Origin of the sequence: Agrobacterium tumefaciens, assembly GCF_031801495.1 — a bacterium.
GTDB lineage: Bacteria > Pseudomonadota > Alphaproteobacteria > Rhizobiales > Rhizobiaceae > Agrobacterium > Agrobacterium tumefaciens_K.
Genome location: NZ_JAOEGC010000002.1, coordinates 1,987,364 through 2,215,773 on the forward strand (window position 1 = coordinate 1,987,364; position 228,410 = coordinate 2,215,773).

Annotated in this window: 228 protein-coding genes, 1 tRNA gene and 2 pseudogenes (2 of these 231 running past the window's edge); 108 read left to right on the top strand and 123 right to left on the bottom strand. The window is 58.7% G+C overall.

Going from position 1 to position 228,410, the window contains the following annotated elements; translation table 11 throughout:
- Together N7578_RS19060 and N7578_RS19065 are read right to left on the bottom strand one after the other, a co-directional pair.
- On the bottom strand, positions 1–1,386 hold the 5' portion of the coding sequence (locus N7578_RS19060; RefSeq protein ID WP_311112557.1) for a UdgX family uracil-DNA binding protein. The gene continues 81 nt to the left of window position 1, outside the view; 1,386 of the gene's 1,467 nt are visible here — the first part of the coding sequence; it begins with the start codon at positions 1,384–1,386; its stop codon lies beyond the left edge, outside the window.
- Positions 1,386–2,618, bottom strand: a complete 1,233-nt coding sequence (locus tag N7578_RS19065) for a putative DNA modification/repair radical SAM protein (RefSeq protein ID WP_311111800.1) — start codon at positions 2,616–2,618, stop codon at positions 1,386–1,388. Before N7578_RS19065 ends, N7578_RS19060 begins: the two co-directional genes overlap by 1 nt.
- A 221-nt stretch (positions 2,619–2,839) precedes the next feature.
- On the opposite strand from N7578_RS19065, the gene greA reads away from it, so the two are divergent.
- From greA to N7578_RS23785, 3 genes and pseudogenes are all read left to right on the top strand, one after another.
- On the top strand, positions 2,840–3,316 hold the full coding sequence (gene greA / locus N7578_RS19070) for a transcription elongation factor GreA (protein WP_138791056.1): 477 nt from the start codon (positions 2,840–2,842) through the stop codon (positions 3,314–3,316).
- An 84-nt stretch (positions 3,317–3,400) separates the two neighbouring features.
- Positions 3,401–4,510: pseudogene (locus tag N7578_RS19075) on the top strand (glycosyltransferase family 4 protein); the annotation flags it as partial.
- A 231-nt stretch (positions 4,511–4,741) separates the two neighbouring features.
- Positions 4,742–5,515 (top strand): glycosyltransferase, encoded by a 774-nt coding sequence (locus tag N7578_RS23785; RefSeq protein ID WP_422646734.1) that lies wholly within the window; start codon positions 4,742–4,744, stop codon positions 5,513–5,515.
- 101 nt (positions 5,516–5,616) lie between these two features.
- Here the strand turns inward: N7578_RS23785 and N7578_RS19080 are convergent, their stop codons facing one another.
- On the bottom strand, positions 5,617–6,084 hold the full coding sequence (locus tag N7578_RS19080) for an Lrp/AsnC family transcriptional regulator (protein ID WP_311111801.1): 468 nt from the start codon (positions 6,082–6,084) through the stop codon (positions 5,617–5,619).
- Positions 6,085–6,300: 216 nt separating this feature from the next.
- On the opposite strand from N7578_RS19080, the gene trxB reads away from it, so the two are divergent.
- The 5 genes from trxB (at position 6,301) to N7578_RS19105 (ending at position 10,316) form a co-directional block, all read left to right on the top strand.
- Entirely contained in the window at positions 6,301–7,275 is a 975-nt protein-coding gene (gene trxB / locus N7578_RS19085) for a thioredoxin-disulfide reductase (protein ID WP_311111802.1), read from the top strand.
- A 24-nt stretch (positions 7,276–7,299) separates the two neighbouring features.
- Positions 7,300–8,196, top strand: a complete 897-nt coding sequence (locus N7578_RS19090) for a LysR family transcriptional regulator VtlR (protein ID WP_311112558.1) — start codon at positions 7,300–7,302, stop codon at positions 8,194–8,196.
- A gap of 46 nt (positions 8,197–8,242) precedes the next feature.
- Positions 8,243–8,683: a hypothetical protein gene (locus N7578_RS19095; RefSeq protein WP_311111803.1), complete on the top strand. Its 441-nt coding sequence runs from the start codon at positions 8,243–8,245 to the stop codon at positions 8,681–8,683.
- A gap of 158 nt (positions 8,684–8,841) precedes the next feature.
- The gene (locus N7578_RS19100; protein ID WP_311111804.1) at positions 8,842–9,132 is read left to right on the top strand and encodes a metalloregulator ArsR/SmtB family transcription factor; all 291 of its coding nucleotides are present in this window, start codon (positions 8,842–8,844) and stop codon (positions 9,130–9,132) included.
- 71 nt (positions 9,133–9,203) lie between these two features.
- Positions 9,204–10,316 (top strand): alkene reductase, encoded by a 1,113-nt coding sequence (locus tag N7578_RS19105; RefSeq protein WP_311111805.1) that lies wholly within the window; start codon positions 9,204–9,206, stop codon positions 10,314–10,316.
- Between the two features lie 48 nt (positions 10,317–10,364).
- Here the strand turns inward: N7578_RS19105 and N7578_RS19110 are convergent, their stop codons facing one another.
- Both N7578_RS19110 and N7578_RS19115 read right to left on the bottom strand, forming a co-directional pair.
- The gene (locus N7578_RS19110; protein ID WP_311111806.1) at positions 10,365–10,754 is read right to left on the bottom strand and encodes a DUF6220 domain-containing protein; all 390 of its coding nucleotides are present in this window, start codon (positions 10,752–10,754) and stop codon (positions 10,365–10,367) included.
- Positions 10,751–11,794 (bottom strand): NAD-dependent epimerase/dehydratase family protein, encoded by a 1,044-nt coding sequence (locus tag N7578_RS19115; protein ID WP_311111807.1) that lies wholly within the window; start codon positions 11,792–11,794, stop codon positions 10,751–10,753. The genes N7578_RS19110 and N7578_RS19115 overlap by 4 nt, the downstream gene beginning before the upstream one ends.
- 90 nt (positions 11,795–11,884) lie before the next feature.
- Between N7578_RS19115 and N7578_RS19120 the strand changes: the two genes are divergently transcribed.
- The gene (locus N7578_RS19120) at positions 11,885–12,829 is read left to right on the top strand and encodes a LysR family transcriptional regulator (protein ID WP_311111808.1); all 945 of its coding nucleotides are present in this window, start codon (positions 11,885–11,887) and stop codon (positions 12,827–12,829) included.
- A gap of 6 nt (positions 12,830–12,835) precedes the next feature.
- Here N7578_RS19120 and N7578_RS19125 read toward each other — a convergent pair whose 3' ends face one another.
- A complete protein-coding gene (locus tag N7578_RS19125) occupies positions 12,836–13,108 on the bottom strand; it encodes a DUF2188 domain-containing protein (protein WP_311111809.1) in 273 nt (90 codons plus the stop codon).
- A gap of 191 nt (positions 13,109–13,299) precedes the next feature.
- Here N7578_RS19125 and N7578_RS19130 point away from each other — a divergent pair, with 191 nt between their 5' ends.
- On the top strand, positions 13,300–14,406 hold the full coding sequence (locus N7578_RS19130; protein ID WP_311111810.1) for a calcium:proton antiporter: 1,107 nt from the start codon (positions 13,300–13,302) through the stop codon (positions 14,404–14,406).
- 61 nt (positions 14,407–14,467) lie between these two features.
- Here N7578_RS19130 and N7578_RS19135 read toward each other — a convergent pair whose 3' ends face one another.
- Positions 14,468–15,670 carry a pyridoxal phosphate-dependent aminotransferase gene (locus N7578_RS19135; protein WP_311111811.1) on the bottom strand — a complete coding sequence of 401 codons (1,203 nt, stop codon included), beginning with the start codon at positions 15,668–15,670 and terminating at the stop codon, positions 14,468–14,470.
- A gap of 208 nt (positions 15,671–15,878) precedes the next feature.
- Here N7578_RS19135 and N7578_RS19140 point away from each other — a divergent pair, with 208 nt between their 5' ends.
- The 4 genes from N7578_RS19140 (at position 15,879) to N7578_RS19155 (ending at position 19,012) form a co-directional block, all read left to right on the top strand.
- Positions 15,879–16,808, top strand: a complete 930-nt coding sequence (locus N7578_RS19140) for an EAL domain-containing protein (protein WP_311111812.1) — start codon at positions 15,879–15,881, stop codon at positions 16,806–16,808.
- A 186-nt stretch (positions 16,809–16,994) separates the two neighbouring features.
- Positions 16,995–17,252, top strand: a complete 258-nt coding sequence (locus N7578_RS19145; protein WP_311111813.1) for a hypothetical protein — start codon at positions 16,995–16,997, stop codon at positions 17,250–17,252.
- Positions 17,253–17,448: 196 nt separating this feature from the next.
- Entirely contained in the window at positions 17,449–18,351 is a 903-nt protein-coding gene (locus N7578_RS19150) for a DMT family transporter (protein ID WP_311111814.1), read from the top strand.
- Between the two features lie 445 nt (positions 18,352–18,796).
- Positions 18,797–19,012: a cold-shock protein gene (locus tag N7578_RS19155; protein ID WP_003494703.1), complete on the top strand. Its 216-nt coding sequence runs from the start codon at positions 18,797–18,799 to the stop codon at positions 19,010–19,012.
- 206 nt (positions 19,013–19,218) lie between these two features.
- Here the strand turns inward: N7578_RS19155 and N7578_RS19160 are convergent, their stop codons facing one another.
- A complete protein-coding gene (locus tag N7578_RS19160; RefSeq protein WP_311111815.1) occupies positions 19,219–19,863 on the bottom strand; it encodes an MBL fold metallo-hydrolase in 645 nt (214 codons plus the stop codon).
- Positions 19,864–20,074: 211 nt separating this feature from the next.
- Here N7578_RS19160 and N7578_RS19165 point away from each other — a divergent pair, with 211 nt between their 5' ends.
- The 4 genes from N7578_RS19165 to N7578_RS19180 all read left to right on the top strand — a co-directional run bounded on the left by N7578_RS19165 (position 20,075) and on the right by N7578_RS19180 (position 23,546).
- Positions 20,075–20,683 carry a DUF1236 domain-containing protein gene (locus tag N7578_RS19165; RefSeq protein WP_311111816.1) on the top strand — a complete coding sequence of 203 codons (609 nt, stop codon included), beginning with the start codon at positions 20,075–20,077 and terminating at the stop codon, positions 20,681–20,683.
- A gap of 223 nt (positions 20,684–20,906) precedes the next feature.
- A complete protein-coding gene (locus N7578_RS19170; RefSeq protein WP_311111817.1) occupies positions 20,907–21,419 on the top strand; it encodes a MarR family transcriptional regulator in 513 nt (170 codons plus the stop codon).
- A 2-nt stretch (positions 21,420–21,421) separates the two neighbouring features.
- Positions 21,422–22,135, top strand: a complete 714-nt coding sequence (locus N7578_RS19175) for a response regulator transcription factor (RefSeq protein WP_311112559.1) — start codon at positions 21,422–21,424, stop codon at positions 22,133–22,135.
- Positions 22,136–22,166: 31 nt separating this feature from the next.
- Positions 22,167–23,546 carry a HAMP domain-containing sensor histidine kinase gene (locus N7578_RS19180; protein ID WP_311112560.1) on the top strand — a complete coding sequence of 460 codons (1,380 nt, stop codon included), beginning with the start codon at positions 22,167–22,169 and terminating at the stop codon, positions 23,544–23,546.
- Positions 23,547–23,561: 15 nt separating this feature from the next.
- Here N7578_RS19180 and N7578_RS19185 read toward each other — a convergent pair whose 3' ends face one another.
- The 4 genes from N7578_RS19185 to N7578_RS19200 form a co-directional block, all read right to left on the bottom strand.
- A complete protein-coding gene (locus N7578_RS19185; protein ID WP_311111818.1) occupies positions 23,562–23,903 on the bottom strand; it encodes a tRNA-binding protein in 342 nt (113 codons plus the stop codon).
- Between the two features lie 15 nt (positions 23,904–23,918).
- Entirely contained in the window at positions 23,919–24,737 is an 819-nt protein-coding gene (gene proC, locus N7578_RS19190; RefSeq protein ID WP_311111819.1) for a pyrroline-5-carboxylate reductase, read from the bottom strand.
- Position 24,738: 1 nt separating this feature from the next.
- Complete coding sequence (locus tag N7578_RS19195) at positions 24,739–25,239, bottom strand: YbjN domain-containing protein (protein WP_311111820.1); 501 nt, start codon at positions 25,237–25,239, stop codon at positions 24,739–24,741.
- 429 nt (positions 25,240–25,668) lie between these two features.
- Positions 25,669–25,932 carry an accessory factor UbiK family protein gene (locus N7578_RS19200; RefSeq protein ID WP_311111821.1) on the bottom strand — a complete coding sequence of 88 codons (264 nt, stop codon included), beginning with the start codon at positions 25,930–25,932 and terminating at the stop codon, positions 25,669–25,671.
- Between the two features lie 301 nt (positions 25,933–26,233).
- Between N7578_RS19200 and lgt the strand changes: the two genes are divergently transcribed.
- The 7 genes from lgt to N7578_RS19235 all read left to right on the top strand — a co-directional run bounded on the left by lgt (position 26,234) and on the right by N7578_RS19235 (position 34,775).
- On the top strand, positions 26,234–27,046 hold the full coding sequence (lgt, locus tag N7578_RS19205; RefSeq protein WP_311112561.1) for a prolipoprotein diacylglyceryl transferase: 813 nt from the start codon (positions 26,234–26,236) through the stop codon (positions 27,044–27,046).
- A 15-nt stretch (positions 27,047–27,061) separates the two neighbouring features.
- Positions 27,062–28,162 carry a class I SAM-dependent methyltransferase gene (locus tag N7578_RS19210; protein ID WP_311111822.1) on the top strand — a complete coding sequence of 367 codons (1,101 nt, stop codon included), beginning with the start codon at positions 27,062–27,064 and terminating at the stop codon, positions 28,160–28,162.
- A 146-nt stretch (positions 28,163–28,308) separates the two neighbouring features.
- Positions 28,309–29,103, top strand: a complete 795-nt coding sequence (gene pgeF / locus N7578_RS19215) for a peptidoglycan editing factor PgeF (protein WP_311111823.1) — start codon at positions 28,309–28,311, stop codon at positions 29,101–29,103.
- Position 29,104: 1 nt separating this feature from the next.
- On the top strand, positions 29,105–30,256 hold the full coding sequence (locus tag N7578_RS19220; RefSeq protein WP_311111824.1) for a Xaa-Pro peptidase family protein: 1,152 nt from the start codon (positions 29,105–29,107) through the stop codon (positions 30,254–30,256).
- A gap of 120 nt (positions 30,257–30,376) precedes the next feature.
- Positions 30,377–31,096: a hypothetical protein gene (locus N7578_RS19225; RefSeq protein ID WP_311111825.1), complete on the top strand. Its 720-nt coding sequence runs from the start codon at positions 30,377–30,379 to the stop codon at positions 31,094–31,096.
- 220 nt (positions 31,097–31,316) lie between these two features.
- Positions 31,317–32,249 carry a ribose-phosphate pyrophosphokinase gene (locus tag N7578_RS19230; RefSeq protein ID WP_311111826.1) on the top strand — a complete coding sequence of 311 codons (933 nt, stop codon included), beginning with the start codon at positions 31,317–31,319 and terminating at the stop codon, positions 32,247–32,249.
- A 258-nt stretch (positions 32,250–32,507) separates the two neighbouring features.
- The gene (locus N7578_RS19235) at positions 32,508–34,775 is read left to right on the top strand and encodes a methyl-accepting chemotaxis protein (RefSeq protein ID WP_311111827.1); all 2,268 of its coding nucleotides are present in this window, start codon (positions 32,508–32,510) and stop codon (positions 34,773–34,775) included.
- A gap of 162 nt (positions 34,776–34,937) precedes the next feature.
- Here the strand turns inward: N7578_RS19235 and N7578_RS19240 are convergent, their stop codons facing one another.
- From N7578_RS19240 to N7578_RS19250, 3 genes are all read right to left on the bottom strand, one after another.
- Positions 34,938–36,455: an aldehyde dehydrogenase family protein gene (locus tag N7578_RS19240; RefSeq protein ID WP_311111828.1), complete on the bottom strand. Its 1,518-nt coding sequence runs from the start codon at positions 36,453–36,455 to the stop codon at positions 34,938–34,940.
- Positions 36,456–36,639: 184 nt separating this feature from the next.
- A complete protein-coding gene (locus N7578_RS19245; RefSeq protein ID WP_311111829.1) occupies positions 36,640–37,599 on the bottom strand; it encodes a helix-turn-helix domain-containing protein in 960 nt (319 codons plus the stop codon).
- A gap of 87 nt (positions 37,600–37,686) precedes the next feature.
- The gene (locus N7578_RS19250) at positions 37,687–39,765 is read right to left on the bottom strand and encodes a bifunctional diguanylate cyclase/phosphodiesterase (RefSeq protein WP_311111830.1); all 2,079 of its coding nucleotides are present in this window, start codon (positions 39,763–39,765) and stop codon (positions 37,687–37,689) included.
- Between the two features lie 288 nt (positions 39,766–40,053).
- Between N7578_RS19250 and N7578_RS19255 the strand changes: the two genes are divergently transcribed.
- The 4 genes from N7578_RS19255 (at position 40,054) to pth (ending at position 44,884) form a co-directional block, all read left to right on the top strand.
- A complete protein-coding gene (locus N7578_RS19255; protein ID WP_311111831.1) occupies positions 40,054–40,659 on the top strand; it encodes a 50S ribosomal protein L25/general stress protein Ctc in 606 nt (201 codons plus the stop codon).
- Between the two features lie 293 nt (positions 40,660–40,952).
- On the top strand, positions 40,953–43,343 hold the full coding sequence (locus N7578_RS19260) for an EAL domain-containing protein (RefSeq protein ID WP_311111832.1): 2,391 nt from the start codon (positions 40,953–40,955) through the stop codon (positions 43,341–43,343).
- A gap of 7 nt (positions 43,344–43,350) precedes the next feature.
- Positions 43,351–44,076, top strand: coding sequence for a transporter substrate-binding domain-containing protein (locus N7578_RS19265; RefSeq protein WP_311111833.1), 726 nt, complete (start codon positions 43,351–43,353; stop codon positions 44,074–44,076).
- A 91-nt stretch (positions 44,077–44,167) separates the two neighbouring features.
- Positions 44,168–44,884: an aminoacyl-tRNA hydrolase gene (pth, locus tag N7578_RS19270; RefSeq protein WP_311111834.1), complete on the top strand. Its 717-nt coding sequence runs from the start codon at positions 44,168–44,170 to the stop codon at positions 44,882–44,884.
- An 18-nt stretch (positions 44,885–44,902) separates the two neighbouring features.
- Here the strand turns inward: pth and clpS are convergent, their stop codons facing one another.
- A complete protein-coding gene (clpS, locus tag N7578_RS19275; RefSeq protein ID WP_311111835.1) occupies positions 44,903–45,214 on the bottom strand; it encodes an ATP-dependent Clp protease adapter ClpS in 312 nt (103 codons plus the stop codon).
- Between the two features lie 247 nt (positions 45,215–45,461).
- Here clpS and ychF point away from each other — a divergent pair, with 247 nt between their 5' ends.
- The 3 genes from ychF (at position 45,462) to N7578_RS19290 (ending at position 47,682) form a co-directional block, all read left to right on the top strand.
- Positions 45,462–46,565: a redox-regulated ATPase YchF gene (gene ychF, locus N7578_RS19280; RefSeq protein ID WP_311112562.1), complete on the top strand. Its 1,104-nt coding sequence runs from the start codon at positions 45,462–45,464 to the stop codon at positions 46,563–46,565.
- Positions 46,566–46,744: 179 nt separating this feature from the next.
- A complete protein-coding gene (locus N7578_RS19285) occupies positions 46,745–47,218 on the top strand; it encodes a MaoC family dehydratase (RefSeq protein ID WP_311111836.1) in 474 nt (157 codons plus the stop codon).
- Complete coding sequence (locus N7578_RS19290; protein WP_311111837.1) at positions 47,215–47,682, top strand: MaoC family dehydratase; 468 nt, start codon at positions 47,215–47,217, stop codon at positions 47,680–47,682. Before N7578_RS19285 ends, N7578_RS19290 begins: the two co-directional genes overlap by 4 nt.
- A 45-nt stretch (positions 47,683–47,727) precedes the next feature.
- On the opposite strand, the gene N7578_RS19295 is transcribed toward N7578_RS19290, so the two are convergent.
- From N7578_RS19295 to petA, 5 genes are all read right to left on the bottom strand, one after another.
- Positions 47,728–48,270 (bottom strand): adenine phosphoribosyltransferase, encoded by a 543-nt coding sequence (locus N7578_RS19295; RefSeq protein ID WP_311111838.1) that lies wholly within the window; start codon positions 48,268–48,270, stop codon positions 47,728–47,730.
- A gap of 90 nt (positions 48,271–48,360) precedes the next feature.
- The gene (locus tag N7578_RS19300; protein ID WP_311111839.1) at positions 48,361–48,753 is read right to left on the bottom strand and encodes a GFA family protein; all 393 of its coding nucleotides are present in this window, start codon (positions 48,751–48,753) and stop codon (positions 48,361–48,363) included.
- 90 nt (positions 48,754–48,843) lie between these two features.
- Entirely contained in the window at positions 48,844–49,731 is an 888-nt protein-coding gene (locus N7578_RS19305) for a cytochrome c1 (RefSeq protein ID WP_311111840.1), read from the bottom strand.
- 22 nt (positions 49,732–49,753) lie between these two features.
- Positions 49,754–51,034: a cytochrome b N-terminal domain-containing protein gene (locus N7578_RS19310; RefSeq protein ID WP_311111841.1), complete on the bottom strand. Its 1,281-nt coding sequence runs from the start codon at positions 51,032–51,034 to the stop codon at positions 49,754–49,756.
- A gap of 14 nt (positions 51,035–51,048) precedes the next feature.
- The gene (petA, locus tag N7578_RS19315) at positions 51,049–51,627 is read right to left on the bottom strand and encodes a ubiquinol-cytochrome c reductase iron-sulfur subunit (protein ID WP_311111842.1); all 579 of its coding nucleotides are present in this window, start codon (positions 51,625–51,627) and stop codon (positions 51,049–51,051) included.
- A gap of 305 nt (positions 51,628–51,932) precedes the next feature.
- Between petA and N7578_RS19320 the strand changes: the two genes are divergently transcribed.
- A complete protein-coding gene (locus N7578_RS19320) occupies positions 51,933–52,865 on the top strand; it encodes an endonuclease/exonuclease/phosphatase family protein (protein WP_311111843.1) in 933 nt (310 codons plus the stop codon).
- Between the two features lie 10 nt (positions 52,866–52,875).
- Here N7578_RS19320 and N7578_RS19325 read toward each other — a convergent pair whose 3' ends face one another.
- Both N7578_RS19325 and N7578_RS19330 read right to left on the bottom strand, forming a co-directional pair.
- On the bottom strand, positions 52,876–54,744 hold the full coding sequence (locus tag N7578_RS19325) for an ABC transporter ATP-binding protein (protein WP_311111844.1): 1,869 nt from the start codon (positions 54,742–54,744) through the stop codon (positions 52,876–52,878).
- A gap of 124 nt (positions 54,745–54,868) precedes the next feature.
- Positions 54,869–56,719, bottom strand: coding sequence for an ABC transporter ATP-binding protein (locus N7578_RS19330; RefSeq protein ID WP_311111845.1), 1,851 nt, complete (start codon positions 56,717–56,719; stop codon positions 54,869–54,871).
- Between the two features lie 382 nt (positions 56,720–57,101).
- On the opposite strand from N7578_RS19330, the gene N7578_RS19335 reads away from it, so the two are divergent.
- Positions 57,102–57,563 carry a tRNA (cytidine(34)-2'-O)-methyltransferase gene (locus N7578_RS19335; RefSeq protein WP_311111846.1) on the top strand — a complete coding sequence of 154 codons (462 nt, stop codon included), beginning with the start codon at positions 57,102–57,104 and terminating at the stop codon, positions 57,561–57,563.
- Between the two features lie 146 nt (positions 57,564–57,709).
- Entirely contained in the window at positions 57,710–59,362 is a 1,653-nt protein-coding gene (locus N7578_RS19340) for a Na/Pi cotransporter family protein (RefSeq protein WP_311111847.1), read from the top strand.
- Between the two features lie 13 nt (positions 59,363–59,375).
- Here N7578_RS19340 and N7578_RS19345 read toward each other — a convergent pair whose 3' ends face one another.
- The gene (locus N7578_RS19345) at positions 59,376–59,648 is read right to left on the bottom strand and encodes a hypothetical protein (RefSeq protein WP_311111848.1); all 273 of its coding nucleotides are present in this window, start codon (positions 59,646–59,648) and stop codon (positions 59,376–59,378) included.
- 241 nt (positions 59,649–59,889) lie between these two features.
- Between N7578_RS19345 and hemF the strand changes: the two genes are divergently transcribed.
- The 3 genes from hemF (at position 59,890) to N7578_RS19360 (ending at position 61,575) form a co-directional block, all read left to right on the top strand.
- Positions 59,890–60,801 carry an oxygen-dependent coproporphyrinogen oxidase gene (gene hemF / locus N7578_RS19350; RefSeq protein ID WP_311111849.1) on the top strand — a complete coding sequence of 304 codons (912 nt, stop codon included), beginning with the start codon at positions 59,890–59,892 and terminating at the stop codon, positions 60,799–60,801.
- Positions 60,802–60,924: 123 nt separating this feature from the next.
- A complete protein-coding gene (locus tag N7578_RS19355; RefSeq protein ID WP_311111850.1) occupies positions 60,925–61,194 on the top strand; it encodes a hypothetical protein in 270 nt (89 codons plus the stop codon).
- Positions 61,195–61,389: 195 nt separating this feature from the next.
- A complete protein-coding gene (locus N7578_RS19360) occupies positions 61,390–61,575 on the top strand; it encodes a DUF1059 domain-containing protein (RefSeq protein ID WP_311111851.1) in 186 nt (61 codons plus the stop codon).
- A gap of 4 nt (positions 61,576–61,579) precedes the next feature.
- Here N7578_RS19360 and N7578_RS19365 read toward each other — a convergent pair whose 3' ends face one another.
- The 3 genes from N7578_RS19365 to N7578_RS19375 are packed head-to-tail and all read right to left on the bottom strand — an operon-like array spanning position 61,580 to position 64,082.
- Positions 61,580–62,836: a CCA tRNA nucleotidyltransferase gene (locus N7578_RS19365; RefSeq protein WP_311111852.1), complete on the bottom strand. Its 1,257-nt coding sequence runs from the start codon at positions 62,834–62,836 to the stop codon at positions 61,580–61,582.
- A complete protein-coding gene (locus N7578_RS19370) occupies positions 62,833–63,462 on the bottom strand; it encodes a CoA pyrophosphatase (protein ID WP_311111853.1) in 630 nt (209 codons plus the stop codon). The genes N7578_RS19365 and N7578_RS19370 overlap by 4 nt, the downstream gene beginning before the upstream one ends.
- Positions 63,459–64,082, bottom strand: a complete 624-nt coding sequence (locus tag N7578_RS19375; protein ID WP_311111854.1) for a DUF1285 domain-containing protein — start codon at positions 64,080–64,082, stop codon at positions 63,459–63,461. Before N7578_RS19375 ends, N7578_RS19370 begins: the two co-directional genes overlap by 4 nt.
- A 309-nt stretch (positions 64,083–64,391) precedes the next feature.
- Between N7578_RS19375 and N7578_RS19380 the strand changes: the two genes are divergently transcribed.
- From N7578_RS19380 to N7578_RS19400, 5 genes are all read left to right on the top strand, one after another.
- Positions 64,392–65,402 (top strand): MoxR family ATPase, encoded by a 1,011-nt coding sequence (locus tag N7578_RS19380; protein ID WP_311111855.1) that lies wholly within the window; start codon positions 64,392–64,394, stop codon positions 65,400–65,402.
- Between the two features lie 31 nt (positions 65,403–65,433).
- Complete coding sequence (locus N7578_RS19385) at positions 65,434–66,348, top strand: DUF58 domain-containing protein (protein ID WP_311111856.1); 915 nt, start codon at positions 65,434–65,436, stop codon at positions 66,346–66,348.
- Positions 66,345–69,155, top strand: a complete 2,811-nt coding sequence (locus N7578_RS19390; RefSeq protein WP_311111857.1) for a DUF4159 domain-containing protein — start codon at positions 66,345–66,347, stop codon at positions 69,153–69,155. Before N7578_RS19385 ends, N7578_RS19390 begins: the two co-directional genes overlap by 4 nt.
- A gap of 1 nt (position 69,156) precedes the next feature.
- A complete protein-coding gene (locus N7578_RS19395) occupies positions 69,157–71,238 on the top strand; it encodes a hypothetical protein (RefSeq protein ID WP_311111858.1) in 2,082 nt (693 codons plus the stop codon).
- Positions 71,239–71,343: 105 nt separating this feature from the next.
- Positions 71,344–71,757: a GNAT family N-acetyltransferase gene (locus N7578_RS19400; RefSeq protein ID WP_311111859.1), complete on the top strand. Its 414-nt coding sequence runs from the start codon at positions 71,344–71,346 to the stop codon at positions 71,755–71,757.
- Positions 71,758–71,825: 68 nt separating this feature from the next.
- Here the strand turns inward: N7578_RS19400 and N7578_RS19405 are convergent, their stop codons facing one another.
- Both N7578_RS19405 and N7578_RS19410 read right to left on the bottom strand, forming a co-directional pair.
- Positions 71,826–73,139, bottom strand: a complete 1,314-nt coding sequence (locus tag N7578_RS19405) for an MFS transporter (RefSeq protein ID WP_311111860.1) — start codon at positions 73,137–73,139, stop codon at positions 71,826–71,828.
- 81 nt (positions 73,140–73,220) lie between these two features.
- A complete protein-coding gene (locus N7578_RS19410; RefSeq protein ID WP_311111861.1) occupies positions 73,221–73,790 on the bottom strand; it encodes an N-acetyltransferase in 570 nt (189 codons plus the stop codon).
- A gap of 291 nt (positions 73,791–74,081) precedes the next feature.
- Here N7578_RS19410 and N7578_RS19415 point away from each other — a divergent pair, with 291 nt between their 5' ends.
- Positions 74,082–75,074 carry a glutathione S-transferase family protein gene (locus N7578_RS19415; RefSeq protein WP_311111862.1) on the top strand — a complete coding sequence of 331 codons (993 nt, stop codon included), beginning with the start codon at positions 74,082–74,084 and terminating at the stop codon, positions 75,072–75,074.
- A gap of 56 nt (positions 75,075–75,130) precedes the next feature.
- Here the strand turns inward: N7578_RS19415 and N7578_RS19420 are convergent, their stop codons facing one another.
- Positions 75,131–75,622, bottom strand: coding sequence for an NUDIX domain-containing protein (locus tag N7578_RS19420; RefSeq protein WP_311111863.1), 492 nt, complete (start codon positions 75,620–75,622; stop codon positions 75,131–75,133).
- Positions 75,623–75,688: 66 nt separating this feature from the next.
- On the opposite strand from N7578_RS19420, the gene N7578_RS19425 reads away from it, so the two are divergent.
- A complete protein-coding gene (locus tag N7578_RS19425; protein WP_311111864.1) occupies positions 75,689–76,642 on the top strand; it encodes a metallophosphoesterase in 954 nt (317 codons plus the stop codon).
- 132 nt (positions 76,643–76,774) lie between these two features.
- Here N7578_RS19425 and leuA read toward each other — a convergent pair whose 3' ends face one another.
- The 4 genes from leuA to N7578_RS19445 form a co-directional block, all read right to left on the bottom strand.
- Positions 76,775–78,487, bottom strand: coding sequence for a 2-isopropylmalate synthase (gene leuA / locus N7578_RS19430; protein ID WP_311111865.1), 1,713 nt, complete (start codon positions 78,485–78,487; stop codon positions 76,775–76,777).
- A gap of 300 nt (positions 78,488–78,787) precedes the next feature.
- Positions 78,788–79,972, bottom strand: a complete 1,185-nt coding sequence (locus tag N7578_RS19435; protein WP_311111866.1) for a benzoate/H(+) symporter BenE family transporter — start codon at positions 79,970–79,972, stop codon at positions 78,788–78,790.
- A gap of 85 nt (positions 79,973–80,057) precedes the next feature.
- On the bottom strand, positions 80,058–80,705 hold the full coding sequence (locus tag N7578_RS19440; protein ID WP_311111867.1) for an NrsF family protein: 648 nt from the start codon (positions 80,703–80,705) through the stop codon (positions 80,058–80,060).
- The gene (locus N7578_RS19445) at positions 80,702–81,250 is read right to left on the bottom strand and encodes a sigma-70 family RNA polymerase sigma factor (protein WP_311111868.1); all 549 of its coding nucleotides are present in this window, start codon (positions 81,248–81,250) and stop codon (positions 80,702–80,704) included. The genes N7578_RS19440 and N7578_RS19445 overlap by 4 nt, the downstream gene beginning before the upstream one ends.
- Positions 81,251–81,433: 183 nt before the next feature.
- Here N7578_RS19445 and N7578_RS19450 point away from each other — a divergent pair, with 183 nt between their 5' ends.
- The gene (locus N7578_RS19450) at positions 81,434–81,691 is read left to right on the top strand and encodes a pentapeptide MXKDX repeat protein (protein ID WP_311111869.1); all 258 of its coding nucleotides are present in this window, start codon (positions 81,434–81,436) and stop codon (positions 81,689–81,691) included.
- Between the two features lie 79 nt (positions 81,692–81,770).
- On the opposite strand, the gene N7578_RS19455 is transcribed toward N7578_RS19450, so the two are convergent.
- Positions 81,771–82,355: an ATP-dependent Clp protease proteolytic subunit gene (locus tag N7578_RS19455; protein ID WP_311111870.1), complete on the bottom strand. Its 585-nt coding sequence runs from the start codon at positions 82,353–82,355 to the stop codon at positions 81,771–81,773.
- Positions 82,356–82,575: 220 nt separating this feature from the next.
- Between N7578_RS19455 and N7578_RS19460 the strand changes: the two genes are divergently transcribed.
- On the top strand, positions 82,576–83,166 hold the full coding sequence (locus N7578_RS19460) for a HupE/UreJ family protein (protein ID WP_311111871.1): 591 nt from the start codon (positions 82,576–82,578) through the stop codon (positions 83,164–83,166).
- A 143-nt stretch (positions 83,167–83,309) separates the two neighbouring features.
- Entirely contained in the window at positions 83,310–84,053 is a 744-nt protein-coding gene (locus tag N7578_RS19465; protein WP_311111872.1) for a DUF2076 domain-containing protein, read from the top strand.
- 17 nt (positions 84,054–84,070) lie between these two features.
- Here N7578_RS19465 and queF read toward each other — a convergent pair whose 3' ends face one another.
- The 5 genes from queF to N7578_RS19490 form a co-directional block, all read right to left on the bottom strand.
- A complete protein-coding gene (gene queF, locus N7578_RS19470) occupies positions 84,071–84,535 on the bottom strand; it encodes a preQ(1) synthase (RefSeq protein WP_311111873.1) in 465 nt (154 codons plus the stop codon).
- Positions 84,536–84,551: 16 nt separating this feature from the next.
- Complete coding sequence (locus tag N7578_RS19475; RefSeq protein ID WP_311111874.1) at positions 84,552–85,454, bottom strand: cation diffusion facilitator family transporter; 903 nt, start codon at positions 85,452–85,454, stop codon at positions 84,552–84,554.
- 151 nt (positions 85,455–85,605) lie between these two features.
- Positions 85,606–86,142, bottom strand: a complete 537-nt coding sequence (locus tag N7578_RS19480; RefSeq protein WP_311111875.1) for a glyoxalase superfamily protein — start codon at positions 86,140–86,142, stop codon at positions 85,606–85,608.
- Positions 86,143–86,332: 190 nt separating this feature from the next.
- Positions 86,333–86,965 (bottom strand): LysE family translocator, encoded by a 633-nt coding sequence (locus N7578_RS19485; protein ID WP_311111876.1) that lies wholly within the window; start codon positions 86,963–86,965, stop codon positions 86,333–86,335.
- Positions 86,966–87,058: 93 nt separating this feature from the next.
- Positions 87,059–89,248, bottom strand: a complete 2,190-nt coding sequence (locus N7578_RS19490) for an anthranilate synthase (protein ID WP_311111877.1) — start codon at positions 89,246–89,248, stop codon at positions 87,059–87,061.
- A gap of 294 nt (positions 89,249–89,542) precedes the next feature.
- On the opposite strand from N7578_RS19490, the gene N7578_RS19495 reads away from it, so the two are divergent.
- Positions 89,543–90,397 (top strand): extensin family protein, encoded by an 855-nt coding sequence (locus N7578_RS19495; RefSeq protein ID WP_311111878.1) that lies wholly within the window; start codon positions 89,543–89,545, stop codon positions 90,395–90,397.
- A gap of 48 nt (positions 90,398–90,445) precedes the next feature.
- Here N7578_RS19495 and N7578_RS19500 read toward each other — a convergent pair whose 3' ends face one another.
- Positions 90,446–92,692, bottom strand: coding sequence for a TonB-dependent hemoglobin/transferrin/lactoferrin family receptor (locus N7578_RS19500; protein WP_311111879.1), 2,247 nt, complete (start codon positions 92,690–92,692; stop codon positions 90,446–90,448).
- A 364-nt stretch (positions 92,693–93,056) separates the two neighbouring features.
- On the opposite strand from N7578_RS19500, the gene N7578_RS19505 reads away from it, so the two are divergent.
- Positions 93,057–93,578, top strand: a complete 522-nt coding sequence (locus N7578_RS19505) for a TIGR00645 family protein (RefSeq protein ID WP_311111880.1) — start codon at positions 93,057–93,059, stop codon at positions 93,576–93,578.
- 103 nt (positions 93,579–93,681) lie between these two features.
- Positions 93,682–94,392 carry a LuxR C-terminal-related transcriptional regulator gene (locus N7578_RS19510; protein ID WP_311111881.1) on the top strand — a complete coding sequence of 237 codons (711 nt, stop codon included), beginning with the start codon at positions 93,682–93,684 and terminating at the stop codon, positions 94,390–94,392.
- Between the two features lie 12 nt (positions 94,393–94,404).
- On the opposite strand, the gene N7578_RS19515 is transcribed toward N7578_RS19510, so the two are convergent.
- From N7578_RS19515 to N7578_RS19525, 3 genes are all read right to left on the bottom strand, one after another.
- A complete protein-coding gene (locus N7578_RS19515; protein ID WP_311111882.1) occupies positions 94,405–95,565 on the bottom strand; it encodes a DUF2333 family protein in 1,161 nt (386 codons plus the stop codon).
- 197 nt (positions 95,566–95,762) lie between these two features.
- Positions 95,763–96,215, bottom strand: a complete 453-nt coding sequence (locus N7578_RS19520; protein WP_311111883.1) for a pseudoazurin — start codon at positions 96,213–96,215, stop codon at positions 95,763–95,765.
- A gap of 113 nt (positions 96,216–96,328) precedes the next feature.
- Complete coding sequence (locus N7578_RS19525) at positions 96,329–96,910, bottom strand: thymidine kinase (protein ID WP_311111884.1); 582 nt, start codon at positions 96,908–96,910, stop codon at positions 96,329–96,331.
- A 227-nt stretch (positions 96,911–97,137) separates the two neighbouring features.
- Here N7578_RS19525 and N7578_RS19530 point away from each other — a divergent pair, with 227 nt between their 5' ends.
- From N7578_RS19530 to N7578_RS19545, 4 genes are all read left to right on the top strand, one after another.
- The gene (locus N7578_RS19530) at positions 97,138–98,097 is read left to right on the top strand and encodes a choline ABC transporter substrate-binding protein (RefSeq protein WP_311111885.1); all 960 of its coding nucleotides are present in this window, start codon (positions 97,138–97,140) and stop codon (positions 98,095–98,097) included.
- Positions 98,098–98,298: 201 nt separating this feature from the next.
- Entirely contained in the window at positions 98,299–99,150 is an 852-nt protein-coding gene (gene choW, locus N7578_RS19535) for a choline ABC transporter permease subunit (RefSeq protein WP_311112563.1), read from the top strand.
- Positions 99,147–100,193: a choline ABC transporter ATP-binding protein gene (choV, locus tag N7578_RS19540; protein ID WP_311111886.1), complete on the top strand. Its 1,047-nt coding sequence runs from the start codon at positions 99,147–99,149 to the stop codon at positions 100,191–100,193. Before choW ends, choV begins: the two co-directional genes overlap by 4 nt.
- 512 nt (positions 100,194–100,705) lie before the next feature.
- Positions 100,706–101,026: a metalloregulator ArsR/SmtB family transcription factor gene (locus N7578_RS19545; RefSeq protein ID WP_311111887.1), complete on the top strand. Its 321-nt coding sequence runs from the start codon at positions 100,706–100,708 to the stop codon at positions 101,024–101,026.
- Positions 101,027–101,114: 88 nt separating this feature from the next.
- Here the strand turns inward: N7578_RS19545 and N7578_RS19550 are convergent, their stop codons facing one another.
- Complete coding sequence (locus tag N7578_RS19550; RefSeq protein ID WP_311111888.1) at positions 101,115–102,290, bottom strand: DUF3095 domain-containing protein; 1,176 nt, start codon at positions 102,288–102,290, stop codon at positions 101,115–101,117.
- Between the two features lie 286 nt (positions 102,291–102,576).
- On the opposite strand from N7578_RS19550, the gene N7578_RS19555 reads away from it, so the two are divergent.
- Together N7578_RS19555 and ade are read left to right on the top strand one after the other, a co-directional pair.
- Complete coding sequence (locus N7578_RS19555; RefSeq protein WP_311111889.1) at positions 102,577–103,683, top strand: branched-chain amino acid ABC transporter substrate-binding protein; 1,107 nt, start codon at positions 102,577–102,579, stop codon at positions 103,681–103,683.
- A gap of 137 nt (positions 103,684–103,820) precedes the next feature.
- On the top strand, positions 103,821–105,515 hold the full coding sequence (gene ade / locus N7578_RS19560; protein ID WP_311111890.1) for an adenine deaminase: 1,695 nt from the start codon (positions 103,821–103,823) through the stop codon (positions 105,513–105,515).
- A 62-nt stretch (positions 105,516–105,577) separates the two neighbouring features.
- On the opposite strand, the gene aac(6') is transcribed toward ade, so the two are convergent.
- Together aac(6') and N7578_RS19570 are read right to left on the bottom strand one after the other, a co-directional pair.
- Positions 105,578–106,027, bottom strand: a complete 450-nt coding sequence (gene aac(6') / locus N7578_RS19565) for an aminoglycoside 6'-N-acetyltransferase (RefSeq protein ID WP_311112564.1) — start codon at positions 106,025–106,027, stop codon at positions 105,578–105,580.
- Positions 106,027–107,691, bottom strand: coding sequence for an alpha-glucosidase family protein (locus tag N7578_RS19570; protein WP_311111891.1), 1,665 nt, complete (start codon positions 107,689–107,691; stop codon positions 106,027–106,029). Before N7578_RS19570 ends, aac(6') begins: the two co-directional genes overlap by 1 nt.
- Before the next feature lie 154 nt (positions 107,692–107,845).
- Here N7578_RS19570 and N7578_RS19575 point away from each other — a divergent pair, with 154 nt between their 5' ends.
- Positions 107,846–108,766: a sugar kinase gene (locus N7578_RS19575; protein ID WP_311111892.1), complete on the top strand. Its 921-nt coding sequence runs from the start codon at positions 107,846–107,848 to the stop codon at positions 108,764–108,766.
- Positions 108,767–108,876: 110 nt separating this feature from the next.
- A complete protein-coding gene (locus N7578_RS19580) occupies positions 108,877–109,926 on the top strand; it encodes a bifunctional monoglucosyl/glucuronosyl diacylglycerol synthase (RefSeq protein WP_311111893.1) in 1,050 nt (349 codons plus the stop codon).
- Between the two features lie 167 nt (positions 109,927–110,093).
- Here N7578_RS19580 and N7578_RS19585 read toward each other — a convergent pair whose 3' ends face one another.
- From N7578_RS19585 to N7578_RS19600, 4 genes are all read right to left on the bottom strand, one after another.
- Complete coding sequence (locus N7578_RS19585; RefSeq protein ID WP_311111894.1) at positions 110,094–110,702, bottom strand: DUF2026 family protein; 609 nt, start codon at positions 110,700–110,702, stop codon at positions 110,094–110,096.
- Between the two features lie 221 nt (positions 110,703–110,923).
- A complete protein-coding gene (gene der, locus N7578_RS19590; RefSeq protein WP_311111895.1) occupies positions 110,924–112,354 on the bottom strand; it encodes a ribosome biogenesis GTPase Der in 1,431 nt (476 codons plus the stop codon).
- Positions 112,355–112,387: 33 nt separating this feature from the next.
- Positions 112,388–113,059: a tetratricopeptide repeat protein gene (locus N7578_RS19595; protein WP_311111896.1), complete on the bottom strand. Its 672-nt coding sequence runs from the start codon at positions 113,057–113,059 to the stop codon at positions 112,388–112,390.
- A 157-nt stretch (positions 113,060–113,216) separates the two neighbouring features.
- Complete coding sequence (locus N7578_RS19600) at positions 113,217–113,801, bottom strand: NnrU family protein (protein ID WP_311111897.1); 585 nt, start codon at positions 113,799–113,801, stop codon at positions 113,217–113,219.
- A gap of 150 nt (positions 113,802–113,951) precedes the next feature.
- On the opposite strand from N7578_RS19600, the gene N7578_RS19605 reads away from it, so the two are divergent.
- Positions 113,952–114,935 carry a polysaccharide deacetylase family protein gene (locus N7578_RS19605; protein ID WP_311111898.1) on the top strand — a complete coding sequence of 328 codons (984 nt, stop codon included), beginning with the start codon at positions 113,952–113,954 and terminating at the stop codon, positions 114,933–114,935.
- A 53-nt stretch (positions 114,936–114,988) separates the two neighbouring features.
- On the opposite strand, the gene sbmA is transcribed toward N7578_RS19605, so the two are convergent.
- The 4 genes from sbmA to N7578_RS19625 all read right to left on the bottom strand — a co-directional run bounded on the left by sbmA (position 114,989) and on the right by N7578_RS19625 (position 119,545).
- Positions 114,989–116,266: a peptide antibiotic transporter SbmA gene (sbmA, locus tag N7578_RS19610; RefSeq protein WP_311111899.1), complete on the bottom strand. Its 1,278-nt coding sequence runs from the start codon at positions 116,264–116,266 to the stop codon at positions 114,989–114,991.
- Between the two features lie 142 nt (positions 116,267–116,408).
- Positions 116,409–117,599 carry an MFS transporter gene (locus N7578_RS19615; protein ID WP_311111900.1) on the bottom strand — a complete coding sequence of 397 codons (1,191 nt, stop codon included), beginning with the start codon at positions 117,597–117,599 and terminating at the stop codon, positions 116,409–116,411.
- Between the two features lie 75 nt (positions 117,600–117,674).
- Entirely contained in the window at positions 117,675–118,427 is a 753-nt protein-coding gene (gene map, locus N7578_RS19620) for a type I methionyl aminopeptidase (RefSeq protein ID WP_311111901.1), read from the bottom strand.
- Between the two features lie 56 nt (positions 118,428–118,483).
- The gene (locus N7578_RS19625; RefSeq protein ID WP_311111902.1) at positions 118,484–119,545 is read right to left on the bottom strand and encodes an LLM class flavin-dependent oxidoreductase; all 1,062 of its coding nucleotides are present in this window, start codon (positions 119,543–119,545) and stop codon (positions 118,484–118,486) included.
- A 255-nt stretch (positions 119,546–119,800) separates the two neighbouring features.
- Here N7578_RS19625 and N7578_RS19630 point away from each other — a divergent pair, with 255 nt between their 5' ends.
- The 5 genes from N7578_RS19630 to N7578_RS19650 all read left to right on the top strand — a co-directional run bounded on the left by N7578_RS19630 (position 119,801) and on the right by N7578_RS19650 (position 126,597).
- Positions 119,801–120,577, top strand: coding sequence for a 3-hydroxybutyrate dehydrogenase (locus tag N7578_RS19630; protein ID WP_311111903.1), 777 nt, complete (start codon positions 119,801–119,803; stop codon positions 120,575–120,577).
- Positions 120,578–120,765: 188 nt separating this feature from the next.
- The gene (xdhA, locus tag N7578_RS19635; RefSeq protein WP_311111904.1) at positions 120,766–122,235 is read left to right on the top strand and encodes a xanthine dehydrogenase small subunit; all 1,470 of its coding nucleotides are present in this window, start codon (positions 120,766–120,768) and stop codon (positions 122,233–122,235) included.
- Between the two features lie 3 nt (positions 122,236–122,238).
- The gene (gene xdhB, locus N7578_RS19640; protein ID WP_311111905.1) at positions 122,239–124,578 is read left to right on the top strand and encodes a xanthine dehydrogenase molybdopterin binding subunit; all 2,340 of its coding nucleotides are present in this window, start codon (positions 122,239–122,241) and stop codon (positions 124,576–124,578) included.
- 12 nt (positions 124,579–124,590) lie between these two features.
- Entirely contained in the window at positions 124,591–125,424 is an 834-nt protein-coding gene (gene xdhC / locus N7578_RS19645) for a xanthine dehydrogenase accessory protein XdhC (protein ID WP_311111906.1), read from the top strand.
- A gap of 246 nt (positions 125,425–125,670) precedes the next feature.
- A complete protein-coding gene (locus N7578_RS19650) occupies positions 125,671–126,597 on the top strand; it encodes a LysR substrate-binding domain-containing protein (RefSeq protein WP_311111907.1) in 927 nt (308 codons plus the stop codon).
- On the opposite strand, the gene N7578_RS19655 is transcribed toward N7578_RS19650, so the two are convergent.
- Positions 126,573–126,911 carry a hypothetical protein gene (locus N7578_RS19655; RefSeq protein ID WP_311111908.1) on the bottom strand — a complete coding sequence of 113 codons (339 nt, stop codon included), beginning with the start codon at positions 126,909–126,911 and terminating at the stop codon, positions 126,573–126,575. The genes N7578_RS19650 and N7578_RS19655 overlap by 25 nt on opposite strands.
- Positions 126,912–127,371: 460 nt before the next feature.
- Here N7578_RS19655 and puuD point away from each other — a divergent pair, with 460 nt between their 5' ends.
- The 4 genes from puuD (at position 127,372) to N7578_RS19675 (ending at position 131,967) form a co-directional block, all read left to right on the top strand.
- On the top strand, positions 127,372–128,619 hold the full coding sequence (gene puuD, locus N7578_RS19660; RefSeq protein WP_311111909.1) for a urate hydroxylase PuuD: 1,248 nt from the start codon (positions 127,372–127,374) through the stop codon (positions 128,617–128,619).
- Positions 128,616–129,926, top strand: a complete 1,311-nt coding sequence (gene guaD, locus N7578_RS19665; protein ID WP_311111910.1) for a guanine deaminase — start codon at positions 128,616–128,618, stop codon at positions 129,924–129,926. The genes puuD and guaD overlap by 4 nt, the downstream gene beginning before the upstream one ends.
- A gap of 107 nt (positions 129,927–130,033) precedes the next feature.
- Positions 130,034–130,756, top strand: a complete 723-nt coding sequence (locus N7578_RS19670) for a sulfite exporter TauE/SafE family protein (protein WP_311112565.1) — start codon at positions 130,034–130,036, stop codon at positions 130,754–130,756.
- Positions 130,757–130,833: 77 nt separating this feature from the next.
- On the top strand, positions 130,834–131,967 hold the full coding sequence (locus N7578_RS19675) for an alpha-hydroxy acid oxidase (protein ID WP_311111911.1): 1,134 nt from the start codon (positions 130,834–130,836) through the stop codon (positions 131,965–131,967).
- 157 nt (positions 131,968–132,124) lie between these two features.
- On the opposite strand, the gene N7578_RS19680 is transcribed toward N7578_RS19675, so the two are convergent.
- Positions 132,125–132,457 carry a DMT family transporter gene (locus N7578_RS19680; protein WP_422646735.1) on the bottom strand — a complete coding sequence of 111 codons (333 nt, stop codon included), beginning with the start codon at positions 132,455–132,457 and terminating at the stop codon, positions 132,125–132,127.
- A gap of 8 nt (positions 132,458–132,465) precedes the next feature.
- Positions 132,466–133,050: a TetR/AcrR family transcriptional regulator gene (locus N7578_RS19685; RefSeq protein ID WP_311111913.1), complete on the bottom strand. Its 585-nt coding sequence runs from the start codon at positions 133,048–133,050 to the stop codon at positions 132,466–132,468.
- A gap of 204 nt (positions 133,051–133,254) precedes the next feature.
- Here N7578_RS19685 and N7578_RS19690 point away from each other — a divergent pair, with 204 nt between their 5' ends.
- Positions 133,255–134,499 carry a D-alanyl-D-alanine carboxypeptidase gene (locus tag N7578_RS19690; protein ID WP_311112566.1) on the top strand — a complete coding sequence of 415 codons (1,245 nt, stop codon included), beginning with the start codon at positions 133,255–133,257 and terminating at the stop codon, positions 134,497–134,499.
- An 11-nt stretch (positions 134,500–134,510) separates the two neighbouring features.
- Here N7578_RS19690 and N7578_RS19695 read toward each other — a convergent pair whose 3' ends face one another.
- The 9 genes from N7578_RS19695 to N7578_RS19735 form a co-directional block, all read right to left on the bottom strand.
- Positions 134,511–135,263 carry a metallophosphoesterase family protein gene (locus N7578_RS19695; RefSeq protein ID WP_311111914.1) on the bottom strand — a complete coding sequence of 251 codons (753 nt, stop codon included), beginning with the start codon at positions 135,261–135,263 and terminating at the stop codon, positions 134,511–134,513.
- A 6-nt stretch (positions 135,264–135,269) separates the two neighbouring features.
- Positions 135,270–135,626 (bottom strand): hydroxyisourate hydrolase, encoded by a 357-nt coding sequence (uraH, locus tag N7578_RS19700; protein ID WP_311111915.1) that lies wholly within the window; start codon positions 135,624–135,626, stop codon positions 135,270–135,272.
- Entirely contained in the window at positions 135,623–136,123 is a 501-nt protein-coding gene (locus N7578_RS19705) for an ureidoglycolate lyase (protein WP_311111916.1), read from the bottom strand. The genes uraH and N7578_RS19705 overlap by 4 nt, the downstream gene beginning before the upstream one ends.
- A 3-nt stretch (positions 136,124–136,126) precedes the next feature.
- Positions 136,127–136,489, bottom strand: a complete 363-nt coding sequence (locus tag N7578_RS19710; RefSeq protein WP_311111917.1) for a HepT-like ribonuclease domain-containing protein — start codon at positions 136,487–136,489, stop codon at positions 136,127–136,129.
- A complete protein-coding gene (locus tag N7578_RS19715) occupies positions 136,486–136,776 on the bottom strand; it encodes a nucleotidyltransferase family protein (RefSeq protein WP_311111918.1) in 291 nt (96 codons plus the stop codon). The genes N7578_RS19710 and N7578_RS19715 overlap by 4 nt, the downstream gene beginning before the upstream one ends.
- 52 nt (positions 136,777–136,828) lie before the next feature.
- Positions 136,829–137,326 (bottom strand): 2-oxo-4-hydroxy-4-carboxy-5-ureidoimidazoline decarboxylase, encoded by a 498-nt coding sequence (gene uraD / locus N7578_RS19720; protein ID WP_311111919.1) that lies wholly within the window; start codon positions 137,324–137,326, stop codon positions 136,829–136,831.
- Entirely contained in the window at positions 137,326–138,249 is a 924-nt protein-coding gene (gene puuE / locus N7578_RS19725; RefSeq protein WP_311111920.1) for an allantoinase PuuE, read from the bottom strand. Before puuE ends, uraD begins: the two co-directional genes overlap by 1 nt.
- A gap of 112 nt (positions 138,250–138,361) precedes the next feature.
- The gene (locus N7578_RS19730) at positions 138,362–139,069 is read right to left on the bottom strand and encodes a DUF1045 domain-containing protein (RefSeq protein ID WP_311111921.1); all 708 of its coding nucleotides are present in this window, start codon (positions 139,067–139,069) and stop codon (positions 138,362–138,364) included.
- A 98-nt stretch (positions 139,070–139,167) separates the two neighbouring features.
- Positions 139,168–140,379 carry an FAD-binding oxidoreductase gene (locus tag N7578_RS19735; protein WP_311111922.1) on the bottom strand — a complete coding sequence of 404 codons (1,212 nt, stop codon included), beginning with the start codon at positions 140,377–140,379 and terminating at the stop codon, positions 139,168–139,170.
- On the opposite strand from N7578_RS19735, the gene mnmD reads away from it, so the two are divergent.
- Positions 140,378–141,103 carry a tRNA (5-methylaminomethyl-2-thiouridine)(34)-methyltransferase MnmD gene (mnmD, locus tag N7578_RS19740; RefSeq protein WP_311111923.1) on the top strand — a complete coding sequence of 242 codons (726 nt, stop codon included), beginning with the start codon at positions 140,378–140,380 and terminating at the stop codon, positions 141,101–141,103. The two genes, N7578_RS19735 and mnmD, sit on opposite strands and share 2 nt — an antisense overlap.
- 27 nt (positions 141,104–141,130) lie before the next feature.
- Here the strand turns inward: mnmD and N7578_RS19745 are convergent, their stop codons facing one another.
- Positions 141,131–144,823 (bottom strand): response regulator, encoded by a 3,693-nt coding sequence (locus N7578_RS19745; protein WP_311111924.1) that lies wholly within the window; start codon positions 144,821–144,823, stop codon positions 141,131–141,133.
- Between the two features lie 501 nt (positions 144,824–145,324).
- Here N7578_RS19745 and N7578_RS19750 point away from each other — a divergent pair.
- Positions 145,325–146,806, top strand: a complete 1,482-nt coding sequence (locus N7578_RS19750; RefSeq protein ID WP_311111925.1) for a DEAD/DEAH box helicase — start codon at positions 145,325–145,327, stop codon at positions 146,804–146,806.
- A 66-nt stretch (positions 146,807–146,872) separates the two neighbouring features.
- On the opposite strand, the gene N7578_RS19755 is transcribed toward N7578_RS19750, so the two are convergent.
- The 3 genes from N7578_RS19755 to N7578_RS19765 all read right to left on the bottom strand — a co-directional run bounded on the left by N7578_RS19755 (position 146,873) and on the right by N7578_RS19765 (position 149,051).
- Entirely contained in the window at positions 146,873–147,781 is a 909-nt protein-coding gene (locus N7578_RS19755; RefSeq protein WP_311111926.1) for an EamA family transporter, read from the bottom strand.
- Positions 147,782–147,938: 157 nt separating this feature from the next.
- Complete coding sequence (locus N7578_RS19760) at positions 147,939–148,325, bottom strand: DoxX family protein (protein ID WP_311111927.1); 387 nt, start codon at positions 148,323–148,325, stop codon at positions 147,939–147,941.
- A 249-nt stretch (positions 148,326–148,574) separates the two neighbouring features.
- Positions 148,575–149,051 carry an Lrp/AsnC family transcriptional regulator gene (locus N7578_RS19765; protein WP_311111928.1) on the bottom strand — a complete coding sequence of 159 codons (477 nt, stop codon included), beginning with the start codon at positions 149,049–149,051 and terminating at the stop codon, positions 148,575–148,577.
- Between the two features lie 128 nt (positions 149,052–149,179).
- Between N7578_RS19765 and N7578_RS19770 the strand changes: the two genes are divergently transcribed.
- Positions 149,180–149,599 (top strand): DUF2000 domain-containing protein, encoded by a 420-nt coding sequence (locus tag N7578_RS19770; protein ID WP_311111929.1) that lies wholly within the window; start codon positions 149,180–149,182, stop codon positions 149,597–149,599.
- Positions 149,600–149,611: 12 nt separating this feature from the next.
- Here the strand turns inward: N7578_RS19770 and N7578_RS19775 are convergent, their stop codons facing one another.
- Positions 149,612–150,229, bottom strand: coding sequence for a L,D-transpeptidase (locus N7578_RS19775; protein ID WP_311111930.1), 618 nt, complete (start codon positions 150,227–150,229; stop codon positions 149,612–149,614).
- An 80-nt stretch (positions 150,230–150,309) separates the two neighbouring features.
- Positions 150,310–151,206, bottom strand: coding sequence for a DMT family transporter (locus tag N7578_RS19780; RefSeq protein ID WP_311111931.1), 897 nt, complete (start codon positions 151,204–151,206; stop codon positions 150,310–150,312).
- A gap of 376 nt (positions 151,207–151,582) precedes the next feature.
- Here N7578_RS19780 and N7578_RS19785 point away from each other — a divergent pair, with 376 nt between their 5' ends.
- From N7578_RS19785 to N7578_RS19805, 5 genes are all read left to right on the top strand, one after another.
- Complete coding sequence (locus N7578_RS19785; protein WP_311111932.1) at positions 151,583–152,992, top strand: circularly permuted type 2 ATP-grasp protein; 1,410 nt, start codon at positions 151,583–151,585, stop codon at positions 152,990–152,992.
- Positions 152,993–152,995: 3 nt separating this feature from the next.
- Complete coding sequence (locus tag N7578_RS19790; protein ID WP_311111933.1) at positions 152,996–153,937, top strand: alpha-E domain-containing protein; 942 nt, start codon at positions 152,996–152,998, stop codon at positions 153,935–153,937.
- 20 nt (positions 153,938–153,957) lie between these two features.
- On the top strand, positions 153,958–154,773 hold the full coding sequence (locus N7578_RS19795) for a transglutaminase family protein (protein WP_311111934.1): 816 nt from the start codon (positions 153,958–153,960) through the stop codon (positions 154,771–154,773).
- Between the two features lie 13 nt (positions 154,774–154,786).
- Complete coding sequence (locus N7578_RS19800; protein ID WP_311111935.1) at positions 154,787–155,383, top strand: class I SAM-dependent methyltransferase; 597 nt, start codon at positions 154,787–154,789, stop codon at positions 155,381–155,383.
- A gap of 215 nt (positions 155,384–155,598) precedes the next feature.
- On the top strand, positions 155,599–156,018 hold the full coding sequence (locus N7578_RS19805) for a VOC family protein (protein ID WP_311111936.1): 420 nt from the start codon (positions 155,599–155,601) through the stop codon (positions 156,016–156,018).
- Between the two features lie 54 nt (positions 156,019–156,072).
- Here the strand turns inward: N7578_RS19805 and araD1 are convergent, their stop codons facing one another.
- From araD1 to chvE, 4 genes are all read right to left on the bottom strand, one after another.
- The gene (araD1, locus tag N7578_RS19810) at positions 156,073–157,068 is read right to left on the bottom strand and encodes an AraD1 family protein (RefSeq protein ID WP_311112567.1); all 996 of its coding nucleotides are present in this window, start codon (positions 157,066–157,068) and stop codon (positions 156,073–156,075) included.
- A gap of 119 nt (positions 157,069–157,187) precedes the next feature.
- Complete coding sequence (gene mmsB / locus N7578_RS19815; protein WP_311111937.1) at positions 157,188–158,384, bottom strand: multiple monosaccharide ABC transporter permease; 1,197 nt, start codon at positions 158,382–158,384, stop codon at positions 157,188–157,190.
- A complete protein-coding gene (gene gguA / locus N7578_RS19820; RefSeq protein ID WP_311111938.1) occupies positions 158,381–159,919 on the bottom strand; it encodes a sugar ABC transporter ATP-binding protein GguA in 1,539 nt (512 codons plus the stop codon). The genes mmsB and gguA overlap by 4 nt, the downstream gene beginning before the upstream one ends.
- A gap of 87 nt (positions 159,920–160,006) precedes the next feature.
- Positions 160,007–161,071 carry a sugar ABC transporter substrate-binding protein ChvE gene (gene chvE, locus N7578_RS19825; RefSeq protein ID WP_311111939.1) on the bottom strand — a complete coding sequence of 355 codons (1,065 nt, stop codon included), beginning with the start codon at positions 161,069–161,071 and terminating at the stop codon, positions 160,007–160,009.
- Positions 161,072–161,328: 257 nt separating this feature from the next.
- Between chvE and N7578_RS19830 the strand changes: the two genes are divergently transcribed.
- Positions 161,329–162,375, top strand: a complete 1,047-nt coding sequence (locus tag N7578_RS19830) for a LysR family transcriptional regulator (RefSeq protein ID WP_311111940.1) — start codon at positions 161,329–161,331, stop codon at positions 162,373–162,375.
- A 25-nt stretch (positions 162,376–162,400) separates the two neighbouring features.
- Positions 162,401–162,856, top strand: a complete 456-nt coding sequence (locus tag N7578_RS19835; protein ID WP_311111941.1) for a hypothetical protein — start codon at positions 162,401–162,403, stop codon at positions 162,854–162,856.
- A gap of 24 nt (positions 162,857–162,880) precedes the next feature.
- On the opposite strand, the gene N7578_RS19840 is transcribed toward N7578_RS19835, so the two are convergent.
- Positions 162,881–163,135 (bottom strand): hypothetical protein, encoded by a 255-nt coding sequence (locus tag N7578_RS19840; RefSeq protein ID WP_311111942.1) that lies wholly within the window; start codon positions 163,133–163,135, stop codon positions 162,881–162,883.
- A gap of 151 nt (positions 163,136–163,286) precedes the next feature.
- Complete coding sequence (locus tag N7578_RS19845; RefSeq protein ID WP_311111943.1) at positions 163,287–163,784, bottom strand: MarR family winged helix-turn-helix transcriptional regulator; 498 nt, start codon at positions 163,782–163,784, stop codon at positions 163,287–163,289.
- 534 nt (positions 163,785–164,318) lie between these two features.
- Here N7578_RS19845 and N7578_RS19850 point away from each other — a divergent pair.
- Positions 164,319–164,395, top strand: a tRNA-Arg gene (locus tag N7578_RS19850).
- A 166-nt stretch (positions 164,396–164,561) separates the two neighbouring features.
- Here N7578_RS19850 and N7578_RS19855 read toward each other — a convergent pair.
- Positions 164,562–165,545: a GlxA family transcriptional regulator gene (locus N7578_RS19855; RefSeq protein WP_311111944.1), complete on the bottom strand. Its 984-nt coding sequence runs from the start codon at positions 165,543–165,545 to the stop codon at positions 164,562–164,564.
- A 126-nt stretch (positions 165,546–165,671) separates the two neighbouring features.
- Between N7578_RS19855 and N7578_RS19860 the strand changes: the two genes are divergently transcribed.
- Entirely contained in the window at positions 165,672–166,712 is a 1,041-nt protein-coding gene (locus N7578_RS19860; protein ID WP_311111945.1) for an aldo/keto reductase, read from the top strand.
- Positions 166,713–166,735: 23 nt separating this feature from the next.
- Positions 166,736–167,602 carry an SDR family oxidoreductase gene (locus tag N7578_RS19865; RefSeq protein WP_311111946.1) on the top strand — a complete coding sequence of 289 codons (867 nt, stop codon included), beginning with the start codon at positions 166,736–166,738 and terminating at the stop codon, positions 167,600–167,602.
- 113 nt (positions 167,603–167,715) lie between these two features.
- Here the strand turns inward: N7578_RS19865 and N7578_RS19870 are convergent, their stop codons facing one another.
- From N7578_RS19870 to N7578_RS19885, 4 genes are all read right to left on the bottom strand, one after another.
- Positions 167,716–168,009: a hypothetical protein gene (locus N7578_RS19870; protein ID WP_311111947.1), complete on the bottom strand. Its 294-nt coding sequence runs from the start codon at positions 168,007–168,009 to the stop codon at positions 167,716–167,718.
- A gap of 39 nt (positions 168,010–168,048) precedes the next feature.
- Entirely contained in the window at positions 168,049–169,242 is a 1,194-nt protein-coding gene (locus tag N7578_RS19875) for an MFS transporter (RefSeq protein ID WP_311111948.1), read from the bottom strand.
- A gap of 72 nt (positions 169,243–169,314) precedes the next feature.
- Positions 169,315–169,914: an NAD(P)-binding domain-containing protein gene (locus tag N7578_RS19880; protein ID WP_311111949.1), complete on the bottom strand. Its 600-nt coding sequence runs from the start codon at positions 169,912–169,914 to the stop codon at positions 169,315–169,317.
- Between the two features lie 60 nt (positions 169,915–169,974).
- On the bottom strand, positions 169,975–170,727 hold the full coding sequence (locus N7578_RS19885; protein WP_311111950.1) for a 3-oxoacyl-ACP reductase family protein: 753 nt from the start codon (positions 170,725–170,727) through the stop codon (positions 169,975–169,977).
- 107 nt (positions 170,728–170,834) lie between these two features.
- Between N7578_RS19885 and N7578_RS19890 the strand changes: the two genes are divergently transcribed.
- Positions 170,835–171,764 carry a LysR family transcriptional regulator gene (locus N7578_RS19890; RefSeq protein WP_311111951.1) on the top strand — a complete coding sequence of 310 codons (930 nt, stop codon included), beginning with the start codon at positions 170,835–170,837 and terminating at the stop codon, positions 171,762–171,764.
- Between the two features lie 478 nt (positions 171,765–172,242).
- On the opposite strand, the gene N7578_RS19895 is transcribed toward N7578_RS19890, so the two are convergent.
- The 8 genes from N7578_RS19895 to N7578_RS19930 all read right to left on the bottom strand — a co-directional run bounded on the left by N7578_RS19895 (position 172,243) and on the right by N7578_RS19930 (position 175,128).
- Positions 172,243–172,605 (bottom strand): hypothetical protein, encoded by a 363-nt coding sequence (locus tag N7578_RS19895; RefSeq protein ID WP_311111952.1) that lies wholly within the window; start codon positions 172,603–172,605, stop codon positions 172,243–172,245.
- Positions 172,606–172,688: 83 nt separating this feature from the next.
- The gene (locus N7578_RS19900; RefSeq protein WP_311111953.1) at positions 172,689–172,970 is read right to left on the bottom strand and encodes a hypothetical protein; all 282 of its coding nucleotides are present in this window, start codon (positions 172,968–172,970) and stop codon (positions 172,689–172,691) included.
- A gap of 108 nt (positions 172,971–173,078) precedes the next feature.
- Positions 173,079–173,252, bottom strand: coding sequence for a hypothetical protein (locus tag N7578_RS19905; protein ID WP_311111954.1), 174 nt, complete (start codon positions 173,250–173,252; stop codon positions 173,079–173,081).
- Positions 173,253–173,375: 123 nt separating this feature from the next.
- The gene (rpsU, locus tag N7578_RS19910; RefSeq protein ID WP_311111955.1) at positions 173,376–173,612 is read right to left on the bottom strand and encodes a 30S ribosomal protein S21; all 237 of its coding nucleotides are present in this window, start codon (positions 173,610–173,612) and stop codon (positions 173,376–173,378) included.
- Between the two features lie 24 nt (positions 173,613–173,636).
- A complete protein-coding gene (locus N7578_RS19915; protein WP_311111956.1) occupies positions 173,637–173,927 on the bottom strand; it encodes a cold-shock protein in 291 nt (96 codons plus the stop codon).
- A gap of 109 nt (positions 173,928–174,036) precedes the next feature.
- Positions 174,037–174,246 (bottom strand): cold-shock protein, encoded by a 210-nt coding sequence (locus N7578_RS19920; RefSeq protein WP_311111957.1) that lies wholly within the window; start codon positions 174,244–174,246, stop codon positions 174,037–174,039.
- 260 nt (positions 174,247–174,506) lie between these two features.
- Positions 174,507–174,827, bottom strand: a complete 321-nt coding sequence (locus N7578_RS19925) for a hypothetical protein (protein ID WP_311111958.1) — start codon at positions 174,825–174,827, stop codon at positions 174,507–174,509.
- A gap of 13 nt (positions 174,828–174,840) precedes the next feature.
- Entirely contained in the window at positions 174,841–175,128 is a 288-nt protein-coding gene (locus tag N7578_RS19930; RefSeq protein WP_311111959.1) for a hypothetical protein, read from the bottom strand.
- 321 nt (positions 175,129–175,449) lie between these two features.
- On the opposite strand from N7578_RS19930, the gene N7578_RS19935 reads away from it, so the two are divergent.
- Positions 175,450–176,325, top strand: a complete 876-nt coding sequence (locus tag N7578_RS19935; RefSeq protein WP_311111960.1) for a diguanylate cyclase — start codon at positions 175,450–175,452, stop codon at positions 176,323–176,325.
- Between the two features lie 27 nt (positions 176,326–176,352).
- Here N7578_RS19935 and N7578_RS19940 read toward each other — a convergent pair whose 3' ends face one another.
- Together N7578_RS19940 and N7578_RS19945 are read right to left on the bottom strand one after the other, a co-directional pair.
- Positions 176,353–177,735, bottom strand: a complete 1,383-nt coding sequence (locus N7578_RS19940; protein ID WP_311111961.1) for an O-antigen ligase — start codon at positions 177,733–177,735, stop codon at positions 176,353–176,355.
- A 231-nt stretch (positions 177,736–177,966) separates the two neighbouring features.
- Complete coding sequence (locus N7578_RS19945; RefSeq protein WP_311111962.1) at positions 177,967–178,206, bottom strand: hypothetical protein; 240 nt, start codon at positions 178,204–178,206, stop codon at positions 177,967–177,969.
- A 42-nt stretch (positions 178,207–178,248) separates the two neighbouring features.
- Here N7578_RS19945 and N7578_RS19950 point away from each other — a divergent pair, with 42 nt between their 5' ends.
- A complete protein-coding gene (locus N7578_RS19950; RefSeq protein WP_311111963.1) occupies positions 178,249–179,319 on the top strand; it encodes a GNAT family N-acetyltransferase in 1,071 nt (356 codons plus the stop codon).
- Between the two features lie 15 nt (positions 179,320–179,334).
- Here N7578_RS19950 and N7578_RS19955 read toward each other — a convergent pair whose 3' ends face one another.
- On the bottom strand, positions 179,335–179,556 hold the full coding sequence (locus N7578_RS19955) for a hypothetical protein (protein WP_311111964.1): 222 nt from the start codon (positions 179,554–179,556) through the stop codon (positions 179,335–179,337).
- Positions 179,557–179,823: 267 nt separating this feature from the next.
- Between N7578_RS19955 and uppL the strand changes: the two genes are divergently transcribed.
- Together uppL and N7578_RS19965 are read left to right on the top strand one after the other, a co-directional pair.
- Positions 179,824–180,663, top strand: a complete 840-nt coding sequence (gene uppL / locus N7578_RS19960; protein WP_311111965.1) for a polysaccharide biosynthesis UDP-hexose transferase UppL — start codon at positions 179,824–179,826, stop codon at positions 180,661–180,663.
- A 195-nt stretch (positions 180,664–180,858) separates the two neighbouring features.
- Positions 180,859–181,125: a hypothetical protein gene (locus tag N7578_RS19965; protein ID WP_311111966.1), complete on the top strand. Its 267-nt coding sequence runs from the start codon at positions 180,859–180,861 to the stop codon at positions 181,123–181,125.
- 24 nt (positions 181,126–181,149) lie between these two features.
- On the opposite strand, the gene N7578_RS19970 is transcribed toward N7578_RS19965, so the two are convergent.
- Together N7578_RS19970 and uppY are read right to left on the bottom strand one after the other, a co-directional pair.
- Positions 181,150–181,902 carry a polysaccharide deacetylase family protein gene (locus N7578_RS19970; RefSeq protein ID WP_311111967.1) on the bottom strand — a complete coding sequence of 251 codons (753 nt, stop codon included), beginning with the start codon at positions 181,900–181,902 and terminating at the stop codon, positions 181,150–181,152.
- 25 nt (positions 181,903–181,927) lie between these two features.
- Positions 181,928–183,223 carry a Wzy-type polysaccharide biosynthesis protein UppY gene (gene uppY, locus N7578_RS19975; protein WP_311111968.1) on the bottom strand — a complete coding sequence of 432 codons (1,296 nt, stop codon included), beginning with the start codon at positions 183,221–183,223 and terminating at the stop codon, positions 181,928–181,930.
- A gap of 324 nt (positions 183,224–183,547) precedes the next feature.
- On the opposite strand from uppY, the gene uppX reads away from it, so the two are divergent.
- Entirely contained in the window at positions 183,548–184,774 is a 1,227-nt protein-coding gene (gene uppX / locus N7578_RS19980) for a Wzx-type polysaccharide biosynthesis protein UppX (protein WP_311112568.1), read from the top strand.
- A 25-nt stretch (positions 184,775–184,799) separates the two neighbouring features.
- Here uppX and uppJ read toward each other — a convergent pair whose 3' ends face one another.
- Together uppJ and uppH are read right to left on the bottom strand one after the other, a co-directional pair.
- Entirely contained in the window at positions 184,800–185,741 is a 942-nt protein-coding gene (gene uppJ / locus N7578_RS19985; protein ID WP_311111969.1) for a polysaccharide biosynthesis UDP-hexose transferase UppJ, read from the bottom strand.
- An 8-nt stretch (positions 185,742–185,749) separates the two neighbouring features.
- Positions 185,750–186,661, bottom strand: coding sequence for a polysaccharide biosynthesis endo-1,4-beta-xylanase UppH (uppH, locus tag N7578_RS19990; RefSeq protein ID WP_311111970.1), 912 nt, complete (start codon positions 186,659–186,661; stop codon positions 185,750–185,752).
- Between the two features lie 179 nt (positions 186,662–186,840).
- Between uppH and uppI the strand changes: the two genes are divergently transcribed.
- Both uppI and uppG read left to right on the top strand, forming a co-directional pair.
- Positions 186,841–187,908 (top strand): polysaccharide biosynthesis UDP-hexose transferase UppI, encoded by a 1,068-nt coding sequence (gene uppI / locus N7578_RS19995; protein ID WP_311111971.1) that lies wholly within the window; start codon positions 186,841–186,843, stop codon positions 187,906–187,908.
- A complete protein-coding gene (uppG, locus tag N7578_RS20000; protein ID WP_311111972.1) occupies positions 187,905–188,984 on the top strand; it encodes a polysaccharide biosynthesis glycosyltransferase UppG in 1,080 nt (359 codons plus the stop codon). The genes uppI and uppG overlap by 4 nt, the downstream gene beginning before the upstream one ends.
- 39 nt (positions 188,985–189,023) lie before the next feature.
- On the opposite strand, the gene uppM is transcribed toward uppG, so the two are convergent.
- A complete protein-coding gene (uppM, locus tag N7578_RS20005) occupies positions 189,024–190,649 on the bottom strand; it encodes a polysaccharide biosynthesis protein UppM (protein ID WP_311111973.1) in 1,626 nt (541 codons plus the stop codon).
- Between the two features lie 251 nt (positions 190,650–190,900).
- On the opposite strand from uppM, the gene uppO reads away from it, so the two are divergent.
- The 3 genes from uppO (at position 190,901) to N7578_RS20020 (ending at position 193,191) form a co-directional block, all read left to right on the top strand.
- Complete coding sequence (gene uppO, locus N7578_RS20010) at positions 190,901–192,316, top strand: polysaccharide biosynthesis phosphomannomutase UppO (protein ID WP_311111974.1); 1,416 nt, start codon at positions 190,901–190,903, stop codon at positions 192,314–192,316.
- A 111-nt stretch (positions 192,317–192,427) separates the two neighbouring features.
- Positions 192,428–192,829 (top strand): group II truncated hemoglobin, encoded by a 402-nt coding sequence (locus N7578_RS20015; protein WP_311111975.1) that lies wholly within the window; start codon positions 192,428–192,430, stop codon positions 192,827–192,829.
- Entirely contained in the window at positions 192,826–193,191 is a 366-nt protein-coding gene (locus tag N7578_RS20020; RefSeq protein WP_311111976.1) for a DUF423 domain-containing protein, read from the top strand. The genes N7578_RS20015 and N7578_RS20020 overlap by 4 nt, the downstream gene beginning before the upstream one ends.
- A gap of 150 nt (positions 193,192–193,341) precedes the next feature.
- Here N7578_RS20020 and N7578_RS20025 read toward each other — a convergent pair whose 3' ends face one another.
- From N7578_RS20025 to N7578_RS20035, 3 genes and pseudogenes are all read right to left on the bottom strand, one after another.
- Positions 193,342–193,632: a hypothetical protein gene (locus tag N7578_RS20025; RefSeq protein ID WP_311111977.1), complete on the bottom strand. Its 291-nt coding sequence runs from the start codon at positions 193,630–193,632 to the stop codon at positions 193,342–193,344.
- Positions 193,613–193,936, bottom strand: a pseudogene (locus N7578_RS20030) (DUF2325 domain-containing protein); the annotation flags it as partial. The pseudogene N7578_RS20030 and the gene N7578_RS20025, both read right to left, overlap by 20 nt.
- Positions 193,937–194,194: 258 nt before the next feature.
- On the bottom strand, positions 194,195–194,836 hold the full coding sequence (locus N7578_RS20035; RefSeq protein WP_311111979.1) for a TetR family transcriptional regulator C-terminal domain-containing protein: 642 nt from the start codon (positions 194,834–194,836) through the stop codon (positions 194,195–194,197).
- A 260-nt stretch (positions 194,837–195,096) separates the two neighbouring features.
- Here N7578_RS20035 and N7578_RS20040 point away from each other — a divergent pair, with 260 nt between their 5' ends.
- The 11 genes from N7578_RS20040 (at position 195,097) to N7578_RS20090 (ending at position 208,445) form a co-directional block, all read left to right on the top strand.
- On the top strand, positions 195,097–196,344 hold the full coding sequence (locus N7578_RS20040; protein WP_311111980.1) for a Zn-dependent hydrolase: 1,248 nt from the start codon (positions 195,097–195,099) through the stop codon (positions 196,342–196,344).
- Positions 196,341–196,817, top strand: coding sequence for a GNAT family N-acetyltransferase (locus tag N7578_RS20045; RefSeq protein WP_311111981.1), 477 nt, complete (start codon positions 196,341–196,343; stop codon positions 196,815–196,817). Before N7578_RS20040 ends, N7578_RS20045 begins: the two co-directional genes overlap by 4 nt.
- 103 nt (positions 196,818–196,920) lie before the next feature.
- Entirely contained in the window at positions 196,921–198,375 is a 1,455-nt protein-coding gene (hydA, locus tag N7578_RS20050) for a dihydropyrimidinase (RefSeq protein WP_311111982.1), read from the top strand.
- A complete protein-coding gene (locus N7578_RS20055; RefSeq protein ID WP_311111983.1) occupies positions 198,372–198,815 on the top strand; it encodes an NUDIX domain-containing protein in 444 nt (147 codons plus the stop codon). Before hydA ends, N7578_RS20055 begins: the two co-directional genes overlap by 4 nt.
- Positions 198,812–199,606: an ABC transporter ATP-binding protein gene (locus N7578_RS20060; RefSeq protein ID WP_311111984.1), complete on the top strand. Its 795-nt coding sequence runs from the start codon at positions 198,812–198,814 to the stop codon at positions 199,604–199,606. Before N7578_RS20055 ends, N7578_RS20060 begins: the two co-directional genes overlap by 4 nt.
- A 198-nt stretch (positions 199,607–199,804) precedes the next feature.
- Positions 199,805–200,680 (top strand): ABC transporter permease, encoded by an 876-nt coding sequence (locus N7578_RS20065; RefSeq protein ID WP_311111985.1) that lies wholly within the window; start codon positions 199,805–199,807, stop codon positions 200,678–200,680.
- The gene (locus tag N7578_RS20070; protein WP_311111986.1) at positions 200,677–201,549 is read left to right on the top strand and encodes an ABC transporter permease; all 873 of its coding nucleotides are present in this window, start codon (positions 200,677–200,679) and stop codon (positions 201,547–201,549) included. Before N7578_RS20065 ends, N7578_RS20070 begins: the two co-directional genes overlap by 4 nt.
- Before the next feature lie 22 nt (positions 201,550–201,571).
- Complete coding sequence (locus tag N7578_RS20075; RefSeq protein ID WP_311111987.1) at positions 201,572–202,564, top strand: ABC transporter substrate-binding protein; 993 nt, start codon at positions 201,572–201,574, stop codon at positions 202,562–202,564.
- A gap of 364 nt (positions 202,565–202,928) precedes the next feature.
- The gene (locus tag N7578_RS20080) at positions 202,929–204,122 is read left to right on the top strand and encodes an efflux RND transporter periplasmic adaptor subunit (RefSeq protein WP_311111988.1); all 1,194 of its coding nucleotides are present in this window, start codon (positions 202,929–202,931) and stop codon (positions 204,120–204,122) included.
- Between the two features lie 13 nt (positions 204,123–204,135).
- Entirely contained in the window at positions 204,136–207,456 is a 3,321-nt protein-coding gene (locus tag N7578_RS20085; RefSeq protein ID WP_311111989.1) for an efflux RND transporter permease subunit, read from the top strand.
- A gap of 305 nt (positions 207,457–207,761) precedes the next feature.
- Entirely contained in the window at positions 207,762–208,445 is a 684-nt protein-coding gene (locus N7578_RS20090) for a Crp/Fnr family transcriptional regulator (protein WP_311111990.1), read from the top strand.
- Positions 208,446–208,539: 94 nt separating this feature from the next.
- On the opposite strand, the gene N7578_RS20095 is transcribed toward N7578_RS20090, so the two are convergent.
- The 20 genes from N7578_RS20095 to N7578_RS20190 all read right to left on the bottom strand — a co-directional run bounded on the left by N7578_RS20095 (position 208,540) and on the right by N7578_RS20190 (position 224,783).
- Positions 208,540–209,358: an AidB family quorum-quenching N-acyl homoserine lactonase gene (locus N7578_RS20095; protein ID WP_311111991.1), complete on the bottom strand. Its 819-nt coding sequence runs from the start codon at positions 209,356–209,358 to the stop codon at positions 208,540–208,542.
- Positions 209,359–209,361: 3 nt separating this feature from the next.
- On the bottom strand, positions 209,362–209,973 hold the full coding sequence (gene ureG / locus N7578_RS20100) for an urease accessory protein UreG (RefSeq protein WP_311111992.1): 612 nt from the start codon (positions 209,971–209,973) through the stop codon (positions 209,362–209,364).
- A gap of 99 nt (positions 209,974–210,072) precedes the next feature.
- Positions 210,073–210,744 (bottom strand): urease accessory protein UreF, encoded by a 672-nt coding sequence (locus tag N7578_RS20105; RefSeq protein WP_311111993.1) that lies wholly within the window; start codon positions 210,742–210,744, stop codon positions 210,073–210,075.
- 2 nt (positions 210,745–210,746) lie between these two features.
- The gene (gene ureE, locus N7578_RS20110) at positions 210,747–211,244 is read right to left on the bottom strand and encodes an urease accessory protein UreE (RefSeq protein WP_311111994.1); all 498 of its coding nucleotides are present in this window, start codon (positions 211,242–211,244) and stop codon (positions 210,747–210,749) included.
- A gap of 138 nt (positions 211,245–211,382) precedes the next feature.
- Positions 211,383–211,919 (bottom strand): peroxiredoxin, encoded by a 537-nt coding sequence (locus N7578_RS20115; RefSeq protein WP_311111995.1) that lies wholly within the window; start codon positions 211,917–211,919, stop codon positions 211,383–211,385.
- Between the two features lie 183 nt (positions 211,920–212,102).
- Positions 212,103–213,812, bottom strand: coding sequence for an urease subunit alpha (gene ureC, locus N7578_RS20120; protein WP_311111996.1), 1,710 nt, complete (start codon positions 213,810–213,812; stop codon positions 212,103–212,105).
- Between the two features lie 4 nt (positions 213,813–213,816).
- Entirely contained in the window at positions 213,817–214,461 is a 645-nt protein-coding gene (locus N7578_RS20125) for a Urease operon accessory protein (protein ID WP_311111997.1), read from the bottom strand.
- 5 nt (positions 214,462–214,466) lie between these two features.
- Complete coding sequence (locus N7578_RS20130; RefSeq protein ID WP_422646717.1) at positions 214,467–214,886, bottom strand: lysozyme inhibitor LprI family protein; 420 nt, start codon at positions 214,884–214,886, stop codon at positions 214,467–214,469.
- Positions 214,887–214,897: 11 nt separating this feature from the next.
- On the bottom strand, positions 214,898–215,254 hold the full coding sequence (locus N7578_RS20135; protein ID WP_311111998.1) for a GFA family protein: 357 nt from the start codon (positions 215,252–215,254) through the stop codon (positions 214,898–214,900).
- Between the two features lies 1 nt (position 215,255).
- Positions 215,256–215,561 carry an urease subunit beta gene (locus N7578_RS20140; RefSeq protein ID WP_311111999.1) on the bottom strand — a complete coding sequence of 102 codons (306 nt, stop codon included), beginning with the start codon at positions 215,559–215,561 and terminating at the stop codon, positions 215,256–215,258.
- Between the two features lie 37 nt (positions 215,562–215,598).
- Positions 215,599–215,856 (bottom strand): DUF1272 domain-containing protein, encoded by a 258-nt coding sequence (locus tag N7578_RS20145; RefSeq protein WP_311112000.1) that lies wholly within the window; start codon positions 215,854–215,856, stop codon positions 215,599–215,601.
- Between the two features lie 15 nt (positions 215,857–215,871).
- Positions 215,872–216,174, bottom strand: coding sequence for an urease subunit gamma (locus N7578_RS20150; RefSeq protein ID WP_003491738.1), 303 nt, complete (start codon positions 216,172–216,174; stop codon positions 215,872–215,874).
- A gap of 22 nt (positions 216,175–216,196) precedes the next feature.
- Positions 216,197–217,027, bottom strand: coding sequence for an urease accessory protein UreD (locus N7578_RS20155; protein ID WP_311112570.1), 831 nt, complete (start codon positions 217,025–217,027; stop codon positions 216,197–216,199).
- Entirely contained in the window at positions 216,955–218,211 is a 1,257-nt protein-coding gene (locus N7578_RS20160; protein WP_311112001.1) for a polyhydroxybutyrate depolymerase, read from the bottom strand. The genes N7578_RS20155 and N7578_RS20160 overlap by 73 nt, the downstream gene beginning before the upstream one ends.
- Positions 218,212–218,465: 254 nt before the next feature.
- Complete coding sequence (gene urtE / locus N7578_RS20165) at positions 218,466–219,161, bottom strand: urea ABC transporter ATP-binding subunit UrtE (RefSeq protein ID WP_311112002.1); 696 nt, start codon at positions 219,159–219,161, stop codon at positions 218,466–218,468.
- 1 nt (position 219,162) lies between these two features.
- Positions 219,163–219,924 carry an urea ABC transporter ATP-binding protein UrtD gene (urtD, locus tag N7578_RS20170; RefSeq protein WP_311112003.1) on the bottom strand — a complete coding sequence of 254 codons (762 nt, stop codon included), beginning with the start codon at positions 219,922–219,924 and terminating at the stop codon, positions 219,163–219,165.
- Positions 219,925–219,931: 7 nt separating this feature from the next.
- A complete protein-coding gene (gene urtC, locus N7578_RS20175; RefSeq protein ID WP_311112004.1) occupies positions 219,932–221,110 on the bottom strand; it encodes an urea ABC transporter permease subunit UrtC in 1,179 nt (392 codons plus the stop codon).
- On the bottom strand, positions 221,107–222,711 hold the full coding sequence (urtB, locus tag N7578_RS20180; RefSeq protein ID WP_311112005.1) for an urea ABC transporter permease subunit UrtB: 1,605 nt from the start codon (positions 222,709–222,711) through the stop codon (positions 221,107–221,109). The genes urtC and urtB overlap by 4 nt, the downstream gene beginning before the upstream one ends.
- Positions 222,712–223,001: 290 nt before the next feature.
- Positions 223,002–224,291 (bottom strand): urea ABC transporter substrate-binding protein, encoded by a 1,290-nt coding sequence (gene urtA, locus N7578_RS20185; protein WP_311112006.1) that lies wholly within the window; start codon positions 224,289–224,291, stop codon positions 223,002–223,004.
- 294 nt (positions 224,292–224,585) lie between these two features.
- Positions 224,586–224,783 (bottom strand): DUF2735 domain-containing protein, encoded by a 198-nt coding sequence (locus N7578_RS20190; protein WP_311112007.1) that lies wholly within the window; start codon positions 224,781–224,783, stop codon positions 224,586–224,588.
- A 492-nt stretch (positions 224,784–225,275) separates the two neighbouring features.
- Between N7578_RS20190 and N7578_RS20195 the strand changes: the two genes are divergently transcribed.
- The 3 genes from N7578_RS20195 to N7578_RS20205 form a co-directional block, all read left to right on the top strand.
- Positions 225,276–226,310 (top strand): glutamine synthetase beta-grasp domain-containing protein, encoded by a 1,035-nt coding sequence (locus tag N7578_RS20195; RefSeq protein ID WP_311112008.1) that lies wholly within the window; start codon positions 225,276–225,278, stop codon positions 226,308–226,310.
- A 193-nt stretch (positions 226,311–226,503) separates the two neighbouring features.
- Positions 226,504–227,274 carry an SDR family oxidoreductase gene (locus N7578_RS20200; protein WP_311112009.1) on the top strand — a complete coding sequence of 257 codons (771 nt, stop codon included), beginning with the start codon at positions 226,504–226,506 and terminating at the stop codon, positions 227,272–227,274.
- 94 nt (positions 227,275–227,368) lie between these two features.
- Positions 227,369–228,410: the start of an ATP-binding protein gene (locus N7578_RS20205; RefSeq protein ID WP_311112010.1), read on the top strand. Its footprint extends 2,360 nt past the window's final position; only the first 1,042 of its 3,402 coding nucleotides appear in the window; the start codon lies at positions 227,369–227,371; its stop codon lies beyond the right edge, outside the window.

Genomic DNA, 228,410 nt, shown 5'->3' on the forward strand with positions numbered 1-228,410 from the left:
TGCCGCATCGGGAATGCGCAGCAGATAGGATGGGTGCACCGTAACAAACAGCACCCTGCCACCGTCGATCGGCATGGGCCTGCCCCGCAGGTCGGAGAGTTTCTCCTTCGTGCCGGTCAGGGCAAAAACGGCCGTCGCCCCCATCGCAACGACAAGTTTCGGCTGAACCAGATCGATTTCCCGCGTCAGCCACCAGCGACAGCGCTGAACTTCTCCCGCATCCGGGCGTTGGTGGATACGCTTCTTTCCCCTTGTTTCATACTTGAAGTGCTTGACGGCGTTGGTGACGTAAAGCGTTTTGCGGTCCATCCCCGTTTCCGCCAGAACCTGATCGAAAACCTTGCCTGCCGGACCGACAAAAGGACGGCCAGCCAGATCCTCGTGATCCCCCGGCTGTTCACCGACGATCATCACCTGCGCACGCGCCGGGCCTTCACCGAAAACGGTCTGCGTCGCCTTGCAATGAAGCGGGCAAAGCGTGCAGCCTCGTGCCTCATGGCTCAGCCCTTCAAGCGTATGGGCATCGGGCAGGATCGGTGCGGGCCTGTTCTCCGCAGCCGTCTGCAGCCGGTGATGAAACAGCTGGGGCTCGGTCGCAGCCTTGGCAGCCATTTCCAGCACGCGCGCTTCGGCGCCCAAAATCAGATCGGGGATAAGCTGTGCCTCGGGCAGGTTCTTCCAATACTTCTTTGGCATCTCCGCCGTCATCGCCTTGATCTTGAGGCGGGCGGGGTTGAAAATGTTGGCGTAGTAGGTGCGCCAGAGTTCATCCGTTTCGTCGGAGAGATCGGGCTTTTCCGCTGCTGCCCGTGAGGTCTGCAGTGTTATGCCATCCCACTGCGCCGAACCTTTGGGCGTGGCGATCAACCAGTCCATGTCGGTAAAGCGCCGCTGAAAGAAATCCGCCTTGCGCTCGACGATGAAGTGGTCCGGTTCGAACCATGCGATGAAACGCCGCCGCCCGGCCTCGCCTTGCGGCAACGCCACCTCCTTGAAACGCACGAAAGCCGTCATCTTATGGCTGTCGCGCCGGACGGATTTTTCCATTTGCCGCGCGCTTGCCACATCCGGGTCCGACTTGAATTGCAGGAGAGCACGGTCATCACGCAGCCGCCAGAGCAAACGGTAAATCAGCGCAAACCGGGAAGGATCGCTGTGACAGATCACAGCCTCCGCCAGTGGCATGAAGGCGGAGGGAACGTTGATGGGCACGGAGCCCCTGTCCGCTGGCAGAACGGCATCTTCCTCGAAGCCGAACAGACCGGCCCCCTCGTCCCGAAGCCGCCAGTCTATCTCGCCCGGGGCGACACCGGCGCCCAGACAGGCACGCGCGGCATTGCGCCATTCGCCAAAATCTCCCCGACCCTCCAATGTAACCCGGTACATCACAGCAGCGACAATTGTTCCGGCTGCGGCGCGAACATGGCACGCAGATCAGGACGCTCGGTCAGCTTCCCCGGTGTCCAGTCATCCGCCACCACAAATGCCTTTACCTTTTTCAGCGACACACCGAAACGGCCGAGATCTTCCAGCCGCAACCGGCGGAACCGCCGCGACGACAGGATGGAGTTGACGGTTTTGACACCGAAACCCGGCACGCGAAGCAGCAATTCCTTATCGGCCCTGTTCACATCCACCGGAAACGTCTGCCGATTGCCAAGCGCCCATGCGAGCTTGGGATCGATATCGAGATCCAGCATGCCATCCTTCTGCGTCGAGGTAATCTCGCCGATATCGAAGCCGTAGAACCGATAAAGCCAGTCCGCCTGATAAAGCCTGTGTTCCCGCATCAGCGGCGGCTTGATGAGGGGCAGGTTTTTCGACGAATCGGGAATGGGACTGAACGCGGAATAATAGACGCGCCGCAAACCATAGCTGCCGTAAAGCCGGGAGCTGGTGGAAAGAATGGTGCTGTCGCTCGCCCCATCCGCCCCGACGATCATCTGCGTGCTTTGCCCGGCTGGCGCGAATTTCTTCACACGTCTGGTTTTCAGCGTCGGCTCACCCGCCTCCTCGATCTTGAGACGGATATCGGCCATCGACCGGCGGATATTGGCAGGGTGTTTTTCCGGAGCGAACTGACCGATGCCGCTATCGGTTGGCAGCTCGATGTTGATCGAAAGGCGGTCGGCGTAAAGCCCGGCCTCCTCCACCAGATGCGATGAGGCTTCCGGGATGGACTTCAGATGAATGTAACCGCGAAATCCATGGGTCACCCTCAACTCACGCGCGACCCGAACCAGTTCTTCCATCGTGTGGTCCGATGAGCGGATGATCCCGGAGGACAGGAAAAGACCTTCGATGTAATTGCGCCGGTAGAACTCCAGCGTCAGCCAGATGACCTCCTCAACCGTAAACCGCGCCCGCTCGACATTGCTTGAAGAGCGATTGATACAGTAGGCGCAATCATAGATGCAGAAATTGGTCAGAAGGATTTTCAACAGGGAGATGCATCGCCCATCCGGCGCATAGGCGTGGCAGATACCCGAACCTTCCGTCGAGCCAAGTCCGCCGCTTGCGGAAGAGTTTCGTTTTGTCGTGCCACTCGAAGCGCAGGACGCATCGTACTTCGCCGCGTCGGAAAGAATGGCAAGCCGCTCTTTGATTGACTTTTTCATAACTATGTTCTCTATATGTTCCATTGGCAAAAGTCAATTGAACCGTCTAAAAGACTGAATTTTATAACGATTATCCGGAAGTTTAATTTTCTGGCATTTCGCTGTCGTCTTCTGATATAGTCGCCTCAATTCTGATTTTGACACGGTTCCGGAGCCCTGCTCCGGAACCTGTTTCTTTTTGTGTCTGCGAGTACCGCGGCCCGAATGCGAAGGAATAGGAAATGGTAGAGAAAGTACCGATGACTCAGGGTGGATTCGTCAAGTTGCAGGAAGAACTGCGTTGGCGCCAGCAGGAGGAGCGTCCGCGCATCATCGAAGCGATTTCGGAAGCGCGCGCCCATGGCGACCTTTCGGAAAACGCCGAGTACCACGCCGCCAAGGAAGCGCAGAGCCACAACGAAGGCCGCATCACCGAGCTGGAAGATCTGACGGCTCGCGCCGAAGTCATCGACCTGTCGAAGATGTCCGGCTCGAAGATCAAGTTCGGCGCCACCGTAAAACTGGTCGATGAAGACAGCGACGAGGAAAAGACCTACCAGATCGTCGGCGATCAGGAAGCCGACGTGAAGGCTGGCCGCATCTCCATCTCGTCGCCCATCGCCCGCGCTCTTATCGGCAAGGAAGTCGGCGACAGCATCGAAGTCAACGCACCGGGCGGCGCACGGGGCTATGAAATCCTCGCCGTTCAGTGGGGCTGATTTCTGACTGCGCGCTGCGCATTCCGATGAATGCGCAGCCAACGCCGGTTCTCCCTTGAAATGACACATCTTCGTTCCGCTCGGATGGCTTCATTCGAGCAGAACCTGCTTTGGCGGAAAAGACGGAACATCAATTTGTCTCGGGTCGATCTCAAAGACGTGCAGGTGCTGGCACCGAATTTCAAGCGCAGGCTTTCCGGCGTAACGTCCACCATCATTCAGCTCATTCCCACCCAGAACCGGCTGGGGCAGAACGTTGCAACGATTGGTCCCGGGTTGCCGGATCATCTGCCGCACGTCCGTTTCCGCGACCTCTGGCGACTATGGCAGCCCGGTCCGCTTGGGGGCCCACGTACTTGGCATGCCCGGCGCAATCTCGAAATGCTGCCCGGCATCTTCATGCGCGACTTGCTTCGCATGAAGCTGACCCTTGTCTTTACCTCCGCCTCGCAACGCAAGCACAGCAGCTGGACGAAATTCCTGGTATCGAGGATGGACGCCGTCATTGCGACCAGTTCGAAGACGGCAGCCTATCTTGACGTCCCCGCCACAGTCGTCATGCACGGCGTGGATTCCGCGCGCTTTTCCCCCGCTTCCGACAAGGCTGCCGCGAAAAGTACCCTCGGCCTTGATCCTGCGCTGAATTACGTCGGCTGCTTCGGACGCGTACGCCATCAGAAGGGCACGGACCTGTTTGTCGACGCGATGATCCGCCTCCTGCCGGGCCGCCCGGGCTGGTCGGCCATCGTGGCCGGTCGTGCTACCGCGGACCATGTGGAGTTCGAGAACGGACTCAAGGACAAGGTGCGCGCTGCCGGCCTTTCCGACCGTATAAATTTCGTTGGCGAGCACACGAACATCAACGAGTGGTATCGCGCACTCGACCTCTTCGTCGCCCCGCAGCGTTGGGAAGGATTTGGCCTGACGCCGCTGGAAGCCATGGCAAGCGGCGTTCCCGTCGTTGCGACAGACGTCGGCGCCTTCAGTGAGCTTGTCGCAACCCACTCGAATGAGACGGGCGCGATAATTGCTGCCAACGACCTCGACGCGATGGTGGCCGCCACCACCGGCTTCATGGATGACGACGTTCGTCGCCTTGCCGCCGGGCGCAACGGCCGCGGACACGCGACTTCCCGCTTCAGCATTGAAGGGGAAGCACGATCCATTGCCGAAGTCTATGCCGCCTCACTCAGGGGCAACTTGCTTGACACGCTGATGATCGGCAAGGACTCGAAATTCGGGTTAACCAAGGACATTGAGCTTCTTCTGGCCAACATGGCGGAAACAGCGACCGGCGGACAGAGCGCAAGTGCAGGCATCCGCAGCCGCTCCTGGCTGGAACGCCTTTTCCGTGTCCGCCGCGCACGCCTTGCAATCCACAACGAGCGGGTCTTCCCTCGCTGGTTCTCGGCAGCCGACACACATATGGTCATTCCCAATCAGGAACGCTTTCCACGCCGCCATCTGCGCCGCCTGAAAAAAATAGACCTCGTGCTCGCCAAAACGCGCCACGCGGAAGAAATTTTCCGGTCGCTTGGCGCGCAGACCGCCTATCTCGGCTTCACCTCTGAAGACAGGCTGGACGCATCCGTTCCTCGTGACTGGAGCCGCTTCCTGCACGTCGCAGGCGGCAGCACGCTGAAAGGAACGGAAGACATTCTGGCACTGTGGGAGAAACATCCCGAATGGCCAGAACTGACACTGGTCCAGAAGGAGCATCTGGCACCGAAGAGCGTTCCGGCCAACGTCACCCTCATCAGTGGTTATCTTGAGGACGGCGAGCTAAAGAAGCTCCAGAACGGCATCGGCATACACCTTTGTCCTTCCCGCGCCGAAGGCTGGGGCCACCATATGGTGGAAAGCCTGTCGACGGGTGCACTCGTTATCGCCACCGATGCACCACCGATGAATGAGCTTGTCACGGCCCAGAACGGTATTCCCGTAGCCTGTATCCGCAGTGAGCCGCGCCATCTCGGAACCTGCTTCTTCGTCGATCCGGCAGCGCTGGAAAAAGCGGTCGTGACGGCCATCGCGCTTTCCGAGACAGAGAAAGCAGAACTTGGGCGCAGTGCTCGGAAAAGCTACGAGAAAATCCAGGCCGATTTCCGTACCCGTGTGCGCTCCATTTTCAGACCCGATAACGGGAAAACGGAAACAGATGAACGACAGAAGGCCGATCAACCGCAAGAAAACCAATGAACGACCGCGAAGGTGCGAGCAGCAGTCAGCCCTCGACAGCCGCGGTCGTCATACTTGCGACATCAGGCTGATGGATCAAAAAATGAAAGTGATCTGCCGGTTCAGACCTCGACCAGACCGACGCGCTTGACCTGACGGATCGTCAGCATGGTACGCACGGTGTCGACATTTTCGTCGGCGGTCAGAACCTCGATGACGAAATCCTGAAACTCGGTGAGGTTCTTCGCCACGCAATGCAGAAGAAAATCGCTTTCGCCGGAAACCATCCATGCCTGCCGCACGAGCGACCATCCGGTCGTTGCAGCGGCGAATGCCTTGAGGTTGCTGTCCGACTGGCGCTTGAGTCCGACCATGCAGAAAGCGACGAGGTCGAAACCAAGCTTCGGCGCGTTTAACATGGCGTGATAGCCTTCGATGACACCCGCCTCTTCGAGTTTGCGCACACGCCTCAGACACGGCGGCGCCGATATGCCGACCCGTTCGGCGAGCTCGACATTGGTCATACGACCGTCACGTTGCAATTCGCGCAGTATTTTCAGATCGATGGCATCGAGTTCGACGCTGGACACGGGACATTTCCTTATTCGGCGGGGTACTTCCTTGTACTATTCGGGGCAGGATTCGCAAGAATATGCCGCTACGCGGACACAAAATTACACGCAGATCCACAACTGCCTTGTTGGTAACGCAAGGCTGCCCTTGAATAAAGGCACTAGACAACCTTAAATACCGGCAATTGAAGGGTTGCGGCATTGTCTCGCCCATCCCGCTGAAAGGAACACCCCATGTCTGCCCGCCACACCAAGGTCCTCATCATCGGCTCCGGCCCCGCCGGCTACACAGCCGCGATCTACGCTGCGCGCGCGATGCTGAAACCTGTCCTGATCGCAGGCATGGAACAGGGTGGTCAGCTGATGATCACCACCGACGTCGAGAATTATCCAGGCTTTGCCGATCCGATCCAGGGCCCTTGGCTGATGGATCAGATGCTCAAGCAGGCAACCCATGTCGGCGCTGAAATCGTCAACGACCTTGTGACCGAGGTCGAGACCACGGCACGCCCGTTCGTGGTTCGCACGGATTCCGGCCAGGTCTGGACCGCTGATACGCTGATTATCGCCACCGGCGCCAAGGCCAAGTGGCTCGGCATTGAAAGCGAGCAGCATTTCCAGGGCTTCGGCGTTTCGGCCTGCGCAACCTGCGACGGTTTTTTCTACCGCAACAAGGATGTCATCGTCGTGGGTGGCGGAAACTCCGCTGTCGAGGAGGCGCTGTATCTCGCCCATATCGCCAAAACCGTGACGGTCGTGCATCGCCGTGACAGCTTCCGCTCCGAAAAGATCCTTCAGGAGCGCCTGTTCGCCAAGGAAAACGTCAATGTGATGTGGAACACGGAAGTGGCCGAGATCACGGGCGCCCCCGCCAAGCCGCCGATGCCACCGTCCGTTTCCGGTGCGAAGCTGCGTGACACGAAAACCGGCGAGATCACCGAGATGCCGATCGATGGCGTCTTTGTGGCAATCGGCCACGCTCCGGCCGTGGAACTGTTCAAGGGCAAGGTGAAGCTCAAGGACAATGGCTACATGTGGACAGCGCCCGATTCCACCGCCACCAGCGTGGAAGGCATCTTTGCCGCCGGTGACGTCACCGACGACACCTATCGCCAGGCCATCACCGCCGCCGGCATGGGCTGCATGGCAGCGCTTGAGGCCGAACGTTATCTGACCGCACAACAACCGCTTGCAGTCGCAGCCGAATAACCGAAAGGCAGGGTAGGCATGGCAATGCCATTGGACTGGGACAAACTGCGCATTTTCCATGCTGCCGCGGAGGCGGGTTCGTTTACCCATGCGGCAGACAAGCTGCATCTGTCCCAGTCGGCCATCAGCCGTCAGGTCAGCGCACTGGAGCAGGACGTCGGCGTCAAGCTGTTCCACCGCCACGCCAGAGGTCTGATCCTCACCGAACAGGGCGAGCTTCTGTATCGCACCGCCCATGACGTGCTGCTGAAGCTTGAAACCGTCAAGATGCAGTTGACCGAGACGACGGAGAAGCCGAGCGGCAAGCTGCGTGTTACCACCACGGTGGGTCTTGGTCAGGGATGGCTGACGGACAAGGTGCAGGAGTTCCTGCAGCTTTACCCTGAAATGTCCATCCAGCTCATTCTCGACAACGAGGAGCTGGACGTGAACATGCGGCACGCAGACTGCGCGATCCGTCTGCGTCAGCCGCAGCAATCGGATCTCATCCAGCGCAAGCTGTTTACGGTGCACATGCATGTCTACGCCGCCCCGTCCTACATCAACCGCTATGGCGAGCCGCAATCGATCGAGGATCTGGACAACCACAAGATCATCTCGTTCGGCGAACCGGCCCCCAACTACCTGCTGGACGTCAACTGGCTGGAGAATGCAGGACGTTCATCCGACAACACCCGCACACCGCACCTGCAGATCAACAGCCAGACCTCGATCAAGCGGGCGTGCCTGCTGGGTATAGGCATTGCCTGCTTGCCGGATTACATCGTCGGGCGCGATCCAGGCCTAATACAGCTGTCGCTGGCGGCGGATATTCCCTCGTTCGATACCTACTTCTGTTATCCTGACGAGATGAAAAACGCTGCAAAACTGAAAGCATTCAGAGATTTCATCGTTGCCAAGGCGCGCAACTGGAACTTCTGACGCAAAAACAGGGTGCAACAGAACATCAGCAAGCAGGATCAAGCCGTTGGGCGACAATCCCGAGGGCTCTCAAACTGTGCGTGACCGGACAGATTTGCATAAAAAATATACCGGAAACATGCAGAATTGCACAGAGCGCATGCCTGACCTGCACAAAAAAGAGTTGATGGCTGCACAAAAAAGCACCATATCGCACTCAGCTGATGCACACGGTGGCTTTCCTCCCAGTTCCACCGCATCAGCTGTTCCCCTCTGGAGGTTTTTAACCTTCACACTTAAAAGGGCCCTGGATCTTTCCGGTGGCCCTCTTTTTTTGCCCGCAATAATTTTCCGCAATTCTCCAGAATACCGCGAAATACAACCTTGTTTTGCAACCGCTGCAATCCCATATGTAAGTCAGCTGCCGCGGTTGACGTTTACGCGCTGGGCAGCTGTTCCCCTCTGGAGGTTTTTGACCTTCAAACTATCAGGCCGCGGAGAAATCTAGCGGCCTTCTTTTTTCCTGACGGCCACATTCCTGGTCAGGCTTCATGGGTTGCGCCAATCCCTTCTAGACAGTCGCCGGCACCGTTCACGGAAGTGTGAGTTTAATATCGGAATTTATCGATATATAAATCGCCAATATCAGATTTAAGAGAAACGCCAATGAACCCGGAGGACATCCTCAAAGCCATCTCGCATCCGGCAAGACTGAAATTTCTGGAGTGGCTGAAACACCCGGAAAAACATTTTTGCCAGGATCATCCGTTCAGCATGGGGGTGTGCGCCAACCAGTTTCAGGTCGGCGGACTGTCCCAATCGACAGTCTCTTCGCATCTCGCAATCCTGCAGGGCGCTGGCCTCATCAAATCGAAGAAGGTCGGCCAGTGGGTATTTTTTGAACGGAACGAGGAAACGATCGACGCATTTCTCGACTATCTGAAAAAGAACCTCTGAGCCTCCCAAGCTTCGAGCCGCTTGCGCGGATGACCGCGCAACTTTGCCAACCGACCAGAAAGTGAAGTCGTATGACCAGTCTTTTCGAACCGGCACAGGCCGGCGATATCACGCTTTCCAACCGCATCGTCATGGCACCCCTTACCCGTAACCGTTCGCCGGGTGCAATCCCCAACAACCTGAACGTCACCTACTACGAACAGCGCGCGACGGCCGGGCTGATCGTGACGGAAGGCACCCCGATTTCCCAGCAGGGCCAGGGTTATGCCGATGTTCCCGGCCTATACAAAAAGGAAGCCATCGAGGGCTGGAAAAAGGTGACGGATAGCGTGCACGCCGCTGGCGGGCGCATCGTCGCCCAGATCTGGCACGTCGGCCGCATCTCGCACACCTCGCTGCAGCCGCATGGCGGCCAGCCAGTGGCACCGTCCGCAATCCGCGCCAAGTCCAAGACCTATATCATCAATGACGACGGCACCGGCGCATTTGCCGAAACCTCTGAGCCGCGTGCCCTGACCCTTGATGACATCGGACTTATTCTGGAAGATTACCGCACCGGCGCGCGTGCCGCACTGGATGCGGGCTTTGACGGCGTGGAAATTCATGCCGCCAACGGATATCTGATCGAGCAGTTTCTGAAGTCCAGCACCAACGAGCGCACCGACCAGTACGGCGGGTCCATCGAGAACCGCGCCCGCTTCCTGGTGGAAGTCGTTGATACGGTGGCCAAGGAAATCGGCGCGGGTCGCACCGGCATCCGCCTCTCTCCTGTGACACCCGCAAACGATATCTTCGAAGCCGATCCCCAGCCGCTTTACGACTACGTTGCCGAACAACTCGGCAGCCGTGGCCTTGCCTTCATCCACGTCGTTGAGGGTGCAACCGGCGGCCCGCGTGATTTCAAGCAGGGCGACAAGCCTTTCGACTATGACGCCTTCAAGACTGCCTATCGCAATGCTGGCGGCAAGGGTCTGTGGATCGCTAACAACGGTTACGACCGCGAAACGGCAATCGCGGCCGTCGGGGATGGCAAGGTCGATGCGGTCGCCTTCGGCAAGGCTTTCATCGCCAACCCGGATCTGGTTCTGCGTCTGAAGACCGGTGCGCCGCTGAATGAACCCAACCAGCCGACCTTCTACGGCGGCGGCGCGCAGGGTTACACGGACTATCCGGCCCTCGCCTGATAAAATACCGGACACCGCGCTTTCGTAAAGAAGCGCGGTGTTTACAGTTCAAAGACGCTTTCGCGCCTGCCGTGCCACGAAATCGGAAAATGCGCCTATGATAAATGCATTGGGCACATGCAGCGCCTGAAGAAAACCGTTGCCCGCTTCCCGGCCGATGCTCATCAGCCCGACCTGCAAGCAGTAAAGAACCAGCAGGACCGAGGCACGAGAGAGGTTTTGGCGAAGATCGTCGTAGCGCAGCGCCAGCAGCACCATGGAAACGACAGGAAGCGCAATCAGCATTCCTAGCGCCTTGTGTGCTTCAAGCAGCGAGCCGTCGTAATAGATTGACAATCCCGCCAGCAACACCTGCACGAAAATCAGCACCGGTATGCTTGCCGAAATCAGGACGAACACCTTGTACGGACCGGTCGCGCCCGTGGTCGGGGTGGTCATCGCCCCCTCCCCGCTGCCCCGGCAAGGTGATGCCCATCCGATGACAGGTCGCGTTCCGGTTCAAGACAGCCCAGTCCCGCAAGGGTTTCCGACACGGCTAGGTCGATTGGCGTTTGCGGTTCCTCACCGAGAAACTCCACGAGCCTGCGGTTGCTCATCCGGATCGGCATGCGCCAGAGATATTCCATCTCCACCACTTCTCGGAACAAAGGCACGAATGGTGCGGCCAGCTTCAACAATCGCCATGGCACCCGACGCATCCTGACGGGATCGCCGGAAACACGCTCGATAGCCCTGACGAGCTGAACGCCGTCGAAATCCCAGAAACCGTCCATATGAAAGACCGCAAAGGTCGAAAGCTCATCTGCCCGATCCAGCAGCCGGCCGATTGTTTCGGCAACATCCGGCAGATAGGCCCACTGATGCCCCGCATGAGGATAGGCGGGGTTCGAGACGCTGCGAACGGGTTTGCCAGGACGGACCAGCATCTGCGAAAACCAGTTGTTTTTCGCCCCGGGTCCGAAAAAATCACCGGCTCGGACAATCAGTACCGGAACACCACGGACTGAGGCCTCCCTCAGCCGTCGCTCCATTTCCTTGCGCAGTACGCCCTTGCGGGTGAATGGATTTTGCGGACTTTCCTCTGTCAGAACCGGAAAGGCATCGGCGCCGAAATTATAGACCGAGCCGGGAAACACGATCCGCGCGCCCACAGCCTTCGCCGCAGCAATCGTGTTGTCCAGCATCGGCAGAACCTGCGTATCCCAGTTCTGATATCCGGGTGGGTTGACCGCGTGCACGATCAGATGGGCGCCCTGTGCCGCAATCATGACGTCTTGCGGATTCAGCGCATCGCCAGCCACATACTCGATATCGCCCTTTACCTTCAGAGACATCGCCCGGCGTGTCATTGCCCTCACCCGCCAACCGCGTCGCAGGAGCGCCTTCGATATCTCACCGCCCACGCCACCCGTCGCCCCGGTCACAAGCGCGAGGCGGGTACCATCCTGTACCGAAACCTTGTTGTTTTCAGAAATCATTGCCGTCACTCCATTATCTGCGCTGGAGTATCGGGCGGTTCTGGATTATACGAAATTGTCGAAATAAGTGGATCGGTCATACAAAATCTTATGATAAAGAGCCGCGACGTCAGCTGGGACTTTTACCGCACCTTTCTTGGCGTGCTCCGGGATGGTTCGCTCTCCGCTGCCGCCCGTGAGCTGGGCATTACCCAGCCGACCGCCGGTCGCCATATCGGAGCGCTGGAAGAAGCAATCGGTTTCCCGTTGTTCATTCGCTCACCGCATGGACTGATGCCAACGGAGGCCGCACTTGCACTGCGCCCCTATGCGGAAAATCTGGCGGCCACCGCATCGGCACTCATGCGCGCCGCGTCCGGCGAAGTCGGCAAGATCGAAGGTACGGTCCGTATCAGTGCGTCGGATATCATCGGGGTGGAAATACTGCCCTCGATCATCACCGCTTTGCAGGAAACGCATCCGAAGCTGGAAATAGAGCTTTCGCTATCCGACACGCTGGAGGATCTGTTGCGACGCGAGGCGGATATCGCCATTCGCATGACCGAGCCGCAGCAGGACGCGATCGTGATGCGATACATCGGTAATTTCCGGTTGGGTTTTCATGCCACGCGCAAATATCTGGAAAAAGCCGGGATACCGGCTGAAATGAATGATCTCGATGAACATCGCCTGATCGGTTTCGACCGTAAGACGCCGTTCATCCGTGCGGCGATCCAGAACATGCGCTCACTCAAACCGGAAATTCCTGACGCTGAGGAGATTTCGTTCTCCGTCCGCGCAGATAGCAACCTTGCCCAGCTGGCGATGATCCGCGCCGGCGCCGGCATCGGCGTCTGCCAGATCGGAATGGGTCAGAAAGACCCGGAACTTGTGCGCGTTATCAACCACATCGACATCCCGCTACACACCTGGGTAGCCATGCACGAGAACCTGAAGACGTCGCCAAGGTGCCGCGCTGTTTTCAGCGCGCTTGTCGATGGCTTGAAAGCCCATCTGAAAGAGACGGACCCGGACGCGCCGCCCCAGAGGCGGTAAAAGCGCTCAATATTGTCTTGCCTGCGATTGACGGGAGGTCTTGTCCACGATCTCCGCCTCCGGCCGGTCACCGCCTTGGCTATATTCCTCGTGCCAGCGGCCCGCTTCATCCTGATAGCTGATCTCCTCGTCATCTCCTCCGACCTGCTGCTCTGCGGCAACGATGCGCGCAGCCTGGACGGCATCGGAATAAGACGGGAATGTTTCGGAATAAGCGCCATTCAGCCGATAGGCAAAACCTCCATCATGTTCCACGATTTCATACACCACTTTGGTCATGCATGCTTCCTCCTGATTCAGGCGACATGGCATTGACCGCGCTTCAAAACGTGGCGTCCGGCGGACACCACTGCGCGGGCGGCATGTCCTCGATCAAACCACTATCCTCCCAAAAACGCGTCAACGCAAATCCTGCTTGATCTGAAAGACGATACGTCACAGCCTGCTGATCATCAGGAAAAGGGAAAACAATGGCAGGTTCAATTCTGAGACAGGAGCGCATGTTGCTGCTGGCTATACCAGCGGCGATTATCGCCTATCTGGCTGAGCATACGGTATTCGAAGCTGGCAAAACGGCCTCACTCATCGCCGCTATCGCCCTGATCGGTCTGATCGTTCTTGTATCGATGCGGGTCGCACATCATGCTGAAATACTCGCCGCCAAGGTTGGCGATCCATACGGCACGATGATCCTGACGCTGTCGGCAGTGGCGGTGGAGGTTCTGATCCTTGCGATCATCATGAGCGAATCCAGCTCGCCGACCCTGGTGCGCGACACGATCTACTCCGCCGTCATGATCGATATCAACGGCATCCTCGGTATCGCCGCGTTGCTCGGCGGTCTGCGTCATGGGGAGCAGCCCTATAATGATGATTCCGCCCGCACCTATGGCGTGATGATCCTGACCGCCATGGGTATATCGATGATCGTTCCGGAATTCATACCCGAAGCGAAGTGGCACTTTTATTCCGCCTTCACCATCTTTGCCATGATCGCGCTCTACGCCCTCTTCCTGAAAATGCAGGTGGGTCCGCACAGCTACTTCTTCAGTTATGCCTATCCCCGCAGAGCCCAGCCGGGTGGTCACGCGGAAGATGGTCATGGAACAGATGAGGAAGAAGGCAGCATTTCGCTGTCCATTGGCCTCATCATCGCCGGCGTGGTGCTGATCGGCGTACTTGCGGAATTCATGTCGGCCTTTCTGACCGAGAGCATCGAGGGATCAAACGCACCGCCCGCGCTGATGGCGGTCGTGGTCGCGACGATTTCGGCATCGCCTGAAATTCTCACCGCCCTGCGCTCTGCCCTAAGAAACCGCATGCAGGCAGTCGTCAACATCGCCATGGGCGCGTCGCTCTCGACCGTGATCCTGACCGTTCCGGTGATGGAGGGCATAGCGCTCTACACCGGCCAGCCCTTCGTCATGGCCATGACGCCGGTGCAGACCGTCATGGTTTTCATCACCCTCATTGCCGCCGCCATCAACCTCAACGATGGCGAAACCAACGCCATAGAGGGAATGACGCATTTCATTCTCTTCGCCACCTTCATCATGCTGCTTTTCCTCGGACTTTGATCCGCCGGAAAACAAAAAAAGCCCGGCATCTCTGCCGGGCTTCTTCAAAAAGGCGGTGTGCTTAGCGGCAATTTGCGCAGAAGCGCTGGATGCGCTTGCAGGCTTCCTCGAGCAGGGCTTCCGACGTCGCGTAGGAAATGCGGAAGTTCGGGCCAAGACCGAAGGCCGAGCCGTGAACCACGGCAACACCTTCCGTTTCCAGAAGCTCGGTGACGAAATCCTCATCGGTTTCGAGAACCTTGCCGGACGGAGCCGTCTTGCCGATAAGGCCAGCGCACGACGGGTAGACGTAGAAAGCACCTTCAGGCGTCGGGCAATTGATGCCCTTGGCCTGGTTCAGCATGGAAACGACCAGATCGCGGCGGCCTTCGAAAATCTTCTTGTTCGCCGGAATGAAATCCTGCGTTCCGTTCAGCGCTTCGACGGCAGCCCACTGTGCGATGGAGGTCGCGCCCGAGGTCTGCTGACCCTGGATCATGTCCATGGCCTTGATGAGCGGCAGCGGACCGGCAGCATAACCGATACGCCATCCAGTCATCGCGTAAGCTTTGGAAACACCGTTCATGGTCAGCGTGCGGTCGTAGAGCGCAGGCTCGACTTCGACAGGCGTGGCGAACTTGAAGTCGCCGTAGGTCAAGTGCTCGTACATGTCGTCCGTCAGGATCCAGACATGCGGGTGCTTGAGCAGAACGTCGGTCAGAGCCTTCAGTTCGTCATGGCTGTAGGCCGCGCCCGACGGGTTGGACGGCGAGTTGAAGATGAACCACTTGGTCTTCGGCGTAATGGCCTTTTCCAGGGCTTCCGGCTTCAGCTTGAAATTGTCTTCCAGCGTGGTGTTGACGAAAACCGGCGTGCCGCCGCAGATCGCCACCATCTCCGGGTAGCTGACCCAGTACGGGGCCGGAATGACGACTTCATCGCCGGGGTTCAGCGTTGCCATGAAAGCGTTGAAGAGAATCTGCTTGCCGCCGGTTCCGACGATCGTCTGCTCCGGCTTGTAGTCCAGGCCGTTCTCGCGCTTGAACTTTTCGGCAATCGCCTTGCGCAGTTCCGGAATCCCCGAAACAGGTGTGTATTTCGTTTTGCCCGCGTTGATCGCGGCAATGGCTGCTTCCTTGATGTTGTCGGGCGTATCGAAATCCGGCTCACCTGCGCCAAGGCCAATGACGTCGCGACCCTGAGCCTGCAATTCGCGAGCTTTCTGCGAAACGGCGATGGTGGCGGATGGCTTTACGCGGGAAAGAATGTCGGCAAGGAAGGCCATTTTTATCGGTCCTGTTGAAGTTGACATCAGCAGAAGCCGGAAAATGCAGCTTTCTGCGGCATTTTCTATGTCGAAAGACACGCCGTCTTTCAAGGCCAAAAGCCCGTCTATTTGGAATAACGAAGATTTAAATATTGCTTAACCCGGAAGTAACGCTTCAGCGATAAAATCATGACGTGAAATCGTGTGTTTTGCGGCTGGTAAAAATATGGCGCAGAAAAGCATCTTCTCCAGTCTCGTTCGCGAAGCCAACGGAACCTGGTGCACGACATACCGCAACTTCAGTTTGAGATCGGCTTTGCAGCCGATATTTCGAAGAACTGACCGCGGACCTCTGGATATCGATTCCTTCGAGGGCCTCGTACGCCCCTATCGCGGCGAGGAGGCGGTGACGCCCGGCGAATTCTTTTCTCTCGTCGCACAGGAAGACATCGAAAATATCGACAGCATCCTGCGTACGGTTCACATTCTCAACACCGGCTGCCTGGATCGTTCCCGCGCGCGCATCTTCGTCAACTTCCACCCCGGCCTCTTCCAGACACCTGCCAAGATGCGGCAGGAGGTGGAGCGTATGCGCCTTGCTGCCCACGAGGCTGGCATGACGGCCGATCGCATCGTCTGCGAAATCTCCGAGAAAAAGGCCTCCGATACCCGCATGGTGGCGGATTTCGCCTATCACATGCACGACATCGGCTTTCGCGTGGCGCTCGATGACTATGGCGCAGGCGACTCCGATATCGAGCGCGTCAAGCTCATCAAGCCAGACTACGTGAAGTTCGAGCCGGGCTGGGTTCAGGAGTTCATGAGCAACTCGGCAGGCGCCGCATTGTTGCGCCTCATCGTCAGCCAGTTCCGCAACGACGGTATCGAACCCGTGTTCGAAGGACTGGAATCACGATGGCAGGTCGATCTCTGCGAGGAGCTCGGCGTGGTGCTGATGCAGGGATATGTTCTGGCCAGACCCGAACTCGCGCCGACAAGTTTTGATGAGCGTTTCCCAGAACTTAGCGGCGAACGTTTCAACATGTCGACGAGAGCGGAGCGGGCGATTTCAGGCCAGCCACTCTTCAAGGAAGAGCGGCTCACGGACATTCGCCAGCCACGGCAGACGAAAACCTTTGGAAAGCGTGGCGCCTGACACCACGGACCGCCGTTAACCCGCGCCTTCATATTGCCACAATAAATACTGTGGAACGCCCGATTTCCGTCTCCAAGCAGTCTATTTCAAAGCCTTTTCTGTTCGTTCAGAGCAGGGACAAAAGGCAACTGGACGATGTTTACCAACGACCGGACTTCCGTAGAAAGATTGCGGGCGAAAAGAACATTGTTTTCCGTCTGGATGGCAATCGCAGCCTTTCTTGTCATCGTCACCATGGCCGCCGGCATCGCGACATCGGCAGGCGCAACGGAAATGGTTGACACCCTGCAGACCGCTTCCATCCCCCAGTCCGTTACCGCCACACCCGGCGGAAGCAACACGCTGCTGATCGTGCTGTCAGCTGCCGCCTTTTCCGGTCTTGGGATCGGCGGCGTGATCCTGACGCGGCGCAGCCTGAAGGACGAAGCGCGCCGTTACAAATAAAGACAGCCGCATCAACCAGCGGGATCACGCTCCCGACCCCTCGGTCATTCATGCCCGCCCGTCGCCCGGCTTGCAGCGCTGTGGCCTTGCTGATAAAGCAACCGGCAAACGTCGGATCGACAATTCAATAAAATCCCGAATTCCGAGGGCCGCGAGATCGACATGATCCGGCTCCTCCTCTGCTTTTGGTACCATCATGACGCGTGTTCAGGCCAATCTGGTGCTTCTTCTCGCTGCGGCGATCTGGGGAGGCGGTTTCGTCGCCCAGTCCTCGGCTATGGCGTCCATTGGTCCGTTCTGGTTCGTCGGCCTGCGTTTCGCCATCGCCACGATTGCCGTTCTGCCATTCGCCCTGATGGAAAACCGCTCGCTCAAGGCCCCACCCAGCAAACGTGACCTTCGCGCCTTTGCAATCGTAGGACTTGCCCTGTTCGGTGGCGCGACAACGCAGCAGGTTGGCCTTCTCACCACCACCGTCACGAACTCCAGCTTCCTGACCGGCCTCTACGTGATTTTCGTCCCGGTGATCGCGGTCGTGCTTTATCGTCGTCATCCCCACTGGATCGTCTGGCCCTGCGCATTGATGATGCTCGGCGGAATTTTCCTTCTGTCCGGCGGCGCGTTCGAGGCGCTCACTCAGGGCGATATCCTCAGCATCATATGCGCCTTCTTCTGGGCGATCCAGATCACGCTTGCGGGCCGCTTCGTGTCAGAAACGGGAAGGCCGCTCGCGCTGTCGTGCACTCAGTTCGCGGTTTGCTCCCTCTTGAGTTGCATGATCGCCGTCGTTTACGAGCCGATCAGCATGGCCGCCATCTCCGGTTCGCTTGCCGAGATATTCTATGTCGGCCTTGTATCTTCCGGCCTCGCCTTCGTTCTTCAGGTCATCGGCCAGCGCTATACGACAGCACCCCAGGCCGCGATTTTTCTCTCATCCGAAGCGCTTTTCGGTGCCTTGCTCGCATCGATTTTTCTCAACGAAACGATTTCGGGCCCAGGTTACGTTGGCTGCCTGATCATCTTCGTTGCCATCCTGATGGTCGAACTCATTCCCGAATTGACGAGAAAACGCCGAAAAAGCCTTCCTGGCGCGGCGTAACGCCGAAAAGAACCATTTTTTCCGCTTTGATGAAAACCGGCACTCAGCCGCTAGAAATTTGCCGAAAACATCAAAACGATACGGCGATTATTTCATCAGCACGCCAAAGTGCGGGAAAAATATGCGCTACCGTTTATTTGCTCTACCGCAGGTTTTTTATCTGAGAAAAAGCCATTGAAAACTTTTGCTTGCCAATTTCAAATAAACGCATCACTCTACCGCGGTTCGGGCAATTTGCGAGCATGGGAAGGCCTATAAATTTGCGCACCGGGGACGCTATAAACTTCGGGCGGCGGGACGAAAAACGTTGGATGAGAACGCCATTACTTCCCGTTGCGAAGGTCCATTTTCTCAATAGTCAAAAACTGCCTGCCAACGCCCACGCGGGGCAAAACTGTAATGCTGCCTGTAGCTGAACGCGGGCAGAGCGAAAAGGACCTGATGCATGGCCGAGACTGGCACCGTAAAATTTTTCAATACCGACAAAGGCTTCGGCTTCATCAAGCCAGACAATGGTGGCGCTGATATCTTTGTTCACATCTCCGCCGTACAGGCTTCTGGCCTGTCCGGTCTTTCTGAAAACCAAAAAGTAAGCTTCGACACGGAACCGGATCGTCGCGGTAAAGGCCCGAAGGCAGTCAATCTGCAAATTGCTGGCTGACCCGACACGGCTTTTTCTTCTAGTTGAAGCCCGGCAGGAATGCCGGGTTTTTTTATTCACGCAGCAGAGATCAACAGAGACTGCCCGCCAGACCCGGTACAGACACGCCTGCACAACCGGTGATCGTTTTTGCTACGATAACAGAGCCCAAGGCACGGCTTGAAAGTCGCGGTGCCTCAGCTGAAACATCGCGACACGCGTCGGGATCAGATCCCGCGAAGATAGGGGTTCGTGCGACGCTCTTCACCGAGACGCCCACCCGGTCCGTGACCGCAGATGAAACCGACCTCATCACCGAGCGGCAAAAGCTTGTCGCGAATGGACGCAATCAGCTGCTCATGGTTGCCACCGGGCAGATCGGTACGCCCGATGGATCCGGAAAACAGAACATCACCGACATGAGCGAACTGCTGATCGCGGTTGTAATAGATGACATGGCCCGGTGCATGTCCGGGGCAATGATAGACCTCAAAGACATGCTCGCCGAAGGAAACCCGGTCCCCGTCGTTCAGCCAGCGGTCAGGCAGAACATTCTGCAACCCGTCAATGCCGTATTTCTCAGCCTGCGCTTCGATCCGTTCGAGAAGCGGGCGATCATCTTCATGCGGTCCAACGATCGGCAGCGAGAGTTTCTCTTTCAATTCCCTGGCGCCACCGGCATGGTCAAGATGACCGTGTGTCAGCCAGATTTCCTTGAGGTCGATGCCGTTTTCCGTAACGACCTGGAGAATGACCTCTACATCACCACCGGGATCAACGATGACCCCTTCCTTGGTATCCTGATCGAAAAGGACGGTGCAGTTCTGTTCGAACGGCGTAACAGGAATGATGCCTGCCTGTAGTTTTCCCATTTTGTCGTCTCCTGCACCAAAATTCCCGTTTTCTATAACGCGCGCGCCTCCCCGGCACAATGCAACAGGCGCGTTCGTTTTCTCCCTCAATTCCCTTTAAAATCAACGGAACGAAAGGAACATACCGGTTCCAGCCGCTCGCGAAACAAAAAATCTTGGAACGGACGGACCGGTTTGACGTTTAGCTCCCGTCTTAGAAGGAGTGAGACACATGGACAAAAAGCTGAAACTACTCATAGCCGGCGGCGCTTTCGCGCTCATGGCCGGTTACGCCAATGCCGCCATGGTCGCCACAACAGCATCCGATATTTCCGTACGCTCCGGCCCCGGTGAAGACTATCCCGAGCTTGGCCTTGCCACGCGTGGTAGTAATGCCGTTCTCGACGGATGCATGGAGGGGAGCGCCTGGTGTCGGATCGAGGTGAACGGCATGAGAGGCTGGGCGCATGCCGATTATCTGAACGTGATGTACGAAGGTGCACCCGTACTTCTCGAAGAGCGTCGCAGCGACCTGAATATACCGGTCGTGACCTATGAAAAGACCTCAAGCATCCAGGCCGAACCGAACCCGGGTGATCCGAACCTTGGTCGTGTCGCGGATGTCGACGCCATCACCCCGCCTGAAACCGTCATCACCTACATGGACAGCCATCCGGCGGATGTCGTGCAGATCGATGGCGATGTCGTGGTCGGCACGACCTTGCCATCAGATTCACCGCTCGTCGCGATCCCGGACTACGAATATAGCTACGTACGCGTAAACGATGTTCCCGTTCTCGTGGAACCCGGCACACGACGCATCGTCTACGTCTACAGATAACGGTACAAATCGCCAGATAAACGTCGAAGAGCGCGGACGATCCGCGCTCTTTTCTTTTGCAAACGATACCCGCACAATTACGGTTGCACCCGCACCCGCACCATATTATCCAGCGCAACAGAAAATGATCGGCGACATCCTCCCGAGCGGGCGCGTTTTCGGCTATGTTTACAGAATATTGGCGTATAGACGCGCTCCAGCCGCAGACTTTGAAGGAACAGCAGTGCCACCGCAATCGCTCAAGAACGCAGCCACGAAGCAGACACCTGCACTTCCGAAGGTTGATGACGGGAAGATTGATTTCGACACGATAGAAGCACTGTTCTTTGCCTATCGCGACTTTGTATCCGACCCTGACGTCATTCTTTCGAAGCTGGACTACGGCCGGGCGCACCACCGCGTCGTCTATTTCGTCAGTAGACAGCCCGGCATGACGGTCGCGGATTTGCTGGATACGTTGCAGATCACCAAGCAGAGCCTTGCCCGCGTTCTCAAGCAACTCATCGATGACGGATACATACGCCAGATGGCGGGTCCGGAAGACCGCCGGCAACGCCGCCTCTACCCCACCCTCACGGGACGGGAACTCGCACTGGCCTTGAGCGAGCCGCAATCGCGCCGCATCGATCGCGCACTGGAAGGTCTGGAACCCGACGCCCGCAACTGCGTACGAAAATTTCTCGCGCAGATGCGAAGCACCACACCCATCGAAAGCGCTCCTTTGGAAAGCGAATGACCATGGCGACAGCTCCGACGAAACGCCCACCCGCGGAAGACGATGCGGCCCATCTGCTGATCGTCGATGACGACGCCCGTATCCGCGATCTGCTGCAGCGTTTTCTCGGAGACAAGGGCTACCGCATCTCCGTCGCAGCCGATGCGGCGGAAGCGCGCCGCAAGATGCTGGGCATCCGTTTCGACCTGCTCATTCTCGACGTGATGATGCCGGGTGAAAACGGTCTGTCACTCACCCGTTCCCTGAATGAAGACAAATCCGTTCCGGTCATTCTCCTGACTGCCCGCTCCGAGGCAGATTCCCGTATCGCGGGACTGGAAGCGGGAGCGGACGACTATCTGGCCAAGCCCTTCGACCCGCGTGAACTGGTTCTGCGCATCAACAACATCCTGCGGCGCAATACATCGCCAGACACGCCGAAGATCGAACAAATCATGTTCGGTCCCTTCAACTTCTCGATCCCCAGGAAGGAACTGCGGCGCGGCGCGGAATCGATCCGCCTGACGGATCGCGAGCAGGAAATCATGCTGCTTTTCGCCCTGCGGGCCGGTGAAACCATTCCGCGCCATGAGCTTGTCGAAGCAGATTCCGATGTCGGCGAGCGCACCATCGACGTGCAGATCAATCGCCTGCGCCGCAAGATCGAAGATGATCCCGCCAACCCCGTTTATTTGCAAACCGTCCGCGGTATCGGCTATCGCTTGAGCGTAGATTGAACGGCGCGGCAACGAAAACGGGCGCATGAGCATGGCAAGCCTCGATTTTCTCAATTCTGTGAGGAACAGCAGCATAGCGAGGAGCTGGCGCTCCTTCGGCAGGCTGGTCCGGCACTGGCTACCGACCGGGCTCTACACGCGCTCGCTCATCATTATCATCCTGCCGATGATCCTGCTGCAGGCGGTCGTCGCTGCGGTTTTCATGGAGCGTCACTGGCAGCTCGTAACGGAACGCCTTTCCTCTGCCGTAAGTCGCGATATCGCCGCAGTGATAGAGCTGTTGCAGACCGATCCGGAAGAGGACGACTATCAGCGCGTCATCAGGATCGCCCGGGAAAAGCTGGAACTCAGCGTCTACATCGAACCAAAGTCTGACCTTCCGCCACCCAGGCCGGAACCGCTGTTCTCCATCCTCGACCGGATACTGGCAGACCAGCTGACACAGCAGATCGGAAGGCCGTTCTGGATCGACACCTATGGTAACGGCTCCCTCGTGGAAATCCGTATCCAGCTCGAGAACAAGACGCTGCGCGTCTTTACCCGCCGAAATGCGGCCTATGCCTCCAACACCCATATTTTCCTTGTCTGGATGGTTGGCGCATCGCTGGTCCTGATCGCCATCTCCATTCTCTTCCTGCGCGGGCAGATCAAGCCGATCGAGGCGCTGGCGCAGGCGGCCGAGAGTTTCGGCAAGGGCCAGAAGATCACTGCCTATTCACCACGCGGCGCAGACGAGGTGCGGCGCGCCGGCCTCGCCTTCATCCTCATGCGGGAACGTATCGAACGGCAGATGGAGCAGCGCACGGCGATGCTGAACGGAGTGAGCCACGACCTGCGCACCATTCTCACCCGTTTCAAGCTGCAACTGGCGCTCGCCGGCGATAATCCGGACCTCGAGGGGCTCGATCAGGATGTCGACGACATGCAATCCATGCTGGAGGCCTATCTGACGTTCGCGCAAACCGACGTGGAAGAAAATGTCGGGACGCTGGCGCTCGTTCCGCTTCTGGAAAAGATAAGGCATGATTTCTCGCTGAACGGCAAGACGTTCAGCTACGAGCTTTACAATGTCGAAAACATCATCGCGCGACCAAACGCTCTTTCGCGCCTCGTCGCAAATCTTGCCGCCAACGCTCAGCGTTACGCCACGAGCCTACACATCGACATTCGCAAGGCGCCACGCTCGATCATCATGACCTTCGATGACGATGGCTCGGGCATTCCCGCCGAGTCGCGCCAGGATGTGTTCAAGCCGTTTTTCCGGCTGGATGAGGCGCGCAACCTGAACGCCTCCGGTACGGGTCTTGGCCTGTCCATCGTCCGGGACATCGCCCGTAGTCACGGAGGCGACGTCTCGCTGGATGACAGCCCGATGGGCGGATTGCGGGTTATCGTGAAAATCCCGGCGTGACCTGAACCTGAAGGTTCAGCACATCTTCTCGCCGTTCGGCACCGCACGTTCGACAGCAGCCAGCACGATGTCGCCATTGCCGTCGGCGAAGCCCAGCGTCAGAACCTCTGAACGGAACGGGCCGATCTGGCGCGGCGGAAAATTCACCACGCCCAGAACCTGCCGTCCGATAAGGCTTTCAGGCGTATAATGCGCGGTGATCTGCGCAGAAGATTTCTTGACGCCAATCTCCGCCCCGAAATCGATTTTCACCTTGAAGGCGGGCTTGCGCGCCTCCGGGAAAGGCTCGGCCTCGATGATCGTGCCGACACGGATATCGACCTTCTCGAAATCGGCGTAGGAAATCTCACTGCTCATGCCTGAAAAACTCCCTCAGCCCGCCAGTTCCTCAGCGCGCTTTTTTGCTGCCGCCACGGCCTTGTCGAACAGGGGCTGCATGCCGTCATCCGCCATCAGGACGGAGAGCGCCGCAGCGGTAGTGCCGCCGGGCGATGTCACGTTCTGGCGAAGACGCGATGCCTCGTCGCTCGATTGATGTAACAGCTCACCTGCCCCGGCCACGGTTTCACGCGCCAGCCGCATCGCCACATCTGCAGGAAGACCGGCCTTGCGACCGGCTTCCGCCATGCACTCCACCAGATAGAAGACGTAAGCGGGGCCGCTGCCGGAAACCGCCGTCACCGCGTCGATATCGCCCTCCGCATCCACCCATTCGACGGGACCGCTGACTTTCAGCAGGCCATCGACCACGGATTTCAGCTCGGGCGTAACCGCCGCATTGGCATAAGCGCCGGTAACACCGCGCCCGACCATGGCAGGCGTGTTCGGCATCGCGCGCACGGCTGCGACATCGCCGAAATGCGAAACGAATGTTCCGATCGTCGTGCCTGCCGCAATGGACACCACAACAGTCGATGGTCCGATCAGCGGCTTCAGGGTCGGCAGCACGACTTCCATCATTTGCGGCTTGACGGCAACGAACAGAATGCCTGCGGTGACACCTTCCGGCGTGCTTTCGCTATGCCGGGCACCCGCCTCGGCAATGGTCGTCTTCATGGCATCGGAAGGCCGCGGATCGACAACGATGACCTGCGATCCGGGTACGCCCTTCTTCAACCAGCCCGCCAGCAATGCGCCGCCCATGTTGCCCGCCCCGACGAGGACGAGCGGACCGGAAGCCTTGTAAACCATCTTATGCTTCTCCGACTGTCTCGAACATCACCGCTTCGATCGCGGTTTTCGCGTCCAGTCCGGACCAAACGACGAACTGGAACGCCTGGTAATACTGCTCGCAGGATTCGAGAGCGCTGGAAAGCAATACCTCGACCTGCTGGTTATTAGGCTCGGCTCCGCCGGCCAGCAGCAGCGACTGACGGAAGATCACAACGTCTTCCTGGCGCCACAGATCGAAATGACCCATCAGCACCTGACCGTTGACCTGAGAAAGCAGGCGAATGACCTCGTTGACGCGCTGATCAGGCACCTTGATATCGAACGCGCAGGCAAGATGCAGCGCCTCGAACTCTTCCATCCATGAAAAGGAGACGTGGTAGTCGGCCCAGTGACCGGCCACCGTCATGGCAATTTCGTCCTCGCCCGAACGTTCGAACGACCAGTCGTTCATCGAAGCGACTATCTCGATCATGTCCACTGGGTTGGACTGACGTTCAATTTCAAATTCCATCAGGCTCATGCGGCACCTTCTCAGCCGGGATAGGATGTTACGTTTTGAACGCCGGGCACAAAACTCACATACAAACCGGATTCAACATTTGAGACGATTGCCCGACACCACCAGAATTACGCATTCACCCTGTCTGGAGCTTACCAGGTTCGTTTCGAATCATCATTTAAAATCAGTGTATAATGCGCGAGTCCCACTGCCACCCCTCGAAGGTCATTTTTGCTTTTTGAGCAGTGGATATCTTCTCCCCTATTGCCTCAGGCGAGAGTCATAACCGACTCTGACAATTGTGTTTTTTCCATGTGTCCACAGGCCGGAAAATTCCCCCTATGGTTTTGCAAAAAGACCCCCTCGGAACATGTCCGCTAACGAAACGGGCAACAAAAAACCGGACCCGCAGAGCGAATCCGGTTTCCATCGATGAAGCAATTTTTCCTGTCAGTCTTTCGAAGCGGACAGTTTCGCTTCGAGTGCCTCGATACGGGCACGCAGCGCATCATTTTCATCGCGGGCCTGAATGGCCATCTCGCGAACGGCATCAAATTCCTCGCGCTTCACGATATCCAGACTGTTCAGCCAGCGATCCGCCTGTGCATGAAATGCAGATTCGACTTCCTTGCGCATCCCTTGGGCAGCGCCAGCCGCATCCGTCATCAGCTTTGCGAATTCATCCAGAAAACGGTTCGTACCCGTCGTGCTCATGGCGCAGTTCCTTCGTCAGTTGAAAGAGCATCAGGCTCCATCCGGTTGATATATTTCAGGTAGGCACTCGACTGCCGCCTTGCAAGCAAAATCGCATGATCTCCTGCTTTCCCTGCGGCCGAAGACACAATAGACAACAGCAAGAATCACCTTGACCGCCGACACTTCAATCGCCATTTTCCCGGTCCGGGAAGAAGGTCATTGCAGCCGGAACCTCAAGGCAATGGAAGCATTCTGTTGTCAGCAACAGCAACGATGACGGAATATACGATTGTCAGCCGCAGCAGCCTACCTTGCCATCATGCCGTTTCCCAATATCGACCCGGTGGCGCTTTCCATCGGCCCTCTGGCGATTCACTGGTACGGCATCGCCTACGTTGTCGGCATCATGCTGGGCTGGTCCTACGCCCGCCGTCTGAGCAGAACGGAGCATCTCTGGCCAAAAGGCGCCTCCCCGATTACCGCGCAGCATCTGGATGACTTCATCCTGTGGGCTGCCGCCGGTATCGTTCTGGGCGGGCGCATCGGCTACATCCTTTTTTACGACCTCCCGTCCGTCGCCGCCAATCCGATGCGAGCGCTCGAAATCTGGAACGGCGGCATGTCGTTTCATGGCGGCCTGATCGGCACGACCTTGGCGATGATCCTGTTTGCGCGCAAGAACGGCATTCCGATCTGGAGCATGTTCGATATCGTCGCCGCCGTCGCCCCTATAGGCCTGTTTTTCGGCCGTGTCGCGAATTTCATCAATGGTGAGTTGTGGGGCCGTATCTCCGATGCTCCGTGGGCTGTCGTATTCCCGACAGGCGGACCTTTCGCCCGTCATCCGAGCCAGCTTTACGAAGCCGGTCTTGAGGGACTTCTGCTGACCGCCGTGCTGGCTGTGGCGATCTACGTCTTCAAGGCACTGAAATCGCCGGGCCTTGTCACCGGCATATTTGTCGCCGGTTATGCGGCCTCGCGCATCTTCGTTGAGTTCTTCCGCGAGCCGGACGCCCAGATCGGTTATCTGGCAGGCAACTGGCTGACCATGGGCATGGTTTTGTCCACACCGATGTTCCTGCTGGGCCTTTGGGCGGTCATCCGCGCCCGCAGCGCCGCAGGCCGTGCGTAACGGGGATGCCCTGCCATGACGACACCGCTTGCGCGACGCATCAAATCCATGATCCGCCTGAATGGTCCGCTGAGCGTAACGGACTTCTTCTCGCTCTGCCTCGCTGATCCGGAACACGGCTACTACAAGAGCCGCGAGCCGTTCGGGCGATCGGGAGACTTCATCACCGCGCCGGAAGTGAGCCAGCTTTTCGGCGAAATGCTTGGCGTGTTCATCGTTCACGCCTGGCAACGTCACGGCGCACCCACCGCTGCGAGACTGGTGGAAATCGGCCCCGGTCGCGGCACGATGATGTCGGACATATTACGCGTCGTTCGCCGAATTGCCCCGCCGCTTTACGAAACGATGCAGGTTCACCTGGTGGAAACCAGCCCCCGCCTGACGACGATCCAGAAAGAGACACTGGCGACCCATGGCGGCAAGATCGCGTGGCATGGAAGCTTCGATGAGGTGCCCGAAGGCTTCCTGCTTCTCGTTGCCAACGAATTGTTCGATGCCATTCCGATCCGGCAGTTTGTCAGGACTGCACAGGGTTTTCGCGAACGCGTCGTCAGTCTGGATGCCGATGACAACCTCGCATTCTCGGTCGGCGTTTCGGGGATAGATCCCGGCCTTCTGCCGCCCTTCCCCGAACGGCAGCCGATTGGCACGATCGTCGAGGTATCGCCTGCCCGCGAAGCTGTGATGACCGCCATCTGCCAGCGCCTCAGCGCCAGTGGCGGCACAGCGCTTGCCATCGACTATGGCCATCTGGTTTCTGGCTACGGCGATACGCTGCAGGCCATGCGCAACCATGCCTTCGATCCGGTGCTGGCTAGTCCGGGTGAAGCAGACCTGACAAGCCATGTGGACTTCGAAAGCCTCGTCAAAACCGCCGAGGCAAACGGCGTTCACGTCAACGGCAGTCTGCGGCAGGGAGACTTCCTTTATGGCCTCGGACTGAAGGAGCGCGCTGCAGCACTTGCCGCCAAGGCAGACCCCGATCAGACGCTTGCAATCGCCGAAGCGGTCAACCGTCTGGCGGGCGAAGGAGCCGGCAAGATGGGGGAACTTTTCAAGGTGATTGCCGTTTCAAGCCCGGCGCTTCATCTTCTTCCGTTTCGACCGGTGGATTGACAGCGCGAACAAGTCTGGGCCACCATTACCCGCAAAACGAAGCAGGCGAACGACGTCAGTTCAAGAAACGCCGTGCCGACAGGAAACATCTCGCTAACCGCATTCCCACTGCAAAACAGCGACATTCTCCAAGGAATTTCAAAACCATGCAGAACGAAACGCTGCCGCTCCCCATCCAGAGCCCCCTGCTGTCGTCGCTACCCGGCAACAGGGTCAGACACGGATTCTTTACGCGACACGGCGGAGTTTCGGCAGGCATCTACCAAGGCCTCAACGTCGGCCTAGGGTCGAATGACGAGCCTGATCTGGTCAAGGAAAACAGACGCCGTGTCGCAGAATGGTTTGGCCTGCCGACAGAACGCCTTGCCACCGTGCACCAGATCCATTCCCCCGATGTCGTCGTAGTCGACGAAAACTACATGGGCGATCGGCCGCAGGCAGACGCCATGGTCACGGCAACACCGGGAATTGTGCTAGGCGTGCTGAGTGCGGATTGCGGTCCCATCCTGTTTGCCGATACGGAAGCAGGTGTGGTTGGCGCTGCACATGCCGGATGGAAGGGCGCGTTGTTCGGCGTGCTGGAAAACACAATCGCCGCGATGGAACGACTGGGAGCCAAACGCGAACGCATCGTCACCTCACTCGGCCCTTCGATCAGCCAGGCCAATTACGAAGTCGGCCCGGAATACGTGAACCGGTTCATAGAAATCGATCCCGGCTACGCATGCTATTTCTCAGCAGCTGAAAAAGACGGACATGCTTTTTTTGACCTGAAGCAGTTCACCGTGGACCGTCTGGTCACGGCGGGTGTCAGGGCGGAAAACCTCGGCCTCTGCACCTATCCAGACGAAGACCGGTTCTTTTCCTATCGCCGCACCACCCATCGCGCCGAGCCCGATTACGGACGGCAGATTTCCGCTATTGCAGTTGTGGAGGATTGATATGGCCCTGCATTTCGAGCCCTCGGAGTTCGAGGCGCGCCGCGAGCGGCTGACCACGAAAATGGCGGAAGAAAAGCTGGATGCCATGCTGCTGTTTGCACAGGAAAGCATGTACTGGCTGACCGGCTACGATACGTTCGGCTACTGCTTTTTCCAGACGCTGGTGGTGAAGGCCGATGGCTCCATGACGCTTCTGACGCGGGCTGCGGATCTGAGACAGGCACGGAACACCTCCACCATAGAAAATATTGTGGTCTGGGTAGACCGGCCGAATGCCGATCCGACGCTCGACCTGAAGAACCTTCTGAGTGACCTCGACCTGCTCGGTGCCCGGATAGGCATCGAATACGACACCCACGGCATGACCGGCCGCGTGGCGCGTCTCATCGACAACCAGCTCGCCAGCTTCGGCCAGATCATCGACGCCTCCTATCTCGTGAGTACGTTGCGGCTCACCAAAAGCCCGGCCGAAATCGCCCACGTCAGACGCGCGGCCGAAATGGCGGACGACGCCCTTGATGCCGCTCTGAAGATCATCCGTCCTGGCGCTGACGAAGCCGATATCCTCGCTGCGATGCAGGGTGCGATACTCGCCCGCGGTGGCGACTATCCCGCCAATGAGTTCGTCATCGGCTCTGCCGCGGATGCATTGCTCTGCCGCTACAAGTCGGGACGCCGCAAGCTCGACTCGACCGATCAGCTGACGCTGGAATGGGCGGGTGTCAGCGCTCATTATCATGCCGCGATGCTGCGCTCGGTGGTGATCGGCGAGCAGGATTTCCGGCAGAAGGAGCTTTACAGCGCCTGCCTGCAGAACCTGACCGCCATAGAGGATGTCCTGCGCCCCGGCAGCAGCTTCGGCGATGTTTTCGACGTTCATGCCCGTATCATGGACGAGCGCGGACTGACCCGCCACCGCCTCAATTCCTGCGGCTATTCGCTCGGCGCGCGTTTCTCGCCCTCTTGGATGGAACATGAGATGTTCCTGGCGGGCAATCCGCAGGCAATTGAAAAGGATATGACGCTCTTCGTCCACATGATCGTGATGGATTCCGATTCCGGTTTCGCGATGACGCTGGGCCAGACCTACCTCACGACGGACGGCGCGCCGCATCCTCTGTCGCGTCACGGCCTCGATCTTCTCACGGCGTGATTCCCCTCCGCCAGGGCCGATTTGAACCGGCAGACGGGCCTGTTTGACATGAGGGGAAAACCCGCCATACATTGCCGCATCCTGAAAGAACATGGAGCGGAACATGAGAGGCAGCGTCATATGAGCCGGACAAGGCTCATTCTCGTCATTCCGGCACTGGCCCTCATGCTGTCGGCCTGCAACACCACGGAAGCCCTTACCCCGCAGGTCGATGTCGGCCACGGTGGACCACAATCGACACCGGTAACACAGGGCGATCTCGACCAGATGGCCGCCGCAGCCGACAGGGCGCCGGCAGGTTCGCCCGCAACCGCGACATCGGTTCCATCCTACGCTCCGCAGAATACCCTTCAGGCACAGGCTCAGGCGCTTTCGAACGGCAACCAGTTTGGCCAGCCCCTTGGACAGAGTGACAACCAGCCGCTGCCGCCACCGGTGCAGCAACAGACCGCATCACTGGCCCCTACCTCGACAGGCACGTCCATCCGCTTCTTGCCGATCATCGGCGCCCCCGTACAGGCAGTCACGCCGCTTTCCCGTCAGCTGGGTGCGGAAGCACGCGCCAAGGGATTGACCATCCGCGCCTCGAACGACAATTCCGCGGAAAATATCCTGAAAGGTTATTTTTCGGCATTCGCCGATGGCGGCAAGGTGAGCGTGGTCTACGTGTGGGATGTGCTGGATGCAAACGGCGCACGTCTCCACCGTATTCAGGGACAGGACAGCGTACCGGCAAGAGGCAGCGACCCGTGGTCTGCCGTGGACGACCGGACGATGCAGGACATTGCGGCAAAAACGCTCAACGAGTACGTCACATGGAAGCAGGCGCAACGGGGATGAGGCAGCAAAACCGGGCAAGTCGCAAAGATTTCACGAAAATCATTGGGAAAGCATGGAGTCCTCTTGCAATCGGAGGCAACAGCGCTATTAAGGCGCGCATGGCAATAGGGCGTGTCCGGCAAAGGTTTCTCAGCCGGGTATTCCTCCCCTTGAACGACGCGTGGCGACGGAAAATCATATTCCCGAACCGTAGGCGATGGCATGGAAACAGGCGGCCGCAATGAAGGTTTTCGCAGGCAATTCGAACCGGCATCTCGCCGAAGCGATCTGCAAGTATCTCAACGTTCCTCTAGGAAATGCCACTGTAAAGCGGTTTGCTGACCAGGAAATATTCGTAGAAATCGGGGAAAACGTGCGCGGCGAGGACGTCTTCGTCGTCCAGTCCACTTCTTTCCCGGCAAACGATCATCTGATGGAACTGCTCATCATGATCGATGCCATGCGCCGCTCTTCGGCAAAGCGCATCACGGCCGTTCTTCCCTACTTCGGTTACGCCCGTCAGGACCGCAAGGCTGGACCGCGCACACCGATTTCCGCCAAGCTCGTCGCCAACCTGATCACCGAAGCCGGTGCTGATCGCGTTCTGACGCTTGATCTTCACGCTGGACAGATCCAGGGCTTTTTCGACATTCCGACCGATAACCTTTTCGCCGCGCCGATCCTGGCCCGTGACGTGAAGGAACATTACGACACCAACAACGTCGTTGTGGTTTCACCGGATGTTGGCGGCGTGGTCCGTGCCCGTGCGTTGGCCAAGCGCATCGACTGTCTTCTGGCAATCGTTGACAAGCGCCGTGACCGTCCGGGTGAATCCGAAGTCATGAACGTCATCGGCGATGTCTCCGGCAAGGACTGCATCCTCATCGATGATATCGTCGATTCCGGCGGCACGCTGTGCAATGCTGCAGAAGCGCTGCTGAAAAAGGGCGCAACCAGTGTTACCGCCTATATCACCCACGGCGTTCTTTCCGGCGGTGCCGTTGCCCGCGTTGCATCCTCGAAGCTGCGCGAACTTGTCATAACCGACAGCATCCAGCCGACAACCGGCGTTCAGTCCGCGCACAATATCCGCGTCGTCACCACGGCAAGCCTGCTGGGTGAAGCGATCAACCGTACCGCTCAGGAAGAGTCCGTTTCCGGCCTGTTCGACTGATACAGCGAACTGCAATCTAGAACTCAAAGGCGGTTGTCACAACGATGACCGCCTTTTTTGTTGCCTTTGCCTGACAGGCCGCCCGCCCGTTCCATGCGCACGTCACGTTCACGCTGACCGGCTGATACAGATAACGGGCATCACATAATATTTCGCGGAAAACGCGAAATATAGTCGTACCATTCCCCGAAAATTTAACGCGTCCGTAAACAATTGTTGCGACGTTCCGGTCACGTTTTTTTGGGGAGAGGAAACACGATGCCCGGCACGATTCCGTCCAATGGCAAGATCAAGTCATTGTCGATAAAAGCAAAGTTTGCAGCACTCGTTACAGGCGCAACCTTGATTTCCTGTTTGTCTGTGGGGCTGATTTCCTATCAGATCGGCAAGGCAGGCTTGATCGACGCCAGCACGATACGGCTTGAGACGGTTGCAGGAAACCAGTCGAAACAGCTCGACGCCTACACCTTGCGCGTCGAACAAAGCATTGCCGAACTGTCGCAGAACTCCGCGATAGCGCAAGCCGCCGAGACGATGACAAACATCATCCCCAGCGAAATGGATGCCGTCGTTCAGGCGTTCCGCCGTGATGGCGTTTCCGAGGAGGAACGCGCCTCATTCGACGGTACGGGTCTGAAGCTGCTTTATGCCATCCAGCATGCAACGATCAACGGTACGATCGCCAGCGTATGGCGCAACACCAAGGTCAGCGATATTTACGTCATCGACAAGAATGGCCTCATCATCTACTCGGTGACCAAGGGCAAGAACTTCCTCACCAACATTTCCGAACCGCAGAACAAGCCCATCAAGGAGCTTTATGATCGTGTCTCTGCGGGCAAGGACGGCATCATAACGACTGCAGGATTCAGCGGTCAGGGAACGGAAGAGTCGGCCTTCGTCGGCATGCCTCTCGCAGTCTCGAACTGGGGCCAGATACAACGCAAGGGCGTTGTCATCATGCGCGTATCGGCAGATCGCGTCGGTACGATCGTCACACCGGAAGAAACGGGCAAGAGCATCGATGATGCGCTTCTCCTCAGCACCGATGGTACACGCCGCGCAGGTGTGCTGTCAGGCGGAGCGGGCGCCATTGTTCCCGAAAGCCTTGCCACCCTCTCCGGCTCGACAGACGCTGGAACGGTCGTGGCAAAGACGCCCTCGGGCAACATGTTCTACGCCTATCGCCCGGTCACGGTTTTCGGCCAGAAGCACATGCTTGCAATCGGCCAGCAGGAAGGCACGGTTCTCGCCGCGGCCAACAACCTTGCCTTCTGGGCGACGCTGGCAACACTCGCCGTTCTCGCAGCAATGACGCTGGTCGGCGTCATCGTTTCCGCCGGTCTCACCAAGCCGCTGACCGGCCTTGCAGAACTCATGGAACGCCTGAACGGCGGTGAAAACAACATCGAGATCAAGGCCGTCGCACGCGGTGACGAAATCGGCGTGATGGCACGGGCGCTCGAATCCTTCCGTCAGGGCATCCTCGACAAGCTGCGCATGGAAGACGAGGCCGCCCGCAAGGGTGAGGAACTCGATGAAGAACGTGCCCAGCGCGAAATGGAAAAGGCAAGAAGCGCCAGGGAACTGGAAGAAGCCGTCAGCGCGCTGGCAAAGGGTCTTGCCAATCTTTCCAACGGCCGCCTTGACCTGCGCATCGAAAAGGCATTCGTTCCTTCGCTCGACCATCTGCGCGTCGACTTCAACAACTCGGTAGCCGGTCTGGAAGCGACGATCGCCAATATCGATCACAGCGCGAGTGCAATCCGCGCAGGATCGAGCGAACTCAAGAGCGCTTCGGAAGATCTGTCGAGACGCACGGAACGACAGGCTGCGGCCCTTGAAGAAGCGGCAGCCGCTCTGGGTGACATGACGCAGGCCGTCAACAGCTCCCTGTCACGCTGCAATGTCGCCGTCGAAGCGACCGCCGGCACCATGCAGGACGCACACAAGTCGACAGCCGTGGTCAAGGAAGCCATCATTGCCATGGAGCGGATCGAGACTTCGTCGTCCAAGATCCGCCAGATCATCGACGTCATCGATCAGATCGCGTTCCAGACCAATCTTCTGGCGCTCAATGCGGGCGTCGAGGCCGCGCGTGCCGGAGAAGCAGGCAAGGGCTTTGCCGTCGTCGCGCAGGAAGTGCGTGAACTCGCGCAGAAATCCGCAGCCGCGGCCCGTGATATCACACAGCTGATCGCGACCTCGGCAGGCGACGTGGAAAGCGGCGTCGCGCTCGTCCTCAGGACGGGCGACAGCCTGGAACAGATCCAGAGCCGCATCCAGTCGGTCAACGAGCAGATCGTTGCCATCGCCGCAGCCTCCCGCGAACAGTCTGGTCGCCTTGGCGAGATCAATGCATCGGTCAACGAACTCGATCAGGTCACACAGCAGAACGCGGCGATGGTTGAGGAAACAACCGCCTCGGCCTTTTCGCTGGCAAGCGAAGCAGACGGCCTGACACAGCAGGTCGGCCAGTTCTCCGTCGGTTCGGGCCACAACGTCGAACGGCGTTATGCGGCCTGACCGCCTGCCCTTCAATAAATGAATGAATGAAAGAGGCCGGACGCTTTCGTGTCCGGCCTCTTTCATTCGGGCAGGGAACAGTATTTCTTGAGCCGGGCTCCCAGGAGCGTTGATCCCCTGGGAGCTTGCCGGCGACCATCGCCGCCGGCCCCGGGGAGGAGATCAGAAGAACCCAACCTTGTTCGGGCTGTAGGAAACAAGCAGGTTCTTGGTCTGCTGATAGTGGTCGAGCATCATCTTGTGCGTTTCGCGACCGATACCCGACTGCTTGTAGCCACCGAAAGCCGCACCTGCCGGATAGACATGGTAGCAATTGGTCCAGACACGTCCGGCCTCGATACCGCGACCGGCGCGATAGGCAACGTTGGTGTCCCGGCTCCAGACGCCAGCGCCGAGCCCGTAAACCGTGTCATTGGCGATTTCCAGCGCCTCTTCCACCGTTTTGAACGTCGTGACCGAAACCACGGGCCCGAAGATTTCCTCCTGGAAAACCCGCATCTTGTTGTTGCCTTCGAAGACCGTCGGCTGAATGTAGAAACCGTCTTTCAGATTGCCGGAAAGCGACTTCTTGTCACCACCGGCAAGCACTTTCGCGCCCTCTTTCTTGCCGATTTCCAGATAGCTCATGATCTTGTCGAACTGCTCCTGCGAAGCCTGTGCGCCGATCATGGTGGAAGCGCTGAGAGGGTCATCCTGTGTGATGGCCGCAACACGCTTGAGCGCCTTTTCCATGAAGCGATCATAGATCGATTCATGCACGAGAGCACGCGATGGGCATGTGCAGACCTCACCCTGATTGAGCGCGAAGAAGGCGAAACCTTCAAGTGCCTTGTCGAGGAAGGCATCGTCTTCGTTCATCACGTCGGCGAAGAAAATGTTCGGCGACTTGCCACCCAGTTCCAGCGTGATGTTCGTGACGTTGTCGGCCGCATAACGCATGATTTCCTTGCCCACCGAGGTTGAACCGGTGAAGGCGATCTTGGCGATGCGGTTGCTTTGTGCCAGCGGCTTGCCAGCTTCCGTGCCGAGGCCGTTGACGATGTTGACGACGCCCGGCGGCAGCAGATCTTCGATCAGCTCCATCACAACCAGAATGGACGCAGGCGTCTGTTCGGCGGGCTTCAGCACCACGCAGTTACCGGCAGCAAGAGCCGGAGCAAGTTTCCATGCAGCCATCAGGATCGGGAAATTCCAGGGAATGATCTGGCCGACGACACCGAGCGGCTCATGGAAGTGATAGGCAACGGTGTCGTTGTCGATCTGACCGATCGAGCCTTCCTGGGCGCGAATGGCGCCTGCGAAATAACGGAAGTGGTCGATCGTCAGCGGAATATCGGCATTCGTCGTTTCACGCAGCGGCTTGCCGTTGTCCCATGTTTCCGCGCGGGCAATGACATCGAGATTGTCTTCGATACGCTGTGCGATCTTGAGCAGGATATTGGAGCGTTCGGTAACGCTCGTCTTGCCCCATTTTTCTCTCGCCTTGTGGGCGGCATCGAGTGCGAGCTCGATATCTGATGCATCGGAACGAGGAACTTCGCAGATTTTCTGCCCTGTTACCGGCGACAGGTTATCCATGTAACGGCCGGATTTCGGCTCCACCCATTTGCCGCCGACATAGTTGCCGTATTTGAGCTTGAACGGCGCTTCACCGGCCTTGTGCTGAACCTGTATATTCATGCTTTCATCCTCCCTGATGAAAAACGGCCCGCAGCGGACCGCATGGAAGGAAGATGAGCGCCTATCACGGCATTTGATAGGGGGAGACCAAGGTTCCGCACCGCACACTGTTTCACATCTGCGACAAAGCGGCCATACAGGAGAACGCGTGGCCGCTCCGGTGTTTCAAACGGAATTCAGAGTGTCAGTGAACCGAGAGCTTCTTCATCTTGCGATGCAGTGTGGCGCGGCTGATGCCAAGCAAGGACGCCGCCTGCGTGACATTACCGTTGGTGCGTGAAAGAACGCGGCGCAACGCCGCGCGCTCCGCCTCGGCGAGATCGGAACCACCGTCGTGTCGCTGCTCATGAAGCACGTCGGAAGCGGGCACACCCTGCGCGATCCGCCCATCATCCAGCTTGAGCGCAATTCTCGCCGCACGCGTAGCGCCCAGCACCAGATCGTCCTGATCGACGGCAAGCAGCGACAGCGCAGCGCTCGATGCCGACGGCACGATAACGATGCGAGCTCCGGGAAAGGCGCGGCGGAACAGATTGCCTTCGATCCGCTGCGCGGCATCCTTCACTGCCTGCGTCACGAAGGAAAACGTCATTTCATCGATATCGTGACGGCAGGTCGAGATGTCGAGTGCACCCGTCACCCTGCCGGTATGATCGCGAATCGGCGCGGTCGTGCAGCTCAGCTGTATGTTGGACGTAAAGAAATGCTGGTCGCGATAGACCACCACCGACCGCTCGTCGACGAGCGCCGTGCCAATGCCGTTCGTGCCCACACTCTGTTCACTCCATACGGCACCGGACCAGAGGCCGAGCGCCCGGAAATCACGGTCGTCACCAGCGGCACCGCGTCTTTCCAGCGCAACACCTTCGGCATCGGTAAGGAGCAGGCAGCAACCGGATCTGCCGACGCTGTGGAAGATACGGTCAAGTTCTTCGGTACTTTCGGCGATAAGACCGGCCGCACTTTCACGCGCACGGCGGAATTCGCTCTCGGTCAGGAAAAGCGGCTTGCGGTTTTCCTCCGGTGCGAGGTGATGTTTGACCATGCAACGGCGCCATGAGGCGACAATTGGAGAACTTGCGGCTGCGGAACGATGGCGCGCGATTTCGTACACGCGGTCTGCATGGGCAAGATCAGTTGGCATGCGCTCCTCCCAAAGCTTTTCGGGCAATGTGCGCTGTAACCCCTCATGTTTCAATTAAAAACTTTGCCATGAGCAGTCCCGGATAGCTCAAGCCGGAACGAGATGTCGAAAGTCCTCGACGTCCATCATTTCTTCGGAGGATTCTGGCAGATCCTGTACGAGGCCAGCGATGGAGGTAAGCGGCTCCGGTTTTCCGAAGAAGAACCCCTGTACCTGAAGGCATCCCTCGCGTCGCAGAAATTCGATATGCGCCTCAGTCTCAACCCCTTCCGCCAGCACGGGGATTTTGAGGCTCTGCGCAAGAATAAGCGTCGACCGGACGATTGCCTCGGACTGCACGTTTGCCGACAGACCGTCGATGAAAGCGCGGTCGATCTTGATCTTGTCGAAGGGAAAACTCTGCAATGTGGAGAGCGACGAATAGCCGGTACCATAGTCGTCCATTGCGATTTTCAAGCCCAGCGCTTTCAGCTTGCGGATGGTGGTCAAAGCGTGCCGGTGATCGGCAATGATGCTGCTTTCCGTAATCTCCAGCTCGAGCCTTTCCGGCGCCAGACCGGTTTCGTTCAGGATTCTGCCAACCTTCTCGGGAAAATCGTTATCCGCCAGCTGTTGAGGCGCCACGTTCACGGCAACCGACAGGTTTTTTCTCCAACGCGCGGCCTGCATGCACGCCTCGCGCAGCACCCATTCGCCGAGATCGACAATAAAGCCGTTCTGTTCGGCTATAGGGATGAACTCGGCGGGAGATATCATTCCGCGCGTCGGGTGCTTCCAGCGTAGAAGCGTTTCGAAGCCGACAATACGGCCCGTATCGGTATCGTTTTGCTGCTGGTAATAGAGTTCGAACTCGTTGTTCTCCAGCCCTTTGCGCATGGCGAATGCAAGCGCATTGCGCTCACGCGCAGCATCATCCATCGACTTGTCGTAAAAGCAGATCCTCTCGGCGTCACCGTTCTTCGCCCTGTACATCGCGACGTCCGCCTGCGCGATCAGGGTATCTGCATTGATGGCATTGCCGTTGCGAACCGATATGCCCACACTCGCCCCGACAACCAGTGCATGCCCGTTCCACTCAACGGACATATTGATCTGGTCGATGAGGCGCTGGGCGAACTCTGCCCCATCCGCACGGTTATAGTAGACCGTCGTCAAGGCAACAAACTCGTCGCCGCCCATGCGTGCCAGAAATTCATGCGGCTTCAGGACGGAACTCGCCCTGTCGGCAACCATCCGCAGAACAGCATCGCCAGCAGCATGACCGTGTACGTCGTTGATCTCCTTGAAACGGTTGAGATCGATGGACAGCAACGCGATATGGCCGCTTTTCGAACCGTCGCGGGTCAACCGGTTCAGATGTTCCATGAATGCAGAACGGTTCGGAATACCGGTCAGCGGATCATGCATCGAAAGATGGCGGTATCTCGCCATGGCCTGTTGCGTCGATTGTGCGTCGATAACATAGGTCGACAGACCTAGCGCAAGAAGCAGTACGGTGGCAGCGATTGCCCCTCCTCCCATCAGGGCGGGAGGAATCAGGCTTTCCTCAATGATGATCCTGGGATCGAACACGAACGACATCGAGGCCATGCCGGTATAGTGCGTGGAGGCGATCGCCAGAATCAGAAATATGACCGCGGAATGCTTGCAGAACCCGTTGAAGGGGCGCGCGATGCGGTTGAAAGCGAGAGCGCAAAAAACTGCGCCCAGAATCAGGGACGCAACGACATAGCTCTTGTTCCACTGAATGATGCCCTGAACATTGTAGGCTGCCATGCCGGTATAATGCATCGCCCCGATACCGAGGCCAGCGATCATGCCGCCAGCCTCCACAAAAGCGCTTCGGCCAGCATAGGACGAAATGCCAAGACCGGCCGTCATCGTCACGATGGCGATCAGAAGCGAAAGCCCTGTCAGCTCTGCATCGTATCCCACTGTTCCGGCAGCGATGTAACCGAGCATCGCCACGAAGTGCGTGGTCCAGATCGTTGCGCCGCCATTGACGCCCGCCAGAAACAGCCAGCTGACTTTCTGCACGCCCGAGGCGATCCTCACGCGCGAAAAAAGCCTCATCGTCACGAAGCTGCCCAAGAGGCACACGAGCACAGCGGCAGCCGTATAGCGGAAATCGTGATCGACAACGAGGCAGTTCAGGATCAGAAGCATTGTAGTCTTGCACCAGCGGAATATCGGCGGAGACTTAGCATTCCTCAAGTTTTCACTTGGTTTATGCATATGGCTAAGCATCGATTAAGAAACAACGCGGGATCGAACGGGTCGGGCTCGAATTGATGCCGCGCGATCCGGTCTTGTCATTGAGGCTCTTTTGTACTATAGCGCCCGCACCCGTGCAGACACCCTTGGAGGCAACGCGGGCGGGATGACCACATCGTCATCTCCAGTTCAGGCCGAAAACTGGCATGAACTCTCCATATAACCTCGAAAGGAAATGCCATGAGCAAAGAATCGTATGAGCTCAAGGCCGAGGCGCGCGAACGAGTTGGTAAGGGGTCCTCTCGTGAACTTCGCCGCAACGGTTTGATTCCCGCTGTCATCTACGGTGACAAGAAGGCCCCAATTTCTATCGCCCTGTCGACCAAGGAAGTAACCCAGCGCATTCACGCTGGCGGCTTCATGACGACGATTGCGACCATCGACTTCAACGGCCAGAAGATCAAGGTTCTGCCGAAGGACTATCAGCTCGATCCGGTCCGCGACTTCACAATGCACGTCGACTTCCTGCGCGTTTCGGGCAATGCCCTGGTGAACGTTGAAGTTCCGGTTCACTTCGTCAACGAAGAAAAGTCGGACATCAAGATCGGCGGCGTTCTGAACATCGTTCGTCACTCGGTCGAATTCCACTGCCCGGCAAACGAAATCCCGGAATTCATCACGGTTGATCTCGCTGGCCTCAAGATCGGCGACAGCGTTCATATCTCGAACGTCAAGCTGCCGAAGAACGTCACGCCGGTTATCGCTGACCGCGACTTCACCGTTGCAACGATCGTTGCTCCGGCTGGCGGCGTTGCAGAAGCTTCCGAAGAAGCTGCCAGCGAATAATCGACGGACCGCAAGGTCCAGGATCGATCAGCACATTGAAACCCGTTCCGTTCGCGGAGCGGGTTTTTTGCGTTTTGTGAACCTTAACGCCGAAACCTGTTGCCAACCCGGGGTGATCGTGGCGACGTTTCAGCATCGATTAACACTTCCATGAAACGATGCCAGTTGCTCTCATCAGGTGCGGACGAGCCCAGGAAAAACAACAACCTGTCTGTATTCTCATTCAGGTTTTCCGAGGCGATACGGAATGACGGGGGATGTAATTCAGGGGCAAAGGGTAACGACAATCAAACATGGCTCATTCCGTCGAAAGTCGCTTTATCGCGATTGTCTCCGGTGCACTTCTTATCGTCGTTGCTCCGCTGTTCACGCTGCTGCTGACACTTTCCTATCACGAGGCCGTTCGCAGCCAGCGTGACCATCTCGAAATATTGCTGTCGACAAACTCGCAGGCACTCGCTCGCCCGTTGTGGGATCTTGACGACGACACCATAAACCAGATTACCGGCACCCTCGTCTCCGACCCGATGATAAAGATGGTGGAGGTCAAGGACACGTCTGGTCAGCTGGACATCACCCAGACTGCGGGCAACGACGTGGTGGAGGATACGGTTTCGACCGCTCGCACGGTGATCTACAAGACGTCGGGCGGCGCAATTACCGTCGGGCAGCTGATCGTCCATTACCAGAACATCGGCCTCCTAACCTCTCTCAGCCAGATGGAAATGGCCTTCATCACCATTTTCATCCTCGCCATCCTCACCATTGTTCTGGCGGCCATCATCGGCAACCGTTTCATGGTTATCCGGCCTCTGATGCGACTGGCAGCCGCCATCGAAGCAACAAGACGCGAAGGATCGCGCCATCACGTCGACTGGCGCTCGAAGGACGAAATCGGGCGACTGGCAAAAAGCTTCAACGAAATGCAAAGCCAGCTCAAAAAGGAAGAGCTGGAAATCAAGAACGCCCATGAGCGCAAGACGGAAATCTACAACCGTACGCCCGCCATGCTGTTTTCACTCGATCGGCAGGACAGGATTGCCGCCGTCAGTGACTACTGGGTGCAGGCAAGCGGCTACAGCCGCACAAAGGTGCTCGGACTGGATTTCGCCGATCTGATCCATCCGGAAGACCGGTCTTTGTTCAAGACACGCAAGACGGCGCTTGAGGCTGTCGATACCGTTGGCAAGATGGGCATCACGCTTCGTTTTCGTTGCGGTGATGGCCGGACGATGGATATCCTCATCCTCGAAAAAGAACTTCAGTCCGGCGACACCGCCCATTCGGACACATGGCTTTGCGTCATGACGGATGTGACCGAACTTCGCCAGTCTGAAAAACGCAACCGACAGCAGGCGATCTCGGACCATCTCACAGGGCTTTTCAATCGGCAGGGATTCGAAGGCATCCTCGACGCCCAGATCCGTGAATCCGACAGCAACCAGACCGAACTCGCCTGCCTGTTCATCGACCTTGATCGCTTCAAGGCGATCAACGACAGCCTTGGGCACGCTATAGGCGACGCCGTCCTCAAGGAATTCACGCTGAGGCTCACACCGTTGCTCACCCGCCAAGACAGCGCATCGCGCCTGGGTGGTGACGAATTTGCCATCCTGCTTGCAGGCGAAAACGCGACCCTGCGCGCATCGCAATTCAGCGACCGGATCTGCGAACTTCTGGATACGCCTTTCGATATCGAAGACAACAGCATTCGCATGAGCGCCAGTATCGGCATGGCGATCTATCCGATTCATGCATCCAGCGCCTCAGAGCTTCTGCAGAACGCCGATATGGCGATGTATACGCGCAAGAGGGCGGGCAAGAACGGATCGCAGATGTTCGATCCGTCGATCACCGACAGGGCGCGTGAACATGCGGAACTGGAGCGCGATGTCGAGCAGGGTCTGAACGACGGTTGGTTCGAACCCTATTTCCAGCCCATTCTGGATCTTGCAACCGGCGAGACGGCGGGCTTCGAAGCGCTGATGCGCCTCAACCATCCTGAAAAGGGACTGCTGCCCCCCGCCCCGATCATCAGCCTTGCGGAAGAAAACGGCACCATCAACCGGATCGGCAATGTCATCCTTGATCAGGCGCTCGCCAATCTCGCGGAAATATCCAGCATTCCTGGGATGGAAAACTCCTATGTGGCCGTGAATTTCTCGCCGCTGCAGTTCGAGCCGGGCCTGCCGACCCGAATTGCGGGCGTACTGCACCGTTACGGCATTCTGCCACCGCGCCTCGTCATTGAAATAACCGAAGCGGTCATCATGAAGGACGATCCGCAGATCCGCGCGATCCTCGACGCCATTCAGCAACTGGGATGCAGGATCGCTCTCGACGATTTCGGGACCGGCTATTCATCGCTGAGCTACCTCAGCCGTTTCCCTGTCGATATCGTCAAGATCGACCAGTCGTTCACCCGCTCCATCTGTGAGGAAACGCTGGACGTGAAGCAGAGGAGCCGCATGCTGATCGAAGGCATCGCCGCTATATCGCACAAGATGAACTGCACGGTCGTTGCGGAAGGTATTGAAACGCAGGAACAGAAGGCTCTTCTCTTGTCGATCGGCGCGGATTGCGGTCAAGGATACCTTTTTGCACGCCCAAGACCGGTTTCCGAATTGATCGACGATATGAATCGTCGATATCCGGCTGACCGCATATCTGCCCTGCAAGCATGACGAAGCAATGAGCAAGCCGATGCGATTGACCTGGTTTTTCCTGTTTTGCCTCACGCTTGCCCAGCCTGTCAGCGCAGCTACGCTGTTTCTGACCACGGAAATCTATCCACCCTACATCACCCGTTCCGCCGACGGCAGCGTTCAGGGCATTTACATCGATCAGATCAAAATCCTGATGTCTGAAACCGGGACCAAATATCAGCTGGCAGTCATGCCCTGGGCAAGAGCGATTGCCCTTGCCAGAACGCAGGAAATGCATTGCGCTTTCGCAACGGCACGGACCGCAGAACGGGAAAATCAGTTTCGATGGGTTTCCCCCATCCACAAAGGCAGAAGCATTCTGGTCGCCAGAAGCACTGCAACAATCAACCCTGCCAGTCTCGACGAGGCGACGAAATACCGGATCGGAACGCAACGCGGCGACTATACCGTAACACTGCTGAATTCAATCGGCTTTTCAAAGATCGATCTGGGAGCGGACTTTTCCATAACGCTCAACAAGCTGAAAGCCGGGCGTATCGATCTGATGCCGATGGCGGACATGACATTCAAGAGCCTGCCCACCGGTGAATTCAGGGAAGTTCTGACGTTGACCACGCAGCAGTTCGGGCTTGCATGCAATAAAAGCGTACCGAAATCGCTGATCGAACGTCTACAGGCCCGGCTGGAGAGGATCATCGCCGATGGCCGACAAAATAAAATCTTCGCACGATACGGCCTTACCGTCGATTGATGCCATGGCCGAAAAGCACAAACGGGTTGACAGCAGGCCCATTTCGGGGTGGTGACAATCGCGAAAACCAGCCAGAACGCGGACATGCACCATGAAGATCATCGCAGGACTAGGTAATCCCGGCGCGCAGTATGCGGGAAACCGCCACAACATCGGCTTCATGGCTGTCGATGCCCTGCAGCGTCTGCCGTCTTTCACGCCCTGGTCCAGAAAATTCAAGGCTGAGATCTCGGAAGGTGAAATCGACGGCGAAAAAGTGCTGCTGATGAAACCCCTCACCTACATGAACCTCTCCGGCGAGTCCGTCGGTGAAGCGATGCGTTTCTTCAAGCTCACGCCTGCCGATATAATCGCCATTCACGACGAACTCGATCTGCCGGCCGGCCGTAGCCGCATCAAGACCGGTGGAGGTCACGGCGGTCATAACGGCCTCAAATCGCTGGATGCCCATTGCGGCAAGGAATACCGCCGCCTTCGCCTCGGCATCGGCCACCCCGGCGACAAGGAAAGGGTCCACGGCCATGTCCTTGGCGACTTCGCCAAAAGCGACAAGGTCTGGCTGGAACCTCTTCTGGATGCCATTGCCGATAACGCCGCCATGCTGGTGAAAGGCGAGGATTCGCAGCTCATGAACAAGCTGGCACTCGCCACCGGCAGCAAACCGGAAGCAGAAAAACCCGCAAAGCCGGCAAAACCTGCCGCGCATTCGCACATCCATCAGGCGAGAAACAACGCCCAGCCGAAAAAGCTGCCGGAAACCGGACCTATGGCCGAAATGCTGAAGAAGATGTTCGGCAAAAAGGACTGAAGGCAGGCCGGTCCGGTCTCACTCCTCCGGTTCGGTCGTGAACATCAGCGGAAATCCCGCCTGTTTGCCAAGATCGGTTGCTTCCTTGGCTTTCGTCTCGGCAATGTCGTGCTCGCACACCACGACCACGGAACTGCCAAAGCGGTGCGCCGTCATCATCACCCGATGCCCGGTTTCCTCGCTCATCCGGAACACCGCTTTCAGCACCACGGTGACGAATTCGCGAGGCGTGTAATCGTCATTCAGCAAAATGACCTTGTAGAGCTTCGGGCGCTCCAGCTTCGGCTTGGTCTTAGGTTTTGGTTTGAGATCGACAGCATTGTCACTCATCGGAAATCCCCGTTGATGACGAAAATCAGGCTTGCGCCGCACCCGGAACCAGAATGCCGATCGGCCCCGAGGCGCGCGCATACTGCGCTTTGATTGGGACCTCGGCAAGTCTGCAGATGCCGCGCCCCTTAAATTCGGCGCCATTCCGACCCTTTGCCCGGACAAATCGGGCGGCGGGCTTGACCTTGCCGTGCCCTTTCCGCAAAAGGCTCCCAACGAATTCTTTCAAACGGACAGGTTTCAAGCCATGGGCTTCAAATGCGGTATCGTCGGGCTGCCGAATGTCGGCAAGTCCACCCTCTTCAACGCGCTGACCAAGACGGCGGCGGCCCAGGCCGCGAACTATCCTTTCTGCACCATCGAGCCGAACACCGGCGAAGTGGCCGTGCCGGATCCGCGCATGAAGGTTCTGGCCGACATCGCCGGTTCGAAGGAAATCATCCCGACCCGTATCTCCTTCGTCGACATCGCCGGTCTGGTGCGCGGCGCGTCCAAGGGTGAAGGCCTGGGCAACAAGTTCCTCGCCAACATCCGCGAAGTGGATGCCGTGGTGCATGTTCTCCGCTGCTTCGAGGATGACGACATCACCCACGTCGAAGGCCGCATCAACCCGGTCGGCGATGCCGAGACGATCGAAACGGAGCTGATGCTCGCCGACCTCGAAAGCCTTGAGCGTCGCGTTGAGCAGACCCGCAAGCGCGCCACGTCCAAGGACAAGGAATCGCTGGCGCAGCTGCCTGTAATGGAAGCCGTCATCAAGCTTCTCAACGAGGGCAAACCTGCCCGCCTGCTTCTGAAGACGCTGGCGGCAGACGAGATCGATGTGCTGAAGGGCTTGAACCTGCTCACCTCGCATCCGGTGCTTTACGTCTGCAACGTCTCCGAATCCGATGCCGTCGACGGCAACGAGCATACCAAGGCCGTCGCCGAAATGGCCAAGGCTCAGGGTGCGGAATGCGTCATCATTTCTGCCGCCATCGAAGCCGAGGTTGCCCAGCTTCCCGAAGAAGAATCGAAGGAGTTCCTTTCGGCGCTCGGTCTGGAAGAAGCTGGCCTCGACCGCCTCATTCGTGCGGGCTATCACCTGCTGGACCTCATCACCTACTTCACCGTCGGCCCGAAGGAATGCCGCGCCTGGACAATCGTCCGGGGCACGAAGGCACCGCAGGCCGCTGGCGTGATCCACACCGATTTCGAACGCGGCTTCATTCGCGCCTTCACCATTGGTTATGACGATTACGTCGCATTCAAGGGTGAAGTCGGCGCCAAGGAAGCAGGCAAGGGCCGCGACGAGGGCAAGGAATATGTCGTCAACGATGGCGACGTCATCCACTTCCGCTTCAACACCTGATACCCGCAGGACCTGACCGATGATCGATCCGGTCGGGAGCTTCCATGTTTTTTACGCCGCCCTTCGGGGCGGCGTTCGTGTTTCATGCCTGTGCTCTTCCATTCGGCCAAAATCTGACCTTTACGTAAACGGAAAAATCATTTTAGATGGCGCCGTGTTTACTGTCAGAGGAGGAGACGATGGCACCGGTCGCGACATATGCCTATGAGGATTTTTCCACAGGTCGGGAATTTCCGCTCGGGCCGCAGCCGATTTCCGCAACGGACATCATCGAGTTTGCCAGCGAGTTCGATCCGCAACCAATGCACCTTTCGGAAGAAGCAGGTCTTGCCAGCATTCTGGGCGGACTGGCGGCCTCCGGATGGCACACCTGCAGCCTGCTGATGCGTATGATGGCAGACAGTTACATCATCGATTCAACATCGCAGGGAAGTCCGGGCATCGACTATGTCGAATGGAAAAAACCGGTCCTGGCAGGCGATACGCTGTCCGGAAAATCGATCGTGCTGGAGCAGCGACCCTCCAGTTCGCGCCCCGGTATCGGCCTCGTGAAATTACGCCACGAACTTTATAATCAGCGCGGCGATCTGGCTGCTCACGGAGAACACACCGTGATGTTCAAGATGCGCGCAAACGGAGGCATCGCGGCATGAGACTGGCGGAACTCTCTCCTGTCGGCGAGCGTGTCAGGCTCGATACGCTGCATTTTTCCGCCGAAGACATCGTCCGCTTCGCGACAAAGTTCGATCCGCAGCCATTCCATCTCGATGCGGATGCCGCCAGGGACAGCGTGTTCGGAGCCCTGTGTGCCTCCGGCTGGCACACCAGCGCCGGATGGATGAAAACCTTTCTCAGCCATTGGGCAAAAGAGGTAAAGCGGCTGAAGCAACAGGGCATCGAACCGCCGAAACTCGGTCCATCCCCCGGCTTTCGCAAGCTGCAATGGAAAAAGCCGGTCTATGCGGGCGACGATATCACCTATTTCGTTACCCTGCTGGACACACGCCCGCTGGCGTCGAGGCCCGGACTGCTGCTCAACACAACCTTCAACGAAGGTGTCAATCAGGCAGGAGAAACGGTCATATCTTTTGAAAGTAATGTTCTGGAATTCGAATAGGGAAGCCGCCCGGCGTGTCCGCAGAAAAGCAGGGCGACTTTTCTATTAGTGGCCGGAGAATTCGACCAGCGTGCGCACTTCGACGCCGAGGTCTTCCAGCTTCCTGCGTCCGCCGAGATCCGGCAGATCGATCACGAAGCAGGCGGAGACGATATCGGCTCCCATCTGTCGCAGAAGCTTCACGGCGCCTTCCGCCGTTCCACCCGTGGCGATCAGGTCATCGACCAGGATGACCTTTTCACCCGGCTGCACGGCATCGACATGCATTTCCATTTCATCCACGCCATATTCGAGGCTGTAGGCAACGCGAACGGTGGTGTGCGGCAGCTTTCCCTTTTTGCGGATCGGCACGAAACCGGCCGAAAGCTGGTGTGCAACGGCACCGCCGAGAATGAATCCACGCGCTTCCATTCCCGCAACCTTGTCGATCTTCGTTCCGGCATAAGGCTGCACCAGCTCGTCAACGGCGCGCCGGAATGCGCGCGGGTTGCCCAGCAGCGTGGTGATGTCGCGAAAGATGATGCCCGGCTTCGGATAGTCGGGAATGGAACGAATGGCAGCGGAAAGCTCCGAAGCGATGACGGTCATGGTATTTCCAGTTACGTGGGAGATGGATCAGAAAGTTCGGGGCACCCTATCAATTTGATGGCCTCGCACCAACTAAAAAGGACGTCAGGTTCACTCCCCGCCCGTCATACCCGCGATCCGTGCCCATGGCGGGCAGACATCCTCGAAGGAATGAGACTGCGGCTGCAGACCGTCATCGGCCTTGTCATCAAAACAGCCGAACACCAGAGCAACGGTCGGTGCATCGTCTATTGCCCCCAGAGTGCTGCCACAGGCCGGACAGAAAGCACGGCTGGAATAGTCGGAGGACCGATAGGTCGCGGGCATGCCTCCCTCACCGGTCCAGCGCACCGCCTCCTTGTCGAATTCCACCCACACAAGGCTTGTTGCGCCGGAATGCCTTTGGCAGATATCGCAGGAGCAGCTGTGCGGGTTCCCCGCCTCACCTCTGGCTTCAAACCGGATGGCGCCGCAAAGGCAACCGCCATGACGTACATTCCCCATTGTTGTCTCCCTGCTGCCCGACAATGAAAAAGCCCCCATGGCAACCATGGGGGCCGGATCATCGCGAATTATCCTGATCGGATGTTCGGCTTAATGTTCCTTGTTGGCGTAGACCGACTTCTTGGTGAGATAGATCAGCGCGGTGAAGATGAACAGGAACACCATGACCATGAAACCGGTACGCTTGCGCTCTTCCATATGCGGCTCGGCGGCCCACATCAGGAACGCGGAAACATCCTTGGAATACTGATCCACCGTTTGCGGAGCACCGTCATCGTATGTCACCTGGTCGGCGCTGATGGGCGGCGCCATTTTCAGCGCGGTAGCACCAACGAAGTACGGGTTGAAGTGCGTGCCTTCCGACACTTCAACACCGGCCGGTGCATCCTGATAGCCGGTCAGCAGCGCATGGATGTAATCCGGGCCGCCTTCCTGATAACCACCGACGACCGGGATCATGTCGATGAGGAACTGCGGAAAACCGCGTTCGACGCCGCGTGCCTTGGCCAGCAGCGACATGTCCGGCGGAGCGGCTCCACCATTGGCGGCAGCCGCCGCCTCATGGTTCGGGAACGGCGAAGGGAAATAATCCGAAGGCACAGCCTTGCGGTTATACATTTCGCCGTCGGCATTCGGGCCGTCCTGCACCTCGTATTCGCCGGCGAAAGCCTTCACCTGATCTTCCGAGTAGCCCAGGTCCTCCAGCGTACGGAAGGATACGAGGCTCATCGAGTGACAGGCGGAACAGACTTCCTTGTAGACCTTCAGGCCGCGCTGGAGCTGGCCTTTGTCATATTTTCCGAATGGCCCGGCAAAGCTCCATGTCTGCTCTTCGGGCTTGAGAACCGGAAAGTGTCCGCCCGCGACAGCGTGTTCTACCTTCGCAGCCAGATCGTGACCATCTTCCGCCGCCGAAGCAACAAGAGCGACACCGGTAAGGGCGGCAATAAGCGCGATGCTCGTTACAAGCTTTTTCATTGTCGTCATCCTTCCTTCGCGCTCACGCATCGGCTGCGACAGGCGTTGCCGCCGTCTTGCCGCTCTTTTCGAGAACCGCTTCGGTAATCGAATTCGGAATACGCCGGGGCGTTTCCACCAGACCGAGGATCGGCATGATGACGAGGAAGAAGCCGAAGTAGTACAGCGTGCCGAACTGCGACATGATGACGTAGATGCCTTCCGCCGGGCGCGAACCCAGCCAGCCGAGCATGATGGCATTCACCACGAACAGCCAGAAGAACATCTTGTACCAGGGCCGATAGACCGCGGAACGGACCTTGGAGGTATCGAGCCAGGGCAGGAAGAACAACACTACGATCGCGCCAAACATCACGAGAACGCCGCCCAGCTTGGAATCGATGATCCAGATGTTGAAGGTGATGGCGCGCAGCATGGCGTAGAACGGCAGGAAGTACCATTCCGGCACGATATGCGCCGGCGTCTTCAGCGGGTCCGCCATGATGTAGTTGTCAGGGTGACCGAGGAAGTTCGGCATGTAGAACACGAACCACGCGTAGCCGATCAGGAAGATCGATACGCCAAGTGCATCCTTCAGCGTCGCGTAGGGCGTGAAGGGAACCGTGTCGGTCTTGCTCTTCACTTCCACGCCGGTCGGGTTTGTCTGACCGGTCACGTGCAGCGCCCAGATATGCAGGATCACGACACCCGCGATCATGAACGGCAGCAGGTAATGCAGCGCGAAGAAGCGGTTGAGCGTCGGCTGATCCACGGCGAAACCGCCGAGCAGGAACTGCTGGATCCACTCGCCGATACCCGGAAATGCCGTGAAGAAGCCGGTGATGACGGTCGCGCCCCAGAAGGACATCTGACCCCAGGGCAGAACGTAGCCCATGAAGCCCGTCGCCATCATCAGGAGGAAGATGACGCAGCCGAGGATCCAGAGGATTTCGCGCGGCGCCTTGTAGGAACCGTAATACAGGCCACGTGCAATATGCAGATAAACGGCAATGAAGAAGAAGGACGCGCCGTTGGCATGCATGTAGCGCAGCAGCCAACCATGGTTCACGTCACGCATGATCTTTTCGACGGAATTGAAGGCAACCGTCGTTTCCGCGGCGTAATGCATTGCGAGCACCACGCCCGTCAGGATCTGGACGATCAGCATGACGGACAGCATTGCGCCGAATGTGTATGCATAGTTCAGGTTGCGCGGGACCGGATAGGCAACGAAGCTGTCATAGATCATGCGCGGCAGCGGAAGCCGCGAATCGATCCACCTTTCGATGCCGGTGGACGGCTGATAACTGGAATGACCACTCATGAATATCTGTCCCCTTATCCGATCTTGATCACGGTATCGGATGCAAATGCAAATGTCGGAATCGCAAGATTCTGCGGTGCCGGGCCTTTACGTATGCGGCCCGCCGTATCGTAGTGCGAGCCATGGCAGGGACAGAACCATCCGCCGAAATCGCCGGCCTGGCCGAGCGGAATACAGCCGAGGTGCGTGCACGAGCCGATCATGACGATCCAGTTTTCCTTCCCCTCTCCGGCGGAACGATCGACATCGGTTGCCTGTGCATCTGCCGCGATGTTGGCGTTGCGCGCCACCGGGTCCTTGAGATCGGCGAGCGCCACGGCCTTGGCTTCCTCGATCTCCTTCTCCGTGCGGTTGCGGATGAAGACTGGCTTGCCGCGCCACTTCACAGTCAGCGACATGCCCGGCTCGACGGCCGACACGTCCACCTCGATGGAGGCGAGCGCCAGTGTCGATGCGTCGGGACGCATCTGGTCGATAAATGGCCATGCGACGGCAGCAGCGCCGACAGCACCCGCCATTCCGGTTACAAGATATAGAAAATCGCGACGGGTCGGTTCACCCGATGCGTCATGATTGGTTACGTGCTCGCTCACCGCTACACCATCCTCTGCGCTGTTTTTGCCGTAAATCGCATGAGTCCTCCCGCTATGATTTGATCCAGAACAAACTCCACCCCGTTCAGGATCATGTGCGCGGCAGATAGAATCCGCGTCATTATGTTTGATCGCAAAATATTGACGGACTTGGCAAGAGCAAAGCACACAAAGCTGCCGTAATTCTGTCGTTGGGGCCGTATTTGCAGCGCGTTTTCCGTAAGACCGGGCAGGCAGGCAACATTGTGTATGCCAGTACTGCGTGTTAGGAGACGGGCGGGAGAGCTCGGAAAGCAGGAATTCGTATGAAGGCGAAGCTCGCTTGCATGATCTCCACGGCGGTGCTGGGCGCGCTTTTCATCATCAGCCTGCGGTACGTCACCGATTTCTGGCTTCTTGCCTTCGTCAACAGCTTCCAGCTCCACATTACCGTCGTCTGCATCCTGTTGTCATCGCTGGTCTTTTGGCTCGCACGCGGCGTTCTGTCGGTGATGCTCGTCGTCTGGTCGCTGGCACTTGGTGGCCATGCGCTTGCCATGATGCTTGAGTTTTCCACTCCAGCCATCATCGCACCGGGCTCGAAGCCGTTCCGCCTGCTCTCCTTCAACGTGTTGATGGAAAACGCCGCCAATGCCGATGCCATCGCCGACACCATCCTCGCATCGAATGCAGATGCGGCCTATCTGTTCGAGGCGGGTGCACTGAAATCGGTCCTGCCGAGGCTATCCCTGGCATATCCCTACCGGCTCGGCTGTTATGAAGGCACACCCACCTGCGACCTGCTGATCCTGTCGAAGCGACCGCTGAAAGAAGGCCATTTTCATAGCCTGAGCGACCTGCGCCGCGACCGCTTCGCCATGGCACAGGTCGATTTCAACGGCACCGACCTGACGCTCGCCGCGGGCCACATCACAAAACCGTACTTCGACGACTATCATCGCGACGAACTGGATGAGGTGAGCGAGCTGCTCTACAAGGTGACGGGACCGCTCATTCTGGCCGGAGACTTCAATTCGGCCAGCATCGCGCCGGACATGCGGGCGTTTCTGGCCGGCAACGACCTGAAGAAAGCCCCCTGGGAACCGGCGACATGGCCAATCGAAGCAGGCCGCTTCGGTATCGCGATCGATCACATCTTCGCCCGCGAACCGGCTATGCTGATGAAAACCGTACGCCTTACCAACAGTCTCGGCTCCAACCACTACGGTCTGGTTGCCGATTTCATGATCGGGAAATAACCAGCGTCACTTACTGGGCTGCCTCGTCCGCGGCAAGAAAGCCGCCGGATTGCCGTGCCCACAGCTCGGCATATAGACCGCCGGAAGCCACCAGCTGCGAATGCGTGCCCTGCTCCACGATGCGGCCGCGATCCATCACGATCAACCTGTCCAGCGCGGCAATTGTGGAGAGGCGGTGCGCGATGGCAAGCACGGTCTTGCCCTGCATCAATTCATCCAGATTGCTCTGGATCGCCGCCTCCACTTCTGAATCAAGTGCGGATGTCGCTTCGTCCAGCACGAGGATAGGTGCATCCTTCAGCATGACGCGCGCGATGGCGATGCGTTGGCGCTGTCCGCCGGACAGCTTCACACCACGCTCGCCGACATGCGCATCGAACGCCTTGCGGCCACGCTGGTCTTCAAGCCTTGCGATGAAATCATCCGCCTTGGCGCGGCGCACCGCTTCCTGAAGCTGCGCTTCCGTCGCATCCTGCCGCCCGAACATGATGTTGTCGCGGATGGAGCGGTGAAGAAGCGAAGTATCCTGCGTCACCATGCCGATATGGGCGCGCAACGATTCCTGCGTCACTCTGGAAATGTCCTGACCATCGATCAGGATACGCCCGCCTTCGACGTCGTAGAAGCGCAGCAGAAGATTGACCAGCGTCGACTTGCCAGCCCCAGACCGCCCGACGATGCCAACCTTCTCACCCGCAGCGATATCGAGGTTGAGATTGTCGATGACACCGCCGGCGCGACCATAATGAAAGCTGACGTTCTCGAAACGGATACCGGGCTTGCGAACAGACAAGGCTGGCGCATCCGGCACATCCATGAGACCGATAGGCTGCGAAATCAGTTCGGCTGCGTTCTGGACCGTGCCGAAGTTGCGCATGATACCATTGAACTGCGTCATCAACCGCCCGAGCAGGAAGTTGAGCCGCAGCACCAGCGCCAGCGTGAATGCGACCGCCCCGGAGCTGATCTTTCCGTTCAGCCACAAATGAATGCACAAACCCGCCATCGAGGTAATCATCACGCCGGAAAGCAGCGCCATCGAAGCCCGCACGCCGGTGATGAAGCGCGTGAAGGTCATCGTGGTTTTCTGGAAGATATCGAAACCCTGCCGCATGTAGCGGTCATTGGCGTCATCGCGGCCGAACAGCCTCAGCGTCTGGATGTTGCTGTAGGCATCCACCATACGACCGGACAGCATGGATGCGGCTTCCGCGGTTTCTTTCGAATGGTAGCGGATGCGCGGCACGAAATATCGCGCCAGCATCGAAAAGATCACCACCCAGACAAGCACCACGACGGCAAGCCGCCAGTCCAGTCCGCCAATCAGGAACAGCATCGAAACGGAATAGATCCCGACGAACCAGACGCTTTCCATCAGAGACGTTACCAGATCGCCCGCCGCCTGCCCGCCGGACCATACCTTGGTAACGATCCGGCCGGAAAAATCGTTCTGGAAGAAGCTCAGCGACTGCCGGGCAACATGCATGTAGGACTGCCAGCGCACCAGGTTGTAAAAACCGGGTGTGATGATCTGCTGGTCCACCAGCGCCGTGACCATCGTGACGATGAAGCGCACGACCGCGATCAGGATGAGCATGCCGAACAGTTCGGTACCATGCGTGGCAAGCAGGCCCTGCCAGCCATCCCCCGGCTTGACCGTCGCAAGGATATCGACCAGCCGGCCGACGAACCAGAACAATGCCGCCTCGATGGCCGCCGTCAATCCGCCAAGCACCAGCATGGCGAAAAACGGCGCCTTGGCCTGTGCGATGTAGAACCAGATGAACGCGAACGTGTCTTCCGGCGGCCGCAGATCCTGCCTGCGGGCGAAGGGCTTTATCCAGTTCTCGAAGAACTCGAAGATGCGCGTCATGACCATGTTTCGGATATAGGCGGATTCCGCCTCCGGGAACAGCCGCGGGAAACGCCTGTCCGGATTATATTTCCGTAATGATTGGACATGTGAAAAAGGGCGGAGAATACTCCCCGCCCTTCGGTTTTGCTTATTCCGCCGCCACATCGGCCTCGTGATCGGCAATGAAGCCACCCGACTGGCGCCGCCAAAGATCGGCGTAAATGCCGCCTTCGGCCACGAGTTCGGCATGGCTTCCTGCCTCGACGATCTGGCCCTTGTCGAGAATGATGAGCCGGTCCATCTCGGTCAGGGTCGACAGGCGGTGCGCAATCGCGATCACCGTCTTGCCTTCCATCAGCGAGAACAGGTTCTCCTGAATGGCTGCTTCGACTTCACTGTCCAGCGCCGAGGTTGCCTCGTCGAGGACAAGGATCGGCGCGTTCTTGAGGAACACGCGGGCAATCGCGATACGCTGGCGCTGTCCGCCCGAAAGTTTCACCCCGCGCTCGCCCACCTGCGCATCCAGACCGTGGCGGCCATGCATGTCCACCAGCGTCTCGATGAAGTCCCAGGCATTGGCGCGTTTCGCCGCAGCGATGATCTCCGCATCCGTCGCTTCGGGATGGCCGTAGGCGATGTTGTCGCGGATCGACCGATGCAGCAGCGACGTATCCTGCGTCACGACGCCGATCAGCGAGCGCAGGCTGTCCTGCGACACCTTGGAGATGTCCTGCCCGTCGATGGTGATTCTGCCCGCTTCCAGATCGTAGAAACGCAAAAGCAGGTTCATCAGCGTCGTCTTGCCCGCACCCGATCGACCGACCAGACCGACCTTTTCGCCGGGCTTGATATCCAGCGTCAGCCCATCGATCACGCCCTTGTTCTTGCCATAGTGGAAGCGGACGTTTTCGTAGTGGATCGCGCCTTTCGGTGCAGCCAGTTTTGGTGCCTGCGGTGCATCGACGATATCGTGCGGCTTCGTCATCATCGACATGCCGTCATAGACGGTACCGATGTTTTCGAACAGCGACGTGACTTCCCACATGATCCACTGCGACATGCCGTTGACACGCATGGCAAGGCTGACGGCGATGGCGACCGAACCGGCCGTCACCGAACCCTGCATCCAGAAATACAGGCCGAGCGTCGCCGTGGAGAATAGTACCACCGCATTGTTGAGGTCGATCAGGATGTTGAAGCCGGAAATCTTGCGCATCTGGCGGTGAACCGTGCCGAGAAACACGTTCATGCCGTCACGCGCATACGTCTCCTCGCGCCCCGCATGCGAAAACAGCTTGATGGTCGAAATGTTCGTGTAGCTGTCGACGATACGGCCTGTCATCAGCGAACGGGCGTCGGCCTGCTCCTGTGCGAGACGACCAAGCTTCGGCACGAAATAGGCCAGAATGCAAATATACAGGCCCAGCCAGACGAGCAGCGGAATGACCAGCCGCCAGTCCGCAGCCGCCACCATGAACAGCATCGAAACGACGAAGCTGATCGCATAGACGAACACGTCGATGACCTTCAGCGCGACTTCACGGATCGCCAGCGCCGTCTGCATCACCTTGGTCGAGACACGGCCCGCGAATTCGTTCGCGAAGAAGGTCATCGAGTGGCGCAGCAGAAAGCGGTGCATCTTCCAGCGGGCAATCATGCCGAAGTTCCCGGCAAGCGTCTGATGCATCGTCATCGTGTGGATGGCGCCCATCAGCGGCAGGCCGACAAGGACCAGACCCGCCATGACGATAAGATGCCAGCCCTCATCGGCAAAGAACGTCGCACGATCGGCCGTGGACAGCCAGTCGACGATGTTACCGAGGAATTTGTAGAGCATGGCTTCCGCAATCGCGATACCCATCGACATCAGGCCAAGCAGAAGCAGCCATGGCCATGCGGGTTTCACATAATGCCAAAGGAACGGAAGCAGCGTCTCCGGCGGCGCGGTCGGCGTCGCGGAGGGAAAAGGATCGAGGCGTTTTTCAAACCAGCCAAACATAGGCCAAGCTCCGGCAAGCAATCGCCCCATCGTTGAAACCGCACAAAAACGATTATAGCGCCAACGACGAAGCGGGACAGTCTTGGAACGTGGCCGTGACAGCCACATGACGAATCAGGAAATGGGAAATGCGGCGAACCGCGAAGAAACACCTAGGCGAGCAGTGGCATAACCACGGCCGGGAGGCGAAAACGAACATTGATATGCATTGAAACCTCCCTCGGCTGGTGTTGAAGATGCAGCCTTTTACTGCAAAAAAGGGTGAAACGCCAGCCTTTTGCCCGAAAAAAGTGCAATGGCGTCTTGGTGCGAATCCCCGCGACACCTTCCGTTTCATCGGCGCTCCATGCTAATGCCTTGGAAAACATTGGAAAGCCTAACAATGCCCGATATCCGCATCGCCCTCTACCAGCCCGACATCGCGGGCAATACCGGGACGATCCTTCGCCTCGCCGCCTGCCTCGGCATCGGCGTCGATATCATCGAGCCGGCAGGGTTCGACATTTCCGACCGCAACCTCAAGCGCGCCGGTCTGGACTACATTGCCGCAGCCGCGCTCACCCGCCACGTCACCTGGGAACGTTTCGAGGAGTGGCGTCTGGCAAACGGCCGCCGTCTCGTGCTGGCCTCCACCAAGGCCGCCCTGCCCTATACGAAGATCGATTTCCTTGGCGACGACATCCTGCTTTTCGGACGCGAAAGCGCAGGCGTTCCCGATCACGTGCATGAAAAAGCGGACGAACGGGTGATCATCCCGATGGTGGAAGGTCAGCGTTCCATCAATGTCGCCATGTCGGCCGCGATGATAACCGGCGAAGCCTTGCGGCAGACGGCATGGGACTGACCACAAGGCCCGCATAGCGCGTTTTCATCGCAAAAACTGTCGCAACCCGGCCTGTTGTTCAACATGCTACAGCGTTATACTCATTAGCCGGACAAGAAAATTTCGCCTCTATCGACCAAAAAATCGGTGGATGCGAGGAGATGCGAATGCAGTCCACGATCGTCATTATCAATCTGCTGGGAGCAGTTGCGCTGCTGCTCTTCGGTCTTGCGCAGGTAAAAGACGGTGTAACCCGCGCTTTCGGCATGAAACTCAGAAGTGTGCTGGCAACCGGCACACAGAACGGACCGCGTTCCTTTCTGTCCGGCTTCGTGGCAACGGTCGCCCTGCAAAGCTCGACGGCGACCGCGCTGACCATCGCCTCCTTCGCGGAGCGCGACCTGATCCGCCCGCGTATGGCGCAGATCGTCCTGCTCGGGGCAAATGTCGGCACGGCTGTCACCGCATGGATCGTATCGGCGGGCGTCGACTGGCTCTCGCCTCTCCTCATTCTGGTCGGCATCGTCCTGAAGAAAGGCAGTTCCAACGCGCGGCAAGGCGGTGGCACGGCAGTCATCGGCATTGGCCTCATGCTTCTGTCGCTGCATCTGTTGAGCGGGGCGACGGAGCCGATGCGTGCCTCCCCGGCGCTTGCCGTCTTCATCAGCCTGCTGGATGGCGCATGGCCGGTGGCGCTGATTTTCTCCGCGGTTCTGGCCTTCGCGTCCTCCTCAAGCCTTGCGGTCGTGGTGCTGATCCTGTCGCTTGCCGCCACCGGCACCCTTTCAACCGGCCTCATCATCGTTCTCATTCTTGGCGCGAACCTCGGCGGAGCTATCCCGCCCGTCATAGCCACCCTCTCCGGCCCCGCGTCGGCCCGGCGCATCACCATCGGCAATCTTGTCGTTCGCACCATCGGCTGCTTCATCGCGATGCCGCTCGCCTCCTACGGCGCGGAACTTTTGCAGCAGCTACCGCTTTCTCCCGCAAAACTGCCCGTCGACGCGCACCTCATCTTCAACGTCATTCTGGCTGCGTTGGCATGGCCGTTCTCCGGTTTGATTTCTGACCTGATGGCGAAGTTCGTGCCAGATGACCCAAGAACCGACGACAGCCCGAGTTTTCTGGATGAACAGGCGCTTGAAACACCAGCCGTAGCCCTCGCAAACGCAACACGCGAGGTTCTGGGTGTTGGCGATACCATCGAACGCATGCTGATCCGTGCGGAAAGCGCCTTCAAGCACAACGATCTGGAGCCTCTGAAGGAAATCGCCCCGCTGGAAAAACGGGTCGACAGCCTGCAGCAGGCCGTGAAGGTTTACCTCTCCAGGCTCGGGCGAAAAGGACTGGATGCAGACGATGCGCGCCGCTCGATCGCCATCATCGATTACGCGATCAACCTCGAGCACATCGGCGACATCATCGAAAAAGGCATCTGCGAACAGATCCGCAAGAAAGTGCTGAACGGCTTCAAGTTTTCCGACGATGGCTACGCGGAACTGAAGACCCTTTTCGACATGACCATCGAAAACCTGCGCTCCGCCCAGAGCGTCCTCGTCACCAATGATTTCGACCTGGCCCGACGTCTCATGGAAAGCAAGGTCGACATCCGCCGTCTCGAAAAACGGTCTTCAGCCCGCCATCTCGAGCGGTTGCGTGACGGATTGGCCGAAAGCATGCAGACCAGTACGCTTCATCTCGACATGCTGCGCGACCTGAAGCGCATTAACGCTCATATTGTCTCGGTTGCTCATCCCATTCTCGATGAAAGCGGCGTTCTGATCGAAAGCCGTCTGCGTCACGCCGAGCCGCACGTATGAGAAAACCCGACAATCAATCGGCGGAAGGCAACCTGCGCATGGTAAACTCGATGAGGTCGCCTTCCAGCTGCCGCCAGCTTTCGACTTCCGTCCAGTAGGCGGCTTTCGGGAATGCCTCGAACCATTCACGCGCCTTGGCGCGGGCTTCTTCCCGGTCTAGGCAGAAGGTCTGCCTGACGAAAAGGCCATTCCTGGCCGTATCAGCACCTTCGCCCGCCTTCGCCTTGCGATGATTGGCGATCCTGCGCTTCAGCCCATCGAGGGGCGGTCCGGTAAATTTCGTCATGACATTCACCTGTGGCACCTTCAACCATCAAGATAATGCACCCGGAACGACTTTGCGAGTCGCGTTTGTGTGCAGCGCAAACACACACGGACGCGCAGCACACCCCATCCTGTCGCGTGAACGACACTCCGGCATATTGAACCGATGCATCGCGCCTCGCAAAAATCGATTTCCGATTTCCGGGCCGATGCTGTAGAGCCAGTTTTTCGACATAATCGATTACCGTGACAGGAGAGTGGACATGGAACGGCCGTCTTTGCCGAAGGGCTTGCCCGAAGACATAGAGGAAAAGAAGGCCGCCGCCCAAGCATGGTTCCAGCACCTTCGCGACACCATCATCGCCTCCTTCGAGGCTCTGGAAGACGATCTATCCGGTCCGCTGTCAGATCAGGAACCGGGACGCTTCGTCCAGAAGCAGTGGCTGCGTGACAATGGTGAAGGCGGTGGCGGCATCATGTCGATGATGAACGGCCGTGTCTTCGAGAAGGTGGGCGTCCACACCTCCACCGTCCATGGAGAGTTCTCACCCGAATTTCGCAAGCAGATACCCGGTGCGGAAGAAGATCCGCGTTTCTGGGCTTCCGGCATTTCGCTGATTGCCCATCCCGTCAATCCGAACGTTCCCGCAGTTCACATGAACACGCGCATGGTCGTCACCTCCAGCCACTGGTTCGGCGGCGGCGCAGACCTGACGCCCGTACTCGACCGCAGGCGAACCCAGGAGGATGCGGACAGCCAGCTTTTTCACCGCGCTTTCGAAATCACCTGCAACCGCCACGCCGTCGCGGACTATCCGCGCTACAGGACATGGTGCGACGATTATTTTTTCTTGCCCCACCGCAATGAAGCACGCGGCATCGGCGGCATCTTTTTCGACTGGCTGCACCCCGACGAAGGCAAGGGCGACTGGAACGCCAATTTCGCTTTCGTGCAGGACGTGGGACGCGCCTTCAATCTCGTCTATCCAAAGATCGTCCGCACCAATTTCAATCAGCCATGGACCGAAACAGACCGTGACGAGCAACTGATTCGCCGTGGCCGCTATGTGGAATTCAATCTGCTTTACGACCGCGGCACCATTTTTGGCCTCAGGACGGGGGGAAACGTGGAGTCGATTCTCTCGTCTTTGCCACCCGTGGTGCGCTGGCCGTGACAAAGCTCACGCAATTTTGACACCTGTCAGCACCATGACGAAAAAAAGCGTAAATTAGGACTTATGGAAATAATAAGGCGGTGTTAGTCTCCTCCCCGCAGACGTACTGGAGGAGCTATCGTCATGATTACTTCAAACAGCATGCCTATTCCATCCTCCCAAAAGGAGGATAAAAATTCCATTGGCACACCGGAGCTGATCGACCGCCTCGCCGCCGAAATGCGCGCCAGCGGAGATCGCGATTTGCCGCTTTCGTTTTATGTCGAGCAGGTGAAACGCACCCTTGCCAGAGAGCGCGTGGCAAACAAGGTCGCCAATGACGACCCCTCTCTCACGAAGGCCCCAGCCGCCAGCACATCCTCCGTTTTCCAGTGCTGGGCAATGCCTGACTGAGATCCGCCAGGATCCAGTCCGGAACCGAACACGAAAAAATTCGTTTGATCCGGACCATGCAGAGAAAGACACCTGAGGTGTCATTGTCGGTATGGTGGTGAGTGAGAACGCGGAGCTTTTCCACAGAAAGCTCCGCCCGGACAACGCGGTATGGGAGTGCGAGCGTTGTCCCTGTTATCAGGAGGAGATACGACCATGCGGTTGTTTGAATGCGGAACGCTTGTACCCGGCTGCGGCTGGCACACGCGGGCAGAAGAAGATGCAGAGGTGGTTCGCCGCGCCGTTGAACACATGAAAACGGCTCATGGCGAAACAGTGATCCGCGAAAACATGATCGAAAACATCAAGGCGCGCGTCCGCAACGAAGCGAATGCCGCCTGAAACATCAGCTTTCGACAATATCCTTCAACCGGGCGGTCAGCGCTGCCCGGTCAAGGGAGAAGTTTACCTCGATCCACTTGTCCTCGAGGCTTTTCAAAATTTCCCCGACTTTCGGGCCAGCGGCAATACCTGCTGACATGACATCCGCGCCAGTGAGCGGGAAACTCGGACGTTGAAACTTTTCAGCGCGGGAAAGCAAGGTTGAAAGACGTGCAACCTTCTGCATCGCCGCTTCGCCCGCCGAGAGATCGGCGCGGGCGGATGCGAGTGCCAGCTTCAGGCGTACCTTCACACCCTCCACGCCCTGCCGATAAAGCAGACGGTCAAGTGCCGTCTCCTTCATGTCCGGATCGACCGCGGGCGCATCGGCCCAATGCGTGAGAAATACGGCTTCCGCCTTTGATAGCCGCAGACGCCCGGCAAGAGCGGTCAGTCTTTCGCGATCCGGCGGAACGATGGCGGCAAGCCGAAGCATAGGGTTCGGCGCCCAGCCCAGCGCTTGCTCTGCGGCCACCAGCCCATGAATGGCGTCGATGCCCCATTTCTCCGTTTCCGGCAGAACCTCTGCCAGCACACCAGACTGCCGCATCCACAGCAAAGCGCGGGACGGATCCCGTGCCGAAAGCAGCTTCTTCACCTCGCTCCACACCCGCTCTGCGGAAAGCGTTTGCAGCTTGTCCTTGGCGCGTGCGCTGGCCCGCAACCCGTCTGCATCGGGGCGTCCGGAACCGTAATGCGCAAAAAACCGGAAAAAGCGCAGGATGCGCAGATAGTCTTCGGCGATCCGCGTCGCCGCATCGCCAATGAACCGGACCATGCCTGTCTCGATATCGGCAAGACCACCGATCAGGTCGATCACGGTTCCGCTCTGATCGGCATAAAGCGCGTTGATGGTGAGGTCGCGTCGCTCGGCGTCAGTCTGCCAATCGGTGCCGAACGCCACCTCGGCATGTCGTCCGTTGGTTTCGATGTCGCGTCGAAGCGTGGTCACCTCAAACCCTTCGCCGTCGATGACCAGGGTTACCGTGCCATGCTCGATACCGGTCGGCACCGCCTTGATACCCGCGGACTTGGCCCGTGCGACGACGACATCAGGTGTCAGTGTCGTCGCCATATCGACATCGCCCACCGGCAATCCCATCAGCGCATTGCGAACAGCACCACCGACGACACGCACCTCGCCACCATCGGCATTCAGCAGCGCGAAGATGCGCGCCAATGCCGGCCTTTCAAACCAGTCCTGCCCGGCGACGCTGTTCATGAATAAAACCTCTCGTAGATTGTCCGCACGATACCCGCCGTAATGCCCCAAATATAACGTTCGCCATAGGGCATTTCGTAGAAAAACCGCTCCTTCCCCTGAAAGATGCCGCTGCCGCGGGCGTGGTTACCCGGATCCATCAGAAAGGACATCGGCACCTCGAACACCTCATCCACTTCGTCCGGGTTAAGCGTCAGATGAAAGCCCGGCCGCACCACGGCAAGCACCGGCTTGATGCGGAAACCGGTCCCGGAAATATAATCCGGCAGGCGCCCGACGGTTTCCACGAAAGAGCGCGAAAGGCCGATTTCCTCTTCCGCTTCGCGCAGCGCGGCGTCCTCCGGCGTAAGATCCTCGGCATCGATACCGCCACCGGGAAAGGATATCTGCCCGGAATGCTTACGCAACTTTGTCGTGCGCTGCGTGAAGATCACCCGCGCATCCTCGCCCTCGTCAACCACCGGGACCAGAACCGCGGCATCTTTCAGCCTGATACCGTTTCCAGAAAGAATGACGCCCGGATTGAGTAGATGATCACCATTCTCACGCTCGGCAACACCTTCGCCGTCCTGCAATACCCGGCGACGGAAATCACCGGCTGAAAAATCCAGTCTCTTGAAACTCATTGTGAAAGTGCTTCCAGTTCATCCGCAGGCATCACGGGAAAAAGGCTCTCGCCCGAGCGGATGGCAAACATGCGGCGCCCATCCATCTCGATCACCTTGCCACAGGCGACCAGATCGTACATCACGGCTCGCGATACCAGCGCCTCCAGCCTGCCTCGCACGAGCAGATAAGGCTTCAACTCGCTGTTCTCACCGGCTATTTCAAAACGCAGGGGATGCTCGGCTCCCGCCTCCACCACATCACCGACATTGGTGCGGAAGGTCAGGTGCGGCACGCCTGCCTGCTCCGTGACGGTCATCTCGACGGCAACGAACGGCGCGTCCAGTACCTTGATACCGACTTTTTCCACAGGAGTTACGAGATAGGTCCGGCCGTCATCATCCTTGCGCAGAACGGTGGAAAACAACCGCACCAGCGGTGCGCGGCCAATCGGCGTGCCCATGTAGAACCATGTGCCATCGGCGCGGATTTCCATGTCGATATCCCCGCAGAACGGTGGATCCCAACGGTCCACGGCGGCTGGACCGCGCTTGCCCTCGCCCGACTGTTCGGCAGCGCGGGAAATCATCGCCGCTAGCCCTGCCGCGTCACCCGCGGAATGAAATATTTCAGGTGCCATATTCGAGTCTCGCTTTGCCGATAAGGAAACATTAGAGCGCTTCCTTGTGAAATGGAATCGTTGTGCCGGAGCAGGTTTTAGACAGGGCATCGGCGATTGCCGAGAGGCATACCGAAGTATGGACGCGACAATCGCCGCTGATCCTGACGGAAAGATGCCCGGCAGAAACGTTTCCATTTCACAAGGAAACGCTCTAGGCTGTGTAAGTCACGAGATAGTCATTCTGATGGTGCTTGTCAGCGGGCAAGAGAGCAATAAGCTATATGCAGTGCGAAAGCCGCACTGATCGAAGGTTTTGAGGAGAGCGACATGGGCGTGATGAATACCGGCGAAACCCTCGACGAAAAAGCCATCGTCGCTTCCGCGGAAAAGGCGCTGTCCGATATCGCCGCGATCCGCGCCGAAGTATCCAAAGTCATCTTCGGTCAGGAAAAGGTGGTGCAGAACACGCTCCTGGCCATTCTGTCCGGTGGCCACGCGCTCCTCGTCGGCGTTCCCGGTCTAGCCAAGACAAAGCTCGTCACCACGCTCGGTACAGTACTTGGCCTCGACGCGAACCGCATCCAGTTCACGCCCGACCTCATGCCGTCGGATATTCTCGGTTCGGAAGTGATGGACCAGGACGAGAACGGCCGCCGTTCTTTCCGCTTTATCAAGGGTCCGGTTTTCGCTCAGCTTCTGATGGCCGACGAAATCAACCGCGCCAGCCCGCGCACGCAGTCCGCCCTGCTGCAATCCATGCAGGAATATCACATCACGGTCGCTGGCCAGCACTACGCCCTGCCGAAGCCCTTCCACGTTCTCGCCACGCAGAACCCGCTGGAGCAGGAAGGCACCTACCCGCTGCCGGAAGCCCAGCTCGACCGTTTCCTGCTTCAGGTGGATGTCGACTACCCGGACCTTGCCGCGGAACGCCAGATCCTGCTCGACACGACCGGTACGGCCTCAGGTGAAGCTCGCCGCATGATCGATGCGGAGCGGCTGATGGATATCCAGATGTTGATCCGGCAGATGCCCGTCAGCGACAAGGTCGTTGACGCCATTCTCGCCCTCGTTCGCTCCGCACGCCCCGGCCATGGCAACAAATTGACCGACAAGAACGTTGCATGGGGGCCGGGTCCGCGCGCCGGGCAGTCCCTGATGCTGACGGCACGCGCCCGCGCGCTCTATGAAGGCAGGCTTGCCCCGTCGCTGGACGATATCTACGCACTGGCCGAACCGGTGCTGGAACACCGCATGGCACTGACATTCGCGGCACGCGCCGAAGGCATGTCGGTCCGTGATGTAATCGCAGGCCTCGTGGAGCAGGCGAAGAACTGAACCCGTTCAGGCGTTGGCGAAAGGAATAGCTGTGGCGTCCATCGGCCAGATCGTAAAGCAGACACCCGGCAGCGAAGTGCTGGCGCGCGCGCAGCAGCGGGCAGCACTTGTGCCCGATTGCATGGTGGAAGCGCGGCGTATCGCCAATACGGTCATTGCCGGCTGGCATGGCCGTCGCAAGCGCGGCGTCGGTGAAAACTTCTGGCAGTTCCGCCCCTATGCCGAAGGCGAAAGCCTTTCGCGCATCGACTGGCGGCGCTCGGCGCGCGACGACCATACCTATGTGCGCGAACGTGAATGGGAAGCCGCCCACACCATCTGGCTCTGGGCCGACATGTCGCCATCGATGATGTACAAATCGACGCTCGGCACCGTTTCCAAGGAAAGCCGCGCACTGGTGTTGATGCTGGCGCTGGCGGAAATCCTCGCCCGCTCAGGCGAACGCATCGGTTGCCCCGGGATCATGGAGCCGGTTTCGGCCAGAAACGCCGCCGAACGCCTTGCGACCGCCATCATGCATGCACCCGTTACCACCGGCCTGCCGGAAACGGGCATGATCCGCGGCGCCAGCGACATCGTGCTGATCGGTGACTTTCTCGATGATGCGGCGAGCGTCATGGAACGCATTTCGCCACTCGCACGCCGCAGCCTTCGCGGCCACGTGGTCGAGATCGCCGATCCCGCCGAGGAAGTCTTCCCCTATTCCGGCCGTACCGAGTTCACCGACCCGGAAACAGGCGAGAAGCTTGTATCCGGCCGCGCCGAAACCATCCGCGAAGACTATACCCGTGCCTATTTCGCCCGCCGCGATGCGTTGTCATCATCCCTGCGGCGGCTGGGCTGGAATTTCGTTTTCCACCGCACCGACCATCTTGCCTCCGAAGCGCTGGTCGCCGTCCACATGTATCTGTCCGGCTCCCCTGCGGAAGGCGGTGGCCGTCGATGAATTTTCTGCCGTTCGTTTTTTCCAGTCCTGCCATTCTCCTCGGCCTTCTCGCACTGCCTGCCATCTGGTGGCTGCTGCGGCTGACACCGCCTCGCCCCAAGACGGAAGTCTTCCCGCCGCTGAAAATCCTCGCCACGGTGTTGAAACGGGAGGAAACGCCCTCGAAAAGCCCCTGGTGGCTGACGCTGCTGCGTATGGCTCTGGCAGCGGCGGTCATTCTGGCACTTGCCGATCCGGTGATGAACCCGCGCAACAATATGCTGGCAGGCTCCGGGCCGCTGGTGCTGGTCATGGATAACAGCTGGGCCGCCGCACCGGACTGGGATCGACGCGTCGAAACCGCACGCGCTCTGATCGGCGATGCGGAACGGGCCGAGCGCCCCGTCTCCATCAGCTTCACCGCCGATGCCGAGCATGACGCGGTTCCGGCAACGACTGCCGTCGCGCTTGAAAAGCTCGCGGCTGCGCGACCGAAACCGCTGGTGCCTGATCGCAACCGGACGGCGGAAGCCATCACCGAAGCACTGAACGGAACGGCACCCGGCACGCTGGCCTATATTACCGATGGCGTGGCAACGACACAGGATGAAACCGCGCTTACGACGCTGGCAAACCTGTCCCCGGCCGAATTCCGCTTCGTCGAAGGTGACGGCCAGAACGTGACGGCCATTACCGGAGCGACCAACAATGCCGACGCCATGAGTGTCACCGTGTCCCGGCTGCAAACGGCAGCGCTGCAACGGCTGACAGTCAATGCGCAGGACAGTCAGGGACGCATTCTGGCAAACGGCGTCGCGGATTTTTCCCCCGGCGCCACAGAAACGACGGCAACGGTGGATGCACCGTTCGAGTTGCGCAACGATTTCGCACGGCTTTCGCTTGATGGCGTCTCGACAGCCGGTTCAGCCCATCTGCTCGATGACGGGTTCCGCCGTCGCCGTGTGGCACTGCTTGCGGGCGAAACCGGCAACGACTTCCAGCCACTTCTCCAGCCGCTTTACTACATCAGCCGTGCGCTTCAGCCCTATGCCGACCTGATCCAGCAGCGGCAGGCCGATCTTTCGCAGGCAATTCCGGAAATCCTGCAATCCAATCCGTCCGTCATCGTCATGGCCGATATCGGCCGCCTGCCGCAGGAAACCTACGAGCCGATGCAGCGCTGGCTGGCTGGTGGCGGCACGCTGATCCGTTTTGCAGGCCCGCGTCTTGCTGCGGCCCCGTCGGATGATCCGCTTGTGCCTGTGACGTTGCGTCAGGGCGAACGCGCCCTCGGCGGCGCGCTATCCTGGGCTGAACCGCAGCCGCTGGCCGACTTCCCCAATTTCGGCGCCTTCGCAGGCATGCCGAAAGCCGATGGCGTTCTCGTCAAGCGACAGGTGCTGGCCGAACCGACACCGGATCTCGCCGAACGCACATGGGCAAGCCTTGCAGATGGCACGCCGCTCGTCACGACGCGCAATATCGAGACGGGTCGCATCGTACTGTTCCATGTCAGCGCCGAAGCAAGCTGGTCCGATCTGCCGATCTCCGGCCATTTCGTCGAAATGCTGCGCCGTATCGTTCAGCTGTCGCAGGCGGGTGGCGCGTCCGCTTCCGCCAATGCACCCGCGGCAGCCTTGCCGCCCTATCGCCTATTGACCGCGGAAGGCTCGCTTTCCGCCGAAATCGGCTCAGCCCGCCCGCTCGAAATACGCGCCGGTCAGCCACCACGTACAAGTTTCGAGAACCCGCCCGGCCTCTACGGTACGGAAGACGGCTTCGTCGCGCTTAATCTGCTCCCGGCCGGTGCAACGCTCCGTCCGCTGGACACCAGCACTGCCGGAGCCTCGACAACCGAGGCACTGGTCGGCGAGACGGCCAAATCGCTGCGCCCTGCCCTGTTCATTGCGGCCTTCCTGATGCTGATCGCGGACAGTCTCATCGTGCTCTTCATGAATGGCGCCTTCGCGCGCCTGCCGAAAACGACGCGCAGCTCCGCCGCCGCCCTCGCTCTTCTTGCCATATCAGGGCTTTTCGCACTGTCGCCGCAACAGGCGCGTGCGGATGATCCCAAACCTGGCGACGAGCAGATCTTCGAGCGGCTGGACACCACGCATCTTGCCTATGTCCGCACTGGCGAAGACGATGTGGACCGCATTTCCGAACAGGGATTGCAGGGATTGAGCGAGTTCCTGACCTGGCGTACCACGCTGGAACCCGGTCAGCCGGTCGGGCTGGATATCTCGAAGGACGAACTGTCCTTCTATCCAATCATCTACTGGCCGGTTTCGGCGAGCGCTCCGATGCCCTCCAGCGCCACGATCTCACGCATCGACGCCTATATGCGGGCCGGCGGCACCGTGCTGTTCGATACACGTGACCAGTTCTCCTCGCTCGACAATGGTGGGACCACACCCAATGGCGAACGCCTGCAGGCGATCCTTGCCAATATCGACATTCCGCCATTGGAGCCGGTGCCGGAAGACCATGTGCTGACCCGCTCCTTCTACCTGCTCACCAACTTTCCGGGCCGCTACAACGGTTCGCCGCTCTGGGTGGAATCCCGTCAGGGTGCCGCGAAAACCACATCGGGCCTGTCATCTTCCGGCGATGGCGTGACGCCGATCATGATTACCGGCAATGATTTTGCAGGCGCATGGGCTATCGACACGCAGGGCGCACCCGTTCTGCCGACCGTGCCCCCGGACGAATTGCAGCGCGAACACGCCTTCCGCTCCGGCGTCAACATCATGATGTATATGCTGACCGGCAACTACAAGGCCGATCAGGTCCATGTTCCGGCCCTCCTCGAACGACTGGGGCAATGACATGACCCTGACCTTCGCCCCTTTCCTGCCGTGGATCGTGATCGCCGTTCTGGCCGTCGCTGCCCTTGCCCTCGCCGTCGTCGGGCTTTGGCGCGGTGTGCGAGGCGCGTGGCTGCGCGGGCTGGCGCTTGCCGCCCTGTTGCTGGCCATCGCCAACCCGTTGCTGACGAACGAGGAGCGGGAACCGCTCTCCACCATCGTTCCCGTCATTGTCGACCGTTCGCAAAGCCAGGACGTCCAGGACAGGCCGCAGATGACTGACGAAGCGCTCGCGACCCTGCGCGACCGGCTGTCGCGTTTCCCACGCATCGAACCGCGCATCGTCGAAGTACGTGACAATGCCGAAAGCGATGCACCATCCACGCAGCTATTCTCCGCACTTTCCTCTGCCGTTTCGGATGTTTCGCCATCCCGCGTTGGCGGTGCGATCTTCCTGAGCGACGGCCAGATCCACGACATACCGAACGCCTTGCCGAACGCTGAGCAGGCACTTGGCTTCAAGGCGCCTGTCCACGGCCTAATAACCGGCAAGGCCGACGAATTCGACCGCCGCATCGAGATCGTCCGCGCTCCCCGCTTCGGCATCGTCAACGAAGAACAGCAACTGACCTTCCGCGTCTTTGATGACGGCCGGTCGGAAGGCGGTTCCGCCGACGTTACGGTCAAGATGAACGGCGAGGAAATCGCCACGTTGCAGGCAACACCGGGCCAGCCGACGCCGTTCAACTTCCGGGTTCCGCGTGGCGGCAACAATGTCATGGAGTTTTCCGTCGCAGGGCTGCCGGGAGAGGTAACGACCGCCAACAACCGCGCCGTCCACCTCATCGAAGGCATCCGCCAGAACCTGCGCGTCCTGCTCGTTTCCGGCGAACCGCATGCCGGTGAACGCGCATGGCGCAACCTGCTGAAGTCCGATGCCTCCGTCGATCTGGTCCACTTCACCATTCTGCGCCCGCCGGAAAAACAGGATGGCACGCCGATCAATGAACTGTCGCTGATCGCCTTCCCCACCCGTGAGCTTTTCGTCGAAAAAATCGAGGATTTCGACCTCATCATTTTCGACCGCTACCAGCATCGCGGCGTGCTGCCGATCCTCTATTACGATTACATCGCCCAGTACGTCGAAAAGGGCGGCGCGCTTTTGATCGCCGCCGGTCCCGAGCATGCGGGACAGGATTCGATTGCCATGACGCCGCTGGCATCCGTGCTGCCAGCCCAGCCGACAGGTCAGGTGCATCAGGCCGCCTTCTACCCGCGCCTTTCGGAAGCGGGCAAGAAACATCCCGTCACACGTGGCCTTGATGGCTCCGGCGAGGAGCCACCGCAATGGGGCCGCTGGTTCCGTACGATCAGCGTCGACCCGCCGCAGGGCCAGACGGTGATGCTCGGCGACGGACAGGATCCGTTGCTGGTCCTCAATCGTCAGGGTGAAGGCCGCGTCGCCATGCTGCTGTCGGATCAGGGTTGGCTCTGGGCGCGTGGTTACGAAGGCGGCGGGCCGCATGTGGCACTCTACCGGCGCATCGCCCACTGGCTGATGAAGGAACCGGAGCTTGAGGAAGAGGCGCTGACCGCCCGCGCCAACGGCCGCACGCTGGAAATCACCCGCCAGACCATTGGTGACGACCCCGGACAGGCATCCGTGACGTTCCCCTCCGGCAAGACGGAGTACATGGCCTTCACCACCACCGAGCCCGGTCTTTACAAGATCGAACGGCGCATGGACGAAACCGGTCTGTTTGAGATCCGGAACGGCGATTTCACCACCCTTGTTCATGTTGGTGCCGTCGATGCGCCGGAATTCAAGGCGATGATCTCGACGACGGAAACACTGCGCCCGCTGGTGGACGCCACCAAAGGCAGCATTCACCGTGTTGCCGACAATGCGGGCCGGATTGCCCTGCCCGACATCCTGCCGGTCCGTGGCGACATCCGCGTTGCGGACGATGATCGCATGCTGATCCGCCTGACGGATGAAACCGTGCTGAAGGGTGTGAACACCTTGCCGCTGTTCGCCGGTTTTGCCGGCCTTGCCGCCCTGTTGTTCGCCTTCTCCGCACTCTGGTGGCGTGAAGGGCGGTAAACCGTTCGTCGTGAAGCGAAAGGTTTTCGGCATTCGCGATTGCGCCGGAGGCAAGGATGCGCCATTCCGTTTTCCCCAATAGCAAATGCTTCGGGGAGAGCGGGAATGGAGTTCGTTTTGACTGACGTTGCGGATGCAGAGGCCGAAAAGGCGATCCGCGATCCGCTGGTCGCCTACAATGTCGCCCGCTTCGGGGAAAGCGACCGGCGTGAACTCCTCATCACCATCCGCAACGGCGAAGGCGCTGTTACCGGCGGCCTCGTCGGATACACGGGACGCGGCTGGCTTTACATCCAGCTTCTTTTCGTGCCGGAAGACATGCGCGGCAAAGGCACCGGCCCGAAGCTCCTCGCCATGGCAGAGGAAGAGGCGAAAAAGCGCGGCTGCATTGGCGCTTATATCGACACGATGAACCCGGACGCGTTGAGGCTCTACGAGCGCTGCGGCTTCGCAAAGATCGGCGCGTTATCACCGCTTTCCAGCGGCCAGTCGATCACCTGGCTCGAAAAGCGGTTTTAGAGCGTTTGAAATAGATAGATAGACAGAGTGCGTCCAACCACTTGGGTTAAGAGGACGCACCCTCATCTTCAAGCCAGCACGGCACGCCGTGTTTCGGCATTGATCATCGTTGCGGCAATCGCCGCCAGCACCAGAAGTCCCGCGAAGATGCCGACGGCGAAACCGAAGCCTTGGGCAATCGCGTAACCGAGGATCGATGGTGCGGTAAGTCCCCCAAGGCGCGCCATGGCTCCGGCCGCCCCCATGCCGGTGGCACGGGATTCGGTGGGATAGAGTTCCGGCGTATAGGCATAAAGCGCTCCCCAGGTGCCGAGCAGCGCGAAACTCATGAGAAGCAGCGCGACGGCAACAAGGGCGGAACTGGACGCCAGCGTGAAAAGCAGGCAACCGAGCGCCGAAAGCAGGCAGAAACCGATGAGCGTCGGCTTGCGCCCCCATTTCTCCACACCGTAGGCGGCCAGCGCGTAACCGGGGATCTGCGCCAGTGCCACCAGCACGAGAAAACCGTAGCCGCGCACGAAACCGAAACCTTCACCCGCAAGGCGCGCTGGCATCCATGTGAAGATGCCGTAATAGGAAACGGACACCAGAAACCAGATCGCGAGGATCATGATGCTGCGCTGCCTGAGTGCAGGTGAGAATATGCCCTGTGCCGTCGCCGTTTCAGGCTGGAAAAGCCTCGTTCCAAAATCCAGAACCGGCTTGCCGTTCGCCTCCAGCATGCGGTTCACAACCTCTTTGGCTTCCTCGAAGCGGCCGGACCGCATCAGGTAGAGCGGCGATTCAGGAACCAGAAACCGCAGGCCAAACCCGAGGATCGCCGGAACCGCCGTCACGATAAAAATATAGCGCCAGGCATCGGCGACACCGGCCAGACTGGCAATCCATGCGGCAATCGCCACGATCAACGTTCCGATAGCCCAGAAACCTTCAAGAAGAACGAGCCAGCGCCCGCGGTTTTTCGCGGGCAGGAATTCTGCCATCATCGCATAATCCACCGGCAACGTGCCGCCAACGGCCGCCCCGGTCAGGAAGCGGAGAACGAGCAGAATGGTGAAATCGGGCGAAAAGGCTGAAAGCAGGCCAAAAACGGCGTCACAGGCGACCGTCACGATCAGAACCCGACGGCGACCGTAGCGGTCGGCGAGCCGCCCGAAGACGGCAGCACCGATCAGCATGCCAAGGAAGAATGCCGTTCCGGTCTGCAAGGCTTGAGGAACAGTCATGCCGAAGGTTGCAGCGATCGATGCCGCCGTGAACCCCACCGCCAGCACCTGCATGGCGTCCGCCGTCCAAACAAGGCCGAAAATGCCCATCAACCGTCGCTGATATGGACCCGCGCCCGCGCGCTCCAGGGCCTCGCCCATGCTGATAGCTGTCATCCCACTCCCCTCGCAGAAATCGCCATCCGATTGCTAGGTCGCAGTTGGAAAACGGTCAAGTACGGGAATGACGATTTGCGTTCAGGCGTAGACCCGAAGCGGTTCTTCGAAGGCGTCGTCGCCCGATTCCACTTCCGCCATCACCGCTTCGCATTTGCGCCAGCCGATCTTGCCCTTCAGCCTTTGGTGTATGTCATGCCCCAAAGGCACGACCAGCACGCGGTTTGGATCGACCGGACCCGGAAAATCCAGTGCAGCATATGCGACCTTTTCGAAACCAAGCGGCATGTAATAGGGTGGATCACCGATCAGGATGACAGCCTCGGAGCCCTTGCGCTTTGCAGCGGCAATGGCGATCCGCACCAGCTCCCGCCCGATACCCCGGTTCTTGTGCGAAGGCCGTACGGCAAGCGGACCCAGCATGTGGCCCTGAACATCACCGGCCAGAACAGGCGTCATACGAACGGAAGCAATCGTCTCGCCGTCATCCGCGCAGATGAAGGAGATTGACCGGTCGTGCGGACCCTGCTCACGGATGCGTGCAGCAGCGCGTGTGTGACGACCAGGGCCGAATGCTTCTTCGTTTATGATTTCGATGATGGCGTCGTGCGACGCGTCCTCGGTGAGGTAGACCAGATCGTGCTTGGACATGAAGAAACCGAAACTTCCAGAAGCTGATACGACAATATATGACGGCTGCGCCGGTTAGGGCGTTCAGGAGCGTCAGCGTCGTCGGAGCATCCGTGTTTCGATCATGGTCGATAATTTCCTCAGAATTATAAAAATCGCAATTATCAGGAAAATTTCCCGCCGTCCAGAACAAATCTGCAACACGCGCCATTCTCCGGCAATGGAGCAAAAACGCATTGTTCACCAAAGCGCGGATGTGCATTCCGGTTGAAACGGTTAAGATCGCAGCAAGAAAACGAAAAGGAGGCGACCATGGGCATGCTGGTGGAAGGCGTATGGAAAGACGTCTGGTACGACACCAAGGAAACCAAGGGGCATTTCAAGCGCAGCGCTTCGCAGTTCCGTAACTGGATAACCGCTGATGGTGCGCCCGGCCCGTCCGGACAGGGCGGCTTCAAGGCAGAGGCTGGCCGATACCACCTTTACGTTTCCTTCGCCTGCCCATGGGCACACCGAACTCTCATATTCCGCAAGCTGAAGAAACTCGAAGACGTGATCTCCGTTTCAGTCGTGGATCCGCTGATGCTGGAAAACGGCTGGGAATTCAAACCGCAGGAAACGCGCACGCCCGGCGCTACGGAAGATCATCTTTTCGGCCTGTCGACGCTCTGGCAGGTATACACGAAAGCCGACCCTAAATACTCCGGCCGCGTGACCGTTCCCGTACTCTGGGACAAGCGGACCGGCACCATCGTTTCCAATGAATCGGCGGAAATCATCCGCATGTTCAACAGCGCCTTCAATGGGTTGACTGGCAACACGTCGGATTATTACCAGCAGGTCCTGCGCGAAGACATCGATACGATGAATGCCGTGATTTATGATAACGTCAACAATGGCGTCTACAAAGCCGGTTTCGCCACGACACAGGACGCCTATCAGGAAAGCGTGGTGAAACTGTTCGAAACGTTGGACATGCTGGAGGACCGGCTGAAAGACCGTCGCTTCCTGTTCGGATCAAGCCAGACGGAAGCCGACTGGCGGCTGTTCACCACACTCGTGCGTTTCGATCCGGTCTATGTCGGTCATTTCAAGTGCAACATCCGCCGCATTCATGACTACCCGAACCTGACCGGCTATCTGCGCGACCTCTATCGCACGCCCGGCGTGCCGGAAACGGTCGAGATGCGCCATATCAAGGAGCACTATTACAGAAGCCACCGCACGATCAATCCCACGGGGATCGTCCCGGTCGGGCCGGAACTGGACCTTATCGTGGCGCGTGACCGGCAAAGGTCTGCCTGAGGCGACCGCACGGGAGCATAATGCCGCTTTCGGGAAACGCCCGACGCTCAAAAAAACTACCAGTAGTCGTTGAAGGCCGCCTCACCTGCCAGTTCCGCAAGCCGGCGGCGGGTGGCGGGCGTCACGTTTTCCGGCAATTCGGACAGCGCAAAGAAACCGCTTTCGACAATCTCGTGGTCCGGCTTTTTCGGCGCGGTCTGCTCGACCTCCAAACGGTAGAGCACAACGTGGTCGCGGTTGCTGCCTTCGGTATTCAGATAGACGTGCATCAGCTCGGGCGTAGCAACTGCCTTGAGGTTGCCCTCCTCGCGGATTTCCTTGTGAAGCGCCATCGCAACGGTTTCGCCACGCTCGACTCCACCACCCGGCAGATACCAGCCGGGCAGATACGAGTGCCTGACCAGAAAAACCCGCCCTTCGGCATCAAAACAGGCAGCTCTGACACCCACGGTCGCGCCGCGTGTCAGCAGAAAAACGAAATGCAGCATGCGTATCATCACGCGCGAATGGAACGGCCTCGTGTCACGGGGCATTCTCTCGTCACTCACTTTCGTTACTCCCCGTGGTCAGGCTTTCATTGGACGCGCTGCATATCATAGGTTATCTCTGCCGCCATGTTCAAACTCGCGCATATTTCAGACATTCATCTTGGCCCATTGCCGAAACTGACCTTCCGGGAACTGGCCTCCAAACGCATTACCGGCTTCGTCAACTGGCACCGCAATCGCCGCAAGCATCTTTTCACCGATACGCTGGAAAAACTGCTGGACGATATAGAGGCAAAAGCGCCGGATCATATGGCCATCACGGGCGATCTCGTCAATCTCGCCACCGGCATCGAAATCCGCGCTGCAGCCGACTGGCTGGAGGAAGTCGGCAGTCCCGAGACGACCTCCGTTGTCCCCGGCAACCATGATGCCTATGTCTCCGGCGCGCACGACAAGGCCATGCATGCCTGGTATCCCTATGTGCGCGGCGATGGCGATCCTGAAGAATGGGATGAGGATCGCAAGATCTTCCCCTATATGCGCGTGCGCGGCCCTGTCGCGCTCATCGGCTGCTCGACCTCGATCGCAACGCCGCCCTTTTCGGCAACCGGTTACTTCGGCAACCGGCAGGCGCGCGCCACGGCCGACCTTCTGAAAAAAGCTGGCGAGATGGGGCTGTTTCGTGTGGTGATGATCCATCATCCGCCGATCCGCGGTGCGGCCGCAACCCACAAGCGCATGATCGGCATCCGCCGTTTCGCGGCCGCTCTCGGCGTCGGCGGTGCGGAACTCGTGCTCCACGGACACACACACCTCAACACGGTCTACTGGCTGAATACCCACCACGGCCGTGACCACATTCCCGTCGTCGGCATCGCCTCGGCAAGCCAGGGGCCGGGCGGCGAAAAGCCACGCGCTGCCTACAATCTTTTCAACATTTCTGGTGGACCGGGGTCATGGAACGTTGCCTGTGAACGCCACAGCCTCAACGAAACCGCGACAGCCGTAGAGCTGGAAGACGTCCGCGTGTTCTACGAAAACGGCCGCCCTCTGGGATTTACCCGGCTGGATCGGGAGTAACGGGATAGCCCGAAGACGCGGCTTCCGCTCTTTCGTCATCCTCGCGTTGAGGCGAGGATCCCATTCATCTTGCGAAACGGGATCCTCGGGTCGAGCCCGAGGATCCCGTCGAGTGTGGTGCTGGAGAAGTCTTTACGACTTCGCCCACTCTTCCAGCACGCGGTTTGCAGCGGAAACGATGGCCTCCAGCGACGCACCGACGATATTGGTGTTGATGCCCGCGCCGAACAGCTTGCCGCCCGGATGCTCCATTTCGACATAAGCGATGGCCGAAGCGTTGGAGCCGTGCTGCAACGAGTGTTCGGAATAGTCGTTCACCGACAGGTCGATCCCCAGATAAACCGACAACGCGTTGATGAAACCATCGATCGGGCCGGTGCCCTTGCCTTCGATACGCTTGACTTCGCCATTGTCGGTAATCTCGGCGGCAACCACCCGCACACCCTTGAAATCACCGGCCGGATAGGTGTGGTGGTCCACAAACTTCAGCCGAGCATGAGGCTGCGTCACGTAACGCTCGATGAAGCGCTCGTGGATGCGCTTGGCGGGCAGCTCCACGCCCTCTTCGTCGGTGATGCGCTGAATGTCTTCGCGGAATTCGACCTGCAGGTTGCGCGGCAGGTTCAGGCCGTAATCCTGCTGGAGAATATAGGCGATGCCGCCCTTGCCGGACTGCGAGTTGATGCGGATGATCGCCTCGTACGAGCGGCCCACATCCTTGGGATCGATCGGCAGATAAGGCACCTCCCAGACCGGGTGGTTGGCAACCTTGATCGCCTTCATGCCCTTGTTGATCGCATCCTGATGCGAACCGGAGAACGCGGTGTAGACCAGTTCACCGACGTAAGGGTGACGCTCGGGGATCGTCATTTCGTTGGAATATTCGTAAACGGACTTGATACGCTCGATGTCGCGGCAATCCAGCTCAGGATCGACACCCTGCGTATACATGTTCAGCGCCAGCGTCACGACGTCCACGTTGCCGGTGCGCTCGCCATTGCCGAACAGCGTGCCTTCCACGCGGTCAGCACCGGCCATCAGGCCCAGTTCCGTCGCAGCGATGCCCGTGCCGCGGTCGTTGTGCGGATGCAGCGAGATGATGACGTTTTCGCGGTTGTCGATATTGCGGCACATCCACTCGATCTGGTCGGCATAGATGTTCGGCGTCGCCATTTCGACGGTAGAGGGCAGGTTCAGGATCAGCTTGTTGTTCGCCGTCGGCTTCACTTCGGCGATGACCGCGTTGCAGATTTCCAGAGCCACTTCCAGCTCCGTACCGGTGAAGCTTTCGGGAGAATATTCGAAGCGATAACCGCCACCGGCCTTGGCCGCCATGTCGGTAATCATCTTGGCCGCATCGACGGCGATCTGCTTGATGCCGTGTACGTCCTTGCCGAACACGACGCGGCGCTGCAATTCACTGGTGGAATTGTAGAAGTGAATGATCGGGTTCTTGGCACCTTCCAGCGACTCGAATGTGCGGGTAATCAGCTCGGGGCGGCACTGCACCAGCACCTGCAAGGACACGTCATCCGGCACATTGCCCTCTTCCACGCACCAGCGGGCGAAATCGAAGTCCGTCTGCGAGGCGGAAGGAAAACCAATCTCGATTTCCTTGAAGCCCATTTCCAGCAGCAGTTTGAACATGCGTGCCTTGCGGTCATGGCCCATAGGGTTGACCAGCGACTGGTTGCCATCACGCAGATCCACCGAACACCAGATCGGCGCCTTGGTGATGGTCTTCGATGGCCATGTACGGTCGGGAATATTGATGGTGGGGTACGGACGGTACTTTACGCTGGCGTCCTGCATGCCCTTGGAAACGGTGTTGGTCTTGGCGTCCATTGTTTTTGCTCCTTCCGTATCCGCGGGCAATGCCATCGACAGATACGCGCCCCTTGCGGGCCCAAAAATCGGTATCAAATGAGATTTCGAGTTGAGGAGCGTTCGCGCCAGCGGGCTTTCGGCCGCCGGGCGCTCCTCACTGGACCCGGCAACCGCGTGTAAGGTCGAGGCTAAGAAGCGAGAGTGCACCGCACGGCGACGCGTTCGCAGAAATCTGCGCGGTCATGCCGGAAAAGGTTGCGGTGCGATTGCTCATGCCAGAGCTTATAAGCGGCGAAATATTCTGTTGCAAGAACAACTTTAGTTTTTCATTCGTTTCACGAAACCTGTCAGCGCCATCATCAGCCCGCCGCCGATCAGTCCCCAGAATGCGCCGGAAATGCCCGCAAAGGACAGACCGGAGGCGGTAATCAGGAAGGTGATCGCCGCGGCTTCCCGCGTCTCGGCTTCCTTGAAGGCCGCAACGGCAGAACCGGAAAAAGCCCCCACCAGCGCCAGACCGGCAACCGCCTGAATGAGAATCGGCGGCGCAAGCGCTACAAAGGCGGTGACCACGCCCGCCAGCAGGCCAAAGACGATATAGCCGATACCCCCGACAATCGCCGCCCAGTAACGCCGCTTCGGGTCCGGATGCGCATCTTCGCCCGCGCACATGGCAGCTGTGATGGCCGCCAGGTTGACCGCGTGTCCGCCAAACGGCGCAGATAACAGGGAAAAGAAGCCAGTAGTCGCAAACAGTGGCCCCGGCTGCGGATCATAATGATTGACCTTCAGCACGGCGATACCGGGAATGTTCTGCGATGCCATGGTGACGATGAAAAGCGGCAGCGCGATAGAGATCACCGCATGCAGGCTGAAGGTCGGCGTGACCCACTCCACCGGCGGCGCCAGTGATTGCGCGAGGCTATCCAGCGCTCCGGCGGGAATATCTACCCCGAAGATCATCACCAGCACGAAGGCAGCCAATGCTGCAGGCACGGCGTAAAGCCGCTTGAATGCGCCAACAATTATCCAGGCCAGAATGATTGGCAGACCGAGCGCCGGATTGAACCCGATGGCCTTTATGGGTGCGAAACACAGACCGATGATGACGCCGGACAGCATGGCATTGGCAAGCGGCGCAGGAATGGATGCAACAGCCCGTCCGAGCGGTTTGAACAGTCCCGCGATGATGATGAACACCGCACAGATGATGAAGGCGCCAACCGCTGCGGGAAAGCCGCCATCGATAACACCCGTCGTGGCCAGAAGTGCTGCGCCCGGCGTCGACCAGGCGATGCTGATCGGCAGGCGGGTGACGACAGAAAGAACGATGGCGCAGACTCCCATCGCGACCGAAAGCGCCATCAGCGCGGATGCGGCTTCGTAATCGGTCGCGCCGACTGCCTTGAGCCCCTGCAACACGACCGCGAAGGAACTGGCGAAACCGACGAAGGCGGTCAGGCAGCCCATGAACAGGCTCTGGACGGAAAGATCTTTCAGCATGACGGGATCCGTATTTTTGATCCTCCCTGAAGATCAAAAAACGCACCCACTGGCAAGCCACCGAAAAAACGAAAGGGTACGTATTCTACCAGCGCAGCAGGCGACGACCCGCGATGGCGCCGACCAGGCCGGTCAGTAGAATGCCCAGCGAATACCAGATCAGCACGAAAGGCATGCCGTTTTCGGCACAGAACCACGAATAAAGCCATGCGCCCGACGCACCGGAAGCAATACCCGCAACAAAGCCCGCAAGACATGGACTGGCCGGAGCAGCGCTACGCTTCAGCGCCGCCAGATTGGCAAGGAAAACGGGGAGAGAGAACGTCACGATCAGCACAGGGCAACGCAGCGGGGACGAGCCAAATATCAGCGCTGAATAGGTGTCCGGGACGGCGAACCCCAGCTGCACCAGCGCGATCATGGCCATGGCGACAAATATCACAGCCACCCACACGAAAAGGTAGCCTCTTTCGCCATCGGGGCGGGCGAGGCGCGTAAGTGCAGCGAAGGCGATGATCGCCAGCAGGGCGTTATAGGCAGACTTTACCCAGAATACCGGCTCCGTCCACATCTCGGCCATATCACCACGAAGGCTGAAAAACAGGAACAACATCAGCAGCGAAACACAAAGCGCCGGCAGGGCAGCAAACACCAGCCGGCGTTCCAGCGCATGTGCCGAAACCGGCTTGAGATCGCGCGTCAGGCTCTCAATGATGTCGTCCGTCTTTTTCACGTTTCTCCTCGCAACTTCTGCGCCAGCGATTTCAACGCCCGGTGAATGCCGACCCGCGCCGCCAGCTCCGTCTGTCCGGACCTCGCCGCCGCGTCGGCAATGGATTGCCCTTCGAGTTTCACGCTGCGGATCATCTCTCGCTGCTGGGGCGGCAAGCCCTCCAGCAGCCGCTCGACATCCATGCGGGCCGTCACCGCATCCACCGAGGTTTCCGCCTCCAGCGTCTCATCGAGTTCGACCTCCGCCAGCATGCGCCCGCCTCGCCCCCGGTAGTGATCGATGAGCTTGTAACGGGCAATCGAGAAGAACCACGCCGTAAACGACCTCGCCCGATCATACGTCTCGCGGCGGGCATGCAGCGCCAGCAGGGTTTCCTGCACCAGATCCTCAAGATCGGCCTTGATGCCGGACGCCATCCGCCGCCCGTAATACGCAACCAGCAGCTTCCGCAGCGCATGGAGCAACTGCCTGTAGGCACTCTCATCCCCATCGAGGGAGCGCAGCATCAGCGCCTTCAGCATGTCTTCCGTCACGGTGTTCGTCATCGTCTCTGCAGGTTCATTCGAAATCCACAGCGTAGTGTTACACGGAAATCCAAAAAGTTTTCGCCCGAAAAATGCATCACAAGCCCGTGAAGCGGTAACATGACACAGGCCCGTCCGAATGAATCGAGGTGATCCTCGTGCACCAGGCTTGCGGACACAAACCATTACTCGGAGGAGAAACCCATGATCCGCATTCCATTCCGTTTCGCAGCACTATGTTTGCTGTCGGCATTCGCAGCCATGGGCATTGCCCATGCCGACACCATGAAAACCGAACCGATGAAGAAAGACGCAATGCATTCCGGCATGTCGAAGACGGGCGACATGAAAACGCAGCCAACGCCGATGACCAGCAAGAAGGACTGCATGGACAAGGCTGGCATGGAAATGGACAGGATGAAGCAGGCCGACATGATGAAGACCTGCGATGCGATGAAGTGAAGCCGCCACATCAGGAAAAGCAAAAGGCCCGCACCGTATTGACGGTGCGGGCCTTTTTTCAAACCGAAAAGCGTGGCTTTCAGATTTCCGACTGGTTCTCCACGATCTTGCCAACCAGACCGTAATCCTTGGCTTCCTCAGCAGACAGCCAGTAGTCACGGTCGGTGTCCTTGGCGATCCTGTCGACGGACTGGCCAGTTGCCTTGGCGAAAATCTTGTTCAGGCGCTCGTTCATCTTGATGATTTCGCGCGCCTGGATTTCGATGTCGGATGCCATGCCACGCGTGCCGCCAGAGGGTTGGTGCAGCAGGAAGCGGGTGTTCGGCAGGCAAAGGCGACGTTCTTTCGGAACCGACACGTAGATCAGCGCGCCAGCGGAAGCGACCCAGCCGGTTCCGATGATGATGACCTTCGGCTTGATGAACTTGATCATGTCGTGGATCGAATCGCCCGATTCGACATGGCCGCCCGGCGAATTCACGTAAACACGAATGTCCTCGTCGCTGGCCGCGGCCAGAGCCACGAGCTGCGTGCAAACCTTCTGCGCCAGTTCCTGGGTAATGCCGCCATAGATGAAGATCGAACGCGATTTGAAAAGATTCGCTTCCGTTTCCTTCCCGATCGGCAGTTCCTTGCTCTTGTCGTCTTCGTCTTCGTTCATCAACGGCTCTCCAGCGTAATTCTATGCATGCCCTTCGGACATAGTGCGACTTGTTACGTAAGGCAATGAGCGAAAAAGGCAAGGTTACGGACCAGAGAATAAACAACGGCAGCGGCAGATGACGCATGGACAGTTTCTTCACGGTTACGATATCGTTGCATTACCAACCGGCTCAAGGATGCCCCAAGCCCCTTGTCCGGCGATAAAAACCAGAGAGGGAAACATGCTTAAAAGACTGAGCCTCACCGTCACCGCGTTCGGCCTCACCGCCTTGCCTGCATTCGCGCACCTGAACCCGGAGGAACACGGTTCCTTCATGGCGGGCGTATCGCATCCGTTCTTCGGTGCGGACCATATTCTGGCGATGATTGCCGTTGGCATCTGGGCCTCGCAGATTTCCGTTTCGCAGAATGACCGGAAGGCTCTGTTGATCGTACCGTCCGCTTTCGTCGGCACCATGGCGATCGGCTTCTTGATGGCCGTCTATGGCGTCGAGCTTCCATTCGTCGAGCCTGCCATCCTGGCGTCCGTCATCGGCCTTGGCCTGCTGGTCGCCATGGCGGCAAAGCTCCCCACAGCTGCGGCCGCCGCCATCGTCGGTGTCTTCGCACTTTTCCACGGTCACGCCCATGGCGGTGAGCTGGGCAGCGCAGGTGCGTTCCAGTTCGGCATCGGCTTCATGATTGCGACCGCAATCCTGCATGTCTCCGGTATCGCGCTTGGCCTCGGCATAGCCCGCTTCGGCAACATCGCCGCCCGCGCCGCCGGCGCCCTGACGGCGCTCGCCGGTCTTTCGCTGGTTTTGAGTGGTTGAAGCAAGCCCAGCCAATTTGCCAGCGGTGTCGCGTAGAGGCTCCGGATCATTACGGAAATTTAAAGTTCCGGCCGCTTTGAAAAGCCGGAATTGCGACATACCTCCTTATCGTGGATTTTCACTTCACGGTAAGGAGGCACACGATGTCACCGGAAGAAAGCCAGCTTCTCAAAGGCCTGTTCGACAGAACCAGGGCCGCAACCGCAACGCCGCGCGACCGCGAGGCGGAAACACTGATCGCCGACCAGCTGCGCGATCAGCCCAACGCCCCCTATTATCTCGCGCAGGCCGTCATCGTGCAGGAAAAAGGGCTCGAAGCCGCCGCAGCCCATATCCGGCAGCTTGAAGAACGCATACGCGATCTGGAAACGGGCACCGCGGATCAGCAGCGTGGAACTCAGGGCGGTTTTCTGAGTTCGATTTTTGGCAGCAGCCAGACGCAGGGATCGCCGCCCGCCCCGGCTCCCCAACAGACGTTCCGCAACGACACCGCCGGACAGACGGCGGGCCCATGGGGCCGCGCAGCGGATGCTCCGCAACAATCTGGCGGACCATGGAGCCAGCAATCCCCCGGCTTCGGACGCTCCGCTGGCGGCAGCTTTCTGCAGGGCGCGCTAGGCACCGCTGCGGGTGTTGCTGGCGGCATGTTGCTGGCAAATTCGCTGAGCGGGATTTTCTCCAGCCACATGGCATCGCAGGGATTGGGATCGGCGCTTGAAGGAACCAACCCGCTTGGCAACGCTCCGGTCGAGGAAACCGTCATCAACAACTACTACGGTGACAATTCCACCCAGCAGGCAGACGACAACGATCCGCAACAGGCCGATTACGACGACGGTGACGATGATACGGATTTCGATTCAGGCGACGACGGTTCGTTCGCCTGAACCACGCACAACAAGGGTCAGCCGCGGCCGCGATAGGTCGCGACACCCTGATCGGGCAACCATACGCCTTCAGGAGCGGGTCCGGTCTGCCAGAACACGTCGATCGGGATACCGCCACGCGGATACCAGTAGGCACCGATGCGAAGCCATTTCGGCTTGAGCAGATCGACGAGACGCTTGGCGATATAGACCGAGCAATCCTCGTGGAAGGCGCCGTGGTTGCGGAACGAGTTTAGGAACAGCTTCAGCGACTTCGACTCCACCAGAAAATCACCGGGAATGTAATCAATGACGATATGGGCGAAATCCGGTTGGCCGGTCATCGGACATAGCGACGTGAATTCAGGCGCGGTAAAACGCACGACGTAATCGGTGCCTGCGTTGCCGTTCGGCACTTTTTCCAGAACGGCCTTCTCCGGGCTCTCTGGCGTATCGACCTTCGTGCCCAGCTGCGAAAGGCTGGAAACATCCGTCACGGACATGAAAAACTCCTGTGGTTCATAAGACGACTTTGACGCCATGCGCCTTTTCGCCTTCAGGCTCGACGTGAATGGCAAGGCTGGCGCCCGGTATGACGTCCCTTATGGCATCTTCAAGGCGGTCGCAAATATCATGCGCTTCCCGCACCGTCATCGCGGCCGGAACGACGACATGAAAGTCGATGAAGGCGGCGGCACCCGCTCGACGGGTTCTGAGATCATGCACGCCGATGATACCGCCGCTGTTTTCGGCAATCGCCTTCTTGATCGCCTCATCTTCCTCCGGTTCAACCGCCCTGTCCATCAGCCCGCCCAGCGAATGCAGGATGACCTTCGATCCCTGCACCAGAATATTGATCGCAACGATGATGGCCAGTAGCGGATCGAGGATCGCGTAACCGGTCAGAAGAGCCAGAACGAGACCGACCAGAACACCCGCCGATGTCACCACATCAGACATGATATGGTGTCCGTCGGCCTTCAGTGCGGGTGACGAATGTGTCCTGCCGACGCGGATCAGGACCGTTGCCCAGGCCCAGTTTATGACACCTGCGACGGCATTTATGGCAAGGCCAAGGACCGGCGCCTCTGGAAGCCGCGGGTCGAAAAGCGCACCCCAGGCCTCCTGCACGATGAGAAGCGCGGCAACGACGATCAGCACGCCTTCCAGAACGGCGGACATGTATTCGGCCTTGTGATGACCGAACTGGTGATCGTCATCCGCAGGTTTCTGCGCATAACGGACGACGAAATAGGCGACGAATGCCGCAACGACATTGACCGTCGATTCCAGACCATCCGAAAGCAGCGCCACGGATCCCGTGACCCACCATGCAAGAAGTTTGAGGCCCAATACGCCTAGCGAAAGCGGAATGCCCCAGAATGCAAGCTTCCTGACAAGCGCGTTACCTTCGACGTTCATTTTTTCCCCGTGCGGATGCGAATGAATTGCAGAACTGGCTGCCAAAACGAAACGAACCGCGCACACGGGGTTGCCCGTGTGCGCGGTTCGTTATCGGTTTTCTATCGTTCAAACCGCCAGAAAGGTCAAGACCCGGCGGAAAAGACGCGTTTCAGTCCCTGTATTCGCAGAAGCGGATGCGATTACTGAAAGGATCGATGACCTCCATCACGTCACCCCACGGCTCCTTTTCCACGCCCGGTTTCATATGGGTGTATTTCTTCGCGGCCAGCTCTTTCTGGTAGGCATGCACACCCTTCATCGTGACGAAGACGTTCGATCCCGGCGAGGCATCGCCATGATGGCCGCTCAGATGCAGGCTCAGACCAGCACGAGAAACCTGCATGTAAAGGGGAAAGTTTTCACCGAAGCGATGCTCCCAATCGACCGTGAAGCCAAGGAAACCCACGTAGAACTCCTGCGCCTTGTCTTCATCGAAAATACGGATGATAGGCGACACACGGTCGAAACCGATGTCGGACTCGCGCCCTCCATCCTCGATCTTTGCGGCCAGCACATTCCAGTTGTCGCAATCGAACTGGCGAGCGACGATTTCGAGTGCCTGCGAATGGGAGATGGTGGCACCATTTTCCGCAAGCGCTGATCTCAGCGCACGCGCCATGAGCTTGGCATCCAGATAGTTGCGCATGTCTTTTTCGTCCTTTCGTGTCGAGCGAAAGCCTTGTCAGTGCTCGCCTTGCCGACATGTTCGCTCATCAACGATGGACGTTTTAAAAGCGCGTAGGGAATACATTCACCATACCCAGATGGGTGCGAGCGGCAGGCTGCATTCGGCCTGCCATTTTTCTAGCCTGCCTCAAGGAAAACGCAAAGCCTTATCAGGTGCGGCTGAGAAGCAGCCGTATTCCCGCAAAACCGAAAAACATCGCAAGCGCACCTTCGATGTATCTGCGGCTGCGCTGGTAGATGCGAATGGCGGGCGCGGTCGAAAACAGGAGCGCGTAACCGCAGAAGATGGTGACGCCGAGAATACCACAGCCGATAAGGATGGCTGTCAGCGTCGATGCGTCCGCCCCGGGCCGCAGACCGATCGACATGATGGCAATCCAGCCGAGTACGGCCTTTGGATTGGCAATGTGGAGAAACAATCCGCGCCGGTAGAGCGCCCGATAATCAGGCCGCCTGCCCTCTTCCGCAGCCATCACCCGGAAAGGCTGATGCGACATCGCCGAGCGTGCGGATTTGAAAGCGAGATAGAGAAGATAGACGCCACCAGCAATCTTGATGACGAACAGCGCCTGCGCATAGGTGGCGAGCACCGCCGAAATACCAGTCGCGGCCAGTGCGGCCCATGAAAACGATCCGGTGACAACTCCGAGCGCGAGCATCAATGCGGGCTTGCGTCCCTGGCTCATTGCAACACCCATGATCGCCATGTTGCTCGGTCCGGGGCTGGCTACGGCAATGATATAGGCTGTGTAGACGAGGAGAAGATGGTCGAGATGCTGCATGCCGTCGCTCTCTTTCGCGCAATTGAAGTTTCACCGAAACACATGCGGTCAAATGCATCGGCAGCGCCATTGCGGCACCGCCGATGAAAACGGTCAGGCTGCTTTCGTCTTGGCCTTGCGCACCAGATGCGTCACGACGTTCTCGATCATCCGCATGCCGGCATCCTGCCCGAGCGTCATGATCGATTCCGGGTGGAACTGCACGGCCGCTACCGGCTCCTTGGCATGCTCGATACCCATGATCGTGCCGTCTTCGCTTTCCGCCGTGATGATGAAATCACGATGCAGCGTCGCCGGATCAGCAAAGATAGAGTGGTAACGACCGACCGTCACTTCCTTGCCAAGGCCGGAGAACACCAGACCGGGTTCCAGCACGCGGATGCGCGACGGCTTGCCATGCATCGGCACCGCCAGCTGGCGAAGTTCGCCGCCATAGGCTTCCGCAAGCGCCTGAAGGCCGAGGCAGACGCCGAAGATCGGCAGATCGCGGGCACGCGCCGCCTTGATCGTAGCCTTGCAGTCGAAATCCGTCGGATTGCCCGGTCCCGGCGAAAGCACGACGAGATCAGGCTGGAAGCGGTCGAAGACTTCTGCCGGCACCGGCGTGCGCACGGTCGAAACAGTCGCGCCCGTCTGGCGGAAATAATTCGCAAGCGTATGAACGAAGCTGTCCTCGTGATCCACCAGCAGGATTTTCACCCCGTGACCAACCTTTGCCGCATCGCGTTTGCCGGACGACGAATTCGTCGCTTTCGCATCGCGGATCGCCGCGATCATGGCCGATGCTTTCAGTTCGGTTTCGGCTTCTTCTTCCTGGGGATTGGAATCGTTGAGCAGCGTGGCACCTGCACGAACTTCGGCAATGCCATCCTTGATGCGAATGGTGCGCAGCGTCAGGCCCGTATTCATGTCGCCATTGAAACCGACCATGCCAATCGCGCCGCCGTACCATGCACGCGGGCTCTTTTCATGGCTTTCGATGAAGCGCATGGCCCACAGCTTCGGCGCACCTGTGACAGTCACAGCCCATGCGTGGCTGAGGAAGCCGTCGAAGGCATCCATGTCGTCGCGCAGGCGACCCTCGATGTGATCGACCGTATGGATGAGGCGAGAATACATCTCGATCTGGCGACGGCCGATGACCTTTACCGAGCCGGGCTCGCACACGCGGCTCTTGTCGTTGCGGTCCACGTCCGAGCACATGGTCAGCTCGGACTCATCTTTCTTGGAATTCAAAAGCTTGAGAATCTGCTCACTATCGGCGATCGGATCGTCGCCACGCTTGATCGTGCCGGAGATCGGGCAGGTTTCAATGCGGCGGCCGGAGACGCGCACGAACATTTCCGGCGATGCGCCGACCAGATATTCCTGATGCCCGAGATTGATGAAGAACGAATAGGGCGACGGGTTGATGGCCTTGAGACGACGGGAAATCGCCGACGGCTTGCTTTCGCAGCGTTCCATGAACTTCTGGCCAGGCACGACCTCGAACAGATCGCCGCGACGGAAGCTCTCCTTGGCCTTGACCACAAGCTCGGCATATTCGCCGGGGCGGTGGTCGCCCTTCGGCGGTATCGTATCGGTCGTTTTGAAGGGTTCAGGCGCAATCTCGGAGGACTTGCCGTCGGTCGTCACGCCGCCCTTTTCAAAATCGTAGCGGTCGATCCATGCCTTTGCGGAATAGTGATCCACGACAAGGATTTCATCCGGCAGGAACAGAACCATGTCTCGCTGGTCTTCCGGGCGGGCAAGCGACAGCTTGATCGCATCGAACTGGAAGGCCAGATCGTAACCGAAGGCGCCGAACAGGCCGATGGCGGAATCCGCGCTGGAATAGAACAGGTCGACAATGGCGCGCAACGCAGTGAAGACCGTCGGAATTTTCGAACGCTCTTCTTCGGTGAAAACACGATCCGGCTCGTTGACCGTCAGATCAAGCCGCCGCGTGGTCGAAGCACCGAGCGTCAGATCGGTTGTCGCCTTCAGTTTTTCGGTGATGAAGGAGAGCAGAACTTCGCCGCGACCGTTATAGGCTTCGATCCACATCTTGCGGCCGAAGCAGGAAATGCCAAGTGGCGGATCGATGATGGCCGTATCCCAGCGCGTATAACGACCCGGATATTCATAGTTGGACGAAAAAACCGCCCCACGCTGCGTATCGAGCCTCTCGACATAGTCGTCGATCGCGTTGGCATAATCGGCGGCACGACGCTGACGGCTGACCTTGATGCCACCTTTCGTCTCGTAGACTTCGCCACCGTCATCCTGAATGATCGTTACCATTTCTTTTGCACTTTCCGTTGTTCAGGCCCGATGACAGGCGGCAGAATAACAAAAAAGCCGCCTGAAATTTCGGGCGGCTTGGACTTGTCTTGTGAACATGACTGGTCAAGGCCGCGTAAAGCTGCTCCACCACCAGTTTGCAATGTTCTTGGACGCGATGTTCATGCAAAAATTGTTAGCCGCAAGTCGCCTTGATGGCAAGCGGATTCACCGTGCCTCTTGAATTGAGCCTTTGAACCAGAATGCGGGTTGATGCGTTGTCGATCCTGTCTGGAACAGGGAGCGACGAACCGCATGCATCATCGTTTCTTGATATTGGCTGCGACCACGCTGCTGGTCGCAGCCCCGGAACTACCAGCGGATGTTCCGGTTCCACAGGAAAAACCAAAACAGGAAAATGTTGCGCCCGCCCCTTCCGAAAACGCGGTGCAGGAGAAAGAGGCGCAACCACCGGCGGAAAACAGCATACCCAAACCGGAGCAGAAGCCGGATAGCGCCCAGCCATCGGAAAACGCAGAACCTCAGATCGAAAAACCTGTAGAGCAAAGCAGACCGGAAAAACCGGAACCGGGACCGGTGAAAGATGAGGATCCGGAACAGCTGAATGCCTGCCTTACCGCCCTGAAAGACATCGGCGCGGAATTCAGACAGATCGAACCGATCAAAAGCGAGGAAGACGGCTGCGGCATCGCCTCCCCCATCGAGCTTTCCGCGATACTACCGGAGATCAAGCTGGAACCGGCCGGAACAATGCGGTGCGAAACCGCGCTGGCGCTTTCCCGCTGGACAAGGGAAATGATGCTGCCCGCGGCCAAAATCGCCTTACCGGATCGCAAGGTGACGGGCATCGCCAATGCCTCGACCTATATCTGCCGCAATCGCAACAGCACCGAAAACGGCAAGATTTCCGAACACGCGAAGGGCAACGCAGTCGATATTTCCACCATCGCATTCGACAAGGGCGAACCGCTGGTGATGAAACCACGCGCCGAGGACGGCACGCCGGAAGGTGCGTTCCAGCGCACGATCACCGCCGCAGCCTGCCTGTTCTTCCGCACGGTTCTTTCCCCCGGCAGCGATGCCACCCATCAGGACCACCTGCATCTCGACGTGCTGGAGCGGAAAGGCGGCTTTCTCTATTGCCGTTAAAAAGGGCGGCCCGAAAGCCGCCCCGACTGAAGATCCGGTATGGATCGCTCAGAACCTCTGCGTCAGAGAGATTTTGAACGTTCGGCCCGGCTCGGAGTAAAATTCGACAGGCTGACCGCCACTGTTACGCACCGACGTATAATCATAATAAGTCTTGTCGAACACGTTATAGATACCTGCATTGATCTTCAGACCCTTGAACTGCTCAGGCTCGATCCATGCTGTCAGATCGACAATGCCGTAACCCGGGGTCTTGAAATAACGCTCGCCGGTGGCGGGGATGTAATAGGACGCGCCACGCGCCTCACGTACCCCGATCCAGTCAACGCCTACGCCCCAGTTTTCGGCATCGTAAGCCGCGCCAAGAACTGCTTTCATCGGAGCAACCGATTGCAGGAACTTGTCGGTGTCCAGATCCTTGCCATTGGCGTAAGCAAGTGCTGCGCGCAGGCTGAAACCGTTATCGAACCGCTTGTGAACTGCCAGTTCCGCGCCGTAGATGCGGGCACGGTCGAGATTGACGTTGCGCGTCACACCGAACGGATAAAGCGAGGGATTGATACCTGCTGCAGCAATCTCGGCTGATGTAAGGCCGCGCGTATCGATGAAGTTCTTGTAGCGGTTATAGAAAAGGCTGACCTTTCCGCCGAGATCATCGTCACCGACATTGGCACCGATGTCGAAACCGTTGCTGGTCTCGGACTCGAGGTCCGGATTACCGGCGCGCAGATAGGTGCCGGGGCCACCGAAGGAAGCATAAAGCTCGCCAGCGGTCGGCGCACGGAAGCCCATGGCCCATTGCGCATAGAAGTTCAGCTTGTCGTTGACCTCATAACCGGCCCGAATTTTCGGGGAGAACGCGGTGTCGCTGAACCCTTGAGGAAGCGAAGGATTGTTGGCATTGCGATCAAACGCATCCGTCATCTTCGGCGTATGCTCAACCCAGTCGAAGCGCACACCGGGTGTCAGGGAAAAGCCCGTGGAACCGAACGTAATCTCATCATCGAGATAAAAGCCGATCTTGTTGGTATCGACCTTGGGCGTGTCAGCCTGATTGGTGTGCAGGTTGCTGCACGCGGAGAAAGCGCCCGTATACGGAAGGCGGCAATTGTCGCTGCCTGAGGAATACTGTTCGGAGTAGCCGGTCGACAGGTCATAACCGAAGACGAACTGATGGCGCAGATCGCCCGTAGTCAGGCTCTTTTCAACATCGCCGATGAAGCCGAAGGTATTCTGCTCGTACTCATTCAGGCGGGAGATGGGGCCGACGACGGAGGTAGAACGATAGCCGTTATATCCGTTTTCCTTTACCTGCTTCAGCCAGTAAAGCGAGGCGTTGGCAGAATCAAACACGCTGTCTTCGTCCTGCGAAACAAACTTGTAGTCCAGCGAGACGCGATTACGCTCCGCCCCTTCGTTGGTCTCGTAGTTTCCCGGACGGTAGTTGCCGGTGAGGGTCTGGGTCGTACGGCTGTCCGTATCCCGGCTGTTGTCGAAACGCTCGGCCGTTACACCGATCGTGTGGCCACCTTCAAGGTCCTGGCGCAATTTGAAGAGCAGATCATATTGATTATAATCGGATGGATTGGGTTTGGAACGGGTTGCGCCGTAACCGTCCACGGTTCCCTTGTTGTCCGTCTCGTGCCCCTTTCGATAACCGCCCTGGAACAGGATGGATGTGTTTTCGATCTTGGAGGCAACGGCAGCGGAAGGACTGAAGCTGCGATCTGAACTGTCATAGCCGAATTTGGCGATACCGCCCCATGTGCGGCCCGGACCTATAAGGTCTTCAGGCTCAAGTGTCCGAAGGGCCAGAACACCGCCAAGCGCACCCGGGCCGGCCCGGCTGGAATCCGCGCCGCGAATGACATCGACGGCGGAAAGCGAAGAAAATTCGAAGGTGTCGACACCACCGCTTGCTGATCGGGTCGCGTCTGAAAGATAGGTAAGCGGAATGCCGTCGATGGTTGTCAGAACGCGACTGCCTTCCAGCCCGCGAATATTCACCGAACCGTTGCTGCGGTTGAAGTTGACACCGGGTTCCACGACGCGTCCCAGATCAACAATGCTGGTGATCTGCTTGTCTTCAATGGTTTTGGCAGTGGTTTCGCTCGCCAGAGGCGTATCCGCGACGCGACCCGGCGTAACCCGCTTGCCCTTGACCACGATCCTTTCAAGAGCCGTCGTGCCGCTGGTTTGCGCGGTGTTTTCCTGCGATTGCGCAACCGCTGGAAGTGGCAAAATGGCGATGGCAGTGCACAAAAGAAGCGCAGACTGTGAGCGCGAGATGGACATGAGCTTACCCCCGATGAAGACGCGCACACGAGATCACGGCGCGCAAAAACGCACCGGGCTGCGGACACGGCTGAAACTGTTCTGATTTGTTACGGCTTGGCCGTTGTGTGACGACTAAAAAACATGATAATAATTGTCAACATATAAAACATGACTCCATGAATCATATTTTATTGCTCTGCCGTTCGTTGCAAAAATGTGACGCCGGAGAAAGCACCGGCTGAAAATGGCGGGTATAAGATGAAAATCCTGCGGCAATTTCACAGTCCGCATAGTACCAGTTGAGAAAACATCGCTGCCAACTTGATTGTCGGCAAAGTTAAACGTTTAATCACTACAATTGCTAAGCAATCGGATAAGGAAAATGAAGTCACTTGAACTGCTCGTTGAGCGGATCATTCTCTCCAGCCGCTGGCTGCTTGTCTCCTTTTATCTCGGTCTGGCTGCAGCCCTCGCAATCTACGCGTTCTCTTTCGCATTGAAGTTGCTGAAGGTTGCGAAGAACGTATTCGTGTATGACGAAGCGGAAATGATCCTTGCGATGCTCGGTCTGATCGATGCCGCGCTAGTCGCCAGCCTGATCGTGATGGTGATGATTTCGGGTTACGAAAATTTCGTCAGCCGCTTCGATGAGGCCGATGGTGAGGTATCCTTCCTCGGCAAACTCGACGCTGGCAGCCTGAAGATCAAGGTCGCATCATCCATCGTGGCGATTTCGTCGATCCATCTTCTGCAGATCTTTCTGAACGCCAACCAGTATACCGATGGCAAGCTGATGTGGTTCACCATCATGCACCTGGCCTTCGTGGTATCGGCCGTCATGCTCGGCTTCCTCGAGAAACTGATGATGAAGTCAAAGGGCAAGCCGGAGAAACCGAGCATCTAAATCTTACAGAATTGCTTCTGCACAAGGTATTGAAACAGTGCCCGATCATATCGCATCCTTTTCGCTGGAAAACGAAACACGTCTTTCCGGCAACATCGTGTGAATGCCGATGATCGGGCGTCAGTCCTTTCTTTGCGAGGAATTGTCGGCGAGCACCGATACCGCACAATGGCTCAAGGCCGTTGCGAAGGTGGCGCATTCATTCGAATACAAGCATGTTACCTTGCTGAAGATCACGTCAGCTCCGGGTTCCGGCATCTCCATCCTGCTCCTCGAAACCACCCTGCCGCAGTGGCTGGTCCTTGAGGCAGGCCAGACCGCCCGCCGGAACGAGTGGGCCGCAATCCGTCGAGGCCTGTCTTCCCTCGTACCGCAATACTGGACGCTGGAAGAGGACGATGCCTTGCTACCGGGCCATATCCTGGCCAGACAGTCCTTCCGCAGTGTCGGCATCACCGGCGGCCTGACGATTCCGCTCAGCGGCCTGAACGGCAGCAAACATCTCCTGACCTTCGGGGGGGAACAGGGTCACCTTCCACAGGCTGCGCTGAACGAACTGGGAATGATCTGTCTGCATGCGTTCGATATCTACGACCGCCTTTCGACGGCCAGAATCCGTTCGCCGCTGACGAAGCGGGAACTCGACGTCGTACGCTGGACCGCGCAGGGCAAGACATCGGTGGAGATCGCGGAAATTCTCTCAATCTCGGAACATACCGTCAACGCCTACATGAACAACGCCATGCGCAAGCTGGATTGCGTCAACCGCACCCAGCTTGTGGCAAAAACGATCCGGCTGAAATTAATCAACTGAGCCGGGCGCGCTTTACCGATCAAGAACGGAGCGCAGTTCCACCAGGTTGGAGCGTACACGCAGAACGTAAAAGCCCATGGTCGCCAGATGCGATGGCATGATCCAGCCGCTTTCCTCGCCGTTGGAAATGATCGCGGGCTGGATACGCAGCGCTGAACGCGTCTGGGCCAGCGTGTCGTTCCACAGGTTCGTCAGATTGCGCTCGCGGATCACCTGGGCAAAATCGGCCCCGGCGGCAGACAGTACGCCGTAATAGCCGTAGAGCTGACCATACGCGAACCAGAAGCGGTCATCGGCGCGAGTATCGAACCAGCCACCGTTATGGTTCTCGGACCGTTCGCGCAGAATGGCGGACGTTGCACCGATATCCCCGGCAATCCGGTCAATAAACTGTATGAGGTTATCGGCGCGGGTGTCGAAAACCGCCTTGCAGGCAGCAAGTTCACCGTTGAAGGCCTGGAAACTGCGGATCGCAGCGCGGTAGTAGCTCGGCGTCGGTGTCTTGGGACCGAACGGATCGAGGCCGAAATACCAGGAATACTCGCTGAACTGCATGTTGCCGCGCGCTTCCTGGAGATTGTTGTTGATGCCCGAAGTACCGCGAACGCGGCCAAGCGTATCCACAAGCTCGACCGAGGTCCGGCGCACCGCCTGGTTGATGCCACGCTGGAACGAAGCCTTGTTATCCAGGAACGGCGTATTGTCCCAGTCGATACCGAACAGGCCAAGCCGGTACAGGAGCATGGACGAAATCCAGGCGTTCTGGTTGACGTTGAAGTCGGTGAGGTCAACGGCCGCCTCAACGATCGCAGATTGCTGGCAGACCGGCGCGGTCGTGCTGGATGGTGCCGTAGCGGTTTGCGTCGACTGGGCAGACGAGGCTGCGGCAGGCAACTCCTGCCCCGGCGAAACGGTGCGCTCGGAAAGATTATAGCGATTGGGATAATCAGGATCGAAATTCGTCCAGACCTGCGTCTGCCAGACGAAATAGCCGTAAAAGGCAAAGAGCGCGAGGACGACGAGGCCGACTGGCCCCTTCACCATCCAGTGCCGCCCACGATACCAGCCGTGTGCGGCAAGAAATGGCCATAGCAGCCAAGCAACAAAAACGCCGGCAGCTTTCCCGATGGCATTGAACGCGGCCTGAACCAAAGCGGTGATCCGGTCGATCATGTCGTCATGTTCTCCTCTGCCCGACGGAACGCTTGCACAAGAAGGCGCCGATATAAATACGCCGCCTTATCCGTCAGCCGTCAAATTCGGCCCGTGCCGGTCTTCCAGATATGTCCCGGGTGAAACGGATACAACATGATCAGGGAATTTTTCTCAACCCATGGTCCAACGCGAGACGAACAAGCCTGTCGATCAGCTTATAGCCCGAGCTTGGCGATCCCGGCATCCAGACGCTCTTTCGCCTTCTTCGGCAGCTTGGCATTTCTCACCGCATCCAGATTGGCAGGCGCTGCGTCCCCCACAACGACCAGAGCGACCATGCCCATGCCGACATGCGGCGTGCATTTGACCACATAGGCGCCCTCCTTTTCCACCGTCACTTTCAGCGTCTCGTTCATCTTGCCTTTGAACTCCGCGACACCTTCGGGGATCATGCCTTTCACGGCCGCCGCATCATGTCCCTTGTCGACAGGAATGAATGTGATCACATCTCCCAGATTGGCCTTCACGGCCGCCGGTTCGAACACCATCGCCTGGCCATCGCTGCCCTTGTTGAGCATCTTGATCTCGATTTCCGCAGCGGCTGCGGGAAAAGCAAAAAGACCTGCGACAGCCGCTAGAGTGATGAAATAGGTGGTTTTATTCTGCATATTTCCTACTCCTGGGCGACACCACGTCGGCGCGAATGCGCGTGGGTGGCTTAACACCCGGGCAGGATTGGCGACTTTGAGAAAAATCAAATGCGTCAAGGCGACGCAGACCGTCAGCTTTCCTTGACGGTTTCCACCCAGTGGCGACGGCAGAAGGAAACATATTTCTCGTTGCCGCCCACATCGATCTGGGCGCCTTCCTTCACGACCTTGCCGTCCTGATCGAAGCGCGCCACCATGGTCGCCTTGCGTCCGCAATGGCAGATGGTACGAATCTCGCGCAACTCGTCGGCGATGGCGAGCAGTTCCTTCGAGGCCGGAAACAGCTTGCCTTGAAAATCGGTGCGAAGACCGTATGCCATCACCGGAATGTTGAGTTTGTCGGCAATGGCGGCAAGCTGCCAGACATGGTGCTCGGACAGGAAATTGGCTTCGTCAACGAACACGCAGGCGACAGCGGCCTGCCCATGCAAGGCCTCGACTTCCGTAAAAATGTCGGTGCTGTCATCGAATGTCAGCGCATCGGAGGAAAGGCCAATGCGCGAGGCAACCTTACCGACACCGGCCCTGTCATCAAAGGCTGCGGTAAAGATCAGGGTGCGCATGCCGCGCTCCTGATAGTTGTAGGATGCCTGTAGCAGCATGGTCGACTTGCCGGCATTCATTGCCGCATAATTGAAATAGAGCTTGGCCATCATGCACTCCTTATGGCGCGTCTTTTGACGGGGATGGCAAAGGTTGGAAAGTGGTCTGCGATGAAAAACACAGATTTCCCACCGGCAGGAATACGTCCGGCCAGCGCAAAAACCGGACGATTCGTCGGGCGTGTCGCAAACGGTGCGGCAAAACACGCAAATGCACATGAGTTGATTGTGCAGGGCAGATATTGATAATGGCAGGGAACTAAAAAAGGGAGCAAGCAATGTTTGCAAATAGAAATCGCTGTCTGGCACTTGCCGCGGCAATCTCCACGCTGGCCCTCGGCGCGGCCGGTGCGAATGCGGCAGAACCCGCAAGTTGTGGTACGGTTCGCTTCTCCGATGTCGGTTGGACCGATATCACCGCCACAACCGCCACGGCGACCGTATTGCTGAAAAGCCTGGGTTACGAAACGGACGTCAAGCTGCTCTCCGTTCCGGTCACCTACACCTCCCTCAAGAACAAGGACATCGATGTATTCCTCGGCAACTGGATGCCGACCATGGAAGCCGACATAGCTCCATACCGCGAAGACAAGTCCGTCGAAACGCTGCGCGAAAACCTGACGGGTGCAAAATACACGCTGGCGACCAATGCCAAGGGCGCTGAACTTGGCATCAAGGACTTCAAGGACATTACCGCCCACAGCGACGCACTCGGCGGCAAGATCTACGGCATCGAACCGGGCAACGACGGCAATCGCCTGATCCTCGACATGGTTGCGAAGGATACCTTCGGCCTCAAGAGCTTCGAAGTCGTCGAATCATCGGAACAGGGCATGCTGGCACAGGTTGCACGCGCCGAAAAATCCGGCGATCCGATCGTGTTCCTCGGCTGGGAGCCGCATCCCATGAATGCGAACTTCAAGCTGACCTACCTCACGGGCGGCGATGACGTTTTCGGCCCCAACCTCGGCGGTGCGACGATCTACACCAACGTTCGCAAGGGCTATACCGAAGAGTGCCCCAATGTCGGCGCATTTCTCAAGAACCTGCAGTTCTCGCTTCCCATGGAAAACGAGATCATGGGCAAGATCCTGAATGACGGCCTTGAAGGCGAAGCCGCCGCAACCGCATGGTTGAAAGCCAATCCAGCGGCAATTGAGCCATGGCTTGCCAACGTCAAGACCAAGGATGGAAGTGCAGACGCCCTGCCCGCGGTCAAGAAGGCACTGGGCCTGTAAGAACGCGACAACATGACATGACTGCGCCGGGCGTTTTTTTCTGCATGCCCGGTGACAGCGATGCATGAAATGTTACCTGCGCATGGCGATCACCGCGATAAACCCTGTCGCATCGATGGCCATTCGCTCGCCCGGCTCCCGGTGGCACACAGACTGCCGGCCGTCGCTCCAGCACCTGTTCGCGAAAGGTTCGATCTTACCGTGGAATGGCTCAGCGCTCCTGAAAACCGCTTGCCCGTCGGCCGATACGCCAAGGACGCCATTGACTGGCTGACCGGCAACCTTGCTTTTTTCTTTGATTGGCTATCGTACATTTTCCAGAGCGTCATCGACGCTTTGCTTTATCTTCTCCAGGCTCCCCACCCCCTTGTGATCGTTGCGATCCTCACAGCCCTGTCAGCATGGACACGCCGCTCGGCGGGAATGCCAATATTCACCGTCGTCGGGCTGCTGCTCATCATCAATCTCGGCTACTGGAAGGCAACAACCGAGACCCTGGCGCTCGTTATCGCCGCAAGCGCAGTCTGCATGCTCATCGGCATACCGCTCGGCATCCTGGCCGCACGCCGCAAATGGATCTATGCCGCGATGCGTCCGGCTCTGGACCTCATGCAGACCATACCCACCTTCGTTTACCTCATCCCGGCGCTGGTCCTTTTCGGCCTCGGCATGGTTCCCGGCCTTATCGCCACGGTGATTTTTGCCATTCCCGCCCCCATTCGCCTCACCCGTCTGGGCATCATCTCCACCCCGCCAGCTCTCGTCGAGGCAGCCGTGGCATTCGGTGCAACACCGGGTCAGGTTCTTCGCAAGGTGGAACTTCCCTTCGCCGCACCGCAGATCATGGCCGGCCTGACCCAGACGATCATGCTCTCGCTTTCAATGGTGGTGATTTCCGCCCTCGTCGGTGCGAACGGCCTCGGCGTGCCGGTGGTACGCGCCCTCAACACCGTGAACATCGCAATGGGTTTTGAAGCGGGCCTTTGCATCGTCATTCTGGCGATCGTTCTGGACCGGCTTTTCCGCCTTCCCGGCTCGGAGGATGACCTGTGACCGACGCAATCATTTTCGGAAACGTCGATATCGTATTCGGCAACCGCCCCGGACCAGCCCTGCCGCTAATCGATATGGGTAAGTCACGCGAGGAGATCAACGCCGAAACGGGACTGGTGCTCGGCGTCGCGAACGCCTCCCTGGCGGTCAGGGAAGGCGAGATTCTCGTCCTGATGGGACTTTCGGGCTCGGGAAAATCCACACTGGTGCGCGCCGTCAACGGCCTTGCCCCGGTTGTACGTGGCAATGTCTCGATCAAGGGGCAGTCCGGATATGTCGACCCGTACCGCACGACGGCGAAGTCCTTGCGCCATCTGCGCATGCACACGGTTTCAATGGTCTTCCAGCAGTTCGGTCTGCTGCCCTGGCGAAACGTCGCTGAAAATGTCGGTTTCGGCCTTGAGCTTGCCGGTGTACCGGAGACAGAGCGCAAGCGGCTCGTCTATGAGCAACTGGAGCTCGTCAATCTTTCCCAGTGGGCGGACAAGAAAGTCGCGGAGCTTTCCGGCGGCATGCAGCAGCGCGTCGGGCTGGCGCGCGCCTTTGCGACTGGCGCACCCATCCTGTTGATGGACGAACCCTTTTCGGCACTCGATCCGCTTATCAGAAGCCGTCTACAGGATGAACTTCTGGAATTCCAGAGCCGTCTGAAGAAAACCATCCTCTTCGTCAGCCACGATCTGGATGAGGCGTTCCGGATCGGCAACCGCATCGCCATGATGGAAGGCGGGCGGATCATCCAGTGCGGCACGCCGCAACAGATCGTCAGGCAGCCAGCCACGCAATATGTGGCGGATTTCGTTCAGAACATGAACCCCATTTCCATGCTGACCGCCGCGGATGTCATGAGCCGTGGCATCGATGAGAAAAACGGCCGTCTTAACGTCGCTGCGACAGCGCACCCGTCATCGCCTCTGATCGATATTCTCGACGCGCTGGCTAGACATTCCGGCGCAGTCGGCGTTGTCGATAACGGCGCGATCGTCGGTACGATTTCGGCGGACGATGTGGTCAGCGGACTGACACGGCACCGTAAAAAGTAGTGCTCGTAAGTTCTGAAAGCCGGCTTTTCCATGAGGAAGAGCCTTTATACTTGGAACAGACCACGCCAACTGCGGCTGGAATGCAAATTTCGAGAAAAAGATTACATGGAATAATCATTTTAAGAAGAAACCCGTTGCAAACTGAAAAAAAACGCTCAATCTCGAATATGAGGTGACAACGGATACTAATTTTAAGGGGGCAGCACGGGCTGATGCTAAAACAGCGCTTATGAAAATAGCGGCCTCACGCCTGTTTTTTAACCACATGAGTCGCGGAATGTTATGCCGACAAAATGCATATTCAGGGATTTCAAACAAAAATCGGGCATCGATTCAGCAATTTTAGCCTCGTTTGCGCACTAGATCATCACGCGATTTTCATCAGAAAAGGAGCACGACATAAGCGAGATTTAAGTATATACAACGTGCCCGTAGAACTTTAAAACGCCCCTACAACACCGATAACAGCCACCATGACAGTTATTGCGACTGCCATCAGGAGACTTGAGCGTATGGACAACGAATCTCTATCGGATCACAGCATCGCTGCTGCGGACTTGCTTTCTGCAATGGCTAATCCAAAGCGCCTGTTGATCCTCTGTACGCTTGTCGACACTGAAGTTCCGGTAGGAGTTCTCGCTTCACGGGTTGGCCTGAGCCAGTCCGCACTTTCGCAGCACCTGTCCAAATTACGGGCACAACGTCTGGTGAAGACACGTCGAGACGCTCAGACCATTTATTACTCCAGCAATTCCGAGTCGGTGAAGAAGATCCTCGCTTCGCTTGAGGAAATCTATTGCCAGTCGCAGAAAAGCAACCGTTCCGCTGCCTGATGTGATGACGCCTGTTCAGACGAGGCGTCGACTGGGGTAATATCCGAAACCGGCTTTCAAGTCGGTTTTTTGCTGTAAGGATCTTAGGTCACGCGGAACGGGCAAGAAGAACCTGCTGTTTGAGCTTGCTGGCAGCGGCGGCATATCCACCGGATGCGCCATCGACGAAATGCATATGATCCTTCGACAGCGGAGAAGGCACAATGCAGGTCATCAGCGCGGCATCCTGCTCATGCAGCCCGTAATAACAGATCCCCGCGGCATACCCCTCCTCCAGCCGCGAGCGCAGTGTTTCAAACCGCGCTGCATCCATGTCGACCGTCATCTTCAATCCGTCGTCGAACTTCCGGAAGTCGGTATTGCTGGCCACCGAACGGCGATAACGCGCTGCATTGAACCTCCCGAGCGAAAGGCCTGAGAACTGGAGGATATTGACGAGAAAGCTCTCCGCCAGGATCCGTAGCGAACTGCGTATCGCCCCGAGATAATCGTGATAGCCGGAACGCGCATGCGCCTCCAGCCCGAGCCCCTCGCGAACGAAACCAAGTTTCGGACCGTCTTCCGGCACCGGATGCCCCTGCCTTGCATCGTCGCCAACCAGATCGACGATATCCGCGACGAGGGTTCGGAATGCTGGCATGTCCCGCAAGGCGCCCGGTACTGCAATGATGGATACGATCTTGCCGTGGGTCGCCTCGATCGGGTTCCATCGGCAGGAAAGGCCTGTCAGATCGGGCCTTGCTCCCTCGGCAGCTTCCTGAACGCCGTATTGGCCGTCCTTCATGCGCTCTTCGGCCCAACTGTTACCGCCCCCCGAAAACATTGCATAGGAAACATCTTCGCTGGCCTGAAACCGCGCGACGCGAACATCGAAGCCATTGTCGCGTATATCCGCAATAGGAACGAGCGCCACACGCATCGTCAGGTCGAGTTCGTCCCTCACCCACCGCTGCACGTTCGAAAGCGCTGTGCTGGCTGCATGCACCGCATCCGGTGGCACGGCGACAGCCGCGCCATCACCACCAAAAACGAACGGCAGGTCATGGCGGTTGAGACTGTTCGACACACCTGAAATCACGGCGGCGCCTGCCATGTTGACCGTCTTGTATCGGCCGGCGTTGATCGCGGCGGTGGAATCGACGATGTCGGCAATAGCCAGTCCCCAGCCGGTCGGCAGGGCGCGATACAGAGCCGGATCAGCGACGTCTTCGAAATGCTGAAAGACGGGGAGCGTGGCCAGAAATTCATCATCCACTGTTTTCATGTCACCATTATCCTCCACGGCAAAGCGAACGCCAAGCATCAGCGATGCCATAGATGTATAGTGAAACCACGCGTTTCCAAGCCGGATCGCAATCGATTTACCGGCTATGGACGGAACAGCGTCAAAGACGACTTGCCTAAACCAGCAAACCTTTCCTATGAACTGATTTGAACATCCGGAATTCAAACATGAAACGGGTTTTCGCGTCGAGACGTCAGCAATAGCCGAAACAGGCTGCGGCCAAGACGCATACCGGGTCAAGGACCCATTCCAAGGAGACACCAGGATGAAACTGAAAACTTTGACCAGCGTGACGCTCGCCGCGTCTTTCGCTTTCGCACCGCTTGCCCATGCTGAAATCGTCATCGGCCTGATTGCCCCCCTGACCGGCCCCGTCGCCGCCTATGGTGACCAGGTCAAGAACGGCGCGCAGACTGCCGTCAACGAAATCAACAAGAAGGGCGGCATCCTCGGCGAACAGGTTGTCCTCAAGCTCGCCGATGACGGCGGCGAGCCCAAGCAGGGCGTTTCCGCAGCAAACCAGCTGGTAGCTGAAGGCGTCCGTTTCGTTGTTGGCCCTGTGACATCCGGCGTCGCCATTCCGGCTTCCGACGTGTTTGCCGAAAACGGCATCTTGATGGTAACGCCGACCGCAACGGCTCCCGATCTGACGAACCGTGGCCTTTCCAACGTGCTACGTACATGCGGGCGTGACGACCAGCAGGCTGAAGTCGCCGCCAAGTACGTGCTGGCGAGCCTGAAGGACAAGAAGGTCGCGATCATCCACGACAAGGGTGCGTACGGCAAGGGTCTGGCAGACGCCTTCAAGGCAACGCTGAACGCGGGTGGGGTGACCGAAGTATTCTACGATGCGCTGACGCCCGGTGAAAAGGACCTTGGCGCTCTGACGGCTCGCCTGAAATCCGAAAACACCGATATCATCTACTTCGGCGGTTATCACCCGGAAGCCGGCCTGCTGGTTCGCCAGCTGAGCGACATTGGCTCGAAAGCAGTCGTTATCGGCGGTGACGGCCTGTCCAACAGCGAGTTCTGGAACATCGGCGCCAAGGCCGCCGAAGGCACGCTGTTCACCAACGCCTCGGATGCCCTGAAGAATGCAGACTCCAAGGCCGCAGCCGATGCGCTTGCAGCAGCCAACATTCCGGCGGAAGCCTTCACCATCAACGCCTATGCGGCCGTCGAAGTTCTGAAGGCCGGCATTGAAAAGGCTGGAAGCGCGGAAGATTCCGAAGCTGTCGCCACCGTCCTGAAAAGCGGCGAAGCCTTCCCGACCTCGATCGGCGCTGTGACCTACGGCGAAACCGGCGACCTGACCTCGCAGGCGTTCACGCTCTACAAGTGGCAGGACGGCAAGATCGTCGCCGCCGAGTAATGACCACGCCACCGGCCCGACGCCAACATCGTCGGGCCGGTACACGACCGGACAGAACGGTATGGGCCGACACCCGATGTTGCGCTCGATAGCTTCGATCTTTAATCTGCGAACAGATGAATCGAAGAAAGTCCGACATGGTTTCCACACTTGAAGCGCGCATTGACCAGGGTACCGGCCGCGAACCGGCCGACATCGTTCTCAAGGGAGGCCGTTTCTTCGATCTCGTGACAGGGGAGCTTGTCGCATCCGATATCGCGATCTGCGGCGACACCATTGTCGGCATCTGCGAAACCTATCAGGGCCGCCAGGAAATCGACATCACCGGCAAGATCGTTGTGCCGGGCTTCATCGATACCCACCTTCATATCGAATCGTCACTGGTGACCCCGCACGAATTCGACCGTTGCGTTCTGCCTTATGGTGTCACGACCGCGATCTGCGATCCGCATGAGATAGCCAATGTCCTCGGTGCCGAAGGAATACGTTTCTTTCTGGATTCGTCCGTCGAAACCATCATGGATATCCGCGTTCAGCTGTCCTCCTGCGTCCCGGCGACACATCTGGAAACGGCGGGCGCCGATTTGCCGATCGAGAAGCTGCTGCCCTTCCGCGACCATCCGAACGTTATCGGCCTTGCGGAGTTCATGAATTTTCCGGGTGTCGTTCACAAGGATCCGGTTTGCATGGCAAAGCTGGAGGCCTTTCAGGGACAGCATATCGATGGGCACGCCCCGCTTCTTTCAGGCACCGCACTGAACGGCTACCTGTCGGCTGGCATCCGCACGGAGCACGAATGCACCACCGCTGCGGAAGCCTTGGAGAAAATCCGCAAGGGCATGCATATCCTCGTGCGCGAGGGATCCGTTTCGAAAGACCTGCACGCCTTGATGCCGATCATCACCGAGCGTCTTTCGCCGTTTCTGGCGCTCTGCACCGACGACCGAAACCCGCTCGATATCGCCGAGCAGGGTCATCTCGACTATATGATCCGCACGGCCATCGCCAGCGGCGTGGAGCCTCTGGCTATATACCGCGCCGCCTCCATTTCTGCCGCAAAGGCCTTCGGCTTGCGGGATCGCGGCCTCGTCGCACCGGGCTGGCGAGCCGATCTGGTGGTGATCGACACGCTCCAGAACTGCAAGGCCAGCATGGTTCTCTCCGCTGGCAGAGTGGTCGATGACGCACTCTTCGCAACCCGAAAACCCGTTGCCCCCGTCGGCCTCAACAGCGTCAAGGCAAGGCAGGTTCTCGCCGCACATTTCAGTGTTCCCGCGACCGATGGCGAAAGCCCGGTCATAGGCGTGCTGCCTGGCAAGATCATCACAGAACATCGCCGCTACAAGCTCCCCACTGACGGCAACCAGACGACTGTCGATCTGACAAACGACATCATCAAGGTCGCCGTCATCGAACGTCATGGCAAGAACGGCAATCATGCCAACGGCTTCGTGCAGGGCTTCGGCCTGAAGAAGGGCGCGATCGCCTCCACCGTCGGACATGACAGCCACAACATCTGCGTTGTCGGCGTCAACGAGGACGACATGGCACTCGCAGCAAACCGTCTCGGCGAAATCAACGGCGGCTTCGTGGTTGTCGAAGACGGCAAGGTGACGGGTGAAATCGCTCTACCCGTCGCGGGCCTGATGAGTCTCGAGCCTTACGAGGCAGTACGCGACACGTTGCACCATCTTCGCAAGAACGCCTACGCCCTCGGCACCACGCTCGAGGAACCGTTCCTTCAGGTCGCCTTCCTGCCCCTGCCCGTCATACCACACCTGAAGATTTCAGATCGGGGAATGGTGGATGTCGATCGGTTTGCACTGATCTGACGAAGGAGAGATATAATTGGCGAATGACTGGAATGAGCGACTGCCGTTCACTTGTACGCCTATCAACCCTCAATCAAAGACTTCCGAAAATACACGACGCGTTCCGTTTCCTCAAAACCCATTGCCTCATGCATGTGGTGAGATTGAACGTTGGAAATATCGGCATCGGAAGCAAGCTCTGTCACGCCTTTACCGATGGCCCAGCGAGTGACCTCCGCGACCAATGCGGCCGCCACGCCGCGCCGTCGAAACGATTCCTTGACGTAGATGCCTTCCAGAAACGCCACAGGCGACGTATCGCAACCGTTCACATAATCCTCCCGCAGACTGACCTCGGCAAAACCTATGGACGCGCCGTCTGCGTCATAGGCAATGAATCCGGCCTGTTTGTCGGAAAAATTCAACAATTCGGCCTTGTGCTCTGCAGGTGAAGCGTCAGACCACAGTCGAGACCGCAAAAGCGACCAGTCATCAAGGGACGCCTTGCCCGCCGTTATGACCACCCCATGCATCACACCACGACCCCGCAAAACACGTCCAAACCGTCAAGCTCCACAATTCCAGCATCGAACAACGGCGTGAAGCCCGGCATCGGCAAGATTTCCCTGATGACGACACCTTTGGGAATGGGGAATTCAACCGGCTCGCGGGTCAAATTGAACACGAACAGCAGCTTTTCCTCTCCCTTCGTGCGGGTAAAGGCCAGCACGTCGAGATTGGTCTTGATGAAATTCATGTCGCCGTCTCGCAAAGCTCCATGGCTTTTGCGGAATGCCAAAACCGCGCGATAGTGGTTCAGCACGGAATCCGGTTTGCGCTCCTGCGCATCCGTTGCCAGCATGGCATGGGCATAGGGCACCGGCAGCCAAGGCTTTTCGGCAGTCGAAAAACCGGCGTTCGGCGTGCCCGTTTCCCACACCATCGGCGTGCGGCATCCATCGCGCCCCTTGAAGGCGGGCCAGAAACGGATACCGTAAGGGTCGCGCAGATCCTCGAAGGCAAGCTCGGCTTCCGTCAGCGCCAGCTCCTCGCCCTGGTAAAGACATATGGAGCCGCGCAGACTGGCAAGCACGCAGATCGCCAGCTTCGCCACCCGCACCTGCTCCTCGACGCTTCCGGCAAAACGGCTGAGATGACGCACCACGTCATGATTGGAAAAGGCCCAGCATACCCAACCGTCCGTCACCGCTTTCTGGAAACTTTCGACCGAGTTTCTCAGATGTTTCGCCGTAAAATCGGGTCCAAGCAGATCGAACGTGTAGCACATGTTGAGCTTGTCATTGCCGGACGTATATGCAGCAACCGTTTTCAGTGAACGCGCACCATCGCCGACTTCGCCAACCGTGGCGCGGTCGTCGTACTGGTCGAGCAAGGCCCGGAAACGTTTGAGGAAATCAACGTTTTCCGGTCGCGTCTTGTCATAGAGATGATCCTGCATACCGTACGGATTGACGTCCGACGCATCGAGGCCGAAGCTTTCGTCATCGAAAAGCGGCGGGTTGTCGCGCAGCAGCTTGTCGTGGAAATAGTGGTTGACGGTATCGAGCCGAAATCCGTCCACACCGCGGTCGAGCCAGAATTTTACAGTGTCAAGCAAAGCATCCTGAACCTCCGGATTGTGAAAATTCAAATCAGGCTGCGAACCGAGGAAGCTGTGCATGTAATATTGCTTGCGCACGCCGTCCCATTCCCATGCCGGCCCGCCGAACACGGAAAGCCAGTTGGTCGGCGCCGTGCCATCCGGCTTCGGGTTCGCCCAGACATACCAGTCCGCTTTCGGGTTGGTGCGGCTGGCCCGGCTTTCCACGAACCAGGGATGCTTGTCGGACGTGTGCGAGATCACCTGATCTATAATGACCTTGAGCCTGAGGCGGTGCGCCTCCACGATCAGCGCATCGAAATCCGCCAACGTGCCGAACATCGGATCGACATCGCAATAGTCGGATACGTCATACCCCATATCGGCCATGGGCGAAGTGAAGAAGGGCGAGAGCCAGATACCATCCACACCGAGCGAAGCGATGTAGGCAAGCCGCTTCGTGACGCCGGCGAGATCGCCATAGCCGTCACCGGTCGTATCCTGAAAGGACCGCGGATAGACCTGATAGATCACCGCCCCCTTCCACCAGTCCGATTGCACATGAGGTTTCTGGACCGGGGCATGGGTTGGCTGCATGAAGGCTCTCCTGATAGCGGCGAATCCGAGAATATAAAGCGGATGCCCTGCCGTAAACGCCAACTTCGCAAATGCACACAATCCGCGTCAATGGACTTGTCAGGCAAGGTCTGGCGTCGTAATTCCAACGCCAGAGCGAGTGGAGGATCAAGGCGTGGGCGGACGGTTTCTTTCGATTGGCGAGTGCATGGTGGAACTGTCGCAGGCTGGAGACGGGCTACTGCGCAAAGGTTTCGCGGGCGATACCTTCAACACCGCCTGGTATGCGCGCGCCTGCCTGCCGCAAGACTGGTCCGTAGATTACTTCACCGGCCTTGGCGATGACAGCCTTTCGGAAGACATGCTGGCATTCATCGAGGCCGCAGGAATCGGAACGCAGACCATACGCCGCATAAAAGGCGGCACGCCGGGTCTTTATCTCATCAACCTCAAGAACGGCGAGCGCACCTTCAGCTACTGGCGCAATGCCGCCGCCGCCCGGCAACTCGCCGACGATGGAGATCATCTGCGCAAGACGATTGAAAGCGCAGATGTTGTCTATTTCTCCGGCATCACGCTCGCCATTCTCTCGGCGCCAAATGCCGTCGATACGTTCCTTGCAGAACTGCGCCGCGCCAAGGCCGCAGGCAAGCTGGTGGTTTTCGATCCGAACATTCGCCCGCGCCTCTGGGCTGACAAGGATACGATGCTCGACACCATTTCGCAGGGCGCGCGCGCTGCGACACTGGTGATGCCGAGTTTCGATGACGAAGCGAGCCATTTCGGCGATACTTCCGTCGAAGCGACAATCGACCGCTACCGCGCACTCGGCGTTGCCGATATCGTCGTCAAGGACGGCGCAAAGGGTGCCACGCTCGATTTTGGTGGCAAGCGCAGCCATGCACCTGCCATGCAGGCGGTGGACGTTGTAGATACGACCAGCGCCGGAGACAGCTTCAACGGCGCTTTCCTCGCCCGTTACATCACCGGCAGCACGCCTCAGGACGCGGCAGGCTTCGCGGCTGAGGCAGCAGCCGTCGTAATCGGCCATCACGGCGCACTGATAAGCCCTGACCTCCTGCCGCTGGTTGGCTGAAACACCGCTTTGCCGGTTGACATGATCCTGTAACACGCACGCCGCATATACGGGCCGGAACCGCGCAAAACGGGATTCGGCGGCGCGGATGCAAGCAGGATCGGCTGTTCATGACCAGAATCACGATTGTCACAGATGCCTGGCACCCGCAGGTCAACGGCGTGGTTCGTTCCATCGAGAACACCAATCTGGAACTGGCGCGTCTCGGCGTCGATGTTCGTATGGTGACACCGCAGAATTTCCACAGCATCCCCTGCCCGACCTACCCTGAAATACGCCTCTCCATCGCCGGATACCGGCGGGTGGCAGCGGAGATCGAAAAGAGCCAGCCATCCTTCGTACACATCGCGACAGAGGGGCCGCTGGGCTTCATCGCGCGGCGCTGGTGCGTGAAGAACGGCATGCGCTTTTCGACCAGCTACCACACCCGCTTTCCTGAATATGTCGCCGCCCGCTTTCCCATACCCGAACGCTGGCTTTATGCATTCGTCCGCTGGTTCCACAACGGGGGAAACACCTGCATGGTGGCAACCCAGAGCCTTGAAACCGAGCTGGAAGCACGCGGCGTCAGGAACCTCAAGCGCTGGAGCCGCGGCATCGATGCCCACCTGTTCCACCCGCGCGAGAAGACGTCACTGCCTTTCGATCTGCCGCGCCCTATCTTCATGACGGTCGGCCGCGTGGCCATCGAAAAGAACCTGCCGGAATTTCTCGCCCTTGATCTGCCGGGCTCCAAGGTCGTCGTCGGTGACGGCCCTGCCCGCGCCGAACTGCAGGAGAAATATCCGAACGTGCTCTTTACGGGCGTGAAGACCGGCGAAGACCTCGCAAAGGCCTACGCGCAGGCGGATGTCTTCGTTTTCCCGTCGAAAACAGACACGTTCGGCAACACCATTCTCGAAGCGTTGGCAAGCGGCGTACCGGTCGCCGCCTTCCCCGTCATGGGGCCGATCGACATTCTGGGCGGACACCCGCAGGCAGGGGCGCTGGACAACGATCTGCGCAATGCCTGTCTGGCTGCATTGTCCTGCTCACCGCAGGCAGCCGTAGCGCTTTCGAAGACCTACAGCTGGGAACAGGCGTCCCGGCAGTTTCTCGATAACGTGATACAGGCCGCTGGCAAGAATTTGCCGCGCCTGCCGCAATCGCGTCTGGCCTGAAATACCGCTAAGAATATCCGCAATGATCTGGACGAAACGGGGCTTCGGTGTCACAAGGCAGTCAGGACGCGACTGCCGTTAACTTTAGAACGGGGTCGGGCTGCTGATTGACGTCAGGCGGCTGCCGCGAGATTACGCTGGCCGTCCTCTGTCCCGATATATAGAGATCACCACACCCCGACGAGCGTATTACCGACCAGCGGAATGGTTCTGCTCTTGCCGTTGCTGTCGCTGACAGAAATCGAACTCTGCATCTGCTTTGGCGACTTGCGGAACCAGCCCGCGCCGATGGACGCCAGATCGCCGATCATGCCCTGCTTGTGCCAGTCCGCAAAACGTCGACCCATCGCTTCCGGCTCTGGTTTGTAGAAGAAATCGCCGGACTGGTTCAGATCGTTGATGGAGCCTGCCATCTCCGAGAGCGGCCGCTGGAACATTTTCGATGGCACGGAGAGGTGCCTTGCGCTTTGCGAAAATGCTGGTGCCATGAAATCGATGGCCCAGCCGTCCGCCTCGACCCAGCAGTGGAAATTCTCGCCAGCACCGGTCACATAACCATCTTCGCGATGATCCCCAAACAGGAGCAACGTGCCACCGAGATTGTAAGCGGCAAGACCGCCCTTCGGCACAGCCTTGATCTTGTACTGCTGCTGCAGAATGAACGCGCCAAACGTGCTGAAATACATGCAGGCCGTCGCAGGGTCCGTATTCTCGTTGATGAGCAGGCTGTTGATGACACGGTAAATCCGGTGGTAGTCGCTTTGCTTTATCAACATGGTGTTTTGCCTGTCAGGTTAACAATCGCGCTTCTTGTCCCAAAAATCGGCATGAGAGACAGCGCCGTTCGCAATTAATACGGTTTTCATACTCAGTCATCCGGGATCCGGCGCGACCAAGTCTTTGATCGCGAATGGCTCTCCAGCGTCGCAGACACGACGCTACAGGATTCCGGCTCCAGGCCGGAATGACGGAAAAGCGGTCCAAAACCTTATGAGAATTACCGCTTCTTTTTCGCCTTGCCTTCGAACGGATTGTCGGAGCCGCGATAATGTACGCGGATCGGCACGCCCGGCATGTCGAAATCCTTGCGCAGGCCGTTTACGAGATAACGCGTATAACTTTCCGGAATGGCTTCCGGACGCGTGCAGGAGATCATGAAAGCCGGTGGGCGCGCCTTGACCTGCGTCATGTACTTCAAACGCAGACGACGGCCGGAAACGGCCGGAGGCGGATGCTGCGTCGTCTGCGCATCCAGCCAGCGGTTGAGCCGCGCCGTGGAAATGCGGCGGTTCCAGACCTTGTCCGTATCGATGATGTTCTGCATCAGCCTGTCGAGGCCGTAACCCGTTTGGCCGGAAATCGGCACGGCACGGATGCCGCGCGCCTGCGGCAGAAGCCGCTCGGTCTTTTCACGCAGATCGGCAAGGTACGCCTGCGGGTCTTCAACCAGATCCCATTTGTTGAAGGCGAGCACAGCAGCCCGTCCTTCGCGAATAACGAGATCGACAAGCTGCAGATCCTGCTTTTCGAAGGGAATGGTGCTGTCAAAGACGATAACGACAGTTTCGGCAAAACGGATGGAGCGCAGGGAATCCGCAACGGAAAGCTTCTCGAGCTTTTCCGTGACCTTTGCCTTGCGGCGCATACCGGCCGTATCGAACATCTTGATGGTGCGGCCGCGCCAGTCCCATTCGACGGAGATGCTGTCGCGGGTGATACCCGCTTCCGGACCGGTCAGAAGGCGGTCTTCGCCGAGGAAACGGTTGATGAGCGTCGACTTGCCCGCATTCGGACGGCCAATGATGGCGACGCGAAGTGGCTTCGTATCGTCGTAGACCGGCTCTTCATCTTCATCATCCTCGTCTTCCGACTCCGAGCGGGGAATGACGATATTGGTTTCGGCCTCATCCACCTCCGGCGGAAAGGCAACATCTTCGCCGATGGCAGCGACAATGGCGTCGCGCAGGTCGAGCATGCCCTGACCGTGTTCGGCGGAAATCGGGCAAGGCTCTCCAAGGCCCAGCGTATAGGCATCGTAAAAGCCGCCATCCGAACCGCGCGCTTCCGATTTGTTGGCCACCAGAACCACCGGCTTGCCGCGACGGCGCAGCATTTCGGCCAGCGTTTCGTCGGCGGGCGTTAAACCGTTCTTGGCATCGACGACGAACAGGCTGAGGTCGGCCTCCTCGATCGCCTCTTCCGTCTGCGCCCACATGCGCCCCTGAAGCGTCTCGGGACCGGATTGCTCCAGGCCGGCGGTATCGATGATGGTAAAGCGCAGATCGACAAGCTTCGCCTCGCCGGGACGGCGGTCACGGGTCACACCCGGCGTGTCGTCCACAAGCGCGAGCTTCTTTCCGACCAGACGGTTGAAAAGCGTGGACTTTCCGACATTGGGACGCCCGACTATGGCGACGGTGAAGTTCATTGATCGTAGTTCCTTGAAGATGGAAAAGCTCTGTTACGAAGCTTTGCCCGAAGCGGTGATGTTGTCGAGCATGATCTGTGCGCGGTTCGTTACGTTACGCGGTGCCTGCGCATCGGTCACGATCTGATCGAACCATTGTTTTGCCTTGACGAAGTCGCCAGCCTTGTAGGCCGACAGACCAAGAGCCTCGCGTGCGGAAGCGCGCATGGTCTGGCCTTCGCCGCTGAGAGGCTCCGCCAGTGCAACGACCTGATCGTAGGTTCCGTTGTCGACCAGCAGCCACGCGGCGCGTACCTTGGCCGTATCTTGAAATACCTGCGGTGCAGACGTGTCGTTGCCGATATCGGTGAAGGCGGCGATGGCGCCGGCCGCATCGCCCTTCTGGGCCAGAAGCGTCGCCGAACGGAACTTCGCCAGAACCGGATAGTTGCCGTGACCGGACGTTTCGAGGTCCGCAAAAGCCTTCAGCGCCTCATCCGTCTTGTTATCGGATGCTAGCTGCAACGCCGCCAGGAATTGATCGCCGGAATTCGAGGCGCGGCTGTTGTTCCAGTATTCATAGATACCGGCACCGGCTGCACCGAGCACGATAAGAACCGCGGTTCCCACAACCACGATCCCGTAACGGCCCCAGAAGTTGGAGAGCTGTTCCGAACGGATCTGCTCGTTCACTTCGCGGATAAAGGTATCATTTTCGTTTGCCATCGAATTCTCCGTTATCCACCCGGAAAGGTCGCTGTGACCAACCCGTCGGCGGACATGCCAAGGCGCGCTGGCGGTAGCCAGCAAAAAAGGCCCACCAAGCTATGGTCGGCCTTCTAGAGCGTTTTCGCCTTATATGTAAGGGGGAAACGTCGATTTCCTACATCGCGAGCGGTTGTACGCCGATCAACCATTCGTGCAGCTTGAATATGAACGCGGCCCAGAGCGCAACGCCGCCGATCACGGCGATGATATCGTAACGGCCCGACACGAACGGACGCACGACATGCTCCCCTGCCCGCTCCCGCCGCTTGAGCGAAATGCGCAACACAACGCCCCATGCGAGAAATGACGCGAAAAGCAGAACCGACGAGGTTTCACCGTTCGCCATAAGATGAGCGAGAGCCCAGATCTTCACCGCCAGAACCAGCGGGTGCTTCGTCTTCGTGGCTATGTGGCCAGCCGGAACAAGGCTGGCGACAAGACAGATCATCGACAGCAGCATCAGCGTCAGCGCGATATGGCTCATCCAGATTGGCGGATACCACAGTATGCCGGTTTCCTGCCGTGCCTCGCCGAACCCGTAGACCAGGAGAACGATGGCAATAATGCTGACGAGCGAATAGAGCCCCCTGAACGGCCCAAGCCCGATGCGGGCAATCGCGTTGGCGCGAAACTGCGGCGCAAACACACTGAGCGTATGCGTCAGGAAAAAGAAGATAAGACAGAGTATGAAAAAGAACATGCTGGATATCCCCCTGATGTCCGCAATCGCCGGGGCCGTGACGGCCTGACAAAAGGAATTAGGCCGATCGGAGCGAAAAAGCCAGATTATTCAAAGCTTCGCCTTATTCCGGCGTCAAAAGGCCACAGTGTTTCATGTTCCGGATAGCTGATGTTTGCCCGTTTTGCCGCCCTTTCCCTGTCTTTCTGTATCGCTGCCCCGGCGTTCGCCCAGACGGCGGACAGATCCAAACAGCTTGTGATCGTCTCCTTCGATGGCGCAGGCGACAATACGCTGTGGGAAAGAAGCCGCGCGACGGCAAAGGAAACCGGCGCGCATTTCACCTATTTCCTCGCCTGCACGCTGGTGATGGACCGCAAGACCAGCGCCAAAACCTATCAGGCGCCGGGCCAGAAGGCAGGCCGCTCCAATGTCGGTTTCGGCCAGTCCATCGAGGATGTCGAGACGCGCCTCAGAAACATCTGGTCCGCTTATCGGGAAGGTCACGAGATCGGCAACCACACCTGCGGCCATTTCGATGGCGGGCAATGGACGATGGAGCAGTGGGACGCGGAGTTCACCACTTTCACCAGCACGCTGGAAAACGCATGGCAGATGATCGGCAAGAAGGGCGAGGAACCCGACGGCTGGCGCGACATGGTGAAAAAGATCAACGGCTTTCGCGCGCCCTATCTCTCGCAAAGCCCGGCCTTGACCGCCGCGCAGAAAAAACACGGCTTCGTCTACGATGCCACCAGCATCAGCAAGGGGCCGGAGTGGCCGGTGGAACGTGAAGGCATCGAACATTTCGGCCTTCCGCTTATCCCCGAAGGTCCGAGCAACCGGCTGATCATTGGCATGGACTACAATCTGTTCATCCGCCACTCCATCGGCGTCGAGACGCCCGACCGCTCGAAAGAGTTCGAGGAACGCGCCTATGCGGCGTTCCGCAACGCGTTCGACCGGCAATACAACGGCGAGCGCATTCCCCTGCAGCTCGGCTTCCACTTCGTCAAGATGAACGGCGGCGCATACTGGAACGCTTTCGAGCGGTTGTTGCGCGAGGTCTGCAAGAAAGAGGATGTCGCCTGCGTCAGTTACGCACGGGCGATGCCGATGATCGAGGCGCGCCAGAAGCACAAGACGGAAGGCTGAAGGCCGGACCGACAACAAAAAAGGGCGGCTGATTGGCCGCCCTTTTGTTTTCGTTACGGCCGGTTGGCCGCCATTTCACCCTCTTCAGCCTCACGCTGCAGATAACGCTCATCGATAGCGGGCAAGGGCTGGTCGTCGATCGCCGCTTCGAAGGCGACCAGACGTTTGCGGATCGACAGAAGCTCGATGATCGTAGACCAGGAGCTGACGAGATACTGGAAGCTGTCGCTGACCTGACCGAAAGCCGTGGCGATCTGCTGCCATACGCCCATGGTGATCTTCGCGGCGACAATGGTCGGGATCAACATGAAGGTCAGGATGATCGCATCGAGCTGGCCGAACGTGTAGCGAGCGACGTTGAAATAGAGATAGTGCCAGTACATGCGGAAATAGTTCTTGCGTACATTGGCGAACAGCTCACGCATGGTCGGCGGTTGGGCACGGTCACCATGATCTTCGCCGTAGACCAGTTCCTTGCGGAACGCGGCCTCGACGCGCTGATTACGGAACTGCAGACCGGGAAGCTTCATACCGACAACGGCAAGAAGCACCGTACCGAAAACGGACCACAACAAAGCAAGCCAGAACAGCGAATGCGGGATCGCGCCGAGGAACGGCAACTCGGTCACATTGGCCGACATCTGGAACAGCAGCGGCAGGAACACAACAAGGGTCATGACCGAGTTGATCAGGACAACGCCGAGGCCTTCGACGATCGATGCAAAACGCATCGTATCTTCCTGAACACGCTGAGAAGCACCCTCGATGTGGCGAAGCTTGTCCCATTTCGACAGGTAGAAATCGTTCATCGCGGTACGCCAGCGGAAAACGTAGTGGCTGGTAAAGAAAGCCGTTGTGACGTTCATCGCCACGCCGACCATGCCGATCTCCAGGAAGCGCAACTGAAGTGCATAGAACTGGCTTGCCTCGATCCCCGGCTGCCCCTCCAGCGCGCGCTGGAAAAGATCGAAGAACGGGCCACGCCAATTGTTGATGGCGACGGAAACCTGAACTGCGAAATAGGCGATGAAGATGATGAATGCCGAACCCCATATCGACCAGTTGGTCCATGGATGATCCTTGGCAATCACTTGCCAGGCCACACCGAATATCGCCACGAAAATCGTGAAGTAGAGATAGAACCAGACGTTATCACGGGAAAAGAAATACGCGATACCAAGAGGTGCCGTTTCGCCCGGAGCCAAGGGTGGCATGCCAAGGGCAGCGCCCAATTGCGGACCGATGCTGTACCACACGGCAATGCACACGATGGTCCACAAAGCCGCCGAGGTAAAAAACAGCTTCGGTTTGGGAAAGAAGGAATGAAACACGTTTTTAGTCCACGCGCGTTTGAGATCGGCCATTATTGGCGAAGCACTTATTGGCGCGAACCTAGGGCAGAAATTTGTGCACAGCAATGTCGAAGCGCGTACCTTAACAAGATGTAAGGCATATCGGCCGCGTGAAGGGCTTTCAGCGTCCCGCGTCGGCCGCGAGCACAGGCAACATCAGAAGAATGCTGACGGTCAGAACGCAGGCAGCAAGGATCGAGGGAGCGGTGAAATTTCCGGTTAGCTCGGCGATCCAGCCGGCGGCAAGCGGACCGATGATCTGCCCCGTTCCGAAGGCCGCCGTCATGAAGGCGAAGGCGCGTCGGGGACTGCCCGCCGCAAATTCACGCCCGAGCTGCAGCCCGTAGGCCGTGATGACCATGAAGGTAAGCCCGAGCAACAGGCCACCCGTCAGAACACCTGCGACGGGCGGCAGCATCACCGATCCCAGGACACCCACAGCCTCCACCGCGAGCACGATCACAAACGCCCGCTTCAACCCCTGCGCCTTCAACACCGGCTTCCACAGAAACAACGAAACAGCCGCAGCGCACCCGGTCACGAACCAGGCAAGGAACTCCACGAAAGCACCGGCAGACGCCATGCGCGCGATGGCGACGATAAAGGTCGCGGTAATGACGTAGCCGAAGCCGAACAGCCCGTAGGCAAACGTGGTCAGAACAAGCGGCCGCTTCCATTGGAGCGGCGGCTCGGCAGCGGCGGAAGCGTGTCGCGGTGGTCCGGCAGGCAGAACACGCCACACGATGGCCAGCGTTGCGAATGTGAAGATGCCACCGGCAACCCACTCTTCCCGCCAGGAGGCCCCGCTGCCGTGGAAAACAACGCCAATCAGGTAAACCGCAAGCGAGGATATCGCGATGCCCGCACCGACGCCGCCAAAATGCAGAGCCTGAATATGGTCTTTACCAGCCTGCATCGCATGACCGATGACGATCTGAGACGTGAAGATCATCGTGAAAGCGCTGGCGACACCGGCCAGAAAACGAATGACCGTGAATGCCGTGACACTATCGAACGCAGCCATGGCGAACAGCAGGACACCGGTCGCCAGCAGACCGGAAAGAGCGACCAGCCGCTCTCGACCCTCTGCCCAGGAATAGGCCGCCAGAATGGCACCCGCCATATAGCCGGTGAAATTACCGGCCGCGACGATACCGGCGTCGCTGGCCGATAACGGAATGTCCGACATCATGCCGGGCAGGATGGGCGTGAAGGAAAAGCGGCCGAAGCCCATGGCGGACGCCATCATCAATGCGCCGCTGAAGCCTAGCGCAACGAGGCGCCCATTCGAAATGTGGTCGGAGGAGGTCATGGCTGGCTTATCGCAGCCGCCTCGCCAACCGACAAACAAGTTATTTTGATTGCCGCGATGACCGATCCTGATCGATCACTCGACAAGCGTCAGAACGAGCGGGCCGTTTTTCGTCGCTACCACGGTATGTTCGAACTGAACGGTCGGCGCGCTCGGATCGCTGAACAGCGTCCAGGCATCGTCGTCACCGTCTTCCGCCCAGTAAGCGCCCATGGACAAGAACGGCTCGACAGTGAACACGGCACCTTCCTGCATGATGCGCCGTTCGGCCTTGTCCGGCCACGTTGCCAGCTCTTTCGGTTCCTCGTGCAACGAACGGCCGATGCCATGGCTCGCCAGATTGGTGATCAGCGTGTAGCGGTTCTTCTTGGCAAAGGCACCGATGGAATTGCCGATATCGGCATAGGGACGCCCGGATTTCACCTGCTGCAATCCGGTCCACATAGCCCGCTTGCCATCCCGGCAAAGCCGCTCGATTTCCTTCTTGACCGGCGGCACGGCAAAGGATGAGCCGGTATCGCCGAAGAAACCGTTCTTCACCGCGGAAACGTCGATGTTGACGAGATCGCCCGCCTTGATGATGCGCGGTCCGGGAATGCCGTGCGCCACTTCTTCGTTCACGCTGATGCAGGTCGCACCCGGGAACTGGTAGCAGAATTCCGGCGCGGATTGCGCACCGTTGTCTTCCAGTACCTTGCGGCCGATCGCATCCAGTTCCGCCGTGGTGATGCCGGGTTCGAGCGCATCGGCCATGGTCTGCATCGCAAGCGCACAGATCCGGCCGACATCCTTCAGCATCGCCAGTTCTTCGTCGGTGGATATGACCATTCTTTCGTCCGTATTCTTGAGGCGGCGCTTTCCGAAAACGCCGCCATTCTCGTCAATCAGGCTGTGGCTTTCAACGGATCAGCACTGCCAGTCAATTCTTTTCTGACAATCGGCGCGACTTTCGTGCCGTAAAGCTCGATGCCGCGCATGATGTGTTCGTGCGGCATAAGCCCGATCGCCATCTGCAACAGGAAGCGATCATTCTTGAAGACGCCGTGCGCTTTTATGATCTTTTCGGCCACCTGCTCCGGTTCACCGAGGAAGAGATTGCCTTCCGGTCCTCGCGCGGCATCGAATTGGGCGCGGTTCGTCGGCCCCCATCCCCGCTCGCGGCCGAGCCGGTCCATCACCTCCGCCTGCGGACCATAAAACTGGTCGGCAGCCTTCTCCGTCGTATCGGCGATGAAACCATGCACGTTGATGCTGGTGCGCAGCTTCGTCTTGTCCTGTCCCGCCCTGCGGGCCGCCTCGTGATAAAGGTCGAACAACGGAGCGAAGCGGCGATACTCGCCGCCGATGATCGCAAGCGCCACCGGCAGCCCCATAGCACCCGCCCGCGCCACCGATTGCGGCGTACCGCCAACGGCGATCCAGACCGGCAGTTTTTCCTGCAAGGGACGCGGATAGACACCACGGCCGTTTATCGGCGCACGTTTTGCCCCGCTCCAGGTGATGATCTCCTGCTCGCGCAGTGCCAGAAGCAGATCGAGCTTTTCCGTGAAAAGCTCATCGTAGTCTTCAAGATTATACCCGAACAGCGGATAGGATTCGATGAACGAGCCACGCCCGGCCATGATCTCCGCACGACCGTTTGATAGCAGATCGACGGTTGAGAACTGCTGGAAGACCCGCACCGGATCATCAGAGCTGAGAACTGTCACCGCGCTGGTCAGCCGGATGTTTTTCGTTTTCACCGCTGCCGCCGCAAGCACGGTCGAGGGCGAGGACGCCACGTAGTCGGGTCGATGGTGTTCGCCCAGTCCGAAAACATCCAGTCCCACCTGATCGGCCAGCTCGATTTCCTCCAGGAGGTTTTTTAGACGCCGCGCACCTTCCGGCCCGCGTCCGTCGGCAGGGTTGGGATCGACATCCGCGAAGGTATAAAGACCGAGTTCCATATCCGATGCTCTCTTCCGGTACCTGTGTTCGTCGTGTACTTGAGATAGGCATCCATTACCGCCAAAACAAACCGGAAAATCTGGAACGTTCCCTTCGACAAAATGGATGGAAGCAGATTTTCACGTCTCCGGCTGCGTCATGCTCTTCCCGCGTGAGGCGTATCGCGCAGCAATCTTCAAATGCCGATTGCCAGCCGGGCCGGTTTGGGCATACGCTCCTTATATATGTGCGAGGTAATGCCAGAAGGGGAATGCATGCATCGGACAGTTATCGTGACAGGTTCCACAAGTGGTATCGGCCTTGCCATCGCCCAGGCGTTTGCAAGAGACGGAGCCAATATCGTGTTGAACGGCTTCGGCGACGAAGACGAGATCGAAAAGCTCCGGCTGCTGCTGGAAGCCGAAAGCGGCGGACGTGTGCTGTATCACCCGGCCGACATGACCAACCCGGATGAGATCGCCGATCTCGTCAATTCCTCCTTCGAGAAACTGGGATCCGTCGACGTGCTGGTCAACAATGCCGGTGTGCAGCACATCGCGCCGGTGGACGAGTTCCCGCCTGAAAAATGGGATGCGATCATCGCCATCAATCTGACGAGTTCCTTCCATAGCATGCGGGCTGCGATACCATTGATGAAGAAGGCGGGCAAAGGCCGCATCATCAACATTTCCTCTGCCCATGGCCTCGTCGCCTCGCCGCTCAAATCGGCTTACGTCGCGGCCAAGCACGGCATCATGGGACTGACGAAGACGGCGGCGCTCGAGCTTGCCCAGACCGGCATCACCGTCAATGCCATCTGCCCCGGCTACGTACTGACCCCGCTGGTCGAGAAGCAGATACCGGAAATGGCAAAGGCGCGCGGTATCACCGAAGAAGCGGTCAAGAACGACGTGATGCTGGAACTGCAGGCGATAAAGGAATTTGTCACGGTCGAGGATGTTGCGGCGACGGCTCTGTTTCTTGCAAGCGACGCTGCCAACCATATCACCGGCACGCATATTTCGGTCGATGGCGGCTGGACGGCGCAATAATCATCGGCATCTGTTTCCGTTTCAGAAGCAATGAATTTCCAAAACGGAAATCGATCTGCACCATAGGGCGTGCATAAGATACATATCCCGAAAGGGGGGCGCGTTTCGGGATAAAGACATACATAACAACAAGAATTCAAAGCGGAACAGCACCCGGCGATTTGCCGGGCAACGAAGCAAGGCAGTGCATGATCAACGCAATCAGTTTCATCCTCAACAACGAAACCGTCTCGTTGAAGGATTTTGGACCAACCGACACGCTTCTTGATTACCTTCGGCTGACCAGACGGCTGACAGGCAGCAAGGAAGGTTGTGCGGAAGGCGATTGCGGCGCCTGCACCGTTCTGGTCGGACGTCTCGTCGATGGTTCGCTGCGCTACGAGGGCGTCAATGCCTGTATCCGCTTCCTCGGCTCGCTGCACGGCACGCATATCGTGACGGTGGAGCATCTCGCTGCGCGTGACGGCACACTGCATCCAGTCCAGCAGGCAATGGTGGATTTCCACGGTTCGCAATGCGGCTTCTGCACGCCTGGTTTCATCATGTCGCTCTACGGCCTCTGGCTTGCGACGGAAAATCCCTCGCGGGCAGATATCGAAAAAGCCTTGCAAGGCAATCTCTGTCGATGCACGGGCTACGAGCCGATCGTCCGCGCCGCGGAAAAGATCGCCACAGCCCGCCCGAGCGCACTTTTCGATCCGCTGCAACGCGACCGCACCGACATCATGGCCCGGCTCTGGGCGATCCGGACGAACGAAACCATCGTCGTCACCAGAGGCGACGAGCGCACGATCATTCCTGCCACGCTGAGCGACCTCATCAACCTCTACGCGACCGAGCCGAAGGCGACCATTGTTGCAGGCTCAACCGACGTCGGCCTGTGGGTGACGAAGCAGATGCGGGCTCTGAACCCGGTCATCTTCATCAACAATCTTTCCGAATTGCAGACGATTACCGTAGATGACGAGGGCATAACGCTGGGTGCAGGTGTGACCTACAGCCAGGCGTTCAAAACGATCGCCGGTCATATTCATCCGCTCGCGAAGCTGATCGACCGCATCGGCGGCGAGCAGGTGCGCAACATGGGAACGATTGGCGGCAACATCGCCAACGGCTCGCCCATAGGCGACACGCCGCCGGCCCTGATCGCGCTTGGCGCGACGCTGACGTTGCGCTCATCGTCTGGCGCACGCACCCTGCCGCTGGAAAACTACTTCATCGAATATGGCAGACAGGACCGCTTGAGCGGCGAATTCGTCGAGAAGCTCTTCATTCCGCTGCCGAAGGCTGAAAGCCGTTACGCCGTCTACAAGATTTCCAAGCGGCGAGACGAGGATATCTCAGCGCTCTGCGCCGCATTCAGCCTGACGCTCGATGCCGAGGGCACCGTCGAGGACATCCGCATCGCGTTCGGCGGCATGGCAGGCACGCCGAAGCGCGCGGCGCATCTCGAAGCAGCGCTACTCGGCAAAATCTGGGCGCAGGACACCATTGATGCTGTCCGCGACACGCTGGACGAGGACTTCACACCGCTGACCGACTGGCGTGCGACGGCCGAATACCGGCAACTGACAGCGAAGAACCTGCTGGCACGCTTTTTTCTCGAAACCACCGGCACCGCGCAATCGCTCGAACGTTTTGCGCTGGAGGAGGCTTGAGACATGGACACGACAACCTTCGACAAGACCGAGGCGCAGATCGACGGCCACATGCACGCTTCGCTGCGGCACGATTCCGCCCACAAGCATGTGACGGGTACCGCCGAATACATCGATGATATCCCCGAACCCGCAGGGCTGATCCATGGCGCTCTTGGCATGGCCGACCGGACGCATGCCGAAATCGTTTCGATGGATTTGTCCGAGGTCGAGGCGACGCCGGGTGTCCTGTGGGTCATGACCGGGAAAGACGTTCCTGGCGAAAACGACGTATCCTCCGGCGGCCGCCATGACGAGCCCCTGCTGGCGGACAAACTGGTTGAGTTCCATGGCCAGCCGATTTTCGCGGTGTTTGCGGAAACCCGCGACATCGCCCGCAAGGCGGCCCGCAAGGCAAAGATCACCTACAAGGATCTGCCGCACTGGAGCGATATCGACGGCGCGCTGGAAAATGGCGAGCCGCTGGTAACGCCCGGCATGGTGCTGCAACGCGGCGACGCGAAGATCGAGATGGATGTCGCCCCGCGCCGCCTGACCGGCACGATGCGCATCGGCGGGCAGGAACATTTCTACCTTGAAAGCCACATCGCCATGGCGGTGCCGGGCGAGGATGACGAAGTGACGGTGTGGAGTTCCACCCAGCACCCGAGCGAAATCCAGCACATCGTCAGCCATATCCTTCAGGTGCCGTCGAATGCCGTCACCGTGCAGGTACGGCGCATGGGCGGCGGCTTCGGTGGCAAGGAAACGCAGGGCAACCAGTTCGCCGCCCTTTGCGCGATTGCCGCCAAAAAGCTGAACCGAGCCGTCAAAATCCGCCCCGACCGCGACGAGGACATGACTGCCACCGGCAAACGCCATGATTTCCGTGTCGATTACGAACTCGGTTTCGACGAGGAAGGCCGCATCCATGCGGTCGATGCGACCTATGCGGCGCGCTGCGGTTTTTCGTCAGACCTTTCCGGTCCTGTAACCGACCGCGCCCTGTTTCACGCGGATTCCAGCTATTTCTACCCGCATGTGCATCTTGCCTCGAAGCCTCTGAAAACCCACACGGTATCCAACACCGCCTTCCGCGGCTTCGGTGGCCCGCAGGGCATGGTCGGTGGCGAGCGCTTCATCGAGGAAATCGCCTATGCGGTCGGCAAGGATCCGCTCGAAATCCGCAAGCTGAATTTCTACGGGCAGCAGGGTTCCGACCGCACTCTGACCCCCTACCATCAGGAGGTCGAGGACAACATCATCGCCCGGATCGTCGAGGAGCTGGAAACCTCGGCCGATTATCAGGCCCGCCGGCAGGCAATCATCGAGTTCAACAGGACAAGCCCTGTCATCCGCAAGGGCATTGCGCTGACGCCAGTGAAATTCGGCATCTCCTTTACCATGACCGCCTTCAATCAGGCTGGCGCTCTGGTGCACGTCTACAATGACGGCTCGATCCACCTGAACCACGGCGGCACCGAGATGGGTCAGGGTCTTTACACCAAGGTCGCGCAGGTGGTGGCTGATACCTTCCAGGTGGATGTCGGCCGGGTGAAGATCACCGCCACCACCACAGGCAAGGTGCCAAACACCTCCGCCACTGCCGCATCCTCCGGCACCGACCTTAACGGCATGGCGGCTTACGATGCCGCCCGGCAAATCCGCGACCGGCTCGTCAAATTCGCTGCTGAGAGCTGGAACGTGCCGGAAACCGAGGTTGTGTTCCTGCCGAACAGGGTGCGGATCGGCCAGGATGAGATCGCCTTCAACGATCTCATCAAAAAAGCCTACTTCGCCCGCGTGCAGCTGTCCGCCGCCGGTTTCTACAAGACGCCGAAAATCCACTGGGATCGCGCCGCCGGACGCGGCACACCGTTCTATTATTTTGCCTATGGCGCATCATGCTCCGAAGTCTCCATCGACACGCTGACCGGCGAATACATGATGGAACGCACCGATATCCTGCACGATGTCGGCAAATCGCTGAACCCGGCCATCGATATCGGTCAGGTGGAAGGCGCTTTCGTGCAGGGCATGGGCTGGCTGACAACCGAAGAACTGTGGTGGGACGCCAAGGGGCGGCTGCGCACCCACGCGCCGTCGACCTATAAGATCCCGCTCGCATCCGACCGTCCGAAAATCTTCAATGTGAAGCTGGCGGAATGGTCGGAAAATGCCGAGCCAACCATCGGTCGCTCCAAGGCCGTTGGCGAGCCGCCCTTCATGCTGGCGATATCCGTTCTGGAAGCGCTGTCGATGGCAGTCGCTTCCGTCGCGGACTACAAGGTCTGCCCGCGTCTGGATGCGCCCGCAACCCCTGAGCGCGTGCTGATGGCGGTGGAACGGCTGAAGAAGGTGTGAGGGCAAGAGCCAATGCCGAACCCCAGCCTCGCCTCGTTCCTTGCCGGTTGCGGCCCCGCCATCCTCGTTGAAATCGAGGCGGTGAAGGGCTCGTCGCCGCGCGAGGCAGGCACTTTCATGCTGGTCACCGAACAGGCGCTCTGGGAAACAATCGGTGGCGGCCAGTTCGAATATATGGCCATCGACCATGCCCGCGCCATGCTGCGCAACGGCGTGTCAGACGACACGATGGACATTCCGCTTGGACCGGAAATCGGCCAGTGCTGCGGCGGCAGAACCCTGTTGCGTTTCCGTTTCGTCACCGCAGAACTGGCCGGGCGGCTAATGCAGAAGCTCGCCCATGAAGCGAACACACAACCCGCCGTCTTCATTTTTGGCGCTGGTCACGTGGGCAAGGCACTGGCTCAGGCGCTTTCACTACTACCCTTGATCGTCACGGTGGTGGAAACGCGCCGGAACGAACTCGTTGGCCTGCCGGACACGGCCAGAACCGTGTTGACAGCGATGCCGGAAGCAGCCGTCGCGGATATCCCTGAAAATGGTTCAGCGATCATCGTCACCCATGATCACGCGCTGGACTTCCTGATTGCGAAGGAAGCGCTTGCCCGCGCCAATCTCGCTTATGTCGGCATGATCGGCTCGAAGACCAAGCGCGCCACGTTCACCCACTGGATGGCGCGGGAGGGTGAGCCGCCTTCCCGTCTGAAAAACTTGGTGCTGCCGATTGGCGGCGACGCGGTGAAGGACAAGCGGCCTGCCGTCATAGCGGCCCTTGTGGCAGCCGAGTTGCTGCAAGCAGTTTCTCTTGCCGGAACTCACCGCGACCACAGCCGCGTCCATCCCTGATCCCCAGATCGCGCTTGATATCGTCCGGCAGACTTTCGCCCGCCAGATCATCCGACCTGAAACTTTCAAAAGCAAACCGTTCCAGTGCCCGCAGAACCGCGCACAGGCGGCTCCACGCATGCGAAAGATATCGCCGCATGCTCGTCTCCATTCAGAAATTCAATTGATGCATGAGACGAAAAATGCTTTGTTTTCAATCGAAAAACCAATGAAACCTCTGCCTCTATAGATAAAGAGAACTTATCCATGAAAATGTCGCGCCAGTTCCCGTTGAACGCATTGCGCGTGTTCGAGGCAGCCGCCAGACATTTGAGCTTCACCAAGGCCGGTGACGAACTGGGCATGACGCAGACGGCCGTGAGCTATCAGATCAAACTGCTGGAAGAGAACGTCGGCGAACCGCTGTTCGTGCGCAAGGCGCGGCAGGTCGCATTGACGGAAACAGGGCAGAAGCTGGCGCCGAAAGTCTCGGAAGGGTTCGGCATTCTGCGTGACGCCGTAAACGGCGCCCGCGACACCGCCGATACGACGTTGAACATACACTCCACGGCGACCTTCGCGTCCCGCTGGCTTTCAAAACATCTCGGCTCGTTCCAGCTTGAAAACCCGTCCATCGCGGTCAAGCTTGATACCTCGAGCGAGCTGATCGATTTTTCCCGCTCCGATGCCGACGTGGCAATCCGCTGGAGCACCAGTGAAACGCCGGGACTGACCTATCACCGTCTGCTGCGCGGCGTTTACAGCCCGATGCTGCATCCCTCTCTGGCCAAAAGCGCAGGCGGGCTGAAAACGCCGGACGACCTCTTGAAGCTGAGGATCATAGATCCCGGTGACAGCTGGTGGACACAATGGTTCAAGGACGCAGGCATCGAAAATCCGGATCTCGCGCGCTACCCGCGCAGCCGCCTCAGCGTGCAGGCGTTCGAGGCCGCAGCCGCCATAGCCGGTCAGGGCGTCGCCATGCTGACGCCTGAGCTTTACGCCGACGAAATCGCACTTGGTCGCCTCTATCAGCCCTTCGAACAGCTCAGTTCAGAAGGCAAGGATTATTGGCTGGTGTATCCCGAAAGCCGGAAAAACCAGAAGAAAATAAGATTGTTCCGCGACTGGATATTGAAACGTATCGAGGAAAGCCGAACCGTAACAAATCAAAATCCCATATCGGGTGCGTAGAAGCAGCGCGGCGTATCTTCGTTCGGATAAAGACAAAGGTGATATTCCCCGTCTTCCGAACGTCGGGCCTCGCGCTGCGACCAGTTGAAGATATGCTTCCTGGTCACAAGCCTGTGGTCACCCGGTGCAAGCGAGACTTCATATCCATCCGGCGTGACGCGCACGCTGCGCGTCGGGATCATCTGGCAATCCCCCGTATGGGCATCACCGTTGCAGCAGTAGCTTTCGTATTTGAAGCCCTTGTGAGATTCATGGGCAAAGGCAGTGGCACTGAACGCCAGCAGCAAAAAGATCACTGTCAGAATAACGCGCATCGGCATCGTCTCCGTTGAACAACAACGGCAGCAGCCGGAAGGTCATTGCGTCACTTCATTCAAAATCCAGACATTACAAACCCGTGACACAATGGTCATCGGGACCTGCTACACCCCAACTGCCCCCTCGCCCCAGGGATCGCAGCTCCCGCTTTCGGCACACCGCCAAGCGAAGCATGTCATAAGATCGTTTTTTGGCTCCGCAGCCTTTTAGTGTAGCACAAGAACTGGCTGCATATCCAATATTAGCTGAGTCGCAGTAGCCGGCTAAGTGCAATCTAAGCGCCGCAAAAGATCATCTCGAACTGTGGCGCGGGAACATCAGCATTCCCTTGACTTCCGGCAAGGTTGTGGACATTCACACCTCATATTGTGAACAATCGATCCGTTGCCTCTGCTTTTCCCTTCCCTACCCGGCAAATTTCTCGCAATGTGCACTGCAAAGCATCAGGGGAACAGAATGTACGAATACGCCATTGCCTGGGAATGGATGGCCTTTGCCGTCCGGTGGCTTCATGTAATTACGGCAGTCGCCTGGATAGGCTCGTCCTTTTATTTCATCGCGCTCGATCTTGGACTGGTGAAAAGACCCCACCTGCCGCCGGGTGCCTACGGTGAGGAATGGCAGGTCCATGGCGGCGGCTTCTATCATATCCAGAAATATCTGGTGGCCCCGGCCCAGATGCCGGAACATCTGACGTGGTTCAAATGGGAAAGCTACGCCACATGGCTTTCCGGCTTTGCGATGCTGTGCATCGTCTATTATGGCGGAGCTGATCTCTTCCTCATCGACCACTCGGTGCTCGCGCTGACCCAGTTTCAGGCGATCTGTCTTTCGCTGGCGTCGCTCGCCATCGGCTGGCTGTTTTACGATTTCCTCTGCAAGTCCCCCCTCGGCAACAACACCTGGGGGCTGATGATCGTGCTTTACGTCGCGCTGGTCGCGATGGCATGGGGCTACACGCAGGTCTTCACCGGCCGCGCCGCGTTCCTGCATCTTGGCGCGTTCACCGCCACCATCATGTCGGCCAACGTCTTCTTCATCATCATCCCCAACCAGAAGATCGTCGTGGCTGACCTGATCGCGGGCCGCACGCCGGATCCGAAATATGGCCGCATCGCCAAGCAGCGTTCCCTGCACAACAACTACCTGACGCTACCCGTCATCTTCTTCATGCTCTCGAACCACTACCCGTTGGCCTTCGCGACGCAGTTCAACTGGATCATCGCCGCACTGGTGTTCCTGATGGGCGTAACCATCCGCCACTGGTTCAACACCACCCATGCCCGCAAGGGAAAGCCGACATGGACATGGCTTCTGACGGCGATCATCTTCATCGTCATCATGTGGCTTTCCACCGTTCCGAAAATCCTGACCGGCGAACAGGAAGAGAAGGCGCCAACGCTTTCTCCCGTCCAGCAGCGTTTCGTCAGCGATGCCCATTTCGCAACGGCCCGAGATGTCGTTCAGGGGCGCTGTTCCATGTGCCACGCCGCGGAACCGGTCTGGGAAGGCGTGCCCTTCACGCCGAAATCGGTGAAGCTGGAAACGGATGCGCAGATCGCCGCCCACGCCCGCGAAATCTATTTGCAAGCCGGCCGCAGTCATGCAATGCCCCCCGGCAACATCACGGCGATCACGCCGGAAGAACGCAAGGTGCTGACCGCATGGTATGAAAGCGCCGTTTCCCAAGGAAAAACAGAATGAGCATGCTTCTGCTGCGCGGCCGCCTCATGAGCTTCCACCGCGCACCGTTCTCCATCGACGATCACGCGAGCTATCTTTACATCGAGGATGGCGGCCTGCTCATCGAAAACGGCAAGATCGCAGCCATCGGCAACTATGCCGATATCCGTGAAAAAGCGCCGGAAGACGTCGCGGAAAAGGACCACCGCCCGCATCTGATCGTGCCGGGCCTGATCGACATGCACCTGCATTTTCCGCAGATGCAGGTCATCGGCTCCTATGCCGCCAATTTGCTGGAATGGCTGAATACCTATACCTTCCCCGAGGAATGCCGTTTCGTGGAAAGCGCCCACGCACAGCGCATCGCCACGCATTTCTATAACGAACTGATCCGCCACGGCACGACGACGGCGGTTGCCTATTGCTCGGTGCACAAGACCTCCGCCGACGCTTTCTTTGCCGAAGCCCTCAAGCGCAACATGCTGATGGTCGGCGGCAAGGTGATGATGGACCGAAACGCCCCGCAGGGTCTGCTGGACACGCCGGAAACCTCCTACGACGAGACGAGGGCAGTGATTGCCGACTGGCACGGCAAGGGCCGCAATCACGTCGCCATCACGCCGCGCTTCGCCATCACCTCCACGCCGAGGCAAATGGAAGCCGCACAGGCATTGGCGCAGGAATTCCCGGACCTTTTCATCCAGACCCATCTTTCGGAAAATCTGGACGAGATCAAATACACCTGCGAGCTTTACCCGGAAGCGACCGACTACACGGATATTTACGTCCGTTATGGGCTGATGGGCAAAAAGACGCTGCTCGGCCACGCCATCCATCTGTCCGACCGCGAGGCCGACGTGCTTTCGGAGACGGGCGCGGTTGCCGTGCATTGCCCGACCTCCAACCTGTTCATCGGCTCGGGACTGTTCCCGATGAAAAAGCTGCAACGTCGCGAAAAGCCGGTACGCATTGCGGTCGCGACCGATATCGGCGGCGGTTCGAGCTACTCCATGCTGCGCACCATGGACGAAGCCTACAAGATCCAGCAGCTTCTCGGAGAGCGCCTCAATCCGCTGGAGAGCTGGTATCTGATGACCCGCGGCAACGCCGAAGCGCTCTCGATGGTGGATCGCATCGGCACGCTCGATGCCGGGACAGATGCCGACATCACCGTTCTCGATGCATCCTCTACCCCCGCGATGGCGCTGAAGATGGAAGTGGTAAAAAGCCTGACGGAAGAGCTGTTCCTGATGCTCACCATGGGCGACGACCGCACGATCGTCGAAACCTATGTGGCGGGCGAAGCGATGAAGAGCGCGCTGGCATAGTTCGGCCAGAACCGAAACATCGCGCGTCGGCAGCAGCTATAACACCCCCGAAACCGAAATTTTTCAGGGATTTGTAAGTGTTTGATCTGCAAGCCGGCTCTATCGTCATGATCCTCGCGATTTTCACAATTGCGGGGATGGTCAAGGGTGTGACAGGCATGGGACTGCCAACCGTGGCGATGGGCATGCTCGGCCTGTTCATGCCACCCGTTGCGGCAGCCGGTCTTCTCATCCTGCCATCCTTCGTTACCAACATCTGGCAGCTGTTCGCAGGTCCAAGTTTCAAGGCGATCCTGCTGCGGCTGTGGCCGATGATGATCGCCATCGTTGCCGGCACCTTGATCGGCATCCAGTTGATGACCGGTGGTGCAACCGTCTGGGCGACCGCTGCGCTCGGTGCCGCCCTTGCCATCTACGCCGCCTACAGCTTGCTCGCGCAACCTTTTTCCCTGTCCCGAAATCTCGAAAAGTGGCTCTCCGCCCCGATCGGCTTTATCACCGGCCTGCTGACCGGCGGCACCGGCGTTTTTGTGGTACCGGCCGTTCCCTATATCCAGTCGCTCGGCTTCCAGCGTGATGATCTGGTGCAGGCACTCGGCCTGTCATTCACCGTCTCCACCATCGCACTCGCCGTTGGTCTTGCCGCCAATTCCGCCTTAGAGACACAGGCACTCACCGTGTCTGCGATCACCGTCTTGCCAGCTCTCCTTGGCATGTGGCTTGGCCGGAAAATCCGTCAGATCGTCAGCCCGGCCACGTTCCGACGCTGGTTTCTGATCTGTCTGCTGACATTGGGTTGCGAGTTGTTTTTGCGAACTTTCTGGCAGTAAAGTTACAACGATTTTGATGTCGCAATCCTGAAATTCGTGATATTTGAAGCCAACATTTAAATGTGAAGGCTTTATCCATGGGCAAAATCCTCACCATTGCAGACCTGAAGAAGAAGGCACAGCGCCGCGTTCCGAAGATGTTTTTCGACTACGCCGACAGCGGCGCATGGACGGAGAGCACCTACCGCGCCAATGAAGAGGACTTCCAGAAGATAAAGCTTCGCCAGCGTGTTCTGGTTGACATGACGGATCGCTCTCTGGCCACCGAAATGATCGGTCAGAAGGTGTCCATGCCTGTTGCCCTCTCCCCCACGGGCCTGACCGGCATGCAGCATGCTGATGGTGAAATGCTGGCCGCAAAGGCAGCGGAAGAATTCGGCGTGCCCTTCACGCTGTCCACGATGAGCATATGCTCCATCGAGGATGTCGCCTCCGTCACCTCGAAGCCCTTCTGGTTCCAGCTCTACGTGATGAAGGACCGGGATTTCGTCAACAACCTGATCGACCGCGCCAAGGCGGCAAAATGCTCGGCGCTGGTACTGACGCTCGATCTCCAGATTCTCGGTCAGCGTCACAAGGATCTGCGCAACGGCCTGTCAGCTCCGCCGAAGTTCACCCCGAAACATATCTGGCAGATGGCGACGCGCCCGCAATGGTGCCTCGACATGCTGCAGACGAAACGCCGCAGCTTCGGCAACATCGTGGGCCATGCCCAAAACGTGTCCGATCTGTCCTCGCTGTCCTCATGGACAGCGGAACAGTTCGATCCGCGCCTGTCGTGGAAGGATGTCGAGTGGATCAAGGAGCGCTGGGGCGGCAAGCTGATCCTCAAAGGCATTCTGGATGAGGAGGATGCACGCGCCGCAGCCGACACGGGGGCGGATGCCATCATCGTTTCGAACCACGGCGGCCGCCAGCTCGACGGCGCCTGCTCCTCCATCGCCATGCTGCCGAAGATCGTCGATGCGGTCGGTGACAGGATCGAGGTGCATATCGATGGCGGCATCCGTTCCGGCCAGGACGTGCTGAAGTCCATCGCACTTGGCGCCAAGGGCACCTATATCGGTCGTCCATTCCTGTACGGCCTCGGTGCTGGCGGCAAGCAGGGCGTCACAACAGCTCTGGAGATCATCCGCAAGGAAATGGATATCAGCATGGCCCTCTGCGGCAAACGGCTGATAACCGATGTGGATCGCAGCATTCTGGCGTAAGGGAGTGTAAGCATCGCCTACGTTCCGTCATTCCGGACTTGAGCGGAATTCAGCCACGGCGCGTTCGCGCCGTGAAAAGGGCCTATCGCGATCAATGACTTGATCGCGCTGGCCCCCGGATCAAGTCCGGGGTGACGGGGTACGGCCCCACTTCCCTTCAATGCCCAACCGTCTTCGAAAACACGTTCACGACCACCACACCGGTGACAATCAGGCCAAGGCCTATCACCGCCGGCAGGTCCAGCGACTGCCGGAAGAAGACGTAACCGATAGCCGAAATCAGCACGATACCGAGTCCGCTCCAGATCGCATAGGCGATGCCGACCGGCAGGGTGCGCAGCGTGATCGCCAGCAGGTAGAACGCAATGCCGTAAAACACAGCCATCAGCAGCGTTGGCACAAGCCTGGTGAACTGCTGCGACTGCTGCAGGAAGGATGTCGCGATGACCTCACAGACAATGGCGGCGATGAGCGCCCCGTAAGTCAACATCATCGCATTCATCGTCCTGTTCCTCTGCGTGTCTGTGCAATCAGCAATTTATGAAGTGCAGTTCTTTCACCGCCTGCCCGGCCATCTTCGGCCAATAGATCGGCAAGCCATATGCCGTCTGCGGCAAGGCGGACGGCTTCCAGTTCCGGTCCGTCATCCGTGTGCAGATGACGGGTGATACGCTCCTCCAGCCACCCCGACCACATGCGTCGAAGCGAGGGTTCGCCGATCATCGAAACGGCGATGGCGGCCCATTGTTTGCCCGAATCGCGGTCACGGTCGGCGAAAGCGGCGTTGACATAGGCGCGTGTGAAGCATCCATAAGCTTCACAATCCTGTGAGAGAAACGCGTCTATTTCCGCATCCAGAGCCGAAAGAAGGTCCATCATCACCGCCTCCAGCAGAGCGTGTTTTGAAGCAAAATGATGGAACAGACCGCCCTTCGTGACGCCAGCGGCATCCGCGACTGCCTGAATGGAAAGTGCCGAAACCCCTTGATCGGCAGCGAGTTTCGCCGCGCAATCGAGAAGATTGCGGCGCACGATTTCCGGCTGCTTCTTTCGCTCATGTGCATTTGTCATGACGCAAAACATACCGGATGGTAGGTTTCTTTTCAAGAGAGTAACGGGTACGGCGTTGAGGTTGAAATTCATACTTAATTAAGCATGAAAACGATCTCTAAAGTTTTAGCGGTTTTGTTGCCGGAATGTGTCAGTAAACATCCGCCGGAAAACAGGCATCTGGTGCGGCGAACGGATTAAAGGGGCGAAGTAATGTCGGGAACGATCAGACGGGGAATGGCGGGCGCTTGGGTTTTCGCACTCGCGTTCTTTTGCGCGATCCTCTCCTTGCAGGCCAGACCAGCCATTGCGGGCTATGCGCATTTCATCATGGATGCCAATACGGGCAAGGTTCTGGCTTCCCGCAATGCCGATGTCCTCAACCACCCCGCCTCACTGACCAAGATGATGACACTGTACCTGACATTCGAGGCGCTGCGCGATGGCCGCCTGAGCTGGGACCAGCGGATCACCATGTCGAAGCACGGCGCATCGGCCGTTCCCTCGAAACTTTGGGTCAAGGCAGGAACCACATTCACCGTGCGTGAAGCGGTCTACGGCATGATCGTGAAATCCGCGAACGACATGGCCGAAGGCATGGGCGATCACCTGGGCGGATCGGAAGCGAAATTCGCTCAGATGATGACCCGCAAGGCCCGCCAGCTCGGCATGAGCAAGACGGTTTTCCGCAACGCATCGGGCCTTCCAAGCAAGACGCAGGTGACGACAGCGCGAGACATGGCAAAGCTGGGACTTGCCCTGCAGCGGGATTTCCCGAAGGAATACAGGCTTTTCGCCACCCGCTCGTTCAAGTTCCGCGGCCAGACCATCCGCGGCCACAATCGCCTTCTGGCCAGCTACAAAGGTGTTGACGGCATCAAGACCGGCTACACGAATGCCTCCGGCTTCAATCTGGTAAGCGCGGTCAATCACAATGGCCGCAGCGTCGTTGGCGTCGTGCTGGGGGGCAAGACGGCCCGCAGCCGTGATGCGCAGATGGCCGCGCTACTGGACAAGGCCGTGCCGCAGGCCTCGCGCAGCCGCAGCAGCGAACAGCTGATCGCCAGCGCCAGCGTAAGCCGCACCTTTGATGTGCCACCAGCGACCGTACCGCTGCCGATGTTCGCGGAACGCCGGGATGATCCGGTCGCCATGCAGATCGCCACGGCAAACAGCCAGATGGCAGACATGATGCAGGTGTCCGCCATTCCCACGCCCGCGTCCCACCGCAGTCGCTGGGAGGTCCAGATCGCCGCCACGGATTCGGAATCTGCCGCCCGTTCGCTGCTCGCCAACGCACAGAACAACATTTCCGGCAGCTACACAAGCATAGCGCCGTACACCGAAGCCGTTCGAACCGGATCGGCCACGCTTTACCGCGCCCGCTTCACCGGGTTCGAAGATCAGTCTTCAGCGGTTGCCGCCTGCAAGGCACTCAAGGCGCAGTCCTATTCCTGCGTGGTGATGACAAGCGAAGGGTAAAAGCCGAAAACTCAATCGGGTTTCGGCTTCAGCCAGCCACTGGCCAGGGCATTTGCCAGATAGGGAATTCCGTTTACGCGTGCCATTTCAGCCATGGCCTGATTGTCGTAACGGATCTGCCGGAAATGTGCCTGCCAGCCCCTCGGGGTCTCCTCGAGAACGGCATAGCTGGCGAGCGGATGACCTGCCTCGACATGATGCTCGAAGGGTTCGCTGTCCCGCCAGCCAGGGCAGCCCACACTGCCGGGATTAACGATCAGACGCCCATCGGAAAGCTGCACCATGCGCGGGATATGCGTATGGCCACATAGCATCAACGGCTGATCGATCCCTTTCGCCATGGCTTCGATTTCGGCTAGAGGCCGCAGTTTCAGCACACCTTCCGGCGAGAGCGTTTCCAGCCAGTATTCCAGATCGTCACGCGGCGATCCATGGCAGCAATAGGCGACATCCTTGAACACCATGCTGAACGGTAAGGTCCGCAGCCAGTCCAGATGGGCATTGGTCAGCTGCGCATAGGCAGGCCGCTCCCAATTGCCCATCTCTTCCGGTGCCCGGTCGATCAGTTCGCGGTCATGATTGCCGCGAACTGAAGGAATCCATCTGCTGAGCAGCACATCGCCGGTAAAACCAGCCTCCAGCGGTCCGCTGAAGCAATCGCCGAGATGGACGATGTCCTCGATACCCTGGCGGTCGATGTCCTCAAGCACAGCCTCCAGCGCTGCGCAGTTTCCATGAATATCGGCAATGGCAGCGAAAATCATGGCCGGTCAACTTCCGCGATAGGTCGAGTAGCTGAAGGGTGAAAGCAGAAGCGGCACGTGATAATGCCCGCTTTCATCCGCGATACCGAAACGGATCGGGATCATATCAAGAAAGGCCGGTTCCGGCAGCACGACCCCCTTGCCGCGCAGATAATCGCCGGCATGAAAAACCAGTTCGTATTGCCCCGCCTTGAAGCTGTCGCCGATCAGCAGCGGGCCACCGTCCACACGTCCGTCATTGTTGGTGGTAACGGTTTTGAGCTTTTCGCGCCCTTCACCGTCCAGCCGGTAAAGGTCGATCCTCAACCCTTCCGCCGGTGTGCCGTGAGCGGCATCGAGAACATGGGTCGTCAAACCGGTCATAGGGCAGGCTCCGCGATCATATATGGGGCGTCAAAAAAATGCTCTTCCAGATTGTTGCCCGGTCCATCACGATCGGCAACGATAAAATCGGACACGGCCTGCAACGGCATCAGGGGGTAATGCCAGACGTTACGACGGTAATTCACACCCTGATCGCCCCGCGCCAGAAACACCTGCGGCCTGCCGGGTCTGCCCGCCTCGTCCTCCGCGACAACGACAAGAAACGGCCTGCCGGACAGCGGTGAGAAGCTCTGGCTGCCGAGCGGGTGCCGCTCCATCATTTCGATTACATGCGGAAAACGACGCGGCTGGCCACGGAAGATATTGAGAACGACGCGAGCACCCTCCCCGATGGCTTCAGGCGTTGCAAGGGCATGATGCCTCTCCGTCTGCCCGCCATTGATGTAGCGCATGGAAGAGGGCGTTGGCTCGATGACATCGCCAAACGACGCGAATGCATCTTTCGTCAAAGGCCGGATATCGAGAAAATCAGTCAAAACTCATTCACCTTGGGCATGCCAGTTTCGAACAAGGGCCAGACGCGACTGCAAATCCGGAATACTTGTCATCACCGTCTTCCAGATTATCGGCAATTCAGCGCGAAAATAATCATGCACGATGAGATTTCGCATACCCTTGATCTGCTCCCACGGAACCTCTGTATGTTGCTTCAGAAATTCGGGATTGTGCCTGTCGATCTTCGCCACGGCTTCGCCGATCAATGCCAAACCCATCATGACAGCCATCTGCGTCCGCTCGTCGGATAGAAACGACGCTTCGTCCATTCCTTTGACGAAGCTCTGCAATCTTGCCGCGGTGACGTCGATTTCGTCGAGATAGAGGAGAAGTCTGTCTGAACTCATACCGGCTTGGCTTCCCGCAGAACGCGTTCCTTGATGCTGGCATGCAGACCGCCGGCGGTCACGACATCGACCTTGACACCGAGCACTGCCTTCAGCTCCTCCAGCAAACCACCCAGATCGAACAGGGTCGTGCCCGGCAACGCATCCACCAGGATGTCGAGATCGCTGTCAGGCCCGTCTTCGCCGCGGGCTACGGAACCGAAGACGCGTGGGTTCGCCGCGTTGAAGCGCTTCGTCGCCTCGCGGATCGCCTGCCTGTTGTTTTCCAGCACCTCTGAGGGTCGCATGACTTGATCTCCAGATACCGCGATTATAGCGGAACACACGTCACTTGCCAGTTCAACCAGCTGGCAACATCGAGGACAATCGCAGCCATGCGATCTTCTCCACCTGCGCCGTTGCGGTCAAGAACTCCTCTTCGACGCTGTTATCGACGCGACGTTCGAAAGCCGAGAGAATATCGTGTCTGTTCAGTCCCTTGACCGCGATGATGAACGGAAAGCCGAATTTCCGCGTGTAAGCCGCATTCAGCTCGGTAAACCGCGCATGCTCCTGCGGCGTCAGGCGATCCAGCCCTGCGCCCGCCTGCTCCTGGCGGCTGTCTTCCGTCAGCTCCCCGGCAATCGCCAACTTTCCGGCAAGATCGGGGTGGGCGCACAGAACGCCAAGCCGCTCAGAAGCCGACGCCGCACGAAACTGCGCGGACAACGCTTCGTGTACCGTCTTCGCCGTCAAGGGCTCGGCTATGCCACCAGCATCATAAGCCCGCTCGGCGATGAAGGGTGAATGTTCGAACACGCCGCCGAAGCGGGTAACAAAATCGTCCCGCTCAACCATCAGACAGCTTCCGGCTTGTGGTGCTCATGCCAGTGGCGGGCGATCTCGATACGCTGGGGTATCCAGACCTTTTCGTGGCCCAGCACATATTCGATGAACCGGCGCAACGCCGCCGCACGGCCCGGACGACCAACGAGGCGGCAGTGAAGGCCGACACTCATCATCTTCGACGCGCCTTCAACACCCTCCTGATAGAGAACGTCGAAAGCGTCCTTGAGGTAGGTGAAGAACTGATCCCCGGAATTGAAACCCTGCGGTGTTGCAAAACGCATGTCATTGGTTTCAAGCGTGTAAGGAATGATGAGGAAGGGATCATCGTTCGAACCCTTTACCCAGTAGGGCAGATCGTCAGCGTAACTGTCCGAAGAATACAGGAAACCACCCTCTTCCATGACAAGGCGCAGCGTGTTGTCGGATGGCTTGCCCTGATACATGCCGTAAGGGCGCTCGCCCGTCAGTTCGGTGTGCAGACGGACTGCCTCGAGAATGTGCTTTCGCTCTTCATCTTCGGAAAAATCCTTGTACTCCAGCCATCGATAGCCGTGGCTGGCGATTTCCCATCCCGCCTCCTTCATGGCGGCCACCGCTTCGGGATTGCGCGCCATCGCCGCCGTGACGCCATAAACGGTCGTCGTCACGCCAAGGCTGGTGAACATACGCCAAAGCCGCCAGAAACCGGCTCGCGAACCGTATTCGTAGATCGATTCCATGTTGAGGTTGCGCTGCCCGGCCCAGGGCTGCGCGCCGACGATCTCCGACAGCAGTGATTCCGACGCCTTGTCATTGTCGAGAATGCAGCTTTCCCCGCCCTCCTCGTAATTTATGACAAATTGTACGGCGATGCGGGCACCACCCGGCCATTTCGGATCAGGCGTGTTACGGCCATAGCCGATGAGATTGCGCGGATAATTATCGGAGATCATTCAGTCACCTTACAGATAGGACGCTGAACGGTAACATTCACGCCCGGAATGTCGAGAGCAATTTTGCCGACATTCCGATGCTTTTTTGTGTACGATCTGACGGGTGGTTCCGTCAGGCGATCTTGCGGGCGGAGACACGGCCCATCGGATGCAGGGAGTGAACGCGGAAAGGTGCGCCTGGCTCATCCTCAATAAAGAGGGCGAGATTGGCGAAAGGCATGGGACGCGATAGCAGCGGCTCGAACACGGTTCTGACGGCACGCTCGATTCTGGAGTAGTTCACCGGCTCGACACTACCTGTCAACGTCATCTGGAACCGGAACTCGTCCATGACGTGCGGGCTGCCCCAGCGATGCAGATTGGTCAGCTGCGACGCGGAAAGCCGTTCGGGATTGGCGCGCTCGATCTCCGCGTCACCGATGGGAGCACGATAGTGGTCGAACTCCTGCACGACACTGGCAGCGAGAAAATGCAGGAGGTCGCACGGCCGCTCCGGCACGAGGCTGAAAACATTGTCCAGTTTCGCGACAACCAGCTGCGGCAACACGAACGGCTCCTGTTTGCCGGAAAACCGCATCAGATCGCGAAGCAGCGCCGCTTCCGAATATCCCTCGGCGAGGCGGAAGGGAGCCTTGATCGTGCCGTGAAACCCGTAACGGCGCGGCAGCGCCGTATGGTAGGAAATATCCGGCATGGCGAGATCGATCATGCCGGGCGGCTCGACCGCCTGACCGGAATAGACGTCGCGCCCAAGCCAGGCGGCTGCGGCCTGCGTCAGCGGGTCATTGGGAGATGGCGTAAAATGAATGGCGTATCGCATTCGCTTGTCACCTTGCCGCACCTGCGGCTGAACGGGCCTTGTGTCAGGCCAGCAAATAGGTGATTTGCGTAACAGATTGACGACGCGAAACGCGTACATCAGGACTTTCTGAAATTCTCTTCCGCGATGCGAATGTGCTCGGCGGGCCTGAAACTGTCGGGTAACGTTGCGGTTTGCCCGCAGACCGCGGCCAAAGCTGCGTCGGCAAGATGGTGGGCTAGGCCGAAACTGACCTTGAAGCCACCCGTGAGCGCGACAAGCCCCGGCCGCCCCGGAATGGAACCAACCATCGGGTCCCGCCCGATGGCCTTCGGCCTCAACCCGGCCCAACGCTCGATCACGACCGCGCCCGCAAGCGACGGAACGATTGATTTGGCTTTTGAAACAAGCAGATCGAGCTTCTCGTCGGTTGCATAGGGGTCTTCGAAATCGTCCTCGCTCGTGCTCCCGACGGCGACGGTTCCGTATTCATGCGGCACGACATACAGCCCGTTCAGAAAAACAACTGGCATCGCGGGATCGCATTTCGCATCGAGAAGCGCAGCCTGGCCCTTCACCGGCTGCCCGAGAGACATCCCGTCCGCCAGGCCAGCCGCATCACGCATCATTGAAAAGGCGTGATGCCCGTTCGCAATGATCGCGTGATCGAAACGCACGTCATCTCCGGATGACAGAAGCGCCCGCCCCTGCTCGGGATCGAGCGATATGACGCCGCAGTGCTCCACCGCCTGAACATGCCGCGCAGTACGGATGAATGCCGCAAGAACACCCGTCAGCGCTCGGGGCGACACCCTGCCAGCCAGCGTATCGAGAACGAAGCCCGCCTCACCTGCGGCATGATCCACCCAAGCGTCACCGCAGGCCGGAGCGTCAGCAACATGCCAGTGGAATCGACGGTCGGGAGTTTTCCAGTTTTGCCCGGCATCCTTCTGGTGCCGCTCGGCAATCGCCCGCAGATGCTGCTTGGGCAAGGGAATGATGCGGCCGCACCGCCTGTATCCGGCTGAAAGGCCCGTCGCGCTCTCCACTTGGGCAATCTCGCTCTCAAGGTCGATGAGTGCATCGAACTGGAACTGTTTTTTGTCCGACCAGCGATCCGGCATATGCGGCATCAACGCGCCGAGCAGTCCACCGCTGGCGCCACTGCCGAGTGTTGCCGCATCGACCAGCAATGTTTCGATCCCCAGCCGCTCCGCCTTGACCGCGGCCCAGAGCCCCATGATCCCGCCGCCAATAATCAGTAACGGCACCGAAACCGGCAATCTTGATGATTGACGGTGATCGCAAGCAGGACTATCGGCTTCTTTCATGACACATTCCGAGGACAATCCGATTTCCGGCAATGGCCAGACAGCGCTCGACTGGCGCGACGGGGATATGCCCTATTCACTGGCCTTTGGCGACCATTTTTATTGTCAGACGGACGGCAGGCTTGAATGCGGCCACGTTTTCCTGTCGGGAAATGGACTGCCTGAACGCTGGTCCGGCAACGGTGAAACATTCCGCATCGGTGAACTTGGTTTCGGCACCGGCCTTAACCTCTGCGAAACTTGGCGCCAGTGGAAACTTGCACGCAGCGGCGGTCGCAGCCTTCATTTCATGTCCTTCGAACTCTATCCCATGAAGGCGGAAGACCTGGATCGCGCGCTGGCGCGCTGGCCGGAAGTGGATGCCGAACGTCAAGCGCTCGTGGCACGTTGGCCGGAAGAACCGCAGGGCATCGTCGATATCGAGCTGGACGACACGACGCGGCTCACGGTCGTCTGTGGTCATGCGCTGGAAAGTATCGCATCCCGAAGCGAAATTTTCGATGCATGGTATCTCGATGGCTTCGCACCGTCACGCAATCCCGACATGTGGTCGCTGGACATCATGCAGACGCTGTTCGACAGGACGCGTTCGCAAGGGACATTCGCAACCTATGCCGCGGCCGGTTTCGTACGGCGCAATCTTCAGGCGGCCGGTTTTGATGTGGAACGCCGCAAAGGGTTTGCCGGAAAACGTGAGATGCTCTGCGGCGTTCGCCGCACGTGAGTATTTTCAACGGTACAGAAAAACGACTTACTGGGAGGAACCCTTCGGTTTTTCCTGGCGCGGCGCATCACGCCCCAACCACTGCGCGACCTTGCTTTCCAGTATTTCCGGGCTGATGGGCTTGGAGAGATAATCATCCATGCCGGCGGCAAAGCATAGCTCCCGATCTGCGTCGAGAGCATGCGCGGTCACGCCGATGATGGGCACATGGCGGTCATCGCCCGCGTCCTGCTCGGCGGCCCGGATCGCCTGCGTCGCCTGATGACCGTTCATCACCGGCATGGAAACGTCCATCAGAATGACGGCGGGGTTGAACTCCTGCCACGCCTGCACGGCCTTTTTACCGTTATTGACAATGCGGAACCGTAAGCCCGTCTGTTGAAGTATCTGCGTGAAGACGATCTGGTTGACGTCGTTGTCCTCGGCAACCAGCACATCCAGCAGGCAGGGTCGCTCCCGTTCGGTAACCGTCGGTGCTGCAACATCGCGGCGGCCACTTTTCCGTCCCACCTCTTCGCGAACGGAAGGCGCGATGCTTTCTTCCGGAGCAACGAAAGCGTAACCCCGTTTCTGGCCGCGTTTCAGCCTGACATCGCGAACGACATCGAACAGCGTCGAGCGCAACAGCCGCGCCCGTGCCGGTTTCATCAGATGCGCCTGCACATTGAGGTCGGTGAACAGCGTTTCATCTCCAACGACATCCATGGATGTCAGGAAAATGATGGCGATATCTTCGAAACGCGAGTCGGACCGTATCCGTTCGACCACATCCAGCCCGTTCATGACCGGCATGTGGTAATCGAGAATGATAGCGTCTATATCGAAATCGATGGCCACGGCCTCTTCGAGAACGGCAAGCCCTGCCGGTCCGCTTTCCGCAGCGTAACCATCCACACCCCAGGCGTTCAGCTGTTCCGTCAAGATGCGGCGGTTGACCTCATTGTCATCGATGACGAGGACACGGACGTCATCGATGATGACCGCCTGCAACGAGGTGTCAGCGCTACGACCCGTCACCTGGAACGGAATGTTGACGGTGAAGGTCGATCCTTTTCCGACAACGCTGTCGACATGGATCGAGCCATCGAAAAGTCCCACGAGGCCTACGGTGATAGCCAGCCCCAGACCCGTGCCCTCGTGCCTGCGGGTCGCGGAACTGTCCACTTGGCTGAACTTGTCGAAAATCGTTTCCAGCTTGTCGCCCGGAATGCCGATGCCGCTGTCTTCGACACGCAATGTCAGAATGGTTTCTGAGGCTTCCGCGGATTGCGCCGACAGCTCCACCAGAACATGCCCGGTTTCTGTGAACTTGACCGCATTGCCGACGAGATTGGTGACGATCTGCCGAAACCGCCCCGCATCGCCGATAACCCTGCCACGCACGGATGGATCGATACGAACGACGAGCTCTATGTCCTTGTCGAGCGCAGCAGAGGACAACAGCGAAACCACATCCTCCAGCGCTTCCACCGCATCGAATGGCACATTGCGCAGTTTCATCTGTCCGGCCTCGATCTTGGAGAAATCGAGGATGTCGTTGATGATCGTCAGCAAGGCATTTCCGGATTTGACGATGATGTCGGTGAACGTCTTCTGACGGGTATCCAGGTTGGATTTGGCCAGCAGTTCCGCCATGCCAAGCACACCGTTCATCGGCGTGCGGATTTCATGGCTCATATTGGCGAGGAATTCGGATTTGGCTCGGTCGGCAGCTTCAGCGCGTGACAGAAGACGTTGTAATTCCGCCTCGCGCAACTTCATTTCAGTCACATCGGTGACGATGGCCAGCCAATAGTTACCGGAGCTTATGGTTGCCTCGAGATTGAGCCAGATTTCACCCCTGACATGAACGGTCCACGAGAACGGCCTGTTCTCCTGAACGTTGAGGCGCCATGTCTGGAGCGTTTTCTCGGCCTCGTCGCAGGTCCCGAAATCGCCCCTTTGAGCGCAATAGTTAAAGGCCTCCCCCCAGCCGCGACCCGGCTCCAGCAGTTCGGGCGGCACATCGAACATGCGTGCCATCGCCTCGTTCGAGAAGATGATCGTGCCCTGTTCAATCAGGACAAGACCCTGCGCCATGGCCCGCGTCGCGCCTTGCATATATTCGCCGACACGTTCGAGATCGGCATTCGCCTTGCGAATTTCCGCGTCGCGCCGCCGCACCTCCGTCACGTCGGCATAGGTGCTCAGAACCTTGCCGCCGCTCAGCAGCGTCTTCGAGATGGTCGTGACCCTGCCGTTCGCGCTCCTTACCTCACGAGGCCCGAAAGTCGTCACATCGGCAAGGCGGGCGACGCGCTCTTCGTAAAGCTCCTCGAAGGACATATCACCGTAATCATAAAGCCCGCTTTTGAAATTGCGCTCCATGAAATACCGGTAGCTCTTGCCAACGATATCGCCAAGACCACCAACCTCGCTCCACATGTCGTAGAAACAGGGGTTGGCATATTCGATGATACGGTCGGCGTTGATGAGCAGCACGCCCACCGGCAAGGCATGAAGAATAGCCTCGAGCTGACGATGCAGTTCCTCGGCGTGGTTCTGCGCGGCGATCAGATCGTTTTCGCGTGTCTTGAGCACGCTGACGTCGGTAATCGAACCAACGAGATAGTGCTCGTCATCCGGTGTCGAAACACGACCGATGCGCGTGATGACAGGCAAGGCGCCACCATCCGCCAGCGGAATGTTTTCAGCCTTTTCTACCGCGTCGCCCGTTGCAAGAACCTCCTCGTTTTCGAGATGGAACTGCTCACCGGCACCAGCAAACATCTGACTTGCGGTCTTGCCGATGTGTTGCGAAAGATCGCCGCCCACGATCTTTTCATAGGCCGCATTGGCAAATGTCAGCCGTCGCTTATCGTCGCGCAGGAAAACTGCCACAGGCAGCTGCTGAAGCGCTTCTCGCAAAAGCCAGGTTTCCCGGATGTGCTTGCTCAGCAGCACTTCATGGGACTTGAACTCGGTGACGTCGATCCGCAGGCCGATCAACATGCCGTTTTCAAGCCGCCTGTTCACCACGCGCACCCAGCGCCCGTCACAGAGCTGTTCCACCGTCTCCGAATGGGGCAACGAGAATTCGTGCAGCCTCTTGTCCAGCCAGGCACGCATGTCCGGCTCGGCGCTCGCAGGCCCATAACCGGTCCGAAGGCAGGCCCGGTAGCAGGCTTCGAGCGTCGTCTCCAGCGCAAGCCCTGAGGTCAGCTCGACATCGAGTGCGCTGTAGAATTCCGCGAACCGGGCATTGCGATAAACCAGACGGTTGTCCCGATCGTAAATGACGATGCCCGCGTCGATGAGATCGATCACGCCACTGTCGAGCAGCAGGTCGGACGCGATACTCCTGCCGAATGTTGCGTCCGGCACGAAGGCCGGCATGGCCTCGAAAACCTCGAACAGGAAAAAGCTTCCGTCATCGCCGGTAAAACGTTCGCAGCGCGCGGCATAACGCCCGGAAGCGCCGGCGCCGTGGCAGGAAACCACCTCTTCCGTGGCGAAGACCAGCGACCGCCGTTCCTTTTCTTCGCGGGCTTCGTCTTGCGCATTGCCCGATTGGGAAAAGCTCGTATGACCACGAAGTTGTTCTGCCGAACGCTTCATGAAACGGCTATAGGCGGTGTTCACCACGACATAGCGTAGCTCGCTGTCCTTGATGCATGCGGGCAAATCCAGCGCCTGAATGGCCCTGCACGCTTTTTCCAGCAACCCGCCGCCCTCGGTCATCCGATATTCCACGCCACCAGGATCCATCCCGTCGAATCAAATAGTTCCTAACAATTTCAAGGGAACGTTAGGGGAGAAACAAACGCATTGCTATGCATCAGAGCATGTCGCAACCCATTGTTAACCACATTTGTCTTTTTGTTGCCCAAATTGGCACAAACAGCCACGTGATTCCGTCTCTACACCACGGCGACATATCAGCCATGCGGGGCTAGACGGCTCGTTTTCAAAACTATTGCTTGACTTTTCGGTGCGAAACGCACACATGCCCGGTTGAGCTTTCACCTTCGGCAGCCGCGTGAGCTGCAGCGGACCAAGACATAATCAACGCATGAAGGAAAAGCGCAACCGATACAGAAGACGGCATTTGCCGCACTGATGCGCAGAAAGTTATTCCAACCCACAAGTTCCCAATTCACGCGGGGTTCTTGACGCCGAAACCACCGGACAGCAGCAACTGTTCCGGTCGATTTTGTTTTGGCGCCCCGAAAGGCGATACTATTGACCAGTTTTAGCGAACTCGGCCTCTCCGAAAAGATTGTGGCAAGCGTTACCCAGCTTGGTTACACAACCCCCACCCCCATTCAGGCGAAGGCCATTCCGCTGCTTCTCGAAGGCCGCGACCTGATCGGCCTCGCACAGACCGGCACCGGCAAGACGGCCGCTTTCGGCCTACCCATCATCGAAATGCTGCTGAAGCATGCCGATCGGCCGGCAAACCGCACCGCCCGCACGCTGATCCTTGCGCCGACGCGTGAGCTGGTCAACCAGATCGGTGAAAACCTGCGCGCTTTCGTGAAGAAGACCCCGCTGCGCATCAACCAGGTTGTTGGCGGCGCATCGATCAACAAGCAGCAGCTCCAGCTCGAAAAGGGTACTGATATCCTCGTGGCGACCCCCGGCCGCCTGCTGGACCTTATCGCCCGCAACGCGATCTCGCTGTCCAAGGTGACCTATCTCGTTCTCGACGAAGCCGACCAGATGCTTGATCTCGGTTTCATCCACGACCTGCGCAAGATCTCCAAGATGGTTCCGGCCAAGCGCCAGACCCTGCTGTTCTCGGCCACGATGCCGAAGGCAATTGCCGACCTCGCCCACAGCTACCTGACCGATCCGCTCAAGGTGGAAGTGACGCCGCCAGGCAAGGCAGCCGACAAGGTTGAGCAGTACGTACATTTCGTTGCCGGCAAGAACGACAAGACCGAACTTCTGAAGAAGTCGCTTTCCGAAAACCCGGATGGCCGCGCAATTGTCTTCCTGCGTACCAAGCACGGCGCGGAAAAGCTCTACAAGCATCTCGAACACATCGGCTTCAAGGTTGCTTCCATCCATGGCAACAAGAGCCAAGGCCAGCGCGAGCGCGCATTGAAGGGCTTCAAGGACGGCGATCTCAAGGTTCTGGTTGCGACCGATGTCGCCGCCCGCGGCATCGATATCCCGGCTGTGACCCACGTCTTCAATTACGATCTGCCGGAAGTGCCGGATGCCTACGTCCACCGCATCGGCCGTACAGCCCGTGCCGGTCGTGACGGCATCGCCATTGCGTTCTGCGCACCGGACGAGACACGTCTGCTTCACGACATCGAAAAGCTGATGAAGATCGAAATCCCGGTCGCATCGGGCGAGCGCCCTGCCGGACTGGCAAGCCCCTCGCGCGGCAACAACAACAACCGCGGCGGCCGCAACAATAGCGGTGGCCAGCAGCGCGGCCCCCGCGAAGGTGGACGTCACAATGGCGAGTCCCGTCCGTCGCGTCACCACGCATCGCACGAGCGCGACGCCGACAACGATCTCGAAGTCACATCGGACTTCAAGCGTGTAAAGCAGGCGGAAGGCGAAGCCGTAGGACGTCCAGGCGGCCCCCGCAAGCATCGCCGCCCTGCCCGCAAGCCCGGAACGAACCGTCACGCTCCTGCGGGTGGTGACGCACCGCAGAAGCGCGCTTCCGGCAACGGTAACGGCAATCGCGGCCGTAACCGCTAAACGGCGCACCGATATGTCTTGACTGAAACCCCGCAAGCCACCGCTTGCGGGGTTTTTCATTGCCTCTTATCCGCTTAGCGCAGCAGGGCTTGTGCGCGCTGGTAGGGTCATGGCAAGAACCCCGGCAATCACGCAGACAAGTCCGGCCCACATGGCGGTCGTGGGAACCTCTCCCAGAAACAGCATCCCGATTCCCACCCCGATCGGAACGCGAAGATACGCCTGCGACGTGGTGCCGACTGAACCGAGCGTCTGCATCAGCCGGAAATAGATCATGAAGGCCAGAGCCGTCGAAAAGACGCTGAGGCACAGCAACGCCGTTATCGACGCGGTGGACGGCGACAGCGTCCACGGACGATCGACGATGGCACTGACCGGCAAGAGAATGACAGCTCCGCAGATCAATGATCCGGCCGCAGGCATGACAGGATCGAGCCCCCTGAAATTTTTACCAAAAATGGCTGCACAGGCATAGGAAAAGGCCGCGGCCAGAATGGCAATCTGGCTCCACAGCATCTGTCCCGCGCCGTTCAGCGCCTGCATGCCGATGATGAGGCACACACCGGTCATGCCTGCAATGGTACCGAACAGCTTGCGTCCGCTGACCTGCTCATGCCGAACGACAATGGCGGTGAGAAGGAAAGTGAAGATCGGCGTCGTCGCATTGAGGATGACCGCAAGCCCCGCATCGATACTTTGTTCCGCCCAGGCGATCAGCGTGAATGGCAATACGCTGTTGATGCAAGCCTGGACGAGAAAAAGCCGCCATGTAAACACGTCTTTCGGCAGACGCAGGCCACGCAGCCGGATGACCGCCATCAGCAGCAGACCCGCGATCAGCGTGCGAAATGCGATCAAGGTCAGTGGCGGAATCGTTTCCACGCCGATCTTGATGAAGGTGTAGGAAGAGGCCCACAATGCCGACAGCAGTGCCAGCAGCAGAAGTTCGCGCGCGATAGTGTTCGATGTGGTCACGGATCAGTTTCCCAGGAAGTTGGCTGAGCCAGCCTTAACGCGAAAACGGGCACCAATGCTTCGGTCAACGCCGAAGTGTGCGTAAAAAACACGAAACCCCGCACGGCACTTACCCTGCGAGGTTTCAAGCCAATATGGAAAGGCCGAGGCGTGCAGATCAGCGGCGTTCGTCAACCGAAAGCGCGCCAGCACCAGCGAAGACGAGGTAAAGGAAGATGAAGCAGAAGAGGATGGCGCCATCCCCGCCGTTCAGGGCCGGGAAGAAGCTTTTCGGGGCGTGCGCCATGAAATAGGCGACAGCCATCTGGCCCGACAGGATGAATGCGACGGGACGCGTGAAGAAACCAACCAGCACCAGAAGACCACCAACCAGTTCCAAAAGCGCGGCAGCCAGAAGCATCGGGGGAAGAGAGCCTTCCATCTGCGATGCGGGGAAGCCGAACAGCTTCTGTGTACCGTGCTCGATGAAGAGCAGCGCGGTCATGATGCGCAGGGCTGCAAGCGCGTACGGCTGGTAACGGGACAGTTTGTCGAAAGTGGCCATTGATGTGCTCCGGTTGGTTGCTGTCGCGCTCGGTACAGCGCCTCGCCTCGGTTATGGATACACGTATCGAACACCGAAAATCACGTTTTCGATATCATTGTATTCCCTTATATAGGCAGATGGTAGATTTTCTACATGAGGTTGTTTTTAATGTGAAAAATCGACATGAAACGCATCTTCGGGCAACCGGAGGTCTGATCCGGAGCCGAGGCAGGAAAATCGGGCGCATGTCCGCCCTGAAGCCTTGTTTCAAACGAAATCGAGCGGCAATCCCTCGAAAGCCTTTATTTCTTTCAGCACGAACGTCGTCTGCATCTCCTTGATTCCCGGCAGGCGGCGCACCACGGACATGGCGAAGTCAGCGTAGGTGTCGAGATCCGGCGAAACGACCTGCAACAGGAAATCCGCGTCTCCGGCAATGCTGTAGCAGGCCACGACTTCCTTCAGATCAGCAACCTGCCGCGAGAACAGCTCTGCCTCTTCCTCGCTGTGGCTGTCGATCTTGACCCGGATGAAGGCAAGAACCCCAAGCCCGACCTGCCGCCGGTCGATCCGCGCCGAGTAGCCCTGTATAACGCCCGTTTCCTCCAGTTGCCGCACCCGCCGCCAGCAGGGGGAAGCCGAAAGTCCCACCTCGTCGGCCAAAGCCTGATTGGTCAGCCGGCCCTCATCCTGCAAGGACGACAGGATTCGCACATCCACCGGCTCCAGTTTCAAATTCGGCATAACTCACCTCATATCAATGCAATGGAGGCAGAACTTACCGAATTTCAGCGCAGGGGAACAGCAAAAGACAGGACCTTTCGACAGGACGCGATTATCTTCCCCCGCACATCACAACGGAAAGACAGTCCATGACAGACGAGCTACATATCGCCATCATCATCAACCCGGATATGCCCGCCGGATGGATCGCCAACACCGTCGGCGCCATCGGCATCGGGCTTGGTGCCAGCACGCCGCAACTCGCCGCCGACCGGCTGACGGACAGTCACGGCCGCGCGATCGAGATCAGCGCCAACCGACCTGTTCCTGTCCTTCAGGCAGATACGCCGGCGATACGACAACTTCTGCTCAAGGCTCTGGAAACGAAACCCGCGGCATCGGCCATCGTGCCCTTTCCGGCTTTCGCGCGCAAACTGCACGCCTATGCCGACTACCGGCAGACATTTCCCGAACGGGATCTGTCGGCGGAGGAGATCGACGGCCTCGGCCTCACCGGCCCGACGAAATGGGTCAGGTCATTGACCGGATCGCTGAAACTATTGCGGTAGAATCCCGCTGCGTCAGGCTTGCATCACCACGACGCGCGCGCCGACCGGAACACGCGAGTAAAGGTCGATGATGTCATGGTTCAGCATGCGGATGCAGCCGCTGGACATGGCGTGTCCGATGGATTGCGGCTGGTTGGTGCCGTGCAGGCGGAACATCGTATCGTTGCCACCGCGATAGAGATAAAGGGCACGTGCGCCGAGCGGATTGTTCGGCCCACCGGGCATGCCGCTCGCGAATTTCAGGTTGCGCGGATCACGCCGCATCATGTTCGCCGTCGGCGTCCAGGATGGCCATTCCGCCTTGCGACCGACATAGGCATCGCCCTTCAGTGCCAGCCCCTGACGCCCGACGCCGACGCCGTAACGCATCGCACGGCCGCCGCCCATCACGTAATAGAGACGCCGGGCCGGTGTATCGACGACAACCGTGCCAGCCGGATGCGATGTATCAAACGCCACCTCCTGACGGCGCAGTTCCGGCTTGACCTTGTCCAGATGCATGGCAGGAAGCGGGAATTTCTCCTCAGGCTTCGCTGCATAATTCAGCCTCTGCTGCGAAACACCCGAGCTTGCGCAGCCCGCCAGCAGAAGCGGCAATCCAAACAGAACACCACGACGCGAAATAGACATGTAACCCCCGCGAAGAATCTCTCGATTAACGAGGGGTATAATTTTATGGTTAACAAAGTTCTAATCTTCGGCAGCAAACGTTAATTCGCCGCAACCGAAGAAACCGCCCTGCGGTTGGAGAGATAGACTCCCGCCACAGCGAGTATCGTTCCCGCCATCATGGCCGTCGTCAACGTCTCACCGAAAAGCAGTGCAGCTTCGATGGCAGCCAGCGGCGGAACGAGATAGATCAGCGAGGCGGCCCGCGAAACCTGCCCCCGGCGGATGAGGTAAAGCAGAAGCGCGACCGCGCCGATGGAAATCGCCCCGACCGACCATGCGAGCGTCGCCAACAGCCCGAAGCTCCAGTCGACATGTCCGTCTTCCAGCATCAGGGCGAACGGCACGCTCACAAGTAATGCTCCAGCATATTGCAGCGTCGCCACGGCCATGATGTTCCCGCCGTGCACATATTTCTTCTGGTAGAGCGTGCCGTAGGTAACCGAAATCATGCCCAGCACATTCACCACCACGGCATAAAGCGGAACCGGCACCCCGGACGCACCGACATCCATCACTTTCGGCAGAACGGCAATGGCAATGCCCGCAAAGCCGATCAGCAGGCCCACCCGCTGGACATTCGACAATCGCTCGCCGATGACAAAGGGGGCGGCAACGGCCGTCATCAAAGGCTGCAACCCGGCAATGATGCCGCCAATAGCCGCAGGAACACCTTGCCCTATCGCCCACCAGATCATGCCGAGATAGATGCCGTGCAGAAACACGCCGGAGAGTATGGCGCGACCGATCTCTTTCCATTCGCGAGGCCAGCTTACGCCGATGATCCGGCAGATCAGCCAGAGCAGTACGCCCGCCACCGCGTAACGAAGGCAGAGAAACGTCAGCGGCCCGGTATAGTAGACGGCATATTTGGCCGTTACCCAGCCGGTGGACCACAGAAAGACGAAAATGGCCGGAGCCAGACGGTCAAGCGACATGAACATGCTCCGAACGAAGCGCCCGTGCAGCGCTCCGCACGCCCGTAACGCCACCGGCAGCAAAGGTCAAAAGCCTTTTCGTGATCGCATCTTTCAGTTTTTCTGAACCAACCCCCAGAAAGCATCAGCCGAAAGAAAACGCGTAAATTTTATGCAACCGCTCAAGTGCAGCACAGCTTTATCGACCTATCCTCTCCCGCTTCGCCACGCAACCATTTTCGAGATGCCGCATTTATAGGCTAAACCTCAAAAACTGCTTCTTTTTTATAAGGATAGCGCGGTCAAAACACCGGCGAAAATCTTCAACCGGAGGCCCGCATAGTTCTTGCATTGCTTCAGACGTTGTATTCATATGGCAAAAAAGGGGACATCGAAGTTGGCATTTGACGAAATGATGAATGCGGACAACACTCCGCGAAGCCCATACGAAAACTACAACGAATGGTATAGCCGTCAGGACAGCGCGCATCTGATCCAGAAGTCCAAGGACGCGGAAAACATCTTTCGGAAAACCGGCATTACTTTCGCCGTTTACGGTCACGCTGACAGTTCGGAAAAACTTATACCGTTCGACATCATTCCGCGCATTATCTCCGGGCGCGAATGGCGCAAGCTCGCACAGGGCATAGAACAGCGTGTGCTGGCCCTTAATGCCTTCCTCGACGACATCTATCACAAGCAGGAAATCATTCGCGCCGGGCGCATTCCGCGTGAACTCATCGAGAGAAACGAGGCTTTCCTGCCGGAAATGATCGGCTTCACGCCGCCGGGCGGCGTCTACACCCACATCGTCGGCACGGATATCGTGCGCACCGGGGAAGACCAGTTCTACGTTCTCGAAGACAATGCCCGCACGCCGTCCGGCGTCAGCTATATGCTGGAAAACCGTGAAACGATGATGCAGATGTTCCCGGAACTCTTCCACGAGAACCGTGTGCAGCGCGTCGAGGATTATCCGTTCCTGCTGAGGCAGTCGCTCGCCTCGCTGGCGCCTCCCGGCTGCGAAGGCAAGCCGCGTGTCGCGGTTCTCACCCCTGGCATCTACAATTCCGCCTATTACGAACATTCCTTCCTCGCGGACATGATGGGCGTGGAACTGGTGGAAGGCTCCGACCTGCGCGTCATGGACGGCAAGGTCAAGATGCGCACCACCCGCGGCTATGAAGCGATCGACGTGCTGTATCGCCGCGTCGATGACGACTTCCTCGATCCGCTGACATTCCGTCCGGATTCCGCGCTCGGCGTACCGGGCATCATGGATGTCTACCGTGCCGGCAACATCACCATTGCCAATGCGCCCGGCACCGGCATTTCCGACGACAAGGCGATCTATTCCTACATGCCGGAAATCGTCGAGTTTTATACCGGTCGCAAGCCGCTTCTGGAAAACGTGCCGACATGGCGCTGTTCCGAGCCGGACAGCCTGAAATACGTTCTCGACAATCTGGCCGATCTCGTGGTCAAGGAAGTGCATGGCTCCGGCGGTTACGGCATGCTGGTCGGCCCGACGGCATCCAAACGGGAGCGCGCGCTTTTCGCCGACAAGCTGAAGGCACGCCCTGCAAATTACATCGCACAGCCCACGCTATCTCTTTCGACCGTGCCGATCATGGTGAAAAACGGCATCGCGCCGCGCCATGTCGATCTTCGCCCCTACGTCCTCGTGTCGGACAAGGTGAAGATCATTCCCGGTGGACTGACCCGCGTCGCCCTCAAGAAGGGTTCGCTCGTGGTCAATTCCAGCCAGGGCGGCGGCACCAAGGATACGTGGGTACTGGAGGACTAAGCCATGCTGGGTAGAACGGCAAACGGGCTCTACTGGATGTTCCGGTACATCGAGCGTGCGGAAAACATCGCCAGGCTGATCGACGCGGGCCTGCGTGTTTCGCTGACACGCAGCGGCACCGGTGATGAAGACTGGGACGGCGTATTGCAGAGTGCAGGCGTGCGAGAGGCATTTCTCGAAACCAACGACAAGGTGACGTCAGCGGACGCGATCGATTACCTGCTGCGGGAACGTTCGAACCCGTCCAGCGTCATGTCGTGCATCGAGTCTGGCCGCAACAATGCCCGCATGGTGCGCACGGCGCTGACGCGCGAGACATGGGAAGCGACCAACGAATTCTGGATCGAGCTGAAGACCCTCCTCGGACGCCGGGTGAAGGCTGCCGAACTGCCGCAGATCATCGATGTCATCAAGCATCGTGCCGGTCTGGTACGCGGCGCGTTCCACGGTTCGATGCTGCGCAACGATCTCTACAATTTCTCGCGCATCGGCACCTTCATCGAACGTGCCGACAACACCGCCCGCATTCTCGACGTGAAGTATTACGTGCTGCTGCCGGGCATGTCGCATGTCGGCTCGTCGCTCGACAACGTGCAGTGGGAATCGATCCTGCGCTCCGCCTCCGCCCACCGCTCCTACGGCTGGGTGTACGACGCGGAATACAAGCCCGCCAACATTGCCGACTTCCTGATCCTCAACGCCCGCATGCCGCGCTCGCTCGCCTATTGCTACGACAAGATCACCAGCAACCTCAATTACATCGCCGAGGATTACGGCGAGCGGCATCAGGCGCATGAAACGGCCGAGAGCATCCGCGACAGCTTGCACAAGACCACGATCAATCGCGTCATGGATGAGGGCCTGCACGAATTTCTGGAGAGATTCGTCATCCGCAACGGGCAACTGGGACAGGAAATCACGGAAGGCTACCGCTTCTATCAGTAAGCGCGTGGACGGGGACAGATATGCGCCTGAAAATCACTCATACGACCGAATATGTCTATGACGAGCCGATGCCTTATGCGTTGCAAAGGCTGCGCCTGACGCCACAGACCGGACCTTGCCAGACGGTTGAGGACTGGTCTGTCGCAGTCGATGGCGCAACCGTCGAAGTGACCTATGACGACCATTTCGGCAACCGGGTCGCGCTGGTGGAAACGGAAGGTCCGCAGCAGCATGTGAAGGTTGTTGCCAGCGGCATCGTCGAAACCGAGGACAAGGCTGGCGTCTACGGCTACCACATCGGCAATGCGCCTTTATGGCTATTCATGCGAGAAACACCGCGCACCAAACCGGGCAAGCAGATCCGCGAACTGGTCAAGATCAGCACCGGCGAGAGCGATCTGGCACGCCTTCACGATCTGATGGAAAAGATCCACCAGAAGGTGGACTATGTGCCGGGCGCGACGGACATCGAAACCACCGCCGAACAGGCGCTCGAGGTGGGCAAAGGTGTTTGCCAGGACCACTCGCACATCCTCATTTCCGCTGCACGGCTGATGGGCCTGCCAGCGCGTTACGTCTCCGGTTATCTGATGATGGAAGAGGTGGCGGAACAGGCCGCGACACATGCGTGGGCGGAGGTGCACCTGGAGGGGCTTGGCTGGGTCGGCTTCGACGCAGCCAACAACATGTGCCCCGATGACCGCTACGTGCGCATCGCGTCGGGCCTGTGCTACCGCGACTGCGCGCCCGTCTCCGGCATGCGCATCGGTCAGGCGGGAGAAACCCTTAGCGTCTCCGTAACGGTTCAGCAGTCGCAGAGCCAGTCGCAAAGCTGACGGTGGCAGAGCGATGACCGGCAAGGACGATGCGACAATCGGTTTTTACCGCCAGAACGCCGATGCCTACACGTCGACCATGCTGGACGCGAACCATCGCGATCTAGAGCCGTTTCTGCAAAGGCTGGCGCCAGGTGCGACAATCCTCGAACTGGGTTGCGGCAGCGGAAAAGACAGTGCCTTCATGCTGGCCAGAGGCTTCGACGTGCATCCGACCGACGGCACGCCGGAAATAACCGAGGCAGCGCAGGCCCGGCTGGGTGTTCCCGTCAGGCAATTGCTGTTTGATGACCGCGACGAACACGAACGATATGACGGCATCTGGGCGAACGCCTGCCTGCTGCACGTCCCCCGCCCATCGCTTTCCGGCATTGTCGGCCGCGTTCACCGTGCCCTGAAACCGGCCGGCGTTTTCCATGCAAGTTTCAAGGCCGGCAATGCGGAAGGGCGCGACCGGCTGGGCCGCTATTTCAATTACCCGTCCAGCGAATGGCTGACGGATGTTTACGCGTCATATTCGTGGACCGGTCTGGTCATCAATACACGACAAGGCAGCGGTTACGACAATGAACCGACCGAATGGCTCCACATCACGGCCATCAAGGCATAGTCAGCCCACTCTCAGGGCAACACGCCACCTGGCTTGTGTGCATGCACTTCCGCTCCTCCCGGTATCACCGGCACATGGCCGGAACAGATCCTCTCGCGCACGTTGGAGGACGCTCGCACCTACAGCAACCAGAACTTCAAGGCCTCGGCCGACAAAATCATGGACGCCGTGACACAACCCGGTGAAACTGTTGCATGAGAACAGGGAGAGCGACAATGAAGCCACCCGGCGGCATCATGGAAACGGCAATCTATGTGGACGACCTCGATGCGGCAGAGGCGTTTTATCGTGAGGTCTTCGGACTGGAGATCGTCACAAAACTGCCGGGACAGTTCGTGTTTTTCCGCTGCGGACAGCAGATGCTGCTGATCTTCGATCCGGAAAAGTCACGCCAACCCAATGGCGAGAACCCAATTCCCCGCCATGGGGCGGCGGGTCAGGGGCATTTCTGCTTTTACGCGGAGAACAGGGCGGAGGTAGATGCATGGCGCGAGCGTTTCGTGTTACTCGACATTCCCGTGGAACACTATCACCGCTGGCCAAATGACAGCTGGTCCGTCTACATCCGCGACCCGGCCGGAAATTCGGTGGAAGTCGGCGAAGGCAGGCTCTGGGGCTTCGATCAGCACCCCTGATACAAAAAGCCCCGTCCTGTTACAGACGGGGCTCATTTTATTGAAGTCGCACGATCAGATCTGGCGAACCGTGATTTCTTCCTCCGCGTCGACAGCCAGCGGATTCTTCAGCGGCAGACCAAAACCGGCTGCTTCGATCTCGAAGACGTCGCCCGCTTCCGTCGTAATGCCATCGGCGAAGGAAAGCGTTGCCGTGCCGAACATGTGCACATGCACGTCGCCCGGCTCGCGGAACAGACCATATTTGAAATGGTGGTATTCGAGGTTTGCGAAGGTGTGGGACATGTTGTCCTCACCCGAAACGAACGGCTTTTCGAAGATCACCTTGTCACCGCGACGGATACGCGACGTGCCGCGAATATCGGACGGCGGCGCGCCGACGCGGATTTCCGGGCCGAAGCTTGCCGGACGCAGCTTGGAATGCGCGAGGTAAAGATAGTTGATCCGCTCGGTGACGTGGTCGGAAAACTCGTTCGAAACGGCAAAGCCGATGCGGACAGCCTCACCCTTGTCGGAAATGACGTAGATGCCGGCCATTTCCGGCTCTTCGCCGCCATCCAGCGCGAAGGACGGAGAGGTCAGCGCAGCACCGGGAGCAGCAGCAACGTGGCCGTTGCCCTTGTAGAACCATTCCGGCTGGACGCCCTTTTCGCCAGCCTTCGGCTTGCCGTTTTCCAGACCCATGCGGAACATCTTCATGGAGTCCGTCAGCGTCTCTTCAGCGGCTTCCGTGGTCTTCTTGTGCATGCTGTCACGCGTCGCGGCGGAACCCAGATGCGTCAGGCCAGTGCCGGTCAGATGCAGATGCGCCGGATCCGGATGCGTGATCGGGGGAAGGAAACGGCCTTCGGCATAAACCTTCTCAAGATCGACTGTCTCGCCTAGGCCATGCGCGGAAATCACATCCGCGAGGCTCTTGCCACCGTTGGCGGCTTCCATGGCGAGTGCATAAACGGATTCTGCATTGTTGACGGCACGCGCTTCGCCGCCTTCTTCGCGAACGGCCACAACGATCTTGCCGCTGGCGTCCTTGATCTGTGAAATTAGCACGGTCATTCCTTCCTATGGCGCTTCGCGCCTATCTCTCATGCCTATGGCGCCCGGCGCCTGCATATTATGAAAGTGGCCGGAAACCGGCCACTTTATCGTTTGCGATAATGAGCGGGCAATCAGCCCTTGTTCTTGTTGTAGACGTCGAAGAACACGGCAGCGAGCAGAACGAGGCCCTTGACCATCTGCTGGAAGTCGATGCCAAGGCCGACAATCGACATGCCGTTGTTCATCACGCCCATGATGAAGGCGCCGATAACCGCACCCGTGATCTTGCCAACACCGCCGGACGCGGAAGCGCCACCGATGAAGCAGGCCGCGATAACGTCAAGCTCGAAGCCGACACCGGCCTTCGGCGTTGCCGAGTTGAGGCGGGTCGCGATGATCATGCCGGCAAGACCGGCAAGCACGCCCATGTTGACAAAGGTCAGGAAGTTCAGCCGCTCGGTGTTGATGCCGGAGAGCTTCGTGGCCTTTTCATTGCCGCCCAGCGCATAGATGCGGCGACCGATGGTCGTGCGGCGCGTCACGAAGCTGTAGAGCACGATCAGCACGATCATCACGATCAGAACGTTCGGCAGGCCACGATAGGTCGACAGCTGATAGCCCAGGAACAGGATCGCTGCGGAAATCACGAGGTTCTGGGCGATGAAGAAGCCGAACGGCTCGACATCGATACCGTGCTGCACGTTAACGGCGCGACGACGCCAGGCCAGATAGAACAGCACGATCGGCGCCAGAACGGTCAGGATCATCGAGGTGGTGTTAAGACCTTCGATACCGCCGATATCCGGCAGGAAGCCGGTGCTGATGACCTGGAAATCAGCCGGGAACGGACCGATGTTCTTGCCGCCGAGCACGAAAAGCGTCAGGCCGCGGAACACCAGCATGCCCGCCAGCGTCACGATGAACGACGGAATGCGGTGATAGGCAACCCAGTATCCCTGCGCAGCACCGATAATACCGCCGATGACGAGACAAATCAGCGCCGCCAGCAACGGGTTCATGCCCCATTGTACGGTCAATATGGCCGCGATGGCGCCGACGAAGGCAACGATGGACCCCACGGAGAGGTCGATGTGTCCAGCGACGATGACGAGCAGCATGCCCAGCGCCATGATGACGATGAACGAGTTCTGCAGAACGAGGTTCGTGAGGTTGACCGGGCGGAACAGAATGCCGCCGGTATAGACCTGGAAGAAAACCATGATGGCGACGAGCGCGATCAGCATGCCGTATTCGCGGATGTTGGCGCGAATGTAGGACGACACGGAGATGATGTTGCTTTCTTCTTTTGCGGTGTTGGCCGAACTCATGAGTTCTTCTCCCCTGAGCGCATGATAGCGCGCATGATGCTTTCCTGGCTCGCCTCTCCCTTCGGCAGTTCGGCAACGATGCGGCCTTCGTTCATGACGTAGATACGGTCGCAATTGCCAAGCAGTTCGGGCATTTCCGATGAGATCATCAGAACGCCTTTGCCGTCGGCAGCGAGCTGGTTGATGATGGTGTAGATTTCATATTTGGCGCCGACGTCGATACCGCGCGTCGGTTCGTCGAGGATCAGAACCTCGGGATTGGAGAACAGCCACTTCGACAGCACGACCTTCTGCTGGTTGCCACCCGAAAGATTGACCGTTTCCTGGAAGATACCCGAAGACCGGATGCGCAGGCGCGTGCGGAAATCGCTCGCCACCTTCATCTCCCGGATGTCGTCGATGATCCCGGCACTGGAAACACCGGCCAGATTGGCGAGTGTCGTGTTGTGCAGGATGTTGTCGTTCAGCACCAGGCCGAGATGCTTGCGGTCTTCCGTGACATAGGCCAGCCCGGCATCGATCGCCTTGCGAACCGTGCTGACATCGACGGACTTGCCGTCCATCAGCACCTCGCCGGTGATCTTGTGGCCATAGGACTTGCCGAAAACGCTCATCGCGAATTCCGTGCGTCCCGCACCCATCAGACCGGCGATGCCGACAACCTCGCCCTTGCGGACGGTGATGTTGATGTCGTGCAGCATCTGGCGGTCGCGGTGATGCTGGTGATAGGCGTTCCAGTTCTTCACTTCGAAGATGGTTTCGCCGATCGGCACGTCGCGCGGCGGATAGCGGTCTTCCAGATCGCGGCCCACCATGTTGCGGATGATGACGTCTTCGCTGATTTCTTCCTGATGACAATCGAGCGTCTTAACGGTCATGCCGTCGCGCAGCACGGTGATCTGGTCGGCCACCTTGCGCACTTCGTTCAGCTTGTGTGTGATGATGATCGAGGTCATGCCCTGCTTGCGGAATTCCATCAGCAGATTCAGCAGCGCTTCGGAATCGGTCTCGTTGAGCGAAGCCGTCGGCTCATCGAGGATGAGAAGCTTCACGCTCTTCGACAGAGCCTTGGCGATTTCGACGAGCTGCTGCTTGCCCACACCGATATCGGTGATGAGTGTTTCGGGCGATTCCTTCAGCCCGACCTTCTTCAGAAGCTCGCGGGTGCGGTTGAATGTCGTCTGCCAGTTGATGACGCCGCTCGACGCGACTTCGTTGCCGAGAAAGATGTTCTCAGCAATCGACAGAAGCGGCACGAGCGCCAGTTCCTGGTGAATGATGATGATGCCGATATCTTCGCTATCGTTGATCGCGCGAAAATTCCGGACTGCGCCGTCGTAGTGAATTTCGCCTTCGTAGGTGCCAGCGGGATAAACACCGGAAAGAACCTTCATCAAGGTCGACTTTCCAGCGCCGTTTTCACCGACGAGTGCGTGGATCTCACCTTCCTTCACTTTGAGGTTGACGTTTTCCAGCGCTTTCACGCCCGGAAAGGTCTTGGTGATGTTCCGCATTTCGAGAATGGTATTGGCCATATCGCAATCCAGCGTCCCGATTAATTCCGGGGTTTTTATTCTTATGGAGAGCGGGGAAAGCTGCAAGCCTTCCCCGCGAATGTTGGATTATTTCAGCTGGTCTTCGGTGTAGTAACCACCGTCAACGAGCACCTGCTTGTAGTTGTCCTTGGTCACGGCAACCGGCTTGAGCAGGAAGGACGGAACAACCTTGACGCCGTTTTCATAGGTCTTCGTGTCGTTGACTTCAGGCTCCTTGCCTTCCATCAGCGCGTTGACCATGTTGACGGTTACCTTCGCCAGTTCGCGGGTATCCTTGAAGATCGTGGAGTACTGTTCGCCAGCGATGATCGACTTGACGGACGGAACTTCTGCGTCCTGACCGGAAACGACCGGAAGCGGCTGATCCTTCGAGCCATAACCTACGCCCTTGAGCGAGGAGATGATACCGATGGAAAGACCGTCGTAAGGCGAAAGAACGGCATCGACCTTGGCGTCGGTGTAATAAGCAGACAGGAGGTTGTCCATGCGTGCCTGAGCCGTTGCCGGATCCCAACGCAGCGTGCCAACCTTATCCATGCCGGTCTGGCCGGACTTCACGACCAGCTTGCCGCTGTCGATGTAAGGCTGCAGGACGGACATGGCGCCGTCATAGAAGAAGAATGCGTTGTTGTCGTCCGGAGAGCCGCCGAACAGTTCGATGTTGAACGGACCCTTGCCGTCCTTGAGGCCGAGCTTGTCGACGATCGAGGTTGCCTGCAGAACGCCAACCTGGAAGTTGTCGAAGGTTGCGTAATAGCTGACGTCGCCGCTGTTACGGATCAGACGGTCATAAGCGATGACCTTGATGCCCTGCGAACCGGCCTGCTTGAGAACGTCCGAAAGCGTGGTGCCGTCGATCGAAGCGATAACAAGGACCTTAACGCCCTTGGTCACCATGTTCTCGATCTGTGAAAGCTGATTCGGAATATCGTCGTCAGCGTATTGCAGGTCGGTCGTGTAACCGGCTTCCTGCAACTGCTTGACGATGTTGTTGCCGTCATCGATCCAGCGCGCGGAAGACTTGGTTGGCATTGCAATGCCGACGGAGCCCTTGTCCTGCGCGAAAGCCGGTGCAGCGAAAGATGCCGCACCGATGGCACAAGCCGCCAGCAGCGAAATAATGGATTTCATTAACTCTCTCCCTTGAACCCTTACAATGGCGGCCGCATGCTGCGGCGCACCACAAAATTCATGCCATGAAGGGAGCAAGCCGCCTGGTGGCTTTTCCTCTTCGCAGATGCGAAATGGGTCCACCTGCCGCTCCTCCCCGGCATTCCCGCAAACTGTTCTGAATCCATATAACTGTCAAATAGAATAAATCGGCTTGCCTATATCAATTCTGATATATTAAATCGATATAATAACCGTGAGCGAGAAGTTATAAGCAGATGAACAACTATAAAGGGTATGAGCACGCGCAAAATACAGACGGTCTTTTTGTCTTCGAAGACAACCCTCTGTTGCGTGCCGGGTTGAAGATGAACCATCTGCGCATGCTCGTCATGATAGAGGAGCACGGTCAGGTCAGTGCAGCTGCAGCAGCCATGAACATGACGCAGCCGGCCGCCTCGCGGATGCTGTCGGAGATGGAGGCCATCGCCAAAAACCCGCTCTGTCAACGCGCCTCGCGCGGCGTCGTCCTGACGAAATTCGGCGAGGCGCTCGCCAAGCGGGCCCGCACGATCCTGCTGGAACTGCGAGAGGCAAGCCGCGAACTCAATCAGATGAAATCGGGCAGTGGCGGCTCCGTCTATATCGGGGCGGTGACGGCACCGGCAATCAGTCTTGTGGTACCTGCCATCCGCCGTGCAATGGACACATATCCGGGCATCGAGATCAACGTGCAGGTGGAAAGCAGCAACATTCTGGCGCGGGAATTGCTGGCCGCCAGACATGATTTCGTCATCGGCCGCATACCGGACGACCTGGATCCCGGCCTGTTTAGCACCCACGAGATCTGCATCGAACGCGCCTGTCTGGTCGTGCGCGAAGGCCATCCGCTGCTCACCGGCAAGCCCGTCGCCCTCAAGGATCTTTCGGTTTACGACTGGGTCTTCCAGCCGCCGGGCGCGCTTTTGCGCAGAACGATGGAGGACGTGTTCCTGGCCCATGGCGTCGCCATGCCGCGCAACATCATCAACACACCTTCGATGGTCCTGACGCTCGCCCTCGTCTGCAACACCAACGCAGTCGCACCGATAGCTTTGGACATGGCTGAATTTGTTGCAGCGCAGCAGGCGGAAATCGGCCGGACACGCATTTTGCCCACCGAATTTGACCTGAACGTCAAACCTTACAGCCTCATAACAACCAAGGGTCGTGTTTTACCACCAAGCGCTCGTCTGCTCTACGATCTCGTTCTGGAAGAAAGCCGCAAGCTGACCTCGGAAGCGCAATTTCCGATGGCAAGCCCGGCACCATCTTTCGTTGCTTGAATGGCGACGAACAAGGAGTGAGGTAATGCTGTTCGGTCAATCCGTTTTCCAGTCGGTCGTCGAAAGGCTGAAGCGGGAAGCAGACGAAGATGCGCAGGAGGAGGCAAATCAGCCGCCTGCCCATCGCGTCGGCGGAATGACCTCGGGTTTCGTCATCAACACGGAAACGACGCCAAGGCAGCCCGGCAACAGCGGCATGGACGCCTATCTCGCGTTCCTGCCGGATCCACAACCACCCGCGCCGGAGCCTGAGCCCGAACCCATGCCTGTCTATCTTGAGAAAACATCGCTCGAAGATGTGGCCGCGGAGCTGGATATCAGTGAAACCGACACCCGCGCGACGCTGACCGAAAAACGCCGCCGCTTCGCAAGGCTCAATCACCCTGACGGTTTAAAGCCGGAGTTTCGCGACAATGCGACCCTGCGCATGACCGCGGCCAATCTTCTGATCGATCAGGCGCTACGGATGCTGCGGCGCTGACGCTCAGTCGCCGGCATTGGCATATCAGGCGTGCCCATCCTTATCGCTGGCATCCCTGTCGGCACCATCGGTTGCCGCAGCCTCATCGGCCGCCGCTCCCGGCTTGAAAACCAGAAGCAGTGCATAAGCGGCATAAATCGCGATACCGCCGACGACCGTACCCCAGAAAAATTCGCGATTGACGAATTCGACAACCGCCCATGCGGCACAGAAACCGACGATCAGCAATCGAACCCACAGGGGACGATAAAGCGGATGGCTCGTGTCGATATTAAGCATGACGTCTCCGTGGAGGCTGTATGCGCCGGAAACCGGCGCATGGAAACCGCTCTATGTCGCGTTACTCGTCAATCGCCAAGCCAAAATCGTCACAAATCTCTAAAATATCACGAAAGGATGATGAGAACCGCCTGCTCAAAAAAGCGGACCATCACAGATCCCGCAGGCGGCCCAGCAGAGCAAGGAGTTTATCGCGCGCCTTCTCGCCACCGATCTTGTCGATCAGCTTCTCTTCACGATCGCGCCATTTCTCCGACAGGCTGTCGAGAAGCGCATTTCCCTTCTCCGTCATGTCGAGAAAATGCACCCGCCTGTCCTCATCGGATCTGCGGCGAACGAGAAGGTCTTTTTCCTCCATGCTGTCGACGATCGCGACGAAGTTGGCCCGCTGTATGCCGAGCGCTTCCGCAACATCGCTCTGCTTCAGTCCCGGATTGCTGCCGATAATGACGAGAACGGAAAAATCCGCCGGCCTCAGCCCCTGTTCCGCCAGCACGTCGGAAAAGCTGTTTGCCACGGCAAGTTGCGAATGCCGCAGGTGGTAGCTGATCGCATTGGACAAAAGACCGTAGTCGATGTCCCCAGCTGCATCGTCAAAATCCATCTTTTCAGATCTTTGTTGGTTATCCCGTGCCAATCGTAGCGCCATCTGATCCCCGCGTGATTCGTACCGTTTACCCGGGCGGCAGCATAAACGACAAAGGCCGAAAACTGTATTCAAAATAAATGTAGGTGATACTAATATTATATAATAATTTGGCAGTTACTGCGAAAATCCGCAAGTCGAACACGCCGAAAAAACCCAAGATCGCCCGCCAGCAGCCAGAATGGCGATCATCGGGAAGTGAATCTGGATCAGGCAGGAAGAGGAATTTTTAGCAACTCATGGTACTTTAGGCATCCCACGCTCCCCGACACGTGAAACGGATGAACACACCGGCCAGATAGGAAAATTTCCACTACCTATAAGGGCGCATGGATTGGATCGGAGACATGCCCGATCACCGGCAGGCGATGCGCCTATGATGAAAACGACACAGGAGCCGCCACACAACATATCGTCGGACGTATCACCTTCACCTTTACGGCGCACACCGTTTCGCAAAACTCTCGTATTTTGGCGTTGATGTGGGCGAGAAGCTGGGCTATGAACCAACCGTTGCGCGATTCATGCGCCAAGGCTGCACCCGTAGCTCAGCTGGATAGAGTGTTGGATTCCGATTCCAAAGGTCACAGGTTCGAATCCTGTCGGGTGCGCCATTTCCCTCCAAGAAATTTATCAATCTCAAAATTTTCAATGCAGCTTGCTATCCAGTCGTTGCAGATCGCCAACGTGAATTCGGAGGATATCGTGCGAGTGTTCTGCTAAAAATCGGCACCCGCAGGCAGACATGACCGCGCTGGGCGCTAAAAAACTACGGCTTCGTCATGCGATTGCGGAACGTCCGTGAGATGCAAAGCGATTTCGATATTCGCCAGCTGACAAACCGATCAGTCGATGAAATACGCGCCGGAAAGCAGCGGTATTTTCATACCCCACCGACCAGGCTACCTGGTCAATCGTTTCTCCCGTTGTCTCAAGCAAATCGCGCGCTCTATTGATGCGAAGATGTTGTGTATATTCGGTCGGCTTCAAACCTGTCGCCACCTTAAAGCGGCGAAGAAAAGTGCGCTCCTCTAACCCGGCTATTTCTGCCATCTGCACGATAGTCGCTGCGCGCCCATTTCTCTTCTCCAACCAAACTTGAGCCTTGAGAATTTGGCTGTCGCCATGACTCAATCTGGGCAGGAACTTTCCATAATGCCTTTGCTCACGTCCCAAGGGATCGAGTAGCATGAACTTCGAAGTCTCTATCATGACGCCGGGACCGAGAGTCCTCTCTACCAGGCGCAGACCGAGATCCGTCCAGGCCATTAGGCCCCCGGCAGTGAGAATGTCCCCATCCTCAATAACGATGCGATCGACATCGAGCTGAACGTCCGGGAACGCATCCCGAAAAATATTCGCGAACTGCCAATGCGTGGTCGCCGGGCGCCCGTTGAGCAATCCTGCATAGGCCAGCAGAAATGCGCCATTGCAACTGGAAACCAGCGTTGTGCCTTTTTCATGGAGATCGCGAAGCCAAGCCACAAAGGGCGCGGCTTCATCAGGTCGAGCAGGTGGAGAAAGGCGCCCGGGTACGATCATGAACGTGGGCAGGTCACGATTTCCAGCGTCGTCTACCCTCACAAAAGCGTCTCCATGACGATGCCAGGTGCTTATGTACAAGTGAGGTCCGCCTTGATCAGACGAAAAGCTGGAAGCAACCGTCAAGAGATCAATCATTCCGTGGACAGTAGACATTTGGCAGCCCGGATAAACGAGCAAGCCGACCTCCGGTTCGGTTCGTGATAGTGGGGACTTCGCCATACGGATACGTCACTTTGTCAGTTACGGTTCGAAAAATGTCAGATATGGAGATCCCGTTCGCCTCCTCAGCCTCTTAACATCCTACCACAGTTCTTCAACAAGACAGCGGGCCTAGGAGGCGGTGAGATGCAGTACAAAATTTTCGGACGCACGGGACTTCGTGTTTCAACGCTTGCACTTGGTACAGGGAATTTTGGTACTCGATGGGGCCATGGGGCTGACCGAGACGAAGCCAGGCGAATATACGAAGCGTATCGAGCTGCCGGCGGAAATTTCATAGATACAGCGAACAACTACCAGTTCGGGGAATCCGAAACTCTGGTTGGGGAATTCATTACCTCAGATCGGGACAACATTGTTCTGGCAACCAAATATTCGCTGCCCGATGCGCCTGATGCCGGTCTCCAAATGACTGGTAACAGTCGTAGAACAATGGTCCGCTCTGTTGAAGCAAGCCTGAAACGACTGGGCACCGATGCGATCGACCTCCTGTGGGTTCACATGCCCGACGGGGTTACACCGATTGAGGAAATCGCACGCGGGCTGGATGATCTCGTGCGCTCAGGAAAAATCATTTATGCAGGACTATCGGACTTTCCTGCTTGGCGAATTTCTGCTGCGGCAACGCTCGCCGAAATGCGTGGTTGGGCAGGAATATCAGCCGTGCAGTTGGAATACAGTCTGGTAGAACGCAGCGCGGAGCGCGAGCTGCTGCCCATGAGCGACGCTTTCGATTTGGGTGTCGTCGGTTGGTCGCCATTGGGAGGTGGCCTTTTGACCGGCAAGTACCGCCGCGGTGAAAGCGGGCGAGCACAAGGACTTGGAGTCCTGACACACGACGAAAGCGATGCACGCAAGACCGCAACTGTCGACGCCCTGCTCTCATTGGCCGATCAAATCGGCGTCTCACCAGGGCAGATTGCCATTGCTTGGGTAAAGACAAAAGGCGTGCTGCCAATTATTGGGCCACGCACAGCTGCACAAATCGATGACAACGTTGGTGCCGACACTCTCACGCTCGAGCCCGATCAGATTTTGCAACTCGATGCGGCTAGCTCCATCGACCTTGGATTTCCTCATCAAATGCTCGCAGATACCGCAAACATCTCCCTTTTGAGCGCCGGAATGGCTGATCGCATTCGACCTCTCCGCCATCCGGTACGATAATCAAAGCTAACAAGGATATTGTCATGACAACAATTCTCGTTACAGGCTCCACCGGAGAACTGGGCCGGATGAGTATATCGGCGCTTTTGAAGCGCGATACTGGAGCCCAAATTGTGGGGCTCGCCAGAGATCCGGCAAAAGCAATAGACCTTTCCGACATGGGTGTCGAAATCCGTCAGGGCGACTACGGCGACAAGGCCTCGTTGAGTGCAGCGATGCACGGAGTAGACAAACTCCTTATGATTTCAACCGCGATGTTTCAGGACACGAAAACTCAGCATCGCAACATAATTGATGCAGCCCGTACAGCTGGGGTGAAACACATCGTTTACACCGGCATTCAGCGCCAAGAGGGCTCGGGATTTGCTATCGACATGGTGACGGAGACAGACCGCGTCACGGAAGAGGCGCTTGAGGAAGCCGGGCTGGATTGGACCATTTTACGCAATAGCCTTTACCTGGACTCGTTGCCACTCATTTTCGGCTCTCAGGTGGAAAGTAAAGGTATATTGGCGCCAGCAGGTACTGCACGGGCGGCCCTGGGTCTGAAAGCCGACTTCGCAGAGGCAAACGCCGCAGTTCTTACATCTGGTGGCCATGAGGGAAAAATTTATACCTTGGGTGCTTCCCGTGCCGGTTCATTGTCCGAAATGGCCGCGGTGCTCAGTGGGATCTACGGCAAGAATATTACCTATAGCGAGGTCAGCAGAGCCGACTTTGTTGCGGAGCGCGTATCCGAAGGAGTGCCCGACTTCGTCGCTGATTTCCTTGGCCAGTGGGCCGAAGCCATCGGTGCGGGAGAGTTTTCCGAGGTCACCGGCGACCTGGAACGCCTAATTGGGCGCAAGCCGACCGATTTCGAGGAGGGCTTGAAAAAGATATATGCGTAGTGACGATGAGGCAAAGAATGTAGCGAATTAACTCGTGTATTTAACGTGGTATCCGCTTTGGCCAAAGCTGACATATCCGCAATGAACTCTTCGCTCGCCTTTTTGGCAGACGGCTATATCCGGGAAACAAGTTCAACGGTTTCGCAAAGGATCACGGCATGTCTCACCTCAAGGCTCTTTAGCTCGCCTCCGCAGTCTCCATCGCCTCGTCCGCCGATACCCTCCATAAAGTCCGCTTCGGCACCGATTGGCTCGCCGAGGCCGATCATGGCGGCGTTTATCATACCGTCGTCGACGACACCTATGCCAAATACGGCCTCGACGTTGAAATTCAAAAAGGGCGGCCCCGGTACACAGAAGCGCGCCCTTTTCCTAACCGGCGAGGGTTTTACAACGGACGTTGACAACAGTCCGCACGCCTGGCGCCGATCGCCTTGCCTCGAGTGTCAATACGGTTTGCTGGTTGAGGCGATGAGCCATGCGGTCAGCAATGCACTTGCAGCACCGAGCCAGAGAGCACTCGGCACACCGAAATTGTCGACCGCGAGGCCGCCTACCAGTGCGCCAAGCCCGATCGCCAGTTGCGCGATTGACACGAAGAGCGCGGCGATGCTTTCCAGCCGGTCGGGCGCGGAGGTGAACAGGAAGGTTTGCATGGCGATCGGCAGCATGCCGAAACCGAACCCCCAGGCGACAACCCAGGCGACTGCGGCAAGCGTGTTGCCACCGGCCAACAACAATCCCGCAACAGACAAGGCGATCAGAAAAGCAGTGCCGGCAAGGGCAAAAACGAAGTTCCGGCCAGCAGCCCAGCCCCCGAACAGGTTTCCGGCGAACCCCGCCGCGCCATAACCGAGCAGCACCATGCTGAGTGTGCCCGTATCAATCCCGGTTGCGCCGATGAGGAAGGGAGTAATGTAGGTATAGGCCGCGAACTGCCCGACGAAGATGAGCACGGCTGCCGTCAGGCCGATCTGGACTCGTTGCAATCGCAACACGTCTGGAACCTGTTTCAATCCCGACCCCTTCTGCGCCCGGATGGACGGCAGCAGAAACTGGAGCGCCGCCACGACAAGCAGTGCGACGCCCGACACAAGCAGGAATGCGGTGCGCCAGCCGAACAGGTCACCGATCAGGGCGCCTGCGGGAACCCCCGCGACAGTCCCCAGCGAAACACCGGAGAAGATCAAAGCCGTTGCACGCGGTCCTTCCGCGCCGGAGCGCAGACGCGGTCCGAGCGAGCCGCCGATCGTCCAGAAGCCGCCGACAGCGATACCGAGCAGCACCCGGCCGAACATCAACGCCGCAAAGCCGTGAGCGGTTGCCACGATGACGTTGGAGACGACGAGCAGCATCAGCAGCGCGACAAGCACGCGCTTGCGATCGAAACGTGCGACAAATCCGAGGGTCATCGGCGCGGCAAGTGCTGCGAGAAAGCCGGGTACGGTTACCATCAGTCCGGCCGTTCCCTCGCTGATGCCAAGGTCAGCCGCGATCAGCGGCAGAAGCCCGACGGGCAGGAATTCGGTGGTAACAAGAGCGAAAGCGCCGATGCCGATGCTGGCGACTGCGGCCCACGAGGCGAGCGGTTTGCTGTCCGCGTGGCCTGCTGAAATAGTGCGGGAGACTGGCATGTCCATAGGAGGTTTCCTTTGGTGAAAAGCAGGGCAGACCGGAGAAGAAGGGTTGCTCTCCGGCTCGCCTGCGATGTTTTAACCGAACTTGACGAGGTTGATGGCTGGTAGTGGGCCACCGGGGAACTGCACCAGTTTGCCGCCGACCGAGACCGGGCCGAGATCGATGCCGGTGAAGCCGAGTCTGGAGATCAGCGCACCGACTTCCGCCTTCGCGCGTGCGTCGTCACCGGAATAGAACAGGACGCGTGAGCCACCCTCGGCTTTGGGATCGCCGGATAACAGGTGCGGTTGCAGATGATTGAAGGCTTTGACGACGCGGGCGCCGGGAACGAGATCGGCGAAGATCTCGGTGGAAAGACGACCGTTTAGTTCGGCCGGTTTGAACAGCGGCGCTTCGATAGGATTGTTGGCGTCGATGACGATGCGGCCGCCGAAGTCCGGCAGACTGGCGAGCGCCTTCGGCAGCTTCGACCAGTTGACGGCGACCAGCACGATGTCGGCGCTGGCCGCTTCTTCAAGTGTGCCCGCCCTGATGAAAGGCTTCAGTTCCGTTTCGAGGGCGGCAAGCGAGGCCGGGCCGCGGCTGTTGGCGATGGTTGCGGACATGCTGTTGCGAGCAAGCGCGCGGGCGAAGGCCGAGCCGATATTGCCGACTCCAATGATACCGATGGACATGCTGGTTCTCCTTTGAAGTAGGGGGAAGTGGCGCTCCGACATCGTAGCGCCGGAGGCAGATCAGGCGGTGAAGCCACCGTCAGCGAGGATGTCAGCGCCGGTCACGAAGGCGGCTTCGGCGCTTGCGAGATAGGCGACGACGCTGGCGATCTCGTAGTCCTTGCCATAGCGGCCGATTGCCATGCCGGGACCGACGATCTTGGAGACCGGACCGCCATCGGGGTTCATGTCGGTATCGGTCGGGCCGGGATGCACGGTGTTGACGGTAATGCCCTTCGGCCCGAGGTCACGCACCAGGCTGCGATTGAAGCCTGCAACCGCGCCCTTGGTCAGCGTATAGAGCGAGGCTGTCGGGAAGGCGGCATAGCGGGTCATGGACGAGCCGATGTGGACGATGCGTCCACCGGACTTCATGCGACGAGCGGCTTCCTGCGTGGCAACGAAGACGCCGGTGACGTTGACGGCGATCATCCGCTCGTAGTCCTCGAACTTGATCTCGTCGATCGGCCCGCCAAGCGCGATACCGGCATTGTTGACGAGGATGTCGATCGAACCGAAGGTTTCTTCCGTCTTGGCGACTGCGGCGCGGACGGCGGCCGGATCGCCGGCATCGGCCTGGATCGCAATGGCGCGGCCACCGGCTGCTTCGATTTCGGTCACCACGGCGGCCGCCTTGTCCGGCGAGGCGCTATAGGTGATGGCGACAGCTGCGCCATCGGCGGCGAGACGCTTGGCAATTGCCGCGCCGATGGAGCGCGACCCGCCGGTTACGAGGGCAGTCTTGCCGGTCAGGCGATGGGTAATACTGGTCATTGTCTTCACTCCGTTTGTGGTTTCGATGGAGCAAAGATGGCCGGTTTATTTCGTTTTGATTAGCTGGTAATGTCTTGTTCTTGTTTCAAGCAATCGTTGAAAGACATATGGAGACACTGGCCAATCTGGAAAGCTTCGTCAAAAGCGCCGAGACTTCTAGTTTTTCGGAGGCTGCGCGGCGCATGGCCCTGACGCCGGCTGCCGTTAGTCGCAACGTGGCGATGCTGGAAAGAAATCTCGGCGTGAGATTGTTCCAGCGATCGACCCGCAAACTTGTATTGACCGAGGCGGGCGAACGTTTCTTCCAGTCGATCCGAGGGAATCTCGACGCCCTGCAAACGGCGATCATTGATGTTTCATCCGGCGTGTCCGAGCCGGCCGGCGTGCTGAAAGTCAGCCTTAGCCCTACTTTCGGCGTCACGCATATTCTACCGCTGCTACCGGAGTTGCTACAACGATACCCGCTCATCCGCCCGGAATGGCATTTTGAGAACCGCCCGGTTGATCTAGTTGCAGAAGGCTATGACGTGGCAATCGGCGGGGGCTTTGATCTTGCACCAGGCATCGTTGCCCGAACGTTGGCGCCCGCCCACATCATTGCCGTAGCGTCCCCTGCCTATATGGCTAAGCGCACACCACCAGCCGATCCCGCCCAGCTCTCACAATTCGAGGGGATCGTCATGCGTTCGCTCCGGACTGGCCGCATCCGACATTGGGCAATGCGGAATGCCGCAGGTGCCGAAATGATCGCGACGTTACCCGAAATGATCGTCGTCAACGACCCGGCCGCAATGCGCGAAGCGGCAAAGCTCGGCCTCGGCGTGGCAATGCTTGCGATGCCCGACGTTTTACCGGAGCTTGAGAGCGGCAAACTCGTTCGCCTCCTGTCGCATTGGTATTCCGATGCTGGGGCGATTTCGCTTTATTATGCCTCGCGTACACACTTGCCGGCCAAAACGCGGGCATTTGTAGACCTTGTTGCAGATGCGTTCAAACGAGATCGGCTAGCCGAACGATTTGCCGGAAGCCTAGGATAAGCCTCTTTTGCAAACCGGTCTGTCGCAAGCATTTCAAGTGTTAAGCAGGTTTTGCGTGCGATATTCGCGACGATTGCAGGATAAGCATTTTCACGATTATCGCAGCGCCCACCGCATGGAAAACGGGCCAGTTGCACCTTTCAAAATCCGTTCCTCGAAAATCTTCTCGATTGCGACCCTTACCGCGCGCACATGCACCGGCATGTCATCCCGAATCTCGCAAATCTCGGCAACGGTCACCTGCGAGGCACGGTGTTAGAGGTTCGAATCCAATCCGGACCGCTTATTTCAGATAAAATATTGTTTTTTAAAAGTAAATCAGGCGATTTAACGGCCTGTGTGCTACGAACAAAAGGACAAATCGAACAGAGGTTCGAGAGGGTTCGCAACCCCATGCGGTGATGCTCTTCAACGAGGCCAGTGGCAGCATCACGAACAGGCGGCTTTGAAACTCACGTCGGCAATTTTGTGATCCTGGCTAATCCGCGAAGCCGACCACTCCACTGGGCGGGCGGTCAAAGATTGATCCGGCAAGCAAGCGGATGCTTTCAGGATCTGCGCATCCCGAAATGCTGAACGGATTGGCGAAACTCAGCGACAGGATATTGTTCTCAAGGAGTGGTCGGGAACCGTCGACTGGACGCTTTTTTCGAAGGGGGGTTGAGAGAGGGGGCAATGCCGCCTCCTGAGCTTCGCGCAGCAGTCGAAGACGTTGCGTCTTTTCCGCACGTTGAGCAGTCTCGACCGCGATGATCTGCTTGGCAGCGCTATGGGTTACTGAAGCTTTATTTTGAGTCGTCGGTTTATCAGGCTTGAAAAATGCCTCTTTCGTGATCGCCATGGCGACCTCCTTTCGGGACGGTATATGAACAGCAAGGGTGTGCAGGTGCCTCCCTCCGCGGCAAAAAGATGACGCAGGTGCCGTCAACCCTCGTCGTCCGGCTGCTCCTCAAGGGACGGGTCTTCGTGGACTTCCGCTCCCAATTGGTTCTCTATCTCATTTTGAGACTGTCCAAGGACCTGAAGAAGCGCTGAGTGCTCTGGTTTTCCAGCATGTTCTTCAAGAAAATCAGCAAGAGACGTACGCGTCTCATGCCCGCCGGATGGCGCATTGGCCTTGTGCACCACAGTCATTTGACCATCATCGACTTCCAGAAACCAGCGATCACCGTTGCTACTAACCGAAAATTCTTTAGTTTCGCTCATCGATGTTCCCAATCTTTTATGAAGCCGTTTGGCAGTTTTCGATTCCGGGAAAGACGTGCACCGCACCTGGAAGCAATACAACTTTGAATGCGATCCCGGACGATGCGATCAGCTCGACGGCAGCTCCTCGCAGTCTTTTAAAAACTGTGCGATAAGGTGCCGCGCAGCACGCATTCTGATCGACTGTTCTGTCGCATTGCTGAAGTTCCGCATTCCTGCATCGGCAAGCGCAGTATCCAGTCGTTCGAGTTCTTCGGCGGATGGTCTGGAGTTGAAAGACATCTCAACCTCTCAGTTCAATGTTATCCACTCCGAAACCTGGACGGAATGAACGTGTAGTGAGACACACTGCCGTTAGTCTCTGCGGAAGGTATGATGAGCGTTGCCCACGGCTCAAGACAACGGTCAACGTGGTCGAGCAACTTTCTTTGGAGCAGGAAGCAATCCCTCGCGCTGCATTTTCTTTTTCAACAGCTTGCGGTGGCGGCGAACGGACTCGGCCTCTTCGCGGATGCGCTTTTCGGATGGCTTTTCGTAGGCGCTGCGGGCCTTCATCTCGCGAAAGACACCTTCGCGCTGCAACTTCTTCTTCAGGACGCGAAGCGCCTGCTCAATGTTATTTTCCCGAACGATTACCTGCAAAATCTCTCCTCGCCTGACGCTGTGCTATTTGCTGGTTCTGAGAGCGGACAAATCGATCCAGCTCTTACCTGTTTTTTGATGTACGGATGCCCGCGTCACCTCAATCACACGTGCCGTGGAGGCTTCGGTATCGATATCGTCTTCGTCGATGTTGCGATCGAAATTTTCACCATTAAGACGGACCCGATAGCGTGCAACGCCGTATGTGATCGGCAACACCGCGAGGATCTGGCCCGTTCCCTTCGGTTGCACACTGCCACGCGTGCGTGCTTTAAGAACGATCGTATCGCCGGTGGTATAATGGACGTTCAGCATGAGAGCCTCCTGGCCCAGAAAAATAAAGGCCGGGCTTTACCCCGACCTCTGATCGTCATCCACTCTTGCCGCCAGTACATCCGTGGTCGGCCGTGAGCAAATGACAAATTTATGCCGCCTGAAGGTTGTCAGCCGAGCTTTTACCGGACTTGCGGTCCTGTACGATGTCGTAACGGACCTTCTGTCCATCAACGAGCGCGTTCAGGCCAGAACGTTCAACAGCCGAGATGTGGACGAAGATGTCCGTCGAGCCGTTATCAGGCTGAATGAAGCCGAAGCCTTTGGTTGAATTGAACCACTTTACGGTACCAGTGTTCATAACGATTTCCTTTCGAAGCAATCGTTGTTGTTCCCGCGAAACCTCGCGGGATTGGATCGATGTTTTTGAGAGGAAATCCGACGGGAGCTAAGCTCTGGACCGACGTCACAAGCAATGTGTCGATGACTGTATATACGATGAAGTTTCGAGATTTGCAATGAAATTACCGGATTTCACGGTCGATTGTTTTGAAGTCACTGTTTTAATGCAATTAAATTCGTCAAAATATTTTCTTATATGTTCGCTTTTTTACATTCCTGTTATTTTTCACCTGGGAAAAATCGGATGAGTTGAGTTGCCGTAATCTTTTCTCGGCTCACCGCATCTGAAGAAATACAGGATTCAATATTTCTACGCAGATCGACCGGAACTTCCGGCCCACCGGCCTTCAAAAGCTTGTCGCTCATCGCAAAAAGTGCCGTGACCTCCACGCTGCATTGGGAGGCCGACAGAGTTTCGATGGCGGAGGCTTTAAGGGATATCCCATCCAAATCCGTCCGGGCCGCATAAACGGTCAAAAGATACCAGACAGAAAAAAACACTCCCCAAAGCAGCATGCTGCCGAGAACATAAGCGCGCACAGGTTTTTCCTTACTATCTGCTGAGGACAGGAAGACCCTGAATAGCATATCGCGGGAGCGGTTTTCGAACTGTCACGCGTTCCCGCTTCTGTATCCCGAACAGGAAGAGCATTTCTTCCTTGAGGTCAGCGGGATCGGTCATTCCACCCTGAAACAGCTGGATAATCTTACGTGCGGCACCGTTGAAGGTTCGCTCGTCTTCTTCGAGCATATCAACGCCGAAACCCGCATCCGACAGCACGGATTGCAACATCTTCATATCGGCGGAGGTAATCAGGCCTTGTTCACTTGCGGAAGACATCATGTCCTCCTTTCGTTGGGGCCAAGGAATTGCACCTTGAAACGGCAACGCCCTTTTAAAAAGCTACCGAAGCAGCAACTCTGCGCGCTCGCATATCAATTGGCAAGGCAATTCTCACAAGCACGTGAGATACGACCTCACATCCTCGGCAGGCATACGGTATTTAGGAAATCGAAGTTCTTTTGCACTAGTCTGCAAACACGGGAAGGGCTACTTCCACATCAAAGGCGCCTTGTGCTCGTGCCGACACCGGCGCCGTTGGTAGCCTGATCGTGTCCTTCGGAAAAGCTGGATGGTGGTTCCTTGTTTACGCAGCAGCAGTTGGCATCAATCCTTTCGTCACTTCCCGATCCCGCGTTTATTCTGACCCGCAGCGGCCGTTACGCCGCCGTGTTCGGGGGCAAGGATATAAGGCACTATCACGATGGCAGCGGCCTTGTCGGGCTCAGCATGTTCGAGGTGCTGAAAGAGGAGAAAGCACTGTGGTTCGCGGCCCAAATCCGCAGGGCACTGGAAAGCGGCGTCCTCCACATCGTCGAATACGAACTCAGCGGCAGTGACGTGAAGGGCGCCGGCGACGGTCCGGATTATTCCATATGGTTTGAAGGCCGTGTTCAGGCGTTGAGTTTCCCGGTCGAGGGCGAAGATGCCGTCGTGTGGGTGGCGAGCAATATCACCGACAAGAACGAGACCCAGCAGAAGCTGCGCCGGTTGAGCGAAACGGACGCGCTGACCGGACTTTATAACCGCCGCAAGCTGATTTCGACCCTGGATGACCGGCTGGCGGTGTTTGAGCGGGAAAAGGCCCAGACTTCGGTGCTGGTCTTCGACATCGACAACTTCAAGCGCCTCAACGACGAGATGGGCCACCACGCGGGCGATGCAGCCCTTGTGGAAATCGCGCGCCTGTGTCGTCAGCACCTGCGCCAGAGCGATATCGTCGCCCGTTTTGGCGGTGATGAATTCGTGGTCGTGATGCCCGGCACCCGTCGCCTCGATGCACTGGAAATCGCTGAGCAGCTCCGTGCCTGCGTTCCCGCCAGTCTCAGGGAAACATTGCGTTACGAATCGACGATCAGCGGTGGCGTGAGTGAATTTGGTCTGCCGGACCGCTCCTCCAGCGACATATTGAGACGTGCCGATGAGGGACTGTACCGATCCAAACGGGCGGGCCGAAACAGGGTGTCGGCGCTATAGAGCGTTTCCTTGTTAAGTGGAAACGCTCTATAGCCTGACCTGGTCCGGAGCAGCCGCCACTTGCGCTCGCGCTGCGGCGACGGGGCGCGACCCCAGACGGGACGCACCGGAAAGCCCCATGGACGGAACTCCCTCTTCTTCGACAAGATTGGCGTGCACCTGTAGACGCAGGCCGACGATCGCAACGATGATGAAGAACCAGACAAAACCCGTGCTCAACATGAACAGGGTTTCAAGGAAGCCGTAGAGCAACGTATACAGCCAAACACTGACATAAAAATGCGTCAGAGGGCTCTTGCGTACCGTCTCGCTCATCTTACCCAGATAATGCAGCGGCAGTACGAAAATCCAGACCAGCACCAGAACCAGCCCCGGCACTCCCGCCGCCAGCAGCAGGTCGAAGTAACCGTTGTGCGAATCCGGCGCCGTTGTCGCCCAGGTGTTGTTCTCGGTGAAGCTGCTCATCAGCGCATCACTTCGCCAGAACGCCTGATAGCCGTAGCCCATCAGCGGGCTCTGACGGATGTAGTCTATCGAAACGGTCCATATGTCCGTTCGGCCGGTGAAGGTGGCGTCCATACCGAGTTTCGTCAGCATGCCGGAAAACACGGGATCGACCGTCGTACCGACGGTCACGACAGCAAACACGCCCAGAAGCCCCGCCACGATCATGTAACGCCACTTGGGCCAGCGCAGGATGAACCAGCAGACCGAAAAAATGATCGGCATCAATCCCAGCGCCGTCTTGCCGCCGGACTTCACCAGGAACACGAGCGACAGCACAAAGATCGCCAGCCCGCCAAGGAGTGACCACTTCCTGCAGAGATAGACACCCGCGATAATCAGGATCGCCATGACCGATGCGGCTTCGTTCTTGTGACGGAAAACACCGCGCCAGTCTCCGGCCAGCAGAGGCTCAAGCGCATCGGACGCCTGATGGATCGACCGGGACGGCAAGGCGACGACGCCGAAATAACAGAGAAACAGGACCGCAAGCGTACACACGGCAAGCAGAGAGGCGAAATGCCGTTCGGTGCGTGGCAACTGCAGGAAACCGGCGGCAAGGACGCAGATGATGGCGCACATGACAAGCCGTCGCAACGAAAACAGCGGCGCCTCTCCGACCAGTGAAGTCAGTGCGTACCAGCCGAAAATCGCCGCCATCCACAAACGCGGCGCGAAGATCAGCGGGAATGAGCGTTCCCTCGCCATGAACACTATGAAACTGACAAGCAGAATGATGGCGGTAAGCTGATTGAGAAGGCTGGATCCTGCCGCCATGGCGGACCCCGTATAGGTCGTCGAAAGAGAAATGTAGGGTGCAAATCCGACCGTGAAATAGAAGAAGGTCAGATAGAACAGCGCATCACGCCAGAAGCCGTAACCATGATCTTCGTTCGCTTCGGCCATGAGGGACTTTCTCTTTCCCGCTCCTGCACATCCTCAAGTCAGAACGGACGCTCCACTCGCTTCGCTGCAATATCGCTGCCATCCGTAACAGCGATTATAAACCGGCACACGGAATTCGTGCAGTCCTATTTTCACCGGAATACGAATCTTCACCGCTGAAAATATCACATTCCGCTAATATGGTTAAGTTCGGGATGAAGGACTGGCATGGCACTTTTCAGCCACCAGTTGTCATGGCGACGGGCGTGAAAAACGCTTTCGTCGAGGCCCGCTTGCGTAAACCATGACGGCATTTGCGTTCCAGCTGTGCGGCAATTTGATTTGCCAGCCGCCCAAATCTCCGTTTTTATGCATGATCTTAATATTATGAAATGCATTTGCTGATTTAGTAACACCTAAGATATCGACGGGCATGGGAAGCTGACGGTGGACGTTCAGGCAAGAACCAGCAAGAGCGATGTAGGCGAACATGGCAGATCCAGCATCGGGAATCGCACGCCCGGCGTGCGCCCCATGCTCAGGGAAGACGTTGCGTGCGTCGAAAAACTGATCGATTCCGCGTTCGGAAAAACCCACCGCATTGCAACTTTCGATTTCCGTTCCTACATCGAAAACGTATTTTTCGGCAGCCCGGTTTACGATCCCGCCCATGGCAGCATCGTCTACGATGTCGGAGAAAAACAGATAACGAGCGTTGTTCTTGCCCTGCCGATGCGCTTCATCGTCGGGCGGGACCCTATTGTCGGACGTCTGTTATGCGCCTTCGCTTCGGACAGTGAAAAAGGCGCTGCGGGTGCTGCCCGTCTTTCACGAACAATGCGCCCTTCCCAGCAGGATCTGTGCTTCACAGACACGTCTTCTCCGGTCAGTGCCGATCATTGCCTGGCAATCGGCGGCATTATCCTGCCGATCGAGAGCCTTCAGTGGCACAAGGCGCTCAAGCCCCTGTCGAGCATGGCCCTGCGGCTGTCGCGACGTTTGCCGTTTGTCGGCTCCCGGCCCATACTTTCCATGCTTGGCGTCGGTGATTGCATCCTGCGTTCATGGAAGCGCGGCATAAGACCCAAAGGCATCAACGGGCTAACCGCCAGACCCGCCGATTTCGAAACCTTCCGCCTGCATGCCCTGTCGATGATCGAACGCTTCTCGGTCCGCCCGGAGTGGTCGGCGGATGAATTCCATTGGCTGATCGCGATGGCGAACGTCAACGAGAGCATGGGCAAGCTTGCCTGCCGCACCATAGAAGACAGCCAGGGCAAGGTGATCGGTGCGGCGTTGTTCTTTGGCCGTCCGGGCAAAACCGCCTACGTGCTGAACATCGTCACGGCCGCGAGCCGCGAGCACGACGTGCTGGCGCAGCTTTTCAGGCATTTCGATGATGAGGGTTATGCTCATGTCACGGGCATGTCCCAGTCGTTCCTGATGAACGCGCTTTACCGCCACAACCATATGACGTTCCGCCATCGCGGCTACTTCTGCATCACGACACGCAACGAGGAACTGAAAGACTGCGCGCTGCGTGGCGACATCTACATCGGCGGCCTCGCCTCTGAAAGCTGGAGCAGGCTCATCACAGACTATTGAGGCCGGGCGAGAACCTCATTCCTCTTCGTCGGCAAGCAGTCCGTCGTATACCTCGAGCAAGGCTGCCGCGATGGCTGCGCCGAGCGCATTGCCAGCGTCACGGATGCCGGCTTCGTCCATGTCGCGAACGGCCACCGCGAGATCAGAGGCTTCGTTCGCAACGATCAGCTTGGCGCGCTCAATCGCCCAAAGACCGAAATCGCCGCGATTGTCTATGGATATGGTTTCACTCGTCACAAGCCTTCTCCGTTATCTGTTCCCACCCATGGGCGTTTGCTGGCCGAATGGGAACGCTCTAAACCACAGAGTACGGAATTATGCACGCTTTCATGATGGCTACGAATTTTAGAATAGAGAAATATAGGGTGTCCCACCGGCATTTATGAAAATATTAATGATAGTTCTTCGTAGTGTTTGAATGCTTGCAGTCTAGCATGCGAATGACTGAGTAACGAAACGATGGCCGATTTGGACACCGGAAAAAGTTCGACGGGAGACCACACCATGGAAGCGGAAAGGCCGAATACGATCTGGCCTGTGATTCCGCTTGCGACGTTGCCAATCACCGACGCCACCATGGAAGAGACCGCCGAAGACTTCATCCGCCGGGCGTCTGCCCCGCGCAAGACGGGTGAAAAGCCTTTCTATTCGACGTCAGCAAACGGTCAGGTCATTGCGCTTTGCCATCAGGACCCAGAGTTCGACTCCGTGCTGCGGCGCGCGGACCAGATCCACGCAGACGGCATGTCTCTGGTCATCTTCTCGCGACATTTCGGGCCCAGCGCCCTGAGGGAGCGCGTCGCGACCACCGATCTTATCCACACAGTTGCACGCCGTGCGGAAGAAACCGGCGCACGGTTCTACTTTCTCGGCGGCTCCGAGGACGTCAACGGCGCCGCGGTTGCGGAAATGCAGACGCTCTATCCGCGTCTGGTTTTCTCCGGCCGCCACAACGGCTATTTCAAGCAGGACGAAGAAGACGCCATCATCAGGGATATCGTCGAATCGCGAACCGATATTCTCTGGGTTGGCTTTGGCATTCCGCTGGAACAGCGTTTCGTCTCCCGCAATCTCGACAAGCTTTCCGGCATCGGTGTTATCAAGACGTGCGGAGGCCTGTTCGATTTCATCGCCGGCAGGAACAGCAGGGCGCCGCAATGGATGCAGGATATGGGTCTGGAATGGCTCTACAGGGCCATGCTTGAACCGAAGCGGCTCGGAAAACGCTACCTGCTCACAAATCCGATCGCGATCTACTCCCTGCTAAAACACCGCAAGCGCGCCACCCGGAACGCCGTTCCCGCAGTGCGTCCCGATACCGGCGGAATCAAGAAAAACGGCTGACTCTACGGACGCCCCTAAGCATCCGACACGTTGGTGCCAAATAAAGCGAAGCAAAAATACAACAAGCTTCGCTCTGATATATCTCCGCACAGATCAACAGATATAAATTCGATTGCAACTAACCAATGCCGGGATACGTTCAGAAAATACTATAGATTGACTCGAATCGAATGCATATTGGGGATGTCGATGTTGATGACGGCCATTTCTATTCTGGTTTATGGAATTGGCACCCTCATCTCACTTGTCATGACCTATATTGAAGGCGCCCGCCGGGACAAGGAATGGGACATATACCGCATCGGCGGCATCGTTCTCTGCTTCGTCTGGCCTCTTCTTCTGCCGGTTTTCGTCATCTCCGCCTTCCTGTCCATGTATGGAAGACGCAAACGGCATCCACCGACCATGTCCCTCAGCACTGAAAAGGCGTTTGCCGCTCCGGGCATCTCCGGACGCACCTGACGGCAACGGGACGCAGCGACATAGTCAAAGACCGAGCGAGTTGGCAGCCGCCTCGACGGTCATGACCTTTGCGCCGCCGGACAGCGCCGAACGGACGAGGGTCTGGAGTTTGCTATCCGGGCATCCGTAAAAACTTGGCGACGGCGACACGTCGTGGGTGAAGAATATCAGCCACCCGCCATTCGCCAGCACATCGGCCAGCCAGTGATCGGCAGCGTCGAGATAGCTCTGATCCGGCCTCAGTTCGACGGCTGCGAGACTGTGCAGATCGGTTCCGCCACGATTGATACCCGCCTTTATGCCACGCGCCGTTTTGAACCGCTTGCGCAGCAAAGGCTGCATGAGGGGCGACGCCATGCCGAACGGAACGGAGAAATTCCTTATCCGGTCACCGTGATCGAATGCGGAAAGTACCTTGTCGTTGCGGTTGAGATCCGCAGCCAGCCCTGCCCGCGAAAAGCTGGAAAGCTTCCGGTGCGAAAAGGTGTGGCAGGCGATCTCATGGCCTTTGGCGGCAAGGTCCGCGCATCCGTTTGCGGGAACCATCTTCTGGTTCTCGTCATATCCATCGATGAAGGTCCCGGACACATAAAAGGTTCCGCGCACGCCTTCATCTTCGAGGATACGCGCGCCACTCGTCCACGCGCTTTCCGGCACATCGTCGAAAGTGAAGGAAACAATCGGTTCCGCCGCAGCGATCTGCACCGACGGTCCCGGGAAATATTGCACCAGCCGGTTGTTCAACCGGTCTGCCAGCGTACCTATCTTTTGCGTCATCCACTGCCCCCCGGCGTGTCTGCGTTTATGGTCCTTCTTCAAGTACATTGTGAGCCTGATGCTTCAGACAATACACTGCAATAAGAAGAGAAGACCAGATAGGTCCTGTTCCGGTAAAAAAATTGCTCTCAAGACACGAAGAAAGAAGCGCATAGACCCAGATTCGCGCAAAAAGTGTTGTGAGTGCGGGATAAGTGCCACGGTCGACGGCTTTCCGGAAGTCGTTCGCCGGTATGATGACGAGCCAGACGATCGTGAGAACGAAGGCGGGCAGCCCACCGTTCAATAGGCTTTCGATATACCCGTTATGCGCGTGATAGGCCGCCACGGCCCATGTGCCGGCGATATCTGCCTGTGAAAGCAGCCTCTCGCTGGCCCAGAAGGCCTGGAAGCCCTGCCCGAAGATCGGCGACTGCGCAAAGGTATCGAACGAGAGACGCCAGATGTCCGTTCGGCCGGTGAAGGTTGAATCGATCCCGAGACTTTCGACCAAGCTCTGTATGCTCGGGAAGTAGGTCGAGCCCACCGCGAGAAGGTTGAGAAAACCAAGCAGACCACTGATCATCAGAAGGGTGCGGCTGGCATGCCGTTCCATGAACCAGACCAGCACGATGCTGACCGGCAGAAGCATCGCCGCGGTCTTGCCATTGGTTTTCCAGAGGAAGAAACCCGCCAGCACCGCAATCGCGATTCCGCCGACCGTCGACCATGCATTTCGGAGATAAAGCCCGATCAGGAACAGGATGATCATCGCCGGTGCGGCGGCATTCTTGTGGTTGAAGATGCCGCGCCAGTCACCCGCTAGCGCCTTTTCGTCGAGATCGAAAGGCTGATGGATCGAGCGCGAACTGAGAAAGATCACGCCCAGATAACAAAGTGCCAGCAGAATGATCGCGAAGATCGCCATCATCCGGTCGAACTGCCGTCGGTCGTGCGGCATCACCACGAGAACGCTGGTGATGAAGCAGAGAAGCCCGGTAAAGACGAGGCGCTGCAACGAGGTGCCAGGCTGCGCGCCGACAACGGAGCAGATCGCCAGCCAGGAAAACAGCAGCAGGATGGGCAGCCTTGGCCGCAGCAGAAGCCCGGTCAGCCTGTGGCGCAGGGCAAAGGCTCCGAGCAGCATAGCAATGACAAGACCCGTCAGTTGGTTCGCGGCAGCATGCGGCACCGGCGGTGCTGCCAGATTTTCAAACGGTGCGACGGAGATCCAGATGTAAAGCAGCGTGACGACAAAAAAAACCGCGTCGCGGCGGCTGTTTCCAAGCGCCATTGGATTGCTATGTGGGGAAACCGGCTGCGTATCAGCAAAACGCGGCATTTTTGCCTGCCTCCGGCGCAGCGAAACGGTTCATTGCCCTGCCTTGCGGTGAACGGCAACGTCCCGTTTTTTGGGAAACCCTTCGCGTCCTACCAGTTATAAACGGTGATTATGCTCAGTATTGTGCAATTGCTTTAACCCTCTCTTACCGCAGACGGGATAAGACGGAGGAAATTACCGCTAAAACCGTCCGGATTTGCAAGTCGTTTACGCGGCGATGCCATATTACACGAGGTAATCTGGCAAAGCTGGAACACAGGGAGACTTACGGTGTCGCTCAAAACGCCGCGGCTCGGCCACCTGGTCCGACTGGGATTGTCCTACATGGCGTCCGGGGGCTCGCTCCTGATGTCCAGTGCTGCCCAGCTTCTGACCTTCGCCCTTCTGGCGCGGCACCTCGGCGTCGAACAGTTCGCGCTGTATGCGTCCATTACCGCCGTCACCAATCTGGGCGTCCAGATCTGCGGCATAGGTGCGCAGGAATCGCTGATCCGCCGCGTTGCGCAGGATCGGAACATGTTTCCCGTCATGCTTGGCCACAGTTATCTGCTCAGTGCCGCGACGGGCATCATCCTGACGATCATCGGCATGATCACCATTCCGGTCTTCTTCCCGACCTCGGAAAGCCTGATCGACACCCTTATCACGACCTTCCTGATCCTCTTCACCAACCTCGTGCTGCTGAAGGTCATCTCGCTTTCGACCCAGAGCTTCATCGCCCATTCCGACTTCGGCTCGGCCAACAAGCTGGAAGTGATGTTCGCCGTCGCACGCACCATTGCCGCCGTCATGGCCTGCCTTGTCTTCAGGGTCGAGACGGTCGAGGCATGGGCCTTGTGGAACCTCGCGGCGCATATGATCGCTGCGGTGATTTCGGTGAAGGCGATCGGCAGGCTAGGCAAGCCGGTCTATCGTCTGGTGCACGATGAAATCCGCATCGGCATCCTGTTCTCAACCCAGTTCCTGTTCAAGGCCGTGCGCGGCAACGCCGACATTCTCGTCCTCGGCGCGATTGCAAGCGCCGAAGTGCTCGGCAGCTACTCCATAGCGCGGCGTATTCTGGATAGCTCCTACCTGTCTGTGGAAGCCCTCAACCGACTGATCTATCCGGGGTCGGCTTCCGCCGCCCTCCAGGGCATCACCAAGACCATCGAGCGCGCCTATAACGTGCTGAAGGCCGCCCTCTTCATCGCAATCGGCAGCGCAACCGCGATCTTCATCATCGCACCTTTCCTACCGCTCCTGTTCGGTGACGAATACGTGTCGCTGCCGATCATCACCCGCGTGCTGTGCTGGGCCGTGCTGCCCATGGCCGTTGCGGCAACGGCGCTGGAAGCACTGGGCGCTTCCGGACGGCAGGACATCCGCGCCAAGATCTGGAACAGCGGCAATCTGCTCGGTTCCGTCGTCGTCGCCCTGTGCACCTGGTCCTTCAGCATTTCGGGAACCATCGGCGCTTATTTCCTCGTGGAGATCGCCATTGCAGCTGCGGTCTGGATCGCGCTGCTGCGGCTGCGCCGTAACAAGCCGGCTTTCGCGGGAGCGGAATGACCGGAACTGCGCAAAAAGCAGGGAGTCAGCCCTTCTTGACTGCCTTGTAAGGCGTCAGCGTCACGCCGAGGCTCGCCATCACACGCCCGACGGACATCAGCGGCGGATGGGTAGCAGGTAGAAGCGAGCCGGTTCTGGCCAAGGCCGAAACGGCGCGGATCAGCGACAAACCGAGGCTGACGGCATTTTTGGCAGCCAGCAGAACGCCACCTTTCAGACCGGGGCGATTGGCCCGGTCGATGCTGTAATTGATGATGCCGGTTCTCAGCGACCGCGTCATGATCCAGCGCGGTGCCATGCGGGTTTCCGGCACATATTCGATGATGATGGCTTCGGCGCTCCACGCAAAGCTGAAGCCCGCATGCCGGCAGCGCGTGAAGAAATCCATGTCACCGCCGCCCAGGAAATTGAACTGCACGTCGAATTCCGGTTTAGGGAGCGTGTCGAACACCCGGCGCGAAATCAGGCAGTTTCCGGAACCATGGATCTGATCCACCCGTCCGGTCGGCGCTTCTATGGAGCCGAACAGCGGATGGGCGAGCACCGACTTTGGAGCGGGCACATCGAATTCTCGGTTCACCGGACCACCGACGATATCCGCGCCGAAGGACTTTGCCGTCTTGACCATTTCCGATAGCCACACGGGAGAAGCAGCCTCGTCGTCATCGATCATCAGGAACCATTGCGCGGACGGGTAGGTCTGGCGCGCCGTCCGAAACGCCGTGTTGATCGCGTAACAATTGCCCTGCGTCGGCTCGACCAGCGCCTGCCCGGCAAGACCGGTTTCGGCAAAAAACTGACGTGCGACGGCAAGCCCCGCCTGCCCTGTTCCGTCATTGTCGACCACGACGATGGCAAAAGGAAATTCCGTCTGCTGCGCGGCAAGCGACTGAAGCGTTTTGCCCAGACCCTCTGGCCTGCGGAAACTCGGAATGCAGACAACCGCTTGCGGAAGGATCTCTGTCATGAATGCTCCTAAATCCCGGCAATCGCGGCAGCGGAAAAGATGACGGCGCGCAGGCTCTGGCGCGGGCGATGCACCAGCGTATCGGCAAGCGCCGAGAACGCCTCGCGATAGCGGTGGGCGCGAAACGCCTGCGCCACGGTATAGGCATTCATATGGGTTTCGGATTTGTGACGAAGCCGCGCCAGTTCTCTGGGGCTGACGGCCGCAACAATGGCAGGATCGGTGAAAACGGCACGGATCGCCGGTTCACAATCCTTGAAGGTCAAAAGACGGTTCATCATCACGCTCGTCCGGTGCACGCGGTAATCCAGCACATGGCATCCCGGCAGATAAACGAAGCGACCGACCGCGGCCAGCCTGCACCAACCATACCAGTCTTCGGCATAACGCAGGGTTTCATCGAAACCGCCAAAATCCTGAAAGGTCCGCGTGCGCACCAGCATGATGCCGCCGTTGACGATGAAGTTTCCGCCAAGAAGGGCGGGAAGAATATTGCCGCTCGGCTTTTCCCGGCGGCGGATGAGATTGCGATTGCCGATCTTGGCCCCGTCTTCGTCGATCCGCTCGTAATCCCCATAAACGGCAACCACGTCATCGTCCGAAATACCAGCGCAAAGCGTCTCGATAGAGTCCGGCTTCAAGCGGTCATCGGCGTCGAGAAACATCGACCACGTTCCACGCGCCTGTGACAGTCCGAAGTTGCGGACGGCGGAAACACCCTGCCTGCCCTGCGGTCGGGTCAGCAACCGGACACGCGGGTCGCTGAAACTTTCAACCTTGCGGGCCGTGCCGTCCGTGGAACCATCGTCAACGACGAGAATTTCCACGACGCTTTCGCCCTGCATCAGCACGCTCTCGATCGCCTCCACGATATAACGCTCGCCATTGCGAACCGGGATGACAATCGAAACGGAAATCAAGACATCTACTCCGTGGCGTGTAAAGCAGACTTCGCACAGTGAAGTTACTACCCGATTAACCGGATAGACGGTAGTTGTGTCAGGGGTATAGCCAGCATTAACCTTGCGGCGTTTTAATATGCAATTTGTAATGTCACGCTGTTATAATTTGGGAAAATCGATTGCGGAGGCTGGGGTGAATGCCGATCGGACGTCGAAACTTTCTGTACGGTGCGGCAGGCGCGGGTCTTGTTCAGGCATTGCCTGGCCTTGCACACGCCGCGCAGAAGAAAAGCACTACCAGAACCGCTCCCTATGGCGCGGCGGTGTATCTTCCTGACCTGCAGACTGACAGCCGGATCGGCGAGGCCATCGTCAGATATTGCTCGCGCCTCACACCCGTCACGGAAATGAAATGGGAGATCATGCGGCCTTCGGAAGAAGTTTTCGATTTTTCCGCAGCCGACGCTCTTGCCAACTTCGCCCGCGAGCACAAGCTCGCCATGCACGGCCATCCGCTGATCTGGTATGCCTCCAACGCGCCGTGGTTGTCGTCTGTCAGCAGCTCGAAGGTCGAAAAGCTGATGGAAACCCACATCGTCAAGACAATGGAACGCTACAAGGATGTCGTTCATAGCTGGGATGTGGTCAACGAGCCGATCCCCGACGTGCCTTACAATGCAAAGTCCCGGCGCGACGCCTGGTATTATGGCGCAGGAGCCGATGCGATTGCCAAGGCGTTCAGGATCGCCCACTCTGTCGATCCGAAGGCGCAACTCGTCCTGAACGAATACGATGTGGAATTCTCGGTCGAGAAGTCACCCGCCAAGCGCGCCGCCTTCCGCGATCTCATCCTCGAGCTGCTCGATCAGGGCGCACCGATAAACGCCATCGGGCTGCAAGGCCATCTGCGCGGCGGCTGGCCGATTGCCAAGGACGAACTGGCCGCATTCACAAGCGAAATGCGCGGCCATGGCCTTGACGTTTTGGTGACGGAACTCGACGTCATGGACCAGACCCTTCCCTCACCGGAAGCCGAACGCGACATGCTCATCAACGCGCAGCTCAGGGACTTTCTCGAGGCGGCCTCCGCAGGCGGTTCGCTGTCCTCGATCACCACCTGGGGTATTTCCGACCAGTACACCTGGATCCGCTGGGCCTACCCCCGCAAGGATGGAACGGCCAATAGACCCCTGCCGCTCGACTGGAGCTTCAACGAAAAACCCATGATGTCCATCATCAACGAATTCCGGAGCCGCGGCGCATGAATGGTGAAATGCCCCTGCCGCCTGTCAGCAAGGCGCTACAGGTCAATCTGCACCCTTTCGATGCCGCGCATGCAGCTCTTACCTTACCGCACCAGCTCAGAATCTGGGGCGGTCAGGTCGACCGCATTCTGCTCACCGTCGACACCGGACAGGTTGGTGCCGGCCGTTACAAGGGCAACGGCTTCGAACCCGCCAGAAAACGCCTGTTCGACATGCTGGATGAAATGCAGGCGAACTATCCGCATCTTCATGTCGATGAGGTCGATTACGGTGACTCAGCCCGCAAGGCGATTACCGACACCTTCTTTTCCCGCTCAGCGGTTCCCTATCCTGCGAAGGCCTTCGATGGCGGGCCGTTCCATGTCTATTTCCACGGACTGAAGCGCGCCAACGCCCGCTACGTGCTGCACATGGACAGCGACATGATGTTCGGCGGTGGTAGCCAGAGCTGGTTCGATGAGGCAATCGAGCTGCAGAAGGACAATACGGACGCGCTGTGCATCACGCCGTTCTCCGGCCCGCCCACCGTGCGCGGCGATCTTGATATCAGCCGACATGTCGGCATGCCGGGAGTGAAAAACATTCCCGCCCCGCGCAAGCTGCCGACGCGTGTTCCCACCTGGCGTTTTGCCACGGTGTCCACCCGTCTGTTCATGATCGACATGGAACGCTTCGCGAAGAAGGTGACATCGTTGGAACTGCTTCAGCCGGACCTCAAGCGCCGCATCCGCTCCTACGCCTATAATCAGCAGCCGGTTTCCATGCCCGCCGAAGAGGTGCTGAGCACCAACATGATGCGGCGTGGTGTCTACCGGCTCGATTTTCTCGGTGAAGGAAAGGGCATGTATTCACTGCACCCGCCTTACCGCTCGCCGGAATTCTATGCCGCCCTGCCCGCTATCGTGGAGCGCATCGAAAAAGGCGATATTCCCGAAGGCCAGCTAGGCGATTTCGACATCAACGGTTCGATGATGGACTGGACGAGCGCGCTTGCCGCCAAGACGAAAAGCAAGCGCTACGCCAAGGCGCTGCGACATCTGATTACGGCCAACATCCAGCGGTTTGGCAAAGCCTGACCGAACCGCCAACGCATGGGCAGAAAATCGGAAGATGGATCAGGCGTAACGCGCCGCCGCCACGTCATGGTCGTTGCGACGCAAGTAGCGCAGCAGTCCGAGCACCACCGCGATTCCTACTCCAAGGAAGACACCGCCTGCGCCACCGGCAATCAGGAAGGTCAGTTTACTTGGTGGCCAGCTTCTTGAATTCGCCTCAACCGGCTGCGAGATGACCCTGACATTGGTGGAATCGATGGCCTGCTGCTCGGCGATCTGGCGTGAGCGGGTGAGGTAGGTTTCGTAGATCGCGGCGGCCGAGCTGGCATCGCGCTCCAGATCGCGCAACCGTACCTGCGCCTCGTTGTCGGTGAACACGTTGGCGCGTTCCGCAACCGCCTTCAGCCGCAGGGCATCGAGCGAGGAGCGGGCTTCGGCAACATTGGTTTTGGCCGCCTGCAGGATGCGCTGGGCCTCTTCCGCGATGCCGCGCTCCAGCATGGCGCGTTCGGCGCCCGCCGTTGCCAACCGCGGATGCCGTGCACCGTAAGTCAATGTCATGGCGCCGATCTGCTGCTGCAACGTGCTGTACTGCGCGCGGATCGTGTTCATGGTCTGACTGTCGAAGATGGCGTCGCTCTGCGTGCGGTTCTGGGCAATGGCCGCTTCCATCTGCTTTAGGCGGGATTCCTCCTGAATGACACGCTGCTGCGCTGCCAGAACCTGCGCATTGAGTTCGCCGGACGTCTGGTCGCTGACAAGCTGGCCATTGTTTTGCTGCAAGCCGTTTTCTCGGCGGAAATCCGCCACCCGCTTTTCGGCATTCGTGACATTCTGGCGCATCTCCTCAAGCCGCGCCTTCAGGTCGCCGACGACACGCTGGCTGCTGTCGGAGTTCATCTGGAACAGCTCGCTTTCGAAAGCCTTCACGATAGCTTTCGAAACCTGGACCGACTTTTCGGCATCGTTGGTCCAGACAGATAGCGTAACCACGAAGGAGCGCGGATCGCGTTCCGCCGCCACCCGGTCGCCGAGCGACCGAAGCGCCCCGATCTTGTTGTCGCCATCTTCCGGGCGCGACGAGAACATTGCCTTCAATCTTGCAATCGGCGGCGGATTGATGAACTCGCCGTCCTGATCGAGCTTCAGCTCGTCCACCACCCGCGCCAGCACGTTGCGCGACGTGATGGTGCGCAGCTTGCTCTCCACTTCGAGGATTTGCGTGTCGCGCTGCTGGTTCGGCGAAAAGACGCCATCGTTGACGACGTTCAGATTGGACGGATTGACGACGATATCCGTGTAGCTCGTGTAGCGCGGCGGTGTCATGGTGGCATAGGCAAGGGCCACCGCGACACACAGGATGATCGCCAGAATGATCCAGAGAATGCCGTCACGCAGCCATGTCAGAACCTCGTCGACGCCGATCCGGTCGATATACTTGAGGCCGGGCAATGCACTGGAAAGACTGGCGGTCGGTGACGTCTGCGCGACAGACTTTTTTTGAACCTTCGGCGGCTCGGTCACCGGCGGCGCCTTGGTCTCCAGATGCTCTTTCAGCACCGTGCGCTCGAAAACCTCGTCGTCATCGACAAGATCGTCCAGCAGCGAACCCTGCGACTTTGCCGGAGATGCTTTCTCATCGAGCGGACGTGTTTGCTTATGTCCCGCCTTTTTAAGCCTGTACATCAGCCAATCCAACTCGAACAAACCACAAAAAGGCCTCGAAACGCTCTTGCCTGTCGCAAAGACCCCATTCGGTCAGCGAGTCTAGGGTGAACGGGTGAATTTTAGGTTACCCTTTCCCAGCGCCATCATCGCCCATTTGCGCGGGCAGCGAAAGTGATGATTGACTCGCATGGATCGATACGGTCTTCTAGTCGTTATATATTTGTATTATCCATTTGAACCTCAAAGATTTTATCGCACTGGAGTTTGGCATGAGCCTGAAATTTGGAACGAGCGGTCTTCGTGGCCTCTCTGTCGACCTCAAGGGAAAAGCCTCCGCCGTCTACGCAACGGCATTTGCACGGCACCTTCTCAAATCAGGTCAATCCAAGGCTGGTGACCCCATTCTCGTCGGCCGCGATTTCCGCGATTCCAGCCCCGACGTTTCCGCGACCTGCATCGGCGCGCTGAAGAAAGCGGGCCTCGTGCCGCTCGATTGCGGTACCGTCCCAACGCCGGCCCTTGCCCTTTATGGCCTGTCTCTGAAGGCTGCTGCCCTGATGATTACCGGATCGCATATTCCGGCCGATCGCAATGGCATCAAGTTCTATCGCCCGGATGGCGAGATCGACAAGCAGGACGAGACGGCCATCGCCACGCTTGCAAGGGAAGTCGAGGCAGAAGGCATCGCGGATGAACCCGCAACCGCCGAAGATCACTCCGCTGTCGCTGCGGAACTGTTTTACGGGCGCAATGCGTCGCTGCTGCCCGCAGGCGCGCTCTCCGGCCTCAAGATCGGCGTCTACCAGCACAGCACCGTCGCGCGCGACCTGTTCGTGGATGTGCTGGCGCATTACGGCGCGGAGGTCGTGCCGCTCGGTCGTTCGGAAAGCTTCATTCCGGTCGATACGGAAGCCGTCTCGCCGGAAACGCTGGCGCTCCTGAAAAAATGGTCCCCTGAACATGGCCTTGACGCCATCGTTTCTGCCGATGGTGACGGCGACCGTCCGCTGCTCGCCGATGAACAGGGTGTTCCACTGCGCGGCGACCTGATCGGCCTCATCACCGCAAACTTCCTCGGGGCAGGCGTCGTCGTCACGCCCGTCACCTCCAACTCCGGCATCGAGGCAAGCGGTTCCTTCGAGGTCATCCGCACGAAGGTCGGCTCGCCATTCGTCATCGCAGGCATGGGTGAAGCGCTTGCGGCAGGCCGGAACGGCGTCATGGGTTTCGAGGCGAATGGAGGTCTGCTGACGGCCTCCGCCTTTACCCTCAACGGTAAACCGCTGTCGCCGCTTCCGACCCGCGACAGCTTCCTGCCGGTGCTGGCCGTGCTGCTACTCTCTGCCGAGCAGAAAAAGCCCTTGTCCGAGATCGCCGCAGCCTACAACCTGCCGGTCGCAGCCGCCGACCGTCTGGAAAATTTCGCGCAGGAAAAAAGCGCGGCCCTGATGGCGCATCTGCGCGCTTCGAAGGACAATCTCGAAAAATTCCTGGCACCTGTCGGCACGGTGAAATCCACCAGCGACATCGACGGCCTGCGGGTGGCGCTGACCGACGGCAGCACCATCCACTTCCGCCCTTCCGGCAACGCACCCGAAATGCGCTGCTACGTCGAAGCCGCCAATCAGGACGAAGCCGAAGCGCTGCTCAGTAAGGGTCTGGATCTGATCCGCAACTTCGGGTGATTCCATCACCCGATAGAAACGCGAGGGGCCGAATGCCGCACCTCGCGTTTTCATATTGCTCTTCCCGCAGCCGGGCGCGATAAGGGCCCGTAACGTCGGGAGGCAGCACCATTGAGCGGCGAAACCATTACCCTTTACGAAGCGATCGGCGGCGATGCCACGGTGCGGTCGCTGGCGAAGCGCTTCTACGAGTTGATGGACACCCTGCCGGAAGCGGCACGCTGCCGCGCGATCCACCCTCCGGATCTTTCCGGCAGTGAAAGCAAGTTTTACGATTATCTGACGGGATATCTTGGCGGACCGCCCGTCTATGTCGAGAAACACGGCCATCCGATGTTGCGCCGCCGCCATTTCGTGGCCCCCATCGGCCCGGCTGAACGGGACGAGTGGCTGCTGTGCTTCCGGCGCGCCATGGAAGACACCATCGAAAACCCGAAGCTCAGGGACATCATCTGGGCGCCGATCGAGCGACTGGCGTTTCACATGCAGAACCAGGAAGAGAGCGCATCATGAAAAACGAGAGGATGCGTTCCTTCGTCCTGTTTCTCGGCAGCCTTCTCGGCGCTGCAGGCGTGATGCTGGCGGCGGCCGCCACCCATACCGGCGAAACCTACATGCTCGGCAAGGCGTCGGCCATGGCGCTTGCCCATGCGCCCGTGCTGATCGCGCTTTCCGTCGGCTGGGATCGCATCCGAACTGCAATGCCGGCGGGGCTGACCCTTGGCCTTGGCACGGCGTTGTTCGTCGGCGATCTCGTTGCCCGGCATTTTTCGGGTTACGGCCTCTTCCCCTTCGCAGCGCCTCTGGGCGGCATCGGCATGATCGCCGGCTGGCTTATTCTGGCCGTCAGTGCATTTTTGAAGCCGAAAGTCTGATTGCGCTGGACGCACCCGACTCCTGAGACGGATTTCGACACAGCGTTCATCGCACTCGACGTCATCCTCGCCCTTGAGGTGAGGATCGATAGACGCCGTCGTCAATGGATTTCGGATCAGGCGTGAAGATAACGGAGCTGAACCGCCGCCTCAACGCCTTTTCCAGCGAAACATTACGATGTTACGGCCCTCGGCGGCGGCCCGTCCGGGATCGAATGCCGCGGCCTCTCCCGGCTGGCGCGTTCTGAGATAGGGAAACATCAGCACGTTGTCAGGGCTTCTGGTAGCCCTGTTGCGTCGCTCACGCTCTGCGACGATTTCGAACATATCCGTCAAAACCGGGTCGGCGGCGTGCTCGGCCATCTTGTGCAGTTCGACGCGGCAAGTCTCGTCCGCCGCCTGCTCATCGTTTTCGGTGGAATTATTGCGCTCTTCGCTCATCGCTTGCGGTCCGTTCATTCATCGTCTGAAGCGCCCGCTCCAGACTGGATTTGCTGCCGTTGCGCAGCGGAATGAACGTCTTGCCGAATTTCTTGCAACCGGACTTCACCCGCAGACACGCATCGTGGCTGATACAGTCGATCGGGCAGAAAACGCAGTCGACCGAGGGAAGAACGGTATCGATACGTGAAACCGCTTCGCGCAACCCGCCATCGTGGTGGATGAGTTCCGCACCGAAATTGCTGGCGATCTGGCGTAGATGCGCGACCTGACAGTCACGGCCGCCCACATAAAGAAAGCTTTTCGGGCCGGAAAGCTGCGCTTCCGCGACCTCGGTGTCTGGCTGCTGGGAAGCCTTGCCCTGCTTGCCGCCACGATCCGCCTTCTTTTTGTCCTTGCGTGCCATGCACTCACCTGCCGGTTGTCTTGTTACGCCCGGATAATCGCGGGCTCCGTAATCGGAATGTCGGCACCATAATAAAGATGAGTTTTGGAGTAAAGTATAAAGATGATAAATTTTATCATGTTTTAACGCAAAGCTTTTCCGTGTGGAAAACCCGCCCTAGCCGCCGATTTTCAACCCGCCCATGAAAAGCTGTTCCAGATGGCGGGCGGCATCCTCGAAACGGCCCTCACCCCCGTTCTTGTCGCCAAGCACGGCGCGCACCTGCACATCGAAATCCGCATAGTGCTGGGTTGTCGACCATATGGAAAAAATCAGGTGGTAGGGATCGCATTTGGCGATCCTCCCGGCCTTGATCCACGCACGGATCACCCCGACCTTTTCATCCACCAGTTGTTTGAGCGGCCCCCTCAATTCATCTTCGATATGCGGCGCGCCTTGCAGGATCTCGTTGGCGAACAGGCGGCTCTCGCGCGGGAAATCCCGCGACATTTCCAGCTTGCGGCGAATATAGGAGCGTATCTCGCTCTCGGGATTGCCCTCGGCGTCGAACGCCCTCAGCGGATCGAGCCAGGTATCGAGAACCCGCTCGATCAGGGCCCGGTGCATCGCTTCCTTGGTGCGGAAATAATACAGCACGTTGGGCTTGGACATGCCCGCCGCTTCGGCGATCTGATCGATGGTGGAGCCACGAAAGCCGTTGACCGAAAAAACGCTCAACGCCGCTTCGAGTATGGCCTCGTGCTTTTCCTCCTGGATGCGCGTCCGCTTTTGTGTTTTTGCTGCTCGCGGTTTGGCCATCTGCGCTCTCTGTTTCTTTTTAATGCATCTGCTAAAACGACTGGATTAAAAAATAATCACAGCGCACACTTTAGGCAAAAACATTGCGATTCGTCATGAAAATCCCTTGCTGACCTTCTCGCGAATTTGCAATGTTTACCAGTCGGTCAATTTATCCACCAACCTCGTCACAAGGCAATGGCTCTTGTTTCAATGGGTGGAAATCTGGAACGGCACAGGCTTTGCATACCGAATAACAACAAACTTCGAGGATAACACATATGGCGGCGGGTAAGAACTTGGCGGTTGACAGCAATCGGCTGTGGGACAGCCTGATGGAGATGGCGAAAATCGGCCCCGGCATCGCCGGTGGCAACAATCGCCGCACCCTGACGGACGAGGACGCCGAAGGCCGCAGCCTGTTCCAGCGCTGGTGCGAAGCTGCCGGAATGACGGTCGGCGTCGACCGGATGGGAACGATGTTCGCCACCCGCCGCGGCGCCGATCCGGATGCCCTGCCCGTTTATATCGGCAGCCATCTCGACACTCAGCCTACGGGCGGCAAGTTCGATGGCGTGCTCGGGGTGCTGGCCGGACTGGAAGTCGTGCGCAGCCTGAACGATCTTAACATCACAACCCGGCATCCTATTGTGGTGACGAACTGGTCCAACGAAGAAGGCGCGCGTTTCGCGCCCGCCATGCTGGCATCGGGCGTTTTCGCCGGCATCCACACGCTCGACTACGCCTATAGCCGCACCGATGCGGACGGCAAGACCTATGGCGATGAGCTGAAGCGCATCGGCTGGCTTGGCGATGAAGAGGTCGGCGCACGCAGGATGCACGCCTATTTCGAATATCACATCGAGCAGGGACCGATCCTCGAGGCCCAGGAAAAGCAGATCGGCGTCGTCACCCACTGCCAGGGTCTGTGGTGGCTGGAAATAACCCTGACGGGCAAGGAGGCTCACACCGGCTCCACGCCCATGACGATGCGCGTCAACGCCGGGCTTGCAGCCGCCCGTATTCTCGAAAAGGTTCAGGAAGTGGCGATGGCCCACCAGCCGGGCGCGGTGGCAGGTGTCGGCCGCATGAACTTCACACCCAATTCGCCCAATGTGCTGCCCGGCAAGGTCGTGTTCACCATCGATATGCGCACCTCCTCGCAGGAGAAGCTCGACAGCATGCGGGCGATCTTCGAAGAGGAAGCGCCGAAGATCGCCGCCGAACTTGGCGTCGGCTGCTCCATTGAAGCCATCGGCCATTTCGATCCCGTCACCTTCGATCCGGTGCTGGTGGGGCGCGTGCGCGCCGCCGCCGAAAAACTCGGCTATAGTCATATGGACATCATATCCGGCGCCGGTCACGACGCCTGCTGGACGGCACGCGTCGCCCCGACCACGATGATCTTCTGCCCCTGCGTCGGTGGACTGTCGCACAACGAGGCGGAGGAGATTTCTCCAGAATGGGCAGCAGCCGGATGCGATGTGTTGCTGCACGCCGTGCTTGAGACGGCGGAGATCGTGGCATGACCGTCACCATCGAACTGGAGGTGCCGAAGCAGCCGGAAGTGGTGGCGCTGATCGAGCTGTCCGACGAATACATGGCCTCGCTCTATCCACCGGAAGGAAACTTCGCGGTCGATCTGGACGCCCTGTCCGCGCCCGACATCTCCTTTCTGGTCGCACGGCTGGACGGCAAGGCAGTCGGCTGCGGTGCGATAAAGTGGTTTGACGATGGCAGCGCGGAACTGAAACGCATTTTCGTGCATGACGATGCCCGCGGCCACGGCATCGGTCGCAAGATCATGGCGGCGTTGCAGGCGCTTGCGGAGGAGCGCGGCGTATTCAGGCTTTATCTTGAAACCGGCCCGCTGAACGTCGAGGCCGTCGGCCTCTACGAAGCCCTCGGTTATCAGCATTGCGGACCATTCGCGGACTACGAGGAAAACCCTCACAGCCTGTTCATGGTGAAGGAACTCAAACTGGCAGGCGCCGGCGAATGAACACGTCCCGACCTGCCGGAAAATCAGTATCGTGCACGATGTTCAGTCCCTGAGATCAGCAATCCCGGGAGATTGACTGCGGCAATAAACAAGGGGAACGACCATGGCCACAGTGATCAAGAACGGCACCATCGTCACCGCCGACCTGACCTACAGGGCGGACGTGAAGATCGATGGCGGCAGGATCGTCGAGATCGGCCCGAACCTCGCGGGAGACGAGGTTCTGGATGCCACCGGCTGCTATGTCATGCCGGGTGGCATCGATCCGCACGTGCATCTGGAAATGCCCTTCATGGGCACCTATTCGGCCGATGATTTCGAAAGCGGCACGCGTGCGGCGCTTTCGGGCGGCACGACCATGGTGGTGGATTTCTGCCTGCCTGACCCCGGCCAGTCGCTTCTCGACGCGCTGCAACGCTGGGACAACAAGGCGACCCGCGCCAGTTGCGACTACTCCTTCCACATGGCCGTGACATGGTGGGGCAAACAGGTCTTCGACGAAATGAAGACCGTCGTTCAGGAAAAAGGCATCAACTCCTTCAAGCACTTCATGGCCTACAAGGGCGCGCTGATGGTGAACGACGACGAGATGTTCGCCTCCTTCTCGCGCTGCGCGGAGCTTGGCGCCATCCCCTTCGTACATGCGGAAAACGGCGATATCGTTGCCCAGATGCAGGAAAAGCTGATGGCCGAGGGCAACACCGGCCCAGAAGCCCATGCCTATTCCAGGCCTGCCTCCGTCGAGGGCGAAGCCACCAACCGCGCCATCATCATCGCCGATATGGCTGGCGCGCCGCTCTACGTCGTGCACACCTCCTGCGAGCAGGCGCATGAGGCGATCCGCCGGGCGCGGCAGAACGGCATGCGCGTTTACGGTGAGCCGCTGATCCAGCACCTGATCCTCGATGAGCGCGAATATGCGAATGCCGACTGGGACCACGCCGCCCGCCGCGTCATGTCGCCGCCGTTCCGCAACAAACAGCATCAGGATTCGCTCTGGGCGGGTCTTGCGGCCGGTTCGCTGCAATGCGTGGCGACCGACCATTGCGCCTTCACCACGGACCAGAAACGTTTCGGGCTTGGAGATTTCCGCAAGATACCGAACGGCACCGGCGGGCTTGAAGACCGCCTGCCACTGCTCTGGACCCACGGCGTCGCAACCGGCCGCCTGACGATGAACGAATTCGTCGCCGTCACATCCACCAACATCGCCAAGATCCTCAACATCTACCCAAAAAAGGGCGCGATCCTCGTCGGCAGCGATGCCGATATCGTCGTCTGGGATCCGGCGCGCGAAAAGACCATCACCGCCGCAAACCAGCAATCAGCCATCGATTACAACGTCTTCGAGGGGCAGAAGGTCAAGGGGCTGCCGCGCTTCACCCTGTCGCGAGGCGTCGTCACCGTCGAGGAAACCACCATCAGGACGCAGGAAGGTCACGGCAAATTCGTTGCCCGCGATCCCTACCCCGCCGTCAGCACGGCGCTGTCCACCTGGAAAGACCTCGTTGCGCCCCGCAAGGTGGAACGCACCGGCATTCCGGCAAGCGGAGTGTGATCGTGAGCGCCGAACCGAAACGTCAGATCGTCATCGCCGCCGCCATCCTGCTGAACGACAGGCGGGAAATGCTGGTGGTGCGCAAGCGCGGCACCACGCAGTTCATGCAACCGGGTGGCAAGATCGATCCGGGTGAAACGCCGCAAGAAGCGCTCCGTCGCGAACTGACCGAGGAAATCGGTCTGGCACTTCCAGCCGATGCGGCACGATACGAAGGCGTTTTCCGTGAAGAAGCCGCCAACGAAGCGGGTGCGGAGGTCGTGGCCCACACCTTCATCGCCCGGCTGAACGGCGGCGTCACGCCACAGGCGGAAATCGAGGATGTGCGCTGGTTGCCGGTCGACGGCGTGCCTGCCGTGCCGGTTGCCAGACTGACCGAAACCCAGATGCTGCCGCTGGCGCGCGCAGCCGTGACGGAAAGCGTGAACGAACCCCGATGAATACGTCCCCTTCTTATTCCGTCGTCTCGGCAAAGAACCTCGGCCTCACCTTCGAAACGGGTGACGGCCCCGTGCACGCGCTGTCCAATGTCGATCTAGAGGTCGGCAAGGGTGATTTCGTCTCCTTCATCGGCCCTTCCGGCTGCGGCAAGACTACCTTCCTGCGCGTCATCGCCGATCTCGAAAAGCACACTTCGGGCGAGATCACTGTCAATGGCACCACGCCGGAAAACGCCCGCAAGGATCGTTCCTACGGCTATGTATTTCAGGCGGCAGCGCTTTATCCGTGGCGGACCATAGAGAAGAACATCGCGCTGCCGCTTGAAATCATGGGCTACACCAAAGCAGAACAGCAGGCCCGCATCGAGCGCACGCTCGATCTCGTCAACCTCACGGGCTTCGGCAAGAAATATCCATGGCAGCTGTCGGGCGGCATGAAGCAGCGTGCCTCGATCGCCCGCGCGCTCGCCTTCGATGCCGATCTCCTGCTGATGGACGAGCCGTTCGGCGCGTTGGACGAGATCGTTCGCGACCATCTGAACGAACAGCTGCTGAAACTGTGGGATGCCACCGGCAAGACCATCTGCTTCGTCACCCACTCCATTCCCGAAGCCGTTTATCTCTCGACGAAGATCGTCGTCATGTCGCCGCGCCCCGGACGGGTGACGGATATCATCACGTCCACCCTGCCGCGCGAGCGTCCGCTGGAAATCCGCGAGACGCCAGAGTTTCTGGAAATCGCCCACCGCGTCCGTGAAGGATTGAAAGCGGGGCACAGCTATGAGGGTTGACGTCATAGCCAGCTTCCCCCCCCTCTGCCCTGCCGGGCACCTCCCCCTCAAAGGGGGAGATCGGTCTGCGGTAATGCCTCGACCATCTCAACGTCGAGGAATGGACTGGTGGAAAAGCGTCTTGCCTCTCTCCCCCCTTGAGGGGGAGATGCCCGACAGGGCAAAGGGGGTTAAGTCCCCATTGGCGAGGGCACCGCTATGACCCTCCTCCGTCACCGCATTCTCCCAGTGCTCACCGTCATCCTGGCCATTCTCGTCGTCTGGCACTTGGCGGTCGTCTACCTCAACATGCCCTTCGCCAGCGATCAGGCAGCCCGCGCCGGACAGCAGCCGGGCTTCCTCGAGCTTCTGCCTCAAACCTTCGCGCAGGAACGTCCCGTTCTTCCCGCGCCACACCAGATCGTCGCAGAACTGTGGGACACGACCGTCAACAAGGCGATCACCTCCAAGCGCAGCCTCGTCTACCATGCGGGCATCACGCTCTCGGCAACTCTTCTGGGCTTCGCTATCGGCGCGGTGCTTGGTATCCTGCTTGCGGTTGCCATCGTCCATAACCGCGCCATGGACCGCTCCGTCATGCCGTGGATCATCGCCAGCCAGACGATCCCCATTCTCGCCGTCGCACCGATGATTATTGTCGTTCTGAACTCCATCGGTATTTCCGGGCTGCTGCCCAAGGCGTTGATTTCCACCTATCTCAGCTTCTTCCCCATCGTCGTCGGCATGGTGAAGGGTCTGCGCAGCCCGGAAACCATCCAGCGTGACCTGATGCATACCTATAATGCCTCGCCGAGCCAGATTTTCTGGAAGCTGCGCTGGCCGTCTGCCCTTCCCTATCTCTTTACCTCGCTGAAAATCGCCGTCGCCATCGCGCTCGTCGGCGCCATCGTCGGCGAACTGCCGACAGGTGCTGTCGCAGGACTTGGGGCGCGCCTGCTCTCCGGCTCCTATTACGGCCAGACGGTGCAGATCTGGGCGGCACTGTTCATGGCCGCCGCCGTCGCCGCCATCCTCGTGTCGATCATCGGCATCGCCCATACGGCCGTGCTGAAGAGAATGGGAGAAAGACCATGAGCAATCCCGGCTGGCTGGTCTTCGCTATCCTGTTCTGGGCAGCCGCCTGGAGCTTCAACGAATGGCTGGTCCGACGCAACTTCTCCGCACCCGCAGCAAAGCGCATGAGTGGCATCGCAGTGCCGCTGCTGTTCGGCATCGCCCTCATCATCCTGTGGGAAGGCATTGTCCGTGGCTTTTCCGTGCCGCAGATCCTGCTGCCGGCGCCAAGCGCCATCTTCATGCGCCTCATCTCATCGCTGCCGACCCTCTGGGCGGATTTCCGCCAGACCTTCATCAAGTCGGTGCTGACGGGTTATGTGCTCGGCTGCGGCCTCGGCTTTGCCGTCGCCATCCTCATTGACCGCTCGCCCTTCCTGCAACGCGGCCTTTTGCCTATCGGCAATTTCGTTTCGGCCCTGCCGGTTGTCGGCGTGGCGCCCATCATGGTCATGTGGTTTGGCTTCGACTGGCAATCGAAAGTCGCGGTCGTCGTCATCATGACCTTCTTCCCCATGCTGGTGAACACCGTGCAGGGACTTTCGGCCTCCAGCCACATGGAGCGCGACCTGATGCGCACCTATGCCGCAGGCTGGTGGCAGACGCTTATCAAGCTGCGCCTGCCAGCCGCCTGGCCCTTCATCTTCAACGCGCTGAAGATCAATTCCACACTGGCGCTGATAGGCGCCATCGTCGCGGAATTCTTCGGCACGCCCATCGTCGGCATGGGCTTCCGCATCTCGGCGGAAATGGGCCGCAGCAATGTCGATATGGTCTGGGCCGAAATCGCGGTCGCAGCACTGGCAGGCTCCGGCTTTTACGGTCTTGTGGCGCTCGCAGAGCGGGCCGTCACCTTCTGGCATCCGTCCGTCCGTGGTGGACGAACGTAAACAAAGAAAAAAGGGAACAGCGATGAAAACAAGACTAGCATCTCTTCTTCTCGCCGGTGCGGCGGTGATGACGGCGTTCAACGTTCAGGCCGCCGAAAAACTGACCCTGCAGCTGAAATGGGTCACGCAGGCCCAGTTCGCCGGTTATTACGTCGCCAAGGACAAGGGTTTCTACGAGGCAGAAGGTCTTGATGTCGATATCAAGCCCGGCGGCCCGGATATCGCCCCGGCGCAGGTTCTGGCAGGCGGCGGCGCTGATGTCATCGTCGACTGGATGCCGTCGGCTCTCGCGACCCGCGAAAAGGGCGTTCCGCTGGTCAACATCGCCCAGCCCTTCAAGAAATCCGGCATGATGCTGACGTGCCTCAAGGAAACCGGCATCACCAAGCCGGACGACTTCAAGGGCAAGACACTCGGCGTCTGGTTCTTCGGCAACGAATATCCGTTCCTGTCGTGGATGTCGCACCTGAAAATCCCCACGACCGGCGGCGCCGATGGCGTGACGGTTCTGAAGCAGGGCTTCAACGTCGATCCGCTACTGCAGAAACAGGCCGCGTGCATTTCGACCATGACCTACAACGAATATCTGCAGGTTCTGGAAGCCGGCATCAAGGCCGACGACCTCGTGACCTTCAAGTATGAAGACGAAGGCGTCGCGACGCTGGAAGACGGCCTCTATGTTCTCGAAGACAAGCTGAAGGACGCCAAGTTCAAGGAGAACATGGTCAAGTTCGTCCGTGCCTCGATGAAGGGCTGGAAGTGGGCCGAAGAAAACCCCAGCGATGCAGCCGATATCGTCCTTGAAAACGATGCGTCCGGCGCACAGACGGAAGCCCACCAGAAAGGCATGATGACGGAAGTCGCCAAGCTCATCGCGGGCTCCACCGGCGCGCTCGACAAGGCCGACTACGACCGCACGGTCAAGACACTGCTAGGCGGTGGCTCCGATCCGGTCATCACAAAAGAGCCATCGGGTGCCTTTACGACCGAAATCACCGATGCCGCTCTGAAATAATTCAACACATTCAAAAATCCGAAAATGCGCGGTACATTGTATCGCGCATTTTTTTTGGCACCCCGGGCCTGTCACGTAGAATTTTCAAGACATGCACCCATACAAAAATGTATATCCAGCATGCCTGTTGCACGGATTGATTTGCACCCTGCAAACAACTACAGTCCCGTTCACAAGACTGAACTTTTTGATCTTGTAAAAAAGCACGGATGCTCGCGTGCTTGAAGATTCGCGTTGAGGGGCGTGGAATCTGGAGGATCGGGAAGCAAGTATTGTGCCCCTTGTTTCATATAGATTGTCGCATGTCCTTGTTGTGGGAGCCTTCGGCTGGAGGAAATGCGCGCAGATTGGCGGACGACGACACATGCAGTACAAATCAAAGCTAGGCCAGGTTGCTTTCCTTCTTCTCTGCGCGACGGCCCTGCCGTTCTCCGCCAGGGCCGAAGGCGAAAGCCCGGCTGCCGCCGCACAGCAGAACCTGCCCTCCATCATCGTCGTGCATGCGACGCAACGCGCTCTCGTTGACCGTGTGATCGCAACCGGCACCATCAAGCCCGTGGACGAGATTTACGTGCAGCCCCTGGTCGACGGTCTTTCCATCGACAAGCTGAACGCCGACATAGGCGACAAGGTGGAAGCCAATGCGGTCCTCGCCGAACTTTCCACCGACAGCCTGCTGTTGCAGAAGAGCCAGTACGAGGCAAACCGCGCCAAGGCGGTTGCATCGCTCACCCAGTCCAAGGCACAGGTTTTGGAAGCCGAAGCCAATCTGAACGATGCCGTTCGCCAGCGCGACCGTGCCGCGAAGCTCGGTCAGGCCGGTTCCGGCTCGGTGTCGCAGGTCGAGCAGACGCAGGCGGCCGCGGAAGTGGCAAAAGCACGCCTGGATGCGGCGAAACAGGCCGTCACGGCCGGCGAGGCAGACATCAAGGTCGTCGATGCGCAGCTGGACGATGTCAATCTCCGTCTGACACGTACGGGCGTGAAAACGCCGGTCGCCGGTATCGTGTCGGCGAAGAACGCCAAGGTCGGCGCGGTTGCCAGCGGTGCGGGCACGCCCCTCTTCACGATTATAAAGGATGGCGCCATCGAACTGGTCGCCGACCTTTCCGAAACCGATATCCAGAAGATAAAGGTCGGCCAGAAGGCCCATTTGACGATTGCCGGCGGAGCTGAGAAAATTGAGGGCAAGGTGCGGCTCGTCTCGCCGACCGTCGACGCCGCGACGCGCCTCGGTTCCGTGCATGTCATCCTGCCGGAAAACAGTCCGGCACGGGCCGGCATGTATGCCAGCGCGGAAATCATCATCGAGGAAACCACCGCGCTCTCCCTGCCGCTGTCCGCGGTGACGGCCGGACGCAACGGCTCGACCACGCGCAAGATCGAGGGTGATGTCGTCAGGCAGGTGAAGATCGAAACCGGCATCGAAGATAGCGGTTTCATACAGATTGTCAGCGGTCTTGCCGCTGGAGACAAGGTTGTCGAAAAAGCTGGAGCATTCGTGCGTGACGGCGACCGCATCAAGCCGGTCGAAGCCCAGACGAATGCATCTAACTGACTGAGGGAATGACATGAATTTCTCTGCATGGTCAATCCGCAACCCGATTGCGCCGCTGCTCGGCTTCGCGCTGCTGATGTTCCTCGGCATGCAGGCGTTTTACGCCCTGCCGATCACCCGCTTCCCCAACATCGACGTTCCCGTCGTCTCCGTCACCGTCACCCAGAGCGGCGCATCGCCGTCGGAACTGGAAATGCAGGTGACGAAGGAGATCGAGGATGCCGTCGCCGCGATCAGCGGCATCGATGAGATCCAGTCCACCGTTGTCGATGGCCAGTCGCAGACGGTGGTGATGTTCCGCATCGAAAAGCCCACGGAAGAAGCCGTCCAGGACACTAAGGATGCCATCGACAAGATCCGCAGCGATCTTCCCGCCGATATTGAGGAGCCGATCGTCACCAAGGTCGACGTGGAAGGTCAGGCAATCCAGACCTTTGCCGTTTCCTCGCCCAACATGACGCTGGAAGAGCTTTCCTGGTTCGTTGACGACACCATCAAGCGCTCTCTTCAGGGCAAGGCCGGCGTCGGCAAGGTCGACCGTTATGGCGGCGCGGACCGCGAGGTACGCGTTTCCCTGAACCCGGCCAAGCTGGACGCTTATGGCATCACGGCGCCTGAGGTGAACAGCCAGCTGCGCGGCACCAACATCGACCTCGGCTCGGGCCGTGGCCAGGTCGGCGGCGCTGAGCAGACGATCCGAACGCTTGGCGACACGCGGAACGTGGCCGATCTCGCCAACACCACAATTGCCCTTTCCGGCGGCCGCTTCGTCAAGCTTTCCGAACTCGGCACCATCAACGATACCTATGAGGAGCCGAAATCCTTCTCGCGCTTCAACGGCAACCCGGCGGTCACCTTCGCGGTCTTCCGCGCCAAGGGTGCCAGCGAGGTGTCCGTCGCCGAAACCGTGGCCGAGAGCCTCGATCAGGTCCGCAAGGACAATCCGGATGTCTCGATCCAGATGGTCGATGACGCCGTGTATTTCACCTACGGCAACTACGAAGCTGCGCTACATACGCTGATCGAGGGTGCGATCCTCGCCGTCATCGTCGTCTTCCTGTTCCTGAAAAACTGGCGCGCAACGTTGATCTCGGCCGTCGCATTGCCGCTTTCGGCCATCCCGACATTCTGGATCATGGACATGTTGGGCTTTTCGCTCAACCTCGTCAGCTTCCTCGCGCTGACGCTCGCCACGGGTATCCTTGTGGACGACGCCATCGTGGAAATCGAAAACATCGCCCGCCACATCAAGATGGGCAAGACGCCGTACAGGGCAGCACTCGAGGCTGCCGATGAAATCGGTCTTGCGGTGATCGCGACCAGCTTCACCATCATCGCGGTGTTTGTGCCGGTGTCCTTCATGCCTGGCATTCCCGGCCAGTACTTCATCCAGTTCGGCCTCACAGTCGCCTTCTCGGTGTTCTTCTCACTGATGGTGGCGCGCCTGATAACGCCGCTGATGGCGGCCTACCTCATGCGTGCCGAAGACGCGATGGACGACCATCACGACAACGACGGTCCGTTGATGAAGGCCTATACCCGCATGGTCACGGCCACCACCCGCAAATGGTGGGCCCGCTACCTGACCATGCTTGGCGCCATCGGTTTCCTCGTGGGTTCGGTCATCCTGCTGAGCGGCGTTCCCGGCAGCTTCCTGCCGCCGGACGACGCTTCGCGCGTCACGCTGTCCATCGAGCTGCCGCCGAATGCGACGCTGGATGAAACCGACCGCACGACGACCGCGATCTATCACGCCATCCGTGACATCAACGGCGTGGAAAGCGTCTTCGTACTCGGCGGCGCTTCACCCAAGGGCGATCTCGAACTGCGCCGCGCGACCGTCAACGTCATTCTCCAGCACCTCGATCATTCGCTGGTCAAGACGTTGGTCAACAAAGGTCTGGGATCCATCCCGCTGATTGGCCAGTACCTTCCCAAGCTCGAAGAAAAGGGACGCACACGTCCGCAATGGGACGTGGAGCGTGACATCTTCGCCAAGGTCAACCAGATACCCGACGTCCGCATCATCAAGCTCAACGACCGTGCAGAGCGCGAACTGAGCTTCAACTTCCTGTCAAAGAACGAGCAGGATCTGAACGATGCCGTCGGCATGCTGGAATCGCGTCTGCGTGCCTCGCCTATCCTGGCGAACGTCAGCTCCGAAGGTGCCCTGCCGCGTCCCGAACTGCAGATCCGTCCGCGCAAGGATGAAATCGCCCGCCTCGGCATCACGCCGCAGCAGATTTCCCAGACGATCCGCGTCGCCACCATCGGCGATATCGATGCGCAGCTTACCAAGATCTCGCTGGACGACCGGCAGATCCCGATCCGCGTACAGGCATCAACGGATACCCGTCAGGATCTAGCAACCATCCGGGCGCTGAAGATCAAGACGGCTTCCGGTTCGCTGGTGCCGCTCTACAGCGTCGCCGACATCGACTATGCCGAAGGTCCAAGCTCGATCAAGCGCAACGATCGCAGCCGTGTGGTTTCCATCGGCTCCGATGTGCCCTTCGGTACGGCTCTCGATACCTCGACGGCCGAGTTTAAGCGGATCGTTGATGAAACGAAGCTGCCCCCCACCGTTCGCCTTGCCGAAAGCGGCGATGCCAAGGTGCAGGGCGAAATGCAGCAGGGCTTCGTCAACGCCATGCTGCTGGGCCTGCTTCTGGTGCTGGTGGTGCTCATCCTGCTCTTCAAGGATGTCATCCAGCCCTTCACCATCCTTTTCTCGCTACCGCTTGCCATCGGCGGCGTGGCCGTGGCGCTCATCCTCACGCAGAACGCGCTGTCGATGCCCGTTCTCATCGGCATCCTGATGCTCATGGGTATCGTCACGAAAAACGCCATCCTGCTGGTGGATTTCGCCATCGAGATGCGCCGTCACGGCATGGAACGGGTTCACGCCATGGTGGAAGCGGGCCGCAAGCGCGCCCGTCCGATCATCATGACCTCCATCGCCATGTCGGCGGGTATGCTGCCCTCCGCGCTCGGCGTAGGTGAAGGCGGCTCCTTCCGTGCGCCGATGGCAATCGCGGTCATCGGCGGCATCATTGTCTCGACGGTGCTGTCGCTGATCGTCGTGCCCGCTTTCTTCCTCATCATGGACGACCTGTCCCGCCTGCTCGCCCACCTCTTCGGCCGCTTCGTCGGCAAGAAGGAGCATGAGGATCCCACGCTCTCCAACGAGGAACTGTCCGGCATCGCCCGCGAAAACAGCCTGGCTCTCTCCTCGCTCGAAGCGCGTGTCGCGGGCATGGAAAAAAACGAAACGGACAAGCACCCTGACAAGGGCGGCAAGATCTTACGCCTGCCACCGCTTGCAGCCGAGTAATCCAGACAGAACGCCGGGCCAGAAGCCCGGCGTTGTTTGTTTATGCGTTCAACGTCATCCTCGGCCGGCACGACATCAAACGACCAAAGAGATTTTTTCGCCAAACGCCAAAAACAACGACGTCCATTTGATCGAAATCAATTCCCTTTCCATCTGAAGCGCTATTCTCATCCGCATCGGAAATTGCCGGTGGAAGGACGATGCGGATGAGCCTTTTGCAGACAGGCGTCAGGGAGCGGGCACAGACAGGATTCCGCGTTGCTTCGAACAGCCCGGCTATGGGGTTGTGTGGGAGCCGCAGGGACATGAACAAGACTGTCAAGCTGAGCAACAAGGACCGGAACATTCTGCTGCGGGCGCCGCTGCTCGGAATTTCCGATGATACGGCGGCCTTGAGACTGATGGATTCGGCCTCCGTCGCCAGCGCCAGTGCCCGTAATGTCATTTTCAAGGAAGGCGAAAGCGCCCAGCACTTCTATTGCGTGCTGACCGGCTATGTGCGCCTTTACCGCCTCGACCGGCACGGGCGCGAAGCGGACATCCGTATCTGCGGCCCCGGCGATACCTTCAACGAATGCCTGATCTTCGGCAGCGACACGTATCGCTTCAATGCCCAGGCTGCGGAGAATGCCACCCTTGCACGCTTCGAGCTGGAGAGGATCCGGATCCTCATCGATCAGGAGCCGGCAATAGCCAAGGCCGTCATGCGCTGCATGTCGAACAGCCTGCTCGGCAGCATGGAATGTGTGGCCAATGACCGGCTACAGACCGCGCCGCAACGTGTCGCGCACTATCTGCTCAATCAGGGTCCGCGCGACGCCGCATCCTTTTCGCTGCGCCTGCCCTTCCAGAAAAGCCTGCTGGCCGGCAAGCTCGGCCTTGCTCCGGAAGCCTTGTCGCGCGCCTTTTCCGCCTTGAAAAAGGCGGGCGTGACCGTCCGGGGCCGCATCGTTCAGGTCAACGATGTCGCTGCCCTGAAACAGCTGTGAAAATCGCTGTGCGGTTTTAGCAATCGTCAGGGAGAGGGCGGCGGGCGGAATGCTGGGAGGCATTCCGCCCTCATCTTTTACGGGCGGGTGGTGCTTATTCCGGCACGAAGCGAAACGCGCCATCCTCGCGGTTGATCCGGAAAAATCCGGTCAGATGCCCACCGCATACCACCCACCCATTCTCAGCCGCGTCGTTCAAAGCGGTCAGACGCGTGTCATAGGCAAGTTGCTGATCGATATCGTAAATCACGCCGACGGCCGGATCGGCCGACTGAAAATCCACGCTGTGCAGGACGTCACCCCACAGCAGCAGCCGGTCCGCCCCTTCGCCCACCAGATATCCCGTATGCCCCGGCGTGTGGCCGGGTAACGGAATGGCCTCCATGCCGTCGGCGACCCGGCCCGCGGGTATCGGCCGCACCCTGTCTCCGTAGACGTCGACCAGCCGGGCGACGATATCGAACGCTCCCTGGCGCGCGGACGGCAATTTGCTGCGCTCTTCCTCACTGGTGAAAAATGCCAGATCGGTTTCCGGTGCCCATATTTCCGCATTGGGAAAATAACACGCATCGCCCTCGAACAGACCCAACGCATGATCGCCGTGAATATGCGTCAGCAGAACACGCGAGACGTCCTGCGGCTGAAAGCCAGCCGCAATCATTGCCGCACGCGCATGTCCGTAATCCCCGCCCCAGGCGGTGCCGCAACCGGCATCGATCAACGACAGCCCATCCGGACCGGACAGGGTGAAACAGTTCACATCCATGTCGACCATCTTGCCATCGAAGCCGGCAAGTGCAGCGCCAAGCGCCGCCTCGCCGTCCCGGTGCACAAGATGCTCCACCGGTGCCTTGTAGACGCCATCGACAAACCGCTGGATGTCGTAGCCACCGAAACGGCGCTGCATGCTCATCGCTTAAAGTCCGCCATGCTCTTTCAAAAACCCGACGATGCGGTCGATGCCGTCGCCGCGCTTCATGTCGGTGAAGACGAATGGCATGGTATTGCGCATGCGGGTTGCATCGCTTTCCATCACGCCGAGATCGGCTCCGACGTAAGGCGCCAGATCCTTCTTGTTGATGACCAGCAGATCGGAGCGGGTGATGCCCGGCCCGCCCTTGCGCGGAATTTCCTCACCCTGACAGACGGAAATCACATAGATGGTGATATCTGCGAGATCGGGCGAAAAAGTCGCTGCCAGATTGTCGCCGCCGGATTCGATGAAGATCACGTCGAGATCGGGGAAACGTTCGTTCAGACCGGCAATCGCCTGCAGATTGATGGTCGCATCCTCACGGATCGCCGTATGCGGGCAGCCGCCCGTTTCCACGCCGACAATGCGCTCGGAGGGCAGCGCCTGCATGCGCACCAGCGCCTCGGCATCTTCCTTGGTGTAGATGTCGTTGGTGACGACCGCGACGGAATAATCGGCACTCATCGCCTTGCACAGTTTCTCCGTCAGCGCCGTCTTGCCGGAACCGACCGGCCCGCCGATGCCGATGCGAAGCGGACCATTTCCCGATTTCATGATGTTGTTCCCTTCGAAATGCTTCGTATTTGTTGTCACAATAACGCCTCGCTCCGGCGCTTCAAGCGCGATCATGCTGCGTTGCGGAAGAGGTGCGGATCAGGAGCGGAAAAGCCGTGTCGCCTGCGTTTCATGGCGCATGGTGGCCGTGTCGGCGATGATGGTCGCACTGCCGAGATCGTCAAGCGTCGTCGACGCTGCCCGCGCCGCTGTTTCCGCCACAAGCCGCTCGCTCTGCGCCAGAATGGCAACCCCATCCGTCTGGCCTGCAACGCCAAGCCGGATACCCGCGGAAACGATCTGCGCCACGCCCGAATGCAGATAGGCGGCAATGGCGTCCACGAGAGGAACACCATGAGCACCCGCGACAGCGCCGACCGCGACGGGGTATGGCGTCTGTTTCGGCAGATGCTCGAACACAGCATGCGGCCATGCTCGAGCCGCGCCAACGAAAGCGGTGCCAAGCAGCAGCGTCTCGCGGTGACGTTCCGCGGACCCCGCCAGCGCCAGTGCCAGATCGGCCGCATCCTGCAAGGAGGCGCCATCGCCCGTATGACGCCAGGCGTCGCTCAGGAAAACGGCGTCGTTCCATAGCGCCCCGTGGGTCAGCAGCGTCTCCACCCAGTCGCCGAGGCTCGCCGCATCGTGCACGCGCCGGTCCTCGACGGCCTTTTCCAGACCGCCGGAATAGGAAAACGCGCCGACGGGAAACGCGGGCGACATCCATGCCAGCAGGCGCAGCAGCGCGCCCACATCACGATTTTCACTCATGCTCAGCCGTGGTCGTGGTGATGGTGGCCATGCCCATGGTCATGATGATGCCCGTGCGAATGGCCACCATGGGAATGATAGGCGCCGCGTGCAGGCTGGAACGGCTCTTCCACGTCCCGCACCGTCGCACCAAGACCTTCCAGCATAGCGCGGATGACGTGGTCGCGCAGGATGAGAATACGCTCCTCCTCGATCTGCGCCGACAGGTGCCGGTTGCCCAGGTGCCAGGCCAGCTCGATCAGGTGCAGGCGGTCTTTTGCCTTGATTTCGAACAGCTTTTCGTCAGATGCGCGAACCTCGACCAGATCGCCGTTCTCCACCACCAGCAGATCGCCATGGGCAAACAGCACCGCTTCCTTCAGGTCCAGCATCACCATTTCGTCGTTCTGGAGATGCAGCAGCTTGCGACGCAGATGGCGCTGGTCGTGCGCAAGCGTCACGTAACCGGACGGCTCGTCGGCAGGGGTTCCAGCGGGAAGATAGGAGGTGACGCGCAGCATGGGATGATCCGTTTCAGAAACAGTCTTGGGGTTCCGATTTTTGGCGGATTGCGAGGCCGATTTCAAGGCGCGTTTGCCGCCAAAATGACAAAGGCCCGGCATTGCTGCCGGGCCTTTCATAAAACTCGAAAACCGAACTCAGGCCGCAGCGCGAGCCTTGAGGTTTTCAAGAATGTTCTGCGGCGAGGAAACGCCATATGGATCGGATTCGCAATTGTCCGAATAACCTTCTTCCTCGAACCACTGCTCGACAACGCCATCGTTGACGACGGCCGCGTAACGCCAGGAGCGCATGCCGAAACCGAGATTGTCCTTGGCAACCAGCATGCCCATCTTGCGGGTGAACTCGCCCGAACCGTCCGGAATGACCTTGACGTTTTCGAGGTTCTGACCCTTGGCCCATGCGTTCATCACGAAAGCATCGTTGACGGACAGGCAATAAATTTCATCGACGCCAAGCGCACGGAATTCCGGCGCCAGCTTTTCGAAATCGGGCAGCTGGAACGTCGAGCATGTCGGCGTGAAAGCGCCCGGCAGCGAGAAGAGAACGACCTTCTTGCCCTTGAAGTAATCATCGGAGGTCACGTCCTGCCAACGGAACGGGTTCGGGCCACCAACGGCTTCGTCGCGAACGCGCGTGCGGAAGGTAACGGCGGGCACTTTTTTGCCGAGCATGTCTTTTCTCCTGATCTGGCGTTGTGGCGCGGCAAAGCTTGGGAACAATCCGCGCGGAATTATTGTCCCGTCCGCTTAGCGCAAAACCTGCCGCAATGCAGCACAAAAAACGCAAAAACCGTCCACCGGACAACTGCTATGCACAATTGTCGTACCGGTAAACGGCAGGATCGGAGAAACCGATCAGAACAGGAAATAGCGCTGCGCCATCGGCAGAACCGTCGCCGGTTCGCAGGTCAGCAACTCACCATCGGCGCGCACCTCGTAGGTTTCCGGGTCCACCTCGATATGCGGTGTCAGCGAATTGTGGATCATCGACGCCTTGGAAATGCCACCGCGCACGTTCTTCACGGCAAGCAGCTTCTTGGCAACGCCAAGGCGCTGGGCAAGGCCCGCATCCAGAGACGCCTGCGACACGAAGGTAACGGAGGAATTGGTACGCAGCTTGCCATAGGCGGCAAACATCGGCCGGTAATGCATCGGCTGCGGCGTCGGGATCGAGGCGTTGGGATCGCCCATCGGCGCGGCGGCAATCGAGCCGCCGAGCAGCACCATTTCCGGCTTCACACCAAAGAAAGCCGGGTTCCACAGCACCAGATCGGCACGCTTGCCGACCTCGACGGAGCCGATCTCGTGGCTGATGCCATGCGCGATGGCCGGGTTGATGGTGTATTTCGCCACGTAGCGGCGGACGCGGAAATTGTCGTTCTCGCCGGTTTCTTCCTTCAGACGGCCACGCTGGCGCTTCATCTTGTCCGCCGTCTGCCAGGTGCGGATCGCGACTTCGCCGACGCGGCCCATGGCCTGACTGTCTGAGGAAATGATCGAGAACGCGCCGATATCGTGCAGAATGTCTTCCGCCGCGATGGTTTCCTTGCGGATACGGCTTTCGGCAAAGGCGATGTCTTCAGGGATCGAGGGCGACAGGTGGTGGCACACCATCAGCATGTCGAGATGCTCGGCGAGCGTGTTGACCGTATAGGGCCGCGTCGGATTGGTCGAAGACGGAATGACGTTCGGATTGCCGCAGACCTTGATGATATCGGGCGCGTGGCCACCGCCCGCACCTTCGGTATGGAAGGCATGGATGGTGCGGCCGCGGATGGCGGCAACCGTGTCTTCCACGAAACCGCTCTCGTTCAGCGTATCGGTGTGGATCATCACCTGCACGTCGAAGGCGTCGGCGACCGTCAGGCAGTTGTCGATGGCGGCAGGCGTCGTGCCCCAGTCCTCATGCAGCTTCAGCGAGGAGGCACCGGCAAGAATCATTTCTTCCAGCGGCGCAGGCAGCGAGGCATTGCCCTTGCCCGCCAGCGCAAGGTTCATCGGAAAGGCATCGAAGCTTTCGATCATACGCTCGATGTGCCATGCGCCTGTGCAGGTGGTGGCAAGCGTGCCATGCGCGGGGCCGGAACCGCCGCCCAGCATGGTGGTCACGCCGCTCATCAGCGCTTCCTCGATCTGCTGCGGGCAGATGTAGTGGATATGCGCGTCCATGCCGCCAGCGGTCAGGATCTTGCCTTCGCCTGCAATCGCTTCCGTCGAGGGGCCGACGATGATCGTCACGCCCGGCTGCGTATCCGGGTTGCCCGCCTTGCCAATGCCATGGATTCGGCCGTCCTTCAAACCGACATCGGCCTTGTAGATGCCGCTATGGTCAACGATGACGACATTGGTGATGACGGTATCGACAGCGCCTTCGCCGCGGGTCGCCTGGCTCTGGCCCATGCCGTCACGAATGACCTTGCCGCCGCCGAACTTCACTTCCTCGCCGTAGGTGGTGAAATCCTTCTCGATCTCGATGAAGAGTTCGGTATCGGCCAGACGAACCTTGTCGCCCAGGGTCGGGCCGAACATGCTGGCATAGGCGGCACGGGAAATCTTGTAAGACATGGGCTCAGGCTCCTTGGGACGCGGAGAAAATCGATAAATTGGAAATTCGGGTCAAACGACCCTGATTGATGAGGGCATCGACCAGCTGGCGTTCGGCGGCAAACGGGTGTCCGCTCCAGCCTTCATGGCCGAAACCGGCAAGCGCAAGATTGTCACCGGCCGTTCCGTTCTCTTCCAGAACATGGGCGATGGCGATCATGCCGCTGCTGGGACAGACATAAGGCTCGGGCGAATAGGCCTGCAACGCCGCATCCATCTGCTCGTGGATGGCACGCGGAATGACAACATGATCCTTGCCCGTCTGATCCGCGATGGCTGCGAAACCCGCGCTGTAATCGGCACAGAAATCATCGAGTTCCGGCCACTTCTCGAGGATGTCCGGCTCCATCTCGGCAAACTTCGCGGGATCGCGAACCGACCAGATGGCGGATGCCTGCCGCACGGCCTCGAGGCGGCGCCAGTCGTCGCCTTCTGCCATCGCCTTGCCGGGCCGCCCGGTGTTGCACACGGCAACGATATCGGTCCGGCGGCCACCCGGCCCGACAGACCGGCAGTCGTTGAAACGGATCACCATATCGGAAAGGTCGATGAAATCGGCCATCCCCTGCGGTATCTCCCCGTTTCCGACAATCATGATACGACGCGCCATACCCTTCAGAAACCTTCCGAAAGTTCGCGCAGTTCGGCTGCCCGCTTGCTGCTCATGTCGGCAAGGCAGGCGGAAACCAGCATCGGCTCCATCGTTCCTCCGCGGGCCTGAAAGCCGTGGAAATCGCAATTGACGTCACGAAACGCCACCCAGGCGCGCTGCGCAGCGACCAGCGCTTCGGTCGCGCCTTTACCGGCCTCGTCGGCATTCTTGTCCCGCTCGGCCAGCACCTTGCGCAGCTTCTGGTATTCGGCGTTCAATTCCTTGTCGGCCTTTTCGTAGTCCACACCGGCGCAATAGGTCATATCGGCCTGCGTTTGCGGCTCCTTGCAATCAGGCGCATCCTCAGCCAGAGCAGGCAAAACCGCGCCGCCTGACAGAAGCAGCAGCATGGTTGCGACAAGACCGGACATCAACCGCTTCATGGGCGCCGACCTCACGCCGCAGCGCCGTCAAATGCCTGCGGCTTCAACGCACGCGGATCGACACCATCGAGACAATTCGCGTTGACCGCCACCATCGGCGTTCCATCCGGTCCGTCGGCATAAGCGAAACTTTCGATGCCACAGGTCGCGCAGAACAGATGATGGATCTTGTTCCTGTTGAACAGATATTCAGTCAGCTTGTTCTCGCCGGAAAGCAGCGTGAACTTGTCCTTCGGCGCGAAGGCCAGAGTGGAACCGAGGCGCTTGCAGCGCGAGCAGTTGCAGACGACCGTGTGATCGAGATCGGCATCGACCTCGAACTCGACCGCGCCGCACTGGCAGCTTCCATGATAATGAGCGGTCGCCATATCAGAGCTTCCCCATGACCTGCTGGCGGAAACCATAGACTTCCCGTTTGCCGGAAAGCGGCACCAGCGTCACCTCACGCTTCTGGCCCGGCTCGAAACGCACCGCGGTTCCCGCAGGAATATCGAGACGCATGCCGCGCGCCTTGTCGCGATCAAATGCAAGACCAGCGTTTGTTTCCGCGAAATGATAGTGACTGCCGACCTGCACCGGACGGTCGCCGGTATTGGCAACGGCAATCGTCACGGTCGGCTGACCGGCATTCAGTTCGATGCTGCCCTCCGCAGCAATGATTTCGCCTGGTATCATGGTGTTCCCCTTATATTATATCTCAAGCGATCTTGTATCAGGCGGCTTTGACTGGTGCGCACCCTTCGGCTTTCAGAATCCGTTTTGTCGAGGCCGGATTGTTGACGAGCTTGGCGGCGGGCCTGATCGGCCTGCGAACCAGCTCACCGCCGCAATTCGGACAGGCACCGGAAAGAACGCCCGTCGCACAATCAGCGCAATAGGTGCATTCGAACGAGCAGATCATTGCCTCGATGCTTTCCGGCGGAAGATCGCGGTCACAGCATTCGCAGTTGGGCCGAAGTTCCAGCGCCATGGCCGCTCCTTCTCCTTACCGGATCGGTTCGTGCACGGTCACGAGCTTCGTGCCGTCCGGAAACGTCGCTTCCACCTGAACGTCATGGATCATTTCGGCAATGCCTTCCATCACCTGATCGCGGGAAATGACATGCGCGCCCGCTTCCATCAGATCGGCAACCGCACGGCCGTCGCGCGCGCCTTCCACGACGAAATCGGTAATCAGCGCAATGGCTTCCGGGTAATTCAGCTTCACGCCGCGCTCCAGGCGGCGGCGCGCCACCATGGCGGCCATGGAAATCAGAAGCTTGTCTTTTTCTCGAGGGCTAAGGTTCATCGTCGTCCCAAACTGTGAAGCTTTACAGATTCCAGACTTTCGGCACTGACGCGCCATTTCGCAAGAGCGAAATGACCGGAAAGAGTATTTTTCTGAGGGAGAAGCCATCGGTTGCGGAAACGCGGATGACAAGCTTGCCCTGCCACTCGCTGGCCCCGCCATTCCCACCGACCAGATCGCGAATTTTCGCGAGATGGGATTCGGCCAGCGGTCCGATATAGAGAATGGTGGCAAAGGCCACCTGCCCGCCGAGAACCGCCGCTTTCGCCGTCAGTTCCGATACATTTCCGTCAAGCAGCAGCTCCTCGGCGTGCACGAGCCTCCCACCGTGACGAACACGCCAGCGGTCGCGGAAAAAGCCCCTGTCCATCGCCTCGCCCATGGCCTGACGTCCGAGCAGAACCGCCTCCACGGCGATGAATTCGGCCGAGGCGTCGAGGTCCGCTTCCAGCCTGCGGGTCAGGGAGGATTGGTCGAAGAGGATGGTTTCCTGCGGCAGCCAGTGCAGTTTTGCCCCCGGCCCTGCGGACATGCGCGCCGTAACGGCCGCTGTGCCGGAGGATGCCTTGTAGACCTTTTCGCAGGCCTGCGTCGTCACGACCAGCGATGTTCCGGCCGCGGCATCCGCCCGCCACTCGATCTGGTCGCCGCCGGTCAGCCCACCGGAGGAATTGATGAGGATCGCCTCGATCTCGTTCGAGAATGTATCGGGCAGGCGTATCTTGGCGCAGCCTTCCTGAAACAGTTCATCAAGCCGGCCACGGCCTTCGACCGCCTTGGTTACAATGCGCCCTCGTCCGCGGGCACGTTGCTGAGGGGCATGTTCACTGCCTTGCTGGACGGAAGGGCGGATGCGTTGCTGCTCTGGTTGCACGATGTCTCCGGGGTGCTTGCGGAAGCGGCCCCCACCTTCGCAACGCAGTCCTTTTTCACGACCGCGTCCACCACCAGCTGCCCTTCCGTATTACGGAAGAAATCCCACATTCTTTCAGCCGCATCAACCGTCCGTGTCACCTCACCTGTGGGCATCTTGCGCTCGACGGCAGGTTGCACCTTCGGCGCCTGATCGCTGCTGCCCGGCTTGCGGGTAACGATGGCGGATGCGGCCAGCACTTCGGCCTTCATGGTGGCGCGCGGCCAGGCATGATCCCAGTTGTCGATGACATAGGAATGGATGCGTGCGCCGGACTTGCACACGTCAAAGGAATTAACCGTGAAACTCTCGCCCGCCTTGCTCTTTGCGCCGCCCTTGCAGCCATCCAGCTCGGCCCAGCGTTTCAGCGCCGTCTCACCGCCATATTGCCAATAGGACTTGCCGCCGCCCTGATAGGGGTTGGCCGGATCCTTCGTACCTGCAAACGCGATGATCGACATCGGCCGCGCCGGCTTGCAGCTGGCGGCGTCCGGACCCCACTTGCCCTCGATCTCGACCGGATAACCGGCACGCAGCGACGCGACGAATCCAGCCGCCGTAAAATCATTGCTGCCGCTGCAGAGGAACTGCGAGAGCATGCGCCCGCCGCCGGAGTAACCCGAACCGAAGAAACGCTCTTCATCCACGCAGAACTTGCCCTTTACCATGTCGATGGCGTCATGGATATAGGTGACTTCGTCCAGCCCGCCGGGACGCGTGGTCACGCCGGGAACGTTCCAGGCATGCGTCCCCTGCAGCTCGCCGTTCAGGCTGCCCTGAAGCGCCACGACAACAACGCCGTCACGCTCCGCCAGCTTGTCCCAGCCGCTGCGGTTCAGCTGCCCATGCGCGTTGCTGTTGGAACCATGGAAATCGAACACCACCGGTAGTGGCTTTTTTCCATCATAGGCGGATGGAACGAAATAGACGCCCTGCCGTTCTGTACCATTGGAAAGAATGGAAAAGTCGTGCCTGCCCGGCTCCATGCCGGCACCGGGCACCTGACCGCAGGTCGATGCCGACGCTGCGACGCCTGTACTCGCGCAGATCGCAAAACCGGCGATGAGGATTCGAGCGGAGCGGAACAGCCGGAACGTCCGGCCAACTGCAAAGTCTTGGTTCATTGACACGCCTTTATTGGGCACAGTTCCCCGAACTTTAAGTCGAGTGTGCGTGGAATGTAAGGGATCAACTGTCGCGGCGTGCGAATAGACTTCATCTGTGTCTCGCATGCAGCATTTGCGCTGCCAATAACACAGGCTCTTCCTCAATAAAATGCTAAAATCCCGCATGAAAGCCATGCAGGGACGCATAGACTTTCAAAATATTAATCGGCCGTTTGCAGTGCGTGATCGGCACGCACTGCAAAAAGACGGATTTATACTGTCAGATGCCGCCGGGCTTCGGGCGTATCCAGCGTCTCGGCCAATCCCTCATGCACGATCTCGCCGCGGTCCATGATGTAGACGTAATCGGCAAGTTCGCGGCAGAAATCCAGATATTGCTCGACCAGCAGGATCGCCATGCCGGTGCTGTCACGCAGATATTTGATCGCCCGGCCGATATCCTTGATGATCGACGGCTGGATGCCTTCGGTCGGCTCGTCCAGCACGAGGATTTTCGGCCGCGTCACCAGCGCCCGACCAATCGCAAGCTGCTGCTGCTGGCCACCCGAAAGGTCGCCACCCCGACGCGACAACATGGATTGCAGCACCGGAAACAGGCTGAAGATATCGTCGGGAATGAAACGGTCCTTGCGCGGCAGCGGCGCATAACCGCTTTCGAGATTTTCCTGCACCGTCAGCAGCGGAAAGATTTCGCGCCCCTGCGGCACGTAACCGACACCGCGCTTGGCGCGCTGGTAGGGCGCAAGCCCGTTCAGCGCCTCGCCGCCAAATGTAATCGAACCGGCGCTGATGGCATGCTGCCCGGTCACGGCCCGCAGGAGCGAACTCTTGCCCACGCCGTTGCGCCCCAGAACGCAGGTGATCTTGCCCATCTCCGCATTCAGCGAAATGCCGCGCAACGCCTGCGCCGCGCCATAGTGAAGATTGATGTTTTCGACGTTCAGCATGTCACCGCCCCAGATAGTTCTCGATCACCTTCGGATCGTTCGATACGAAATCGATCGATCCTTCGGCCAGCACGGAGCCTTCGGCAAGGCACGTCACCTTCACACCAAGCTCGCGGATAAAGCCCATGTCATGCTCCACCACCACAACGGAGCGCGTCTTGGCGATTTCCTTCAAAAGCACTGCTGTCTCGGCTGTCTCCGCATCCGTCATCCCCGCCACCGGCTCATCCACCAGAAGCAGCTTCGGCTCCTGCGCCAAGAGCATGCCGATTTCCAGCCACTGTTTCTGGCCATGGGAGAGATTGGCGGCCAGATCGTCGCGGCGATGTCCGAGGCGCACGGTGGCGAGGATTTCCTCGATGCGCGCCTTGTCCTCATTCGTCAGACGGTAGAACAGCGTGGCGAACACGCCGCGCTTGCGGTTCAGCGCCAGCTCCAGATTGTCCCAGACAGTGTGACTTTCGAACACTGTGGGCTTCTGGAACTTGCGGCCGATGCCGAGCTGGGCGATATCCGCCTCGTCCTTTTTCGTCAGGTCGATGCTGTCCTCGAACAGTACCGTTCCGGTATCCGGTCGTGTCTTGCCGGTGATGATATCCATCATCGTCGTCTTGCCCGCCCCGTTGGGACCGATGATGGCGCGAAGCTCACCGGGTTCGACCACGAAGGACAGCGAGTTCAGCGCCCTGAACCCGTCGAAGGAAACGGAAACGCCGTCGAGATAGAGCAGGCTTTTCGATCTGTTTTCGGAAACCGTATTCATGTCCGCCTCACTCCGCCGCCTGTTGCGCCACTGCGGTCGCATCGTCGTTACCCACCGGCTTGCCCTCGCCAGCAGAACGGGCCGCACGTTTTTCACGCCGCCCGGCCAGATAATGCTGGATGGTGCCGACGATACCCTTGGGGAAGAACAGCGTCACCGCGATGAAAAGCCCGCCCAGCGCAAACAGCCAGAACTCGGGGAATGCGCCGGTGAAATAGCTTTTCCCGCCATTGACCAGCACCGCGCCGATGATCGGCCCGATTAGCGTGCCGCGACCGCCCACCGCCGTCCACACCACCACTTCGATCGAGTTGGCAGGCGAAAATTCGCCGGGGTTGATGATGCCCACCTGCGGCACGAACAGCGCACCCGCGATGCCCGCCATCATCGCCGAAACGACGAAGGTAAAGAGCTTGATGTTTTCGACGCGGAAACCGAGAAAGCGCACACGGCTCTCCGCATCGCGCACCCCAACCAGCACCTTGCCGAATTTGGAGTTGACGATGCCGGACGCGATCAGAAGCGACAGCGCCAGCATCACGGCCGTCATGGCAAACAGCACGGCACGCGTGCCATCCGCCTGCACGGAAAAACCGAGGATATCCTTGAAGTCGGTCAGGCCGTTGTTGCCGCCGAAACCCATATCGTTACGGAAGAAGGCGAGCAGCAGGGCGTAGGTCATGGCCTGTGTGATGATCGATAGATAAACGCCGTTGACGCGGGAGCGAAACGCAAACCAACCGAACACGAAGGCCAGCAGCCCCGGCACCACCAGCACCATGATTGCGGCAAACCAGAACATGTCGAACCCGTGCCAGAACCACGGCAGCTCCTTCCAGTTCAGGAACACCATGAAATCCGGCAGCACCGGATGGCCGTAGACGCCACGCGTGCCGATCTGGCGCATCAGATACATGCCCATGGCGTAACCGCCGAGCGCGAAGAAGGCTGCGTGGCCAAGCGAGAGAATGCCGCAATACCCCCAGACCAGATCGAGCGCCAGCGCCAGAAGCGCATAGGCCAGATACTTGCCAAGCATCGACATCATGTAGGTCGGCACATGCAGCGGGTTGTCGGCAGGCAGCAGCAGGTTCGATGCCGGGATGAGCAGTGCCACGGCCAGAATGATGCCGATGGCGATGGAAATGCGCCGGTCGAGTGCGCGCAGGAGGAAGCCGGTAATCATGCTTCGATCGCCCTTCCCTTGAGTGCGAAGAGACCGCGCGGCCGCTTCTGGATGAACAGGATGATGAGGACGAGAACGAGGATCTTGCCGAGCACCGCGCCGACGGTCGGCTCAAGGAACTTGTTGAGCACGCCGAGCGACAGCGCACCCACCAGCGTTCCCCACAGATTGCCGACACCGCCGAACACCACCACCATGAAGCTGTCGATGATGTAACTCTGGCCGAGGTTGGGCGACACGTTATCGATCTGGCTGAGTGCCACCCCGGCAAGTCCCGCAACGCCCGAACCGAGCGCGAAGGTGAAGGCATCCACCCACGGCGTCTTGATGCCCATGGAAGACGCCATGCGGCGGTTCTGGGTCACGGCGCGCATCTGCAGGCCGAAAGCCGAGCGCTTCAGCAGAACCAGCAGCGCAAAGAACACCGACAGCGAGAAGACGACGATCCACACCCGGTTCCAGGTGAAATTCAGATAACCGACGCTGAATGAACCGGACATCCAGCCCGGACTGCCAACCTCGCGGTTGGTCGGGCCGAAAATCGAACGCACGCCCTGTTGCAGAATGAGCGAGATTCCCCAGGTGGCCAGCAGCGTTTCCAGCGGACGGCCGTAGAGAAAACGGATGACGCCGCGCTCCATGACGAGGCCGATGGCGCCGGTAACGAGGAAGGCGACCGGCAGTGCAATGGCCAGCGACCAGTCGAACAGACCAGGGAAATTGGCGCGGATCACCTCCTGCACCATGAAGGTGGAATAGGCGCCGATCATCACCATCTCGCCATGCGCCATGTTGATGATGCCCATCACGCCGAAGGTGATGGCAAGGCCGATGGCCGCCAGCAGAAGAACGGACCCGAGCGACAGGCCGTACCAGACATTCTGCACGCTGTCCCAGAAGGCGAGTGAGCCTTCGAGATCAGCGATCGCAGCGTCGATGTCGCCTTTCAGGCTCGGATCGACGGAAGGCGATGCCGCCATCAGAATGCTGATGGCGTCGCGCCCGCCAATGCTTTTGATGGTTTCAACGGCGGCCTTCTTCGCATCAACCGGCCGGTCGGAGGAAAGTAGCGAAACCGCCCGCGCCTCTTCCATCCGCGTGCGCACCTGCGCGTCGGTTTCCTTGGCAAGTGCCGCCTCCAGCAATTCGAGATTTTCTGCGCTTGGCGCCTTCAAAACAGCATCCGCCGCCGAAAGCCTCACGGATTTTTCCGGGCTGAGCAGCGTCAGACCGCCAAGCGCTGCGCGAATGACGCGGCGAAGATTGTTGTTGACCCTGACCTTGGTGACAGCGGCCTTCGGCGCTTCGCCTGCGCTCTCGCCGGAGAGCGGATCGACCAGCGTGAAGTTTGCGCCTGCGGGCTTGACCATGAAGACGAGATTGTCGGCCTTGCGAACATAGAGATCGCCGGCCGCAAAGGCTTCCAGCGGCGGCACCACACGCGGATCGCCTGTTGCGGCGATCTGGCCGATCAGGACCTCAGCCTGCTTGAAATCCGCCGTGCCGAGCGCGTCGATCAACGCTTTCGGATCGCTCTGCGCCACGGATGGCGTCACGAGGCTGAACAGAAGGCCGATCAGGGCCAGCACACGAAGAAACATAGTCCCAAGTCCCCCTTGGAAGCCTGCGGGTGGCAGGCGAATTCAATAACGAAGGAGGTTTCCTTCATGCCGCGAGGGATTCTCCCCTCTCGACGTCATCCTCGGGCTTGACCCGGGGATCCATGACACCAGCCGCAAGTCTGCCTGTTTGCATCGTGGGCAGAGCTTCACCCGTCCATCCAAACCGCTTTGGCATGGATCCCCGGGTCAAGCCCGAGGATGACGTCGAGTTTGCGGAAATGATGCCGGCCGAACGAAACACGGACCGGCATCAAGCTTCCCCGCGCCTATCAGCTGCCCTTGCCGCCACACTTGCCGGTGGCGACGTTGAAGTTGCCGCACTCCATCGGCTTGCGCCAATCGGAGATGAGATCCTTCGAGTCCGGCAGGTAGTCCGACCACTCGTCGCCCACGACCTGCGGGGTCTGCTGTACGATGTCGAACTGGCCGTCGGCCTGGATTTCACCGATCAGCACCGGCTTGGTGATGTGGTGGTTCGGCATGACGGTGGAGTAACCGCCCGAAAGGTTCGGCACCGAAACGCCGATGATCGAGTCGAGAACCGTGTCCGTGTCGGTCGTGCCGGCAGCCTCGACGGCCTTAACCCATGCGTTGAAACCGATATAGGCGGCTTCCATCGGGTCGTTGGTCACGCGCTTGTCGTTCTTGGTGAACGCATGCCAGGTCTTGATGAACTCGGCATTGACCGGAGCATCGACGGACTGGAAGTAGTTCCAGGCGGCGAGGTGGCCGACCAGCGGGCCGGTGTCCAGACCGGCAAGCTCTTCTTCACCGACGGAGAAAGCGACGACCGGAATGTCTTCGGCCTTGATGCCCTGGTTTGCCAGTTCCTTGTAGAACGGCACGTTGGCGTCACCGTTGATGGTGGAAACCACGGCGGTCTTCTTGCCCGCGGAGCCGAACTTCTTGATGTCGGATACGATCGTCTGCCAGTCGGAATGACCGAACGGCGTATAGTTGATCATGATGTCCTCTTCCTTGACGCCCTTCGACATCAGGTAGGCCTTCAGAATCTTGTTGGTGGTCTGCGGATAGACATAGTCCGTACCGGCCAGAACCCAGCGCTCGACGCCTTCCGTGCTGGCGAGGTAATCGACGGCGGGGATGGCCTGCTGGTTCGGAGCGGCACCCGTGTAGAAGATGTTGCGCGAGGATTCTTCACCCTCATACTGCACCGGGTAGAAGAGAATGGAGTTCAGCTCTTCGAAGACCGGCAGAACGGACTTTCGCGAGGAAGACGTCCAGCAACCGAAAACGGCGGCAACCTTGTCTTGGCTAATCAGCTGGCGGGCCTTTTCGGCGAACAGCGGCCAGTCGGAAGCCGGGTCGACAACGACGGCTTCGAGCTTCTTGCCCAGAACGCCGCCCTTCTTGTTCTGCTCTTCGATGAGCATCAGCATGGCGTCTTTCAGCGTCGTTTCGGAAATTGCCATGGTGCCGGACAGAGAATGCAGCACGCCCACCTTGATCGTGTCATCGGCGGCGAATGCGCCGTGGAACGCGGTGGTGGACAGAATGGCGCCGAGCAACGCACCCGTCAGCGTTTTCTTGAATGTCATCGGAAGGACCCCTCTCCTTGTTTTGGCCTCTATGGGCATCGGCAGCACGCAAGGCAGCCGCTGGAGGGGACTATCGATCTCGCAGACGCGAAACCGTATACGTCAATTAACGTAGGAGGGGTGGCGAAAGGTGCAGAAGAGAACTTGTAAAGGGAGGGAGGACAGCTCGAACTGAAGTCTCCTCATCATCTGCGATCATCCTCGCGCCTGACCCGAGGATCCATGGCCGCTCAACAACGCATGTCCTCGCCGCAGGGGTGAGGGTGATGTTCGAGTCCGCCTATACGGAGCGCATCAGGAATGCGGCTTGTCGCCCCGCTCTTCGTCGCGGATCGCCTCGTCATGATACCACGAGCCGAAATCGATATGCGGCATCTTCGCCTCTTCCTCGAGCGCGCTCAGACCGCTGCTGCGGAACTTCGGCATGCCCGAACGTCCGCCGACGGGGAATTGATAGATGGTTGCAGTCTCACGATGAAAGCCGGTCGCCATTTTGCACTTCTCACTTTCCTTGCATCGAAGCACTTCGATGTGTGAAGCAAACTTCCGAGCCTCGGATTCGCTCCGATTGATTAAAAAAAAATCACGTTGCGAAAAATATAGGCATTAATTGCGCATTCGACAAGAAAAACCATTCCAGAAGCGCCGGAATTCAAGGCAATTGCCAAATGAACGAACGCCCTGCCATTCTGTGCGCCGCAACAGCCGGCTTTTCCGGAGCGCCACGCCTATGCATAAGAAAAAACTCATGAATCAGAGAGGCTTTTTTTAGTTGCCGCAGCGCAGCATCGCCGGGAAAGGTCTGCGAACTCTACCTTTCGCCGATGAGGCCCAGAAAGAATTTTCGAAAAAAATCGGCGATCGGCGTCAATCTGGCACACAACATGCATCTGTTTCGGCAGCCCTTGAAAGCAAGAGCGGCTTCCGACGGCGAAAGCAACGGTGGCCTCAAGGCTTCGCATTTTTACCTATGAGAGGTTCGTAATGACTAAGTTTAAACTCGAGTACATCTGGCTCGACGGGTACAAGCCGGTCCCTAACCTGCGCGGCAAGACGCAGATCAAGGAATTCGACGAATTCCCGACGCTTGAGCAGCTCCCGCTCTGGGGCTTCGATGGCTCGTCCACCCAGCAGGCCGAAGGCCACAGCTCGGATTGCGTTCTGAAGCCAGTAGCGATCTACCCGGATCCGGCCCGCTCGAACGGCGCTCTCGTCATGTGCGAAGTCATGATGCCGGATGGCGTCACCCCGCATCCGTCCAACAGCCGCGCGACCATCCTCGACGATGAAGACGCCTGGTTCGGCTTCGAGCAGGAATACTTCTTCTACCAGGACGGCCGTCCGCTCGGCTTCCCTGAGCAGGGCTACCCGGCTCCGCAGGGTCCGTACTACACCGGCGTTGGCTTCAAGAACGTTGGCTCCGTTGCCCGCGAGATCGTTGAAGAGCATCTGGACCTCTGCCTCGAGGCAGGCATCAACCACGAAGGCATCAACGCCGAAGTGGCCAAGGGCCAGTGGGAATTCCAGATTTTCGGCAAGGGCTCCAAGCGCGCCGCCGACCAGATCTGGATCGCCCGTTACCTGCTTCTGCGTCTGTGCGAACAGTACGGTATCGACGTCGAATTCCATTGCAAGCCGCTCGGCGACACCGACTGGAACGGCTCCGGCATGCACTGCAACTTCTCCACGAAGTTCATGCGCGAAGTTGGCGGCAAGGACTACTTCGAAGCCCTCATGGCTGCTTTCGCCAAGAACTGGAAAGAGCACATCGACGTTTACGGCCCGGACAACCACCTGCGTCTGACCGGCAAGCACGAAACCGCTCCGTGGAACAAGTTCTCCTACGGCGTTGCTGACCGTGGCGCGTCGATCCGCGTACCGCACTCCTTCGTCAACAACGGCTACAAGGGTTACCTCGAAGACCGTCGTCCGAACTCGCAGGGCTGCCCGTACCAGATCGCTTCCATCGTTCTGAAGACGATTGCGGAAGTCCCGACTGCAAAGTCGGCTGCTGCCTGATAAATTGAAAATGGCGTCGTCTTGTTCGAGACGACGCCATTTTTGCGTCTGGTGCATGGCGCGCAAAACTGTAACGCCGCCGCGCTGAAATTGCCGGACCGAACACTTCGGCCGGACGTTGACCTTTCGCCGCCCGGTCCCCGCAGCCTATCCTGCGCGCTGACGTATCCCCCCAGGACAAGGAAGGTGAGCGATGGGCATTCTCCAGAAGTTTTCCCTTGAAAACCGAACCGCGATCATCACCGGAAGCGGACGCGGCCTCGGCTTCGAAATCGCAAAGGCGTTCACGGAAGCGGGCGCGCATGTCTGGCTGACCGGTCGCAGCGCCGAAACGCTGGAGGCAGCGGTAAACACCCTTCGCGAGGCAGGTGGAAAAGCCGATTACGCGGCCTTCGATATCACCGACACGGCGGCAGGTGGGCGTCTCGTCAACCGCATCATGGACGAGCACGGCCACCTCGACATTCTCGTCAACAATGTCGGCGCGCGTGACCGTCGTCCTCTCGCGGAATTCAGCGATGAAGACGTGCTTGACCTCATCCGCACCGACCTCACCTCCTCCATCTCCCTGTCGCGCGATGCCGTTGAGGCGATGAATAAAAACGGCTATGGCCGCATCATCACGATCACCTCCATCCTCGGTTACATCGTCAAGCCGGGAGACGCGATCTACCCCGTCGCCAAGCAGGGGCTGACCGGGCTGATGCGCAGCCTCGCCGTGGACTACGGCGCACGCGGCATCACCAGCAACGCCATTTCCCCGGGCATGTTCGCAACCGAAACCAATGCGGCGCTCGCCGAAAACCCGGACATGGTCGCCTTCGCCAAGCTGCGCGTGCCGCTCGAACGCTGGGGCCAGCCGGATGAAATCGCCGGTGCGGCGCTGTTTCTGGCCAGCGACGCCGCCACATTCGTCAACGGCCATGTGCTGACAGTGGATGGTGGCATGTCCGTGCGGCTTTGAGGCGCCAGCCGCAGCATTTCCCTTGCAAACCCGGCCCTTTCACCCGAAAGTGCACAATTGGATATCACTTCCGGAAGAGGTCTGATTTTTAGGCATGGCGGCACGGCAGCGCATCATACCCGTCAGACGTGAATATAACCGCTGGGTCGCCAACCAGACGCTGGAAGACTATGCCCTGCGCTTTACGGCCAAAAGCGCACGGCAGTTTTCTTCCAACCGCATTTCGCACACCGCCATCGGCGCGATTTCCTTTCTGGCGCTGGAGGCGATCGGCGGGGCGATCACGCTGTCCTATGGCACCACCAATGCCTTTTACGCCATTGTCGTCGCCGCCATCGCCATGCTGGCGGTCGGCCTGCCGATCAGCCGTTACGCCATCCGCCATGGTGTCGATATCGATCTTCTGACGCGTGGCGCCAGCTTCGGGTACATCGGCTCCACCATCACCTCGCTGATCTACGCCGCCTTCACCTTCATGCTGTTCGCCATCGAGGCGTCGATCATGTCCGGCGCGCTGGAACTGGCCCTCGGCATTCCGCTATGGATCGGTTACATCATCTCGTCCGTCATGGTCATACCGCTCGTCACCCATGGTGTGCGCCTCATCAGCCGGTTCCAGATCGTCACCCAGCCGTTCTGGATCGTCCTCAATATCCTGCCGTTCATCTTCATCGCCCTGATGGATTGGGAAAAATACGATCTGTGGCGGGCCTTTTCCGGCATCCACCATGCCTCCGGGCCGCCCGGTACCGTCGCCCATTTCAATCTCGTGGAGTTCGGCGCGGCATCCGCCGTCATTCTGGCGCTGATGTCCCAGATCGGCGAACAGGTGGACTTTTTGCGATTCCTTCCCGCTGAAGGCCAGAGCCGTCTGCGTCACCGAATTGCGGTTTTCCTTGCCGGTGCGGGCTGGGTCGTCGTCGGCGTACCGAAGCTTCTGGCCGGTTCCTTCCTCGTGGTCCTGACCTTCAGCTCCGGCGTCTCGGTGGATCGCGCCGCCGATCCGGCGCAGATGTACCTGACCGCTTTCGGTTACATGATCCCCAACCACACGGCAGCGATGCTGCTGATGGTCGCCTTCGTGGTCGTGTCGCAGCTGAAGATCAACGTCATGAATGCCTATGCGGGATCGCTCG

Coding starts and splice junctions, on each gene's coding strand:
- N7578_RS19250 (WP_311111830.1), bottom strand. CDS start 39,765: ATGCTTCTGATCCTGAACTGCCTCGTTGTCGATCACGATTTCCGCTAT.
- ade (WP_311111890.1), top strand. CDS start 103,821: ATGGTTTCCACACTTGAAGCGCGCATTGACCAGGGTACCGGCCGCGAA.
- N7578_RS19415 (WP_311111862.1), top strand. CDS start 74,082: ATGGGCATGCTGGTGGAAGGCGTATGGAAAGACGTCTGGTACGACACC.
- N7578_RS20195 (WP_311112008.1), top strand. CDS start 225,276: ATGACTAAGTTTAAACTCGAGTACATCTGGCTCGACGGGTACAAGCCG.
- N7578_RS19585 (WP_311111894.1), bottom strand. CDS start 110,702: ATGTTGATAAAGCAAAGCGACTACCACCGGATTTACCGTGTCATCAAC.
- N7578_RS20145 (WP_311112000.1), bottom strand. CDS start 215,856: ATGGCGCTGGAACTTCGGCCCAACTGCGAATGCTGTGACCGCGATCTT.
- N7578_RS20130 (WP_422646717.1), bottom strand. CDS start 214,886: ATGAAGCGGTTGATGTCCGGTCTTGTCGCAACCATGCTGCTGCTTCTG.
- uppM (WP_311111973.1), bottom strand. CDS start 190,649: ATGTACAGGCTTAAAAAGGCGGGACATAAGCAAACACGTCCGCTCGAT.
- N7578_RS19130 (WP_311111810.1), top strand. CDS start 13,300: ATGGCAGGTTCAATTCTGAGACAGGAGCGCATGTTGCTGCTGGCTATA.
- N7578_RS19310 (WP_311111841.1), bottom strand. CDS start 51,034: ATGAGTGGTCATTCCAGTTATCAGCCGTCCACCGGCATCGAAAGGTGG.
- N7578_RS19425 (WP_311111864.1), top strand. CDS start 75,689: ATGTTCAAACTCGCGCATATTTCAGACATTCATCTTGGCCCATTGCCG.
- N7578_RS19845 (WP_311111943.1), bottom strand. CDS start 163,784: ATGGCGCTACGATTGGCACGGGATAACCAACAAAGATCTGAAAAGATG.
- N7578_RS20075 (WP_311111987.1), top strand. CDS start 201,572: ATGAAAACAAGACTAGCATCTCTTCTTCTCGCCGGTGCGGCGGTGATG.
- N7578_RS19530 (WP_311111885.1), top strand. CDS start 97,138: ATGTTTGCAAATAGAAATCGCTGTCTGGCACTTGCCGCGGCAATCTCC.
- N7578_RS19395 (WP_311111858.1), top strand. CDS start 69,157: ATGACCCTGACCTTCGCCCCTTTCCTGCCGTGGATCGTGATCGCCGTT.
- N7578_RS19105 (WP_311111805.1), top strand. CDS start 9,204: ATGACCAGTCTTTTCGAACCGGCACAGGCCGGCGATATCACGCTTTCC.
- guaD (WP_311111910.1), top strand. CDS start 128,616: ATGAGCATGCTTCTGCTGCGCGGCCGCCTCATGAGCTTCCACCGCGCA.
- N7578_RS19090 (WP_311112558.1), top strand. CDS start 7,300: ATGCCATTGGACTGGGACAAACTGCGCATTTTCCATGCTGCCGCGGAG.
- N7578_RS20035 (WP_311111979.1), bottom strand. CDS start 194,836: ATGGCCAAACCGCGAGCAGCAAAAACACAAAAGCGGACGCGCATCCAG.
- N7578_RS19680 (WP_422646735.1), bottom strand. CDS start 132,457: ATGTTGACTTACGGGGCGCTCATCGCCGCCATTGTCTGTGAGGTCATC.
- N7578_RS19150 (WP_311111814.1), top strand. CDS start 17,449: ATGACGCGTGTTCAGGCCAATCTGGTGCTTCTTCTCGCTGCGGCGATC.
- N7578_RS19710 (WP_311111917.1), bottom strand. CDS start 136,489: ATGAGTTCAGACAGACTTCTCCTCTATCTCGACGAAATCGACGTCACC.
- N7578_RS19940 (WP_311111961.1), bottom strand. CDS start 177,735: ATGGCCGAAGCGAACGAAGATCATGGTTACGGCTTCTGGCGTGATGCG.
- N7578_RS20085 (WP_311111989.1), top strand. CDS start 204,136: ATGAATTTCTCTGCATGGTCAATCCGCAACCCGATTGCGCCGCTGCTC.
- N7578_RS19805 (WP_311111936.1), top strand. CDS start 155,599: ATGAAGCCACCCGGCGGCATCATGGAAACGGCAATCTATGTGGACGAC.
- N7578_RS19735 (WP_311111922.1), bottom strand. CDS start 140,379: ATGAAAGAAGCCGATAGTCCTGCTTGCGATCACCGTCAATCATCAAGA.
- N7578_RS20090 (WP_311111990.1), top strand. CDS start 207,762: ATGAACAAGACTGTCAAGCTGAGCAACAAGGACCGGAACATTCTGCTG.
- N7578_RS20135 (WP_311111998.1), bottom strand. CDS start 215,254: ATGGCGACCGCTCATTATCATGGAAGCTGCCAGTGCGGCGCGGTCGAG.
- uppO (WP_311111974.1), top strand. CDS start 190,901: ATGAGCCTGAAATTTGGAACGAGCGGTCTTCGTGGCCTCTCTGTCGAC.
- N7578_RS19265 (WP_311111833.1), top strand. CDS start 43,351: ATGAGCAAGCCGATGCGATTGACCTGGTTTTTCCTGTTTTGCCTCACG.
- N7578_RS19965 (WP_311111966.1), top strand. CDS start 180,859: ATGACGGCCATTTCTATTCTGGTTTATGGAATTGGCACCCTCATCTCA.
- N7578_RS19525 (WP_311111884.1), bottom strand. CDS start 96,910: ATGGCCAAGCTCTATTTCAATTATGCGGCAATGAATGCCGGCAAGTCG.
- N7578_RS19780 (WP_311111931.1), bottom strand. CDS start 151,206: ATGTCGCTTGACCGTCTGGCTCCGGCCATTTTCGTCTTTCTGTGGTCC.
- N7578_RS19155 (WP_003494703.1), top strand. CDS start 18,797: ATGGCCGAGACTGGCACCGTAAAATTTTTCAATACCGACAAAGGCTTC.
- urtD (WP_311112003.1), bottom strand. CDS start 219,924: ATGAATACGGTTTCCGAAAACAGATCGAAAAGCCTGCTCTATCTCGAC.
- N7578_RS19380 (WP_311111855.1), top strand. CDS start 64,392: ATGGGCGTGATGAATACCGGCGAAACCCTCGACGAAAAAGCCATCGTC.
- N7578_RS20040 (WP_311111980.1), top strand. CDS start 195,097: ATGGCGGCGGGTAAGAACTTGGCGGTTGACAGCAATCGGCTGTGGGAC.
- xdhC (WP_311111906.1), top strand. CDS start 124,591: ATGCCGAACCCCAGCCTCGCCTCGTTCCTTGCCGGTTGCGGCCCCGCC.
- N7578_RS19235 (WP_311111827.1), top strand. CDS start 32,508: ATGCCCGGCACGATTCCGTCCAATGGCAAGATCAAGTCATTGTCGATA.
- N7578_RS19690 (WP_311112566.1), top strand. CDS start 133,255: ATGGCGGGCGCTTGGGTTTTCGCACTCGCGTTCTTTTGCGCGATCCTC.
- uppY (WP_311111968.1), bottom strand. CDS start 183,223: ATGCCGCGTTTTGCTGATACGCAGCCGGTTTCCCCACATAGCAATCCA.
- N7578_RS19365 (WP_311111852.1), bottom strand. CDS start 62,836: ATGAACAGCGTCGCCGGGCAGGACTGGTTTGAAAGGCCGGCATTGGCG.
- N7578_RS19290 (WP_311111837.1), top strand. CDS start 47,215: ATGAGACTGGCGGAACTCTCTCCTGTCGGCGAGCGTGTCAGGCTCGAT.
- N7578_RS19670 (WP_311112565.1), top strand. CDS start 130,034: ATGATCCTCGCGATTTTCACAATTGCGGGGATGGTCAAGGGTGTGACA.
- N7578_RS19490 (WP_311111877.1), bottom strand. CDS start 89,248: ATGGTAACGATCATTCAGGATGACGGTGGCGAAGTCTACGAGACGAAA.
- N7578_RS19905 (WP_311111954.1), bottom strand. CDS start 173,252: ATGTCTTTCAACTCCAGACCATCCGCCGAAGAACTCGAACGACTGGAT.
- N7578_RS19240 (WP_311111828.1), bottom strand. CDS start 36,455: ATGAATATACAGGTTCAGCACAAGGCCGGTGAAGCGCCGTTCAAGCTC.
- greA (WP_138791056.1), top strand. CDS start 2,840: ATGGTAGAGAAAGTACCGATGACTCAGGGTGGATTCGTCAAGTTGCAG.
- N7578_RS19595 (WP_311111896.1), bottom strand. CDS start 113,059: ATGGCAAACGAAAATGATACCTTTATCCGCGAAGTGAACGAGCAGATC.
- N7578_RS19160 (WP_311111815.1), bottom strand. CDS start 19,863: ATGGGAAAACTACAGGCAGGCATCATTCCTGTTACGCCGTTCGAACAG.
- N7578_RS19835 (WP_311111941.1), top strand. CDS start 162,401: ATGCTGTTCGGTCAATCCGTTTTCCAGTCGGTCGTCGAAAGGCTGAAG.
- N7578_RS20020 (WP_311111976.1), top strand. CDS start 192,826: ATGAAAAACGAGAGGATGCGTTCCTTCGTCCTGTTTCTCGGCAGCCTT.
- N7578_RS19865 (WP_311111946.1), top strand. CDS start 166,736: ATGACAACAATTCTCGTTACAGGCTCCACCGGAGAACTGGGCCGGATG.
- leuA (WP_311111865.1), bottom strand. CDS start 78,487: ATGGACGCCAAGACCAACACCGTTTCCAAGGGCATGCAGGACGCCAGC.
- N7578_RS19445 (WP_311111868.1), bottom strand. CDS start 81,250: ATGACGAACACCGTGACGGAAGACATGCTGAAGGCGCTGATGCTGCGC.
- N7578_RS19630 (WP_311111903.1), top strand. CDS start 119,801: ATGCATCGGACAGTTATCGTGACAGGTTCCACAAGTGGTATCGGCCTT.
- N7578_RS19100 (WP_311111804.1), top strand. CDS start 8,842: ATGAACCCGGAGGACATCCTCAAAGCCATCTCGCATCCGGCAAGACTG.
- hemF (WP_311111849.1), top strand. CDS start 59,890: ATGGAACGGCCGTCTTTGCCGAAGGGCTTGCCCGAAGACATAGAGGAA.
- N7578_RS19605 (WP_311111898.1), top strand. CDS start 113,952: ATGTTTGCCCGTTTTGCCGCCCTTTCCCTGTCTTTCTGTATCGCTGCC.
- N7578_RS20200 (WP_311112009.1), top strand. CDS start 226,504: ATGGGCATTCTCCAGAAGTTTTCCCTTGAAAACCGAACCGCGATCATC.
- N7578_RS19875 (WP_311111948.1), bottom strand. CDS start 169,242: ATGGACATGCCAGTCTCCCGCACTATTTCAGCAGGCCACGCGGACAGC.
- queF (WP_311111873.1), bottom strand. CDS start 84,535: ATGTCCGTGACGGATGTTTCCAGCCTTTCGCAGCTGGGCACGAAGGTC.
- N7578_RS19360 (WP_311111851.1), top strand. CDS start 61,390: ATGCGGTTGTTTGAATGCGGAACGCTTGTACCCGGCTGCGGCTGGCAC.
- N7578_RS19140 (WP_311111812.1), top strand. CDS start 15,879: ATGGCGCAGAAAAGCATCTTCTCCAGTCTCGTTCGCGAAGCCAACGGA.
- N7578_RS19945 (WP_311111962.1), bottom strand. CDS start 178,206: ATGTTCGCCTACATCGCTCTTGCTGGTTCTTGCCTGAACGTCCACCGT.
- N7578_RS19135 (WP_311111811.1), bottom strand. CDS start 15,670: ATGGCCTTCCTTGCCGACATTCTTTCCCGCGTAAAGCCATCCGCCACC.
- N7578_RS19880 (WP_311111949.1), bottom strand. CDS start 169,914: ATGTCCATCGGTATCATTGGAGTCGGCAATATCGGCTCGGCCTTCGCC.
- proC (WP_311111819.1), bottom strand. CDS start 24,737: ATGGTTTACAAGGCTTCCGGTCCGCTCGTCCTCGTCGGGGCGGGCAAC.
- N7578_RS19655 (WP_311111908.1), bottom strand. CDS start 126,911: ATGCGCGTTATTCTGACAGTGATCTTTTTGCTGCTGGCGTTCAGTGCC.
- urtA (WP_311112006.1), bottom strand. CDS start 224,291: ATGACATTCAAGAAAACGCTGACGGGTGCGTTGCTCGGCGCCATTCTG.
- N7578_RS19715 (WP_311111918.1), bottom strand. CDS start 136,776: ATGCGACCCTCAGAGGTGCTGGAAAACAACAGGCAGGCGATCCGCGAG.
- N7578_RS20070 (WP_311111986.1), top strand. CDS start 200,677: ATGAGCAATCCCGGCTGGCTGGTCTTCGCTATCCTGTTCTGGGCAGCC.
- lgt (WP_311112561.1), top strand. CDS start 26,234: ATGCCGTTTCCCAATATCGACCCGGTGGCGCTTTCCATCGGCCCTCTG.
- N7578_RS19790 (WP_311111933.1), top strand. CDS start 152,996: ATGCTGGGTAGAACGGCAAACGGGCTCTACTGGATGTTCCGGTACATC.
- uppJ (WP_311111969.1), bottom strand. CDS start 185,741: ATGACAGAGATCCTTCCGCAAGCGGTTGTCTGCATTCCGAGTTTCCGC.
- gguA (WP_311111938.1), bottom strand. CDS start 159,919: ATGGCCAATACCATTCTCGAAATGCGGAACATCACCAAGACCTTTCCG.
- xdhA (WP_311111904.1), top strand. CDS start 120,766: ATGATCAACGCAATCAGTTTCATCCTCAACAACGAAACCGTCTCGTTG.
- urtE (WP_311112002.1), bottom strand. CDS start 219,161: ATGCTGAACGTCGAAAACATCAATCTTCACTATGGCGCGGCGCAGGCG.
- N7578_RS19450 (WP_311111869.1), top strand. CDS start 81,434: ATGATCCGCATTCCATTCCGTTTCGCAGCACTATGTTTGCTGTCGGCA.
- N7578_RS19125 (WP_311111809.1), bottom strand. CDS start 13,108: ATGACCAAAGTGGTGTATGAAATCGTGGAACATGATGGAGGTTTTGCC.
- N7578_RS19950 (WP_311111963.1), top strand. CDS start 178,249: ATGCTCAGGGAAGACGTTGCGTGCGTCGAAAAACTGATCGATTCCGCG.
- N7578_RS19685 (WP_311111913.1), bottom strand. CDS start 133,050: ATGTTTTGCGTCATGACAAATGCACATGAGCGAAAGAAGCAGCCGGAA.
- N7578_RS19460 (WP_311111871.1), top strand. CDS start 82,576: ATGCTTAAAAGACTGAGCCTCACCGTCACCGCGTTCGGCCTCACCGCC.
- hydA (WP_311111982.1), top strand. CDS start 196,921: ATGGCCACAGTGATCAAGAACGGCACCATCGTCACCGCCGACCTGACC.
- N7578_RS19855 (WP_311111944.1), bottom strand. CDS start 165,545: ATGGCGAAGTCCCCACTATCACGAACCGAACCGGAGGTCGGCTTGCTC.
- xdhB (WP_311111905.1), top strand. CDS start 122,239: ATGGACACGACAACCTTCGACAAGACCGAGGCGCAGATCGACGGCCAC.
- N7578_RS19745 (WP_311111924.1), bottom strand. CDS start 144,823: ATGACCGAGGGCGGCGGGTTGCTGGAAAAAGCGTGCAGGGCCATTCAG.
- N7578_RS19295 (WP_311111838.1), bottom strand. CDS start 48,270: ATGACCGTCATCGCTTCGGAGCTTTCCGCTGCCATTCGTTCCATTCCC.
- N7578_RS19390 (WP_311111857.1), top strand. CDS start 66,345: ATGAATTTTCTGCCGTTCGTTTTTTCCAGTCCTGCCATTCTCCTCGGC.
- N7578_RS19285 (WP_311111836.1), top strand. CDS start 46,745: ATGGCACCGGTCGCGACATATGCCTATGAGGATTTTTCCACAGGTCGG.
- N7578_RS19485 (WP_311111876.1), bottom strand. CDS start 86,965: ATGCAGCATCTCGACCATCTTCTCCTCGTCTACACAGCCTATATCATT.
- N7578_RS19500 (WP_311111879.1), bottom strand. CDS start 92,692: ATGTCCATCTCGCGCTCACAGTCTGCGCTTCTTTTGTGCACTGCCATC.
- N7578_RS19505 (WP_311111880.1), top strand. CDS start 93,057: ATGAAGTCACTTGAACTGCTCGTTGAGCGGATCATTCTCTCCAGCCGC.
- N7578_RS19555 (WP_311111889.1), top strand. CDS start 102,577: ATGAAACTGAAAACTTTGACCAGCGTGACGCTCGCCGCGTCTTTCGCT.
- N7578_RS19475 (WP_311111874.1), bottom strand. CDS start 85,454: ATGAACGTCGAAGGTAACGCGCTTGTCAGGAAGCTTGCATTCTGGGGC.
- N7578_RS19695 (WP_311111914.1), bottom strand. CDS start 135,263: ATGATTTTCGCTGCCATTGCCGATATTCATGGAAACTGCGCAGCGCTG.
- N7578_RS20060 (WP_311111984.1), top strand. CDS start 198,812: ATGAATACGTCCCCTTCTTATTCCGTCGTCTCGGCAAAGAACCTCGGC.
- N7578_RS19325 (WP_311111844.1), bottom strand. CDS start 54,744: ATGGTCATGACGCGCATCTTCGAGTTCTTCGAGAACTGGATAAAGCCC.
- ureC (WP_311111996.1), bottom strand. CDS start 213,812: ATGTCTTACAAGATTTCCCGTGCCGCCTATGCCAGCATGTTCGGCCCG.
- N7578_RS19340 (WP_311111847.1), top strand. CDS start 57,710: ATGCAGTCCACGATCGTCATTATCAATCTGCTGGGAGCAGTTGCGCTG.
- N7578_RS19120 (WP_311111808.1), top strand. CDS start 11,885: ATGATAAAGAGCCGCGACGTCAGCTGGGACTTTTACCGCACCTTTCTT.
- N7578_RS20115 (WP_311111995.1), bottom strand. CDS start 211,919: ATGCTCGGCAAAAAAGTGCCCGCCGTTACCTTCCGCACGCGCGTTCGC.
- N7578_RS19185 (WP_311111818.1), bottom strand. CDS start 23,903: ATGAGCAGTGAGATTTCCTACGCCGATTTCGAGAAGGTCGATATCCGT.
- N7578_RS19245 (WP_311111829.1), bottom strand. CDS start 37,599: ATGCCAACTGATCTTGCCCATGCAGACCGCGTGTACGAAATCGCGCGC.
- N7578_RS19515 (WP_311111882.1), bottom strand. CDS start 95,565: ATGATCGACCGGATCACCGCTTTGGTTCAGGCCGCGTTCAATGCCATC.
- N7578_RS19335 (WP_311111846.1), top strand. CDS start 57,102: ATGCCCGATATCCGCATCGCCCTCTACCAGCCCGACATCGCGGGCAAT.
- N7578_RS20025 (WP_311111977.1), bottom strand. CDS start 193,632: ATGAGCGAAGAGCGCAATAATTCCACCGAAAACGATGAGCAGGCGGCG.
- N7578_RS20045 (WP_311111981.1), top strand. CDS start 196,341: ATGACCGTCACCATCGAACTGGAGGTGCCGAAGCAGCCGGAAGTGGTG.
- ureG (WP_311111992.1), bottom strand. CDS start 209,973: ATGAAATCGGGAAATGGTCCGCTTCGCATCGGCATCGGCGGGCCGGTC.
- N7578_RS20150 (WP_003491738.1), bottom strand. CDS start 216,174: ATGAACCTTAGCCCTCGAGAAAAAGACAAGCTTCTGATTTCCATGGCC.
- N7578_RS19065 (WP_311111800.1), bottom strand. CDS start 2,618: ATGAAAAAGTCAATCAAAGAGCGGCTTGCCATTCTTTCCGACGCGGCG.
- N7578_RS19200 (WP_311111821.1), bottom strand. CDS start 25,932: ATGAGCACGACGGGTACGAACCGTTTTCTGGATGAATTCGCAAAGCTG.
- N7578_RS19795 (WP_311111934.1), top strand. CDS start 153,958: ATGCGCCTGAAAATCACTCATACGACCGAATATGTCTATGACGAGCCG.
- uraH (WP_311111915.1), bottom strand. CDS start 135,626: ATGACCGGTTTGACGACCCATGTTCTCGATGCCGCTCACGGCACACCG.
- N7578_RS19410 (WP_311111861.1), bottom strand. CDS start 73,790: ATGTCCAAGCACGATCTGGTCTACCTCACCGAGGACGCGTCGCACGAC.
- N7578_RS19920 (WP_311111957.1), bottom strand. CDS start 174,246: ATGAACACTGGTACCGTAAAGTGGTTCAATTCAACCAAAGGCTTCGGC.
- chvE (WP_311111939.1), bottom strand. CDS start 161,071: ATGAAATCCATTATTTCGCTGCTGGCGGCTTGTGCCATCGGTGCGGCA.
- N7578_RS19570 (WP_311111891.1), bottom strand. CDS start 107,691: ATGCAGCCAACCCATGCCCCGGTCCAGAAACCTCATGTGCAATCGGAC.
- map (WP_311111901.1), bottom strand. CDS start 118,427: ATGGTCATATCCACCGACGAAGAACTGGCGATGCTGAAGGATGTCGGC.
- N7578_RS19885 (WP_311111950.1), bottom strand. CDS start 170,727: ATGACCAGTATTACCCATCGCCTGACCGGCAAGACTGCCCTCGTAACC.
- N7578_RS19320 (WP_311111843.1), top strand. CDS start 51,933: ATGAAGGCGAAGCTCGCTTGCATGATCTCCACGGCGGTGCTGGGCGCG.
- pth (WP_311111834.1), top strand. CDS start 44,168: ATGAAGATCATCGCAGGACTAGGTAATCCCGGCGCGCAGTATGCGGGA.
- uppX (WP_311112568.1), top strand. CDS start 183,548: ATGGCGTCCGGGGGCTCGCTCCTGATGTCCAGTGCTGCCCAGCTTCTG.
- N7578_RS20105 (WP_311111993.1), bottom strand. CDS start 210,744: ATGAGTGAAAATCGTGATGTGGGCGCGCTGCTGCGCCTGCTGGCATGG.
- N7578_RS19180 (WP_311112560.1), top strand. CDS start 22,167: ATGGCAAGCCTCGATTTTCTCAATTCTGTGAGGAACAGCAGCATAGCG.
- N7578_RS19600 (WP_311111897.1), bottom strand. CDS start 113,801: ATGTTCTTTTTCATACTCTGTCTTATCTTCTTTTTCCTGACGCATACG.
- N7578_RS19775 (WP_311111930.1), bottom strand. CDS start 150,229: ATGTCTATTTCGCGTCGTGGTGTTCTGTTTGGATTGCCGCTTCTGCTG.
- uppL (WP_311111965.1), top strand. CDS start 179,824: ATGGAAGCGGAAAGGCCGAATACGATCTGGCCTGTGATTCCGCTTGCG.
- N7578_RS19770 (WP_311111929.1), top strand. CDS start 149,180: ATGACAGACGAGCTACATATCGCCATCATCATCAACCCGGATATGCCC.
- N7578_RS19370 (WP_311111853.1), bottom strand. CDS start 63,462: ATGAGTTTCAAGAGACTGGATTTTTCAGCCGGTGATTTCCGTCGCCGG.
- N7578_RS19730 (WP_311111921.1), bottom strand. CDS start 139,069: ATGCGATACGCCATTCATTTTACGCCATCTCCCAATGACCCGCTGACG.
- N7578_RS19760 (WP_311111927.1), bottom strand. CDS start 148,325: ATGGCCACTTTCGACAAACTGTCCCGTTACCAGCCGTACGCGCTTGCA.
- trxB (WP_311111802.1), top strand. CDS start 6,301: ATGTCTGCCCGCCACACCAAGGTCCTCATCATCGGCTCCGGCCCCGCC.
- N7578_RS19225 (WP_311111825.1), top strand. CDS start 30,377: ATGAGCCGGACAAGGCTCATTCTCGTCATTCCGGCACTGGCCCTCATG.
- N7578_RS19465 (WP_311111872.1), top strand. CDS start 83,310: ATGTCACCGGAAGAAAGCCAGCTTCTCAAAGGCCTGTTCGACAGAACC.
- puuD (WP_311111909.1), top strand. CDS start 127,372: ATGTACGAATACGCCATTGCCTGGGAATGGATGGCCTTTGCCGTCCGG.
- N7578_RS20160 (WP_311112001.1), bottom strand. CDS start 218,211: ATGAACCAAGACTTTGCAGTTGGCCGGACGTTCCGGCTGTTCCGCTCC.
- N7578_RS19510 (WP_311111881.1), top strand. CDS start 93,682: ATGCCGATGATCGGGCGTCAGTCCTTTCTTTGCGAGGAATTGTCGGCG.
- N7578_RS19195 (WP_311111820.1), bottom strand. CDS start 25,239: ATGAGCCTGATGGAATTTGAAATTGAACGTCAGTCCAACCCAGTGGAC.
- N7578_RS19840 (WP_311111942.1), bottom strand. CDS start 163,135: ATGCTTAATATCGACACGAGCCATCCGCTTTATCGTCCCCTGTGGGTT.
- N7578_RS20095 (WP_311111991.1), bottom strand. CDS start 209,358: ATGAGCATGCAGCGCCGTTTCGGTGGCTACGACATCCAGCGGTTTGTC.
- N7578_RS19580 (WP_311111893.1), top strand. CDS start 108,877: ATGACCAGAATCACGATTGTCACAGATGCCTGGCACCCGCAGGTCAAC.
- puuE (WP_311111920.1), bottom strand. CDS start 138,249: ATGATCTCCGATAATTATCCGCGCAATCTCATCGGCTATGGCCGTAAC.
- N7578_RS19210 (WP_311111822.1), top strand. CDS start 27,062: ATGACGACACCGCTTGCGCGACGCATCAAATCCATGATCCGCCTGAAT.
- N7578_RS19895 (WP_311111952.1), bottom strand. CDS start 172,605: ATGGCGATCACGAAAGAGGCATTTTTCAAGCCTGATAAACCGACGACT.
- N7578_RS19970 (WP_311111967.1), bottom strand. CDS start 181,902: ATGACGCAAAAGATAGGTACGCTGGCAGACCGGTTGAACAACCGGCTG.
- mmsB (WP_311111937.1), bottom strand. CDS start 158,384: ATGAGTTCGGCCAACACCGCAAAAGAAGAAAGCAACATCATCTCCGTG.
- mnmD (WP_311111923.1), top strand. CDS start 140,378: ATGACACATTCCGAGGACAATCCGATTTCCGGCAATGGCCAGACAGCG.
- N7578_RS19230 (WP_311111826.1), top strand. CDS start 31,317: ATGAAGGTTTTCGCAGGCAATTCGAACCGGCATCTCGCCGAAGCGATC.
- N7578_RS19625 (WP_311111902.1), bottom strand. CDS start 119,545: ATGGAACTCGGTCTTTATACCTTCGCGGATGTCGATCCCAACCCTGCC.
- N7578_RS19675 (WP_311111911.1), top strand. CDS start 130,834: ATGGGCAAAATCCTCACCATTGCAGACCTGAAGAAGAAGGCACAGCGC.
- N7578_RS19405 (WP_311111860.1), bottom strand. CDS start 73,139: ATGACAGCTATCAGCATGGGCGAGGCCCTGGAGCGCGCGGGCGCGGGT.
- N7578_RS19345 (WP_311111848.1), bottom strand. CDS start 59,648: ATGACGAAATTTACCGGACCGCCCCTCGATGGGCTGAAGCGCAGGATC.
- N7578_RS20140 (WP_311111999.1), bottom strand. CDS start 215,561: ATGATACCAGGCGAAATCATTGCTGCGGAGGGCAGCATCGAACTGAAT.
- N7578_RS19915 (WP_311111956.1), bottom strand. CDS start 173,927: ATGCTGAACGTCCATTATACCACCGGCGATACGATCGTTCTTAAAGCA.
- N7578_RS19255 (WP_311111831.1), top strand. CDS start 40,054: ATGAGCAAAGAATCGTATGAGCTCAAGGCCGAGGCGCGCGAACGAGTT.
- N7578_RS19495 (WP_311111878.1), top strand. CDS start 89,543: ATGCATCATCGTTTCTTGATATTGGCTGCGACCACGCTGCTGGTCGCA.
- N7578_RS19900 (WP_311111953.1), bottom strand. CDS start 172,970: ATGAGCGAAACTAAAGAATTTTCGGTTAGTAGCAACGGTGATCGCTGG.
- N7578_RS19890 (WP_311111951.1), top strand. CDS start 170,835: ATGGAGACACTGGCCAATCTGGAAAGCTTCGTCAAAAGCGCCGAGACT.
- urtB (WP_311112005.1), bottom strand. CDS start 222,711: ATGTTTCTTCGTGTGCTGGCCCTGATCGGCCTTCTGTTCAGCCTCGTG.
- N7578_RS20080 (WP_311111988.1), top strand. CDS start 202,929: ATGCAGTACAAATCAAAGCTAGGCCAGGTTGCTTTCCTTCTTCTCTGC.
- ychF (WP_311112562.1), top strand. CDS start 45,462: ATGGGCTTCAAATGCGGTATCGTCGGGCTGCCGAATGTCGGCAAGTCC.
- N7578_RS20065 (WP_311111985.1), top strand. CDS start 199,805: ATGACCCTCCTCCGTCACCGCATTCTCCCAGTGCTCACCGTCATCCTG.
- N7578_RS19830 (WP_311111940.1), top strand. CDS start 161,329: ATGAACAACTATAAAGGGTATGAGCACGCGCAAAATACAGACGGTCTT.
- N7578_RS19165 (WP_311111816.1), top strand. CDS start 20,075: ATGGACAAAAAGCTGAAACTACTCATAGCCGGCGGCGCTTTCGCGCTC.
- N7578_RS19115 (WP_311111807.1), bottom strand. CDS start 11,794: ATGATTTCTGAAAACAACAAGGTTTCGGTACAGGATGGTACCCGCCTC.
- N7578_RS19545 (WP_311111887.1), top strand. CDS start 100,706: ATGGACAACGAATCTCTATCGGATCACAGCATCGCTGCTGCGGACTTG.
- N7578_RS19520 (WP_311111883.1), bottom strand. CDS start 96,215: ATGCAGAATAAAACCACCTATTTCATCACTCTAGCGGCTGTCGCAGGT.
- N7578_RS19220 (WP_311111824.1), top strand. CDS start 29,105: ATGGCCCTGCATTTCGAGCCCTCGGAGTTCGAGGCGCGCCGCGAGCGG.
- N7578_RS19550 (WP_311111888.1), bottom strand. CDS start 102,290: ATGAAAACAGTGGATGATGAATTTCTGGCCACGCTCCCCGTCTTTCAG.
- uppI (WP_311111971.1), top strand. CDS start 186,841: ATGCCGATCGGACGTCGAAACTTTCTGTACGGTGCGGCAGGCGCGGGT.
- N7578_RS20190 (WP_311112007.1), bottom strand. CDS start 224,783: ATGGCGACCGGCTTTCATCGTGAGACTGCAACCATCTATCAATTCCCC.
- N7578_RS19400 (WP_311111859.1), top strand. CDS start 71,344: ATGGAGTTCGTTTTGACTGACGTTGCGGATGCAGAGGCCGAAAAGGCG.
- N7578_RS19260 (WP_311111832.1), top strand. CDS start 40,953: ATGGCTCATTCCGTCGAAAGTCGCTTTATCGCGATTGTCTCCGGTGCA.
- urtC (WP_311112004.1), bottom strand. CDS start 221,110: ATGATTACCGGCTTCCTCCTGCGCGCACTCGACCGGCGCATTTCCATC.
- N7578_RS19330 (WP_311111845.1), bottom strand. CDS start 56,719: ATGTTTGGCTGGTTTGAAAAACGCCTCGATCCTTTTCCCTCCGCGACG.
- N7578_RS19650 (WP_311111907.1), top strand. CDS start 125,671: ATGAAAATGTCGCGCCAGTTCCCGTTGAACGCATTGCGCGTGTTCGAG.
- N7578_RS19930 (WP_311111959.1), bottom strand. CDS start 175,128: ATGTCTTCCGCAAGTGAACAAGGCCTGATTACCTCCGCCGATATGAAG.
- uppG (WP_311111972.1), top strand. CDS start 187,905: ATGAATGGTGAAATGCCCCTGCCGCCTGTCAGCAAGGCGCTACAGGTC.
- N7578_RS19800 (WP_311111935.1), top strand. CDS start 154,787: ATGACCGGCAAGGACGATGCGACAATCGGTTTTTACCGCCAGAACGCC.
- clpS (WP_311111835.1), bottom strand. CDS start 45,214: ATGAGTGACAATGCTGTCGATCTCAAACCAAAACCTAAGACCAAGCCG.
- N7578_RS19435 (WP_311111866.1), bottom strand. CDS start 79,972: ATGCTGAAAGATCTTTCCGTCCAGAGCCTGTTCATGGGCTGCCTGACC.
- N7578_RS19300 (WP_311111839.1), bottom strand. CDS start 48,753: ATGGGGAATGTACGTCATGGCGGTTGCCTTTGCGGCGCCATCCGGTTT.
- N7578_RS23785 (WP_422646734.1), top strand. CDS start 4,742: ATGGTCATTCCCAATCAGGAACGCTTTCCACGCCGCCATCTGCGCCGC.
- N7578_RS19615 (WP_311111900.1), bottom strand. CDS start 117,599: ATGACCTCCTCCGACCACATTTCGAATGGGCGCCTCGTTGCGCTAGGC.
- N7578_RS19110 (WP_311111806.1), bottom strand. CDS start 10,754: ATGACCACCCCGACCACGGGCGCGACCGGTCCGTACAAGGTGTTCGTC.
- N7578_RS19765 (WP_311111928.1), bottom strand. CDS start 149,051: ATGCCGAATTTGAAACTGGAGCCGGTGGATGTGCGAATCCTGTCGTCC.
- N7578_RS19355 (WP_311111850.1), top strand. CDS start 60,925: ATGATTACTTCAAACAGCATGCCTATTCCATCCTCCCAAAAGGAGGAT.
- N7578_RS19860 (WP_311111945.1), top strand. CDS start 165,672: ATGCAGTACAAAATTTTCGGACGCACGGGACTTCGTGTTTCAACGCTT.
- der (WP_311111895.1), bottom strand. CDS start 112,354: ATGAACTTCACCGTCGCCATAGTCGGGCGTCCCAATGTCGGAAAGTCC.
- N7578_RS19375 (WP_311111854.1), bottom strand. CDS start 64,082: ATGGCACCTGAAATATTTCATTCCGCGGGTGACGCGGCAGGGCTAGCG.
- N7578_RS19305 (WP_311111840.1), bottom strand. CDS start 49,731: ATGAAAAAGCTTGTAACGAGCATCGCGCTTATTGCCGCCCTTACCGGT.
- N7578_RS19175 (WP_311112559.1), top strand. CDS start 21,422: ATGGCGACAGCTCCGACGAAACGCCCACCCGCGGAAGACGATGCGGCC.
- pgeF (WP_311111823.1), top strand. CDS start 28,309: ATGCAGAACGAAACGCTGCCGCTCCCCATCCAGAGCCCCCTGCTGTCG.
- N7578_RS20125 (WP_311111997.1), bottom strand. CDS start 214,461: ATGGCGCGTCGTATCATGATTGTCGGAAACGGGGAGATACCGCAGGGG.
- N7578_RS19480 (WP_311111875.1), bottom strand. CDS start 86,142: ATGCGCAACTATCTGGATGCCAAGCTCATGGCGCGTGCGCTGAGATCA.
- uraD (WP_311111919.1), bottom strand. CDS start 137,326: ATGGTTGAGCGGGACGATTTTGTTACCCGCTTCGGCGGCGTGTTCGAA.
- ureE (WP_311111994.1), bottom strand. CDS start 211,244: ATGCTGCGCGTCACCTCCTATCTTCCCGCTGGAACCCCTGCCGACGAG.